The 230,686-nt window shown below is 41.5% G+C and carries 181 protein-coding genes, 10 tRNA genes, 2 other RNA genes and 6 pseudogenes (1 of these 199 running past the window's edge); 92 read left to right on the top strand and 107 right to left on the bottom strand.

What is annotated here, in order from left to right:
- The first annotated feature begins 222 nt into the window (after window positions 1-222).
- A complete protein-coding gene (locus BFG52_RS05380; RefSeq protein WP_067553379.1) occupies window positions 223-1,164 on the top strand; it encodes a hypothetical protein in 942 nt (313 codons plus the stop codon).
- A gap of 176 nt (window positions 1,165-1,340) precedes the next feature.
- On the opposite strand, the pseudogene BFG52_RS05375 reads toward BFG52_RS05380, so the two are convergent.
- Both BFG52_RS05375 and BFG52_RS17475 read right to left on the bottom strand, forming a co-directional pair.
- Window positions 1,341-2,108, bottom strand: a pseudogene (locus tag BFG52_RS05375) (type I glyceraldehyde-3-phosphate dehydrogenase); the annotation flags it as partial.
- A pseudogene (locus BFG52_RS17475) lies at window positions 2,106-2,381 on the bottom strand (glyceraldehyde 3-phosphate dehydrogenase NAD-binding domain-containing protein); the annotation flags it as partial. The pseudogenes BFG52_RS05375 and BFG52_RS17475, both read right to left, overlap by 3 nt.
- A gap of 391 nt (window positions 2,382-2,772) precedes the next feature.
- Between BFG52_RS17475 and alaS the strand changes: the two are divergent.
- Window positions 2,773-5,463, top strand: a complete 2,691-nt coding sequence (gene alaS / locus BFG52_RS05370; RefSeq protein WP_169817562.1) for an alanine--tRNA ligase — start codon at window positions 2,773-2,775, stop codon at window positions 5,461-5,463.
- A 153-nt stretch (window positions 5,464-5,616) separates the two neighbouring features.
- On the opposite strand, the gene BFG52_RS05365 is transcribed toward alaS, so the two are convergent.
- From BFG52_RS05365 to BFG52_RS05335, 7 genes are all read right to left on the bottom strand, one after another.
- The gene (locus tag BFG52_RS05365) at window positions 5,617-7,506 is read right to left on the bottom strand and encodes a bifunctional metallophosphatase/5'-nucleotidase (protein WP_067553374.1); all 1,890 of its coding nucleotides are present in this window, start codon (window positions 7,504-7,506) and stop codon (window positions 5,617-5,619) included.
- 130 nt (window positions 7,507-7,636) lie between these two features.
- Window positions 7,637-8,023: a hypothetical protein gene (locus BFG52_RS05360; RefSeq protein ID WP_157758071.1), complete on the bottom strand. Its 387-nt coding sequence runs from the start codon at window positions 8,021-8,023 to the stop codon at window positions 7,637-7,639.
- Between the two features lie 252 nt (window positions 8,024-8,275).
- Window positions 8,276-9,496 (bottom strand): MFS transporter, encoded by a 1,221-nt coding sequence (locus BFG52_RS05355; protein ID WP_067553367.1) that lies wholly within the window; start codon window positions 9,494-9,496, stop codon window positions 8,276-8,278.
- 319 nt (window positions 9,497-9,815) lie between these two features.
- Window positions 9,816-10,400 carry a biliverdin-producing heme oxygenase gene (locus tag BFG52_RS05350; protein ID WP_067553365.1) on the bottom strand — a complete coding sequence of 195 codons (585 nt, stop codon included), beginning with the start codon at window positions 10,398-10,400 and terminating at the stop codon, window positions 9,816-9,818.
- 201 nt (window positions 10,401-10,601) lie between these two features.
- Complete coding sequence (locus BFG52_RS05345; protein WP_081408627.1) at window positions 10,602-13,310, bottom strand: TonB-dependent hemoglobin/transferrin/lactoferrin family receptor; 2,709 nt, start codon at window positions 13,308-13,310, stop codon at window positions 10,602-10,604.
- A gap of 90 nt (window positions 13,311-13,400) precedes the next feature.
- The gene (locus BFG52_RS05340) at window positions 13,401-14,294 is read right to left on the bottom strand and encodes a FecR family protein (RefSeq protein ID WP_067553364.1); all 894 of its coding nucleotides are present in this window, start codon (window positions 14,292-14,294) and stop codon (window positions 13,401-13,403) included.
- Between the two features lie 66 nt (window positions 14,295-14,360).
- Complete coding sequence (locus BFG52_RS05335; RefSeq protein ID WP_067553363.1) at window positions 14,361-14,888, bottom strand: RNA polymerase sigma factor; 528 nt, start codon at window positions 14,886-14,888, stop codon at window positions 14,361-14,363.
- Between the two features lie 286 nt (window positions 14,889-15,174).
- Between BFG52_RS05335 and BFG52_RS05330 the strand changes: the two genes are divergently transcribed.
- The 5 genes and pseudogenes from BFG52_RS05330 to BFG52_RS05310 all read left to right on the top strand — a co-directional run.
- A complete protein-coding gene (locus tag BFG52_RS05330) occupies window positions 15,175-16,014 on the top strand; it encodes a helix-turn-helix transcriptional regulator (protein WP_067553362.1) in 840 nt (279 codons plus the stop codon).
- Window positions 16,015-16,212: 198 nt separating this feature from the next.
- Complete coding sequence (locus BFG52_RS05325) at window positions 16,213-18,339, top strand: TonB-dependent siderophore receptor (RefSeq protein ID WP_067553361.1); 2,127 nt, start codon at window positions 16,213-16,215, stop codon at window positions 18,337-18,339.
- Window positions 18,340-18,437: 98 nt separating this feature from the next.
- Window positions 18,438-18,848 (top strand): cupin domain-containing protein, encoded by a 411-nt coding sequence (locus BFG52_RS05320; RefSeq protein WP_067553360.1) that lies wholly within the window; start codon window positions 18,438-18,440, stop codon window positions 18,846-18,848.
- Window positions 18,841-20,112 (top strand): MFS transporter, encoded by a 1,272-nt coding sequence (locus BFG52_RS05315; protein ID WP_067553359.1) that lies wholly within the window; start codon window positions 18,841-18,843, stop codon window positions 20,110-20,112. Before BFG52_RS05320 ends, BFG52_RS05315 begins: the two co-directional genes overlap by 8 nt.
- 269 nt (window positions 20,113-20,381) lie before the next feature.
- A pseudogene (locus BFG52_RS05310) lies at window positions 20,382-21,290 on the top strand (LysR family transcriptional regulator); the annotation flags it as partial.
- 535 nt (window positions 21,291-21,825) lie between these two features.
- Here the strand turns inward: BFG52_RS05310 and madM are convergent.
- The 15 genes from madM to BFG52_RS05235 form a co-directional block, all read right to left on the bottom strand.
- A complete protein-coding gene (gene madM / locus BFG52_RS05305; RefSeq protein WP_067553358.1) occupies window positions 21,826-22,590 on the bottom strand; it encodes a malonate transporter subunit MadM in 765 nt (254 codons plus the stop codon).
- The gene (madL, locus tag BFG52_RS05300) at window positions 22,583-22,993 is read right to left on the bottom strand and encodes a malonate transporter subunit MadL (RefSeq protein ID WP_067553356.1); all 411 of its coding nucleotides are present in this window, start codon (window positions 22,991-22,993) and stop codon (window positions 22,583-22,585) included. The genes madM and madL overlap by 8 nt, the downstream gene beginning before the upstream one ends.
- Before the next feature lie 45 nt (window positions 22,994-23,038).
- Complete coding sequence (mdcH, locus tag BFG52_RS05295) at window positions 23,039-23,968, bottom strand: malonate decarboxylase subunit epsilon (protein ID WP_067553354.1); 930 nt, start codon at window positions 23,966-23,968, stop codon at window positions 23,039-23,041.
- A gap of 67 nt (window positions 23,969-24,035) precedes the next feature.
- Window positions 24,036-24,647 (bottom strand): malonate decarboxylase holo-ACP synthase, encoded by a 612-nt coding sequence (locus BFG52_RS05290; protein ID WP_067553352.1) that lies wholly within the window; start codon window positions 24,645-24,647, stop codon window positions 24,036-24,038.
- The gene (mdcE, locus tag BFG52_RS05285) at window positions 24,644-25,480 is read right to left on the bottom strand and encodes a biotin-independent malonate decarboxylase subunit gamma (RefSeq protein WP_067553351.1); all 837 of its coding nucleotides are present in this window, start codon (window positions 25,478-25,480) and stop codon (window positions 24,644-24,646) included. The genes BFG52_RS05290 and mdcE overlap by 4 nt, the downstream gene beginning before the upstream one ends.
- On the bottom strand, window positions 25,480-26,361 hold the full coding sequence (locus tag BFG52_RS05280) for a biotin-independent malonate decarboxylase subunit beta (RefSeq protein ID WP_067553350.1): 882 nt from the start codon (window positions 26,359-26,361) through the stop codon (window positions 25,480-25,482). Before BFG52_RS05280 ends, mdcE begins: the two co-directional genes overlap by 1 nt.
- Window positions 26,358-26,654, bottom strand: a complete 297-nt coding sequence (locus BFG52_RS05275; RefSeq protein WP_067553349.1) for a malonate decarboxylase subunit delta — start codon at window positions 26,652-26,654, stop codon at window positions 26,358-26,360. Before BFG52_RS05275 ends, BFG52_RS05280 begins: the two co-directional genes overlap by 4 nt.
- Window positions 26,635-27,675: a triphosphoribosyl-dephospho-CoA synthase gene (locus BFG52_RS05270; protein ID WP_228703803.1), complete on the bottom strand. Its 1,041-nt coding sequence runs from the start codon at window positions 27,673-27,675 to the stop codon at window positions 26,635-26,637. The genes BFG52_RS05275 and BFG52_RS05270 overlap by 20 nt, the downstream gene beginning before the upstream one ends.
- Window positions 27,675-29,354, bottom strand: a complete 1,680-nt coding sequence (gene mdcA, locus BFG52_RS05265) for a malonate decarboxylase subunit alpha (RefSeq protein ID WP_067553348.1) — start codon at window positions 29,352-29,354, stop codon at window positions 27,675-27,677. The genes BFG52_RS05270 and mdcA overlap by 1 nt, the downstream gene beginning before the upstream one ends.
- 172 nt (window positions 29,355-29,526) lie before the next feature.
- Complete coding sequence (locus tag BFG52_RS05260) at window positions 29,527-30,957, bottom strand: short-chain fatty acid transporter (protein WP_067553346.1); 1,431 nt, start codon at window positions 30,955-30,957, stop codon at window positions 29,527-29,529.
- 178 nt (window positions 30,958-31,135) lie between these two features.
- Window positions 31,136-32,311, bottom strand: coding sequence for a thiolase family protein (locus tag BFG52_RS05255; RefSeq protein WP_067553344.1), 1,176 nt, complete (start codon window positions 32,309-32,311; stop codon window positions 31,136-31,138).
- Window positions 32,312-32,469: 158 nt separating this feature from the next.
- A complete protein-coding gene (locus tag BFG52_RS05250) occupies window positions 32,470-33,099 on the bottom strand; it encodes a CoA transferase subunit B (protein WP_067553343.1) in 630 nt (209 codons plus the stop codon).
- A 251-nt stretch (window positions 33,100-33,350) separates the two neighbouring features.
- Window positions 33,351-34,052 carry a CoA transferase subunit A gene (locus BFG52_RS05245; RefSeq protein ID WP_067553341.1) on the bottom strand — a complete coding sequence of 234 codons (702 nt, stop codon included), beginning with the start codon at window positions 34,050-34,052 and terminating at the stop codon, window positions 33,351-33,353.
- A 282-nt stretch (window positions 34,053-34,334) separates the two neighbouring features.
- Complete coding sequence (locus tag BFG52_RS05240) at window positions 34,335-35,264, bottom strand: LysR family transcriptional regulator (RefSeq protein ID WP_067553339.1); 930 nt, start codon at window positions 35,262-35,264, stop codon at window positions 34,335-34,337.
- A gap of 349 nt (window positions 35,265-35,613) precedes the next feature.
- Window positions 35,614-36,759: a retropepsin-like aspartic protease gene (locus BFG52_RS05235; RefSeq protein ID WP_157758070.1), complete on the bottom strand. Its 1,146-nt coding sequence runs from the start codon at window positions 36,757-36,759 to the stop codon at window positions 35,614-35,616.
- A gap of 590 nt (window positions 36,760-37,349) precedes the next feature.
- Here BFG52_RS05235 and BFG52_RS05230 point away from each other — a divergent pair.
- The 5 genes from BFG52_RS05230 to BFG52_RS05210 all read left to right on the top strand — a co-directional run bounded on the left by BFG52_RS05230 (window position 37,350) and on the right by BFG52_RS05210 (window position 43,271).
- Complete coding sequence (locus BFG52_RS05230) at window positions 37,350-37,949, top strand: 5-formyltetrahydrofolate cyclo-ligase (RefSeq protein WP_067553335.1); 600 nt, start codon at window positions 37,350-37,352, stop codon at window positions 37,947-37,949.
- Between the two features lie 268 nt (window positions 37,950-38,217).
- Window positions 38,218-40,644, top strand: a complete 2,427-nt coding sequence (gene lon / locus BFG52_RS05225; protein ID WP_067553333.1) for an endopeptidase La — start codon at window positions 38,218-38,220, stop codon at window positions 40,642-40,644.
- Between the two features lie 299 nt (window positions 40,645-40,943).
- On the top strand, window positions 40,944-41,426 hold the full coding sequence (gene rlmH, locus BFG52_RS05220) for a 23S rRNA (pseudouridine(1915)-N(3))-methyltransferase RlmH (RefSeq protein ID WP_067553331.1): 483 nt from the start codon (window positions 40,944-40,946) through the stop codon (window positions 41,424-41,426).
- 112 nt (window positions 41,427-41,538) lie between these two features.
- Entirely contained in the window at window positions 41,539-42,318 is a 780-nt protein-coding gene (locus BFG52_RS05215) for a dioxygenase family protein (RefSeq protein WP_067553329.1), read from the top strand.
- A gap of 176 nt (window positions 42,319-42,494) precedes the next feature.
- The gene (locus BFG52_RS05210; RefSeq protein ID WP_067553327.1) at window positions 42,495-43,271 is read left to right on the top strand and encodes an META and DUF4377 domain-containing protein; all 777 of its coding nucleotides are present in this window, start codon (window positions 42,495-42,497) and stop codon (window positions 43,269-43,271) included.
- A 152-nt stretch (window positions 43,272-43,423) separates the two neighbouring features.
- Here BFG52_RS05210 and gdhA read toward each other — a convergent pair whose 3' ends face one another.
- Complete coding sequence (gene gdhA, locus BFG52_RS05205; RefSeq protein ID WP_067559157.1) at window positions 43,424-44,767, bottom strand: NADP-specific glutamate dehydrogenase; 1,344 nt, start codon at window positions 44,765-44,767, stop codon at window positions 43,424-43,426.
- 543 nt (window positions 44,768-45,310) lie between these two features.
- Here gdhA and BFG52_RS05200 point away from each other — a divergent pair.
- Together BFG52_RS05200 and nth are read left to right on the top strand one after the other, a co-directional pair.
- The gene (locus BFG52_RS05200) at window positions 45,311-46,120 is read left to right on the top strand and encodes an RnfABCDGE type electron transport complex subunit B (protein WP_067553325.1); all 810 of its coding nucleotides are present in this window, start codon (window positions 45,311-45,313) and stop codon (window positions 46,118-46,120) included.
- Window positions 46,120-46,803, top strand: a complete 684-nt coding sequence (gene nth / locus BFG52_RS05195) for an endonuclease III (protein WP_067553323.1) — start codon at window positions 46,120-46,122, stop codon at window positions 46,801-46,803. Before BFG52_RS05200 ends, nth begins: the two co-directional genes overlap by 1 nt.
- Before the next feature lie 24 nt (window positions 46,804-46,827).
- On the opposite strand, the gene BFG52_RS05190 is transcribed toward nth, so the two are convergent.
- From BFG52_RS05190 to BFG52_RS05180, 3 genes are all read right to left on the bottom strand, one after another.
- On the bottom strand, window positions 46,828-47,025 hold the full coding sequence (locus BFG52_RS05190) for a hypothetical protein (RefSeq protein WP_067553321.1): 198 nt from the start codon (window positions 47,023-47,025) through the stop codon (window positions 46,828-46,830).
- 140 nt (window positions 47,026-47,165) lie between these two features.
- Window positions 47,166-47,822 carry an adenylate kinase gene (adk, locus tag BFG52_RS05185; RefSeq protein WP_067553319.1) on the bottom strand — a complete coding sequence of 219 codons (657 nt, stop codon included), beginning with the start codon at window positions 47,820-47,822 and terminating at the stop codon, window positions 47,166-47,168.
- Window positions 47,823-47,901: 79 nt separating this feature from the next.
- Entirely contained in the window at window positions 47,902-49,218 is a 1,317-nt protein-coding gene (locus BFG52_RS05180) for a hypothetical protein (protein ID WP_067553317.1), read from the bottom strand.
- A gap of 694 nt (window positions 49,219-49,912) precedes the next feature.
- On the opposite strand from BFG52_RS05180, the gene mrdA reads away from it, so the two are divergent.
- From mrdA to BFG52_RS05160, 3 genes are all read left to right on the top strand, one after another.
- Complete coding sequence (gene mrdA / locus BFG52_RS05170) at window positions 49,913-51,922, top strand: penicillin-binding protein 2 (protein ID WP_067553314.1); 2,010 nt, start codon at window positions 49,913-49,915, stop codon at window positions 51,920-51,922.
- The gene (gene rsmD, locus BFG52_RS05165) at window positions 51,909-52,475 is read left to right on the top strand and encodes a 16S rRNA (guanine(966)-N(2))-methyltransferase RsmD (protein ID WP_067553312.1); all 567 of its coding nucleotides are present in this window, start codon (window positions 51,909-51,911) and stop codon (window positions 52,473-52,475) included. Before mrdA ends, rsmD begins: the two co-directional genes overlap by 14 nt.
- A 204-nt stretch (window positions 52,476-52,679) precedes the next feature.
- A complete protein-coding gene (locus tag BFG52_RS05160; RefSeq protein ID WP_067553310.1) occupies window positions 52,680-53,120 on the top strand; it encodes an META domain-containing protein in 441 nt (146 codons plus the stop codon).
- 193 nt (window positions 53,121-53,313) lie between these two features.
- Here the strand turns inward: BFG52_RS05160 and BFG52_RS05155 are convergent, their stop codons facing one another.
- The 11 genes from BFG52_RS05155 to sdhC all read right to left on the bottom strand — a co-directional run bounded on the left by BFG52_RS05155 (window position 53,314) and on the right by sdhC (window position 69,310).
- Complete coding sequence (locus BFG52_RS05155; RefSeq protein WP_067553308.1) at window positions 53,314-55,722, bottom strand: glucose/quinate/shikimate family membrane-bound PQQ-dependent dehydrogenase; 2,409 nt, start codon at window positions 55,720-55,722, stop codon at window positions 53,314-53,316.
- Window positions 55,723-55,990: 268 nt separating this feature from the next.
- Entirely contained in the window at window positions 55,991-57,247 is a 1,257-nt protein-coding gene (locus BFG52_RS05150; protein ID WP_067553306.1) for a carbohydrate porin, read from the bottom strand.
- Between the two features lie 260 nt (window positions 57,248-57,507).
- Window positions 57,508-58,398 (bottom strand): succinate--CoA ligase subunit alpha, encoded by an 891-nt coding sequence (gene sucD, locus BFG52_RS05145; protein WP_067553304.1) that lies wholly within the window; start codon window positions 58,396-58,398, stop codon window positions 57,508-57,510.
- 10 nt (window positions 58,399-58,408) lie between these two features.
- A complete protein-coding gene (sucC, locus tag BFG52_RS05140) occupies window positions 58,409-59,575 on the bottom strand; it encodes an ADP-forming succinate--CoA ligase subunit beta (protein WP_067553303.1) in 1,167 nt (388 codons plus the stop codon).
- Between the two features lie 146 nt (window positions 59,576-59,721).
- Window positions 59,722-61,155, bottom strand: a complete 1,434-nt coding sequence (gene lpdA / locus BFG52_RS05135; RefSeq protein ID WP_067553300.1) for a dihydrolipoyl dehydrogenase — start codon at window positions 61,153-61,155, stop codon at window positions 59,722-59,724.
- 68 nt (window positions 61,156-61,223) lie between these two features.
- A complete protein-coding gene (gene odhB / locus BFG52_RS05130; RefSeq protein ID WP_067553298.1) occupies window positions 61,224-62,423 on the bottom strand; it encodes a 2-oxoglutarate dehydrogenase complex dihydrolipoyllysine-residue succinyltransferase in 1,200 nt (399 codons plus the stop codon).
- The gene (locus tag BFG52_RS05125; RefSeq protein ID WP_067559154.1) at window positions 62,423-65,263 is read right to left on the bottom strand and encodes a 2-oxoglutarate dehydrogenase E1 component; all 2,841 of its coding nucleotides are present in this window, start codon (window positions 65,261-65,263) and stop codon (window positions 62,423-62,425) included. The genes odhB and BFG52_RS05125 overlap by 1 nt, the downstream gene beginning before the upstream one ends.
- A gap of 644 nt (window positions 65,264-65,907) precedes the next feature.
- Complete coding sequence (locus BFG52_RS05120) at window positions 65,908-66,621, bottom strand: succinate dehydrogenase iron-sulfur subunit (protein ID WP_067553297.1); 714 nt, start codon at window positions 66,619-66,621, stop codon at window positions 65,908-65,910.
- A gap of 14 nt (window positions 66,622-66,635) precedes the next feature.
- Complete coding sequence (sdhA, locus tag BFG52_RS05115) at window positions 66,636-68,531, bottom strand: succinate dehydrogenase flavoprotein subunit (protein ID WP_067553295.1); 1,896 nt, start codon at window positions 68,529-68,531, stop codon at window positions 66,636-66,638.
- 12 nt (window positions 68,532-68,543) lie between these two features.
- Window positions 68,544-68,909, bottom strand: a complete 366-nt coding sequence (sdhD, locus tag BFG52_RS05110) for a succinate dehydrogenase, hydrophobic membrane anchor protein (protein ID WP_067553293.1) — start codon at window positions 68,907-68,909, stop codon at window positions 68,544-68,546.
- Window positions 68,909-69,310 carry a succinate dehydrogenase, cytochrome b556 subunit gene (gene sdhC, locus BFG52_RS05105; protein WP_099092621.1) on the bottom strand — a complete coding sequence of 134 codons (402 nt, stop codon included), beginning with the start codon at window positions 69,308-69,310 and terminating at the stop codon, window positions 68,909-68,911. The genes sdhD and sdhC overlap by 1 nt, the downstream gene beginning before the upstream one ends.
- A 1,915-nt stretch (window positions 69,311-71,225) precedes the next feature.
- Here sdhC and gltA point away from each other — a divergent pair.
- From gltA to BFG52_RS05090, 3 genes are all read left to right on the top strand, one after another.
- A complete protein-coding gene (gene gltA, locus BFG52_RS05100; protein WP_067553291.1) occupies window positions 71,226-72,500 on the top strand; it encodes a citrate synthase in 1,275 nt (424 codons plus the stop codon).
- A gap of 166 nt (window positions 72,501-72,666) precedes the next feature.
- Complete coding sequence (locus BFG52_RS05095; RefSeq protein WP_067553289.1) at window positions 72,667-73,152, top strand: hypothetical protein; 486 nt, start codon at window positions 72,667-72,669, stop codon at window positions 73,150-73,152.
- A 341-nt stretch (window positions 73,153-73,493) separates the two neighbouring features.
- Window positions 73,494-75,119 (top strand): NAD+ synthase, encoded by a 1,626-nt coding sequence (locus BFG52_RS05090; RefSeq protein WP_067553287.1) that lies wholly within the window; start codon window positions 73,494-73,496, stop codon window positions 75,117-75,119.
- A gap of 235 nt (window positions 75,120-75,354) precedes the next feature.
- Here BFG52_RS05090 and BFG52_RS05085 read toward each other — a convergent pair.
- The 5 genes from BFG52_RS05085 to coaD form a co-directional block, all read right to left on the bottom strand.
- Window positions 75,355-75,431: transfer RNA gene (locus tag BFG52_RS05085), tRNA-Met, on the bottom strand.
- Between the two features lie 183 nt (window positions 75,432-75,614).
- A tRNA-Met gene (locus BFG52_RS05080) sits at window positions 75,615-75,691 on the bottom strand.
- Window positions 75,692-75,754: 63 nt separating this feature from the next.
- Window positions 75,755-76,120: RNase P RNA component class A (rnpB, locus tag BFG52_RS05075), an RNA gene on the bottom strand.
- Between the two features lie 28 nt (window positions 76,121-76,148).
- Entirely contained in the window at window positions 76,149-76,415 is a 267-nt protein-coding gene (locus BFG52_RS05070; protein ID WP_067553285.1) for a YfhL family 4Fe-4S dicluster ferredoxin, read from the bottom strand.
- A gap of 1 nt (window position 76,416) precedes the next feature.
- On the bottom strand, window positions 76,417-76,908 hold the full coding sequence (gene coaD / locus BFG52_RS05065; protein WP_067553283.1) for a pantetheine-phosphate adenylyltransferase: 492 nt from the start codon (window positions 76,906-76,908) through the stop codon (window positions 76,417-76,419).
- 269 nt (window positions 76,909-77,177) lie between these two features.
- Here coaD and smpB point away from each other — a divergent pair, with 269 nt between their 5' ends.
- Both smpB and BFG52_RS05055 read left to right on the top strand, forming a co-directional pair.
- Window positions 77,178-77,654, top strand: coding sequence for an SsrA-binding protein SmpB (gene smpB / locus BFG52_RS05060; protein ID WP_067553281.1), 477 nt, complete (start codon window positions 77,178-77,180; stop codon window positions 77,652-77,654).
- A gap of 486 nt (window positions 77,655-78,140) precedes the next feature.
- Entirely contained in the window at window positions 78,141-78,713 is a 573-nt protein-coding gene (locus tag BFG52_RS05055) for an HdeD family acid-resistance protein (protein WP_067553279.1), read from the top strand.
- A gap of 167 nt (window positions 78,714-78,880) precedes the next feature.
- Here BFG52_RS05055 and pgeF read toward each other — a convergent pair whose 3' ends face one another.
- The gene (gene pgeF, locus BFG52_RS05050) at window positions 78,881-79,621 is read right to left on the bottom strand and encodes a peptidoglycan editing factor PgeF (protein WP_067553277.1); all 741 of its coding nucleotides are present in this window, start codon (window positions 79,619-79,621) and stop codon (window positions 78,881-78,883) included.
- A gap of 26 nt (window positions 79,622-79,647) precedes the next feature.
- Window positions 79,648-80,700, bottom strand: a complete 1,053-nt coding sequence (gene rluD, locus BFG52_RS05045) for a 23S rRNA pseudouridine(1911/1915/1917) synthase RluD (RefSeq protein WP_067553275.1) — start codon at window positions 80,698-80,700, stop codon at window positions 79,648-79,650.
- Window positions 80,701-80,771: 71 nt separating this feature from the next.
- Here rluD and BFG52_RS05040 point away from each other — a divergent pair, with 71 nt between their 5' ends.
- Window positions 80,772-81,749, top strand: a complete 978-nt coding sequence (locus tag BFG52_RS05040) for an outer membrane protein assembly factor BamD (RefSeq protein WP_067553273.1) — start codon at window positions 80,772-80,774, stop codon at window positions 81,747-81,749.
- Window positions 81,750-81,855: 106 nt separating this feature from the next.
- The gene (locus tag BFG52_RS05035; protein ID WP_067553270.1) at window positions 81,856-83,817 is read left to right on the top strand and encodes a DNA primase; all 1,962 of its coding nucleotides are present in this window, start codon (window positions 81,856-81,858) and stop codon (window positions 83,815-83,817) included.
- A 36-nt stretch (window positions 83,818-83,853) separates the two neighbouring features.
- Here the strand turns inward: BFG52_RS05035 and hemA are convergent, their stop codons facing one another.
- Window positions 83,854-85,128: a glutamyl-tRNA reductase gene (gene hemA / locus BFG52_RS05030; RefSeq protein WP_067553268.1), complete on the bottom strand. Its 1,275-nt coding sequence runs from the start codon at window positions 85,126-85,128 to the stop codon at window positions 83,854-83,856.
- A 108-nt stretch (window positions 85,129-85,236) separates the two neighbouring features.
- On the opposite strand from hemA, the gene BFG52_RS05025 reads away from it, so the two are divergent.
- The 12 genes from BFG52_RS05025 to BFG52_RS04970 all read left to right on the top strand — a co-directional run bounded on the left by BFG52_RS05025 (window position 85,237) and on the right by BFG52_RS04970 (window position 92,599).
- Window positions 85,237-86,913, top strand: coding sequence for a tetratricopeptide repeat protein (locus BFG52_RS05025; RefSeq protein WP_067559150.1), 1,677 nt, complete (start codon window positions 85,237-85,239; stop codon window positions 86,911-86,913).
- A gap of 7 nt (window positions 86,914-86,920) precedes the next feature.
- Entirely contained in the window at window positions 86,921-87,511 is a 591-nt protein-coding gene (gene lolB, locus BFG52_RS05020; protein WP_407639242.1) for a lipoprotein insertase outer membrane protein LolB, read from the top strand.
- 204 nt (window positions 87,512-87,715) lie between these two features.
- Entirely contained in the window at window positions 87,716-88,555 is an 840-nt protein-coding gene (gene ispE, locus BFG52_RS05015) for a 4-(cytidine 5'-diphospho)-2-C-methyl-D-erythritol kinase (RefSeq protein WP_067553265.1), read from the top strand.
- Window positions 88,556-88,630 (top strand) — tRNA-Gln (locus tag BFG52_RS05010).
- Between the two features lie 27 nt (window positions 88,631-88,657).
- Window positions 88,658-88,732, top strand: a tRNA-Gln gene (locus BFG52_RS05005).
- A 22-nt stretch (window positions 88,733-88,754) separates the two neighbouring features.
- A tRNA-Gln gene (locus tag BFG52_RS05000) sits at window positions 88,755-88,829 on the top strand.
- Between the two features lie 84 nt (window positions 88,830-88,913).
- Window positions 88,914-88,988: transfer RNA gene (locus BFG52_RS04995), tRNA-Gln, on the top strand.
- A 35-nt stretch (window positions 88,989-89,023) separates the two neighbouring features.
- Window positions 89,024-89,977: a ribose-phosphate pyrophosphokinase gene (locus BFG52_RS04990; RefSeq protein WP_067553263.1), complete on the top strand. Its 954-nt coding sequence runs from the start codon at window positions 89,024-89,026 to the stop codon at window positions 89,975-89,977.
- A 96-nt stretch (window positions 89,978-90,073) separates the two neighbouring features.
- Window positions 90,074-90,376, top strand: a complete 303-nt coding sequence (gene rplY / locus BFG52_RS04985) for a 50S ribosomal protein L25 (protein WP_067553261.1) — start codon at window positions 90,074-90,076, stop codon at window positions 90,374-90,376.
- Between the two features lie 8 nt (window positions 90,377-90,384).
- Window positions 90,385-90,975 (top strand): aminoacyl-tRNA hydrolase, encoded by a 591-nt coding sequence (pth, locus tag BFG52_RS04980; protein ID WP_067553259.1) that lies wholly within the window; start codon window positions 90,385-90,387, stop codon window positions 90,973-90,975.
- 149 nt (window positions 90,976-91,124) lie between these two features.
- On the top strand, window positions 91,125-91,505 hold the full coding sequence (gene panD / locus BFG52_RS04975) for an aspartate 1-decarboxylase (protein WP_067553257.1): 381 nt from the start codon (window positions 91,125-91,127) through the stop codon (window positions 91,503-91,505).
- 389 nt (window positions 91,506-91,894) lie between these two features.
- The gene (locus BFG52_RS04970; protein WP_067553255.1) at window positions 91,895-92,599 is read left to right on the top strand and encodes a GntR family transcriptional regulator; all 705 of its coding nucleotides are present in this window, start codon (window positions 91,895-91,897) and stop codon (window positions 92,597-92,599) included.
- Window positions 92,600-92,770: 171 nt separating this feature from the next.
- Here the strand turns inward: BFG52_RS04970 and BFG52_RS04965 are convergent, their stop codons facing one another.
- From BFG52_RS04965 to BFG52_RS04925, 9 genes are all read right to left on the bottom strand, one after another.
- Entirely contained in the window at window positions 92,771-93,511 is a 741-nt protein-coding gene (locus BFG52_RS04965) for an SDR family NAD(P)-dependent oxidoreductase (RefSeq protein ID WP_067553253.1), read from the bottom strand.
- An 11-nt stretch (window positions 93,512-93,522) separates the two neighbouring features.
- Window positions 93,523-94,365, bottom strand: coding sequence for a shikimate dehydrogenase family protein (locus BFG52_RS04960; protein ID WP_081408623.1), 843 nt, complete (start codon window positions 94,363-94,365; stop codon window positions 93,523-93,525).
- A 117-nt stretch (window positions 94,366-94,482) separates the two neighbouring features.
- On the bottom strand, window positions 94,483-95,784 hold the full coding sequence (locus BFG52_RS04955) for an MFS transporter (protein WP_228703802.1): 1,302 nt from the start codon (window positions 95,782-95,784) through the stop codon (window positions 94,483-94,485).
- A 115-nt stretch (window positions 95,785-95,899) separates the two neighbouring features.
- Window positions 95,900-97,291 carry a dihydrolipoyl dehydrogenase gene (lpdA, locus tag BFG52_RS04950; RefSeq protein ID WP_067553251.1) on the bottom strand — a complete coding sequence of 464 codons (1,392 nt, stop codon included), beginning with the start codon at window positions 97,289-97,291 and terminating at the stop codon, window positions 95,900-95,902.
- Between the two features lie 13 nt (window positions 97,292-97,304).
- Complete coding sequence (locus BFG52_RS04945) at window positions 97,305-98,597, bottom strand: pyruvate dehydrogenase complex dihydrolipoamide acetyltransferase (RefSeq protein ID WP_067553249.1); 1,293 nt, start codon at window positions 98,595-98,597, stop codon at window positions 97,305-97,307.
- Window positions 98,598-98,644: 47 nt separating this feature from the next.
- Complete coding sequence (locus BFG52_RS04940; protein ID WP_067553247.1) at window positions 98,645-100,828, bottom strand: dehydrogenase E1 component subunit alpha/beta; 2,184 nt, start codon at window positions 100,826-100,828, stop codon at window positions 98,645-98,647.
- Window positions 100,829-100,876: 48 nt separating this feature from the next.
- Complete coding sequence (locus tag BFG52_RS04935; RefSeq protein WP_228703801.1) at window positions 100,877-101,671, bottom strand: SDR family NAD(P)-dependent oxidoreductase; 795 nt, start codon at window positions 101,669-101,671, stop codon at window positions 100,877-100,879.
- 90 nt (window positions 101,672-101,761) lie between these two features.
- Window positions 101,762-103,213 carry an NAD-dependent succinate-semialdehyde dehydrogenase gene (locus BFG52_RS04930; RefSeq protein ID WP_067553245.1) on the bottom strand — a complete coding sequence of 484 codons (1,452 nt, stop codon included), beginning with the start codon at window positions 103,211-103,213 and terminating at the stop codon, window positions 101,762-101,764.
- 381 nt (window positions 103,214-103,594) lie between these two features.
- Window positions 103,595-104,653, bottom strand: a complete 1,059-nt coding sequence (locus BFG52_RS04925) for an RNA-guided endonuclease InsQ/TnpB family protein (protein ID WP_067553243.1) — start codon at window positions 104,651-104,653, stop codon at window positions 103,595-103,597.
- Window positions 104,654-104,694: 41 nt separating this feature from the next.
- Here BFG52_RS04925 and tnpA point away from each other — a divergent pair.
- A pseudogene (gene tnpA / locus BFG52_RS16580) lies at window positions 104,695-104,882 on the top strand (IS200/IS605 family transposase); the annotation flags it as partial.
- 131 nt (window positions 104,883-105,013) lie between these two features.
- Here tnpA and BFG52_RS04920 read toward each other — a convergent pair.
- Window positions 105,014-107,491, bottom strand: coding sequence for a type VI secretion system Vgr family protein (locus BFG52_RS04920; RefSeq protein ID WP_171257361.1), 2,478 nt, complete (start codon window positions 107,489-107,491; stop codon window positions 105,014-105,016).
- Window positions 107,492-108,139: 648 nt separating this feature from the next.
- Here BFG52_RS04920 and BFG52_RS04915 point away from each other — a divergent pair.
- The 3 genes from BFG52_RS04915 to BFG52_RS04905 all read left to right on the top strand — a co-directional run bounded on the left by BFG52_RS04915 (window position 108,140) and on the right by BFG52_RS04905 (window position 111,421).
- A complete protein-coding gene (locus BFG52_RS04915; protein WP_067553239.1) occupies window positions 108,140-108,643 on the top strand; it encodes a sigma-70 family RNA polymerase sigma factor in 504 nt (167 codons plus the stop codon).
- Window positions 108,644-108,717: 74 nt separating this feature from the next.
- Window positions 108,718-109,761 carry a FecR family protein gene (locus BFG52_RS04910; protein ID WP_067553237.1) on the top strand — a complete coding sequence of 348 codons (1,044 nt, stop codon included), beginning with the start codon at window positions 108,718-108,720 and terminating at the stop codon, window positions 109,759-109,761.
- Window positions 109,762-110,086: 325 nt separating this feature from the next.
- The gene (locus BFG52_RS04905) at window positions 110,087-111,421 is read left to right on the top strand and encodes an MFS transporter (RefSeq protein WP_067553235.1); all 1,335 of its coding nucleotides are present in this window, start codon (window positions 110,087-110,089) and stop codon (window positions 111,419-111,421) included.
- Between the two features lie 77 nt (window positions 111,422-111,498).
- On the opposite strand, the gene BFG52_RS04900 is transcribed toward BFG52_RS04905, so the two are convergent.
- The 3 genes from BFG52_RS04900 to BFG52_RS04890 form a co-directional block, all read right to left on the bottom strand.
- Entirely contained in the window at window positions 111,499-112,938 is a 1,440-nt protein-coding gene (locus BFG52_RS04900; protein WP_067553233.1) for a surface lipoprotein assembly modifier, read from the bottom strand.
- 213 nt (window positions 112,939-113,151) lie between these two features.
- Window positions 113,152-114,060: a Slam-dependent surface lipoprotein gene (locus BFG52_RS04895; protein ID WP_157758069.1), complete on the bottom strand. Its 909-nt coding sequence runs from the start codon at window positions 114,058-114,060 to the stop codon at window positions 113,152-113,154.
- Window positions 114,061-114,155: 95 nt separating this feature from the next.
- Window positions 114,156-117,467: a TonB-dependent receptor gene (locus BFG52_RS04890; RefSeq protein ID WP_169817560.1), complete on the bottom strand. Its 3,312-nt coding sequence runs from the start codon at window positions 117,465-117,467 to the stop codon at window positions 114,156-114,158.
- Window positions 117,468-117,851: 384 nt separating this feature from the next.
- On the opposite strand from BFG52_RS04890, the gene BFG52_RS04885 reads away from it, so the two are divergent.
- Window positions 117,852-120,368, top strand: coding sequence for a TonB-dependent receptor (locus tag BFG52_RS04885; RefSeq protein WP_067553226.1), 2,517 nt, complete (start codon window positions 117,852-117,854; stop codon window positions 120,366-120,368).
- A gap of 105 nt (window positions 120,369-120,473) precedes the next feature.
- On the opposite strand, the gene BFG52_RS04880 is transcribed toward BFG52_RS04885, so the two are convergent.
- The 5 genes from BFG52_RS04880 to BFG52_RS04860 form a co-directional block, all read right to left on the bottom strand.
- Entirely contained in the window at window positions 120,474-121,433 is a 960-nt protein-coding gene (locus BFG52_RS04880) for a FecR family protein (protein ID WP_067553224.1), read from the bottom strand.
- A 10-nt stretch (window positions 121,434-121,443) separates the two neighbouring features.
- Window positions 121,444-121,929, bottom strand: a complete 486-nt coding sequence (locus BFG52_RS04875) for a sigma-70 family RNA polymerase sigma factor (protein ID WP_067553222.1) — start codon at window positions 121,927-121,929, stop codon at window positions 121,444-121,446.
- A 281-nt stretch (window positions 121,930-122,210) separates the two neighbouring features.
- On the bottom strand, window positions 122,211-125,345 hold the full coding sequence (locus tag BFG52_RS04870; protein WP_081408621.1) for a TonB-dependent receptor: 3,135 nt from the start codon (window positions 125,343-125,345) through the stop codon (window positions 122,211-122,213).
- Window positions 125,346-125,547: 202 nt separating this feature from the next.
- Entirely contained in the window at window positions 125,548-126,453 is a 906-nt protein-coding gene (locus BFG52_RS04865) for a FecR family protein (protein ID WP_067553218.1), read from the bottom strand.
- Window positions 126,450-126,995: an RNA polymerase sigma factor gene (locus BFG52_RS04860; RefSeq protein ID WP_067553216.1), complete on the bottom strand. Its 546-nt coding sequence runs from the start codon at window positions 126,993-126,995 to the stop codon at window positions 126,450-126,452. Before BFG52_RS04860 ends, BFG52_RS04865 begins: the two co-directional genes overlap by 4 nt.
- 338 nt (window positions 126,996-127,333) lie before the next feature.
- Between BFG52_RS04860 and BFG52_RS04855 the strand changes: the two genes are divergently transcribed.
- Window positions 127,334-127,774: a hypothetical protein gene (locus BFG52_RS04855; RefSeq protein ID WP_067553214.1), complete on the top strand. Its 441-nt coding sequence runs from the start codon at window positions 127,334-127,336 to the stop codon at window positions 127,772-127,774.
- 106 nt (window positions 127,775-127,880) lie between these two features.
- Here BFG52_RS04855 and BFG52_RS04850 read toward each other — a convergent pair whose 3' ends face one another.
- From BFG52_RS04850 to BFG52_RS04820, 7 genes are all read right to left on the bottom strand, one after another.
- A complete protein-coding gene (locus tag BFG52_RS04850; RefSeq protein ID WP_067553212.1) occupies window positions 127,881-130,286 on the bottom strand; it encodes a TonB-dependent receptor plug domain-containing protein in 2,406 nt (801 codons plus the stop codon).
- Window positions 130,287-130,490: 204 nt separating this feature from the next.
- Window positions 130,491-132,023 carry a surface lipoprotein assembly modifier gene (locus BFG52_RS04845; protein ID WP_067553210.1) on the bottom strand — a complete coding sequence of 511 codons (1,533 nt, stop codon included), beginning with the start codon at window positions 132,021-132,023 and terminating at the stop codon, window positions 130,491-130,493.
- 179 nt (window positions 132,024-132,202) lie between these two features.
- Window positions 132,203-132,958: a factor H binding protein domain-containing protein gene (locus tag BFG52_RS04840; protein WP_067553208.1), complete on the bottom strand. Its 756-nt coding sequence runs from the start codon at window positions 132,956-132,958 to the stop codon at window positions 132,203-132,205.
- 126 nt (window positions 132,959-133,084) lie between these two features.
- A complete protein-coding gene (locus BFG52_RS04835) occupies window positions 133,085-135,766 on the bottom strand; it encodes a TonB-dependent siderophore receptor (RefSeq protein WP_067553206.1) in 2,682 nt (893 codons plus the stop codon).
- Between the two features lie 309 nt (window positions 135,767-136,075).
- Entirely contained in the window at window positions 136,076-138,775 is a 2,700-nt protein-coding gene (locus BFG52_RS04830) for a TonB-dependent siderophore receptor (RefSeq protein WP_067553205.1), read from the bottom strand.
- A gap of 132 nt (window positions 138,776-138,907) precedes the next feature.
- A complete protein-coding gene (locus BFG52_RS04825) occupies window positions 138,908-139,885 on the bottom strand; it encodes a FecR family protein (protein WP_067553203.1) in 978 nt (325 codons plus the stop codon).
- On the bottom strand, window positions 139,886-140,419 hold the full coding sequence (locus tag BFG52_RS04820) for an RNA polymerase sigma factor (protein WP_067553201.1): 534 nt from the start codon (window positions 140,417-140,419) through the stop codon (window positions 139,886-139,888).
- A 176-nt stretch (window positions 140,420-140,595) separates the two neighbouring features.
- Here BFG52_RS04820 and ssrA point away from each other — a divergent pair.
- Window positions 140,596-140,955, top strand: a transfer-messenger RNA (tmRNA) gene (gene ssrA / locus BFG52_RS04815).
- Between the two features lie 601 nt (window positions 140,956-141,556).
- On the opposite strand, the gene groL is transcribed toward ssrA, so the two are convergent.
- The 3 genes from groL to BFG52_RS04800 all read right to left on the bottom strand — a co-directional run bounded on the left by groL (window position 141,557) and on the right by BFG52_RS04800 (window position 144,641).
- Window positions 141,557-143,191: a chaperonin GroEL gene (gene groL / locus BFG52_RS04810; RefSeq protein ID WP_067553199.1), complete on the bottom strand. Its 1,635-nt coding sequence runs from the start codon at window positions 143,189-143,191 to the stop codon at window positions 141,557-141,559.
- A gap of 57 nt (window positions 143,192-143,248) precedes the next feature.
- Window positions 143,249-143,539 (bottom strand): co-chaperone GroES, encoded by a 291-nt coding sequence (gene groES / locus BFG52_RS04805; protein WP_067553197.1) that lies wholly within the window; start codon window positions 143,537-143,539, stop codon window positions 143,249-143,251.
- Window positions 143,540-143,855: 316 nt separating this feature from the next.
- Complete coding sequence (locus BFG52_RS04800; protein WP_067553196.1) at window positions 143,856-144,641, bottom strand: metallophosphoesterase family protein; 786 nt, start codon at window positions 144,639-144,641, stop codon at window positions 143,856-143,858.
- Window positions 144,642-145,231: 590 nt separating this feature from the next.
- On the opposite strand from BFG52_RS04800, the gene BFG52_RS04795 reads away from it, so the two are divergent.
- The gene (locus tag BFG52_RS04795; RefSeq protein WP_067553194.1) at window positions 145,232-147,061 is read left to right on the top strand and encodes a phosphoenolpyruvate carboxykinase (GTP); all 1,830 of its coding nucleotides are present in this window, start codon (window positions 145,232-145,234) and stop codon (window positions 147,059-147,061) included.
- Window positions 147,062-147,208: 147 nt separating this feature from the next.
- Window positions 147,209-147,643: a hypothetical protein gene (locus BFG52_RS04790; protein WP_067559138.1), complete on the top strand. Its 435-nt coding sequence runs from the start codon at window positions 147,209-147,211 to the stop codon at window positions 147,641-147,643.
- A gap of 154 nt (window positions 147,644-147,797) precedes the next feature.
- On the opposite strand, the gene BFG52_RS04785 is transcribed toward BFG52_RS04790, so the two are convergent.
- Together BFG52_RS04785 and folD are read right to left on the bottom strand one after the other, a co-directional pair.
- Window positions 147,798-148,463, bottom strand: coding sequence for a class I SAM-dependent methyltransferase (locus tag BFG52_RS04785; protein ID WP_067553192.1), 666 nt, complete (start codon window positions 148,461-148,463; stop codon window positions 147,798-147,800).
- Window positions 148,464-148,669: 206 nt separating this feature from the next.
- A complete protein-coding gene (gene folD, locus BFG52_RS04780; protein ID WP_067553190.1) occupies window positions 148,670-149,518 on the bottom strand; it encodes a bifunctional methylenetetrahydrofolate dehydrogenase/methenyltetrahydrofolate cyclohydrolase FolD in 849 nt (282 codons plus the stop codon).
- A 151-nt stretch (window positions 149,519-149,669) separates the two neighbouring features.
- Between folD and BFG52_RS04775 the strand changes: the two genes are divergently transcribed.
- From BFG52_RS04775 to BFG52_RS04765, 3 genes are all read left to right on the top strand, one after another.
- Window positions 149,670-149,743, top strand: a tRNA-Cys gene (locus tag BFG52_RS04775).
- Window positions 149,744-149,753: 10 nt separating this feature from the next.
- Window positions 149,754-149,839 (top strand) — tRNA-Leu (locus tag BFG52_RS04770).
- A gap of 326 nt (window positions 149,840-150,165) precedes the next feature.
- Window positions 150,166-150,251: transfer RNA gene (locus BFG52_RS04765), tRNA-Leu, on the top strand.
- A gap of 272 nt (window positions 150,252-150,523) precedes the next feature.
- Here BFG52_RS04765 and BFG52_RS04760 read toward each other — a convergent pair.
- From BFG52_RS04760 to rlmE, 4 genes are all read right to left on the bottom strand, one after another.
- The gene (locus tag BFG52_RS04760) at window positions 150,524-152,188 is read right to left on the bottom strand and encodes a vWA domain-containing protein (RefSeq protein WP_067553188.1); all 1,665 of its coding nucleotides are present in this window, start codon (window positions 152,186-152,188) and stop codon (window positions 150,524-150,526) included.
- A 257-nt stretch (window positions 152,189-152,445) separates the two neighbouring features.
- Window positions 152,446-153,306 carry a dihydropteroate synthase gene (folP, locus tag BFG52_RS04755; protein ID WP_067553186.1) on the bottom strand — a complete coding sequence of 287 codons (861 nt, stop codon included), beginning with the start codon at window positions 153,304-153,306 and terminating at the stop codon, window positions 152,446-152,448.
- 131 nt (window positions 153,307-153,437) lie between these two features.
- Window positions 153,438-155,327, bottom strand: coding sequence for an ATP-dependent zinc metalloprotease FtsH (gene ftsH, locus BFG52_RS04750; RefSeq protein WP_067553184.1), 1,890 nt, complete (start codon window positions 155,325-155,327; stop codon window positions 153,438-153,440).
- A gap of 137 nt (window positions 155,328-155,464) precedes the next feature.
- Window positions 155,465-156,115, bottom strand: coding sequence for a 23S rRNA (uridine(2552)-2'-O)-methyltransferase RlmE (rlmE, locus tag BFG52_RS04745; RefSeq protein WP_067553182.1), 651 nt, complete (start codon window positions 156,113-156,115; stop codon window positions 155,465-155,467).
- A 584-nt stretch (window positions 156,116-156,699) separates the two neighbouring features.
- Between rlmE and BFG52_RS04740 the strand changes: the two genes are divergently transcribed.
- Together BFG52_RS04740 and BFG52_RS04735 are read left to right on the top strand one after the other, a co-directional pair.
- Window positions 156,700-157,023 carry a YhbY family RNA-binding protein gene (locus BFG52_RS04740; protein WP_067553180.1) on the top strand — a complete coding sequence of 108 codons (324 nt, stop codon included), beginning with the start codon at window positions 156,700-156,702 and terminating at the stop codon, window positions 157,021-157,023.
- A gap of 13 nt (window positions 157,024-157,036) precedes the next feature.
- Window positions 157,037-157,579: a DOMON domain-containing protein gene (locus BFG52_RS04735; RefSeq protein ID WP_067553178.1), complete on the top strand. Its 543-nt coding sequence runs from the start codon at window positions 157,037-157,039 to the stop codon at window positions 157,577-157,579.
- A gap of 98 nt (window positions 157,580-157,677) precedes the next feature.
- Here the strand turns inward: BFG52_RS04735 and BFG52_RS04730 are convergent, their stop codons facing one another.
- Window positions 157,678-158,190 (bottom strand): hypothetical protein, encoded by a 513-nt coding sequence (locus BFG52_RS04730; protein WP_067553176.1) that lies wholly within the window; start codon window positions 158,188-158,190, stop codon window positions 157,678-157,680.
- A gap of 342 nt (window positions 158,191-158,532) precedes the next feature.
- Here BFG52_RS04730 and carA point away from each other — a divergent pair, with 342 nt between their 5' ends.
- The 4 genes from carA to BFG52_RS04705 all read left to right on the top strand — a co-directional run bounded on the left by carA (window position 158,533) and on the right by BFG52_RS04705 (window position 164,334).
- Complete coding sequence (gene carA / locus BFG52_RS04720; RefSeq protein ID WP_067553171.1) at window positions 158,533-159,672, top strand: glutamine-hydrolyzing carbamoyl-phosphate synthase small subunit; 1,140 nt, start codon at window positions 158,533-158,535, stop codon at window positions 159,670-159,672.
- A gap of 15 nt (window positions 159,673-159,687) precedes the next feature.
- Window positions 159,688-162,921 carry a carbamoyl-phosphate synthase large subunit gene (gene carB / locus BFG52_RS04715; RefSeq protein ID WP_067553169.1) on the top strand — a complete coding sequence of 1,078 codons (3,234 nt, stop codon included), beginning with the start codon at window positions 159,688-159,690 and terminating at the stop codon, window positions 162,919-162,921.
- Between the two features lie 83 nt (window positions 162,922-163,004).
- Entirely contained in the window at window positions 163,005-163,481 is a 477-nt protein-coding gene (gene greA, locus BFG52_RS04710; RefSeq protein WP_067553167.1) for a transcription elongation factor GreA, read from the top strand.
- A 412-nt stretch (window positions 163,482-163,893) separates the two neighbouring features.
- Window positions 163,894-164,334 (top strand): universal stress protein, encoded by a 441-nt coding sequence (locus BFG52_RS04705; RefSeq protein ID WP_067553165.1) that lies wholly within the window; start codon window positions 163,894-163,896, stop codon window positions 164,332-164,334.
- 146 nt (window positions 164,335-164,480) lie between these two features.
- Here the strand turns inward: BFG52_RS04705 and BFG52_RS04700 are convergent, their stop codons facing one another.
- Together BFG52_RS04700 and BFG52_RS04695 are read right to left on the bottom strand one after the other, a co-directional pair.
- A complete protein-coding gene (locus BFG52_RS04700) occupies window positions 164,481-164,816 on the bottom strand; it encodes an MGMT family protein (RefSeq protein WP_067553163.1) in 336 nt (111 codons plus the stop codon).
- A 45-nt stretch (window positions 164,817-164,861) separates the two neighbouring features.
- Complete coding sequence (locus BFG52_RS04695; protein ID WP_067553161.1) at window positions 164,862-166,361, bottom strand: cation:proton antiporter; 1,500 nt, start codon at window positions 166,359-166,361, stop codon at window positions 164,862-164,864.
- Window positions 166,362-166,960: 599 nt separating this feature from the next.
- Between BFG52_RS04695 and trpS the strand changes: the two genes are divergently transcribed.
- The 5 genes from trpS (at window position 166,961) to BFG52_RS04670 (ending at window position 172,052) form a co-directional block, all read left to right on the top strand.
- Window positions 166,961-167,974: a tryptophan--tRNA ligase gene (gene trpS, locus BFG52_RS04685; RefSeq protein WP_067553157.1), complete on the top strand. Its 1,014-nt coding sequence runs from the start codon at window positions 166,961-166,963 to the stop codon at window positions 167,972-167,974.
- Between the two features lie 680 nt (window positions 167,975-168,654).
- A complete protein-coding gene (locus BFG52_RS04680; protein ID WP_067553155.1) occupies window positions 168,655-169,326 on the top strand; it encodes a YqiJ family protein in 672 nt (223 codons plus the stop codon).
- Window positions 169,323-171,047 carry a flotillin family protein gene (locus BFG52_RS04675; RefSeq protein WP_067553153.1) on the top strand — a complete coding sequence of 575 codons (1,725 nt, stop codon included), beginning with the start codon at window positions 169,323-169,325 and terminating at the stop codon, window positions 171,045-171,047. Before BFG52_RS04680 ends, BFG52_RS04675 begins: the two co-directional genes overlap by 4 nt.
- A gap of 141 nt (window positions 171,048-171,188) precedes the next feature.
- Window positions 171,189-171,311, top strand: a complete 123-nt coding sequence (ykgO, locus tag BFG52_RS16575) for a type B 50S ribosomal protein L36 (protein WP_071890089.1) — start codon at window positions 171,189-171,191, stop codon at window positions 171,309-171,311.
- 225 nt (window positions 171,312-171,536) lie between these two features.
- Entirely contained in the window at window positions 171,537-172,052 is a 516-nt protein-coding gene (locus BFG52_RS04670; protein ID WP_067553151.1) for a copper resistance protein NlpE, read from the top strand.
- A 133-nt stretch (window positions 172,053-172,185) separates the two neighbouring features.
- On the opposite strand, the gene BFG52_RS04665 is transcribed toward BFG52_RS04670, so the two are convergent.
- On the bottom strand, window positions 172,186-173,787 hold the full coding sequence (locus tag BFG52_RS04665) for an isocitrate lyase (protein ID WP_067553149.1): 1,602 nt from the start codon (window positions 173,785-173,787) through the stop codon (window positions 172,186-172,188).
- Window positions 173,788-174,325: 538 nt separating this feature from the next.
- Between BFG52_RS04665 and BFG52_RS04660 the strand changes: the two genes are divergently transcribed.
- From BFG52_RS04660 to BFG52_RS04650, 3 genes are all read left to right on the top strand, one after another.
- Complete coding sequence (locus tag BFG52_RS04660) at window positions 174,326-175,327, top strand: LysR family transcriptional regulator (RefSeq protein ID WP_067553147.1); 1,002 nt, start codon at window positions 174,326-174,328, stop codon at window positions 175,325-175,327.
- A 286-nt stretch (window positions 175,328-175,613) separates the two neighbouring features.
- Window positions 175,614-176,948, top strand: a complete 1,335-nt coding sequence (locus BFG52_RS04655; protein ID WP_067553145.1) for a hemolysin family protein — start codon at window positions 175,614-175,616, stop codon at window positions 176,946-176,948.
- A gap of 380 nt (window positions 176,949-177,328) precedes the next feature.
- Entirely contained in the window at window positions 177,329-178,666 is a 1,338-nt protein-coding gene (locus tag BFG52_RS04650; protein WP_067553143.1) for a CitMHS family transporter, read from the top strand.
- A gap of 261 nt (window positions 178,667-178,927) precedes the next feature.
- On the opposite strand, the gene BFG52_RS04645 is transcribed toward BFG52_RS04650, so the two are convergent.
- Window positions 178,928-179,437 carry a hypothetical protein gene (locus BFG52_RS04645; protein WP_067553142.1) on the bottom strand — a complete coding sequence of 170 codons (510 nt, stop codon included), beginning with the start codon at window positions 179,435-179,437 and terminating at the stop codon, window positions 178,928-178,930.
- A gap of 145 nt (window positions 179,438-179,582) precedes the next feature.
- Here BFG52_RS04645 and BFG52_RS04640 point away from each other — a divergent pair, with 145 nt between their 5' ends.
- Window positions 179,583-180,608, top strand: a complete 1,026-nt coding sequence (locus BFG52_RS04640) for a zinc-binding alcohol dehydrogenase family protein (protein WP_067553140.1) — start codon at window positions 179,583-179,585, stop codon at window positions 180,606-180,608.
- 100 nt (window positions 180,609-180,708) lie between these two features.
- Here the strand turns inward: BFG52_RS04640 and BFG52_RS04635 are convergent, their stop codons facing one another.
- Together BFG52_RS04635 and BFG52_RS04630 are read right to left on the bottom strand one after the other, a co-directional pair.
- Window positions 180,709-181,701 (bottom strand): NAD(P)H-quinone oxidoreductase, encoded by a 993-nt coding sequence (locus BFG52_RS04635; protein WP_067553138.1) that lies wholly within the window; start codon window positions 181,699-181,701, stop codon window positions 180,709-180,711.
- Between the two features lie 106 nt (window positions 181,702-181,807).
- Window positions 181,808-182,737: a LysR family transcriptional regulator gene (locus BFG52_RS04630; RefSeq protein ID WP_067553136.1), complete on the bottom strand. Its 930-nt coding sequence runs from the start codon at window positions 182,735-182,737 to the stop codon at window positions 181,808-181,810.
- Window positions 182,738-182,947: 210 nt separating this feature from the next.
- Between BFG52_RS04630 and BFG52_RS04625 the strand changes: the two genes are divergently transcribed.
- Window positions 182,948-183,745: a nitrilase-related carbon-nitrogen hydrolase gene (locus BFG52_RS04625; RefSeq protein WP_067553134.1), complete on the top strand. Its 798-nt coding sequence runs from the start codon at window positions 182,948-182,950 to the stop codon at window positions 183,743-183,745.
- A 157-nt stretch (window positions 183,746-183,902) separates the two neighbouring features.
- Window positions 183,903-185,342, top strand: a complete 1,440-nt coding sequence (locus tag BFG52_RS04620) for an APC family permease (RefSeq protein ID WP_067553133.1) — start codon at window positions 183,903-183,905, stop codon at window positions 185,340-185,342.
- A gap of 101 nt (window positions 185,343-185,443) precedes the next feature.
- Here the strand turns inward: BFG52_RS04620 and BFG52_RS04615 are convergent, their stop codons facing one another.
- From BFG52_RS04615 to lysS, 4 genes are all read right to left on the bottom strand, one after another.
- Window positions 185,444-185,725: a hypothetical protein gene (locus BFG52_RS04615; protein ID WP_067553130.1), complete on the bottom strand. Its 282-nt coding sequence runs from the start codon at window positions 185,723-185,725 to the stop codon at window positions 185,444-185,446.
- Window positions 185,726-186,026: 301 nt separating this feature from the next.
- A complete protein-coding gene (gene cysN, locus BFG52_RS04610; RefSeq protein WP_067553128.1) occupies window positions 186,027-187,640 on the bottom strand; it encodes a sulfate adenylyltransferase subunit CysN in 1,614 nt (537 codons plus the stop codon).
- An 87-nt stretch (window positions 187,641-187,727) separates the two neighbouring features.
- Window positions 187,728-188,636, bottom strand: a complete 909-nt coding sequence (gene cysD, locus BFG52_RS04605) for a sulfate adenylyltransferase subunit CysD (RefSeq protein ID WP_171257360.1) — start codon at window positions 188,634-188,636, stop codon at window positions 187,728-187,730.
- Between the two features lie 219 nt (window positions 188,637-188,855).
- Window positions 188,856-190,385 carry a lysine--tRNA ligase gene (gene lysS / locus BFG52_RS04600; protein WP_067559132.1) on the bottom strand — a complete coding sequence of 510 codons (1,530 nt, stop codon included), beginning with the start codon at window positions 190,383-190,385 and terminating at the stop codon, window positions 188,856-188,858.
- A gap of 323 nt (window positions 190,386-190,708) precedes the next feature.
- On the opposite strand from lysS, the gene rubA reads away from it, so the two are divergent.
- The 4 genes from rubA to oxyR all read left to right on the top strand — a co-directional run bounded on the left by rubA (window position 190,709) and on the right by oxyR (window position 194,202).
- On the top strand, window positions 190,709-190,873 hold the full coding sequence (gene rubA / locus BFG52_RS04595; protein WP_067553126.1) for a rubredoxin RubA: 165 nt from the start codon (window positions 190,709-190,711) through the stop codon (window positions 190,871-190,873).
- Between the two features lie 237 nt (window positions 190,874-191,110).
- Window positions 191,111-192,307 carry an NAD(P)/FAD-dependent oxidoreductase gene (locus BFG52_RS04590; protein ID WP_067553124.1) on the top strand — a complete coding sequence of 399 codons (1,197 nt, stop codon included), beginning with the start codon at window positions 191,111-191,113 and terminating at the stop codon, window positions 192,305-192,307.
- Window positions 192,308-192,333: 26 nt separating this feature from the next.
- A complete protein-coding gene (locus tag BFG52_RS04585) occupies window positions 192,334-193,281 on the top strand; it encodes an alpha/beta fold hydrolase (RefSeq protein WP_067553122.1) in 948 nt (315 codons plus the stop codon).
- A gap of 6 nt (window positions 193,282-193,287) precedes the next feature.
- Window positions 193,288-194,202, top strand: a complete 915-nt coding sequence (oxyR, locus tag BFG52_RS04580) for a LysR family transcriptional regulator OxyR (RefSeq protein ID WP_067553121.1) — start codon at window positions 193,288-193,290, stop codon at window positions 194,200-194,202.
- A 129-nt stretch (window positions 194,203-194,331) separates the two neighbouring features.
- On the opposite strand, the gene BFG52_RS04575 is transcribed toward oxyR, so the two are convergent.
- The gene (locus tag BFG52_RS04575; protein WP_067553119.1) at window positions 194,332-195,243 is read right to left on the bottom strand and encodes a polyprenyl synthetase family protein; all 912 of its coding nucleotides are present in this window, start codon (window positions 195,241-195,243) and stop codon (window positions 194,332-194,334) included.
- 150 nt (window positions 195,244-195,393) lie between these two features.
- Complete coding sequence (prpF, locus tag BFG52_RS04570) at window positions 195,394-196,578, bottom strand: 2-methylaconitate cis-trans isomerase PrpF (RefSeq protein ID WP_067553117.1); 1,185 nt, start codon at window positions 196,576-196,578, stop codon at window positions 195,394-195,396.
- A 279-nt stretch (window positions 196,579-196,857) separates the two neighbouring features.
- Between prpF and BFG52_RS04565 the strand changes: the two genes are divergently transcribed.
- The 9 genes and pseudogenes from BFG52_RS04565 to BFG52_RS04525 all read left to right on the top strand — a co-directional run.
- Complete coding sequence (locus tag BFG52_RS04565; RefSeq protein WP_067559130.1) at window positions 196,858-198,222, top strand: amino acid permease; 1,365 nt, start codon at window positions 196,858-196,860, stop codon at window positions 198,220-198,222.
- A gap of 137 nt (window positions 198,223-198,359) precedes the next feature.
- Window positions 198,360-199,721, top strand: coding sequence for an amino acid permease (locus tag BFG52_RS04560; protein WP_067553115.1), 1,362 nt, complete (start codon window positions 198,360-198,362; stop codon window positions 199,719-199,721).
- A gap of 58 nt (window positions 199,722-199,779) precedes the next feature.
- Window positions 199,780-199,855: transfer RNA gene (locus BFG52_RS04555), tRNA-Arg, on the top strand.
- 292 nt (window positions 199,856-200,147) lie between these two features.
- Window positions 200,148-200,894 carry an IS5 family transposase gene (locus BFG52_RS04550; RefSeq protein ID WP_067553113.1) on the top strand — a complete coding sequence of 249 codons (747 nt, stop codon included), beginning with the start codon at window positions 200,148-200,150 and terminating at the stop codon, window positions 200,892-200,894.
- Between the two features lie 154 nt (window positions 200,895-201,048).
- Window positions 201,049-201,270: pseudogene (locus BFG52_RS04545) on the top strand (hypothetical protein); the annotation flags it as partial.
- A gap of 52 nt (window positions 201,271-201,322) precedes the next feature.
- Complete coding sequence (locus tag BFG52_RS04540; protein WP_067553111.1) at window positions 201,323-201,715, top strand: transposase; 393 nt, start codon at window positions 201,323-201,325, stop codon at window positions 201,713-201,715.
- Window positions 201,712-202,047 (top strand): IS66 family insertion sequence element accessory protein TnpB, encoded by a 336-nt coding sequence (gene tnpB, locus BFG52_RS04535; protein WP_067553109.1) that lies wholly within the window; start codon window positions 201,712-201,714, stop codon window positions 202,045-202,047. Before BFG52_RS04540 ends, tnpB begins: the two co-directional genes overlap by 4 nt.
- Window positions 202,048-202,121: 74 nt before the next feature.
- A complete protein-coding gene (tnpC, locus tag BFG52_RS04530; RefSeq protein WP_067559128.1) occupies window positions 202,122-203,744 on the top strand; it encodes an IS66 family transposase in 1,623 nt (540 codons plus the stop codon).
- Window positions 203,745-203,758: 14 nt separating this feature from the next.
- Window positions 203,759-203,953: pseudogene (locus tag BFG52_RS04525) on the top strand (hypothetical protein); the annotation flags it as partial.
- Between the two features lie 456 nt (window positions 203,954-204,409).
- On the opposite strand, the gene BFG52_RS04520 reads toward BFG52_RS04525, so the two are convergent.
- From BFG52_RS04520 to BFG52_RS04510, 3 genes are all read right to left on the bottom strand, one after another.
- Window positions 204,410-205,060, bottom strand: coding sequence for a DUF6348 family protein (locus BFG52_RS04520; RefSeq protein WP_157758068.1), 651 nt, complete (start codon window positions 205,058-205,060; stop codon window positions 204,410-204,412).
- A gap of 203 nt (window positions 205,061-205,263) precedes the next feature.
- Window positions 205,264-207,462 (bottom strand): TonB-dependent siderophore receptor, encoded by a 2,199-nt coding sequence (locus tag BFG52_RS04515; RefSeq protein ID WP_067553105.1) that lies wholly within the window; start codon window positions 207,460-207,462, stop codon window positions 205,264-205,266.
- Window positions 207,463-207,882: 420 nt separating this feature from the next.
- On the bottom strand, window positions 207,883-209,274 hold the full coding sequence (locus tag BFG52_RS04510; RefSeq protein WP_067553103.1) for a Do family serine endopeptidase: 1,392 nt from the start codon (window positions 209,272-209,274) through the stop codon (window positions 207,883-207,885).
- A gap of 414 nt (window positions 209,275-209,688) precedes the next feature.
- On the opposite strand from BFG52_RS04510, the gene nadB reads away from it, so the two are divergent.
- Complete coding sequence (gene nadB / locus BFG52_RS04505) at window positions 209,689-211,332, top strand: L-aspartate oxidase (RefSeq protein ID WP_067553101.1); 1,644 nt, start codon at window positions 209,689-209,691, stop codon at window positions 211,330-211,332.
- Between the two features lie 117 nt (window positions 211,333-211,449).
- Here the strand turns inward: nadB and BFG52_RS04500 are convergent, their stop codons facing one another.
- The 5 genes from BFG52_RS04500 to pabC all read right to left on the bottom strand — a co-directional run bounded on the left by BFG52_RS04500 (window position 211,450) and on the right by pabC (window position 215,308).
- Window positions 211,450-212,250, bottom strand: coding sequence for a helix-turn-helix domain-containing protein (locus BFG52_RS04500; protein WP_067553099.1), 801 nt, complete (start codon window positions 212,248-212,250; stop codon window positions 211,450-211,452).
- A gap of 8 nt (window positions 212,251-212,258) precedes the next feature.
- Entirely contained in the window at window positions 212,259-212,651 is a 393-nt protein-coding gene (locus BFG52_RS04495) for a hypothetical protein (RefSeq protein ID WP_067553096.1), read from the bottom strand.
- Between the two features lie 131 nt (window positions 212,652-212,782).
- Window positions 212,783-213,397 (bottom strand): dTMP kinase, encoded by a 615-nt coding sequence (gene tmk, locus BFG52_RS04490; RefSeq protein WP_067553094.1) that lies wholly within the window; start codon window positions 213,395-213,397, stop codon window positions 212,783-212,785.
- 2 nt (window positions 213,398-213,399) lie between these two features.
- Complete coding sequence (mltG, locus tag BFG52_RS04485; protein WP_067553092.1) at window positions 213,400-214,455, bottom strand: endolytic transglycosylase MltG; 1,056 nt, start codon at window positions 214,453-214,455, stop codon at window positions 213,400-213,402.
- Between the two features lie 16 nt (window positions 214,456-214,471).
- Entirely contained in the window at window positions 214,472-215,308 is an 837-nt protein-coding gene (gene pabC, locus BFG52_RS04480; protein WP_067553090.1) for an aminodeoxychorismate lyase, read from the bottom strand.
- A gap of 160 nt (window positions 215,309-215,468) precedes the next feature.
- Here pabC and BFG52_RS04475 point away from each other — a divergent pair, with 160 nt between their 5' ends.
- From BFG52_RS04475 to BFG52_RS04450, 6 genes are all read left to right on the top strand, one after another.
- Window positions 215,469-216,476: a sulfate ABC transporter substrate-binding protein gene (locus tag BFG52_RS04475; RefSeq protein ID WP_067553088.1), complete on the top strand. Its 1,008-nt coding sequence runs from the start codon at window positions 215,469-215,471 to the stop codon at window positions 216,474-216,476.
- Window positions 216,477-216,512: 36 nt separating this feature from the next.
- The gene (locus tag BFG52_RS04470; protein ID WP_067553086.1) at window positions 216,513-217,121 is read left to right on the top strand and encodes an RBBP9/YdeN family alpha/beta hydrolase; all 609 of its coding nucleotides are present in this window, start codon (window positions 216,513-216,515) and stop codon (window positions 217,119-217,121) included.
- A 116-nt stretch (window positions 217,122-217,237) separates the two neighbouring features.
- The gene (gene cysT, locus BFG52_RS04465) at window positions 217,238-218,074 is read left to right on the top strand and encodes a sulfate ABC transporter permease subunit CysT (protein ID WP_067553084.1); all 837 of its coding nucleotides are present in this window, start codon (window positions 217,238-217,240) and stop codon (window positions 218,072-218,074) included.
- Window positions 218,071-218,958, top strand: a complete 888-nt coding sequence (cysW, locus tag BFG52_RS04460) for a sulfate ABC transporter permease subunit CysW (protein ID WP_067553082.1) — start codon at window positions 218,071-218,073, stop codon at window positions 218,956-218,958. Before cysT ends, cysW begins: the two co-directional genes overlap by 4 nt.
- 15 nt (window positions 218,959-218,973) lie before the next feature.
- Window positions 218,974-220,035 carry a sulfate/molybdate ABC transporter ATP-binding protein gene (locus tag BFG52_RS04455; RefSeq protein WP_067553079.1) on the top strand — a complete coding sequence of 354 codons (1,062 nt, stop codon included), beginning with the start codon at window positions 218,974-218,976 and terminating at the stop codon, window positions 220,033-220,035.
- A gap of 46 nt (window positions 220,036-220,081) precedes the next feature.
- Window positions 220,082-221,011: a CysB family HTH-type transcriptional regulator gene (locus BFG52_RS04450; protein ID WP_067553078.1), complete on the top strand. Its 930-nt coding sequence runs from the start codon at window positions 220,082-220,084 to the stop codon at window positions 221,009-221,011.
- Between the two features lie 122 nt (window positions 221,012-221,133).
- Here the strand turns inward: BFG52_RS04450 and carO are convergent, their stop codons facing one another.
- Window positions 221,134-221,880 (bottom strand): ornithine uptake porin CarO, encoded by a 747-nt coding sequence (gene carO, locus BFG52_RS04445; protein ID WP_067553076.1) that lies wholly within the window; start codon window positions 221,878-221,880, stop codon window positions 221,134-221,136.
- A gap of 464 nt (window positions 221,881-222,344) precedes the next feature.
- On the opposite strand from carO, the gene dapD reads away from it, so the two are divergent.
- The 5 genes from dapD (at window position 222,345) to BFG52_RS04420 (ending at window position 225,665) form a co-directional block, all read left to right on the top strand.
- The gene (gene dapD / locus BFG52_RS04440; protein ID WP_067553074.1) at window positions 222,345-223,166 is read left to right on the top strand and encodes a 2,3,4,5-tetrahydropyridine-2,6-dicarboxylate N-succinyltransferase; all 822 of its coding nucleotides are present in this window, start codon (window positions 222,345-222,347) and stop codon (window positions 223,164-223,166) included.
- Between the two features lie 79 nt (window positions 223,167-223,245).
- Complete coding sequence (queE, locus tag BFG52_RS04435) at window positions 223,246-223,956, top strand: 7-carboxy-7-deazaguanine synthase QueE (RefSeq protein WP_067553072.1); 711 nt, start codon at window positions 223,246-223,248, stop codon at window positions 223,954-223,956.
- Between the two features lie 68 nt (window positions 223,957-224,024).
- Window positions 224,025-224,699 carry a 7-cyano-7-deazaguanine synthase QueC gene (gene queC, locus BFG52_RS04430; protein WP_067553070.1) on the top strand — a complete coding sequence of 225 codons (675 nt, stop codon included), beginning with the start codon at window positions 224,025-224,027 and terminating at the stop codon, window positions 224,697-224,699.
- A gap of 10 nt (window positions 224,700-224,709) precedes the next feature.
- Complete coding sequence (locus BFG52_RS04425) at window positions 224,710-225,114, top strand: hypothetical protein (RefSeq protein WP_067553068.1); 405 nt, start codon at window positions 224,710-224,712, stop codon at window positions 225,112-225,114.
- A gap of 83 nt (window positions 225,115-225,197) precedes the next feature.
- Window positions 225,198-225,665 carry a peroxiredoxin gene (locus BFG52_RS04420; RefSeq protein WP_067553066.1) on the top strand — a complete coding sequence of 156 codons (468 nt, stop codon included), beginning with the start codon at window positions 225,198-225,200 and terminating at the stop codon, window positions 225,663-225,665.
- A gap of 191 nt (window positions 225,666-225,856) precedes the next feature.
- On the opposite strand, the gene BFG52_RS04415 is transcribed toward BFG52_RS04420, so the two are convergent.
- Complete coding sequence (locus BFG52_RS04415) at window positions 225,857-226,474, bottom strand: LysE/ArgO family amino acid transporter (RefSeq protein WP_067553064.1); 618 nt, start codon at window positions 226,472-226,474, stop codon at window positions 225,857-225,859.
- A 107-nt stretch (window positions 226,475-226,581) separates the two neighbouring features.
- On the opposite strand from BFG52_RS04415, the gene BFG52_RS04410 reads away from it, so the two are divergent.
- On the top strand, window positions 226,582-227,496 hold the full coding sequence (locus BFG52_RS04410; RefSeq protein ID WP_067553062.1) for a LysR family transcriptional regulator ArgP: 915 nt from the start codon (window positions 226,582-226,584) through the stop codon (window positions 227,494-227,496).
- A 67-nt stretch (window positions 227,497-227,563) separates the two neighbouring features.
- Here BFG52_RS04410 and BFG52_RS04405 read toward each other — a convergent pair whose 3' ends face one another.
- On the bottom strand, window positions 227,564-228,169 hold the full coding sequence (locus BFG52_RS04405) for a nicotinate-nicotinamide nucleotide adenylyltransferase (RefSeq protein WP_067553060.1): 606 nt from the start codon (window positions 228,167-228,169) through the stop codon (window positions 227,564-227,566).
- Window positions 228,170-228,267: 98 nt separating this feature from the next.
- Here BFG52_RS04405 and BFG52_RS04400 point away from each other — a divergent pair, with 98 nt between their 5' ends.
- Complete coding sequence (locus BFG52_RS04400; RefSeq protein WP_067553058.1) at window positions 228,268-229,068, top strand: enoyl-CoA hydratase; 801 nt, start codon at window positions 228,268-228,270, stop codon at window positions 229,066-229,068.
- A 109-nt stretch (window positions 229,069-229,177) separates the two neighbouring features.
- Here the strand turns inward: BFG52_RS04400 and BFG52_RS04395 are convergent, their stop codons facing one another.
- Together BFG52_RS04395 and BFG52_RS04390 are read right to left on the bottom strand one after the other, a co-directional pair.
- Window positions 229,178-229,501, bottom strand: coding sequence for an NGG1p interacting factor NIF3 (locus tag BFG52_RS04395; protein WP_067553056.1), 324 nt, complete (start codon window positions 229,499-229,501; stop codon window positions 229,178-229,180).
- 584 nt (window positions 229,502-230,085) lie between these two features.
- Window positions 230,086-230,686 carry the 3' portion of an MFS transporter gene (locus BFG52_RS04390; protein WP_067553054.1) on the bottom strand. 692 nt of this gene lie beyond the right edge of the window, so 601 of the gene's 1,293 nt are visible here — the last part of the coding sequence; its start codon lies off the right edge, out of view; its stop codon occupies window positions 230,086-230,088.

Raw genomic sequence — 230,686 nt, 5'->3', positions numbered from 1 at the left:
AAAAACTATCTTAGCAAATTGCTCAACTTTACTGTGCTGCATTGCAAAGTTTTTAGTCGACTACCCTGCTCCACCAAACAATCTGCTTATTTTATCGACAACTCGCTGGATATTTTTGGTTATTCCATGCATTTTTAGGGCTATTTTACCTCTGCAGGCTTGAATTATCCCAATCACCCTCGATTTAATAAGCAATGTTATTCATTTGTTAAATAAAAGCTTATGCACAATCATAATAGCCCAGAAATAATTCGCATTGATGAACAAAACTTTGGCAGCCATGTTGAACATTGGAGTTTGTTAGACGAAGATGCCTGTGCAGTGGTTCCGAGCTGGCTAGGTCAGGCACTCAACGCACCGATTATGCCAATGGGGCTTTGTGCACAAGAAAGTGATATGGACCCAACTACTTGGCTGATTCAGGGACCACAACATAGTGCAGTCATGCTGAACCAAGTGATTGATGTAGTAGAGCATAAACCCCAAGCGGTCAAAACCGCATTCCCTAGTTTTAGCAGCCCCTATAAAATAAAAGCCACAGTACAACGCATTATTTGTAGTCAATCCAATAGCCAAGCGGTTTTACAGCTGAATCTTGGTGCCAATGCCGTGGTCTATGCCTTTGACACACTCTATAGCGTTAACCATACCCAATATCAAAAACAACAAGATTATGCTGTGCAACTCAATGCTTGGGCCTATGACCTTGAAAAAGTCGCAGACCACGAACAAATCGTGGTGGATGATGCAGCATCCATCAAACATCATCGCGCATTGAATGATATTTTATCGGCTCACCAAGGCATTGCACCCGATAACCTACAAGAACTCATCGATGCATGGCAGCCCAAATCAGCGCAAGACCTTGAACCGGTTACTGTCGATTTTTCTAAAATGGTCGCCTACTTATATGGTGAAACACTAGGGCAAGAAGATGAAGCTTGGTTCCAAGGTAAAATTGTGGGCATCAGCAGTATGAAGTTTATGGAAAAAGACATTCAGCTGTATGATGTCACCTTAATGCTGGAACAAAACCAGCCTGCCATCTTGGTCCGTGTTGCTGCACCGAATGCCACTGCGCAGCAATTTGCCATTGGACAATACATCCGTGGCAATATTTGGATTCAAGCAGAAATCCATCAGCCACACATTAACAAGGCTTAGTTTTTAGCCTCGTGCAATAGCGTCTAAGCCCAGCATCAAAGCAGAGCCCCAATGTGCTCTGCTAATTTTTAAGCACTATGCGAGTCCAACAACATAAATAACATATAAGTGCAGCGACATGCTCGCTGTGAAACAATGTGCTAGTCAGTGATGTGCTAGGAATTTGATAATCTAAGCTATGAATGCTCAGCCGCAATCGCTAAAGCATTACAGAGGTCTAATAAGCGATTGGCATAGCCCCATTCATTGTCATACCAAGCGAAGACTTTAAATTGTTGACCAATTTGCATGGTCAAACTGAGATCGACAATTAATGAATAAGGTGAGTGATTAAAATCACTCGATACCAATGCTTCATCGGTAACCTGCATAATGCCAGCATAATCTTGCTGCGCAGCCTCACACAAACGTTGTTTTAAATCTTTAATATCTATTGCTTTACGCGTTACAAAGCTCAAATCAATTGCCGCTACATTTAAAGTCGGTACCCGTATCGAATAACCGTCGATGCGCCCTTGCATCTGTGGCAATACTTGTTGCAATGCAGCCAGTGCCGATGATGTGGTTGGAATAATATTATGCCCCGAAGCACGCGCACGACGTAAATCACGATGTGCCTGATCCAGCACCGACTGATCTGCAGTCACCGCATGAATTTCTGTCATTAATGCGCTTTGCATCCCAAAGGCATCATCAATAATCTTCACCAAGGGCACCAAGGCTTGTGTGGTACACGACACGCTAGAAATAATACGATCTTGCGCTTTGATCTCATCATGGTTGACCCCATACACCACAGCTGCATCAACACTATCAAATGGTGCTGCACCAATAATGACGCGTTTAGCACCGGCATTGAGATGTTGAGTTGCCGCAGCACGTGAACGAAAATGCCCGGTACATTCCAGTACCACATCCACCGCGAGGTCAGCCCAAGCTAAGGCCGCAGGGTCCGGCTGTTGCAACATCAAAATCCGTAGACGATGCTCAGCATGAGTAATATTGAGATAACTGCCGTCAGCTGTATGTTCTAATGACACCTGACCTGCAAAACGACCATGACTCGAGTCATAACGAAATAAATGCGCCAAGGTTTCAGCATCGGCAATGTCATTAATTGCAACAATGTCAAACTGAAATGGCGTAGGGTTTTCAAACCAAGCGCGCACCACATTACGTCCTATTCGACCAAATCCATTAATCGCCACACGTTGCATTTGTTATCCTACGTTGTTACATCAAACCTGCGTCATCTTAACGGATTTTTAAAATCAAGCCTAAGTTTTTTAACCTTTTTAGGACGCTCACGTGCAATGCATCGATTTCACAACGCATAGACCCAGCAATACTGGCTTTTTACCGCAAGATACATTGCCGTAAGATACATGGCTTAGGGCAACAGCGCTAAGCCTCTTGCCCATTCAAGCATAGCGGCAATCAGGAGAATTGCCATTTATTCGTGCTAAAGTCGTTGGTTGCTTAAAGTTTTTCCGTTATAATTTGTCGTTTTCAATTTATAAGCCGCGTATTATTCCAAGCGCTTCAGCTCTAAAGAAGCATTCTAGAATATACATTTAGCCAAATTCAAAATTATGGAGTGACTTGGTTGTGAGTACTCGTTATATGACATCCGCTGAAATTCGTGAAGCATTCTTGCGCTACTTTGAATCGCAAGGCCACACACGTGTCGCATCGAGTTCTCTGGTTCCCGCCAATGATCCGACATTGCTCTTTACCAATGCTGGGATGAACCAGTTTAAAGATTGCTTCCTCGGCTTAGACAAACGTGACTATGTTCGCGCAACCTCTTCACAAAAATGTGTCCGTGCTGGTGGTAAACACAATGACTTAGATAACGTTGGTTATACTGCACGTCACCACACCTTTTTTGAAATGTTGGGTAATTTCTCATTTGGTGACTATTTCAAACGTGACGCCATCCGCTTTGCCTGGGAGTTCCTGACTTCTGCACAATGGCTCGGGCTAGACCAAGAAAAACTCTACGTAACGGTCTACCATACCGATGACGAAGCTTTTGATATTTGGCATAAAGAAATTGGTCTTGCGGCAGAACGTATTATCCGTATTGGCGACAACAAAGGCGAAAAATACGCTTCAGATAACTTCTGGGCAATGGGTGATACCGGTCCATGTGGTCCTTGTTCTGAAATTTTCTATGACCACGGTGCGCACATTTGGGGCGGTCTACCGGGCACAGCAGAAGAAGACGGTGACCGTTTCATCGAAATCTGGAATAACGTCTTTATGCAATTCAACCGTACCGCTGACGGTGTACTGCATCCCCTACCTGCACCATCTGTCGATACAGGCATGGGCTTAGAGCGTATTTCTGCAGTTTTACAACATGTCAATTCCAACTATGAAATTGACCTATTCCAAGACTTACTCAAAGCCGCAGCAGAGATCATCGGTGTAGAGCTGTCTCAAGATGTACTCAACGCAGCAGAAGAGCATAAAACCATAGACTATCCTGCCTCGCTTAAGGTTGTCGCAGACCATGCACGTTCTTGCTGCTTCCTAATAGCCGATGGCGTTAACCCATCCAATGAAGGTCGCGGCTATGTACTACGCCGTATTATCCGTCGTGCTGTCCGTCATGGTAATAAAATGGGCGCGCAAGGTACCTTCTTCTATAAAATGCTGCAACCCCTGATTGCAACAATGGGCGAAGCCTACCCGCAGCTGGCAGAACAACGTCAACGGATTGAAGCAACCTTGATTCGTGAAGAAGAACTGTTTGCCAAAACACTTGAACAAGGGTTGAAATTACTAGAAGCTGAGTTAGCGCAACTCTCTAGCAAAGTTATTCCGGGTGCCACAGTCTTTAAACTTTATGACACCTATGGTTTCCCTACCGACCTCACCGCAGACATTGCCCGTGAACGTGGTTTTGAAATTGATGAAGCTGGTTTTGAGGTGGAAATGGCTGCGCAGCGCCAACGCGCCCGTGATGCCGGTAAATTTGCTGTCGATTACAATACCCTCATCAAAACCGATGCATGTACACAATTTGACGGTTATGAACAAACCCAAGGTCAGGGGCACATCATTGCCATCTATAAAGATGGTGAAGAAGTCACAGCATTACAAGAGGGTGATGAAGCGATTATCATCCTAGACCAAACCCCATTCTATGCAGAAAGTGGTGGTCAAATCGGTGATACTGGTTTCTTTAAAAATGAACATGGCATCTTTGAAGTACAAGATACCAAGAAATCTGGCAAAGCCATTGTCCATCACGGTGTCCTGACCATGGGCAGTATTGCGACTCAGCAACAAGTTGAAGCAACTGTGCAAGCCGATCTCCGTGCAGCGATATCTCGCAACCATTCTGCCACGCACTTATTGCATGCAGCACTACGTCAAATCCTCGGTAGCCACGTGCAACAAAAAGGCTCTTTGGTTGCCAGTGATGTGCTGCGTTTTGACTTTGCCCATGATCAACCCGTAAGCTTTGAACAATTACAGCAAGTTGAACGCTTGGTTAACCAAGAAGTAATTGCCAATACCGCTGTACAAACCGAACTACTGGATATCGAAAGTGCCAAAGAAAAAGGTGCAATGATGCTATTCGGTGAAAAATACGGTGATGAAGTCCGTGTTTTAACCATGGGAACGCTACGTGACAATAAGGCATTCTCGATTGAGCTTTGCGGTGGTATACACGTCCGTCGTACTGGTGATATTGGTTTATTTAAAATTACTGCTGAGAGTGGTGTTGCTGCTGGGGTACGCCGTATCGAAGCAATTACCGGTAGCGCAGCACTTGCTTGGGTGCAAAAAACGGAAGCTGATGTTCAACACATCAACAGCTTACTTAAAGCGCAAAAAGATCAAACTGTAGATCGGGTTCAAGCCGCAGTAGAGCAAAATAGTGCGCTACAAAAGCAAATTGAACAACTCAACCAAAAACTGGCTCACGTCCAAGCGACCGAACTTTTAAGCCAAGTTCAAACAATCGCAGATCGTTCTACACTGATCTGCAGCATTCCTGCCACAGATGCCAAAGCTTTGCGGCATTTGCATGACGGCATCAAGTCTAAATTAGCCGATGCTGTTATTATCCTCATCGGTGTAGATGGCGACAAAGTCAGTCTCATTGCATCTGTTGCCAAAGAATTGACTGCGACGCTCAAAGCGGGTGACATCATCAAACATCTTGCCACTGAACTCGGCGGTAAAGGGGGTGGTAAACCTGATTTAGCACAAGGTGGCGCGCCACTGAACGAGAAATTGGACAGTGTTGTGGCTGAGCTCCCTGCTTGGCTGGCACGCTAAGCATTTTACCTTTTGCATAACAGCTTATATAACGGATCTTGGGAATCATCTCCTCCCAAGATCATGGCTTACTTAACTTAAATGGAATAACCATGGCATTCATCATTCAAAAGGATGAATGCCATTCAGCCACAATCAGAAAATCTAGCGCTTTTATTCCTTATAACGTTGTGTACTATATTGCTCCGTCGCTAAACGTTTTAGCTGTTTTGCGCCTTTATTCCCTGCTAAATTTTCGATGTACTGTAAAAATGCCTCAGCATAATCCAAGCCAACATCAACCCGACGATCACCTGTAATATTTTTAAAGCTGCTATAAAAGTCTTGTCCATCTGCTAAAAAGTTAATTGTGATCACTTGATAATATTGGTTGGGGTTCAATGCTTGATATTGACCTTGTGCATTGCGTACTTGTAAATTGGATATACGCTGTCCTTTGGCTTGGGTTAAATCAACATGCCATGTCAAACCACCAGCATAAGGATAACTGCCTGAATTATTTTTGACCACGGCATCCATAGCATCTTCTAATACCGCTTTAATTTCTTGCCCAGTGGCTTTTAATTGCACTAGGGTATTTTTAAATGGCAGTACGGTATATATTTTCTCTACCGTAATATTGCCCTTGGGTAAATCGACTCGTACACCACCACCATTTTGAATGGAGATATCTGCTTTAAAATATTTTTTGCCTTGTTGTAAAAATGCCTCGGCAACCAATTGCTGTACATCACCACCATGTTGATGAATAAAATCTGATTTATTACACACATCTCCCAATACTGATCTCGATGTGTCCTTGCTTGAACCCGGTACTCGACGTAAACAAAGATTATCTTCGGCAATGGCAACTTTTTCTTGCCCTAATAATGCTTTTGCAATGCTATAAGGCTCTAATATACGTAATGCATATGGATCGGGTTTGACGATTTTTAATGTATTACTTTGGGCGACATCTTGGCGAATCATAGCCAGCTCTTGGCTATTTAAGACCATTGCGTCTTTCGCACTACGCTTAAAATTGTCATCGATTAATACATTGGCTCGACCCTGACAATTACTTACTTTGCCATCGGCATCAAAGTTTACTTTGAGTTGCCCCACCACATAGGCATATTGCCAAGCCTGTACCACACAGACCTGATCACCATCTTTATTTTTTAATAGAGTCGGATAATTACCTTCAGGGCTAATACCATAATTTTTGAGTTTAGAATCTGCCAATAAAGTATGCGAATCACCTCCAACAATCACATCAACACCCGATAGCTGGCGTGCTAGCTCTTGCTCTAAACCATAGCCTAAATGTGATTGCACAATAATTTTATTAATACCTTGTTGTTTAAGCTGATCGATATATTTTTGTGCCGTAACGCGTTCATCATGAAATATAGTATCGGCATTGGGACGTGAAGCATTTTTAGTTTTATCAGCAATGGTTAAGCCTATGAGCGCAATTTTCTGCCCTTCTCTTTCAATAATGGTATAAGGTTTAACCAAATCACTTTTATACAATGGCGAGCTGGCACCAAATTGCACATTGGCACTCAATACTTGGGTTTTATTTTTACAATTCCCTTTGTTATTTAAAAAGTCTATAAATTTCTTTAAACCCGCATCGGCATTATCAAACTCATGATTGCCTAAGGTGAAACTATCAAAACAAACGGTATTCATGAGGTCGGCTTCTGCCTCACCTTCTTTTAAAGTAAAATACAGATCACCCGTTAAAGCATCACCAGCATGAATTTTAATTGGATTCTTCTCAGTACCTGCCAACTCATTTATGAAAGCAGCAACACGCGCAAAACCACCATTGGATACCTGTATCGATTCACGCGTTCCAGCTGAGGTCTCTAACAGCAATTGTAGGGTTTCTTCATCCAGATGTGAGTGGCTATCATTAATATGTAAAATATTCACTTCTAATGGTTTTTTACTTATAACACTGGGTTTTTCATCGTCTTTATCATCATGGCATCCCACTAAAATCATACTTGAAAAAACGATGCCATAAATCACTTTAGCATATTTGTTGGTCATGTTTATTGCTATCACAGCATATACTCGCAAGGATTGTCTTTAAAACAACAATCATCGAACAACATGGTTTAATGTTGATGACACGCGGGTTATGCATATTCTAAAACAGTTCTAAAACAGATAATTTTGCTTACATACAGGTGATGTTGGGATTTTCAGCTTGATCTTTAAAGGCTCGATATTCTTCTTCGAAATCTTCTTTGCTGAGGCTAATATCATTAAAACCGGATTGTTTTAACGATGCGCTAAGCTCATCAAAATGGTTATATATAAACTCATAGACCTGCAAATCTGTTTTCATCTGCAAACAGTCAATTTCAGCTAATGCTTGATATTCTGCGCTACTTAAACCATCTCGCCCATTTGCGGCAGAAAATGCTTTGCGTTTTGGCTTAATGACAAAATCATGCTGCAAACCGCTCATCGCTGGTGGCTGCATATAAAAAGAACGATATTCTTTTGCCATCGAAAATTGTGGTGCGAGCAGAACACTGATTGAGAAAACTATGCTCGTCATGCTCTTGATGCGTTGATATTTTAATCGTCGTATAGGCATATTTAATGAATATCCAGCACAAATACATGATAAATATAACATAAATAAAAAAATAAACACGACGAATAGCAAATAACTCAGTCATCTTTTTTAAAACTGATCATTCAAAATAAAGATTTTAAAATTTATATTATTGGGGAAATAGTACATCGTATGTCATCCTTCACATACGATGCGATGCATTGTTATTAAGCCTGTTATTAAGACGACAATTTAAGATCGCAATTTTGTCTGTTCCAAGCGCTGTAAGTGTTGCGCTTCATTTTTAATTCTTTTGGGTAAAATTAATGCGACAACCAATAAAAGCAATGCCGCCAACCAATAAGGCAACTCGATTTTATAATGATATAGCACGGTTGCCAATAAAGGCGTAATCATCATGGCTAAACCCTGAGCGGCAGAAATCAGCCCAGATGCAGCACCTTGCTCATGGGCTTCTACACGATTGGCAGTAATAATACTCAACATTGGGAAAATCATACCACCACCGATTCCCATTAAAATCGCACTAGAAACAAATAAGAGCAAACCTTCTGTCAGGGTCACGCTGATAATACCGACCACCATGGATAATACCCCGAGCGATAAACATAGAAAGTGTCTTTTCGGTTTAATTTTAGATAAAATCACTTGCACAATAATCAATGTTAAACCCACTGCACTTAAGGTCATGCCTGCAATTGATGCGCTTTGTTGTTGACTGCTTAAATGCAAATGGTCAAAGGTATAAAAGCCGATACACATATTGAATGTCAAAATACAGTTCATGGTCAAAAACATCATCAACACGGCAAAGCGAATACGTGGATCCGTCATTTTTAAATTCACGCTTTGTATTTTACTGGGTTCTATTATGCGTTGGCTTTCTTTGAGTTTAAATGTGATAAGCAATAATGCCAATAACGGCAGCGCTGCTGCAAAATAAAAAGGTAAACTTAAACTGCTATTCGATAATGCTCCCCCAATAAATGGACCCACAAATAGTGCTAACCCCCCCACAGCGCCCATGCCAGCCAAATAGGCAGCACGTTGTTCACCTTGGTAATGGTCTGCAATATAGCCCACCACCACCGGGTTTACCCCAGAAAAGAAACTTGCATTGACACAACGTAATAACAACATCACCAACAAAATCGTCATGACGGTTAAATGATGTTGTAGTGTATAGGTAATAAAAATTGCCCATAAAAGATAGCTGACAAAAAAACCAATGGTCAGCGGTAAATATACTTTCTTACGTCCCAATTGATCACTACGTTTGCCCCAAAATTTAGCGGTTAACATCCAAAATAAACCCGACAAACTCACAATTAAACCAGCATGCCACTCCAATAAACCTTGTGTTCGAATTACTGGTCCAATAATCGGCAGTACCATCATAAAGGACATTTGCAAAAGCATATAACTAAGGAACAACACTTTGGTTTGGTGCATGGTAAAGAGACTCTTATAAATCGGATGATAGATCAGATGGTAAAACCAGATAGGAATTAGATTATAGTGTGATACTAAATAAAATCATACGCAATTGCGCTAAAAACGCAAATGATAATTAATATCAAAAATGACTTTCATTTTATATGCTATTTTCATTTTTATTCCCAGTTTTCATTTTTATCTCCTCGTTTCGTTTTTATTCCCAGTGTTCGTTTTTATCTCGTTTTTATCTGTATGGATTGCTTTTTATATTGAATGACGCGCAACTCTGATCAAGCAACGCGTCATAACACAAATAAATCAACGTATTTTAGATTTATTTCAGTGTATCAAGATGGCTGAGTAAATCACCAAAATGAGCAAAAGCCTGCATCGCACCATCTACCACTTGTTGTTGTTCACTGGGCGAAAACTGAGCATCATCCAGTGCCTGTTTAAAACGTTTCCATACTCGCATACGCCCTTCTGGATAAGCCGCTAAATTACGTGCAGCAAAATCAGCACTAAAGCCCAATTTGGCTTGTGCCTCTTTAAACAAAAAAGCCGCGCCTAAAGTTGAGCCTTCAGAAACATAAATCCATCCTAACGCTTGCGGATAACGAACATGTAAAGTACTGATGTCCATGCCTTGAGGCTGAATGCCTAAGTCTGTTAAATCTTGACGTGCCGCCTCTGAGCGCCCACGTATATCTAAATCGGGGATCACAGCACCGACCGCTGTAGATTGATAGAGATATTCAATATCACGTTGAAAATAGTATTGTGACAAAGTGAATTGCGCATAATTCTCTTTGCTCTCAAATACCTTGGCTTGTTCCATCAGCATTTCCATACGGTCGTGCTCTATTGCAGTCTCTGTTTTAAGACGCAACGATAAAGTATTTTGCGTAGTATCTGTCATATCTATTCCTTAGCAACTTGCTTGGGTCATTTATACATCCAACATTCATGGGGCTGAATGGATCGGGAGATAATGAGGAACATTTAGCATGCTCCGCTAGAACACAGTGCCAATCAGCCCCATGAGCACGTTAAAATTAGATTTTGAGCAAATCTAAGTCTAAATCTAAATTTCAAAAACTCAATCAACTGCTTATTACAATTAAAACTTATATTCCAACCCAGCTTGGAAGGTACGTCCACGCCCCAGCGTACTGCTTTGAATATCGCCAAAGTTCACCACATAAGCTTGATTGGTCAGATTCTCTACAGCAGCATGTAAAGTAAGCTGGTCATTCACTTTAATATTGCCGTATAAATCAAATAAGGTATAAGTTGGCCAGTCGGCAAGATAAGGGAAATTCGTTGGAACCGAATGATCTTGATAACCTGGGTTATAACGGACAATAACACCCGCATCTAAACGGCGATCAAATGCACGCCCACCTAGGGTTAATGAACCCCGATCTCCCGGTAAAAATGCAGACGAGTTAAAAATCGTACCATCATTACAGTTAATCGAACTATTCCAATCTTCAGCTGGAATTTCATAATAATTGCCACGCTCTCCACCGGTATAGGTCACACCGCCCATCCAAGCAGAAGGTGTACAATAATCATTTTTACCAATCATATGGGTATAGTTAAGATCGACATAAAAATAGTCGGCATCATAATTGAGCTGTAATTCGATGCCTCTAAATTTACTTTTTTCAAGGTTATTGACATAGGCGGCATTACCAATACTCGGAGAGAAAATGCCCGGTTTAACCCGTGCAATATGTAGATTGATATAGTTGTCTACCAGTGTGTCAAAATAAGCGGTTTTGACAAAGAAACGGTCGCCATCACGGAATAAATTCTGCCCTATTACACTCACACCCGCTTCCCAACTTTGACTTGATTCTGGTTTTAAGTAAGGGTTGGGATATTGGGTAGAAGTACTATGCGCACTGCCGTAGGTTAATGTTTCAGTAATCGCGGGTGGACGCCATGCTTGACCATAATTGGCAAATAAAGTTAACCATTCCACCCCTGGATGAACTGAAACAGCAAGCGTTGGACTGAGTTGTCCTTCTTCATCATTGATATTCCATTCGCGATATTCTTTTAATGCACCACCACAGTTGCTCAGTCTGATCTCGGTACATGGATTTTCTTTGGTATAAGGGAAAGAGGCTATCTCAAAGCCTGTGGTACCACGCAAACGGTAACGGTCATAACGTAAACCGGTTTGAATATTTAACCAATTGCCATAATCCCAAGTCATATTGGTAAAGGCACTGGACATCAAGCGATTCCCTTCTGGTGTGGTCCCTTTGGCAACAGCACGATTAGAATCACTGCTCGATTGATCATAAAAAATGTCTAAACCATAATTTAAGCTCAAGGTACTGGCATCAGACAATGACCAGCGCGAGGTATTTTCCAGCTGCAAACCATAGGTTTTTAACGCTAGGGTTGACCAATATCCATCGGTACCCAAAATATTGGTTGGGTAGGTGTCACTATTATCTTTGGTATTGACATAATACAGTTTCGCTTTTAAATCGAGTAAAGGCTGGTCACTGAGCTTTAAACTATAATCTAATGCGATATTTTGTGAATCGATCTGACTAAAACCAGTACGCTTCCAGCCTAAATAATATTTACTATAATCATCTGGATCATGAATATCTTTTAATGCACTGGCATTGGGGGTATCTGTTTCGGTTTTCAGATAACTCAGTTGTAAGCGTTGCCCCTCACGAATATCCCAGCCCAATTTCCCCAGATAAGAGCGCATTTTATAATTGGTATCTGTGACTTTATGGTTTTTAATATAATCGGTGAAATTATCATAATTATTGGTGGCATTATTGACCCGAATATTACCAATATCGCCTTTTTTCCCCGGATAATAATCGCCTAAACGACGATCACTTATACCCAATAACGCATCAAAGTTTTCATAACGCCCAGCGATCACGGCACTACCAATAAAATCTGTGGCATTGTCTCCCGTACTGGCACGGATTTTCCCACCGACCGGCTTAGACGCTGTTAAGAAATCACTGGCACTGACCGTATTGAAGGTAGCGATCCCGCCCAATACCCCAGCACCGCCCATCGCACTGGATGCACCTTTTTCAATCACCACCCCAGACAGTAATTCAGAGTCAATGTACATTTGACCATTACGCTGTCCATGACCACTTTTCTGGAAATTCTGTCGCATGCCATCAATGTTCATATTGACACGGCCATAGTCTTGAATACCGCGAATATTGACCGATAAAGCAGGATCTTGCTGACTCACACTCGAATAGACACCAGCAGTTTGTTCTAGCATATCGGCTGCATGTTTTGCAGGACGGTCTTCGAGTTGCTTCCTTGAAATCACACTGACCGAACGAGCGGGATTGAGATCTATCGGCTCATCATTGGCTTTGAGCACAATGGTCGCCAGTTCGCCCTGCACGGCGGCAGTTGTTGACGTCTGTTGTGATTGTAGTTTGTCCGCTGGATTAGGGCGATCACGCTCAACGATGAGGTAAGTCTCGCCACTGCGTCGTAAGCTCAGATTGGTGCCTTGCAACAGTTTATGCAGTGCTGCCTCGACCGAGAGCTTGCCATGGATTTGTGGTGCCGTCTTCTGATTGAGAATATTGCCCACATAAATAATCTCGACCTGACTTTGTCGAGCCAATTGCTCAACCGAACGCTGTAAGGATTGTGCTGGTAAATTTAACTCCACATCTTGTGCTTGCACAGCAGATGAATAGAGCAACGCTGCCATTACTACGCCCAATGCTGTCATTTTAAAGCTTGGATATCCTTTAGCATTAGGATATCCATGTTGTCTATGATCCACAGATGTCACTACATCCATTGCAAACCTCATTTCGGCAAAATATATCGATTCTCATTTGCTATGACGATTGAGAATCATTCTATGTAAACCTCCCGCAAAAAATATTTTTTATTTTGGTTGAATACGCCAATGATTGGCGTCGACTTGCTCAACCTTAAGCGCAGCAACTTGTGGCAATACCGTTAAAAACTGCTGATAATTTTGTGTCTTAAACTGACCGTTTATCGGGATTTGTTTCAGTGCGGGACTGGCTATGCTGACTTTGAAATCATGATAGCGTTGGAATTGTTGTAGTGCTTGCGCTAAGGGGGTGTGCTGAAAAACCAGCTGCCCATGTTGCCATGCCGTCACTGTATCATTGTCAATCCATTGAATGGACTGCAATTGCTGCACATGGTTGGTCAAAGACTGCCCTGTACTTAAACGAACCGGCGCTTGATCTGAGCCTAAAGTTGAGACTTCAACTAGACCACGTTGTACACTGACCGTTGCATCAGTGGCATTATGTTTTTGCACTTGAAATACCGTACCAATATCATGGACATACAATTGCCCAGCCTGAACTGAAAAAGCGCGTTCAAAGTAGCGCCGTAGCGGCTGCTGCGAATGCTGCACACTAAAGCTCGCCTCTCCTTGTACTAAGGTCAGTTCTCTACTGCGTAAATGGTGACGGATTTCAAGCTGTGTATTGGTATTGAGCAACACTGTCGTGCCGTCAGTCAAAGTGACCTCTTGTTGCTGCCCGATGCGCGTGGCGAACATTTGCTTTTGATAACTCGGATTGTATGCATATAGCCCCACCACTGCACACACCACGCCCAAGGTCGATGCCAGCAGCGCCTGCTTTTTCAATCGACGTTGCCGCGCGCGTAAAATAACGGCTTCTTTACTGGGAATAAAAGGTAAAACTTCTGCATCGAAACAAGAAATCATGTGTTGAATTTCTTGCAAACTATAATGTTCCTGTTCTTGCGGCGTATGGGGCTGTTGCGATGACGCCATTAGCATTGATCCTCAATAAAAGCCATTACTGTAAAAGCCATTAGCGCTGCTCCTCAATAAAAGCCATTAGCGCTGCTCCTCAATAAAAATAGGCAAGAAACTTTGTAAAGCACGGGTTAAATGTTTGATAACCATCATCCTTGAAATCCCTAGCTGTTTGGCAATATCAACTTGCGTCATACCATAAAATTGACTCAATAAAAAAACATCCTGACACATCGGGGGTAAGGCTGCGATATGAGCCAAAATCAATTGACCGTATTGTTTTTTGACCAGACTGAGTTCTTGGCTACTCAGTAGATGCGCTTCAGCATCGCTAAAAGCATCTAAATCTTCCACGCTTTCAATATATTGCGCGTCATTTTTATTTTTTTTGAGATAATCAAGTGCGATGTTCATACTGACTTTTTTAAGAAAAGCCAAAGGAGAATGCAGGTTATGGAACTGTTCGGGGCGCTGTAAAACTCTTAAATATGTCTCTTGCACAATTTCAAAAGCTGCCTGCCGATTGCCCAATTTAAAACTAATATAATTGACGAGGGTGTCATAATGCGCAACCAAATCATCCATAGCTGTCGCAGATGAGTTCTTCATATTAGAACGCCCTCAAATACAAATAAGAACCATTATCTGTATCTGCGCAAGATAATCAATCTTTTACTGATAATTTCAAGTCAAGCAGCTCAATTCTTTCACAATATTTATTTTGAATCCTGCGAATCGAGCAAAACAGCAGGCACAATATCAGCGCATGATCATCCATGAGCACATGCTTGATGTCTGCGAAAAAATACCATGAGGACAATGCAAGCTGGTAAAATCACGCAATATAGATGAGAATGATTCTCGAAACTTTGATTTAAATTTCTGGACGATCCACTTGCAACAGCATCATTGGCAGCATCGCTTGCATTTTTCCGACTTATCTATCTCAGCTGGCAGTTTAGCAGCCGACACCACGACGCCCTTAAAAACCGAAGACCAAGAAACCGAGGGGCTAAAATTGGTGATTTTATTAAGGGGAGAAATTTGCTATGAAACAGCTTTTGCGCCCGCCAAACAACTAAAAGGACCATTTTGCCATCTGCTACGCAACGACTTACCACTCATCGTGCAGCATCAATATAGCTTGAGACAACCGATGCAATATGTTTCTATTCGCCTCCCCTTGGCTGAAAACCAGCATTTCTTTGCTCACAGTATTGATCCTTTACTCCAAAAACAACGTGATTATCTGGTCAATGATGGTCTCGTCTCTGCTGAGATTTTACAGTTGAGTCGGCAAATCTTAGCGCTTGACCCACAGCATCCTTTAGACCAATTACAAATTCCCGCCAAAGGCTTGGATATTCTCTATCGCTTTTTACAACAGCAAGGACTCAAGCCAACAGGGCTAAGCGCACAACTGCAACAACAACTTGAAGTTGCCGCGCAACACATACAACAGCATATTCAACACCCCTTTACGCTTAAACAATTGGCGCAATATGTCGGACTCAACCCCAATAAACTGTCATTTGCTTTTCAGCAATATTTTGGCTGTAGTGTCTATGATTATTTGACCCAACAAAGAATTGCCAAAGCGCGGTGTTTATTGGCACAAAGCCATATGCCGATCAGTGAAATTGCTTGGCAATGCGGACTAAGTGATTCACACTTTAGTAAATTCTGTAAGCAACATTTGGGCATGAAGCCCTTACAACTGCGTAGTCGTCACTAGCGTTTATTGAACAAAGCTGTTTTAGCTCAATTCCCTAAGACCTGTTAATGCAAGCAGTATTAGCTAAGCCATTTGCTTATTTATACACTTTCGCCAAATTTATACACTTTCGCTAAAATCTCTGATGATTTCACCAAAGTCACGGCAGCACGGTATTTACAATAAATAAAAATGATTCTTATTTATTGAAGGACGCCTATGTCTACCCTGTGCAATCGTGTCTTTAAAGTCTCCTTACTGAGTTATTGCTTAGCTTCTCTAGGGCTTTATGCCCAAGCCTATGCTGCAGCAACTGACCAAGATGAGCCCACGCAGCTTGACACCATTACCTTAACCGCAACAGCAGACCAAGCTCAAGTCAGTCAAGCCAAGCTGGGCGATACACTGCATGATATTCCTCATTCAGTTAAAGTATTTAGCGCCCAAGAGATGCAGCAAAAGAACCTACAAAGTCTAGATGAGGTGATGCAAAATACGTCTGGTGTTACCACCCAACCCTTTCAATTGTTAACCACCAGCTACTATACCCGTGGTTTTAAAATCGATTCTTTTGCGCAAAATGGCACACCGATTTTAATGGGCAATATGGCGTCTGCACCACAAGATATGGCGATGTATGAGCAAGTTGAAATCATCAAAGGTGCCAATGGTTTATTACAGGGCACCGGCAACCCTGCCGCCACGGTCAATCTGGTTGCCAAACGCCCACTGGATCATGTTGCAGCACAAGCAACACTCGGTTATGGGCGTTGGGATCATCTCAATAGCAGCCTAGATCTCAACCTACCCTTGAGCCCAGATGCTCGCGTCAAATCACGTTTTGTTGCCAGTTATACCGACAAAGACTTTTTTTATGATGTGTCCAAACAACGCTCAGAAAATTACTACGGGGTCATCGATTTTGATCTGACTGAGCAAATGACGCTCTATGCAGGGGTACATGATCAAAGCATTCGTGGCGGCACCAATATGGCAGGTGTACCTTTTTATGCCGATGGCAGTGATATGCATTTGCCACGCCATACCTATTTGGATGTCAGTTGGGACCGTTTTGATTGGGACAATACCCGAGTCTTTGCTGGTATAGATTATAAGTTTCAAAATGCTTGGTTACTGAATGTACAATACAATCGCTTTGATGGCGATGCCGAGCTGGACTATGCAGGTGCAACAGGCAAAGTCGATCCCAATACCGGTCTAGGTCTTAAATTAACCGGTGGTTCTTATCTGTTTAAAAACAAACAAGACAGCCTAGACGCTTATGTCAAAGGCACAGTGCAACTGTGGCAACGTCAGCATGAGCTGTTATTCGGTGCGCAATATCAAAAAACCTCGACCGAACAATGGTCAGCGATGGATTTTCGTTTAGACCCCAATATTGCTGTTGATCCATGGCATTGGGACCCCAGCCAAGTGGCGCAGCCCTATATGGGCAACTATATGTCACGCGGTCCAGAAAACATCAAGCAATTGGGTTTTTATGCAACGGGACGCTTTGCCTTAACTGATCAGCTCAAAGCGATTATCGGTGGGCGTGTCAGTAACTGGGAACATCAAGCCAACAACCAAGTCAATAAACTGGATCATGAAGTTACCCCTTATGCGGGTTTAGTCTATCAACTTAACCCTGCTTGGATGACTTATGTCAGCTATGCACAAATTTTCCAACCCCAACAACAACGTAGCTATAACGATGAATTACTTGATCCAGTGCGGGGCAGTACTACGGAATTGGGCATCAAAGCAGACTTATGGCAGCAACGTTTAAGTCTCAATGCGTCAGTTTATCAAATCATTCAACAAGACCGCGCCCAAGAAGACCCTGCACATCCCTGTGTCTCTTCTTTTGATACTGCCTGTTATATCGCTGATGGGCGTGTACGTAGTCGAGGCTTTGAGCTCGAAGCCAATACACAACTCAGTCCAAGCTTCACACTCAATGCCAGCTATAGCAATAACCACAGCAAATACCTACGTGATGCCGAGTCAGCGGGTGAAGCTTTTGCCAGTTTTGCGCCACGGCACATGTTCAATCTCTGGGCAAATTATCGTCCTGAGTCTTTGCAACAACGTTTGACACTGGGCTTAGGTTTAAGAGCACAAAGTGATTTTTATACCCAATCTGGTGCTGTGCGCCTCAGCCAAGGTGGCTACAGCGTATTTGATGCCAGTGCACGTTATCAGATCAATTCGCATCTGGAAGCCGCACTTAATATAAAGAACCTGTTTGACCGCCGTTATTACCATAGCCTGTCAGGTGTGAATTGGAATAACCGTTATGGCGAACCGCGTGCTGCCATGTTCAGCCTACGTGCCAATTTCTAAAACGCATCCCCTCTGACGCACTCAAGACAATGCTTTGTCATGACTGCCATAGTTACTAAACCGGCTATGGCAGCCTCATTTTTACTTAGGAGATTGCCATGCCACAGATTAAACCACTACAACCTTTTAGTTTATTTGAGCAATTGGTTGGACTGCATGCCAAAAATTTTAAAAGCTCTATTGAATCTATACACCATAAAGGGCGCAGTGAAGCGGACTGGATTGTCGGGCTGAAAAAATTTGCAGACACCCAAGCCCTGCATGGTCATTTTTGGGAAAAGCACCCCAAAGGGGATGAAACCATCTTATTAATTACTGGCACGTTAGAGCTGTGTCATTGTGATGAGAACTTTCAACAGGTACAGCGTATCCAGTTACACGCTGAACAAAGCATCGTTATCCCCGCCAATACTTGGCATCGTTTTGAAGTCATCCATGCCGGCAGCTTGCTATTTATGACGCCTGCACAAGGTAGCAAAATTGAAAAAGTTGCAAATCATCATGACTAATCTTCATCCCGGCCTACGCTGGCTACTCATTGGCTTATTGTATCTATCACAAGGAATCCCCTTAGGCTTAGCCATGGACGCCCTCCCCACGCTACTCAAACAACAAGGTGCAAGCTTAGAAAATCTTATTTTTCTACCCTTTGTGGGTTTACCTTGGGTACTTAAGTTTTTATGGGCATCCAGAGTCGACAACCACTATAGCACTGCACTGGGACGGCGCCGTAGCTGGCTGATTCCGATGCAAAGTATTTTGTTACTGTGCCTGATTCTTGTTGCCACGATTGGTATCCATCCAGCAAGCAGTACTTGGGTGATTACACTTGCTGTGATTGCTTCTTTTGCCAGTGCCACCCAAGACATTGCCACAGATGCAATGGCCAGTGAAAGCTTTGACACAACACAGCTGTCTAAAGTCAATGCCATCCAAGTCGCAGGTACCATGGTGGGATTTTTTATTGGCGGTGCAGGCGTGATGATCTTGAGCGGACATTGCGGCATATCCACGGCGCTATTGCTGCCAATCAGCATAATAACCACCAGTTTAGTGTTATTGATCTTAAGCCAAGAAAAAGCGGTACAGCCAGTAGCTCCCTCCATATCATCCAACAGACCATCAAACATGCCACCAAACGATGCTTTGACGGTGCGACAACAACGCCATGCCAGCCTAGGGCGCTTTTTGCAACGTCGTGGCAGTACATCCTTATTGTTACTGGCAGCTTTTTCGGCTATTGCAATGGTCTCTAGTTTTGGTTTAGGCAAACTGGCTCTGCTGGATCATGGCTGGTCTGTTACACAAGTGGGTCAATTGGGTATGCTAGGTGGCGTTAGCACTATTCTTCTCGGCTGTGGTGGTGGCGCGCTTTTACTGCGTTTCTTTAGTATCCGTCTCATCTTTATTTGGGGGATGTTAATGGGCATATTGGCGGCAGTCCTTTGGTTGTTTTTGCTGCAGCAAACACAGATCTTATTTGTTGCTGCTTTAGCTGCCACCATGCTGGGATGTTTTGGTGCTGGCTGTGCCTCCGTTGCCTTAATGACACAAGCGATGCGTTTTGCACAACAAGGCAAACAAGCAGGTACCGATATGACCTGCGTACAGAGTGCACGAGATATGGGGGAAATGCTGATGTCTTCATCATTGCTGAGTATCTCTGCCGCACTGGGTTATGCTGCTGGCTTTGCTATGGGCATTGTGGCGGCAATCGTCACCATTGTGGTGGTAGTGCTATCGCGGCAGCTCAAAGCCAATGATGCTCCCTAATCTACCTATTTGCCGCTGCTTATGGCTATAATCTATGCTAAAGTCAATCCGTTAAATTTATTTTTTTCAAATAGATATACCAATCAAAAACATCAAATAGCCACTTTAACTGTGGCTATTTAAGTCTGACAAGGCACTGCGCTAAGCTGGATATACCCAAATAGATGCACATGCTGAGCACCAGAACCCGAAGCCCAACTTTACTGTCTCTCAATCATGTGCCGCAGCCTTATCACCCATCATTTTGCCCAAAACAAGGAGTGTGTTTGATGCAAATAGACGATGAGTTCACCATTCGAAAAATTCAAACTTTCTTAGCTTTTATGCGCTGTGGCAATCTTTCCAAGACCGCCGTTGAACTGCAAATTAGTAATGTCTCTGTGCATAAGGCGCTACACTCTTTAGAAAATACTTTGGGCTGCCCCCTGTTTAAAAATGAAGGGCGTCGTTTAATTCCATTAAAAAGCGCTTATGTACTCCAAGACCACGCACAAAAACTGCTACAAGATATGCTGCTTGCGGTCAATAAAACCCGTGAAGCTGCTGGCTTTGCCGCCAAAGTGCTGCATTTAGGTTCGCTCTATTCGCTTACGGTCAATACCATTCCAAACTTGATTAGTGGTTTAAAACTCAGACGTGGTGAATTGGATATTCAACTCTTGCTCAGTTCCAATGTCGATTTGGTCAGTAAATTAAAATCGACTGAGTTAGATGCCATTATTGTTGCGCTCAACTCATCCAGCACAGACAGCAGCTTTGAATATCTCCCCTTGTTTGAAGATGAAATTTATTTGGCTGTACACAAAGATGCCAAATGGGCACAGGAACAACACATCGACCTAGCGCGCTTAAAAGATGAGACTTTCTTAACCTTATCGCAAGGCTTTGCAACCCGTCATGACAGCGATCTAGTCTTTCAAAAAGCGGGTATAGACCCCAAAGTATTTTTACAAGTCAGCGATATATTTACCTTAGTCAGTATGGTCAGTACTGGGGTGGGTGTGGCGCTATTACCTGGGCGTATTTCCAGTATTTATGAAAACTCTGTCAAACTGATTGCACTTCAGGAACCTTATCGCATTCAACAGAAAATCGGCCTGGTTTTTTTAAAGAGCAAAGAACGTGATCCCAATGTCCTCGCCTTGCTCGCAGAATGTCGCATGTTTGCCTATCACTATGGGCAAACACATGCTACGCAACAACATGCGCCGCCAAAGCACTCGCTGAGCCAGTACCGCAAAACACCGCAGTGCAGTAATCCAGCCCAGCCCAACAGATCTAAACACCAGAAAAAAACGCCATAAAATATATGTCTAGCCAACTACAGCTCAACATACGACTCGAATCGCTATAAGCTTAGCACCAGCCCATAGGCAAACGAGGGCAATCCATAACAGCCCTCGTTGCTCTATTTTTTACATGCTCAGTGCCCGCAACCACACTCGGTCTAAGCAGAAACAGCGTATCTCAGCTAAGTTCACAATTAGCCCAACGAAATACCGCGTCTCAGCTAAGTTCACAATTAGTCCAACGAAATACCGCGTCTCAGCTAAGTTCACAATTAGTCCAACGAAATACCGCGTCTCAGCTAAGTTCACAATTAACCCAACGAAATACCACGTCTCAGCTAAGTTCAATTAACCCAACGAAATACCACGTCTCAGCTAAGTTCACAATTAGTCCAACGAAATACCAAGTCTCAGCTAAGCCCAATTAACCCAACAAGGCTTTTACCGCAAAGAATAATACTGTTGGTCCCATCAAACAGCCCAGTCCGGTATGGAATGTCGCCGTTAAAGCACCATAAGGCACTAAACGACGATCCGTTGCAGCTAAACCTGCAGAAACACCACTGACTGTGCCTGCTAATCCACCAAAAATCATTGCTGAGCGTGGATTATCCAAGCCCATAAATTTTGCGGTCATTGGCGTAGACACCATGACGCAAATGGCTTTGACTAAGCCTGTAGCAATCGATAGTGCCATGATATCGGAGCTGGCACCAATTGCAGCACCCGTTACCGGACCAACAATATAAGTGACCGCGCCGGCACCAATGGTGGTAATACTGACGGCATCACGATAACCAAAAATCCAAGCGAAGATACAACCGACTATAAACGGTAAAATCGTACCCAATAATAAGGACAATGCACCGATAAATCCGGCTTTTTTGGCTTCTGTCGCCTGTACTTCAAAGGCCGTAGCGACAATGGCGAAATCACGCAGCATGGCACCCCCCATTAAACCAATTCCAGCAAATAAACTGATATCGGTAATGCCTTTTTGACCTCCTGTTACAAAGCCGCCAAACCACGCCAAAATTAATCCAATCACGATGGCAATGGCAGAGGCATGTACCCGACCTCGGGTCAAATATTTAGACAGCTTGGTAGAAAGCCACATAATCAAGGCAATTAAAGCAAAAGCGGTAATCAAACCTAAACTGGTGAGATCTTTTAAGAGTAAATCAACCATGAAGTTTTACTCCTATAGCAGCATCTTGTTGTTCGCTAGGCAAAGGCTCACCTTTGTGATAACGACTTAATACTGCGATGGTTAACGTACAGACTGCAACCGTACAGACCGCAGCAAATAATGCCATATGCCCACTCGACAAAGCGGTAATCACGTTCTGTTGTGCAGCCATAGCAACCACGATTGGAATATACATAGTGCCCCAGAACGCGACACCTCGTTCTGTTTCGATGTGCATGAGACCATGCTTTTCCATCCAAATTCTGATGCAGATTAATAGGATCATCGCGATCCCTACTCCACCGACATTGGAATGTACACCAAAAAGCACCCCGAGTAGATCACCAAGAATGACCCCAATAATTGTTGAAATTGCCAGTAAACCAACACCATAAATAATCATTTTAATATCCTCTATCCATTGAGTTTTGTACTATCGACTAGTAGCTCACGCCAAATCTCCTTGATGTTGCAGCGCGACGACTAAATTTTCTAAAGATGTTATTTGAAATGAATGGATGCGCCCCTCCCGAAAAACTTTTTTGGCCAGACCTGACAGAACCGTTCCAGGCAATGCCTCCATATAGATACGTGCACCTCTTTCCCATGCCGCTTGCACGGTACTTTCCCAATCAATCATTCTGCACATGTTGAAACAAATATCGTCTATCACGGCGCTACCCTGTGATAACAAACGCCCCGAACTGCCACTCAAATAAGCAATCTGTGGCTGCTGATAAGTAAGCTCTTGCATTGCCTGTGCCAATTGCTCTGCTTGTTGCGTTAACAATGCACAATGTGATGGCACACTGACATCCAGCAATATGCTCTTGACACCTTGTTGCTGGGCATAAGCAGCAACGGATTGCATTGCACTGTGCGTCCCTGAAATCACCACTTGCCGATCTGCATTGATATTGGCAACAAATACCACACCACCTTGCTCATGCACTTGTGCAACCCAAGCTGCAACACAGGCATATTCTGCTGATAAAATCGCCATCATGCCATAACCCTGCGGATAGGCTTGCTGCATCAGTTGCGCACGTTTGGCGACCAGTTTTAAACCGTCTTCAAAGCTTAAAACCCCAGCCGCTTGGGCAGCAGCCCAAGCGCCAATCGACAAACCCGCTACATAATCCGTTCGCACATTGCGGGCATATAACCATGCGCTGCTAATCGCACCGGCAATATATAAACAAATCTGTACCGCATAGGTGCTCTTTAAAGCGCTAGCTTGATCTAAGCACAGCACATCTTCACCCAAACAATCAGAGGCTTGATCGATATATTGCTTTGCCAGTGGATCATCATAAAGCGCATGTAACATATCGACTTTTTGTGCACCCTGCCCAGGGAATACTAAAATTGAACGCATCCATTGCCTCCTACTCAGCCCAAGCTTCAACCCAAGATCTAATCTAAGATCTAACCTAAGATCTAACCTAAGACGCTGCCCAAGGATTGCTCACCAATACCGCACTATCTTGGCGCTTTAATAACACCTTAGCGCGCTTACTCGCCCATTCTTTCAGAGCGATCGCCCCCAGTGGGGTCTGCAACTGAATATCCACGTTGAGCTGGGCATCGGTAAAATCCTGTAACAGCTGTTGTGCAAAGCTTTGTGATAAAGCTTGATCACAGCGAATGATTAAATCAATATCACTTGCTTGATGGACGCAAGCTAAATGCGTCGCCAACTCATAGCCAACACTGCCGGTATAGCCCCATTGCCTGATGGCATGGTCTTGCATCACACTTTGCACCCGAGAAAGTGCTTGGTTTAAATGCGGAAACTGCATTAAATCCACTGTGGTTAATTGTTCGGGTTGTATACAACAACTGACTGCTTTCATGGGCATATCTGTGGCATAGCGTTGCCAACGCTGTGCGCCACGTATTCCCACAGCAATCCGTTCTGTCGCACATAGATCGCGACGTACCACAACCGGCAAAGCCTGTGCAACGACGGAGCCGACCCATTCGGGTGCATCAGCACTCAGCATGTCTACAGTAAAACCCCACAACAGATCATGTGGTTTAAACAACTGCCTCATGACCACTGCGCTGCCATCAATTGACGCACGTGTTGCGATGCTTGGCGATTTTTTGCCTGATAACGATGAGCGAAGTCAACACGTGCCTGCTGTAAAATGTCTTGAATTTGCGCATGTATCTGTGCACGAACAAGCGCCACATCCTCTGCACTGGGCTGGTCTGGATTACTGACATCTAGACAAGCAGCCAATAATCCCAAACTGTTATAACTGGCAATGTCATATGCCATCGGTGCAATCTGCGCCGCCCACGCCTCTAACTCTTCGACACTGCGTAAAGTTACCCGAGCTGCAGATACTTTACCCATGGCATGGACCATCACCTCAGGGTCATTTAGCGCAATGATGCGATTGGCTTGATAACCGTGCGCCAAAAAAGCACCAGACATCGATTTACCTACCAATAAACTCACGATTGGATGACCTGCCAAACGTGCTTGTACATAATGATCAACCGCAGCTGCCAAGGCTTGATGTATGCCAAACTGTTCTTCACGGCGTCCATAAGCCTGACTGGGTACATCGACAATGCATAAAATGGCACGCTTTCTATGCTGGGCTTCCGATGGCTTTTGCTGCTGCGCGTGTTGCAGCCCTTGTTGCAATAAGTCATCCACAACTTGCGCCAAAGCCCAGCCTTCCAATAAGCCCACTTCGCCCTGTCGTGCTCTTGGATAAAGATTCTGAGGATCGGCAACCACAGCAATGACCCGAACAGGATAACCAAGCAAATCACCATCGGCAGCTTGCACCGAGGCAACGGCTGTCTTGCGTATTTGAAAATTTTCAGTCAATGCCTGAAACCAATCTAAACCCCGTGTTGAAAGATGCATTAGCTTTCTCCTTGATAAAGTGCCACCACATCCTGTGGGCTAAACTGCTGGCTATTATCCAATTGCTGTAGCAAAGCCAGAGACCGGCTATAGTGTTGACTACGATGTTGCTCGGGTACGCCTTGTTGCATATAAGCCATGATGTGCTGCTGAATCATGGTGCAATCATCTTCGACATAGGCATCAACCAACCCACTGGCATAGCGCTGCTCACCACCGCAAATGCCCCAAATAAAAGGTCTATTTTTGGCATCATATTCTGCTGTGCCTGCCTCTTGCTCAATCACCTGCGGACCATTCAAACCTAAGCGCCCTTCTTGTGTCATGATCAAATAGCTACAAAGCCCCGCTGCGATGGACATCCCACCAAAACAACCCACACTCCCCGCAATCACCGCGATCACAGGTCTATAGCGGCGTAAAGCCACAATGGCAGATTGAATTTCAGCAATGGCTGCCAAGCCTAAATTGGCTTCTTGTAACCTTACCCCACCGGTTTCTAACAATAAAATTGCAGTGGTCGCCACTCCATTTTGATTATCAGCCAATGCCATTTCTAAAGCAGCCGCAATCTTGGCACCACTGACTTCGCCTAAACTCCCTCCTTGAAAGACACCCTCTATGGCGATCACCACCACCGGCTGAGCTGAGAGCGTTGCTTTGGCAATCACGACACCATCATCAGATTGTGGAATAATATTTTGCTGAATCAGCCAAGGAGACATGACTTGCTGGAAAGGTCCAAGCAATTCTCTAAAACTGCCTTGATCGACCAGTGATTGCACACGTGCTCTTGCGCCTAATTCAATAAAACTCTTATTGTGGGCAAATGCTTTTGCAGATGCTGTATGCAGTGGCTGCTTCAATGTTTTACTCTTCATGACTGCACCTCCTCCAATGCCTGTTCCAATCGAAGTCGAACTACGCCCGGTGTTGCACCAAAATCATGAATCTGTATATCGACGGCTGGTGGTAAATTGACCGCAAACATCCGTTCAAATAAATTCTGCCACCGCTGTGCGCTGCCATCGATCGCTGTGCGTACCTGAATCCGGGTTTTATCTAAGGGATTCGGCTGCACCAAAACCTCTAAATCACCAGACCCAACACAGCCCACCACCGCAGAGCGTGTCACCATCCCATCCGCCGGATACTCAAAATGTAATGTTTCCATTGCTTTCTTCCTTGTTTTTCCATGCCCGTCCTGCTGCGATTGCATCAATAAATAACAACACTGCCAATAAATCCGCTGCACCACCTGGTGAAGCATTCATCGCCAATAATTGGTTTTCTAATTGTGCCAATGCTGCCTTTCCAGATAAGGTGCTACATCCACCACTGGCTAAAACCTGTTGCGCGCCGTGTTGCATACGTTGCAACGCCAACAGACCACCACGATGCACTACGCAGGTATCACTCATTACGGTCATCATGCGTAATAAAGCATTTAAACGTGCACTTGCTTCATCTACACCACGATGACGATCGGCTTGTAATTGCACCCACCCCAAACGGCTAATCAATGGAAAGCCTTGTTGCGCCTGCTGTTTCGCGCCCTCAAGCCCATAGCGTTGTTGCACACGTTGTCCATGACTGAGCGATGTTGGCGTGTTATTTTTTAAATAAGGATCTTCAATACGCGCAATTTGCCCAGCGACGGCACAGACCTTAAGCACAGAAAAATTCTGATGGGCTGGGATACAGGGGTCTGTTAAACGTGCAACTTTGCATAGCCATGCAGTGGCGGTCACCATGAGTCCCATCGCCCAAATTGCACCACGATGGGTATTTACGCCCTGCGTTCGCTCAAGCATCTGTTGCTCACCAAGACGCCCGATTGCCCCAATCTCAGCACGCAATGCGCGATCGATAGCCTGATGCCGTTGTGCCGCAGTCGCCATTTTCAAAAAAGTTGTATAAAGACTCCGCGCAGAATCTTCCATTAATGGGAGGCTTAAATCCTGATGTGCGCCTGCTCCGCGTTGATCAACCAAAGCTGGCTTCGGAGTCAAATTGACTTCATCCAGCAGTGCTTGTACTGCCAGCTGAGCCAAAATACTGTTTGTGATCTCTGGTTGCACTACACGTTGATGCTGCTGGACTTGCTCAGCGCTAAATATAGATTCACGCAGCGTTACTCGGTTATAGCGCTCACGTTGCTGCGTAGTGCTTGGTCTTATTAACATCGCATGCATTACCAACTCCTAAATTGAGCCGGTGCTTGGTATAAACCATCGGACCAACGAACCAATTCTGCAATGTTCTTGGCAGCCAATAATTCACGTGTTGCATCGGTACGTCGTATGCCCAAATCTTCAGGAAATGCCACCAAACCGTCTTGGCGTAAACGTGCCGTTGTTTGCGGGTTCTGCGCTAAACCAATATCGGTCACGCCGGCAACAGCGGCAATCATGGCTTCACGTTGTGCCAAGCTTTCGGCTTTATACAGATACGCAATGCCTTCTTCTGTCAATAAATGCGTTACATCATCGCCATAAATCATGATCGGCGCCAAGGGCATGGCTGCTTTTTTCGCCACTGCGATTGCATCTAACTGCTCTACAAAAGTCGCCTTTCCGCCCTCTTGAAAAGTTTCCACCATTTGCACAACCAGCTTTTTACCACGTGCCAAATAGGTATCATCCCCTTGAAAGGTACTGCTACGCATATCCAGCCATGCCGGTGTGGCATGACGGCGCCCACGCGGGTCATGCCCCATATTGGGCGCACCACCAAATCCAGCCAAACGTCCCTTGGTCACCGTAGAAGAATGACCATGTGCATCGATTTGCAAGGTGGCACCAATAAATAAATCCACAGCATATTGCCCAGCAAGCTGACACATCATGCGATTGGAACGTAAAGAACCATCGCGCCCAGTAAAAAAGATATCAGGTCGGGCTGCAATATACTGCTCCATGCCTAATTCAGTACCAAAGCAGTGCACATGCTCTACCCAGCCCGTTTCAATCGCAGGAATCAAAGTCGGATGTGGATTTAAAGTCCAATGACGGCATATTTTCCCTTTCAGCCCCAAGGACTCCGCATAAGTCGGTAAAATAAGCTCTATTGCCGCAGTATTAAAACCGATACCATGATTTAAAGATTGCACTTGATGGCGTTCATAAATGCCACGTATCGCCATCATCGCCATTAAAATATGTACGGGTTTAATATGTTTGGGATCGCGGGTAAATAAAGGTTCGATATAAAATGGTCGATCAGCCACCACCACAAAATCGACCCACGAAGCAGGAATATCAACACGTGGTAAATCGGTCACGTCATCGACTAACTCATTGACTTGCACAATCACAATACCGTTACTAAATGCAGCGGGTTCAATTAGTGCCGGAGAATCTTCAGTGCTTGGACCGGTATAAATATTGCCATGTCGATCTGCCATAAAACCGGCTGATAGCACTACATTGGGAATCAAATCAACCAATAATCTCGAATACAACTCGATATAAGTATGTATGGCGCCAATTTCCAATAAACCATCTTCTAATAATTGGCTAATTCTTAAACTCTGTGTCCCGGCAAAAGAAAAATCTAATCGACGTGCAATACCGCGTTCAAATAAATCTAGATGTTCAGGACGCCCAACACTGGGCATAATCATATGTAGATCATGTAGGACTTTCGGATTGGCTTGCGCCAAAGATCGTGATAAAAAATCGGCTTGCTTTTGATTATTACCTTCCAAGACTACTTTATCGCCTGGGCAAATTAAAATCTCCAATACACGCACGATATCCGCCGTCGCGATCACCATACCATCGGTATATTTCTTGGCATTTGCTATTTTTTGTTGCTTGGCATAGCGACGTGTTGACCATAAGTTGTCGGGTTGTACAACAGAACTTTGCATATCAATTCCCTTTGATGGTTAAGTCTTTGACTCAACCTATCAAAGCCTGTTGCACACTTTTAATCAATCAACCTTAATCTCAGTTCATTAACTTCAAGTTAATGTTCTAATGAAAAAGACCCAAAAAAAGACCCAGCGCGCTGGGTCTAGATATGACATGACTGTATTAAATTTAAGAAAATTGCGGTGGAATATAAGTCAATGTACGCCCGAGTATCCAAAGTAAAAATAACACCACAGGGAGATGGAAAAGCAATTGGGTCACAGTAAAACCAATCACATCCTTGGCTTTTAATTTTAAAATACCCAGCATGGGTAACATAAAAAACGGATTAATAAAATTCGGCAAGGCTTCAGCTGCATTATACACTTGTACCGACCAGCCCAAATGAACTTTTAAATCATGCGCAGCTTGCATCACATAAGGTGCTTCAATAATCCATTTTCCGCCACCAGACGGTACAAAAAATCCCAATACCGCTGAATACACGCCCATCACGACTGGAAAAGTTTCTGTATTGGAAATCGACACAAAGAAATTGGCAATATAATGAGATACCGAATACCCCTCAATATTCACCGCCTTGGTCATCATATAGGCAATACTGCCATATAATGGAAACTGAATCAGGACGCCCGAGCAAGCAGGTACCGCTTTATAGACCGCATTTAAAAAACGACGTGGCGTGCCATGCAAGATCAAACCAAGCATTAAAAACAAAAAATTGTAGGTATTTAAATTGGAAATCGCGATCATTGGATCTTGTTGCACAAACTGATCATAAATCCAAAATATTCCAATGATTGCCACCAAAATAGTCAACCACGGTGTAGTTTCTAACCAGTCTCCTGGTCGCGTTGTTTGCTGCTCGGTTTTGACCTCTAGCGGTTCATCAAAATCTATCGCAAAATCTTCAAGGCGCTTAACGTTTTTCCCCATTGGCGCAGACCAATATGCAATCGCCAGAGAAATCACGATTAAAACCAATACAATAACAATGGACTGCCATAGAAATATGGTTTCTGCAAAAGGGATCACACCTGTGAGTTGATAAATATTATCGGGCAAACTGGCTTTATTGGCTTGGAGCTGTGCAGCTGAAGAACTTAAGCCCAGTGCCCAGGTTGCACCCATCCCCACAAAAGCAGCAGCGGCGGCAGCACGATAATCCATATTCAGCTCTTTACGCTTCGCCAGTGCAATCACCAACAATGCTGTGAGTACTGTGCTCATTGCCCATTGGATCAATGAAATACTCAAACTCACAAAGGCAACCATCACGATGGCCATACGACCATCTTTGGGCAAACGTGCCAACAGGTGTATCAGCTTTTCAACAGGTTTGGAGACTGATACCACATAACCACAGACGATTAACATGGTCATTTGTAGGGTAAATGGAATCAGGCTCCAAAAGCCATCGCCAAAAGCACGGCTAATCGATGTCGCGGGTGCCCCTATCGACCATGCGGCAAGTGCTACAATAATCACGCCCAATAAGGCAAATACATAAGAATCTGGAAACCATTTCTCAGACCAATCGCTGATACGCACGGCGATGCGTTCAAAAAAACCAACACCTTGTGTTGTATTTGTAGACATACGGCTATTCCTTGTCGTCTGCTTTTACCTGCCCGATGTGCAACCACTCAGTACAGGCAAAATATTCACATCGTGTGAACATTAGGGCTTTTTAAAAAATTTAATTAACAGCTTTAATTAACAATTTTAATTTCTTGCATTGCGGCAAAAATATCGGCAAAACCGAAGCAGCAAAGGCTTAGCATATTTCGATGGCTATGGCCGTTGCTTCACCACCACCAATACATAAACTGGCAATCCCTTTGCGTTGACCTGTACGTTTCAAGGCATGCATGAGACTGACCACAATTCGAGCACCCGAAGCTCCTAAGGGATGCCCCAGTGCACATGCGCCACCATGAATATTGACGCGCTCTGCATCTAGGCCCAAGGCATCAATAGCCGCCATAGTCACCATGGCAAAGGCTTCATTGATTTCCCATAGCTCGACGTCTGCAACAGACCAGCCAGCTTTTTGCAATACTTTCTCTATTGCGCCAATCGGTGCAATGGTAAATTCAGACGGATGTTGCGCATGACTGGCATAGGCGACTATTTTGCCCAGCGCTGTTAATTGCTCTGCATCGACTACGGCTTGACTGGCAAGCACGACACTGGCTGCACCATCTGAAATTGAACTAGAATTGGCCGCGGTGACCGTACCATCTTGACGGAATACAGCTTTTAACTGTGGAATTTTCTCGAGATTGGCTTTGCCAGGCTGTTCATCCTCACTGACCAAAACCGTGCCTTGGCGTGTTTGCACTTCTACAGGCACAATTTCATCTTGAAAATAACCTGCGGCAATCGCTTGTTGTGCGCGTGTCAGTGAACGGATTGCAAAGTCATCCATCTGTTGCCGACTATAGCCTTTTTCATCCGCCATCTGCTGGGCAAACACCCCCATCGCTTTGCCCGTTCCGGCATCTTCTAGACCATCCAAAAACATATGATCTTTGACCTCGCCATGCCCCATACGGTAACCTGCACGTGCTTTCGGCAGTAAATAAGGTGCATTGCTCATCGACTCCATGCCCCCAGCAATCACCACATCAGCATGCCCAAGCAAAATACTATCTGCTGCAAACATGATTGCTTTCATACCTGAACCACAGACTTTATTTATCGTGGTCGCAGTAATGTAATCTGGCAAAGCCGCCAAACGCATGGCTTGACGTGCGGGTGCTTGCTTTAAACCCGCTGGCAATACACAACCTAAAATTACCTCTTGCACTTGTTCCGGCTTTAAACCAGATGCCGACAAGGTCGCGTTAATCGTTGCCGCAGCCAATGCTGGTGCCGTTACAGTTGCAAGGCTGCCCTGAAAGGCACCCATTGCAGTACGGGCACCTTGTACAATATAAACTGGATTCATGTTGTTCATTCCTTTGCGTAAAAATTGCCGCTCTTCAAAAATAGCTGTTCTTGAGGTCTGTATTCATGGTGATCTTCTAAATATCAGCCTTCAGCCAATACGCTTCAACGTGCCTTAGTTTGCGCGCAACGCATGTGCAATAACTCAGTTGTCGCGCGTTATTGCAGTAAGTTAACAGCACTGCATTGTTGTACCTCTGCAAAACTGACACCCTCCGCCAGTTCAACCACTTTGATGCCGGCATCGGTTATATCAAATACACCATATTCAGTGATAATACGATCGACCACTTGGCTCCCAGTCAGGGGCAAACTACATTGTGGTAAAATTTTCGACTGCCCCTCTTTGGTACAATGTTCCATCAACACCACGACACGACGTACCCCAGCCACCAAATCCATCGCCCCCCCCATGCCCTTTACTTTTTTTCCAGGGATCATCCAATTGGCCAAATCACCCTGCTCTGACACTTCCATCGCCCCTAAAATTGCCAAATCGATATGCCCACCACGAATCATGGCAAAAGACTCAGCACTCGAGAAAAATGCGCCACCAGGCTTTACCGTCACCGTTTGCTTCCCCGCATTAATTAAATCTGCATCAATGCTGTCCTCAGTTGGGAACTCACCGATTCCCAATAAACCATTTTCAGAATGCAGCCAAACGGTTTGATCTGCTGCAATATAATTGGCAACCAGCGTGGGTAAACCAATGCCAAGGTTGACATAAAAGCCATCTTGTAATTCTTGTGCAGCGCGTTGTGCCATTTGCTGTTTGGTCCATGCCATGATGTCATTCTCCATAATGTGTCTATCTTTTCTATGCTTAGATGTCTGTTTCTGTGCTTAGGTGCTGTTTCTATGTTGAGCTGTTTCTATGCCCACGTGCTGAGCTGTTTCGTGCTTAGCTGTTTTTGTGCCGACATGTTAAGTCTGTACTTGATGTATCTTCGGTCCGTTATGTCGGCAATGACGCTCCCGATAAACCCTCTTTGGACTGTATACAGGATCAGCGCTTTATCACTTGATAAGGTTTTTATTCAATGACTTGATAGGGTTCTTTGCTCGATATGTTTGTGCGGATGGGCATTCAATACAATCCGATCAACATAGATCCCGGCCAAATGAATTTCATCGGGATCAAGTACGCCAATCTCCACAATATGCTCAACTTCAACGATGGTGGTTTTGGCAGACATGGCGCATTCAGGATTAAAATTACGGGCAGTTTTATTAAAGATGAGATTGCCAGCACGATCTGCCTTATAGGCTTTAATCAATGCCACATCTGCGACAATGGCATGTTCTAAAATATAGTTTTTATCATTAAAAACGCGCTTTTCTTTATCTTCAGCAATCTGCGTACCATAGCCTGTCGCCGTATAAAATGCTGGGATCCCAGCACCGCCGGCGCGTAATTTTTCTGCCAAAGTACCTTGTGGCGTCAGTTCAACTTCCAGTTCACCAGACAAAAACTGACGTTCGAATTCTTTATTTTCACCCACATAAGAGGCAATCATTTTCTTGATTTGCTTGCTTTGCAGTAAACACCCCAAACCAATACCATCAACACCGGCATTATTACTGACACAGGTTAAGGCTTGAACACCGGATTGTTGTAATGCATCAATTAATACTTCTGGAATACCACATAATCCAAAGCCCCCCACTGCAATCACTTGCTGATCTGCAACAACACCGCTCAAAGCCTGCTGAGCTGATTGAAATACCTTGTCCATCATACGCTTCCTTATGTATTTATTGTTGTAGTTGTAGCATTTAGACCAGCAAAAGAGAATTTGAATATTTTGAACAATTGATCAGAAAAACTCATTAATCCTCATCACACTGCATCTAGCAATACAGCAAAATAGCCGTATTGCGTCGCCTCTGATATTCGAATTAATGTATATAGATAAAATAGGCTGAAGTCGTTGAGCACATTAAATAACAATGAGTTATTGTGCTGTATTTAGACCATGAAAGATTTCAGTCATGAAAAATTTAAGCCATGAAAAAACCTTTTAACTCATTAAACTATGCGGCATTGCGCTGAGTTGTAACTTTTTTTCAGGATGAACAAACTGTTGCATGGTCTGAATAAAAGTCTGAGAAATCTTGGAAATTTCAAAATTTTTGTTGTAAATCACCCCAACAGCGCGTTGTAATTTTTCTCCGCGTATTTCTCGTATAATGGTCCGTTTCGGATCAATAGAATACTGAAAATGCCGTGGAATGACTGTCACACCAGCACCAATGGCAACAAAATTACACATAGAGGTTATTTGATGGCATTCAACCTGCACATCTAAATTCAGCTGTCGACTTTGACAAAACTCATCAATCAAATGCCGTACGACAGAAGGCTTTTTTAAAGTCACAAAACGGTTTTCACACAACTCATCCCACGTCACTTGCTCAGCACGTCCCAAAGCATGTGTTAACGGTAGCAGTGCGACAAAATCCTCATTAAACAGACTGGTGAAATGCAACTGATCCTTAACTTCTGGTTCAAAACAAATCCCCAATTCAAAAATACTGTCTTTGACCAATTCAATGACTGTTTCATTGGTAATATCGTGAATGGAAAAATTAATATTTTGGTATTGCTGTAAAAAATTTTGAATTACGCCGGGTAAAATAGCGTGGGTAATATAAGGCATAGAAGCCAATGACAAGCTACCACGATTAAATTTAAACAATTGTTTAATATCGTATTCCATTTCATCCCAGTTCGCCATTAATCGGCGTGCATAGGGAATCAACGAATGCCCTTCAGCCGTTAATTCTACACGACGGGTATTTCTTTTAAATAATTTACCCCCCAAGTCCTGTTCTAAAGTTTTAATGGTTAGGCTTAATGCAGACTGACTAATATATAACTCAGCTGCAGCATGTGCATAATTTAACGTTCGTGCCAGAATAAGAAAGCTTTTAATCTGTTTTAATGTCATAACCCAAGAACCTTATTAATCCTTATTGCATCGTAGGCGATGGCCTTTAAACTAATGTAAAGTTTATAAAAATAATGTAAAAATAATATCGTTTTACTGAAGATAGTGTAGCCAATAAATCAGAAAATACGAAGCTAAAAATAGCTGTACAATAAAAATATAATGATAATTTACCATTATTTTATAATTAACAAATGCGTAGCTATTTATTTTGCCAAACACATCACATATATTATCGATATTATCGCTGACCGTATTATGGGATTAGACAGTGATTCAATTTTAAAATTGAATCACTGTGGCATCGTGTGGCGACATTATATTGCCCCAATAGACATGCCAATACAGATTAAAGTTTTAACTGACGTTGTTTATTGCCACGTAATATAGTGAGTTCTAACTGACCTTTCGCAGTTAATGCCAAAACTTTTCGAAGCTGATCAATTTGTCTTGGCTGATATTTAACGCCATTGACAGCGACAATTACATCACCATTTTTCAGTCCCAAGGCTTTAATATCTTGTTCTTCATTATAATAAATTTCGAGCTGATCATTAAAATAACGAACGGCAATATGACGTAATGGCATTTGTTTATCCCGCGCAATCGACTTGCCATCAAAACACATCATCATGCGACTTGGCATAAAAGCATAACGTTGAAAACGTGAGAAGAAATCCATTCCTAGCGCATATTGGCTGTTATGGTTTTCACTGAGGCGCATTTCACCTAAGGGCATATCATTAAAACTCAAGGCAGTAATAATATAATCACTGCCCTTATTTAAGCCAGTCATATCTGCCATGGGTGCATTTTGGCTAATCGGGCGAATATTTTGTTGCTGCTCTTTGAGATAATCAAAGAAATCATTGCCCATATAGCTGACATCAGCACCGGTATCGACACTCATACGAATATTGCTTTCAGCATAGCCCAGATAAAGTTGTGGATTTTTATGATACATATCTTCATAGCCCAGACATTGCTCAAAGTCATGTGCAGAAGGTGCATTTTTTAAAATAGTAAGTTGTTTGTTGTTATTATCAACAACCCAATTAAACTTTCGAAAGCTATCAATGCCCAGCATACCATCAATTTTCACCCCAAATAATTGCGACATCATGCTGAGATCCGAGGCAATCCAGACGTCATTATCCTCTACCCGTTCCGTACCAATGGTAAATGCAACAGGTTTTAAGAAACTTAACTGCGTGGTATCGATATTTTTAGAGACAGCAGAAACTTGAGCAAATTCTTTTTGATAGTTCAGTGCCATCTCATTTAAAGGTAAAATTTGGGTAATCTGTGAGGCTATGGTTTTATCAATCACCGTAACACTCGCCCCAGTATCCACTAAGAAGTGATAGGTCTGATCAGCAATCTTGACGGGGATAATTAAACTCTCTTCAAAAGGAACCGTTAAAACCGCTGTAGTAGCAGTAGATATTGCAGCATTATTACTATCCGCATGCAATTGCTGTGTAGAAATAACCATGCTTAGAATCAGCAAGGTAGAAGAAAATATAGCTTTTTTTTTCTCAGGCAAACCCATTGAGCTAAAAACTCCAGTATCAAAGTTAAATATGCAATTCTGCATTTTTATAAACATAAACCCGCAATTAAAATAACAAGCGTCTGTTTAGCAAATAAATGATACTGAATTATTTTTGGATGATACAGCTGAATCGTTGATTTTTTCTAAATAAAGCTTCTCAATAATGTTTTATAAATAGACAGCTTAATTATTGACCTTATTATTGAGTAGAGCAATCAGCGAGTAGACAAAACCGAATAGAAAAATAGTCCGCTAGCATTTTAAATGACTGCGCTACTTTCTCATCACTATCATCGATCATTAAGGCGATATCATAGACATCAACAGCACTATTGCAGCGTTATACTTTTATTGCAGCGACATAATTTGATAGCTTTATGATGACAAGCCTTATCGCCTTCATAATATAAAGCTTATCACTCGCCCATAGAAAGCTGCTTACAGTACAATATTGCTTATATACAATATACCGTCACATGATGTGTTAGCACTTTTCGGCAATCGTCTCATCTATGCTTGAGTACCCTGCAATGACTTCAACTCATCTCAATCTATTACGCCGCCAATTGCGTAAACGACGTCATCAACTCAATCGCTATCAACAACGCCAAGCAGAGCAAGCCTGTTGGCAAAAACTTCTGTACATGCCTCAGTTCCAGCATGCTCAGCATATCGGCGTATATTTAAATGCTTTTGGTGAAATTGCCACTCGGCAAATCATCATGACCTGCTTTAAACAGCATAAACGGGTATATTTACCACTAATCTGCGAAATGAACCAACACTTGCATTGGCAACCCATCACAGCACAACAATATCTGCAACGGCGTTTTAGCCGCCATCGTTTGGGAATGCAACAAGCCATGGCCCATCGGGCAGCGGGCATTCAACAGCTAGATCTACTCATTATGCCCTTGTTGGCATGTGACTCGACTGGCATGCGGTTAGGAATGGGGGGCGGTTATTATGACCGAAGTTTAAGTCAAGCGCCGCAGCATCCTTTCCGTTTGGCTTTGGCACATGACTTTCAGGTATTGCAGCAGTCTCTTCCGCAGCAACCTTGGGATCAAGCGGTAGATGCCTTGCTCAGCCCGCGGCAGTTACGTTACTTTCATCAGCGTAGACCTTAAATTCTCTACAATATTCTGTACTTAGTTACACAAACAATTCAACCGCAATTAAAAATCGCACCGAGACCATCCTATGAATTGAGCTATTTTGCTCAACCTGACCACTGGTAAGCGATCAGGATAACAATGCAAAATACCGATTTCACAACAAATTTTTTGGTTATTGCATTTATTTTTTTGCGATTTCTCTATTTATGCCCTTGCAATTTAGAAAATACCCATCACTATAAAAAAATGGCAACGCAGTTGTTACTCATTAGGAGTGCCCATGTCTGAAGAAATCATCCACGAAAAAAACTTAGAACTAGACGTTCCAAGTGTCTTACCACTTTTAGCGCTACGAGATGTGGTGGTGTACCCCCATATGCAAATTGCGCTGTTTGTTGGTCGCGAAAAATCGATCAAAGCAGTCGATGTGGCGCGTAACAGTGACAATTTAGTCTTCGTCGTTGCACAAAAAGATTCCCTCACTGAAGAGATTGATCACGACAACTTGTACCGATACGGTACTGTTGCGAGAATTGTGCAAGTCGTCAATCACGAGAATGATGAAAACTGTATTAAAGTATTAATAGAAGGGATTTCTCGTTCCAAACTAGAACGTATTGTAGATGAAGGCAGCTATTTAACCGCCGAACATCAAGCAAGCCCAATGACTGTCCAATTGGATGCCGAGACACAAACAACACGCATTCAAGAACTCCGTACACTCTTTGCACAATATGCTGAAGCCAAATTACGTAATGCACGTGAGCTGATTGCAGCAGCAAATAAAATTGAAGATATTCAGCAATTATTATTCTTCGTAGCAACGCGTGCTCCGCTGAATATCGAAATTAAACAAAAGTTTTTAGAACACGATACTTTTGCAGAACACTTACAAGAGTTAATGACTTATTTATTGCAACAATCTGAAGAACAACAGATTGAGCAAACATTACATGACTCCGTAAAACGCCAAATGGAAAAAAACCAACGTGAATACTTTCTCAACGAAAAGATGAAAGTCATTCAACGTGAACTTTCTGACATGAATGGCGGTGCAGAAGATGATGTCGCTGAGATTGAAAAACGTTTAGCTGAAGCAGACTTACCAGAACATGTCCGTAAAAAAGCAGAAGCTGAATTTCGTAAATTAAAAGCGATGCAACCGGCTTCCAGTGAAGCTGCTGTGGTTCGTAACTATCTTGAAGTGATTCTAGATACGCCTTGGAATACCGCCAGTAAAGTTAGTATTAACTTGAAAAAGGCACAAGATATCTTAGATGCTGACCACTATGGTCTAGAGGAAGTTAAACAACGTATCGTTGAATACCTTGCTGTGCAATCACGGGTCAAAAAACTCCGTGGTCCGATCTTGTGTTTGGTTGGACCTCCTGGGGTAGGTAAAACCTCACTTGGTGAATCTATTGCCAAAGCCACAGGTCGTGAGTTTGTACGCATGGCTTTAGGTGGGGTTCGTGATGAAGCAGAAATCCGAGGTCATCGTCGTACCTATATCGGTGCCATGCCAGGTAAAATTGTGCAGTCACTCACTAAGGTTGGCGTAAAAAACCCACTATTCTTACTCGATGAAATCGATAAGATGGCACAAGATTATCGTGGTGATCCAGCTTCTGCTTTACTTGAAGTATTAGACCCATCACAAAACAATAAGTTTAATGACCACTACTTGGACTTAGACTTAGATCTTTCTGAAGTCATGTTTATTTGTACTGCCAATAGTATGAATATTCCAGAGGCTCTATTAGATCGTATGGAAGTGATTCGTCTACCGGGTTATACCGAAGACGAAAAAGTCAATATTGCTGATCGTTATCTTGTTCCTAAAGCTATTAAAAATAATGGCTTAAGAGCGAAAGAACTCAGCGTACACGAAAGCGCTATTCGCGATATTGTACGTCGTTATACCCGTGAAGCAGGTGTGCGTAGTTTAGAGCGTGAAATCTCTAAAATTGCCCGTAAAGTTGTCAAAGAAGCGGTCAGTAAAAAGGCTAAAAATCTTGAGATCGATGTAACCGAGCAAAACCTACCTGATTATCTCGGTGTGCATAAATTTGACTACGGTATGGCGGAAGATCAAGCACAAATCGGGCGTGTTAATGGTCTAGCATGGACATCTGTCGGTGGAGAACTCCTCACCATTGAAGTTGCCACCATGAAAGGTAAAGGAACCTTCATTACCACAGGTTCCTTGGGTGACGTCATGCAAGAGTCAATCAAAGCAGCAATGACTTTGGTTCGTACACGTGCAGATGAACTTGGCATTGAAACTGAACGCTTCGCAGAAACCGATGTACACGTACACTTACCTGAAGGTGCAACACCGAAAGACGGTCCTTCAGCTGGTTTAGCATTGGCAACAGCCTTAGTCTCTGCCTTTACGGGCATCGCGATTCGCCCAGATATCGCCATGACAGGTGAAACCAGTCTAAGCGGTCGTGCAATGCGCATTGGCGGATTAAAAGAAAAACTCTTGGCTGCTCATCGTGGTGGCATCAAGTTAGTCTTTATTCCTCAAGAAAACGTTCGTGACTTGGCTGAAATACCAGAAAACGTCAAAGAAGGATTGGAAATCAAAGCAGTTAAAAGCATTGATGAAATTCTCGCTGTGGCACTGGTTGAACAACCAACTCCGCTGGTAAAAGCGCCGATCGTCAAAACCAAAGCCGAAGCTAAAGCAGCACGTCATTGATTTGACTATGTTTAACTATAGTATTTAAAAGAGAGCTTCGGCTCTCTTTTTTACGCTTACTGCATATTGAGAGCATACAACTTATTTAGACCGTACCCCTTGAAAAAATGATCGATATCCCTCATATACTGACTGAAGATTATTTTACCATTTGAAGATGTTGACCTATGTCTCCAGATGGGTCGACATTTTATGCAGTCTTAATCCCCTTTTAAGACTGCTTTTTTTACGATGTAAATTTTATCTGACCTAAAACATTTCACGTTATACTACGGCAAATTTTTCAATCCTAAGTTGCTATGAAAATTCGCATTCTCACCATTGGTCAAAAAATGCCGGCATGGGTCATGACTGGCGTTGACGACTATCTCAAGCGTATTCAACCTTTTGTGCAAACACAGATCATTGAGATCCCGATGGCGAAGCGTGGCAAAAATGATTCTGAAGCAGATATCTTAAAATATCGCCAAATTGAAGGTGATGCGATTTTAGCCCAATTAAAAGGGAATGAACTACTCATCGCTTTAGAAGTAGCGGGTCGTGAGTTTAGTACAGAAAAATTGGCGACCACCATGCAAGATTGGATGCAGGCAGGTCAAGACGTGGTGTTAGCAATAGGTGGTCCAGATGGTCATAGTCAAGCTGTGCGCCAAGCAGCAGCATGGCACTGGTCTTTATCTAAACTCACCTTGCCGCATCCGTTAGTCCGTGTCATGTTGATTGAGCAACTCTACCGCGCTATGACCATCAACCATAACCACCCCTATCATCGCGCAGGCTAAAGCCATGCTTCTGCTGCGTTGCATATCTAAAACGGTATGTTAGCCAAACAAGCTTTAAGCATGCGCTTTGATTTTGCAAAATAACCTTATTCTATGCACTGAGACTTGAGCGATGCACTTACAAACTTTACCCGGCTTATTTATTTCTCATGGTTCACCCATGTTAGCGATAGACCCAGAGCAAGTTGGTCCTGCATTGCATCGTCTCAGTACTAATCTGCCACGTCCCAAAGCGATCGTGGTCATGTCTTCGCACTGGGAATCCAATGCTTTTGAAATCAGTAGCCATAGTCGCCCAGAGACATGGCATGACTTTCGAGGCTTCCCTGAACCGCTCTATCAGATTCGTTATCCAGCACCAGGCTCACCTGCCTTGGCTGAACAGATGATACAATTATTTTCTAGTTACGATTTCGTGCTGCATCCCAATAGCACTCGTCCGCGCGACCATGGTGTTTGGGTGCCATTATTACACATGTATCCAGATGCCGACATTCCCGTGCTAGAACTGTCTTTACCTCGTCAGGCAACAGCAGAACAATTGTTTGAAATTGGACAAATTATTGCGCCATTACGTCAGCAACAAATTTTGATCATCGGTTCAGGCAGTATTACCCACAATCTAAGTGAACTGTCTTGGCAAGATCCCAATGCCCAAGTCCCTTCTTGGGCCAGTGATTTCCGTAACTATGTTGCTTACCACCTTAAACATGGTCTATATGAAAAAGTTTTGGCTTGGCAAAGTATTCCAGAAGTACAACGCAATCATCCTAGCTTAGAGCATTTAGCACCGTTATTTTTTGCCATGGGCACGGGCTCAATCAGTAGTATTGTCCATAGTAGTTTTAGTATGGGGGCACTCGGCATGGATATCTATCGTTTTGATAGTTAACGCTTGACTCGCAGCTCTGCCCAGTAAAACCACATTACATATTACATTTCTGGCTATTAATGTGATGTGGTTGCAATTCAGATACATTTTGAAACTTAAAATCACCTACTGCTTTATTTTTTTATAACGGAATGAATTAAGCTTGCTGCATTGTATTTTAGAGTGTCTGGAAAAAAATGAAATTAAAGTTTTTAATTGCCGCAATCCTTCCTTTTGCTTTAGCAGCTTGTCAAAGTTCTGATATTCAACGCGTTACAGACACGGTGGTCAATGTGGTACAACAACAAAATGCCCAACAAAGCTTGCTGGATTACCAATGGCAATATCAGCCAGAAGGCAGCAAAAAACCGATTGTACTCAGCTTCCAAAAAGAAGATCAACGTTTAAGCATTGCAACAGGCTGTAACAATCAAGGAACAACATGGCAAATCATCAATGGTCAAATCCGCACAGGGCAACTAGTTTCGACGATGATGGCATGTGATCCTGCGTTAATGAAACAAGAACAATTTTCCAGTAGCGTCTTCAACCAACGTTCAATCGCGTTTAAATTAGAGAATAGCAATCCAGAGCAGCCACGTTTAACCTTAACGGGTCCAAATAACGAGCAACTGGTCTTTGTCGGTAGTATGACACCTGAAGCCAAATATCAATCGCGTGCGGAAACTATCTTTTTAGAAATTTCACCTGAAACCAAATCTTGTGTTGGTGTTGCACCACAAAATTGCTTGCAAGTTCGTGAAATCAAATATGATGATAAAGGCATTAAGTCACAAGTCGATAAAGACTGGACTTTATTCTACGATCAAATCCAAGGTTTCCAACACGATAGCAACTTACGTCAAGTTGTCCGTATCAAACGTTATAGCATCAAAAACCCAGCAGCAGATCAAAGCAAATATGCTTATGTCAAAGACATGGTTGTTGAAAGTGAAGATGTCAGCAAAAAATAATAGATCGCGTTTGCTATTTTAGACTTTAATATGAATAGACAAAAAGCCGATGTCAGTATCGGCTTTTTGGTTTTTGGCTATTTGGTTTTGGCTATTTAATTACCTTGCAACATCTATACGCTTATACACTGCAAGGTGATAGAGCATAAAACTTAGAATACACCTTGTGCAATCATGGCTTCTGCAACTTTCACAAAACCAGCAATATTCGCACCATCTACATAGTTCACAGTGCCATCTTCTTGCGTACCATATTTCACACAGTTACGATGGATTTCTTTCATGATCGCATGTAAACGCTCATCGACTTCTTCAAAAGTCCAGCCCAAACGAATCGCGTTTTGTGACATTTCCAAACCAGATGTGGCAACACCACCCGCATTGGATGCTTTACCAGGTGCATACAAAATTTTAGCCGCCACAAACTTCTCAACCGCATCGAGTGTTGAAGGCATATTGGCACCCTCTGCAACGCAGATCACGCCATTGGCTAATAATTTCTCAGCATCTGCACCGTCAAGCTCATTTTGTGTTGCGCATGGTAAGGCGATATCACACTTGATGCCCCATGGACGTTGCCCTTCCAAATAGTCAAAGCCATGTTTTTGAGCAAAATCAGCTATACGACCACGTTGTACATTCTTCAGCTCCATCACTTCAGCCAAAAGTGCTTCGGTGAAGCCATCTTTGACATAGACAGTACCATTAGAGTCAGATAAAGAGACGACCTTCGCACCGAGGAACATAGCTTTATCTGCAGCAAACTGTGCAACGTTACCAGAGCCAGAAATCGCAACGGTTTTGCCTTGAAACTTTTCACCACGTGTTTTCAGCATTTCTTCAGCAAAGTATACTGCACCATAACCTGTTGCTTCAGGGCGCGCCAGAGATCCCCCAAAAGACATTCCTTTTCCAGTAAATACACAAGAAGTGTCATTGCTGAGTTTTTTCATCATGCCAGCCATGAAGCCAACTTCACGTGCACCCACACCAATATCCCCAGCAGGAATATCTGTATTCGAACCGAGGTGACGGTAAAGTTCAACCATTAACGCTTGGCAGAAACGCATGATTTCAGCTTCTGATTTACCTTTAGGATCAAAATCTGAACCGCCTTTACCGCCACCCATTGGCAAGGTTGTTAAGGCATTTTTAAAGGTTTGTTCAAAACCTAGAAATTTTAAAATCGAGAGATTTACCGAAGGGTGGAAACGCATTCCCCCTTTAAATGGACCAATCGCGGAATTGTACTGGATCCGAAAAGCACGATTGACTTGGGTCACGCCCTGATCATCTTGCCAAGAAACTCTAAATTGAATCGCACGTTCCGGCTCAACCAAACGCTCTAACAAGCCATGCGCCGCATACTGCGGGTTCTTTTCAATAAATGGCCAGATACTGGTCATTACTTCTTCAACAGCTTGTAAAAATTCTGGTTGATTTGGATCCCTTGCTTTTACGTAATTTAAAAAGTCTTGTAAGCTTGTATATTTCAACGCTTTATCCTCAGCAAAAGATGACACGACTGCATCATGTCATTTCAATGTATGATATGTTTTGGCGCAAATAATTAAATATCTTTTGTTAACAATCTACAACACTTTTTGACATGTTTTTTTAAAATGTCGACTATTTCCAAAGCTTTATTGGCAATATTGACCAAAATGACAAAACTAAATAATTGTTTATATTACTATATTTCAATATCTTATCGGGAAAAATGCAAAAACAACTCAGCACTCAAGCTGACATGATTTGTCACATTATTATGCCCAAATTATACCCTAACCGCATCAGCACCTGATGATGCAATGCCCACAAAGTGAGCTGGCAGCAAGATGTTTTAGTATTTACTGCCAGTTGATGTACAATAGCATAGCTTTGTATTGCGCATTTTATTGCGCAATATATCGTCTTTCCTCACCATTGCGATGTGCTGCAAGCCATTTGTTCTCCACAAAAAGCGAGTGCCGTCAGCGCTGGTGATACATTCACATGAATGTCCGTACCACCGTTTTGATACAGTTATTTTTTGCCACATGAACTTACCTCTCGCGTTTATCCAGCAAATCGATGCCTTACTACCACAAACCCAATGCGGTTTATGTGGTCATCGTGATGGCTGTTTGCCCTATGCCAAAGCCATTGCTGAAGGAGAAGCTGCCAACAAATGTGTGCCTGGAGGTCAACCTGTTGCAGATGCATTGGCACAATTGTTGAAACGTCCTGTATTGCCTGCTGAGCCCAGTGTTTGGCCGATCCAAGCAGATGGTCGCCCACAACGTATGAAAGCGGTTATACGCGAAGAAGAGTGCATTGGCTGTACCAAATGTATTAGCGCCTGCCCGGTCGATGCCATTGTCGGCAGTGGTAAGGTAATGCATAGTATTTTCACGGACTTATGCACAGGCTGTGAATTATGTATTCCCCCCTGCCCAGTCGATTGCATCGATTTAGTCGAAGACCATACCGCCTTAGCCACTGCAGCCCAACGCATTGCCGAACAAAATCATTTACGTGATCGTTACTATGCCCATATTCAACGCGATAGTATCAAGCGCAGTCGTTTAAAAGGTCCGATTTTACGTGCTGCAATCGACCATGATGTATTTGTCCAGTTTGATGTTATTGCCGACGAAACTACACCAACCGTAGCAACACATAGCACTCACCTCAATACCAGTGCACCAAGCCCAGTACAGTCAGCACAGACCACCATTGAGCTAGCAAAAATTCGAAGTAAAATCAAAAAATTGGAGAAACAACTCAGTGTACGTCCAGATGCAAACAAACAAATAGAACTGACGCAGCTACGTGATCAACTCCAACAAATACAAGAGGCTTGCTAATGGCTGTCAAAAATATGAGCAAAAAACAAATTGAGATATTTTTTCAGCGCCTACAACAGCAGCGCCCGCACCCACAAACCGAACTGAATTTTTCCAGTCCTTTTGAATTGTTGGTGGCTGTGGCTTTATCGGCACAAGCCACTGACGTCAGTGTAAACAAAGCGACAGATAAGCTTTTTCCTGTGGCAAATACTCCTGAGACCATCTATGCACTAGGCGTCGATGGACTTAAGCCCTATATTCGCACCATCGGTCTCTATAATTCTAAGGCTGAAAATATTATCAAAGCCTGTAAGATATTAATTGAGCAGCATCATTCGCAAGTTCCAGATAATCGAAAAGATTTAGAAGCCCTACCTGGCGTTGGGCGTAAAACAGCCAATGTTGTCCTCAATACTGCTTTTGGACAACCCACGATGGCGGTCGATACACATATTTTTCGTCTCGGCAATCGTACCGGTTTAGCTGTTGGTAAAAACGTCTTAGAGGTTGAACAACGTTTGTTAAAAGTGATTCCCAAAGCCTATATGCTTGATGCACATCATTGGCTCATTTTACATGGTCGTTATTGTTGTACTGCACGTAAACCCAAATGTGATCAGTGCATCGTTGCCGATGTCTGTCAGTGGCCGGATCGCTTTGAATTTGGTGCAACGCGCCCAACCACAAAATTTAAAAATTAGCTAATTCTTTATTTAGATAATTTTTTATTTAGATAATTTTTTTGCGATTGATTGCAATGGATTTTGGGGTGTGCGCTGAGTACGTGACTGCTTTGCTTGGGCTTGTGCCGCTGCCTTAGCTTGTTGTTGGGATTGACGTAATAACTTAAAACTCAACCAGCATAAAGCCAAAACCACAATAGCGCATAACAGCATCAGCCCGAGTAACATAGGTTTTAACATCGAAAAATCCTCAAAACAGTTTTAATCTGAACTGTATCTTAGCAGTATTACAAAAAGAGCCCTATCATAGCAGAAGGGCTCTTTTGATACTTGCGCTTATCATAACGCACTTCACGTCATAAACGTTAAGTTGCTTGATATTAAGCTTGATCTAAAATTGCAAATAGCTCGGTTTGTACATGATCAATTGGACGTAAACCATCCAACTTATTGTACTTCGCTGCTTGTTGATTTTCGGTAGCACGTTGCTGATAGAAACCCACCAATTGCTCGGTATCCGCATGATAAGACGCCAAACGTTTACGAATGGTTTCTTCTTGGTCATCAGGACGTTGTACCAGATCTTCACCGGTTTCATCATCTTTACCGTCTACTTTGGGTGGATTGTAAATTAAGTGATAAATACGCCCTGAAGCTGGATGCTGACGACGACCAGATAAACGTTTTACGATTTCTTCATCTGGTACCGCAATTTCGATCACATGATCAATTGCAATACCTTCACTTTCCAAAGCTTCTGCTTGAGGAATGGTACGCGGGAAACCGTCAAAAATGCAGCCATTGACGCAATCAGGTTGAGCAATACGCTCTTTGACTAAACCAATGATCAGTTCATCTGAAACTAAACCACCTGATTCCATCACTGTTTTAGCTTTTAATCCTAATTCAGTACCTTCACGAATTGCAGCACGGAGCATATCACCGGTTGAAATTTGTGGGATATTGTAGCGCTTACAGATCAACTGAGCCTGAGTCCCTTTTCCTGCTCCAGGTGGTCCGAGTAAAATAATGCGCATAAAAAACACCCTCATGTAAAACAATATGTAAATACTATCCGCTACAGCCAAGCAATTTTGACCAAGTGTCTAGCACTCTTTATAAGAAAGCTACAAATAAATGTATTAAGCCTGCGATAAAACCAGTGACACCACCCAATAAAATCAAAATCCATTCATCTTCACGGAAAGCTGGACGCAGCAAATTTTGGAATTCTGCTGGTGTTAACTCGCGGATCCGCTCTTTGAACATATGAAATATTTTCTTCGCTCGGCTAGCATTGAACGCTGGATCACATACAGGCACCATCGTAATTTCAATTGAGCGATCAATCAAGTCTGTCTTCAGTTTTGCATACTCTCGCGGTCCAAGTGACAACTGCAATGACGTGCGTACCAACGGCGTTTCCATAATCTTATTGATATGTTGCTTGATGATACGACGCGTTTTGTCTTTTTTTGGACCATACATCATTTCAGTCATAATCGACTTCAATGTAATCAACTCTTCAGTCACAACGCGGGCAAAAACCTCAGACACCTCATCTTGACGCTTCATAAATGCACCTTGCACATTATAACGTCCGATGCGTGGAATAACTGGCTTAACCCAAGGAAATTTATGATTTTTGGTCAATTCAAAAAATTGAGGATAGCGAACATAATGTGGTTCGACTGGATTAAATACCATCCAAATTGCAATCCAGTTGGTGAGGAAGCCCCAAATAGATGCCCAAAATGGTACCGTCCAATGCCAAGGCACCAAGAACCATACCATCATTTGGAAGATACCAAACACCATACCAATCAGTGCACTAATATGCCAAATAAAATTAATTTCTTTTTGCCCGACTTTGAGGAACATCCGCACCATTAAACGGCGATCCTGTTCCATCTGACTGACCACCATATCACGCATATTGACTAAGGATTCGACGTTTTCAGCCAGATCAGTCACTAAATCTTTGAGTACATCTGGAAGTTGTTTATGTGCTTGGGCATAAATACGGCGTTTGATCGAGAATGGTAGATTCTCCCACAACACAGCATTACGCTCATCCATGACTTCATCAATTAAATGCTCTAACTCAGACCCGACTTGTTCACCAATAATTCTAGCCATGTCTTCGGGATCCATGGCATTGAGGAACTCTTGTAATGAGCCTAGTTTCGATAAGGTATTGTCGGTAATAATGCCAGAAATGCGTCCGGCTTTACGTGGCACGATCCCCTGCCAACCAATAGGCAATGGTCCAAGATGAAAGCCCCAAAAATGAATGGGATAAAACACCATCTTTAATGCCATCCAGACATGTGCCCAAGTCACAAAGGCAGTCACCGGAATAATGCTGAGTACGGCTAAATGATCAGGTCTGCTTAAGAAGGCTTGCCACAAATCGCTAATGTATCCCAACATGCATTACTCTCAGGTTTATGTTCTATTTATCGTGGTTGAAAAAATATAGGCGCAGTTGATCTGAATATCGCCATCCCGACCAGTTATGGGCTGTGCGTTATGGATTATCATGGTTAAGGATTACCCCAATCACAATCGTTGTATCGCCTGCACGACAATCGTACACATCAACCTAGTCATATGATTGTATAAGTCGTAAGTCATTATTTGCTAAAGTTGTGCATGTTATCGCCAAGCTTTGCTGCCGTGGTTTTGATCGACATCAACAACCACAGACTCAAACTATAGGGCGAAGATATGCTGCAGTTTTTTTTACAGAGATCAACCCTAAAAGCAATCAATTTGATTGCAATGCCAGACAATAGTATACGCTATTGCAAGCCAAATACCGAAGCACCGTTTTCAATACAACGAGTTTGACTGAACTTTAACAGATTTAGTTTTCGCCTCATATACTGATAGCAATTTTTTTCGTGTCGCTAAAGTCAAAGCTGCTTATTATTCTGCCTTCTTGTACACACATCTCGATAAATGCTTTGATCGCTATAACATTAAGCCTCATCCCCAACCTAAATGTCGCCAAGCATACTGCAGCACAGTACGAGATTTTTTTGGTTATTTTTATTGTATTCTCAGGTACACTATAGCTCTTTTGGCTTGGCTGGCCTTGATCAGAGCAATTTAGACGACCCATATGAAGCAGCAGTTTCCACTTAAAAATGTTCAACAAGAAAAGCGCATCTTCCGTGGTCGGGTCTATTTTGCCATTTTCTTTGTTTGTATCTGCCTGATTATTCTATTGAGTCGCTATGCTTATCTGCAAATTGTACACTTTGAAGAGTTTAGCAATGCCTCAGATAAAAACCGCACGCGCTTACAGCCCATTGCCCCTGCGCGCGGTTATATTTATGACCGTAACGGTACGCTATTAGCCGATAATTACCCCATTTTTACGGCAACCATCAGCCGTGCTGACATTGAAGATATCGATGATACTGTTCGTCGTTTGACCCCTATTTTAGACCTCAGCACAGAAGACATTGATCGTTTTCAAGCACGCATTAAGACTGCACGTAAAACCGAACTAGTAGCGATTAAACTTAATCTCAGTGAATCCAATATTGCACGTTTTAGTGAGGTTAAATACCAATTCCCAGGGGTCAATATCGAAACGCAAATGACGCGTTATTATCCGCATGGCGAGCTTTTTGCGCATGTCATTGGCTATGTTGGTCGTATTAATGACAAAGAGCTCAAGAGTATCGACCGTGATGCCTATGCGGGGACCAACCTGATTGGTAAAATTGGGGTCGAAAAATCCTATGAAGATTTATTACACGGTATTCCAGGTTATGAATCTATCGAAGCCGATGCACATGGCAATGTGCTGCGCTATTTAGGTCGTAAAGATTCAACCCGTGGCAATGATCTGTATTTATCTCTGGACTATGGTCTGCAAATGGTAGCCGCAGAGCAACTGGCTGGTCGACGTGGTGCAATTGTTGCCATTGATCCGCGGACAGGGGAAATCTTAGCCTTGGTATCTAGCCCAAGTTTTAATCCCAATTTATTTGTCACAGGCATTGGTCATGACGAATATAGCGCATTGCGTGACAACCTTGATCAACCGCTTTATAACCGTGCTTTACAAGGCTCTTATCCACCTGGCTCAACCATCAAACCGATGGAAGCCTTGGGTGGCATCCATTATGGCGTGGTAGATTGGAATACTGCCATCATGGATCCCGGTTATTTCCACTTACCCGGAGATTCACACCGTTTTCGTGACTGGAAAAAAACTGGGCATGGCTCAGTCAATATGCATAAATCCATCGTGGTCTCGTGTGACACCTATTACTATACCCTATCCTATCAGATGGGCATTGAGCGCATGAATACGTGGATGCGCCAATTTGGTTTTGGTGAAAAAACCGGTGTGGACTTACCCAGTGAAAGTTCTGGTCTGTATCCTAACCCAGAATGGAAAATGCGTACCCGCAAAAGCAAGTGGCTTAAAGGCGAAACAATATCCGTCAGTATCGGGCAAGGGGCTTTTATTGCCACACCGCTACAATTGGCAATGGCAACGGCAATTACCGCCAATCATGGTGCCCATGTGGTTCCGCATGTCTTAAGAGCAACGCGTGGTGCTAAACCACATGAAGTTCTCAATGCACCCACCGGTAAAATCGATTTTAATGGGACCGAAGAAGACTGGATCAAAATGCGCAATGCCATGGTTGATGTGATTGATTCGGGAACTGGGCGACGTATTAAGACCTCGGCTTATTCAATTGCTGGGAAAACAGGTACGGCCCAAGTAAAAAGTATTGCCCAAGGTAAAAGCTATAACGAAGCGCTACTGACAGAACGTCAACTTGACCACGGTCTATTTGTGGGTTTTGCACCAGCTGAAAATCCTGAAATTGCCATTGCTGTTATTTGGGAAAATGGTCGTCATGGCGGCGGCGCGGCGCAAATCGCGCGTCCAATCATGGACTATTGGTTAGTACAGCGGAAAAAGAAAGCTATTCTGCCAACCAATCATCAGGTTAGCGGCGGCTTAATGACTGCGGGCATTAAACCAGGTGAATTGGCAGCCAGTGAAATCGGCTTGGCTGCCAATCCTTTGGCAATGCCGCACAACAAACCTGCATCATCTGTTCGTAGCACATCTGAGAATTCTGCCCATGGCCAAGAGTAACAATCAACTTCGTATTATTGGTGGGCAATGGAAACGTCGTCAGCTGGCCTTTGCCAGCATTGATGGCTTACGCCCCACCCCAGATCGGGTGCGTGAAACACTCTTCAATTGGCTGATGTGGGATATTGCCAATGCACGCGTACTGGATTTATGTGCCGGCTCTGGCGCACTGGGTTTTGAAGCCCTATCTCGTGGTGCGGCACACGTGACTTTTGTTGAACCCAATGCCGAACAAGCGCGCTATTTAAGAGATAACTTAATCTTACTCAATGGGCAACAGCAGAGCGAAGTCCTGCAAACCACAGCACAACAAGCATGTGCACAGCTACAGAGCACTTATGATCTGATCTTTCTCGATCCACCTTATGCACTCAATCTATGGGCAGAATTAGCCACAGCAATTCGCCCCTATTTACATGCTCAAAGTCTGATCTATGTCGAGGCTGATCGTGCTTTTAATGTATTGGGGCTGCCTGCCGATTGGCAAATCTATAAAACGACCAAAGCAGGACAAGTGCAAGCCGCCCTCTTTCGACCCGTTGCAATGCTTTAACAGCAAACTATTGCAACAATATCTCGGTAAAATTCGCGCAACTTCGCCAGCCTTTACCGAGTATATACCTTGACTACATCATTGTTGGTTATTAGTTAAAATGAAATATATTCCATCAAATAATTATTAAACTAACTGCAACAGGTCACATTCCTGACGCGATCCAAAGCAATACAATCAGCTTAAAAAATTTGGAGAAAAAACATGTTAAAAAAAATTGCCTTGACTACCGGTTTCATCGCTTCCCTCAGCATGGTGGGTTGTGCCACCATGGATAATCCTGCAACCAATAAAAATTTGAATTTACTGCAAAACAAAGACTGGGTTGTGACGCAAATCAATCAAGTCGACTATGCACCTGAAAATACCCAAACCTTGGCTTCATTAAAATTTGGTGATAGTGCACTCAGCGGTAGCGATGGTTGTAACCGCATTATGGGTGGCTATGCCGTCCAAGGAAACAAAATTAAGTTTTCATCTCTCGCAACCACACAAATGATGTGTATGGATACAGTTGATTTACCAGAGAAATTTAATACAGCACTCAACCAAGTGAAAAGCTTTGCGGTCAATAAATCACAGCTCAAACTGCTCGATAAAGAAGGTAAAGTGGTTTTAAAATTCCGTACACAAACCAACGAATAACAACCCCATAACAGCTACTCCCTGCAACACCGAAATGCCTCATAACCATCAGCCCTCCATGGAGGGCTGATGGTTATTTATCACTGAATGCTTTTACTAAATGCTTCATCGCGAAGTGCTTGATGACTCTTAGCGCTAACGCTTGATCACGTAGTGAATGCTTTATAACTTCTTAGCATTAGCGCTTAATCATTTAGTGCTGATCAGGCAGCGCATAGGCAACTAAATAATCCCCCATTTTGGTTCCAAAAGAACCATGACCACCCGCCATAATCACGACATATTGTTTACCGTCTATTTCATAGGTCATCGGTGTTGCTTGACCACCTGCAGGCAAACGCGCTTGCCATAATTTTTCACCATGACTGACATGATAAGCACGAATATAATTGTCTTGTGTTGCAGCCACAAACATGACATTTCCCGCTGTTGAAATAGAACCGCCTAATCCCGGCACGCCAATTTTCAATGGCGGTAATTGGAAGAGATTAGGCAAACTATCACGAACGGTACCAATACGTTTTTTCCAAACCACCTTATGATGATTGAGATCAACGCCAGCAACAAAGCCCCAAGATGGCTGTTTACACGGTAAACCTAATGGCGATAAAAACGCACTGATTTCTACCCCATAAGGTGTGCCATACATGGGCTGTAAGCCATGCTCTGTCCCTGTACCCGGTGAATTGATCGCGCGATGTGGATCTTGCGGAATAAGCTTCGACACAAAAGGCAGACCGATTGGATTCATCACAGCCACTTGTCGGTCTGGGTTGACTGAAATCCCGCCCCATTCAAATACCCCCAAATTACCAGGGAAAACTAAGCTGCCATTTTCCGAAGGTGGCGTATATATACCCTCATAATTTAACGTCTGAAAATAAGCACGGCAGTACAGTTGATCAAACATGGTGGCACCCCACATGTCTTTATCGGTCAGCTTATCTTTGGGGGCTAAATTAAAGTCAGAAAAAGGTTGGGTCTTGGCATAAAACTCACCTTGGGTTTGCGGTCCACGTTTGACAGTCTGTGGTACTGGACGCTCGGTAATCGGGACAATTTCTTTACCCGTTAAACGATCCAATACAAAGACATTCCCTGTTTTGGTGGTGACATAAACTGCTGCAACGGTTTGCCCCTGTGCATTTTGAATATCAGCCAAGGTCGGTTGTGATGGTACGTCCATATCCCACAAGTCATGATGTGTGGTCTGGAAATGCCAAACCAGCTGACCTGTAGTCGCATTTAAAGCCAATACTGAATTGGCATAGCGCTCTTTGAGTGCTGTACGATCACCGCCCCAAATATCCGGTGTTCCTACTCCGGTTGGAATATAAACGATGTCATGTTGGGCATCATAAGCCAACGGTGCCCAAGCATTGGGAGAATTATGCACAAACTTTTGACCTGGTGCTGGTATCGCATTTGGATCTTCTGCACCAGTATCAAACACCCATAACAATTTACCAGTATTGACATCATAGCCACGAATCACCCCAGAAGGTTCCTGACTGGAAAAATTATCCGTGACTGAACCCGCGATAACAATGGTCGTACCAGTAACAACAGGTGGCGAGGTTGGGTTATAACCACCGGGATAGGCAAATGGCATATCTTTTTGTAAATCAACCTGACCATGATGACCAAAGTCATCACAGGCGGCACCGTTGTCGGCATTGATCGCAACCAAGCGTCCATCATTGACCGGTAGAATGACTTTACGCGGACATTGTGTAGAGGAAGACTGCTTAGACTGAAGACTGGTCGCAAATTCTGCCTGATTATTTTCATCATAATAAGACACACCACGACAGGTTAAATGCTGGAAGCTTGGACCCGATTTTAATTGAGGATCGAAACGCCATTTCTCTTGACCAGTTTTGGGGTCTAAGGCAATTAACCATTGATGGGTGGTACACAGATACATATTGTTGCCAATTTTAATTGGTGTCACCTGATTGGTGGTTTCACCCGAGTCATTGGCTGTTTTTAAGTCACCCGTACGGAAAGTCCATGCCACTTGCAAGTCTTTGACATTGGTATCATTGATCTGGGTTAATGGTGAATAACGCTGACCTGCTTGCGTCCGACCATAAGCGGGCCAATCTGCATCTGCAACGCCTGCCACCGCTTTGGTCTGTGCAGGTTGCGGATTTTCAATCACACCATTGATTTCTTGTGGGTCATTAAAAATAGCATAAATCATCACCACGATGCTTAAAGCTAAACTTGCTGCCAACACCCAACGGCTAGGTAAAGTGGGTTGTTTGAGATCACGGGTCACCGCAGGGATAAGCAACCATAAACCCAATACACCCAGAATATCTAAACGCGGTGTGAGTGCCCAAAAATCTGTGCCCACTTCCCACAATGCCCAAACCAAAGTACCGAGCATTAATAAGGTATAGAGCAGATAAGATAAAATTGAACCACGCTTTAATAAAATAGCAGAAGCAAATAGCAGCGCACCGGCGATAACATAATAAAAAGAGCCCCCCAAAACGATGAGCCAAATCCCCGCAAGAATCAAAATAACGGCAAGCAATGCCATCACATATGCGGTAAATGGTCTAAGTTTTGAAGGCTTTGAGGACTGATTCATAATCACCTCTAGATTTAATGATTATTATGAAAACATGTGTAGGGTCTCGCAAACACATGTATGCATAAAAAACAGAATGAATTGAAGAAAACAGCGCTGTGCGCGCTACACCGCAACAGCGCATGTTTTACATGGGTTTTAAAGTAAATCTCTGCGCCATATGACAACAGCATTTTTAATTGCGTCGCATTTCCAATCACTAAAAACTAAAACTGAAATGACGAAAACCTAAATGACTAAAACCCAAATGGCTAAAAAAGAACTATAACTAAAAAGAACTATCAAACTTTATGCCGCCCACCCAGGCATTATTCCCAGACTTGAGCGCACCGATATGATGAATATATTGTATGTTTGGTTTAATTGTTAACCAGTTATTGACCTGAACAGCATAATATAATTCGCTGTTATATTCATGCGAAAATCCAGTTTGCTGTTTATGAATACGAGACACCCCGATGGCAAGCTCATCTTGAGCACGAGCAGCGAAAAGTCCCACATAACTGAGTCCAATATTTTGCATATCGGCAATTTGTGCATCATCCGGATTGTCGGCATCACCCTCAAACCATGTCGCTTGTATAAAGGCACTGAGCCCACGTGCGTTATTGCCATCGACTGTGCTAAGTTGTTGTTTGGCTGACATCCAATACGCTTGTTTCTGATCAATCGCTGTATCTTGGCTGCTACGATCTACCGTACTATATACATAGCCCGCTCGGTATTCACCCGCCATATCAGAAAACATTGGTTGCCAAATCACTTCTATAGGAAGTAATGCGCCATTTGATCCTTTACTACTCAGATTAAACCCTTTAGAGCGTTTTAAGTTTTCAGCATTGTGCTCAAATACGCCTGCTTGCACAAACAAGTCTGGCTGTATGGCATACTTAACCCGCATTGCCCATTGACTCACTGGCCAGTTATACCACTGATCTCCAGCCCAATTACCAACTTGCGAACCACATAAAGCAAGGTTCTGAAACTTACAGTCAAAGCTATTAAATTCTTCAGCTTCACCAAAACGACCGAGCTTAATCGCTAAGCGCTGATCTAAAAATTTTTTCTGAATCCAAAAATCAGTTAAACGCCAAGTCTGTCCACGCCCCCACAGCTCTTGTACCGAACTGAGCTGCCCTACCGCTGTGTCGTTTTGTCCATTCAATGCATCGGCAGTTTGGCTCAAGCTATGTCCATCGCGATAAGTCACAGCAATTTTTGCTTCACTATCTTGCCAATTCAGAATTTTGTCTAAATCGAATTGTGCTACAAGACTCAATTGCCCGGTATAAGCATCCGCATGATGATTTGCATATTTTGCATCGAATAAGCTGGCAAACTCTCCCGTATAGCCAATGGAGAAATCATAGCCCTGTTGTTGTAACTCACTACGTTTGCCGTTCCAGTCACCCAACATATAATTACGCTGATGCGAAAAAACCTCTGCCGCATGAACTGTTGCACAAGCACTGAGCATGCTCATCATACTGAAACGAAAAATGAATCTATGCTTATTCAATCGCAAAAACCTTAAACTGTCTGGTTAATTCGCATAGAATACCTTTATTTTGTAATTAATATTAATAAAAATCCAAAATATGTTATATAAAATCGATTTATTATGTTTATTTGTTAATTTCTTTACACTAATTCAAAAATATCTGACGCCAATATTTGCTTAAACTCTGTGGCGCAAAAAGTTAGATGAAAACGACCAAGCGAAAAGCAGGCAAAAAAAATGCCAGATCAGAACCTGGCATTTTCGAGATAACTTAAATCAAAAGATTAAGCCATACCTTTGTCTTTTAGCACTTGCAACATGGTTGAACCCAACTCAGCAGGGCTACGTGTATAAGCCATACCCGCTTTTTCAAATGCAGCAAATTTTTCTTCAGCAGTACCTTTACCACCTGAAATGATCGCACCAGCGTGACCCATACGTTTACCTTTAGGTGCAGTAACACCCGCAATATAACCAACCACAGGTTTAGTCACGTTAGATTGGATGTATTCAGCAGCTTCTTCTTCTGCTGTACCACCAATCTCACCGATCATGATGATAGCATCTGTATCTGGATCGTCTTGGAACAATTTCAAGGCATCAATTTGGTTCATACCAGGAATTGGGTCACCACCGATACCGATACACGTTGATTGACCTAGACCAAGCTTAGTTGTTTGTGCTACAGCTTCGTAAGTCAATGTACCTGAACGTGAAATAATACCAATACGACCTGGTTGATGGATGTGACCTGGCATAATACCAATTTTACATTCACCCGGAGTGATCACGCCTGGGCAGTTTGGACCAACCAAACGCGTACCATTACCATTGGTTTCTAGGTAACGTTTTGCTTTTAGCATATCGATGGTTGGAACACCTTCGGTGATCACAACGATCAAGCCAACGCCTGAATCAACTGCTTCAACAATAGAATCCAATACGAATGGTGCTGGAACATAGATCACAGAAGCATCAGCACCAGTTTCTGCAACAGCATCTTTCATGGTGTTAAATACAGGTAGACCAATATGGGTTTGACCACCTTTACCTGGCGTTACACCACCAACAACTTTTGTACCATAAGCAATCGCTTGCTCAGAGTGAAAAGTACCGTTTTTACCTGTAAAGCCTTGTACCAATACTTTAGTGTCTTTATTAATTAATACGCTCATGTGATACTCCTTAAGCTTTTACTGCAGCAACAATCTTTTCAGCAGCATCGGCAAGACCTTCTGCAGAAATCAATTTAAGACCAGATTCATCAAGTAATTTCGCACCAAGTTCGGCGTTGTTACCTTCTAAACGTACCACAACAGGTACAGTAACATTTACTTCTTGAACGGCTGCAATAATCGCTTCAGCGATCATGTCACAACGAACAATACCACCAAAGATATTAATTAATACGCCTTGTACAGAGCTGTCTGCCAAGATGATTTTGAATGCTTCGATCACGCGTTCTTTGGTTGCGCCGCCACCAACGTCAAGGAAGTTTGCTGGTTGACCACCATATAATTTAATGATGTCCATGGTTGCCATTGCCAAACCTGCACCATTGACCATACAACCAATGTTACCTTCAAGCGCAACATAGTTCAGATCAAATTCAGAGGCTTTTAGCTCACGTTCGTTTTCTTGAGATTTATCACGCAGTGCAGCAACTTCTGGTAAACGGTAAAGCGCGTTAGAGTCGATACCAACTTTGGCATCTACACATAAAATTTCGCCATTTTCACGAACTGAAAGTGGGTTAATTTCAAATAACGCAAAGTCATTTTCAACAAAAGCGTTATATGCAGCAGACATGATTTTTACAAATTGACCTACTTGTTTGTCTTTTAAGCCTAATTTGAAAGCAACTTCACGTGCTTGGAAAGGTTGTAAGCCGACTAAAGGATCAACTTCAACTTTAATGATTTTTTCTGGAGTTTCTTCAGCAACTTTCTCAATTTCCACGCCACCTTCAGTTGATGCCATGAAAGTGATACGACGGCTTGAACGGTCTACAACTGCACCAAGATAAAGTTCACGTTCAACAGGATAAACGTCTTCAGCAATGATGATGCTATTTACAGGTTGACCATTGGCATCTGTTTGATAAGTTACTAAACGGGTACCGATAATATCGTTCGCAAATGCAATCACATCTTCTTTTGATTTTGCGATTTTAACGCCACCAGCTTTACCACGACCACCGGCATGAACTTGCGCTTTCATGACCGCAAATTTTCCACCTAGTTGCTCAAATGCAGCTACGGCTTCATCAGCATTGGTTGCAAGAATGCCTTCTTGTACTGGCATGCCATATTTTTTTAACAGCGCTTTAGCTTGATACTCGTGTAGATTCATTGAATTACCTTTAACTACTTTTCACTTTGTTATCAAAAAATAATACCTAAACTTCCTTCGCATTAGGTATTCGCATTTCAAGACGCAAATGATGATCATAAACCACACAATCATCAAAAAAAGAGCGGGCTATGCCGCTCCTTTTATTATTTACGTTTACGTTGAATCGCATGAATGGCACGACCATCTACAGCCAATGCTGCTTCGTGTACCACTTCTGAATAAGTAGGATGCGCGAATGTCATCAGTTGTAGATCTTCAACAGAAGATACAAACTCAAGTGCAATCATACCTTGATGAACAATATCAGACGCACCCGGTCCAATCACATGCATACCCAATAAACGATCGGTTTTCGCATCAGCTACAAATTTTACAAAACCTGCTGCTTCGCCTGCTGCTAAAGCACGACCATTCACCGCAAACGGGAATTGACCAGTTTTTACTTCATGACCTTTTTCTTTGGCTGCTTCTTCGGTTAAACCCACCCAAGCCGCTTCAGGATGTGTATAGATCACAGAAATAATGGTGTCATAATTAACCTGTGCCGCATGACCGTGAATACGCTCCACCACCATCATGCCTTCTTCCATTGCTTTGTGCGCTAGCATTGGACCACGTACTAGGTCACCAATTGCATATACGCCTTCCACTGAAGTAAGACACTGATCATTGACTTCAACAAAACCACGATCAGTTACTTTAACGCCAGAATCTTCAGCCAATAATGCTTCTGTATAAGGCTTACGACCCACGCAAACAATCAGTTTATCAAAGCTTTCTTGCTTATCTTCACCAGCTTGGGTGTACTGTACTGCAACTTGATCGCCAACGACTTCAGCTTTAGCCACTTTTGCACCAACACGAATATCCAAACCTTGTTTGCTCAAGATTTTTTGATATTCTTTGGCCAATGCTTTGTCTGCCATCGGTAGGAAACTGTCCATCGCTTCAAAAATGACGACTTCAGCACCTAAACGACGCCATACCGAACCAAGCTCTAGACCGATTACACCAGCACCAATCACACCTAAACGTTTTGGAACTTCTTGGAATTCTAACGCGCCGGTTGAATCAACAATGAAGTTTTCGTCTACTGGTGCAACTGGAATATTTACTGGAACAGAACCTGATGCCAAAATCACATATTTTGCATCTAAAACTTGAACTTCACCATCAAATGGGGTGAATTCAACTTTTTTGCCTGCTAAAAGTTTACCAGTACCTTGTAACCACTCGATGCCATTACCTTTGAGTAATTGAGCAACACCGCCAGTCAGTTGATCGACAACTTTGTCTTTACGCGCCAACAATTTTTGTAGGTCAAGACGTACATTATCGACGCTAATACCGTGATCATCTAGACCATGTAAAGTGTCTTCATAATGATGTGAAGAATCTAAAAGCGCTTTTGAAGGAATACAACCAACGTTTAAGCAGGTTCCACCCAAAGAAGGCTTACCTTTATGAATACGTTTTTCAATAACCGCTACTTTAAAACCAAGTTGAGCTGCGCGAATTGCAGCCTCATAACCACCTGGTCCACCGCCTATTACAACTAGATCAAACTGTTGAGACATTTTTATCTCCATGCGCCAAGTGCGCGTCCTCCGCGACTTGGCTAGGTCTTATTCGATGTGATGAAAGATTAAAGATCAAGGATCAGTTTTGCAGGCTCTTCTAACAATTCTTTAATTGTTACAAGGAATTGAACAGCTTCTTTACCATCGATTAAACGGTGGTCATAAGAAAGTGCCAAATACATCATTGGCAAGATTTCAACTTGACCATTTACAGCCATAGGACGCTCTTGGATTTTGTGCATGCCTAAAATTGCTGTTTGTGGTGTATTAAGAATCGGAGTAGAAAGCAATGAACCGAAAGTACCACCATTAGTAATAGTAAAAGTACCGCCAGTCATATCTTCAATCGCTAATTTACCAGCACGTGCTTTTGCTGCATAACCCGCAATACCGTTTTCAACTTCAGCATAGTTCATGCGATCTGTATCACGTAGTACAGGAACCACCAAACCACGATCAGATGAAACCGCGACACCGATGTCATAGAAACCATGATAAACAATGTCATCACCGTCAATAGACGCGTTCACAGCTGGGAAGCGTTTTAATGCTTCAGTTGCCGCTTTCACAAAGAAAGACATAAAGCCTAAACGTGCACCATGACGTTTTTCGAATACTTCTTTGTATTGCTTACGCATATCCATTACAGGCTTCATGTTGACTTCGTTGAAGGTTGTCAACATTGCTGTGCTTTGCGTTGCGTCCAATAGACGTTCAGCAACACGTTTACGTAGACGTGTCATCGGTACACGTTTTTCAACACGCTCACCGACTGCAACGCTTAATGGCGTAACGCTTGCAGCTGGTTTAGTTTGATGATTCGCAACATCTTCTTTGGTAATACGACCACCACGACCAGTGCCTGCAACGTCTGCGGCATTGATACCGGTTTCTGTCAATGCTTTACGCACAGCAGGCGCTTGACCATCTACATCTACAGGTTGTGAACGTTCAACCACTGCGGCAGCGCCAGCTTGGGTTTGTGCTGAACTTTCTTCTACTGCAGCAGGTGCTGCAGCTGCGACTGCACCTGCTTCAAATTGTGCGATGATTTCATCAGATAATACTGTATCACCTTCGTTTTTGATGATTGCTACCAAGCTACCGTCTGCAGGAGCAACAACCTCTAAAACAACTTTATCGGTTTCAATATCACAAATTACTTCATCACGTGAAACTGATTCGCCAACTTGTTTATGCCAAGTCGCGATCGTTCCGTCAGCAACTGACTCTGGGAACACCGGTGCTTTAATTTCGGTTGCCATTAGTTTGTTTCTCCTGATTGTTCAGCTGCGATTGCAAGTGCATCGTTCACCAGCTGAGCTTGTTGTTTTGCATGCAAATAAGGTGAGCCACATGCTGGTGCTGCCGATGCTTCACGACCAGCATAGCGAATGCTCAATGCTTTACCTGACTTGATGACGCCTTCATATAAACGTGGTGCGATAAATAACCAAGCACCTTGGTTTTTCGGCTCTTCTTGCGCCCAAACCAATTCAGTTGCATTTGGATAAGTATCGATCACGTCTTGGAGACGCTGTTCTGGATAAGGATAAAGCTGTTCCACACGGATAATCGCGACATTGTTTAGACCCAATTCACGACGTTTTTCGAGTAAATCGTAATACACTTTACCGCCACACAATACCAAACGTGTTACGTCGGCATGATTGATTGCATCAATTTCATCAATCACAGTTTGGAAGCCACCCGTTGCCAAATCATCTAAAGTCGATACGGCAAGTTTGTGACGTAGCAATGATTTTGGTGAAGTAACAATCAATGGCTTACGAATTGGACGAATCGCTTGACGACGTAAAGCATGGAAAATTTGTGCTGGTGTGGTTGGTGTAATCACTTGAATATTGTCTTCGGCACATAGCTGCAAATAACGCTCTAAACGTGCAGAAGAATGTTCTGGACCTTGCCCTTCATAACCATGGGGTAGCAACATGGTTAAACCACACACACGTTGCCACTTGGTTTCACCAGATGCGATGAACTGATCGATTACGACTTGTGCACAGTTTGCGAAGTCACCAAATTGTGCTTCCCAAATGACTAAGCTTTTTGGCAATGTAGTTGAATAACCATATTCAAATGCCAAAACTGCAATTTCTGACAACAGTGAGTCATAGATTGCAACACGCGGTTGGTTTTCTTTGATGTGACAAAGCGGAATATAAACTGAACCATCTTTTTGGTTATGTAGTTTGGCATGACGGTGTGAGAAAGTACCACGACCCACGTCTTCACCAGTCAAACGCACCAAATAGCCTTCATCAAGCAATGTCGCATAAGCTAAAGTTTCTGCCGCGCCCCAGTTTAAAGGAATCTCGCCTGTTTGCATTTTCAAGCGATCATCAATCACTTTCGATACTTGGCGTTGCATCACGAAGCCTTCAGGCAATTCACGCATGCGTTGACCCAGCTCTTTTAAACGCTCAACAGGGAAAGAGGTATCCCAAACATCAGTATAGGCATGACCCAAATATGGTGTCCAATCGACATACATTTTCTTATTCGGTTCAAGCACCAATGCATTGGCCACATGATTGCCAGCTTCTAAATCTGAACGATAGTCTTCGATCATTTGATCTGCAGTCGCACGATCTAGCACTTTTTCTTGTACCAATTGATCAGCATAAAGCGTACGGGTAGTCGCTTTTTTATTAATCACTTGATACATCATTGGTTGTGTTGCAGCAGGCTCATCGGCTTCGTTATGACCACGACGACGATAGCAGAACAAATCAATCACAACGTCTTTACGGAAAGTATGACGGAAGTCATGTGCAAGATGCGCAATAAAGGCTACAGCTTCAGGATCATCACCATTGACATGGAAAATCGGTGCCTGAATCATTTTTGCGACATCAGTACAGTATTCAGTCGAACGTGCATCACGTGGATCTGAAGTGGTGAAACCCACTTGGTTGTTTACAACAACATGTACTGTACCACCAACTGTAAAGCCACGTGTTTGTGACATTTGGAAGGTTTCTTGGTTCACACCTTGACCAGCAAATGCAGCATCACCATGGACAATGACAGGTAAAACATCATCACCGCCAATGTCTTTACGACGCACTTGACGCGCACGTACTGAACCTTCTACTACCGGTCCAACGATTTCTAAGTGTGATGGGTTAAATGCCAAAGCTAAGTGAACTTCACCACCAGGTGTCATGACGTTTGATGAGAAACCTTGGTGATATTTCACATCACCAGAACCTTTAGTGGTGGAAATTTTACCTTCAAATTCACCAAATAAGTCTGCTGGGTTTTTACCCATGATGTTAACCAGCAAGTTGAGACGACCACGGTGTGGCATACCGATCACAACTTCTTTACATCCGACAGAACCGGCACGTTGAATGATTTCGTTCATCATTGGAATAAAAGACTCACCACCTTCTACACCAAAACGTTTTGCACCAACATATTTATTGCCAAGATATTTTTCTAAGCCTTCAGCAGCTGTTAAGCGTTCTAAGAATAGTTTCTTTTGATCTGCTGAAAAATTGAATTGACCCTTGACCCCTTCCAAACGTTGTTGAATCCAACGTTTTTCTTTGGTATCAACAATGTGCATATATTCTGCACCAATAGAGCTACAATACGTTGCTTCCATGGTGTCGATCATTTCTTTTAAGGTCGCTTCGCTCTTACCGATGGCCAAGTTACCAGTATTGAATACGGTATCAAGATCAGACTTGGTTAAGCCGTGTGTTGCTAGATCTAAATCTGGCACTTCTTCACGTTTTGCCAACCCTAGTGGGTCGAGACGTGCTTTTTGATGACCGCGATTACGATATGCTGCAATAAGCTGCAATACACCTATTTGACGTCTTTCATGTTCAGTACTGACTTGGCTTTGCACCACAGGTTGAACACGATTTGAATTACGACCTAAAAGTAAGAACTGCTCACGAATATTACCATGAGGTTGATCGCCCTTAGGGTATTTATCGAAATATTGACGCCAATCCTCGCCGACTGAGGTTGGTGATGATAGGTATTGCTCGTAAAGCTCTTCTATATACGCCGCACTATCAGCGGAAAGTTCAGTATCAAGACGCGGAGCGTCAGCAACTTCTTGCATTTGTGGACCCATTTCCTATTGCAAAAACATTACAGGATGCGGTTAGGCAAACCCATGATTGATAATGCCAAACTGATAATTGACATCCCCCACCTTTCGGGTTCGTTTGAACACGGGGCGTTACAGCGCCGCAGTTATAGACTGTGGCGCTTGATGAATCATAACGCCTGTTTGGCATCATCATCCATTTATGAACTCGACCATGTCGAGCAATTTTTTTGCAAATCGGCTTAGAAAAGCTAAATCTTAGCCTTAGCTTTTCTAAAACGACAGTCTATCTGGTATAAATTACTGGCGAACGACACATTATAGCGTCTGCATGCTTGTTTTTGCACCATTTTCTAGCAATATACTGATATGCTAAATGCTAACATGATCTAAAGACAGCATTGATTTAATTGCCACATACCATCTATAAATTAGCTAAATACACTAAAGTAATACGCTTATTCACAATGATGCTAGATAAAGCCACTTTCAGCTAGCGATTATCACATTTCATTACTCTGCTTGGCTACTTTTTAAACAAAAATAAACCATTAGATTTAATCTTGCACAATTTTTTAGCGCTTAAAAAACTATAAAAATTAAACATATAAAAAAGCGCATACCTTTTCAGGTATACGCTTTTTATTTTATGGCAATTATCCTGCTTGGTCGAGCAACATATTACGGATGTGACCAATTGCCTTAGTCGGGTTCAAGCCTTTAGGACAAACAGAAACGCAGTTCATAATCCCTTTACAACGGAACAAGGAGAATGGATCGTCCAAACGTGCCAAACGTTCTTGGGTTGCATTATCACGTGAATCGATAATGAAACGGTAAGCATTTAATAACGCAGATGGACCTAAGAACTTATCTGGGTTCCACCAGAATGATGGGCAAGATGTTGAACAACACGCACACAAGATACATTCATACAAACCATTGAGGTGTTCACGCTCTTCAGGTGATTGTAAACGTTCTTTCGGTGGCGCTGGCTGATCATTGATTAAGAAAGGATGAATTTTGTTGTACTGTTCGTAGAACTGATTCATATCCACAACTAAATCTTTAATCACAGGCAAGCCAGGCAATGGACGAATAACGATTTTTTCTGGTAAATCGTTTAAGTTCCACAAACAGGCCAAACCATTCTTACCATTAATATTCACACCATCTGATCCGCAAATACCTTCACGGCAAGAACGACGGAATGTTAGGGTTTCATCTTGAACCTTAAGCGCAAGTAAAGCATCAAGCAACATACGGTGCTTTTCAGTCAACTCAAGCTTAAAAGTTTGCATATACGGTGCTTTATCCTTATCAGGATCATAGCGATAGATTTCGAACGTACGAGTTCCTCTACTACTCATCTTAACTCTCCCGATTAGAATGTACGTGGCTTAGGTTCAATTGGATCAACAGTCAATGGGGTATAACGCACAGGTTTATACTCTAAACGGTTATCTGATGAATACCATAATGTATGCTTCATCCACTCATCATCGCGGCGACCATAAGAATAAACAGGGTGATCCGGCGGTAACTCATAGTCAACCACGGTATGTGCACCACGACATTCTTTACGTGCAGCAGCAGAGATCAATGTTGCTTTCGCGACTTCGTACAAGTTCTCAACTTCAAGTGCTTCAATACGCGCAGTATTAAAGACTTTAGACTTGTCTTTCAGATGAATGTTACGCACACGTGGCTCAAGCGCTAAAATCTGCTTCACACCTTCATCTAATAAAGCTTGGGTACGGAATACACCTGCGTGATTTTGTACGATTTCACGAATTTCATCTGCAACTTCTTGGGCATTTTCACCCGTAGTTGTTTCGTCTAGATGGCGTACACGCGCTAAAGTTTTTTCCAATACATCTGTTGGTAATGGTGCATACTCATCACCATGGTGTTTGGTCACATAATCAATAATATGTTCACCAGCAGCTTTACCAAACACGACCAAGTCCAATAATGAGTTGGTTCCTAAACGGTTCGCACCATGTACAGAAACGCAAGAACATTCACCAATTGCATAGAAACCTTTCACAGGTTTTGTGTAGTTCAGTGAGGTTTTCGCTTCGTACTCTTTGGTTTCACCGTTATATCCAGCAATCAACTCGCCTTCTGGCTTAGCTTCTGGAATAACAACCTGACCATGCATGTTGGTTGGAATACCACCCATTTGGTAATGGATTGTTGGCACAACAGGAATTGGCTCTTTGGTAATGTCTACGTTGGCAAATTTCTTACCAATTTCAAATACAGATGGTAGACGTTTCATAATGGTATCTGCACCTAAGTGAGTCATATCCAATAAGATATAATCACCTTTAGGTCCACAACCACGACCTTCTTTAATTTCTTGGTCCATAGAACGTGATACGAAGTCACGTGGCGCCAAGTCTTTTAAAGTTGGGGCATAACGTTCCATGAATGGTTCGCCATCTTTGTTACGTAAGATCGCGCCTTCACCACGGCAACCTTCGGTTAACAATACACCCGCACCCGCCACACCTGTTGGGTGGAACTGCCAGAATTCCATATCTTGTAATGGAATACCAGCACGCGCAGCCATACCTAGACCGTCACCTGTATTAATATAAGCATTGGTTGATGCACGATAAACACGACCCGCACCACCAGTTGCAAACAATGTTGCTTTGGCTTGGAATACTGCAATATTGCCTGTCTCTTGGTCAATTGCAGTCACACCCAATACATCGCCATCTTCATTACGGATCAGATCAAGCGCAATCCATTCAACAAAGAACTGAGTACCCATTTTCACGTTGCTTTGATATAGGGTATGCAAAAGCGCATGTCCAGTACGGTCAGCTGCTGCACAAGCACGTGGTACAGGTTTGTCACCATAGTTTGCAGAGTGACCACCGAATGGACGTTGGTAAATGGTACCATCCGCGTTACGGTCAAATGGCATACCTAAGTGTTCTAACTCATACACGACTTTAGGTGCTTCACGACACATAAACTCGATTGCATCTTGGTCACCTAACCAGTCAGAACCTTTTACCGTGTCATAGAAGTGGAAATGCCAGTTATCTTCTTGCATATTCCCAAGAGACGCACCAATACCGCCTTGCGCAGCAACTGTGTGAGAACGTGTTGGGAATACTTTGGTCAATACCGCAACTTTCAAACCTGCTTGGGCAAGCTGATAAGATGCACGCATGCCAGAACCACCACCACCAACGATCACAGCATCGAAAGTGAGGTTTTGTATATTTGTATAGTCTTCTTTAGGGGTTATCGCGCCCATGATCTCTTCCTATCAATTTGCCCAGAAAATCTGGATTGCCCAGATCGCATACGCAAATACAGCAATAATTACCGCTGAAATCAGCACAAGGCGTAACCCTGACGCTGAAGGACCCATTTGACGAGTAGTCACATAATCCGTGAATACCTGCCACATACCAATCCATGCGTGTGCAACAAGTGATAAGATTGCCAATAAAGAGAAAATCTTCATTGGTAAAGTCATCATAAAGCCTGCCCATTGCTCATAGCTAAAACCGCCATGGCAGAGAATCCATCCCAAAACCACAACAGTATATACAGCCAACACAACAGCACTTACACGTTGAATAAACCAATCGCGAGAACCTGATCCTGTTAAACCTGTAGCACTTTTCATTAGAACATAATCCATACAAAGGCTGCGATAATACCTACCACAGACAAGATCAATGAAATGGTTGCTGCAATACGACCACTTTGTAGCTCTTCAGCATAACCTAAATCAGCAAGTAAATGCTTGATACCATTAACAAAATGGTAGATTAATCCCGCTACAAATACCCACACGATAAAACGTACGAAGAAGTTTCCAAATACGACATTTTTAACGTATTCAAAACCTTCTGGTGATGAAAGCGATTTATCCAAAAGCCAGAGTAGAACGGGAACCAATAAGAATACGATTACACCTGATAGACGGTGTAGAATTGATGCAATAGCCACGGGTGAGCGTAAATTTACCGCTAACACTTGACCCATGGACAAATTGACAGGTCTGTTGCTTTTCACAGCGGGCATCCTGTAAGTAAAAACTCCCTCTGGAGTTTGTAAGAATTAATTCGAAGGAAAGCTGGCATTGTCAGGCAAGCAAATGCCTAAACTTATAAACGACAACGGATTATAAAACGTGAAAAACTAAATTACAAACTGTCCCCCTTGGCTTTTAATTATATTGCGCATAAAATAAGAATCATTTGCATTTTCAAATAATTATCTAACATTCATCTCTGGATTCAATTTGACGATTGGTCTATATCATAATCTATTGATTTTAATGTTTAAATTTTGTGTTTCACGCAAAGCACTTGCTCAAAGCACAAGCACTTAAAACCAGCCTAGAAAGCATTTTTAGCAATAAATAATATTTTTTATAAAATTAATTGTGTCAACATTTTACACTGATTTACAGTATTCACCGCCTGACTGCTTTTCTATCTTAAAAATTGAAAATAAAGCATATCAATAACATACAATAAAAGAAGCAGCTTAACTCGGCAAACCCGGTGCAATACACAGCATAGAGCAAACACAACTGGCTAAGCCATTACAAGCACATCGAAAAATTTTAACCAACCCCAACTACAACTTGCACACTCAACACATAAGCGTCATTACAGCATGTGCTGTTTGTTTTTAGCTTGCGCGGTTTTTGGATCTTGTTTGATTATTTTTAAATTAATTTTTGCTGCTTAGGATTTCACTTTATTATTTAGCCCTATCTCGATATAAGCTTCTTATCTCTTCTCTATAGATCTTTTCTCCATAGAACTCTTCACCATAGATCTCTTCACCATAGAATAGAAAGGACAGCCTTCTTGCGTCATCAGCCTACCCTTTCTATATAAGCTCAATCTCTGTGACCATCTTTATTATTATTTTAATAGACTAGTACTGTAATAGCCCCATACTTTTAATAGACTTCTATCGCTCTGCTTTTATATATACAACATAATATACATCACGATGTGTGGTGTTTATCGGTCAGGCAAAATGCTGCATCGTGCTTCAATGGCACTGCTTCAATATCAAACTTAAACGTTTTTTGTATGGCGAGCATAGCGTAGTTTTTTCATGTGGTGAGCATAGCGTAGTAATGTGACAAATCTATTTAAACACTGTATGGCATCCTTTTTTATACATCCTTGCTTATACATCCTTTAAAGAAGCATTACCGATGAAGCATTTCATATTGACTGGCAATCATGATTTGATCACTTATCAGTGGCATGGCAAGCATGACTATCCACAACCACCAGCGCAGCGTCTATGGATAGTCAGCAGTGACATGAAGTGTTATGTTGAGGAACATATCACCACATAAGCTTAAAAATAAATCATCACTCTCTATATATTCTACAAAGTGACTGCAAGATATTGATCGCCATCTTGGCTATAAATAGTGTATTTTTCATTTTTTATGGCAATAACTTCCATACTTTCTAATGCATCGATGCAAATTAATTAAGCTTAAAATTTATCAAATTGGCAAAAAATATAATGGATTAGAATTTTTTTTAACCGATTAAGCGACTTAAATGCAAACAAATATTTCAGAAGCTCTAAAATAAATTGAGAGGATTGCCAGTAAAAATGACGCCACATATAGAAAAATAATTTTACTTATATTTCAAAAACATAAATAATATCTTTTGCAATATATAGCCATGTGCGGCAAAAACAGCCAGATATATCATTCTACAATTGCAAAGGACACGGTGAGTCTAGCCTGTCATCGTTTTAAGTAAGAAATTGCTTTATTTTAAGACAACACTGGCGAGATCTGTCATAAACACTCAACTATATCCTTAAGTATAATTGACAAAATCTCATTACTCACTAAGCTTAGTAGCAAAATTTGACTCATCTAATTCATGGACAAAATCTGCAAATATTGAGTTAGATAATAACATCCACCAGGACAGGAGATCTTTGAATGTCTGAAGCAACTGGCAAGAAAGCCGTTCTAGAACTTGATGGCAAAAAAATTGAATTACCAATTTACAGTGGTACATTGGGCCCAGATGTAATCGACGTTAAGGATGTATTGGCATCAGGACATTTTACTTTTGATCCTGGTTTCATGGCGACAGCTTCTTGCGAATCTAAGATCACTTTCATTGATGGTGATAAAGGGATTTTACTACATCGCGGATATCCGATTGACCAACTTGCTACGCAAGCTTCATATCTTGAAACCTGCTACCTGTTATTAAATGGTGAATTGCCGACTGAAGAGCAAAAAGAAAAATTCAAAAAGAATGTTCGTCAGCACACCATGGTGCATGATCAAGTAAGCCGTTTCTATAATGGTTTCCGTCGTGATGCTCATCCAATGGCGATTATGGTTGGTGTTGTGGGTGCATTATCTGCGTTCTATCACAACAACCTTGATATTGAAGATGTCAATCATCGTGAAATCACAGCAATCCGTCTGATTGCTAAAATCCCTACACTTGCAGCTTGGAGCTACAAATACACCGTAGGTCAACCTTTTGTTTATCCACGTAACGATCTAAGCTACGCAGAAAACTTCCTCTACATGATGTTCGCGACCCCTGCTGATCGCGACTATCAAGTAAACCCTGTTCTCGCCAAAGCAATGGACCGCATCTTTACGCTACATGCTGACCATGAGCAAAATGCGTCAACCTCTACTGTACGTCTTGCAGGTTCTACTGGTGCGAATCCTTACGCATGTATCGCAGCAGGTATTTCTGCACTTTGGGGTCCTGCGCACGGTGGTGCAAACGAAGCTGTACTTAAAATGTTAGATGAAATTGGTAGCGTTGATAACGTTGCTGAATTCATGGAAAAAGTAAAACGTAAAGAAGTGAAGCTCATGGGCTTCGGTCACCGCGTTTATAAAAACTTTGACCCACGCGCAAAAGTCATGAAACAAACTTGTGACGAAGTATTGGCGGCACTTGGTATCAATGATCCACAACTTGCTTTGGCAATGGAACTTGAAAAAATTGCCTTGAGCGACCCGTACTTTGTAGAACGTAAACTTTATCCAAACGTTGACTTCTACTCTGGTATTATCCTGAAAGCAATTGGTATTCCAACCGAAATGTTTACTGTAATCTTTGCCTTGGCACGTACAGTAGGTTGGATCAGCCACTGGTTAGAAATGCATAGCGGTCCATATAAAATTGGTCGCCCGCGTCAACTTTATACAGGTGCGACGCAACGCGATATTCAACGTTAAGTTCAATACCTGTACGTATAAACCGTTGTTGCTTCTGCAACAACGGTTTTTCTTTACTGAAAATAATTTAGACAGCTTTTAAAATAAAATTAAAATAAATCAGTAGCCAGTATCTGCTGCATTGCTGTTAAAATATCCAACTCGCCCGCTATGCTGGATTGCGCATATGCTGAAATATCTTATTGCTTACTGCATTCCTTATTTAAAACTCACGCAATTTACAGCGCGTCAATTGACCCACGCTGAACGACAATTGTGTCAAACAGTATTTGGTCAGTTAATTGATTATGATCAAGTTTATATCTTCAAGCATCGCTACCTCCCTTGGCAGTCTGAAGATATATTTATGGCGCCAAATGGAAACTTATATATTTTAGATAAACATTTCAAAGCCGATTATGCACTTGAAGATATTGCTTATCAGGCGATCTTTATTCATGAAATGACCCATGTCTATCAATATCAACAAGGAAAAAATGTATTATTTCACGGTGCATTACTACAAATAGCCTATTATATTTCTGCAAAACGCTATAATCCTTATCATTATCAGCTAGCGCAGCGTAAAGCCTTTCATAACTATAATATTGAGCAACAAGGCGATATCGCACGTGATATTTTCCTGAAAAAAATTAAAAATATCATCATATAAGCAGCTATTTGAAAAAAGTCTAAAGTTTTGATAGTTATTTTCGGAATTTTATTAAATAATGCAGTAATCGAAAAATATGTTTTAACAAGAAAGCTTTCTTTGTTGAAATCATCAAGCAATATTCAATATGCGCTAGCATATGAATTATTTTTGGTTAAAATATGGGATATTTCTATTTTTTGCATTGCAAAAAAAAGTATATTTCCCAACCATTTGTTGATTAATTTGCAGACTAAAATTTGGCTTTTATTTTTTTAGTACCGTAACCACATCTGTATAATTATAAACAAGTCTTTAAAGCAGTTGTGTGCCACACCTACAAGGAATAGGATTTAGTTTAGATGAAAAGTTTTAAAATTGCCCTTGCTCAATTCTCTCCTCGCATTGGCAATATTGAATCAAATGTTCAGAAAATGATTGAATTGGCAAACGAGGCGAAACAACAAAACGCTGACATCATCATTTTCCCTGAACTCTCCAGCATTGGCTATCCTGCTGAAGATTTATTACTACGACCTAGCTTGAGCAAACGCACAGCCCAAGCCTTTGAGCAACTCAATCAAGTACAAGACATCATGCTGGTATTTGGTTTCGTCAATCAAAATGAACAAGGTCAACGTTATAACTCTGCTGCAGTATTAAAAGACGGCCAAGTACTAGGGGTATATAACAAACAAAATCTCCCGAATTATAGCGTTTTCGACGAAAAGCGCTATTTCCAAGAAGGTCATCAACACTTAGTGTTTGAATATCAGGGGCATCGTTTTGCTGTGCTGATTTGTGAAGACTTGTGGTCATTGAATAGCATTCAACAACTCAGTCAGCTACAAGTAGAAACAGTACTCTGCCTCAATGCCTCCCCCTATGAAGTCGGCAAACCACAGCATCGTGTACAAAGTATTCAATCTGTTAGCAAAGAACTTCACCTCAATATCGTCTACTGTAACCAAGTGGGCGGACAAGATGATTTAATCTTTGACGGCAGTAGCTTTATCATGAACCATACTGGTGAATTGGCTTATCTCGCCCCTAGTTTCAAAGAGTATCTCGCAGTAGTCGATTATGATTTAGAAAGCAAATGCTTTCAGTCCAAAGACAGTGCAACTGCTCTAGAAACCATGGCCGAAATTTACCAAAGCTTGGTGATGGCGACACGCGACTATGTGACCCGTTCAGGCTTCCCCGGTGTCATCCTTGGTCTATCGGGTGGAATTGACTCAGCCTTGACCTTAGCCATTGCAGTTGATGCATTAGGTGCAGACAAAGTTCAAGCGGTGATGATGCCTTATACCTATACAGCTGCAATCAGCATTGAGGATGCCAATACACAAGCGCAACGTATGGGCGTTACTTTTGGCGTGGCAGAAATCCACCCCATCGTAAATAGCTATCTACAAACGCTCTATCCATTCTTTGGTAATATTGCCGCCGATTCAACTGAAGAAAACTTACAGGCACGTAGCCGTGGCACCTTGCTGATGGCGCTGTCCAATAAGTTTGGCAACTTAGTTTTATCTACAGGCAATAAGTCAGAATTGGCTGTCGGTTATTGCACCTTATATGGTGATATGGTCGGTGCTTATGCAGTGCTCAAAGATGTCTATAAGTCCATCGTCTTTGAGTTGGCGAAATATCGTAATAGCCTTGAAGAAACACCGGTTATTCCTGAACGCGTTATTACACGTCCACCATCTGCTGAGTTACGTCCAGATCAAAAAGATCAAGATGCATTACCGCCATATGATGTATTGGATGCCATCCTTTATGCCTATATTGAAGAAGATCAAAGCCAAGAAGATATTATTGGCAAAGGCTTTGATGCAGCAACGGTGAAAAAAGTCATTCGTCTAGTCGATATCAACGAATATAAACGCCGCCAAGGCGCTATAGGTCCACGTATTAGCTCACGTGCATTTACACGTGAACGACGCTATCCTATCGTTAACGAATGGCCTGCAGGCTGTTAAGCCTCCCCTCCATACCGTCTTACAATGAATAAACCCAAGCGCAGCTGCTTGGGTTTATTTTTTTAGCGATACTGTTTATCAATCCTGTAGGCCGCATTATGAAGCGTCTACATAAATCATGAATCGCCTAGATAAATCATATAAACAAATCACAGCCCATGTAAAAAAACGACCAACACGCAGATAAAAAAAACACATAAAAAAAGACCACGTTTTGGAACGTGGTCTATAAAAATGGTGGCTATGACGGGACTTGAACCTGTGACCCCAGCATTATGAGTGCTGTGCTCTAACCAACTGAGCTACATAGCCGTAAACTGTGAGGGCATTATCTAGATTTCTATCGCTCAGGTCAAGCACACACAGACATTAATGCTCACGCTTTAAGCAAAGTTTTTATCAAAGATCTAAAATTTATACAACCATCCCATAAAAGCCCAATTTCAAAGAAAAATATATAAAAAAAGACCACGTTTAGGAACGTGGTCTATAAAATGGTGGCTATGACGGGACTTGAACCTGTGACCCCAGCATTATGAGTGCTGTGCTCTAACCAACTGAGCTACATAGCCGTAAACTGTGCGCGCATTATCTAAATTTCTTTCACACGCGTCAAGCATTTTTTTAAATAAATTGAATGAAGTGGGCCGATAAGCCGGGTTCTGTCGTGAACGATCATTCCTCTAGGCGTACAATCACTCGTACGCTCCAGCAACCTACCCGAATCCAGTACGGGCCGTACCTCAGGATTCCTATTTGGTCTTGCTTCAGGTGGGGTTTACCAAGCCATGTACTGTTACCAGCCATGCGGTGCGCTCTTACCGCACCCTTTCACCCTTACCCTGATATGCAAGCATATCAAGGCGGTCTACTCTCTGCTGCACTAGCCGTCGGCTCACGCCGCCCAGACGTTATCTGGCACCTTGCCCTTTGAAGCCCGGACTTTCCTCCCCTGCTTCAGTCACGAAGACCTCCACAGCAGCGATCGTTTAGCCCGCTTCATTCAGGCTGCGATAGTAACAAACTTTGCTAAAGATTGCTGGTATTTTTTTGAGCAGTTAGATGCAAATATTTCTGATGCAACTCTGCTTCTGTTTCTGCATGATTCGGATCTTTGGGAATACAATCGACAGGACAAAATAATTGGCATTGCGGCTTATCATAGTGCCCAACGCATTCTGTACAAAGATCAGGATCAATTTCGTAAATTATTTCGCCCAAATAAATCGCTTCATTTGGGCAGACCGGTTCGCACACATCGCAATTGATGCATTCATCCGTAATATAAAGTGACACTTTACCAACCTTGCTGATGCTTTTGTGCAAATGCCTCAACAACAAATGGCGGAACAAAACGGGTCACATCACCATTTAAACGTGCAATCTCACGTACAAGGGTCGATGATATAAAAGAGTATTGCTCCGATGGTGTTAAGAACACTGCTTCGAAATTGGAATCAAGTTGACGATTCATATTGGCGAGTTGAAACTCATACTCAAAATCTGAAATAGCACGCAAACCTCTGAGTACCGCTGTCGCTCGCTGTTCTTGAAAAAAGTTAACCAGTAAACCATCAAAGCCAATGACTTCAACATTATTTAACTGGCTGAGGGATTGCTGTGCTAGCGCAACACGCTCTTCTAAACTAAATACTGGGTTCTTATGATGTCCAATGGCAATGGCAACCACAACCTCATCAAACATTCTGGCAGCTCGTGTAACTAAGTCAATATGACCATTGGTAATTGGATCAAAAGTTCCTGGGTAGATGACGCGTGTTTTAGACATCTATTGATACTCAACTGAATGCTGTAGCGACCTATTCTAGCAAAAACTTTTTTTAAGGCGAATACTTCGCCTTGGGTGATTGTGGCTTTATCTGGTAAAATTGATGTTTTTATAAGGAATTTTAATAATTTAGCGATATGAACTCCTCGTCACACATCGCTAGCACCAATCAGGTGCAATATGTTATAGATCACGAATAAGCCCATTACAACGCTTCACCTCGCGCATAGTTTCAGGCAAAATAGCGACAAGAGTGGAAATTATATATTATGTCTAAAGTTAAAGTCGTAAAAAAAAGTCAGGGTGGTACTATTGCGCAAAACCGCCGCGCACGCCATGACTATTTTATTGAAGAAAAATTTGAAGCGGGCTTGTCCTTACAAGGCTGGGAAGTTAAATCCCTGCGTGCAGGTCGCATGACCATTGCTGAAAGCTATATTATCTTTAAAAATAATGAAGCTTTTTTGGTCGGTGCACAAATCCAACCTTTATTATCAGCCTCTACGCATGTGGTGCCAGAAGCAACCCGTACACGTAAGCTGCTATTGTCACGTCGTCAGATTGAACATTTAATGGGAGCTGTCAATCAAAAAGGCTACTCCTGCGTGCCATTGAGCTGTTACTGGAAAGCGCATTTGGTCAAACTGGAAATCGCCTTGGTGAAAGGTAAACAGCTACATGACAAACGTGCAACTGAAAAAGATCGAGATTGGCAACGTGATAAAGCACGTATCTTTCATCGTTAAGGCTTTGCAGCTGCACTCTTCTCATCTAATGTCTTTTCATTCGCAGTTGAGTCACAACTTGAATCACATAATGCAGTTAAATCCGCTGCAATTTAATGATCTGATCAAGCCAAGTACCATGATCACCTCTCAACCCAATCAGCCCGATCGAATAATCGGGCTGATTGTCTCTCAGCGCTTTTAAACCAATCTTAATCTCATCCTGCAAATAACTTCTAGCCGCTTAACTAGCCATTTAAATAGCTATTTAAATGGCCGCAATACAGCATTAAATTTATTTTAACGGACAGGTATACAAGATTTTTTGTCATTTTTTTTTATTTTAAACCAGTAAAGTTTAAACCGTGGTGTACTCTAATCTATAGGGCATCTATAAGATCGTGAACAGCAGAATCTTAACCATAATTTCGTCCCTATAAAACTTTTAACCATAAAACTATTCCCCATAAAATAGCGAATGCTATATTAACTCCAGAGGTGAGTCAGATGAGAACAGTTGGCAATGATTTAGTTCGCCACCAATTACACGAAAATCGTAAGTGGTATATTGGCTTCGGTATTTTATTTATTCTTTGCGCCGCTTTGTTATTAATTTCCCTACCCTTTGCGACCTTATCTGCCGTTATCATTTTCGGTGCATTGATGATGTTCAGCGCGTTATTACAACTCTTTGCTGCTTTTAAATTCTTTGATGGTGCACTGCGTTGGGTACTGGTGTTGTTCGCGATTTTATATGCGTTGGCAGGATATTATGCTTGGACATCCCCGATAAAAACAGCCATTGTTTTAACCAATTTAGTCGCTATTTTCCTCATCATTGCTGGTGTGGTTCGTCTGGTCAACGCCATATTATTCCGTAATTTTCAAGGTTGGGGATGGACATTATTGTCTGGTCTACTGACTTTACTCGCCGGGATTATTATTTTTATGTCACCAGATGCACCGGCTTGGGTATTGGGATTATTTTTAGCCATGGATATTTTATTCCAAGGGATTAACTATCTCGGTTTGGCGTCGTATATTCGTCTATATGTACCGAAAAGCTCGGCAGACCGCTAAAATACGATTGTTCGCAACCCAACTTTAAATCTATTTAAGAATCCTAAACAGAATAAAGCAAATGTGACATAGCAATGGCATGATGATGCCATTGCTATGTCTCGCGATGATATACCGTCAAATACACAAAATCAGAAATGCAAAACGCTGCCAAAAACGCACCCGCACTATTGACGAAACACCAATGTTGCCATGCGTCCACTTAGAGGGTTTCGACGATAAGAATAAAATTGCTTCGCTTGGGCATAACTGCATTGTTCCCCACCCGTGATCTGTTGTATCCCCAATTGCTGCAAGATATAACCTGCCATGGCATATAAGTCGGCATAATATTTCCCCGCTTGTGCAGCGGCGATAAATGCCTCACTCAAAGCTGGGTAACGTGAGCAAAACTGCTCACGAACTTCCGCGCCAACCTCAAAATGTGCTTGCGAAATGGCTGCCCCCATCCAAGCCCATGTTGCGGGATACTGCATACTTGCAACGGTGTTTTCAATCATGCCATTGGCAAGCCCACGCCAGCCCGCATGCAATACCGCAACTTCTTGTCCTGCGGCATCTCCCAAAGCAATGGCCAAACAATCTGCCGTCATGATCATCAAGGCATGACCCCGTTGCTGCGTGACCAGCGCATCTCCTGCTAAGGGCAGCATACGCACTTGCTCTTCGACACGATGACACTGGGTACTATGCGTTTGATTCAACCAAGTCAGCTGCTGCACCCCATAAGGTGTAAGCTGCTCAAGCAAAGCCATACGGTGCTGTTGCACACGACTGTTTTCATCATTGACATGTAAAGCTAAATTAAAGCCTTGTAATGCTGTTTGTGCTGTAGCCAACGTTGCAGCATGCACAATCTCTGTTTGTGCAACGAGCACAGAGGGTGCTAAATTTTGAATCAATTGCATAACAATGCCTGCGCTATTGAGAAGTGCTAATCATTTGGGTTTTCACGACGCAAGGTTTCCACCAATTGGTTAAAGTCCTCTGCCCAAGGCACCTCAAATAACATTTGTTCCCCTGTTTTGGGATGCACCAAGCCCAATTTAGATGCATGTAAGGCTTGGCGTTTAAACGCACGTAAACATTCCTGTAAAGCGGGAGATGCGCCAGCAGGCATACGAATCCGTCCAACATAAACAGGATCACCCACCAGAGGAAAACCTAAATACGTAAAATGCACACGTATTTGATGGGTACGCCCTGTCTCAAGCTGCGCTTGGATACGGGTGAAATTTTGGAAGCGCTCTTTGACGTTATAATGCGTTACCGCATCACGACCACCAGGCAATACTGCCATTTTGATTCGATCCACTGGATGGCGCTTGATCGGTTCATCGATGGTTCCCCCTGCAATCACTTGCCCATACACAATCAGATCATATAAACGGTAGACCGATTTATCTGCCAATTGCTGACTTAAAGCAAATTGTGATTCGAGATTTTTAGCAACCACCAATAAACCACTGGTATCTTTGTCAATACGATGCACCAAACCCGCACGGGTTAATTCTGCTGATTTGGGATAGTGATGCAAAATAGCATTGACCAATGTTCCGTTGGGATTTCCTGCGCCAGGATGAACGACCATGCCAACGCTTTTGTTGATGACCAAGATGTCATCATCTTCATAGACGATATCCAATGGGATATCTTCAGCTTGTGCTGTGGTTTGTGTGACCAGCTGGACATTTAAAGTTAATAACTCATCACCTTCGCATTTATACTTCGGCTTAACGATGTTACCATTGACCAGCAGATGACCATCCTTCATCCACTGCTTTAGTTTTTCACGAGAAAATTCGCTCCAAACACTGGCAGCAACTTGATCGATACGTTGACCTAAATAAGATAAATCGAGTTGCTGTTGCAACGATATCTGTGTTGCAGAAGATGAAGAAATATGATTATCTGCGTGCTCAGAATCTTCAAACAGATTAAAATCATGTTCTGAGGAATGAGAATTAGAAGATTGTGCTGAAGTCATTTGCTCATTGGGATAAAAGTGGTTTAATAGTGCAATTGTAGCCTATTGCCCCTATTAACAGAGGTTTTTTTATGTCACGACCACATTACAAAATTACAATGCTTGCTGTTACACTCAGTTTAGCAACGGCAATTGTGGGATGTAGCAGTAATCCGAAAAAGAAAGACGTGGTTGATACTGGTCCAAAATCGAGCGAACAAGTCTATTTTGATAAAGCTCAAACTGCATTGAAACGTGGTCAATATACAGAAGCTGCTAAATCACTTGAAGCAATCGATACCTATTATCCAACAGGTGAGTATGCACAACAGTCACAGCTGGATTTGATTTACACCAAGTTCAAACAAAAAGATTATGAGGGCGTAGTTGCACTGGCAGAACGCTTTATTCGAATCTATCCACAACACCCCAATGCAGACTATGCCTACTATGTGCGTGGTGTGGCCAATATGGAGCAGAACTACGACGGTCTATTACGTTATACCTCGCTGCAACAATCACACCGTGATGTAGGCTATCTCAAAGTTGCTTATCAAAACTTTGTCGAGTTTATTCGTCGTTATCCGAGTAGTAAATATGCCGTCGATGCTGCACAGCGTATGACTTTTATCAGCAATGAATTGGCTGAAAATGAAATGACAGCAGCGCGCTTTAACTTAAAACGTTCTGCTTGGTTGGCAGCTTTAGAGCGTGCACAATGGGTGACTGAATACTATCCACAATCTCCACAAGTACCTGAAGCATTGGCGACTATTGCTTATAGCTATAAAAAACTGGGCGATAATACCACCGCGCAACAGTATGTCGACATTTTAAAGCTTAACTATCCCAAATTGGTCAAAGCCAATGGTGAGGTTAACCTGCGTGCAGCACGTAACGATGGCAGTTGGTGGAATAAAGCAACACTCGGGGTACTGGGTCGTGAGGCTACAACCAATTTACCCGCAGACCAAAGCAGCAGCATCGATCCAGATGACAAACCTAAACGCAGTCTCTTAAACCGCATCAGTTTTGGTACGCTGGGTAAAGCAGAAAATAACGCAGAATAATTTAGCGCTGTGCTTGATTGCCAGCCTTTCTTTACACCTTGCATCAACAAGACGAGTCTTCGGGCTCGTTTTGCTTTAGCACTGCACTGATAGCGGTTTACATTTTATGGCAATTCCACAGCATACCATTGATCAAATTTTAGATCGGACTGACATCGTCGACCTCATTGGGCAACGGGTTAAACTCAAAAAAACTGGGCGAACTTACTCAGGTTGCTGTCCATTTCACCAAGAAAAAACACCATCGTTTCACGTCTATCGAGACAAACAGTACTATCACTGCTTTGGCTGTCAAGCCAATGGTAATGCAATTCGCTTTTTGATGGACATTGACAGTCGAAACTTTGTCGATGTGATGAAAGAATTATCCAGCCAAACTGGCATCGAACTGCCGCAACAACAAGAACAAAAAAAACCATCTTATCAACGTAATGTTGCAGCAAAGCCACAGACACCAAAGCCCAACACGGCAAACTCAAACACGGCAAACTCAAATACGCTCCCCCCCAACGCGTCGCTACCCGACAACACCCCCGCAGCAACTGTCGACTTTGGAGATGATCCCTTTGAACACTATCAGGATCAAGCACATGATTTCCAACTCGACCATGCCGATTATTATGATAGTTTTGCACAAGTTGCTTTGGAAAATAATGCCTTAAATAACAATAATGAAGGTGATTTCTACACCTTACTTGAAGCCGTGGCACAATTTTATCAAGCCCAATTACCACATAGCCAAACAGCACAACAATACTTTAAACAACGTGGTTTAAGTGCGGAAAGCATCGAATTTTGGCGCTTAGGCTATGCCCCCAATGACTGGCAACATTTAGAAAAAGCTTTTCCACAAGATATTGAAGGTCTAAAAAGCTTAGGGCTGATTCGCAGTCATGATCATGGTCGTGACTATGATTTATTACGTGATCGAGTCATCTTCCCCATCCGTGACAGTCGAGGTCGAATCGTCGGTTTTGGTGGTCGTGCTCTCAATGATGAAATTAAGCCGAAATATATTAACTCTCCAGACTCAGAAGTATTCCATAAAAACCAATTACTCTATGGGCTCTACGAAGGGCGTAAACAAAAAGCGGCGCGTTGGCTTTTGGTTGAAGGCTATATGGATGTCATCGCTCTGCAACAATATGGTATTGCCGGTGCGGTCGCCACCCTCGGAACAGCCAGTAATGCCGATCATATACAAACCATTTTTAAGCAAGATCACAACCTGACCATAGCCTTTGATGGCGATGCAGCTGGGCAAAAAGCAGCACGACGCACACTAGAAATTGCTTTACCGCAATTGGTTGATGGACGCCAACTACAATTCTTTGTCCTGCCAGCCCAACACGATCCCGACTCACTGATCCGTAAAGAAGGTGTTGAGGGTTTTCAACGCCTCTGGCAACAAGCACCTTTGCTGTCGGAATTTATTTTTTCTTTATTAAGTCAACAATATGACATCAATAGCCCAGAAGGTAAGAGTCAGGTCATGGCTGAGTTACAAGCCTTGATTGAGTTATTGCCCAAACATGGTTCTTATCGTTATTTGTTGCGGCAATATTTTAGAGAAAAACTGGGCGGTAATAAAAAATGGCAGGCTCAACCTAAATCAGATGCAGCACTGTCTTTTGATATACATACCAAAATCGAAGACTTGGCGACTGCCATTTTAATCTTACATCCTTATTTATATCGTCACTTTGAAATCTTACGCGCCTATATCACCAGTGATACCTTATTGGCACAATTGTTGGCGGTGATTGATGTGGTCGCAGATCATTTACCGGAAGACCCAGAGTTAGCCTGTTATTATATTTTAGGTGCAGCAAGCCCCTATCAAGCACAGCTGGTCGATATTATGCAACGCAGTAATATGACCGCGCTACTGCAATCGCCAGAAAGTATCGATAAACTTGCCTTAGATTATTCACGCGCCTTACAAGAAAAATATATTCGCCTTAAACTCAAAAAACCCAGCTCATTATTGGAGTCACGTAATTTACGTCAGCAGCTCAATGAGATCTCTAAGCAAATTGGACTAAAACTATTGCACCTCGATCCTTGAGGCAATCCCAGCGAGCTAGTCTCAGACCGTGCTTGCTCATTTACGCATCTGTTGAAAAATGTCCTGAATGTTTTCTTCTAACCATTCAAAATAAGAAGGATCTTGTTCTTGTGCAGCGCGGCGTAACAGCAATGAATTGGAATGTAATAATTTCTGTGTTAGACGATGGGCAAAATCATTTAAAACCTGTTCGCTGTCTTCACCTTTTGCCAAACGTTGCTTGGCCAGTGCCAGCTCATCTTGCTGCTGTTGTTGTTCGTGTTGACGATAATGCGCAATGGTTGCACCCGCAGCATCTACTTTTTGCTGGGTCACCAACTGGGTCACCAATTGATTCACCATCACCTCGGCTTCAACCGCCGCCTGGCGACGTTGTGCAAGGTTTTCATCAATCACCGTTTGCAGGTCATCGACCCCATACAAATACACACCATCGAGTTGTTCGACTTTGGCGTCAATATCGCGCGGTACAGCCAAATCAACCAAGAGCATTTGTTGATAACGTCGCTGTTTGATTGCTGTTTTGATATCGGTAAAAGAAATGACTTGATGCAAACTCCCCGTACAACTCGAAATCACATCAGCACGATGTAAATTTTGACTCAATGCTTCAAAGGGAATAATTTCCACATCAACCCGATGTGCTAGATCTTGTGCCAACTGTTCAGCCCGTTCTCGGCTACGGTTACAAATCAAAATTTTTGCCACCCCCATTTCTGCCAGATGCTTCGCCACAAGACTGTTCATCTCTCCGGCAGCAACCACCATCACCTGTAGTTTTTCTGGCTGACTAAAGACTTGTAATGCCAATTGTGCAACAGCATAACCCATTGAAACTGCATGACTTCCTACAGCAGTTTCCGAACGCACCCGTTTGGCCGCATAGAAAGCATATTCAAAAATACGATTGAGTTGTGCCGAGACCACTGCGGCATCTTTTGCCAATGCCAAAGCGGTTTTCACTTGTCCCAAGATTTGTGGTTCACCCAACATGAGAGAATCCAAACCACTGGAAACCCGCATCAGATGGGCCACTGCTTCAATATTTTCGTAACGATAAACGTGATTAGACAATTGATTTACATCAATCTGGTTTATTTCAGCGAGCCAATCTAATACGATGTCGGCAGACTCAGCCATCGCATAGACTTCGGTACGGTTACAGGTAGACACCACCACGATATCGTTTAAAGTATGGCTATAGCATTGCTGTTCTAGCAAGACTTTGAGTCGCTCTGGATTAAACGCGATACGCTCACGTAGTTCGACTGAGGCTGTATGATGATTAACACCTAATGCAAAGAAAGACATATCAGATCATCATTTCGCTAAAATTGTGCTATTGTGCAACATCAGTGTCATAAAAAAACTTACTTGGGTCAAAAAAAATTGGGTCAATTTATCAGTCCTAGACAGAACATGATGTTGAGGCAATATACTACCATAATCTTAGTTTTAGGTAGCATAACAGCCGCTGCTCATCTTAGAGCATCAGAACAAAATTATCATGTGAATTCTCATCAAGACGCAATTTTACAAAGTATGATTGCTGAGTTTTCTTTAGCCAATCATGACACTGCGACAGCTTTACACAATTATACCGTACTGGCGATTCGCAGTAACTCTACCACAGTTAAACAGCATGCGCTTAATATTGCCATTGAACAAAATGATCTACAAGCTGCTTTAGACATTGCGCATCATTGGGTGGTACAAGAGCCCAAAGACGTTCCAGCCAAGTTTTATCTGGCACATATTGCACTGAAAGCGCACGAATACGAACTGGCAGCCAATACCCTAGACAGTATCTTAGCCATCGATAGCAATGCTGACTTAGAACAAATCTTGGCAGGAATCTCTCCAGATAGCGAACAGGATCGTCAGGATTTATTGCAAACACTCGCCGCCAGTAAACAAAAAAATAATCCCTCAATTTTAATCTTATTGGCCAGTTTAGAAGCGCAAAATCAACAGTTTGAACAAGCACTGGTCAAAGTCAATCAAGCCTTGCGCAAACGCCCCAAAGTAACGGGATATATTATTTTAAAAGCCAATCTATTAATGGCGCTCAATGACGAAGCCGCAACGTTAGCTTGGTTTGAAAAAAGTACCCGTAAAAATAAAAATAATCTCGACCTCGCTTTGGCAGAATTGAAATATCTCATCAAGATGAATCAATCAGAACAAGCACTAGAGAAAATAGCGCACATTCTGAAAAAATGGCCACAAGCTGAAGAAGCACTATTTATTGGTGGCTTAACCGCTATCGACTTAAAACGTTATCAATTGGCTGAGCAATATTTGGTCGAGTTACGGGATTCAGAGCAATATCAAAATGAAGCCTATTTTTATTTAGCCATTAATGCCGAACGCAAGGGGCAAGATGAAACAGCCAAGGCTTATTATCGGTTGGTCGATGGCAGTCTATATATGGTGTCACGTCGTAACTTAATTAATATCTACCAACGCCAAAACAAACTTGCCGATGCGCTACGCTTTTTAACCCAAGAACGCGTGAACTATCCACAGCATGCCAGTTTTTTATATCAAGCACAGGCTGAAATTTTAAGAAAAATGGACAATAAAGCTGCCGCATTGGCTTTATTACAAGAGGCCGCACAAAATTTACCAGATGACCCCGAGATTATTTATTCTCAAGTGCTCTTGCTTGACCCTTATCAGAATCGCGAGCAACTCGATAAAGCACTCAAACAGTTATTGGAGATTGAACCCAATAATCCAACCTATTTAAACGCTTATGCCTATACACTGGCACTACAAAACCGACGTTTAAATGAAGCACGTCGTTATGCCGAACGGGCTTTAGAAAATGCGCCTGAGCAAGCCTCTATTTTGGATACCTTAGGTTATATCACCTTCTTGCAAAACGATTTTGAAACCGCAGCCAAAGTTTTGGGTAAAGCCTATGCGCTGAGTCATAGTCTGAATATTGGTATACGCTATGCCAAGTCGCTCTATATGATTGGCGACCTAGAGACCTTTGCTGCGGTGTTACAACAATTCAAAGAAAATCACCCTAACGATCCGCAATTAGAACAGCTGGATAGTTTAATCTTACCCAAAAGTTCGAAATAAGAGATAAATCCGTATGTTGCACCATAAAATTACTGTTGTTTTGAGTAGTTTAATGCTGAGTAGTTTTATACTGAGTGGTTGTCAGCTGATTCGCCAACAGCCGAAACTCCCTACACAAAATGCCATCAGCAACAATAATCAATTTAATTTACAAGGTAAAATAGGCGTGCGTACCCCACAACAAAGTGGCAGTGCATTCTATACTTGGCAGCAAGATCAAGATCATTTTGTCATTCAACTCAACGGTGCCTTGGGCATTGGCAAAACCATTATTGAAGGTAAACCCGGTGAAGTTGTGCTCAATAGCAGCAAAACTGGTGAATTACGCGCCACTAGCCCAGAAGAATTATTAGCACAAGCAACTGGTTGGATCGCGCCCATTACCCATATGATTGATTGGGTGCAAGCCCGTCCAGCCACAGCAGCAGCACAAAGCACCCGTGATCAACAAAATCGCTTAATACAAGTCACCGAAGACGGCTGGCAAGTTGAATTATTCTATGCTGAATCTGCCATATTGCCCAATAAACTCATTCTCACTGAACAGCTGGCTGAACAAAATTTAAATAAAATTACCTTAATCATTGAGAATCGCTAAGCAGTGAAAATCGCTACAAGCATTGAGAATAGCTATAAGCATTGAGCAGCATTACGAAAAGCACTGCGCATCATGAATAGCGAAAAAATGCTGTTTGCGCTACGCAAACAGCGCTAGGCTCAGGTGAATAAGCTTTGCTTTAGCGCAGCACATCTGCTTTGATATAACCCTCTTGTTTCCATTTCATTTGAAGTGCCTATTGCTATGCTTCGCGTTCCTGCACCCGCCAAATTAAATTTATTTTTACATATCACAGCACGACGTGCCGATGGTTATCATGAACTGCAAACGCTGTTTCAACTGATCGATTTATGTGATTACTTAACTTTTCAACCCCATTCTGATGCCAATATGACCATTGACATCGTGGGACTCGACACAGTGACCCTGCAAGATAATTTAATTTATCGTGCAGCGCAGTTGCTTCGTCCATACGCACAGCAACCCTGTCGCATAGAAATTAAGCTAGAAAAAAATATTCCCATGGGTGCAGGACTCGGTGGTGGGTCTTCAGACGCGGCCACCACACTATTGACCCTCAATCAACTCTGGCATTGCGGTCTAAATATTGAGCAATTAGCAGCATTAGGATTGCAATTGGGTGCCGATGTTCCAGTGTTTGTACAAGGGCGTAATGCTTGGGCTGAAGGGGTTGGCGAGCAACTGCAATTCGTCAACTTAGACCAAAAACAATACATTATCTTGAAACCTGATTGTTTTATCAGCACTCAATTGCTTTTTTCACAAAAAACGTTGACAAGAAACTCGAAGCCTACTACATTTTGCGCCTATCAGATGAAGCCATCTAAATTTGGCAATAACTTCGAAGCAATTGCGCGAAGCTTATATCCAGAAGTCGATGCTGCCATGCAATACTTAAATCAGTTTTCGGTTGCACGGTTGACAGGCACAGGTGCTTGTGTATTCTCTGAAGTAAGCAACAACATGAATGTTGATGAGATTTTAAAAAATGCACCTTGTACTGCGTACACGGTTCAGAGTTTAGCATCTTCTCCTGTTCACGCGCTGCTTACATCGGTCTAAAGGGGCGTCGCCAAGTGGTAAGGCACCGGGTTTTGATCTCGGCATCCGTTGGTTCGAATCCAGCCGCCCCTGCCATTTAGACCAAATGATGTTGATTATATTAGGGGCGTCGCCAAGTGGTAAGGCACCGGGTTTTGATCTCGGCATCCGTTGGTTCGAATCCAGCCGCCCCTGCCATCATCACATCAAGCAATATTTTAGGGGCGTCGCCAAGTGGTAAGGCACCGGGTTTTGATCTCGGCATCCGTTGGTTCGAATCCAGCCGCCCCTGCCATTTTAAAAGTACAGAACACCGCTTTACAGTCCAAGGCAAAAACCTTGACAAAGTCATGTAAAACCGATAAAGTTCTGCCGCATTAGGGGCGTCGCCAAGTGGTAAGGCACCGGGTTTTGATCTCGGCATCCGTTGGTTCGAATCCAGCCGCCCCTGCCATTTCTCTCTATTAGACCAACCGCCAAGGGTGCTTCATGCCCAATCTTGTCGTTTTTAGTGGAAACGCTCATCCACACTTCGCTCAGAAAGTTGTTAGCCATCTACACATTCCTCTTGGTGCCGCCTCTGTAGGCCAGTTCTCTGACGGTGAAATTGCTGTCGAGATTACCGAGAACGTACGTGGTAAAGACGTCTTTATCGTTCAACCGACTTGTGCCCCAACCAATGACAACCTGATGGAAATCTTGGTCATGGCTGATGCTTTGCGTCGTGCCAGTGCCGGTCGTATTACCGCTGTCATTCCTTACTTTGGTTATGCACGTCAAGACCGTCGCCCACGTTCATCCCGTGTGCCGATTACCGCGAAAGTGGTTGCGGATATGCTCACCACTGTAGGCATCGACCGTGTGGTCATGATTGATCTGCACGCCGACCAAATTCAAGGTTTCTTCGACATTCCAGTCGATAACATCTATGGTACCCCTGCATTGCTTGCTGACTTACGTCAACAATCACACGACAACCTCATGGTGGTTTCACCTGACGTCGGTGGTGTGGTTCGGGCCCGTGCCGTAGCCAAACAAATGGGTGATATTGATTTAGCGATTATTGACAAACGTCGTCAAAAAGCCAATGAATCTCAAGTCATGCATTTGATTGGTGATGTAAAAGGTCGTGATTGTGTCATCGTTGATGACATGGTTGATACTGCTGGTACCTTATGCAAAGCGGCTGATGCGCTCAAACAATTTGGTGCGCGTCGTGTGGTTGCCTATGCCACTCACCCAGTTTTATCGGGTAAAGCACTAGAAAATTTAAGCAATTCTGTGATTGATGAATTGGTGGTTACCGACACCATTCCCCTATCAGCAGAAGCACAACAACTGGCTAAGATTCGTCAAGTTTCTGTTGCCAGTATGGTTGCCGAAACAATTCGTCGTATTAATAACGAAGAATCTATTAGCGCAATGTTTGATAGTTATCTATAATAGCGCAGCTTTTTCTAAGCCCTGTCACTTTGATGGGGCTTAATCACACTAAACTGGTCGCAAGTTTAGTTTTTTTAACTTTAATGAGGATTTCTCATGTCAAATATCGTATTAAACGCGCAAGCGCGTGCTGAAGACAAACAAGGGAAAGGTGCGAGCCGCCGCCTACGTCGTGAAGCACTTGTTCCTGCAATCATTTATGGTGCAGATCAAGAACCTGTTACTGTTACGCTTGAACTTCGTGAGCTTGTAAAAGCACTTGAAAATGATGCGTTCTTCACTGAAGCAAGCATCATCAACGTTGCGGGTAAAGAAGAAAAAGTAATCATCAAAGCATTACAACGTCACCCAGCTAAAAACACACCAATGCACGCTGACTTTTTACGCGTAGCAGGCTAAGTGTCGTTATGAGTCATCGAGATACATCGATTCAACTCATTGTTGGTTTGGGCAATCCTGGACAGGAATATGCCCAAACTCGACATAATGCTGGATTTTGGTATGTGGAGCGCCTCGCCGAACAACACGGTATTTCTCTTAAAAATGACCCAAAATTCAATGGCATCAGTGGTCGTGGTCAAATACAAGGACACGATGTCCGTTTGCTCTTGCCTAGCACTTTTATGAACCGTTCTGGTCAAAGTGTTGTCCCCTTCGCAAAATTCTATCAAATTGCTCCTGAAAATATGCTCATCGCTCATGATGAACTCGATATGAACCCCGGAATTATTCGCCTCAAAACCGCTGGCGGACATGGTGGTCATAATGGTCTACGTGATATCGTGCCGCATATAGGACCTAACTTTCATCGCCTACGCATTGGTATTGGTCATCCAGGTGCCAAAGAACGCGTAACAGGTCATGTCTTAGGTAAAGCACCCAACAGTGAACAGCAGTTGATGGATGATGCCATTCATCACGCCTTAATGCGCACCGATTTACTCTTGGATGGCGAAATCCAACACGCCATGAATCAAATCAACGCATATAAGCCGTAGTCTTGTACAAGAGCGGCATTTCAACGCCATAGACTTCTTTTCAACTTGCACCAACAGTCATTTCAGCGCAAAATGCGTTTTTTATGTTTTTAATCAACTATTTTGTAATTAAAAACTAAAGGCTTTGATCAATGCAGGAGACGTAAGCCATGCTTTCTCGTTTATTAAAATGTAAAATCCATCGCGCAATCGTAACCCATGCCGAATTACATTATGAAGGCTCATGTGCGATAGATGGTACGTTAATGGATCTCGCGGGTATTCGTGAATACGAAGAAATCCACGTATGGAATGTAAGCAACGGCAAACGTTTTACCACTTATGCAATTCGGGGTGAAAATGATTCGGGGATGATTTCTGTGAATGGTGGCGCAGCGCATCAAGCAGATGTCGGTGATATTGTGATTATTGCCACTTTCGGTGATTTTACTGAAGCCGAAGCAGATGCACATCAACCCCGCTTGGTTTATGCCAACCCAGATAATACCGTCAATCACACCGCCAACTGTATTCCGGTACAAGTACTCTAAATTCCTATAAGTACTCCAGCCCTCTACTATTTCTAAAAGCACTCTAAATACAGCACAGTCAGGCGATGTGCTCTATCGCCTGACATATAAATAAATACTCCAATATTGAACTAACAACAGCGCGCAAAAAACTGCTCAACATGTACCGCAATGCACTTGTGACACCCTCACATCACAGCGTAATGCATCGGCTCTGGCAAAGATTTTAAACATGAAATATTCATGTCATCCCCGCAGTTTCAATTTGTACTTCACAGCAAAGTTGATCGACAAGCCATGCTTGGTAAGCACTGAAATTTCTAGTAATTTTTACAGTTTGACGCAATGCATTACAACGTATCTGCTGCAATCTCAGCTATAATGAAGCTAGTTTTTTTTGGGCTAATGGAATGAACGGAAAGAGTTTAGTGAAACGCGAATCGGCACCAATTCGCCAACAAGTCACAGCATTATTAAAAAATGACATCTTAGAAGGTTTCTTCTTGCCGGGCGATCGTTTGGTCGAAAGCAATTTATGTGAACGTTACGGCGTATCTCGCACTGTAGTACGTGAAGTACTACGTTTATTGGAAAGCGAACATTTGGTCACGGTCATTCCCAGTCAGGGACCAATCGTCACCAAACTCAGTGAAGAAGATATTATCAACTTATATTTGGTACGCGCCAAAGTTGAAAGTTTGATGATTGAATTATTTATTCAAAATGCCAGTGCAGCAGACAAAGCCAGTTTACGTACCCTCTATCAGGCTTTGGAACAAGACTTCCTACAGGGTACAGTGGCACAGCGTTGGGAATATAAAGAAAATTTCTATAGCATCTTATTGAAAGGTTCTAAAAACAGTGTCTTAGAAGAACTTATCTTAAAAATCCAAGCACGTGTCGGTTTATTTAAACACTTTGCTTTTATTTATGAAGACCGCGTCAAACAAGGTTATTTAGATCTGCAATTAATTTTTGATGCCACTTTAGCAGAAGATACCGCACTGGCTTGTGCCCACAATGATCAACACTTACTCGATGCTGGACAAGCAGCTGTTTATAACTATAAACGTCGTTTGAGTGCCTTACCGGCACAAAATACTGAAGCTGAATAGTTAAAGCCAGCACACCACGCTCTTGTGCATGTATCACAAGAGCGTCAACGACCCTTCTGATCGATCTCATCAAAATACTGGGATTGTATGACAACAACCGTGTCAATCTCGCCTTTAGCCCAGACAGATTGTCACGGTTTTTTATGTGCGCGTGATAGCAATTGCCAATGCCTAACTGGCAATATACAGCCCACCATTGACATGTAAGGTTTCACCGGTAATAAAGCTGGCAAAATCAGATGCTAAATACAAGATGGCATCGGCAACCTCATCGGCACGTCCCAAGCGATGTAGCGGTGTTTGCGCCAGCAGTTGCTCGCCTTTTTCCTGCATTAAAGCCTGAATCATTGGAGTATCGATCAAGCCGGGCGAAACGTTATTGACACGAATATGTGGTGCCAATTCCATTGCCAAGGTTCGGGTTAAATTGAGCACTGCACCTTTAGATGCAGCATAATGACCATGATGATAGCTGCCCTTATGCCCCGCCATAGACGTCACATTGACAATCGCACCCCCTTGATGCAAATATGGAATTGCCGCACGAATGCTATAAAACACACCATCTAAGTTTACAGCCGTAACTTTAGACCACTCTTGATCAGACATTTCTTTCAGTGCACAAGCCCGATACAACCCTGCACATGGAATCAAAATATCAATTCCACCAAAACGCTCAGCTGCGACCTGCATGACTGCATCTGCTTGTGCCGAATCGGCAACGTCTTGTGCTAAGGTTAAAATACGCTGTGCACTGGGGTCCAAACGTGCTGCCAATTGTTGTAAGGCGGGCAACTGAATATCCGTCAGTAGCAACTGTGCGCCTGCTTGATAGAGTTTCTCAATGCAGCTCACCGCGATCCCACCTGACGCACCGGTAATAACTACTGTTTTTCCTTGAAAATTAAACATCTCAGTTCATCCTAAAACGCGAGCTGTGCCAGTTCTGGCGCATCTAAAATAAAAGCAGCCAATTGACCAACTTGTGCCATGAGCATGGCTTGCCCAGAAACAGTCTTCATGGCTCTGGCAGAAGCTTGTTGTAATAACAAGGTTTGGCTGGGTTTCATCACCACTTCAGCCACACAACACTGTTGATCTAATCGGTCTAACTGAAAAGGCAGCACCTGTTCCAGTGCTCCTAACATGCCCGCCGAACTGGCATTGATGCAGAGATCAACCTGATATGGTGTTGCATCTGCCAATACAATCTCGGCATCTGGTGCAAAAGCTTTCAGTTCTGCGATCAATTGGATCGCTTTATCTGTGCTACGGTTATACAGCTGTAAATATTTGACGCCATTTGCCAACAGTGCAAATGCAATTCCGCGCGCCACACCACCTGCACCTGCCATATAGACTCGTCGTGTTGCATCAACACGAACATCCGCCTGAATAAGCCCTTGTACAAAGCCTTTGCCGTCAAACATTTCACCATGTACTTGACGATTTTCATCAAAACGAATCGCATTGACCGCACCAATGATCTGGGCTTGTGCACCTTGTATATCACTCAATGCACACATGGCCATTTTATGCGGTACGGTAATGACGGCACCGGCAATACTGGGAATCAAGCGTAGACTGGCTAAGCATTGACTTAAGTTTGCAGCTGCCACATGAAAAGGCACACAAATAGCATCATAATTGGCTTTACGCAGCAAGCTATTCATAATGCGCGGTGTTTGTACATGCGCAATGGGATCTGCCAAAATCGGGATAATCTTGGTGTTGCCGCTAATCGGCATTTCTGCTATCGCTTGCATAAGTACTTACTCCATGAAGATAGATAAAAGCAACAAAGCATGAGGGCATAGATCATGGTCAAACAAATGAATGGGCATTTATTTACAATGCGCTACACGCTCAAGACCGGGCTAAGCCTAAACTTTGTCTAAGTCGATGCCTTTATTGTCTTTCCAAGTCAAGACCACGATGATGGCAATCAAACACACCACCACACCATAAACATTAAAATAAGATTCCATATGATTGGCATATAACCAAGTATTTAAATACGAGGCGGTGCCACCAAATACTGCAATCGATAAGGACATAAAGATACCAAACAGTTTGGTCCGATAACGGGTTGGAATCTGTTCTGACATCGCAGCAGGTTTACTGGCAGTCAAGAAGCCAACAAAAACCAAACCAACGGCTTGGGCAACAAATAAAGTCCATGGCTCACTCGACAGTAATCCCCACAGTGGAAATAACAACAGCATTGAACCACCAAAGGAAATCAAGGTACTGGTTTTACGACCGATGATATCGGAGAGCCAGCCCTGTATCGGTAAGCAAAGAAGATAAACCACTTGAGCAAAACAGCTCATCACAAAGGCATCATGTGGGTCCATTTTTAGATGGTTAATGGCATAAATTGCGCAGACCGTAACCCAAATATAATAGGTCAAAGTTGAGCCAGCCTCATAGAAGAACAATTTCAGCCCGGTAAAGAGAAACTTCGACAGCGGCCATTTCGGGCTATCATCTTGTTGCAACTTGTCGACATGCTCACTTTCCATCATATTGCGACGCAAATACAGCGCAAAGAAAGCCAGTACACCACCAATTAAAAACGGAATACGCCAGCCCCATGCATACATCTCTTCTTTGGGAATAACCGAAGTTAATAAAGCTAAAAATAATGTAGCTGTCAGAGACCCTAGACCCACCGCAAAAAATACTGTGCTTGACCATAAACCACGCTTTTTCGGGGGCGCAATTTCGGATACATAGGCATAAGATGTGGTGGTTTCCCCGCCATGTGCAAAGCCTTGCACTAATCTTGCCACTACTAAAATCAAGGATGCCCAATAGCCAATGCTTTCAAAACTGGGAATACACGCAATCACAATACTGGCACCCGCCATTAATAGCATGGTGATCATGAGTACGTTACGGCGACCAATTTTGTCGGCCAAAGGTCCAAAGATAAAACCCCCAAAGGGTCTAGAAATAAATCCCACTGCAAAAACTGCCAGCGTGCTGAGTAATGCGGATGTTGGATCACTTTTATCAAACAATGCTGCAGCAATATAAGCCGAAGCAACGGCATAAATGGTCCAGTCATACCACTCTAAAAGATTGCCCACGCCACTGGCGATTAAGGACTTCTTACGGGCTGCATCTAAAACCGGTGCATCAGCCGTAGATTGAAGTATATTTTCTACAGGTCGGTTCATATATATCCTTATGTCATGTCTTTAGTTTCGCGTTCCAAGCGAAGAATTTTATAGGTCGTGCCCTAAGCTCGCCGCACATCAAGTACTGCATCGCGACGCGCACGACCACCCGCAATTATTGATGCAATGCGCGCTGATATGCCGCCAGTACAGCCTCATGCATGGCTTCTGACATGGTTGGGTGCGGCAAAATGGTGTGCATCAGTTCCTGTTCGGTGGTTTCTAAGGTCTGGGCAATGGCATAACCATTGATCATTTCGGTGACTTCTTCACCCACCATATGTGCACCCAATAATTCACCACTGTGCTCATCGAAAATAACTTTGACAAAGCCTGTACTGCTTTGCATTGCCAAGGCCTTACCATTGGCAACAAAAGGAAACTTCCCGACACGAATCGGTTTCCCCAGTTCACGTGCTTGTGCTTCGCTATAGCCAACACTGGCAACTTGTGGATGACTATAGGTACAGGCTGGAATGTGTTTGCTGTTGATCGGCGCAACGGTCAAACCCATGATTTTTTCTACACATAAAATCCCTTCATGACTGGCTTTGTGTGCCAACCAGGGTGGACCCGCAACATCACCAATGGCATAGAGATTTTTCTCTGCGGTACGGCAAAATTCATCAGTGACAATATGCCCACGTTCCAACTGCACTTGGGTCTGTTCCAAACCAAGTTTTTCAGTATTGGCGCTGATGCCAACGGCCAGTAATACTACGTCAGCTGAGCATTGCCCCGTATGTTGCCCAGTAATGTCTAACTGCACAGCACCATTGACGATCCGATGTGCTGCGACTTTAGAGGCGGTATACAGTTGTATGCCATCTTTCTCTAAAGCAGCGGCAACCGTGGCAGAAATTTCAGCATCTTCTTGTGGCAAAATCCGATCTGCCCACTCCAACACGCTCACCTCGGCACCCATCGCACGATAAAAACACGCAAACTCAATGCCGATCGCACCAGCTCCAATCACCAACAAGCGTTTGGGAATGGTTTTGGGCACTAATGCTTCACGATAACTCCAGAAATACTGACCATCGATCGGCATATCGGTAAGCGCGCGCGCACGCGCCCCAGTTGCCAAAATAATATGTGTCGCGTGCAAGCGTTGGCTACGCTCTGCACATTGCACCTGCACCCAGCCTTGCCCTTGTAACTGAGCTAGCCCACGAAAAAGCGTTACTTTATTTTTCTTGAGTAAGCCGGCTACACCGCCTTGTAGCTTGGCCGAGACATCGCGTGAACGTTGCACCACCTGCGTCAGATTGACCTGTGGCGCTGCGACATCAATACCAAATGCCGCAGCATTTTTCACCAAACGCAATACATCGGCACTCCGCAGCAAAGCCTTGGTCGGTAAGCATCCCCAATTCAGGCAAATGCCGCCCAATTCAGCTTTTTCGACCAAAGCAACCTTCATGCCCAATTGACTGGCGCGAATCGCGGCAACATAACCACCAGGACCACCACCAATCACTAACAAATCAAATTTTTGTTCGTTCATTGTCATGCCCTGTTTAGATCAGTAACTTCAGTGGATCTTCGATCAGCTGCTTAAAAGCAGCCAACCATGTCGCCGCCACCGCACCATCCACCACACGATGATCTGCCGACAAGCTACAGCGCAAAACCGACGCGATGGTTAAGGCATCATCCACCACAACTGCTGCTTTCTGTATCGCACCAACTGCCAATATGCCTGCCTGCGGCGGATTGATAATGGCATTAAAATCCGACACCCCAAACATGCCAAGGTTACTGATACTAAAGCTTCCCCCTTGATACTGCTCAGGTGCCAATTTGCCCGCACGTGCCAATTCAGCCAAATTTGCCACTTCACGATGAATCGTCGACAGTGATTTGTGTTCGGCTTGACGGATCACGGGCGTGAGTAAACCTTTTTCTGTTGCGACAGCCACACTAATATCCACATGTTTATATTGGCGTATAGCGGTCTCTGCCCAACAGGCATTCATGGCGGGTACCTGCTGTGAAGCCAAGGCTACCGCTTTAATCACCAAGTCATTGACAGAAATTTTTTCTGTAGCAATGGCATTTATTTGTTGACGCAATGCCAATAGTGCATCGACCTGACACTGCACATTTAAATAAAAATGTGGCACTGTCGATTTACTCTCGGTTAAGCGTCTTGCAATGGTTTTACGCATATTGCTCAACGGAATATCTTCATAAGCTTGATCACCCGCAACTTGATCCCCGGCAATAGCTGTACCGGCAAGACTCGGCTGCTCGGGTACTGTGGTCGCTGGTGTGGCTGCAAGCTGAGCAAGGGCATGCTCAAGTGCCATTTCAATATCACGTTTTACAATACGCCCACGTGGTCCACTGCCAGACAGTGCGGCGAGATCTAACTGATGTTGCTTGGCGAGTCGTTTCGCCAAAGGAGAAGCAAAAATACGTGTTGACGCAGCACTTGGATCAATGTCGCCAGTCAATGGCGTAGCAGTTTGTCCATGCTCGGTGCTGGGCGTACTGACCAGTCGATTCTCGCTAATCACGTCAGCTGCTACGGGCGATGTGTTCGCTGCAACTGTCGCGAGATCAACTTGACCATCACCATTCAGTTGCGCAATTGCCGCCCCGACTTCAACTTCTTCACCTTCTGGCACAATAATTTTACTGATCAAGCCTTCCGCTTCAGCCACCATTTCCACCACGGCTTTATCGGTTTCAACTTCGGCAATACATTGCCCAATCACAATTTGATCACCTTCTGCAACCAACCATTTATTGATGGTGGCATGGGTGGTATTTGCCAAAACTTCTGGCATATGCAATAACGTAGACATGGTGCGACCTTTGACTAAAAATAGATGAACAGGATGTGACGGCGCGCTTAAACTGCTGCGCCTTGTTCACGCATCACTTGATATAAGCCTGCGACAACCTCTTCGGTTCGTGCCGCTGCGGCGCGCTCCAATACTTTTGAAATACTGGGTGCACCTTCCGTACCATGCACACGTTGAATGGGTTGATCTAACCAATCAAAACAACGTCTTTGCAATTCATCAGCCAACCAGCCACCATAGGATGTGCCTTGATTGCCTTGTTCTACAATCAAGACATTATTGGTTTTACGAATACTGGCTTCAATGCTGTCCCAGTCCAAACTCGCGCGATCTAAAAAGCGTAGATCGATCACTTCTGCATCGATACCCGTTTGTTCAACGGCTTCTAGACTGTGATGAACCATGGATAAATAGGTCAATATCGTCAGTGCCTTACCTTCACGTCGAATCGCAGCACGGGCAAATGGCGTCTGATAATCCAGATTATTTTCAGGCACCAAGCCAGATTTGCTATATAAATCGACATGTTCAATCACCAACACAGGGTCTTTACAGGTCAAAGCAAAATTCATCAGACCGATATAATCAAACGGTGTTGCCGCAGCCACAATACGCCAACCGGGATTGGTCACAAAAATACCCGCTGGGTCCATCGAATGTTGTGAACCATAACCTGTTCCCATCGCCACTTTGGTGCGAAGTACCAAAGGCACATCACTTTGCCCACCAAACATATGGCGCGCTTTCCCAATTTGGTTAAAGACCTGATCCGCGGCAACCCACATAAAGTCGGGGTACATAAACTCAACTACGGGTTTAAACCGACCATCTACAGCGATGCCGCCACCTAGTCCCATAAAGGCATTTTCACTGATCGGTGTGCCTAAGGTCCGTGTTGGGAACTTATCTTTTAAACCCTTGGTCGCGCCATTGGTGCCACCTTTTAAACGGTGTACGTCTTCACCCATGACCACAATACTGTCATCGCTTTCCATTCGACGATTCATGACATTGGCAACAGCATCGATAAACTTGCTTTTCACCAAAGTCTGACCAGCTGTGCTTTCCTCTAAAGTTTGCACGCCTTGTAGCTCGGATAGATCACCACGGATCCCAACGTCGACAAAATCTGGCGATGGCCAGAGATCATCACGAATACGGCGCTTGCCTTTATCGGCAGGCTCAGTCAACTCAGCCACCGCAGCAGCCATTGCTGTTTGACATTGCTCACGTAATGCAGTGATTTGCTCCGCTGTGATCAATTGGCGTTGTTGCATTTGCTGTTGCAATAACATTATTGGATCACGCTCACGCCACTGCTGTTCTTCTTCTTTGCTACGGTAACCAAAAGCACTGCCCGGATAAGGACCATTTTGATGGAAGAAACGATACACATCGGCTTCAACAATGGTAGGTCCTTTCCCGGCACGCATATGTGCCAAAGCCTGTTGCATGGTCAAATGCACCGCCAAGGGGTCCATACCATCGACCTTCCAGCTCGGAATATTAAATGCCAAACCACGCGATGATAAACGTGTCTCCGCGGTGGCTTCTTCAACCGCCGTTGAAACGGCATAACGGTTATTTTCAATAAAAAAACAAATTGGCAATTGCCACGCTGCTGCCAAGTTCATGGTTTCCAACACGGAACCAATATTGACTGCACCATCACCAAAATAGGTAATCGCCACGGCATCGGTTTCCGCATGACGATGTGCCCATGCTGCACCCGCAGCCATCGGTGCACCGCCACCTACAATGGCATTGGTGCCTAGCGCCCCGGCCTCAATCCATTGCAAATGCATGGAACCACCGCGCCCTTTACAAAAACCCTGTGCCAAGCCCAAAATTTCAGCCAAAGTCCGTTGCAATAAGGACTGAATATCATCCTTAAAAGCTACGCCCAATTGCATTCCCTCAGGGCGTAAATAGGTCAATGCCTTCGCTAAAAATTGATGATGACCACGATGTGAACCATTCACCTGATCAGCCGCACTTAATGAAATAATCGAGCCAACTGCGCCGCCCTCTTGACCAATACTGGAGTGTGCTGGACCATGGACAAGGCCTTCACCTGCCAATTCCAATACCGACTCTTCAAATGCTCGAATAAGATGTAGTTGAACCAACATACTTTCGAGTAATCCAGCATCTGCCTGCTTCCAATCTTCAGGCGTGCTTTGTAATTCAATCCAAGAACTTTCTGGATGAAGATTAATCTGATTTGACATTCGGTCTATCCTTTGCGATGTAACATCATGAATGGTTGTAGCGTCTGCTTACTGAAAGCCATTGGCTTCCCAACCACCATCAATTAAATATGTTTGTCCTGTCATAAATTTGGCTGCATCAGATGCCAAAAATAGCGCTAACTCAGCAATCTCTTCAGGTTCAGCCAGACGACCTAAAGGGGTACGACGTTCGAGATCGGCGACATCTAAGGTGTTTTGTTGTTGTAATTTTTCAACCAGTGCCGTACGGGTATAACCCGGTCCGATGGCCAATACACGAATTCCAGCGCTTCCCCATTCCGCCGCAAGACATTTGGTCATGGCAACCACGCCTGCTTTGGTGGTGCAATATGCAGTGCGCTCAGCAGATGTACTCAAGCCCCAAATCGATGCGGTATTGATAATCACACCACGCCCATGTTGCTTCATCTGTAAAGCAGCTTGCTGTGAACACAAAAACAAACTGCTTAAATTGATATCGACACAACGACGCCATTCAGACATCGTGATGTCTAAAGAGGGTTTGTTGAGAGAGATACCTGCGTTATTAAATAAAATATCAACAGCACCAAAATTAGCCTGACATGCAGCAAAAGCAGCCACTACTGCATCATCATCCGTGACATTGGCGGCAAAGCCCGCCACTTGATAATCCTGCAAACGTTCCATCGCTGCATTCAAAGCATCTTGATTGAGATCAATCATAAAAACCTGTGCACCTTGCTGGGCAAAAGCTTGGGCTAAACAAAAACCAATCCCTGCTGCGGCACCCGTTACCACCACGGTTTTCCCAGCGATACCGGCATAAACCGTTTGTTGTTGATCGTTCAGTTGAGGTTGCATGCACTATTCCTTTAAATTTTTCGTCCACTTTACGCATTACGCATTACGCATTACGCATTACGCATTACGCATATGATTACCGTTGATCGCTTAGACATGACCAATACAGATATATTTAATTTCGGTATATTCATCTAAACCATGGCGAGAACCTTCACGCCCTAAGCCAGAGGCTTTGACGCCACCAAATGGCGCTTCTGCGGTCGAAATTAAGCCCGTATTAATACCCACCATGCCATATTGCAAAGCTTCCGAAACACGGATGCTACGATTTAAATTTTCAGTAAAAATATAAGAAGCCAAGCCATACTCGGTATTATTGGCGCGCTGAATAACTTCATCTTCTTGCTCAAATTTAAAAATCGGTGCCAATGGTGCAAAAGTCTCATCACTAAAGCACAGCATGTCATCCTGCGCATGCTGAATGACAGTCGGTTGAAAATAATGACCGCCCAATGCACTCACTTGACCACCGACTACCACCTCTGCCCCTTTGGCAACAGCATCGGCAATATGCGCTTCAATCTTGGCGATGGCTTTAGCATTAATCAGTGGTCCAATTTCTGTCCCCGCCACCAACCCATTACCGACGTTTAAAGCCGCGACTTTGCTCGCTAATTTTTCAACAAACTGTTCATAAATTTGCGCCTGTACAAAAATGCGGTTACTACACACACAAGTTTGTCCTGCATTACGGAATTTACTGTCCATCACGCCTTGTACTGCGACATCGATATCGGCATCATCAAATACGATCAGTGGTGCATTCCCCCCTAACTCTAAAGAGAGTTTTTTCAAGGTTGGTGCAGATTGCTGCATCAACTGCGCACCGACTGGGGTTGACCCGGTAAAGCTCAATTTTTTCACCACGGGACTAGCCGTCATGATCGGTACAATTTCTGCTGATTTACCCGTCACAATATTCAGCACCCCTTTGGGTACACCTGCCAATTCTGCCAAATGCACCAAAGCCAATGCCGTAAACGGTGTTTCTTGTGCCGGTTTGACAATCATGCTACAACCCGCCACCAATGCTGGCGCAGCTTTACGGGTAATCATCGCGGCTGGAAAATTCCAAGGTGTAATCGCGACACAAACCCCGACCGCTTCCCGTCTGGTCATGATGCGTTTGTCTGTCGTCGCCGCAGGAATAGTATCGCCATTCATGCGGCGCCCTTCTTCGGCAAACCACTCAATAAAACTCGCCGCATAGCCCACTTCACCTTTGGCTTCATGCAAAGGTTTACCTTGTTCCACCGTCATGATGGTTGCCAGTTCATCCTGATGCTGCATGATCAGCGCATACCATTTCTTCAAAATATCTGCACGTTGCTTCATAGAACGTGCTTGCCAACCAGACAATGCTTGTTCTGAGGATGCAATTGCTGCGGAGATTTGTGCGGCACTTAATGCAGGAATGGTCGCAATAAAAGACTGATCAGCCGGATTAAAAACATCAATCGTATTGGATTGATCAGACCCCACCCATGCGCCATCGATCAGAGACAAGTTTTTAAAAATTTTAAATTGAGTGATATCCATAAGGTATTGCATCCATTTATGACGAATCTTTCCAAAGTAATATTACATTACCATAATACAGTATTATGGCAATATCTTGAGCAAAAAAATCTGCACACATTGGGCAGATTTTCCTGTTAAAACCTGAGGTCAAACACGATAAAATTTAAATTAAGTTAATGTTTTATATATATTTTAAATAAAATACCAAGCGATATAAATATTTTCATATTTTATATTCGCCCTAAAAACCCAATAATGACGTTGATGCACTGCTGTAGTGATCGAGTCAAAATAATATTTGTCATGCAATTGCACGGCTTAAACATCGCTTTAAAATATAAAACCAAGAAGATGTGCAATCGAGCGATAGCGCTCTAATAATTGACATCCTCTCCGACCTTAAAGGACGGAGATTCCTCCTGCGAGACGCTCATATCCGAGCGCAAGAATATTCAGTGCGGAATTTACATCCCGATCCCATGAGCTACCACACTCACGACACTGCCATTCTCTTATTCCAAGTCCTGCTCTACCTTTCGGACTACTGCAGCGTGAACCACAGCACGAGCAAGTTTGGGTGGTATAGGCTTCATTGACTTCTTCATACCATACTCCTGCGTTCTCGCATTTATACTTGAGCATAGTTCTTAATGTTGACCAACTGGCATCTAGCACAGACTTCGCTAATCTAGTCTGTGCTAATGCTTTGGCATTCACATTGCCAACAAAGATCGCTGCATGTTCACTCACTAGTTTATGGCTGAATTGATGCAGTATGTTTTGACGGGTATTTTTGATCTTGGCGTGAAGCGCTCTAAGACGTTTCTTATTTCTTGCTCTTTGTGCAATACCAAGTTTTTGTTCATATTGCCGATAGATTTTAGGGGCTTTCAGCTTTACGCCATCGGAACAAGTCGCTAAATCTTTTAAACCCAAATCTATCCCAATTGCGGTTTTAGCGGTGGTTTTCTTAGTTTTAATGGAATCAACCACAAGGCAAACGTACCAACGTCCGCGGCTGTCCTCAACAAATGAGCCTGTTTTAACATTGTATTTGCTTAGTCCGTAACTATCCCACACTTTGAATTGGCGCTTAGCATATTGAACATAGCCATCAGCATATTTAATTGCGACTTTCTTGAAAGGTATCCATCCTAAAGAGCGTCTAGCTGATTTTTTATTGCTGACACGCCATTTTAATTTTGCTTTCTTGAATTGCTTGCGTCTGGTCACTAATTCTTCTGTGATTGCCTGTATGGTTTGGCTGTGCAAGTTGCATTCTTTGGATGTGCCTTTCGTGTATTTTGCTATATCGTATGCTGAAAAGAATTGTTGTTTTCTTTGCAGGTGCTTAAAACACAAATCATTGACATAATTCCAGACAAAGTTCACTTCTGACGCTAGTTGGTCTAGCATCTTACAATGTTTATCTTTTATTCGTAATTTAAGTGTCTTCATACTTAATACTTAAAATATATTGGGTCTATGGCTAACAATAAATAGTAATTTCTAGCTTAGTGAATAGTTTAAAGGGTGCTTCCAGTCGCACTCTAAGAATCAAACACCCTAAAATGAAAACAAGCTATGGGGAAATACTCTGTGGTCGCCTAGCTACTTTACTGCATCATGTGGCGATGCACCAATCAAGATAATTAAACAATACATCCAACAACAGCAAACACCACACTACACACGAATGGCTTACGCCAGTCGCTTATATCCTTGGGCTAAACCCAGAGGTTTTACGCTCCAAAGGATAAATTCCTTGTGGCCGTATAATAATCTGATCCATTATTTTTATTCTGTTGAATGTGTATTTTAAAAAATCCCCGCCTCGCTGATTTCAATTTGAGAACCTGCTGCGCTGAGTACAATTTTTTTCGGTGCAATAATTTCTACTTGTTCTTCAGTTGAAATTAATTTGATCTGTTGTCTTGCAATCAACTCCATATCATCGGATTGTGCTTGTAGCTCTATCTTGCCCTGCCCAGCATATAACCGCGCCCCATCACGTGCAGCAAATAAACTGATTTTCTGATTGGCATGTGCCACAAAAGATTGTTGGGTACTGAGATTAATACTCTGTGCGGCATGTTGTTGAATTTGTCCATCTGAGGCGAGATGAATATCTTGCTGACTACTCAGCGCAATACCCTCTGGTGATGCCAATAACAACAATGCTTGTTTAAAGCTTGCGGCTTTATCGGCATCTGTTTGCTGTAAATTTCCAATAAAGGCTTGTAGATTTTCTAAGGTTTGTAAAGGATCTGTTTGTTGGTTCTTAGCCAGATCACTTAATACTTTTGCTTGATTTAAACTGCTTTCCAACTGTTGCATAGCGGGTGTCACATCAAGATGCACTCCTGCGGCGTCTTGCTGTGGATGGGTTGAAATCATCAATCCCTGCGCCGCCCGAACAGCGCCATATTGATCTGTTCTTAATTCAAAGCCATCCCCTCGACCATCACTACTGGCCTGTTTTTTCGGATGGCTGAGCTGTCCAAGATTGAGTTGCGTGGCAGCATGACTGCTTTGTAACTGCACACTAATCTGCCCTGTGGTGTCATCAAAGCGTAATTGCCCAAAGCCAGATCCTGCTATCTCTTGTGAACGTATGCCACTGATTTTTTTAGTATCAGGAAGTATGCCTTGTTGATCGAATTGGGTCGGTTGACGTTGCGCTTCATGTATACGCCCGACCACAAAAGGTCGATCAATATTGCCATCAAAAAAATCTACTGCGACCAACTCACCAATACGCGGTAAAAAACGCGCCCCAAATCCTTCACCAGCCCAAGGCGTTAATACATCGACCCATGCCGAGTCACTGTCATTATTATTACTGCCTGCACCAGCATCATGTTGTTGGTCTTGTGCACGGGTAAATAAAAAACGTACTTTGATCCGCCCCCAAGCATCAACATAAATTTCCTCACCTTGTGGTCCAACCACACGTGCCCGTTGTATATGCGTACTCGGTCGATGCTGTAGCGGATGATAGGTCGGCACGATAGGAATATGTCGTCGTTGCAGCTGAAGTACATTGCCTTGACGCTGCTCTGGATCTATTGCAAATGTACTACGCTGCGACCAACCGCTTTGGCTGACCAATGCCTGTACTTGATGTGCCAAATCTTTGGGTAAATTATTTTGATTATAAAATTCTTTGCCAATAATTAAAAATTCTTGATCAGCTGCCGCATGTTGATCTATTTCAGGATGTTCATGTAATTCAAACCAATAACCCACTTGGGCATCTCTGACACTTGATCGGGCAATAAATTGCTTTGCTTGTCCTTCATAAGAGTGCATTAAATTTTGGTTTATGCGCTCTACCTGTGCATTTGCTGATGGGGTTGCACCATCTTCTCCCTTTAAATCTTGCATCCAAGCTGGACTAAAATGCCAAGCTGACTCCAAATTCAACCGTGTATTATCGTATAAAGCACTATGCTGATGACTACTTTGTACACTGCCAGCCCCTTCATCATAATCCAGTGCATCTGCCTGCCAACGCTGCACATATACAGAAGTCGGTTGTAAACGACGTTGCGCACTCAATTGTGTCATGCTATCGCGTTGTTCTGTCGCATGACTACGATGAAAATGAATGCTACGTCGACCTAAAGCTTGAAATTGGCTGTTATCATCAATTAAGCGTAATTTCTGTGCTTGAATCTCAGCTGACGTATTATCCAGCATGAGCTGTTGTTCATCGACTAACCAATTAATTCCTTCTTGTCTGAGCAAGCGCGTTAGAAAAGTATAATCACTCTCATTGCTTTGCATGGTAAACGGTCGAATATCATAATCTTTTTTTAAAGCACTTAAATCCAAACTCAGACTTGCTGCAAATAAACTACTGCGTTGTTGCCATTCTTTAACTAGCACATTAACGATTTCAAGCACCGATTTATTCATAAAAACGCGACTATTACGGCGCTGATGCCATAGGGCTGTAGCATCCTCCACAGTGACTTTATAGAGCGTTAATGCACCATCTGAAGCGCCTTGCTCCACGGCTGTAACAATCCCAGTCATACGCATCAACTGCCCTTGATCAGTGACTTGGTCAACTGCAACCTGACTGGCTAGAAACTGTTTTAATGCCAGCATTGCATTGGTCGACAGACAGATAAGCTCGGCTTTTAGCCCTTGATTGATGGCATGCTGTGCATCTATACGTTGTAAAAATACTTGTTGATTTAATGCTGGATTGGAAAATTTTAAATGTATTGCGCGTCGCGAAGCGACCAAACCAAGGCTTTCAATAGCCGTATAAATATGATTCAACATCATGATCAGAACTCATTATGATTAAAATTAAAAATTGATGTCAGTACATCTGCAAATTTATAAAAATAGACCGGTTATGGCTGGTCTCTGTGTGTTATAGATTGCTGTTTATAAATTATTTATTTTTGCGTTGTAGGAGCTGCGCTTTGATCACGCTTCAAATTTACTTTTGATATATCCATGACCTGTTTATTGTGGGGCATTGTTGCTGCAAGTTTATCCATCACAATGCCTTTGAAGTGCAATAGCATAGCCTCATAATGCTTTAATCCCTAGTCATCACAGATAGATCAAGATTTATGCTGAGATATAAAGCAGCCAAGTTCACACAACTATTCGATGTTAATATTGCAAAAATCTTGGTGTTATTTCGATCAACCTACGGTCACTACAGCTTTTGACAAATGAAAGTGCAACAATAACGCTGCACAGCTCGACTAAAATATGACTCATTAGCCAAAATAAAATTGAGAAAAAAACAGATCAGAATATGTATTTTTTTAGCTTTATTAAATACTAATATTTATTGCACTGATCACTCACCCACAGCATGGCTCAAATAAACTTCTATTTGTAAAATACAAATGGTAATTATTATCATTTTAAAATAAACTTAATGCCTATAAACAAATCCCAGTTTAAATTTCTATGACTGCTTTATCTGCTTCGCATTTGATTGCTACGTTATATAAGGACAACCACCATTGGCTGTATCATTGGTTATGTAAGACCATGGGCTCACAAGATCATGCTGAAGATGTACTCCAAGATACCTTTGTCAAGATCATGCGTAGTAAAGATATATTTAGTATTCAGAAGCCACAAAACTATATTTATGCTACGGCGAAGCGTATTATCATTGACCAAGCGCGACGTAAAAAAATTGAGCAAGCTTATTTATGTTATCTCGCGCAATTTGAAGAAGACTGGCGCCACCCCTCACCTGAAGAAACCCTAATGGCCATTGAGATTTTAGATCAAATGGCATTTATTTTAAGTGATTTAGATGAGCGTCCACGCAGTATTTTACTCATGCATTATATTGATGAAATTCCACAAACTGAAATTGCCTTACAGCTGAATATCTCCACCAAGACTGTACAACGTGATTTAATCAAAGCATTATTGCATTGCCATCACCATAGTCAATAAACCACGGTAGCTTTTATTTGACCTATTATTCACCACTATTTATTGGCTCTTGCGATGGATTGCTCTTGCTATGAATGACTATTGCGACTGCACCTGTTGCTGATTTTTTGCATATGACCACATCGACTGAACCATTATCTGATGATATTTTACAACAAGCTTCTGCGTGGCTGGTGAAAATCAGCAGTGATGAAAGCACACAACAAGATCAAGATGATTTTCAGCGATGGTTAGCACAAGACCCTATGCATCAACTTGCTGTACAGCAAATGCAACAAGTCATTGAGCGCTTACAACAAATTAAAACGCCACAGGATCATGGCGCGTCACGTCGTATTCTTCAGCAGGCATTACAGCATAAACCTCAATTTAAATTTAAACCCAATTTCCCGCTTTTAAGTCTGATTATTTTCAGTGCACTTTCATTATGGATCGCTACAGCGATATTACCCATTCAATTCTGGCTGGCAGATCATCAAAACTGTTATAACCAATGGCAAAAACAACAGATGACGGATCACAGCCAAATACAAAGTGCGGGAAGGACAGCTTATAATCTTACGTTTAACCATAAACAGCGACAGGTTAATTTACTTGAAGGTAATATTTTGGTGGATGTACATAAAGATCCGCAAAGACCTTTTGTTATTCAAACTGCCTATGCTCAAATTCAAGCCTTAGGTACACGATTTATTGTCAATCAAACTGACCATGAAACTGTCGTGACCATGTTGGAATCTAAGGTATCTGTCCAAACTCAACAAGGGCAATATATTGTCGCAGCCGGTCAGCAACTGAAAATCAGTGCGAACGGACAAATACAACAAAAAGATATTTCTACAGACAGTATTGAGCATGCTTGGCAGAAACGCAGTTTAATCGTAGAAAATATGCCTTTGGCACAAGTGCTCAATATCTTGGAAAGCTACGGGCAAACTAAAATTTTATATCAAGACGATCAGATTCAACATCTGAAAGTCACAGCTATTTTACCGCTTGATCATCAAGCGCAAGCTTTTAACTTATTAGAAGAGAGTTTAGGCATTAAAATCCAGCACTACATTCCATTTATCAACATCGTCAAAGTACCTGCCGCAGCCCGGACAAACCCAGAGTAGAACCACAACGTCTCACGGGCATAGTGGTATTTTATTCATCATGAATTTTGTTCAGTTTAGAATGAGAAAACTTCGTTTTCATTCATGCCCAGATTGGCGTATAAATCATTGCATCTTTGCAGTGTTTTAGAAATTAATGTGTTAAATCAAGCTAAAAGTCATCTTGATTATTGATACACCAGCTAAAACAGCTCTGCACCATTTGGCGTGATAAGCCAAAATTATTTTTGTAATTGAATAATGGGCAAGAACAGCGCGTATCGAAAATTAAAGTTTTTATTTTCATTACAGCCTGTTCTCTTGCTCTAGAATATGATGGTTTCTCATGGAATATAGTGCACACGCGAACGCCTCGGTCAATCCCAACTCAAAGACCCGCGTCTTATTTGCCAGTTTAATTGGTACCACAATCGAATTTTTTGATTTCTATATCTATGCAACCGCAGCAGTTTTGGTGTTCCCAAAATTATTTTTCCCAGAAAGCGGTGGTAGCGTGGCATTACTACAATCTTTAGCAACGTTCTCAATCGCATTTGTGGTACGCCCAATTGGAGCAACAGTATTTGGGCATTTAGGCGATCGGATTGGACGTAAAGCAACATTGGTGGCGGCACTGTTACTCATGGGGATCTCAACGGTCTGTATTGGTTTATTACCCAGTTATGCACAGATAGGCGTTCTAGCTCCCTTACTCTTAGCACTTTGTCGTTTAGGACAAGGCTTAGGATTGAGTGGTGAATGGAGTGGTGCGGTATTATTGGCGACAGAAAATGCACCCAAAGGTAAACGTGCGTGGTATGGCATGTTCCCACAACTCGGGGCACCTATAGGCTTCATCTTGGCAGCAGGCTCATTCTTATTATTGGGCGCATTCATGTCAGATGCTGACTTCTTGGCTTGGGGATGGCGTATTCCCTTTATTTCTAGTGCACTATTGGTCTTCTTGGGCTTATATATTCGCTTGAAACTACATGAGTCTCCTGAATTTCAAAAGGTGCTCGATAAACAAAAAGCATCCAAAGCTCCCTTTAAAGAAGTTATTTCGCTACATGTTGCAAAATTAATCATTGGCACATTGGCTACGGTTTGTACCTTAGTATTGTTTTATTTAATGACGGTCTTTGCATTAAACTGGGGAACAACCGCACTCGGTTATACACGAGATAGCTTCTTACAAATGCAATTGGTTGCAACCGTATGTTTTGCCATCTGTATTCCAATTTCGGCAAAGTTGGCGGAAAAATTTGGACGCAAAAATACCTCTATCGCTATTTGTATTTTGGTGGTGCTTTTTGGGCTATGCTTCTCGAGCCTTTTTGTTGCCAAGCAACCCATTTCGGTGCTGATCTTCTTATGTCTCGGTCTTAGTATTATGGGGCTAACCTATGGACCAATTGGTACAATTCTGTCAGAAATTTTTCCAATTTCAGTCCGTTATACAGGCTCAGCACTGGCCTATAATTTAGCCAGTATTTTAGGCGCATCTTTTGCACCATTAATCGCTACAGCCCTTGCCAATAGCTATGGCATCGCTGCTGTGGGCTATTATTTATGTGGTGCAGCACTGTTGTCGTTATTGGCTTTTGCCTGCATTCGTGAAAGCAAACCGTCCGATGCTGTAGACAAAGCACTTCACAATAGCCTAGAAGTACAAAAATAATATCTCCAATCAAAGCGCCTATGGTTGTAAGCATTGAATCTCAACCATGGGCTCCATCACCGCCTGCCCATTCATCTCTAAAAATTCTTTTGTAATTTAAAAATAACTTCGTGTGCGGAATAATCATAAAACCACTTATTATTGGAATCTAAATGGCTATATTTATAGCTCAGACTTGGATAAATACCCTTATAAGTATATTGCGGCATATCATAATTTAAAAAATAGATTTGTTCTTTATTGCGTGAAGCTTGTGGTCCAATCCAGTTATTGGCTTGCTGATAATTACTATGACGATACATCGCCAAAATAGACAAGGCCGAATTATTTTGGAACATTTTATAAAGACCTACACGCCCCCCCCACTGATCGAAACTATTGGCTTTGTCGTTTACGTCTTTCTTGATATAACTCAAATTGGCAAAACCAATCAGGCTCTGCTGGATAGAATGATTCCAAGTCAGATAAGCACTATATTGCTGTCCATCATAATATTGTGCCAAAGCATCTTTATTAAAATGATTATCCTGTACATCAATTTGTAGATTAAGCAAGTTTTTAGCATTGGCGACATAACTATATTCTAAGCGTGCGCCATAACCATTGTAGAGTGTTTTTCCACCCCAGATATATTTTTCAAATAATGGTCCAACAGCGAAGTCATGCCGAGCATCAGCAAAACGATAGCCCGTATTTAGATTGAAGGTCTGATTGTTATAATCCCTTTCATTTTCATATAGGGTGCCATACCATAAGCTTTTGATAAATACACTCTGCTGATCTTTAAACTCAAAATTTTTATTATGATTTAAATTAAAATTCCAGCCCCAATCTGATACAGCCTCTTCTGAACGACGTGTCCAACAATATTGATTGCCATTTTGATCGGTAATCACACTAAAACATTCATTATGCCCTGCCGCTTTCTGATTAATATTACTATTATAGGTCAGTCCCAGCGAGACTTTACTACGCCAACGATCCTTCAACTGAATCGCTTCCAAATACAGTTGTATTGATTTTTGAATGTCTGCGGGCATGTCGACATAAACCTCTCGAAACATTTGCTCCGCCTGCTTATTTTTTTTATTTTCAAACAACACCCGAGCCAATTCCAGTTTACCGCGACTAAATTCATCATCTATGGCGAGCATGGCTTTAAATTTTTGTTCTGCCAATCCTAAATCTTGTTTCGCGCGAGCCAATGCTCCCTCAGCAAACAGTACGACGACTTCAGCATGTGGCTGTAATTGGCGATAACGTAATAAAAAGCGCTCAAGGTCTGCCCACTGTTGACGGTTAATACTAATAAAGATAGCGCGGGTTAAGTCTGCATCATTATCTTGTACTGCAAAACTTTGTCCGTTGATGGTCAGGTAAGATGCTTGTTGTTCATTTGGAAATTGTGCTTCAGCAACAATCTGTTGCTCTTGTTGCTGCAGTTGCAGCTTATTTTGCTCACGCAGCAAATAGGTATCTTCTTCTACGGCAAAAGTCTGCTGACTGATTGTGCACAAAACGATGCTGCACCGCAGCAGATGGCATCGTGCATTTTTGAATATCATGTAAATCTTTAGCCCCAAGCAATTGAAGAAAAGTTGCTAGAATTACTCTAGCAACTTATGGTTGTTGCGTACTTATTATCAGTCTGATTCTACAATAGTTTTTACGTATTAAGCGTGATAAACCTTAATATAAAACTACGCTGCTTTGACTGTCCATACAGTATTTTACTGTGCTTTTTGTCCCCCAAAAGCAGTATTTAATTGTTGATTACCCGCAAAAGTCGCATTACCCGCTAGAGCCGCCGCATTGGGACCAAAGAAGCTACCATCGGTTTTACCAATTACGCTACCATTGGCAACAGCTGTACCCGTGAAACCACCATTATTGGCAATTTTTGCAGCAATTAAGATTGTATTTGCAGCACCTTGTTTAGCCACAGCACGGGTTAAAGCTGATTCTGTTGTAAGAGACTTAGCACCAAAATCAGCGACTAAGGTACCTGTTAGTACATCTTGTGGAGCCGCAGTAGTGCCATTTCCGGTCCAACCACTGATTACGCTATTGACCGCACCATTGTATTGGTTAATCCCTGTCACTTGATATGTCGCAGTACCAGAGGTCGGTAGGCTTAAGTTATCGGTACTACCGACATAGAAGACAGTACGGGTATTGTCTGCTGCCGAAGTGGTACTGCCTTGGTGCCATTCACCAAAGAAGACACTTTGTGATGCATTATTTGGATCAAGCTGGATTTGTTGATAAGAGAATTTACCCAATACACTGTGGTCCGGTACTGGTTTTGGTAAATTCCATTTATTAAAGTCCAGTTGCACAATACCAGATGAATCGAGACCACCTAAATTGGTAGTCATTTTTGAATACCATTTATCTGCCATGCCACGTAAACTAGACAAGTCGACAAACTTATTGGTGACTGGTGCTGCATTTACACCGTTATTGATCACCGCAATCGCTGGGGCACCCACTACATCACCGGTGTGGTTAATATCCGTTCCAACTGCACCAACTTTTATTTTTTCAAGATTGCTGCTATTGCCAACAACATTGGCATGTGCACTGGCTGCAGCGGCAGCAACGAAAGTCGCTAAAAGTACTTTATTGAATTGCATCATGTCTCTCCTCGAGATCTAAATTAAAATGTAATGATAATCATTACACTTGATTGCGTAGCATAAAGCGATCAATCGCAATACACTGGGTTTAACCGTTAAAATTTATAATCAAATGCCAGCTTCAAGGTCCGACCCGGTGCTGGTATTGCGGTACGTGTCAGCGCATCTGGATAGTATTCATTGCGCAAATTGGTACCGATTACCGAGACTTTAAAGGCTGGTGTAAGCATGAGATCGGCATAGGCATCAACCGTCCAATAAGACTTCCAGCCATAACTGTCTAAGCCCTGATTGGCAAAGGTCCAACCTTCAGTACTTTGTTTTTTAATATTCGACATTGAGTGATAGCCAACACGGGTACCCACGGTTAATTTGTCATCCCATAAACGGGTGGCTAAATTGGCACTGATCGAATGCTTGGGTGGAATCGCACCGCGTAAATAGCCCCCCGGAAAACCGCCGATAAAGCAGCTTGGTGCCTCGAAGCGAATCGGTGATAGTAACGCGGCATAGTCTGCATCACACATCTCACTTTTAATCAGATAACTATAGCCAAAATCACCAAAGATCCGACCTTGGTCAAAACGGGTTTGTAGCTCAATACCTTGGGTTTTGAGCTGGTCATATTGGGCAAAGGTACCCGTATTGTAGTTGCGGTCGATGACGTCTTTGATTTTATTATGATAATAATTCAGCTTGACATCGGCACTGCGCCAGCTCAGCAACCATTGTCCTAAGTCATGCACATAACCCACTTCAATATTTTGTGCATGCTCGGGTTCAAAGCCACGCTGACTAATATTTTCCGAAAAGCCGATACTGCTTTCATAAATCGAGGGGAAACGGGTGGCTTCCACATAGCGTGCATAGGCACGAGAAAAATCACTCAAGGCATAGCTGATCGAGAAAGATGGATCAAACTGTTGACCACGCCGTTTGCCGATAGGTGCATATTTTTCTTCTTCTGTCATCGCACGGTAGCGTTTTCCTTCATCGCCTAAAATCGCATCTATCTTTTCGCCTTCTTTCAGATCAAGGGTACCTGGTGCATTGTCTGCATGCAGGACACCATTTTCATCGGCTCGCCACTCATAATTTTTATATTGATATGCTTGACCTTGCTGATAAGCAGCACCTGCATAGCCTTGAGATTTGGCATAACCATCATAGTCATAATCATCAATAATTAAATCGCCAACTTTAACAACATAATGATACTGGGTACCCTTCATCGCCTCTTCATCGGCCTTAGTAAAATATTTATTAATTTTATAAATCTGTGCCTCTAAAACCTTTGGTCTACTCCACTGCTTGCTTTGTAATTTCTCATCAAGCTGAGTATCTAAGCTCCAATAACGCCCCCAACGACCACCAACATTGATCGTAAGTCGATTGGTGGCGCGCCAGTCAAAATTAAACCAACTGTTATATTCTTGGCGTTCGCCGCTCTTGGGACCAAATACATAGTCCATTTTTTTACAGTAGGCTAGATTATTCATATCGGAACAGGTTAAGGGCGTATCCTCAGAACTACTGTTGAGCTTTTCTTTTTGTAAGCTCCCCCCGACGGTGAGATCCAACTGTGGATGCAGCGCAAAGGTATTGCTGATGTCCACTCCCCAACGGTCATTGGCGGAAACCTGTAAGGCTGGATTAATCAGATTAAAGCGTCCATCGCTATTGCTATGATTACCCGATATTTTAGTAGCAGCATCAATCACCGCTTGACTGATTTGGCAATTAGGATTGATCCCAGTATCGGTCACACAACCACTGAACTGCATAATATAGGTAGCCCATTGGGTATCTAACATTCTTGGTGCATAGGGTGATGCACCACTGCTGTTATTACGACTATCGGTACGGCTATACCATGTACCCAGTTTGAGATTGATCCAGTTAGAATCATCGGGCTGCCAAGCATAATCAATCCGCCCCGCATCTTGCTTGACCTTGGCCAAGGGCCACTGTGCAGCACGGGTCGAACCGCCATCAATTAACTGATCGACAACAAAACCATAGACTGAACGCGAGTTCATAATCTCGCCATATTCAATATCACTATGCCGCCAACTCAGCTTTAACGTTTGATTGTTCGGAAGATTCCAATTGTTTTTAATCAAAACCGATTCATTGCTGCTGGAGGTATTACTGACCTCATACCCTGGTGGGGCAATATCGGCCACATTGAGCGTTACCCCTGAAGATGCCGCATTGTCAAAACGCTCGCTATACACTTCCCCTCCGCGTTTGCCTGAGAAGTAATTGCCTTGATTACGCTTGCTATAGGCCAGCATAATATCGGTCAGATCATTCTTTCCAGCAACCGCCACCCGAAAGGCACTGTCTTCAAAGAAGCGATTCTTACCCGAAGTTTCTAGCTCTTTATAAAGCTGTGGATTGACATCGCCTAAAATCGCCCACCAGTTCTCCGTTGTACGATAGTCTTGACCATAGTTAAAACTCGGTGGATTGGCCTTGGTAGAATTATTATTGGTTTCATAACGTAGATTGATGCCCCAGTTTTTACCTTCTGGAATCACATCATCACTGTTAATGGTATTGAGCATCACTGCACCACCAATCGCCGATGGCACCGCATAACCCAATTCTGTTGCACCTTTATAAACGGTGGTCTCACTCAGTAGATTCGGGTCGACATAGGTCCGGTTATTGACACCTGAATAACCACGATAGACTGAGATTTCTTGCTGGGTACCATCCACAATCACTGGCACACGCCCCTGCCCTTGTAGACCACGGACATTGGGCGATAAAGACCCGCTATTGCGCGCATCGCTACTATAGACCCCAGGAATACCACTTAAAATATCGGCCGGGTTGCTCCCTTTAAAATGTTCTACTTCATCTTTGTTCTTATAGATATTGACGATATCTTTTTGAAATTGATTGTCTTTCCCTTGTTGGTAACGGTCTTGATCAGCTGTTAATTCAATGGTACTTAAGGTTACATCCGCCCTTGCTGCTGTAGACACGGTAGATGCTGTGCCCATAGCCTGCATATTGCCCAACGCAGTACCATCAGGTCGCTGGCGAGCCACTGTGCCAGTCTGTGCATTCACCAATAAATAACCTGCGGCAGTTTTGTTGATCCGAAATGGTGTGCCTTGCAATAAACTGGCAAAGGCTTGCTCAGGGGTATAAAGACCAGACAAGGGCGGTGCACGGTATGCATCGGTCTGCTTGGCGTCCAGCAATAAGGTAACATTTGATTTTTGCGCTACATAATTCAATGCATCCGTCAATGAGCCTTTTTGTATTTGATAATGAATAGCAGCCGGTGCCGCATGACTCACTGGTGTCATATAAGCACTGAATACCGCAATAGATATACAGATACTAAGCGGCTTAAGCGTTAAATGCTTTTGAAATAAAGAACTGTTCATACCCAACCCGATATATTGAATAATAATCATTTACAACAGCAAGACAAAATAAAGCCTTGTTTTACTCTATTGTCGGATGAGCTAAACTTTTTACGCAAAATAATTTTAAATTATTCTTAATCAAGTGATATCGGTTGATGCTCTGACTAATTAATTTAGCCCTATTCTACTTAAGCATAAAAACTTAAATCTTGTTGTTTTTGCAGCTGCATTCGCTCTACATCATATTGTCAGTCTTTGATTCAACCCAACTAAAAACAAATAAATCATAAACTTAACAGTAATAATTTTTTTGTAAAAAAAGTCCTTTTTGATGTCCAGTGCCGCCGAGCTTATCCGTCTATAGCGAGTAATGATTATCTTTTCACTCTCTGTGGAGCAGTTATGAACATCAACGGTCAACAACAAAGACCTCTCCTTAAACCATTGGTCATGTCTATCCACTTTGCACTTTGTGGTGTTGCGCTTGGATTGAGTGCCATGGCACATGCTGAACAGCATTCCCCTACGGCACATTACCAAATTTCAAAAGGTAGCCTTGGACATGTGCTCAATCAATTTGCCTTACAAGCAGGTGTTAAACTGGCCATTAATGCCGATTTAGTTGCAGGTTTAACAAGCCAAGGTTTACAAGGCAATTATAGTATTGCAGAGGGTTTTGCAACGTTATTAAAAGGCACTCCGTTGCAAGTTACTAAAACTGCCAATGGTTATGTACTGACAGCGATTGCACCACAACAAAATGTTTTACAGCTACAAACCATTACCCTAAACGCACAACAAAATGCCCAGAACATCCAACAGCCCACTGCAAGCGTACAAGCCAGTGATGCAAGCGCACTCCCCACCATTGTCTTGACCGCCCAACATGAACGACAAGATTTACCGCCTGCATTTGCTGGTGGTCAAGCTGCGCGCGGTGCACGTGTCGGAGTATTGGGTGAAAAAGATTTTATGGAAACGCCTTTTAATATCATGAGCTATACCAGCGATTATATTCAAAATAGCCAATCCAAAGACATTACCGGCATTATTGCCAAAACAGATGCCGGCGTTTATAGCTCAGGGTCTGCCGGTGGAATCAGTGAAAGTTATAGTATTCGTGGTTTTGGGGTTTCGACCCAAGATGTCAGTATCAACGGCTTATACGGCGTAAGCCCATACTGGCGTGCCAGCCCTGAATTCGCCGAACGTGTAGAAGTACTGAAAGGTCCTTCGGCTTTGCTCAATGGTATGCCACCGAATGGTTCTGTCGGCGGGGCGATTAATATGGTGACTAAACGTGCGACCGAAGCCCCTATCAAGCGCCTCACGGCAAGCTATGATTCAGATGCAAAATTTGGTGTACATACCGATTTGGCCACCCGTTTTGGTGATGAAAAACAATTTGGCATCCGCTTTAATGGGGTCTATCGTGATGGCGATACCGCGGTCAAAAACCAGTCTGCATCGACCAAATTTGCCAGTTTAGGTCTGGATTGGAAATTTGATAGAGGCAGTCTCTCTGCCGATCTCTACCATTCTGAAGACCGTGTCGATGGTCTGAACCGAGGCATTTCTATTGGCAAATTAAACTATATTCCCAAAGCACCCAAAGCGAAAACGGTTTTTGCACCCAAAGATACCTTCACCGATACCACCGATGATGTGATTATTTTACGGGGTGATTATCAGTTGCATGACAACATCAGTGCCTATGCCACTTATGGTCATAGTCAAACAGACTTTGACTCTTTGGCGGGATCGAAACAAGAAATCATCAATGATGCCGGTGACTTTACCACGAACTATTCACATCAACGGCTAAAACTCGACAAAGACTCCAGTGATGTTGGTATTCAATTTAACTTCAATACCTTTGCCATTCAGCATGATTTGATCGTCAATGCGACGTGGTATCAGCATGAGCAAAAGTTTGGTTTTAGACGTAATTTCCTAACAGCTGAGCAAGAATGGACCACCAATATGTATGCCCCGAATTGGGATGGTTTCAGTCTAGATAAAAGCTTTAGTAGCGCCAGCTTGCCTAAAACAGCCGAAGTCCGCAATACCAGCGTTGGCTTAACCGACAGCATGAGCATGCTCAATGATCGGCTAAATTTGATTGTTGGTTTACGTCAACAACGGGTCAAACAAGATGCTTTCGATAGCAATGGCGCAAAAACCGCCAGTGGTCATTATAATCAAAGCAAACTGACACCAGCCGTTGCACTGCTCTTTAAAACCTCAGAACATCTTTCGGTATATGCCAACTATATTGAAGGGCTCAGTGTCGGTTCAACCGCACCAGCGACCGCAGATAATGCCGGCGAAGTATTCCCGCCGTTCCAAACCAAGCAGTATGAAGTAGGAACAAAATTAGAATGGGGCGACTTTGCCAATACCTTAAGTCTTTATCAAATTGAAAAACCTAGTGCCATTACCGATCCAATCACCAATATTTACAATGCAGATGGCGAACAACGTAACCGAGGGGTGGAATGGGGCTTTTTTGGTAAAGCCTTGCCAGACTTAAAACTCATGGGTGGTATTGCCTATACTGAAGCGAAGCTAACCAAAACCCAAGGTGGCGTAAACCAAGGTAACTATGCTTCTGCAACCCCAAAATGGCAGGCAAAACTAGGGGCTGAATATGACCTTCCTTGGGTAGATGGCCTAAGTATTAATGCCAATGCGGTGGCTTTGTCTAAACAATATATCAGTAATGATAACGTATTATCTGTACCTGGTCGCACCATTTACGATATTGGCGCACGATATCAGACCCATATTGGGCAGATTCCAACCACAGTCCGTGCGGATATTAAAAATGTCGCCAATAAAGCCTATTGGGCAAGTTCTCCAGGTTCTGGCTTAGGTGCGCCACGTACCGTCATGCTCTCGACCAGTTTTGATTTTTAAATCAAAGAACAAGTCACCAATTTAATCAGACACCATCAACACAATCCGACCCACTCAGCTGTTTTGATGTTGCTGTAGTGGGGAGGAGGATATCAACGCTGGTGATTAATGTTGCACAATACGGGTCATATAACCATTTAAATAATATTGGAACTGCACGGGATAACTCAGTTGTAATGCAATTGCCAATGCCGCTGGATCACGTACTGGATAAGATCCCGAAACACGGATATTCCGGATATTCGAATCGACATAAAAATAATGGGATTGATAGCGATTCATTTCGTCGATCAAATCTTGTAGGGTAATATTATCCGCCATATACATCCCGTTTTCCCAGGCATATAAATTGGTTTCTATGGTTTGCTGCGGATAAAAATGTTGGGCATCAAAACACACTTGTTCACCACGATGAATCGTCTGCTCCGCGGCACTTTGTTTTAAACGAATACGCACAGCACTTTCCACTACGGCCACACAAGTTTGCTCAGCATGTTGTTTTAGCATTTTGACACTAAACACCGTACCCAATGCCTGTATATCTGCATAGGACTGATTTACGATAAATGGACGATAAGCTCTATGTTTTTCCGCTGCGGTCCGCACCATGATTTCACCATAATGCAGCTGCAATTGCCGTGTGGTTGCTGAATAGTGACTGTCCAAGGCAGTATTGGTATTTAAAGTCACTTCTGTGCCATCCGCCAGCTCAATTTTCTTTTGCTCACCGACGGCTGTGCTATATTCAGCCGTGATTTGATAACGCCAACTTGAAGTCCAAGCAAAAATACTGACCGCTCCCACAGATAACAGCAGCAGCAACTTTCCAGTCCAACGATACGGATTAAACTGCTGGCTCTGCTCTAAAATCGGTGCGTAATTTTCAGGTAGACCATTGAGACTTTGCATTAAGGTTTGTGCTTTATGCCAAGTCCGTTGATGTTCCTTACTTTGCTGACACCAGTGCTGGAGCCTTTGCTGTTCTTCAGGGCTTAAGGGACCATTTTGGATCTTTACCATCCATTCAGCGGCTTCCGTCAGTAAGCGCTCTTGTTGTTTCGCCATAACAAGATATTTATTCCATTACACTCAAACATTTAGCCAAAACACTGACCACATCACGCATGACTGTACGGGTCGAAACCCCTAAACGATCAGCAATTTGTTGCTGTGTTAAGCCTTCAAGTTGTGACCAAATAAAGGTTTGACGTTGTCGCGCTGAAAGCTGACCAAGTAGCTGATAAATAAGATATAACGCTTCTACCGCAGCCGCAGTTTGCTCTGGGGTAATTTCATAATATTGGGGATGCTGTGCTAACTCATCTAAATAAGCTTTTTCAATCGCTTTACGTTGATACCAGTTGATTAAAATACCTTTGGCAACTGTGGTGAGTAAGGCGCGTGGTTGTTCAAAATGCAAACGGTCTTGCTTTTTCAACACACGTAAAAAAGTATCATGTGCCAAATCCGCTGCATCTTCGGCATGGTTAAGTCGGCGCCTTAACCATTGATACAACCACGTGTGATGATCACGATATAAATGATTGAAAGAATCAGACATGACTTCAATAAGGGAGAGATTAATGAATGAAGACTATCTTAACAAAAATCAAGGCAGATAAGAATTATTATCTTTTAAAAATGATTATCTGTTCAAGTAATCCAACAACAATGTCAGGTTAATAGGTTCATGTTAATCATCGTAACGCTTCCCCCATTCTTTAAAAGGATGCTCACCACGCTTAAAATCATGACCTCATTTAAACGTGGTTCGGCGAGTTAGATCACCTTAGACCCTTTAGACTCTTTAGAGCTGTTAGCGAGGAATGGCTAAATCTTTATTTAGAATTTATGGCTAATACTCAACTTTAAGGTGCGCCCGGGTGCTGCCATTGAAGAACGTGTTAATGGATCGATATAAAATTCATCCGTTAAATTGGTACCGACCAATTCAAACACCGTATCCTCTTGTAGACGATAATTTACATAGGCATCGAGTATAATCATCGAATTCCAAGCCAAAGGTGTATTGGAGTAATAACTGATTTCGGTACCATTGTAGTTCTTGGTTTCTGGATTTTCATATTTATGCATATAACTCGCGCGTGCACCTAACTCTAACTGCTGATCAAACCAGCGCCCACCAACCGTCCAATGAGCCGAATACTTTGGCGTTGCCATCGACAATAAATACCCCCCCACAAAACCATCATCGACACAACGACTTATTTCAAAATTATGGCTCATCCCCAAAAGCATGGCTGAATGCTCATCACAGACTTTGTTCTGTAAATTATAATTGGCACTGAAATCGGTAAAAAAGCGCCCATTATCAAAACGACTTTGTAGCTCCAAACCTTCAATGGTATGGCTGTCAACATTACTAAAGACCAGTGTCGGGCTACGCTCAATCGCGTTTTCAGTTTTGTTGTGATAATAGGACAGTTTGATATCGGCAAAACTACTACTTTTAAATAAGTCAGAAAAATCGTGAATATAAGCCACTTCATAATTATGCGCATGTTCGGGTTCAAGTTTATAGCCACTTTGACTGCCAGAAAACCCAATGGTGCTTTCAAACATACTGGGCATACGATAGGCTTCACTATAGCGTAGATATATTCGGCTATTAGAACTAAAATTGACCGTTGCTGACAGCGTTGGTGTCCATCCATGATCTTTCTTTTTCTGTACCCCTGTTTCAGTGAGATCAATTACATCATATTCTGTCCCCGAAAATGCCACACGTTGATAATCGGTAGCCGTTACCGTGCCATTTAAAAATGGGTTATTGGCAACAGTATATTTACCACGCTCATCCGTTTTATAATTAACCTTATTTTTTTGCTTATATACGACACGGATAAATTGTTCTTGGGTTTGCGCTGGTGTATAGCCATAGCTATTGACCAATTCCCATAATTCTTGTTCCCGCTCAGGTGTCATATCCTCCCTTTTGGTGTAATACTCCATTGCTTTTGAGGTCTCTTTCCAAACCTTAGCAAAGCTAGCATCACCGGCATTGACTTGATCTGCTAAAAACCGATCAAATGCCCAATAATTTTGGTATCGCACCCCTGCATTTAACGTTAGCCAGTTGCTCGGTTGATAATGAACATTAACATTAAATTCGCGTTCTTCTCGTTCTCCAGCTCTGGGGAGCATTTTAAAACCTGCATTGCTTCCCGTTGTATAGGGGTCACGATACATATCTTCTGAACTTAATTTTTCTTTTTGAAAACTCCCGCCAAGGGTCAGATCTAAATGAGAGAACAAATTAAACTTATTGCTTATGGTTACACCTTGCCGCGTATTATCGGCATGCGCAACCGCACTGTTCACAAATATACCAAGCTCTTTATTGGCATCATTGGGAAAACCACCCGCACTATAGGTTGCGCTTTGGGTATCGGTACGCCAAAGGTTAGAATAAAAATCGATCAGTCGACTCCCCTGTGGCTGATATTTATATTCGAGATTATAGGCTTTGGCATCGGTATGACTCAGCGGCCATTGCGGCACACCAGTTTTATCTTGTACCAAGCTATCCCAGGCGATGCGTGAGGGTAAAATCTCACCATTGGTGATGGCGGTATCTCGATAACCCAATTCTAAACGCTGTTCATCTGTGGGCTTCCAAACGGCCTTGATTAAATAAGATTCAGTTTCCAAAGATGTATTGGGTACTTCGGTGCCTGCTGGATAAACCTTTGCTAAATACGGCGTATAATCAAATCGCCCCTGCACCGGTTTATCATAATAAGCACTGCCACGTTTACCCGAAAAATGATTGCCCTTATTGCGATAAGCATAAGCTGCCAATAATTCAAATTGCTCAGTCCGTCCAGCCAAAGCAATACGCCCAGCCACATCATCACCCGAATAGAGACTATTTTCACGGCTGCTTCGAACCGGTTTAAATAAACTTGGGTCATAGAACGGTTCAAACAGGATATTATTACCGAACTGATAAGCTGGTGGATAATTGGGATTATCGTAAATACTTTGTCCAGTTAATAATTGCGGTTCGCGCGGTTTAACGGCATTACTGCTGGTTTCAACTTTAATTTCACCACCAAAGTTTTTACCTGCTTTTAAAACATCATTGACCGACAAGGTACTAATCACCACGGCACCGCCCACCCCCGAATTGACATTACGGGTCAATGAAGGACCTTTAATAACCTGCAAACCACCAATCAAGTTGGGATCAATATAACTGCGGTTATTGGCACCATTATAACCACGCCATACGGTTAAAGCCTGTTCGGTACCATCGATTAAAACAGGAACACGCCCCGGTCCTTGTATACCTCGAATACTTGGATCTAGAGCGCCACTATTACGCGCATCCCCACTATAAACACCCACCATGCCTTTAAAAAGATCGGCTGGTTGTGCACCTTTATAACGCTCGATTTGTTCTTTACCCGCATAAACACTGGAAATATCGTCGCTATATACAGCGTTATAGCCTTGAGTATCTCGATCAACCACACCATAAAGCGTAATAGGACTCAGTGTTAAGATTTCTGAAGGTGCTTCTGGGCTTGCTTCTGCACTTAATACAGTGTGCATCTTATCTTCTGACTGAATCGCTGTGCTTAAAGCTGTTTTATGTGACTGAATGGCTGCGGGTTTTTCAATTATCGTCCATACCGCGCCATTTTTTTGCAGACTCAGATTACGACCTTGTACTAAGCGCTGTAAAGCTTGCTCAATGGTATATTGCCCAGATAAAGCTGAAATATGATGCTGATCAAGTGCCGAACTGGCGTAGACAATTTGAATATTGGCTTGTTTTGCCAATTGCTCTACAGCCTGCGCCAAAGGCTGTGCGGCTAAATGAATATTCAATACACGATCATCAGCATGGAGCGCCGTAGTATATAAAAGACTACTGACCAATAAACTCATGACTTTGAGTTTCCATTGCCGCTGAGCGCTCTGAGCGTTTCTATCGGATTCCAAGCGCATATCTGCCCCTCTACAAATGATTTTTCAACTGCTTCATTTGTATTACCGTTTTGCAGTGCCGCACTGTATACCTTCAAACAAGAATTATTTTAAAAAATACTTCTTTTTAAGAATACTTAAAAATAACCTTCAATAAGCGATTTACGCCATTTACCGTAAAATATAGCGCCAATCAACTTTTAGCTCTCTAATCATTAGCCCTCTAATCATAAGTTATCGCAGCGATTTGCCACTGCCCAGATTGAGGATCTTGACGCACCTGCAATGGGCTAATCTGTGGCAATATCTGCATAAATTGTTCAGCTTGGTCGAATTGAAAACGTCCGGAAATTTTAAACTCACGACTCAGTGCATCATGCAACTGCACATCAACTTTCTGATAACGCTGAAATGAAGCAATCACTTGTGCTAATGGCAATGCTTTAAATTGTAAATAACCCTGCTGCCATGCCGTCACCTGATCTAAATCTTTGACTTGATATAAACTTAAGCGTTGCCCTACTTGTTCAACAGCCTGTTGTTGCTCTAGCTCCAACGCAGCCTGTTGCGGTTGATCGACGATAGAAACACGTACTTTACCTTGCAGCACCGTGACTTGGCTGTGTTGAGCATCAAAATGCCGAACATTAAACACGGTACCAATATCTTCTACCAACAAAGAACCAGAACGTACCATAAAAGCGCGCTCGAAGGGTCTAAGCCAAGTGTGCGCATAGTGCTCCACCTCAAAACTTGCTTCCCCTTGATAGAGTTCAATATTTTTCGAACGCAAACGATATTGCACCTGCATACGTGTTGCGCTGTTGAGATGAATGCGACTACCATCTTTCAATTCAACACCTTGAGTCTGCCCAAGCGCGGTTTGCAAATGTTCAGTCTGATAGACCGGGTTAATGGCATAAAGCAAAATACCCGATAGAAAAATAGCAGCAACCATTAAATGCCGCATGTGCTGATGCAAACGACGTTTTTTCGCACGTTGAATAATCTCATCTTTACTGGGTAATTGCGCCAAAAGATGATCTTCTATGGGGGCGATCACATCTTGTAGATCGCGTAAAGCATAGGCATGTGCTTTGGCCGATTCAGCATTGGGTTGCCGTTTCATGATGCAATATGATCCTGCTGTTGAAATAAGATCGGTACCAATAACTGTAAAGCACGGTTGAGATGCTTATTAATCATTGCTCTTGAAATACCCAGTTCTGCTGCCGCTTCATGCTGAGTTAAATGATAGAGTTGGGTTAAAATAAACACCTCTTGGCAAGCCTCGGGTAAAGCGTGTATCGCCTGAACGACAATGTGTTGATATTGTTGTTTGGCCAATGATAACTCGGGCAATGTCAGTCTTTGCTCAGCCACAATTTCCACCTGCTCCGACCAATCTAAATCCTCATCGATATATTGACGGCGTACCTGATCACGTCGATATAAATCAATCGCCAGCTGCAAACTTATATGTTTGAGTAAGGGCAATGCAGCATGTAAGGAATTAAAATCATCACGCTTTTTGGTTAATATGCGCAAGCATGTTTCTTGTACAACTTCAATGGCGAAATTTCGGTTGCCAAAACGGCGATGAATATAATTGACCAGCTCATCATGATGTACGACCAAAGCATTGATCATTTGTTGTTGAGGAATGGTCATAAGCAGGTGATACACTTTTAAACGAGAATGATTATTATTAGTTTAAATTTAGCATAACTCAAGGGCTGCCCACAGTTTATTGCAAATTATTTTATTCCGAATTATTCCAAAAAAGTTTTCAAATACTTTGGCTTGCCTTTTTACAACTCATTTAAAATTGCACAGCTCTTCGCTCTCAACCGATTAAAAATTAGCCTAATGACAGCCGCAAATACTGTAGCATTATTTAAAAAACAATTTAAAGAACATCGCGTCTTGTTTGTATTTTATCCAAATATTCGGTTATGATTCGAGGCACAATCATTCAAATTTGCATAACTTTGCATAACAAGGAAATTATGTTTTCACTCATTATTATGTTCATTGCTGCGCTGATCACTGCCGTAATAGCTTGGCTATTCCCCAATAACAACTTCTACCTGATCGGTTTAATTGCTGGTGTATTATTTTTAATTCCAAGCGCCTTCAAACTCAATAAGCAATTTAAAAAACTGAAACTTTATAAAAATTCTTTGTCCAGCGTCGATGAAAAAACCAAATCATTATATCGCCATAATATATTTACGCGCCTGAGTCTACTCTGTCCATTATTATGCTTAGGTGTATTACAAATGGTCATCGGCATGCAGATCATGGATATAGGTTATTCATCCTACGAACCCTTTTTAGGCTGGGTTAGTCTATGGCTATGTATCAATGCGCTGCTGATTTTCTGCTATCACTTCAATTACCAGCTACCCGAATATATTGCCAATTTTGATGAGCAAGCATCGCCATAACCTAATTTAGGTGCTGCAAAACTTTACGCAAAAAGTTTAGCTAAAAAAATACCGAGCCCACACACTGGCTCGGTATTTTATGCACTATTTTTATAACAATAAGGTCTTACCACTTATAACTGACTTTGCCATAATAAAATGCACCATTGAAACCAAAAGGTGAGAATTGACTATAAGGTAAACTCCCCCCTGTCGGTTGATTAATATCATAAACATCCTGATCAGGATAAACATCGGTAATATTATCGCCGCCCACAGTGATATTCCATTGATTCAGCTGGTATGACAAGGCGAGATCTAATAACCATTTGGCGGAAAATTTTTGATCCTTGGCTTCCCCTGCATTATTAAAGCTTTTAAAACTACCATAGCGCGTCAAATTGGTATGAATCAGAAAATTATTAATTTTATAATCATTTGCCAAACTGAGTTTATGCTCTGGCGTACTCCCTGCCAATAAACCATATTGTTCACGACGATCTAAACGCGTCAAATTAATGCCCAAAGCATTTAACACCTCAGGGTTGGCATCAATATCCGTGACTTTATTTTTATTGTAGTTATACGCCAAGGATGTGGTGAGTTCTCCATAAGGTAAATGCTGCCATTGATAATTGACAACCAAATCTATCCCACGGGTACGGGTATCACTGGCGTTGTTAAAATAACGTACGGAACCAAAATTGCTATCGGTAATACCATGTGCGGCTAAATACTGTTTTACCGTTGCACTGCTTGCATCTATGTTTGAAGATAAGCTAATACGACCATCAATATCAATTTGATAAGCATCTAAAGTAATATAAAGTTGATCTGTTGGCGTAAAAACCAAACCTACACTATAGTTTTTGGACTTCTCTGCTTTTAAATCTTCAGCACCCAATAATTGTGCGACCGGCGCATTACTCGGAAAGGTTCCTGCTTCTGTCATTTGTGCATTGACCAATTGTGATGAGGTCTGGGTAAAATATTGTTGTGCTAAGCTCGGCGCACGAAAACCTGTCGAAACACTGCCTCGCAGTGCAAGTGCAGGATGCAAGCGATAACGTAGTGATAATGATGCATTATTGCTATCACCAAAATCATCATAATGCTCATAACGATAGGCCGTCGATGCCGCTAAACGATCGCTAATATCTGTCTCTAAATCCAGATAAGCCGCATAACTATCTCTAGACCATTTGCCTGCATCGGCTTGTCTAAATCCAGCCAAACCAGATGCACCACTTTTATAATATGATGCAGGATCACCTGCTTTAATTTGATATTGTTGTTTTAAATACTGCGCACCCAAAGCAAGATTTAAAGGCGTTGCCAAGACGGCTATTGGAATCTCTCGCGAAAAGTCAGCATTGATGACAGTTTGACTATTTTTTAATGCGCCATTATAAAACCCCAAAGGCGTACTGCCTGTATCTTTGTATAAATCGACATTGACGGTACGTGTATTCAGATCATATTGGTTTAAGCCATAATTCAGCGAAGCATCATAATGCCAAGCCCCCAAATCACCACGTATACCTGTTACCGCGGCAAAATCATCTAATTGTCCTTTTACAATCGGCAAATAACCGTCTGGATATAAAGCTGGAATATTATTACTGGCATTGCTGAGTCGATAGAAACTAGCTGTTTCGGCATTACGGTGACTATAGGTAGAAAAACCATAAAGTTCTGCTGCATCAGAAAATGCATAAGCAGCATTAACGGCAGCTTTCACTTCATCTGATTTAGGATCACCAAATTTAAAGCTTCGTTGTCCATAGGTGCTAGACGTCGCATCACGGCGGTCCAAACCGGCACGATTGGTTGCTTCATTATCTTGCCACTCACCACTAAATATCACATAGCCATGGTCATTTAAATCAGCACCACCAGAAATATAGCTTTGTTTTTGCTCGCCATCGCCTTTATTATGCACACCATAACGTAGTCCAACTTCCCCCTGAGCTGGGTCTGACTTTAAAATAATATTAATCACCCCTGCAATCGCATCGGAGCCATAACGTGCAGATGCCCCTTCTCTTAGCACTTCAATGCGACTAATTGCACTCATCGGAATCGCATTTAAATCGGTTGGGGCTGAACCACGCCCTACTGTTCCACCTAAATTAATAAATGCACCACTATGACGACGTTTTCCATTCACCAAAACCAACACTTGATCAGGTGAAAGCCCTTTTAATTGCGCTGGGCGAACCAACTCAGTCCCATCCACTACGGTTGGGCGAGGGAAATTAATCGATGGAATAATACGAGACAGTGCCGTGCCCAATTCACTGCTGCCAGTACGCTCACTTAACTCCTGCGCACTAATCACATCAATCGGTTGTAACGACTCAGTCTTGGAACGTTTTAAACTACGCGTACCAGTCACAACAATGGTATCTAAGGTTTTTATCTCGGATGTCGTATGATTTTCTGACTGAGCAGAAGCGGTAGAATATAGCGCTGACCAGACCACAGCACTCATAACACTCAACCTAAATTGTTTTGGGAGATGGATAGCCATTACTGTTTTGAAACTCTTGTATTTAATCTTTACTGCATACTAAGCAGTATTTTTTTGTTCACAAAACAAGTATTAAGCATAAGTTTAGACAAAAATATGAAAACGCCATGCTTAAAATGCTCACTACATTTTAATTCTCTATAAGCCACCTGTATTCAATCCGCCAGCCCTCAAAATAAATAACTAAAAGCTGGCATAAGCCATTTAAAATTTCTTTTCGAAACTTAATATCCATTGTTTGATGACTCTGGAATATAAAGCATCGATATTACTGTCGACATCATCCATTTGAAAGCTCAGTTTGGGTTCTACTCCCATAAAATTAAACTTTTTATATCCCAAAGAAAGTACAGCATTTAAACGATCATCTTCACGTTTATATTGAAATACTGGATTATTTTTATTGTAATGACGTCGCGCCCATTGTATTTGTGTGAGCACATTGATGCCATTATCCCATTCTTTGCTAAGTCCAAAATTTACACCATATTGCTTAAAAGATTCACTGTCTAATTTTAGATTTTCTTGTTGTCCTATAATGCCAGCAAAAATAGCAGTTTTCGGTGACCATAAATAGACTAGTGTCGGTGATATGGTTAAAGTATTGCCATTATAAGCAGCATAAGCTGAGTTTTTATAAGACTTATCTGACCACCGAGTATATAACGACGCCTGCCAACGTGGGCTTAACCAATGACCAGCACTTGCAGCGATGCCATAATTGTCCAGATAACGAGTTTGGTCTAACCAACGCCATTCGAATGATGGACCAATATAGAACCATGATTTTGCATTTTGCCATTTATATTGCAAATCAGCATTGATTGCATGTTCATCAAAGTCATGTGCGCTGGCATAATTTAACCCATCTACGGAAGTACTCCAACTTATAAAATGGTTGGTCTTGATATTATAGTCCTGCTCTAGGCTTAATGCATAATTACTGCCGACTGAAGATTTAGGCATATAACGTGGATCTTTTTTTAAAATAAGATTTCCTATTTCCAAATAAACATTATCTGTTGCTTGGTTAACATTATCATTATGCAGCAATCTGAATTTTACTTTACTATTTATTCTTTCACGTTGTGATACTTGTTTTAAAAATTGCTCTGACAAAGCTCTAAATTCTTGAGAAACTTGTGGGTTATCTCGAGTTGCTTGCAATTGCCGCTCAGCATCTCGATATTGTTTATTTTCAAAGAACATGACGCCCAAATCAAATCTGACATAATCTAAACTTGCATCACGTTCTAACATCTCACGATATTGTGCAATCGCTTGTTGATAATGCCCTTGATAACGCAATAATCCACCTTGGGCATAGAATACCAACATTTCATCATGCTGAGGATGCTGCTTATAAATCGCTAAGACTTGTTCTACCGTCGTCCAATCACGACGTTGAATTGCTGTTTGAATAATAATTTCAGCAAATTGAGGATTCTTTTTTAAATCCTCATCACTGAGTTCAACATTTGCATGTTTTGTTTTTTCAGTTTGTGCATCTAAAATAGCTTTTTGTTGTTCATTCAGTTCATGTGCTTGATTATTCCAATTAGGCTTTAATATCCCCAGATTATCTAAAGGTTCAGGGCTTAAACGAGATGATGTCTCTGCCAATATCTCACCACTAAATACGATGCAACATATTCCGCCAATAATCACTGTTTTTAGTTTTAAAAAGTAAGTTAAACAATGTAGTTCTTGAAAGGCTAATCGGCTTAAAGCATGCATGCAAACAAAATTCCTCTAATACTTATTTTCAAAATACATCATGAAAAACCCATTGATGTCTAATCAATATAAAAATCTAAAACAAAGACAATCAATAGACCATCAAGCAAATGATAATCATTTACTTGATGGTCTTTAAAAAAAAGGCTGTCGTTGCCTAACTTCCGTGGATCAAAACATTAAGGGTTTTTGGTACCCGCGATACCATAACCGCCAATCAATGCTTCCAGCTGACCGCCATGAATTGCACCGGCAACCTCTGCAGCATTAGGACCATATAATCCAATATCATATTTAGAACCACTCAATGATTCAGTTTGATTGCTTGCAACATCCTTAATATTTAAACTTGCTGAACCTGATGCTGGGTTTAATTTACCACCTGAAGCTGTAAAATTGACTTCATGCAATGTACCAGATAACTCAAATGGTCCCACACCTGGGCGGTTACCCGTTACACCAGTAAATGAACCAGACCCTTTTACTGTACTGCCGTTTACGTTGACATTATAATTGAGTTGACCTTCAGTCCCTTCAATATGATTAAATACTGTACCGGTATAGTTATAGCTTGCTTGTGCTGGTAAAGTACTTGCCAATGTCGCCTCTCCAGCCACATCTCGTATAAAACTACGGTCTGCATTGCGAGGAGTAATATTACCGATAACCGCTGAATAGCTCTGTTTATAAATACGATAAATACTATTATCCGATGTACGATAAAAACCATTTGTACCATATGGTAAAGAACTTAAATCAACATTGGTACTACCGGCACCGTAGACCTTATTATTGTAAGAAAAAGTACCTTGATATTTATTATCAAAGGTAAAGTTTTGGAGACTTTGTCCAAATCCTACATCTGCTGAAGCAAGTGAAGCTGTAAAAATCGATGCTGCAATCAAACCCATTTTAAATAATGATTTATTTAACATTCTAAACTCCATTGTTCTAAGAACTATATGATATATAACTTTTAAGATATTCCGTTTATAATCTATATTATAAACTCTTACTAAAACTAAAAATACTCTTTAAATGCCATTAATTCTCCTATCTAGTTAAAATTTAAAATTCAGCGAAACTGTTGCTGAACGTGGTGTACCATATAAACTTGCTAAGGAATTTGTCTTATATGATTTATCAAATAGGTTATTGATATTTAACCCAGCACTTACATAATCATTAATTTTATAACGACCCATTAAATCAACCACCATAAAACTTCCTTGAGATAGAATACTATTGACATCCATTTCTTTACCTTGGGTTGTTAATAAATTAGCTTCTTGAGTTGTTTTACTTTTCCAACGTAAAGATCCGCCAACTGTTAAATCATCAATCACTTTATAAGATGTCGTCAAGTTAATAGCATGTTTTGGTCTTTCATAACTATAATCACCATTTGTCATGCTCAATGAATTTAAGCGAGCATAACCATCGACAGGTTGCTCTATATGTAAATAAGTATAGCCAGCGTGAATTAGCCAATCAGGTGTAATCTGACCTTGTGCAGTTACTTCAAAGCCTGTAACCGTTGGTCCATCAGCAGCATATTTTGGAACACATGTGCTTGTTGATGCATCACTTTCTACATTTGTACATGTATAGTTTTTTCCATTTTCATCTTTGGGTACGCCGCCAAAATAATTTGTTGCTACATTTTCTTCTTTCATTCTAAATATGGCAGTTGAAAGATTTAAAGTGTCATTAAATAATGAGCTCTTCAATCCTACCTCATAAGAGTTACCTTCAATAAATGGTAGAAAATCATCATATATATCTTTCTTTAATTGTGTCTTATAAATACCAGTATAGCTACCATAAATGGTAGTGTTTTCTGCTAAATCATAAATTAAACCAACATAAGGAACCCATTTATCTTTTGGTTTATAATTATAAGCATAATCATCACTTGGATTACTCTTTAAATAATAGTCTGTATAAATATTATAATGATTATAGCGTGTACCCAATATAACTTTTAATCGTTCTAAAGGCTCAAACTTTGTACTAAAAAAATAGCCATATTGACGTTCTGTACGATCATAATATGAATTACGATAATCATCTATTGGGAATTGACCATATTTTATTTTAAAGATACCACTATTCTCTGGATATGGCATAGCACCATTATTCCAATCATCTAAGCTTACACATGGATTAACATTGGTTGTTCCAACTCTACATGGTTGATAAATCTCATTATTATAAATAGGATCGAAAGTTTTAGATTGATAACCATTTATACCTGTGGCAATCTGTGCCTCTCGACCAAATAAATCAAATTTACCCATTAAGGTCATATCTAAATTATGAATATCTGAATTAGGTTTCTCTCGTCCTATACTATAACTTGCTGTATTATATTCTTCATTATACCAACTAGAACCGATCACTCCCCATTTACGGTCTGGAGTACTTTTACTATATTGATAATTGGTTGAGAGCTTCCAGTTATCATTAAATTTGTGGTCTAAAGTAATAAAACCATTCCAATTACGAATGTGCGCATAAGACCAATCGGTTGCCGCATTCCAGTTCCGACCACCATCAAACACACCATTTGCTACCGATTCATCTACCACTGCACTGGTCATATGTGGGCTTGCTGCATCAACATCTTTATCAAAAAATGTTCCGCCTAATGCCAGTGTCGTTTGATCTCCTAGATCTGCTTCTATAATCCCATAAAATATTTTCGACTCTTCTGACAGGCGGTCGATATAACTATCTCCCTGACTATAAGCCGCGACAAAGCGCCCTCTAATCGATGCATCTTGATTAAAGGGCTGAGAAACATCCAGCTCTACTCGCTTTTTATCCCAACGACCATAACTTAATTTCGCACTACCTTCCGCTTCTTTACTTGGTCGCTTACGGACAAAGTTTATACTCCCTGATGGATCACCCGTTCCTGTACTTAAACCCGTAGACCCCCGAGTCACTTCAACGCGATCATAGATAATCGTGTCATAACCTGCCAGTAACTCCATACCACGTGAACCACTGATTAAAGTCGGATTACCATCAACCATAACATTACTGATTTCATAACCCCGAGAATAAAATGTCGCGCGCCCTGCACCAGGGACACCAAAGTTTGAAACGGTAATGCCTGGCGTCGCCTCTAATACATCATTCACATTTTGTAGATTTTGTTCTTCTATTTGTTTCTGCGTGATAATGCTGATGCTTTGCGGGGTATCTTTTAATGCCAAATCGAGTTTGGTCGCACTGCTTGAACGACTCACGGTATAGTTATTTTTAGATTGATCCGCCAAACTCTGACTGGCACGTAATTCAATCACTGGTAATGCATTGGCATCATCTGTAATCGGGTTTGCTGGATATTGCATCGCTTGATGCTGGGGCTCAGCAGATGGCTGGGCTTTGGGCTTTTCTACAATCATATAACCCAACTGCGTTTTTTGAGCGTGCAAATTACTCTGCTCTAGCAGTTTGGCAAAGCCTTGCTCTACACCATAACTTCCGATTAAACCACCGCTCTTTAAACCAGTTAATTTTTTATTGTCCCCAACCAACGCAACTTTAGACTGTAAAGCGAATTGGTTTAATGCCGTTACCAAATCTCCAGCCTGAATATTATAGTGTTGCACACGTATTTCATCTGCCATGACCACTGTAGAGGTTGTCAGTACAGCGACAGTCAATGCCATATGAATTGCGACAGCCATCGGTTTTAATACAAAGCCAAATGGCTTATGTTTATTTTTCATTACACTTGCCCCAACGCAAATTGTGTCAATTTTCATGTTTCGTTATAACTAGGACACTTGAGCGCAATACGGTGGGACATAAAATACTAAAATATTTTTAAAAAAATTATAAATATATGTTTTAGCAAGCTATTTTATTTTTAGGTTTTTAAAAACTTAGACTGAACATTTACTTGAAGGCTAAATTTAATAATTATACTTTTATGCTCAATCTTTCAATGCAATATAAAAAGACCATCATCAAATCACAATCAATCGTATAATGGTCTTTTAACATTAACTCAAAATTTTAACCATTCTACTGCCTAGTTAAAACTTAGAACTTAATGAAATCGTAATATTTCTAGGCTCGCCATATAAGCTCGCCATATAATTACGTTTATAAGATTTATCAAATAAATTAGAGATATTTAGACCAGCAACAAGATGCTCATTTATCTTATAACGCCCCATAAGATCGACGATAATAAAGCTACCTTGATTACCTACTTGATTATATAAATAGTCTTTATTAGAACTACAAGACTCCGTACCATCAGACTGTATCATACAACCACTGAGTCCCTGAGTTGTCTTACTTTTCCAGCGTGCAGCACCACCAATCGTTAAATCATCATTTAACTGATAACTTGTGGAAAAATTTATGGCATGTTTGGGTCGCTCATAACTGTAAATTCCTGAAGTCATAGCATAAGAAAAGCCATCTTGTTTTCTGCTGACTCTATCTACATGTAAATAAGTATAGCCAGCATTAATTAACCAAGCTGGCGTAAGTTGACCTGCTGCACTTATTTCAAAACCAGTAATTGTTGAACCCTCATCTACAAACTTAGGGTCACACTCTAATCCCCCTAAGGGATTAGTACATCTATATTGTTGTCCAGTTTCAGGATTTACGGGCACCATAGCATAATAATGCGGGGTATTTTCTTCCTGCATTCTAAAAATTGCTGTATGTAGATTTAATGTGTCATTAAATAATGAACTTTTAACTCCCATCTCATAGGAATTACCTTCTACAAAAGGTAAAAACTCATCATATAAATCTTTTTCAAGCTGGGTTTTATAGATTCCTGTATAACTTGCATAGGCGGTCGTATTTTCAGTTAAATCGTAAATTAAGCCTGCATAAGGAATCCACTTATCTTTTGGTTTATAATTATAAGCATAATCATCACTTGGATTACCCTTTAAATAATAGTCTGTATAAATATTATAATGATTATAGCGTGTACCCAATATAACTTTTAATCGTTCTAAAGGCTCAAACTTTGTGCTAAAAAAATAGCCATATTGACGTTCTGTACGATCATAATATGTATTACGATAATCATCTATTGGAAATTGACCGTAAAACATTTTATATACACCACTTGTATTCTCTGGATATGGCATTGCACCATTATTCCAATCATCTAAATTCACACATCCTTGTTTTGTTTTTTTTCCTTCATGACATTCGATATAAATTCTTGTCCCATAAATAGGATCGAAAGTTTTAGATTGATAACCATTTATACCTGTGGCAATCTGTGCCTCTCGACCAAATAAATTAAATTTACCCATTAAGGTCATATCTAAATTATGAATATCTGAATTAGGTTTCTCTCGTCCTATACTATAACTTGCCGTATTATATTCTTCATTATACCAACTAGAGCCAATCACTCCCCATTTACGGTCTGGAGTACTTTTACTATATTGATAATTGGTTGAGAGCTTCCAGTTATCATTAAATTTGTGGTCTAAAGTAATAAAACCATTCCAATTACGGATATGCGCATAAGACCAGTCGGTTGCCGCATTCCAGTATCGACCACCATCAAATTCTCCTCGACTTAAAGGATCACTACTTGCTCCAGATGTCATATGTGGGCTTGCTGCATCAACATCTTTATCAAAAAATGTTCCGCCTAATGCCAGTGTCGTTTGATCTCCTAGATCTGCTTCTATAATCCCATAAAATATTTTCGACTCTTCTGACAGGCGGTCGATATAACTATCTCCCTGACTATAAGCCGCGACAAAGCGCCCTCTAATCGATGCATCTTGATTAAAGGGCTGAGAAACATCTAGCTCTACTCGCTTTTTATCCCAACGACCATAACTTAATTTCGCACTACCTTCCGCTTCTTTACTTGGTCGCTTACGGACAAAGTTTATACTCCCTGATGGATCACCTGTTCCTGTACTTAAACCCGTAGACCCCCGAGTCACTTCAACGCGATCATAGATAATCGTGTCATAACCTGCCAGTAACTCCATACCACGTGAACCACTAATTAAAGTCGGGTTACCATCAACCATAACATTACTGATTTCATAACCCCGAGAATAAAATGTCGCCCGTCCTGCGCCAGGGACACCAAAGTTTGAAACGGTAATGCCTGGCGTCGCCTCTAATACATCATTCACATTTTGTAGGTTTTGTTCTTCTATTTGTTTCTGCGTGATAATGCTGATGCTTTGCGGGGTATCTTTTAATGCCAAATCGAGTTTAGTCGCACTGCTTGAACGACTCACGGTATAGTTATTTTTAGATTGATCCGCCAAACTCTGACTGGCACGTAATTCAATCACTGGTAATGCATTGGCATCATCTGTAATCGGGTTTGCTGGATATTGCATCGCTTGATGCTGGGGCTCAGCAGATGGCTGGGCTTTGGGCTTTTCTACAATCATATAACCCAACTGCGTTTTTTGAGCGTGCAAATTACTCTGCTCTAGCAGTTTGGCAAAGCCTTGCTCTACACCATAACTTCCGATTAAACCACTGCTCTTTAAACCAGTTAATTTTTTATTGTCCCCAACCAACGCAACTTTTGACTGTAAAGCGAATTGGTTTAATGCCGTTACCAAATCTCCAGCCTGAATATTATAGTGTTGCACACGTATTTCATCTGCCATGACCACTGTAGAGGTTGTCAGTACAGCGACAGTCAATGCCATATGAATTGCGACAGCCATCGGTTTTAATGCAAAGCCAAATGGCTTATGTTTATTTTTCATTACACTTGCCCCAACGCAAATTGTGTCAATTTTCATGTTTTGTTATAACAAGGACACTTGAGCGCAATACGGTGGGACATAAAATACTAAAATATTTTTGAAGAACTATAATATTGGATTTCTGGGATTCATTTATTTTGTAATCTTCCATTTACCCCATAAACTTTTTTCTACTTTTAAATTAAAACTCTTACTCAGCAAATCAATACCATCATCATTTAATGGCAATGTTGCACTAACTTTCACATCTTGTAAGGATTCTGCCTCAAATGTGATCCCCATTGAAGAATAGGTTTTTAATATGCCTAATACATGTGATAAAGGCATATCTTGCACCACCAACATATGTTGCTGCCATGCCTCTTCAAATAAGGTCGTTGGAACATTTGTCTGTGCAATCACACCTTGCTTATTTAAAATAAGCTGCTGCCCAGCAGCAACAGTTATAGCGGGATGTTTATCTCTATTTTCACCCAGTAATTCAACTTTTGTTTTTGACTCCAACATGGTTAAAATCGTGACATCATCATAATGATGTATAATAAAGCGCGTTCCCAATGCTGTAATCTTGGCATTTTTAGTTTTTACAATAAATGGGCGCTGTGCATCTTTAGCAACGTCTACTAAAATATTGCCACGGTATAAATCAATTAACCGCTGCTGCTGATTAAATCGAATATCATAAGCAGTCGTTCCAGAAATCTTTATTTCACTATGATCACTCAGTAGCTGTTCTTGCCATTGATCATAAGTGGTTTTGGTATCTGCAAACCATTGTTGCGTTGGTAAAACTTTCCAACTCATAGCCAATATCATGAGGGTAGAAAATAAAATCAGTAATGCAGAGCGACCATTCCATAAAAAACTTTGCTCTAATGTATTCGATATTGCTTGTGGTGTATTTTGTTGCTTTAACTGATAGAAATTACCTAAGGTTTTTTCTAAAGCTTGTAATTGTTTTAAATGTTTTGGATTTTGCTGCAGCCATTGCTCAAATGCTTCTTGATCAGCATCTGTTCGATCATCGCTGCTCATTTTGACCAGCCATAAAGCAGCCTGTTGCATTATTTGCTGCTTTTCAGTCGCATCAAAATCTTGTTGAAGTGCCATTTAGTGTAACTTCGCCATTTCAATATGACAAAATACTAAAGCTTCTGCCAAATCTCTCTGTATAGTTTTTCGGCAAACATTAAAATGTACCGCAATCTGAGTTTGTGGAATATCCTTTATATAATGCATAATCATCGCTAATCTCTGCCGCTTTGGTAAAAGCGCTAACACACTTGCAACGCGATCAATGGTTTGCATTAAAATAAATACATGCTCTGGGTCAGCAACAAGCTCCTCTTGTTGCTCCGCTAAAAATTTTAAATAATTTTCTTCAATTTTCTGACGACGCCAATGATTCAATATTAAATGTTTAGCCGTCGTCGCTAAATAAGGGCGTGGCTCTTTAATCTGAGTAATCGTTTCAGGGCTAACAAAAATTTTAAGGAAAGTATCTTGAAGAATATCTTCTGCTTGATGCGCGGAACTTAATTTACGACATAACCAGTTATACAACCAATGATAATTTTCTAGATAAAATTGATTGAATTTCGCCTTATTCTGTATATTTATAGTCAAATTAGAAAAACTAGACATCTGATGAGCCTTTTGTTCATTCTGTTACAAGGACTTTCGAAGTATATACATAAATGATAATTATTATCAATAAGTAATTAAGATTTTATCATCGCTTAAAATTACAACGCATCCGTCGTTTTAAATGAAAAATGCTCGTATTTTTTTTTGGCTGTGTTACTATGTCTCGGTACTTTGGGGGTGTTATTGGCTTCGACGCTGATGATGAAACTCATAGATGCATGCCGAGAGCGCATTTCCTCTCGTAAATAAAATTTGCATTTAAATAGTCGCAAACGACGAAACTTACGCTCTAGCTGCCTAAGGGCCGCTTGTCCGCTTCACTGAATACTTGTGGTCAGTGAACCCGACCGAAGCGAACGCACACAAGTCCGTATAGAGTCAAGCCTCGGGGCTTTATACCAAACTTAGAGGATCGCGTTTTGTACCCTGTTCGTCGGGTCATAAAATGTTAAAACAATAGACGATATCTAAGCATGTAGTATTCTCGAGCGTAGTGTTGGCGGACGCGGGTTCAACTCCCGCCACCTCCACCAAATATTAAAATCAATCTTAATCATAGTTTATCAAGATTGATTAAAAATACTAGAAAAGCCTTAAGCCACAACGGTTTGAGGCTTTTTTATTGCCTGAATTACACTAAACTCGATCATGCTCAATCATTGATAATTAATCTTTATCAAGCTAATCTGTTATGCAAATGTTATACAGTATAACACCATGCTTTCAGATGCTCAGTAGAAATTTAAAACCCCAAGATATGGCAATACTCCCAAAAAATAATTGAACTTAAAAGTAGAAAATCTAAAGTATCTGATATTCACGGCAGAGTTCGTACTTCGCATGAATATTTCAGAGAAAAAACTTTATGGGCGAATTAAAGACGGGCGTACCAGAGAAACAATTAAAGATGAATGCAAAAATTACTAGCTAAATAGCGATATTCTCATGTGCATCACGAACATTAATGAAAATAACCAAGCAGATATATCTGCATGAAAATTAAAAAAAGAAAAGGTCGCATGGTGCGACCTTTTCTTTACAGTCAAAACACAAGTGAGTAAGACTGTAAGTAAACATCTATTCAATTTAAATATAATTAATATATTTAAATATCTTAGATATTCAATGGTTGGCTTACATCATGCCGCCCATTCCACCCATGCCGCCCATATCAGGCATAGCTGGTTTGTCTTCAGGAATATCAGTAATCATACATTCTGTTGTTAACATCAAGCCAGCAACAGATGCAGCATGTTCAAGTGCTGAACGTGTTACTTTCGCTGGGTCAATAATACCCATTTCAAGCATATCGCCATACACGCCAGTTGCAGCATTATAACCGTAGTTACCTTGACCTTGTTTCACAGCATTGATGACTACTGATGGCTCGTCACCAGAGTTAGCAACGATTTGACGTAGAGGTGCTTCAATGGCACGACGTAGAATGCTAATACCAGCATTTTGATCGTCATTAATACCACTTAAACCATCAAGTGCCTCAATTGCGCGAACTAATGCAACACCACCACCCGCAACAACACCTTCTTCTACTGCAGCACGTGTTGCGTGTAGCGCATCGTCAACACGGTCTTTCTTCTCTTTCATAGCAACTTCAGTCGCTGCACCGATTTTGATGACTGCAACACCACCTGCCAATTTAGCAACGCGCTCTTGTAGTTTCTCTTTGTCGTATTCAGAAGTAGACTCGTCGATTTGTGCACGAATTTGCGCAACACGATCTTCGATTTGAGCTTTATCGCCAGCACCATCAACGATTACTGTATTTTCTTTAGAAACGGTAACTTTATGCGCAGTACCAAGATCTTCTAAAGTTGCTTTTTCTAAAGACATACCGACTTCTTCAGAAATCACATTTGCACCCGTTAGGATTGCAATATCTTGCAACATTGCTTTACGACGATCACCAAAACCAGGCGCTTTCACAGCACATACTTTAATGATACCGCGCATATTGTTGACCACAAGTGTCGCAAGCGCTTCGCCTTCAACGTCTTCAGCAATGATCAGCAATGGTTTACCTGTTTTAGCAACAGCTTCCAAAGTACCAATCAATTCACGAATGTTGCTGATTTTTTTGTCAACTAACAAGATGAACGGGTTTTCTAGTTCAGCAGTTAACGTGTCTTGTTTGTTAGCAAAGTATGGGGAGATATAACCGCGGTCAAATTGCATCCCTTCAACAACATCTAGTGCATCTTCAAAGCCTGAACCTTCTTCAACTGTGATCACGCCTTCTTTACCAACTTTTTCCATGGCTTGCGCAATAAGTTTACCAACAGTTTCGTCAGAGTTAGCAGAGATCGAACCGACTTGCTCAATCGCTTTGGTATCAGAAGCAGGTTTTGCAGTTGATTTGATATGATCGACAACTGTTTTTACTGCAAGGTCAATACCACGTTTTAAATCCATTGGATTCATACCTGCAGTTACAGATTTGATTCCTTCATTTAAAATCGCTTGTGCAAGGACTGTTGCAGTTGTTGTACCATCACCTGCGATGTCATTGGTTTTTGAAGATACTTCACGCACTAATTGCGCACCCATATTTTCAAATTTGTCTGTTAAGCTAATTTCTTTGGCAACAGTTACACCGTCTTTGGTAATATGCGGCGCACCGAAAGAACGGTCAATTACGACGTTACGACCTTTAGGTCCCAAAGTTACTTTTACAGCATCGGCCAAGGTATTTACCCCAGCAATCATTTTTGTACGTGCTGAATCACCAAATTTTACGTCTTTAGCTGACATGTTTATCACTCCAAAACTATTTTAATTCTAAAAGTATGATTAAGAATACAACTTCATTTAGGCTTCGATAACAGCGAGGATGTCAGACTCTTTCATAATTAAAAGCTCTTCACCATCAACTTTAACAGTAGTACCAGCATAAGTACCGAAAAGTACTTTATCGCCAACTTTAACGTCTAAAGCACGTACACCATTGTCAGTGATTTGACCATTACCCACTGCAATAACCTCACCTTGTGCTGGTTTTTCAGCTGCTGAACCAGGAAGTAAGATTCCACCAGCAGTTTTTGTTTCCTCTTCAACACGACGAATAACTACACGATCATGTAATGGACGAATGTTGCTCATAATAACTCCATCAGACTAAGTCTATTTAGATAACTGATAACGACTTATTATTCCATTGGTCATTATCAAAATTTTTACATGTCACTTTTTTGGGGATGGAAAAGCAAGCTTCAAGGGCTTTAAACAAATATTTTTGTTTTTTTGCACTTTTTTTATTCACTTATGCTAAATGCAGCGCGTGAAATCACCGCTTAAATTTCATTAGAATCGCCATTTATTATTTTTTAATCATAAATATCAATAACATATAAAAATAAAAACCTTAAAACTTTCGAATTTTTGATGTCATTGCAAAATTCTGTATTTACGCGCTTTATTACAAAACGGACGACAACAAAGGCGGCACATGCAGCAAAAATTCTGCTCGCAGCGGATCAAACACATAATGCTGAATACAACCATTCTTTAAAACCACATTAAAACTATTTGCTTGTTGTTGATAATGTCGAGTTGACGTCGCAGTACCAGCCAACAAAGAAAAAATAGGCTGTGCACAGTCCAAGTTATATTCTTGCTTTAAATCATAACAAGCGATTTGATGAAGATGCCCATGTAATACGGCAAACAGATCATAATCCTGCCACTGCGCTATAGCAGCTCTTGCAAGCCTCGGCGCATCATGTCGATGGTGTTTACTATACTGGGTTATAAAAGGTTGATGGCTCACTACAAGTTTTAATTTATTTTGTGGCGCATATTGTAAGCATTGCTTTACTCGCGCAATCTGCGACTGACTAATTGCACCTTTGGAATGATAATAAGGACGAATACTATTTAAACCGATCAAATAGAAATGCTCAGTCTCAAGCACGGGTTCTAATGCTGCAAAGTATTTTTGATAACCCGCAAATGGTCTAAATAAACGTCGCCATAAATGAAAGAGTGGAATATCATGATTACCCGCAACAACGAAATAAGGGCATGATAGACTGTCTAGAAATGCCTTACAGCTTATAAATTGCTTGCTCCGGGCACGCTGGGTTAAATCACCACTCACCACAATCACTTCTGGTCGCTGTATTTGACAAAAATGCTGTATTGCCTCTAAACACGCTAAGTTTTCAGTACCAAAGTGTAAGTCAGACAAATGTACTAAGGTCATAAATTAATTTTAAATCATTCATATATTGCTCAGCTTACAATATCTTGATGACTTAAATAAAGCTTGAATCTAGCCCCTCTGCAATCGGCATTAACCTTCTTACTTATTGCTAAACATTTGCACTGTATCACTTACTCTATATCAACACGATGCTTTGTGAGTAGAAGTCCATTTTGAGTTATATTTTCAGAAAACCTTGGGATATTGCCTGTTTTTAAAACAAACAATTCTCAATTTTGCATCATATATACATACAGCGCAAAAATAAAAATTACGATTTTTTTGCCTTTATTCGACCAATAGATAATTGCAACATTTTAGTATTTTTATTATATATACTCGATATTTACCAAGGATTATAAAGCAATATATTTCAAGATAAAAATAAAAAACTTTGTATTAACAAGTAATTGAGACCAGTCATACCGGCATGCTTAATTGAGAGACAAGCCTTAATTTTTTCGTTTATTTGTGCTTTAATACAGCCACTTTTTTTTCGTACTTAAATCTGTGGCTTAGAGTAGTAAGTTTCTAGGTTTCAGACTTTTATTTGTGCTCATTCAACGCACACATTTTAGATAGGCCTCACCATGACCAAAGTGAACGCACCAGAATTCGTCCGTCATCCTCAGCTGATCGCTTGGGTGGAAGACGTTGCCAAATTAACTAAACCAGCAAAAATTGAATGGTGTGACGGTAGCGCAGAAGAGTATCAACGCTTAATTGATTTAATGATTGCTAACGGCACCATGCAAGCACTTAACCAAGAGAAGCATCCTGGTTCTTATTTAGCAAACTCTGATCCATCTGATGTTGCACGTGTCGAAGGTCGTACTTTTATTTGCTCAGAAAAACAAGAAGATGCTGGCGCTACCAACAACTGGGAAGAACCGACTGCAATGCGTAACCGTTTAAACGGTTTATTTGATGGCTGCATGCAAGGTCGTACCATGTATGTCGTGCCATTTTCAATGGGTCCTTTAGGTAGTCATATTGCGCATATCGGTATTGAAATTACAGATTCTCCATATGTTGTTGTTAGCATGGGTAAAATGGCGCGTATGGGTAAAGCAGTATACGACGTTCTAGGTACTGATGGTGAATATGTCCCTTGTGTACACTCTGTAGGCGCTCCGCTTGCGGAAGGTGAAAAGGACGTTGTATGGCCATGTAATCCAGAAAAATACATTGTTCATTACCCAGAAACACGTGAAATCTGGTCTTATGGCTCAGGCTACGGTGGTAATGCACTATTAGGTAAAAAATGCTTGGCTTTACGTATTGCCTCTGCAATGGGTCGCCAACAAGGTTGGTTAGCTGAGCACATGCTGATTTTGGGTGTGACTAATCCACGTGGTGAAAAACACTATATCGCTGCTGCCTTCCCTTCTGCCTGCGGTAAAACCAACTTCGCGATGTTGATTCCACCAGCAGGTTATGAAGGTTGGAAAATCGAAACTGTTGGTGATGACATTGCTTGGATTAAACCAGGTGAAGATGGTCGTTTATATGCCATTAACCCTGAAGCTGGTTTCTTTGGTGTTGCACCAGGAACCAATACCAAGACCAACCCGAACTGTATGTCGACTCTGCACAAAGACGTTATCTATACCAACGTTGCAGTAACAGATAATGGTGAAGTATGGTGGGAAGGTTTAAGCAAAGAAGCACCTGCAAACCTAACCAACTGGAAAGGTCAAGCACATACTGGCGCAGAAAAAGCAGCACATCCAAATGCCCGCTTTACTGTTGCAGCAGCACAATGTCCATCCATTGATGCCGACTGGGAAAACCCAGCAGGTGTCCCCATCTCTGCCTTTATCTTTGGTGGTCGCCGTGCCGACACTGTGCCTTTAGTCAGCGAAGCTTTAGACTGGGTTGATGGTGTCTATAAAGCTGCAACAATGGGCTCTGAAACAACAGCAGCTGCTGTGGGTCAACAAGGTGTTGTGCGTCGTGATCCATTTGCAATGCTCCCTTTCACAGGCTACAACATGGCTGATTACTTTAGCCATTGGTTAGAAATGGGTGAAGAAGTGGGTGCTAAGGCTGCAGCTGCAGGGAATAAACTACCGAAAATCTTTAACGTTAACTGGTTCCGCCGTGATGCAGAAGGCAACTTCGTTTGGCCTGGTTTCGGTCAAAACATGCGTGTATTGGACTGGATGATCGAACGTTGTGAAGGTCGTGGTCATGCGGTTGAAACACCAATTGGTTATGTACCAACCTATAGCGATCTTAACTGGACTGGTAGCGACTTCTCGGAAGCAGAGTTCAACTTGGTTACCAGCCAAGACAAAGAACTTTGGATCAAAGAAATCGAAAGTCACACTGAGCTTTTCAATAAACTCGGTGAGCGCTTACCTGAAGCACTCAAGGTTCGTCAGCAACAACTATTAGATGCAGTTAAAGCATCTTAAGTTGAATGTGCATAAAAAAGACCGCAATTGTGGTCTTTTTTATGCCAAAAATTTGTTAATTTTATCTATTCTTTCAGCATGCTACTCATCGTTTATTGACCGTGACTATGGCATACTAAGCATATTGTGCAATAGGAACGCTTTATGATGAATACTATAAAATTAGCTGCTGTCGCAATTGCAGCGGGTTTGTTAGCCGCATGTCAATCTACTCCAAGCCAATTTAATGGCACGACAGGTTATCAAATCGAACAAAAAAATGCCGATAGCGCTGTATTGGTCTATACACTTGCAGCACGTAAAGATCGTCAACTCGATGAAAATAAATTGCAGCATGCTTGCCAAAAAGTCTTAAAAAGCAACCAAACTTTTAAATTAAAAGTGCTGAGCATCACCGAAATTGCCAATCCTGCAAATGATAAACAAGACCAATATGGCATCAAACTAGGGAATAGTCGCACTTCGATTGGTTTGGCGAATACGCCAAGCACCAATAACAGTGAAGGCTATGCAGCACAGCAAATCCTTGAAACTCGCCCAAGCACCTTACATGTGGTTCGTTATACCTGTACAAGCAACTAAGACCTAACACATCACATTGAAATATAAAAGTTGAAGCACAACTGCAAAAGATATGTCGGTCATATCTTTTGCAAATATAGACACTGTATTTTTATACGCTCCAACTAAATATTTTATTCTTGATATTCTCTCATTCAACCGGACAAAGCCTCACTCAGGCGATACTCTGATAAAAACATACATTACGAAACTCCTGCGCCTCATCCAAATCCGGCCATGTTGTGGCACTTCGTGTATCTAATTTACGGTACTGAGGGTGTTGAAAATTTTTCACACGGCTATCTGCAACCCAAACCTGCTGTGCAAACTTCAAAAAATCATCTAGAAAGAAACGATTACATTGATCATAGAGCACATCTGCAGCCAATAAAACATCAACCTGAGGGGCTTGGTATAAATCAGCCAAATATTCCAATTCCACCTGATTAAGCTGGGCATTTTGCTGACAAGCCAATAAGCTATTTTTATCTAGATCGCAGCAAATCACCCGCTTTGCACCCGCCATTTTTGCGGCAATCGCCACCACACCCGATCCAGCACCAAAATCCAAAACAACTTTATCTTTAACATGTTCTGGTTCAGCCAATAACCACTGCGCCATCGCCAACCCGGATGCCCAACAAAAAATCCAATACGGTGTTTCGTTCCAAATACGACGAATGGTCTCATCATCTAATCGATCAGTCGGGAATTCGGCAGGAATGAGCCAAAGTCGTATCGGGGATTGTGGTAATTGTTGTTGCTGTAACTGACAACCTGGAATGACAGCCTGTAAGGCATCTAAAAGCTGCTGCGCTGGCGGGTGAATAGAATATGGCATCACAGTACCTTTTTAAGCATTTGAATGGATTAAGCTCGATTAAAGCGTTATATAACAAATAAGATCAAGATAAGGCAATGCGCTGTTTGAAGCAGCGCATTGCCTTATGCTATAGAAAATACGCAATGATCTTAAGCCGATTGGTTCAGCTACACTGATGTTCGCACATGCTGTCGCGCACCCCATGCACGCACGCTACAGTAAAATTAAGCCAGTGCTTTTTCTGCAGCCTCTACTGTTTGACGAATTAAAGTTGTAATCGTCATTGGACCCACACCACCGGGTACGGGGGTATACGCCGATGCAACTTGATCGATACCCACCAATTGAATATCTCCTACGCCACCACCATCACGTGGATGGAAGCCAGCATCCACCACTACAGCACCAGCTTTAATCCAATCTTTTTGGATCAGCTCAGCCTTACCCACAGCACCAACAATAATGTCGGCTTGTTTTACATAATCCGCTAAATTTTTAGTACGTGAATGGCAAATGCTAACTGTTGCATTGGCTTGTAATAACATCATCGCCATCGGTTTACCCAAAATAGCTGAACGCCCAACAACCACTGCATGTTTACCAGCAATTTCAATATTATTTTCAGTCAAAATCGTCATAATACCAGCCGGTGTTGCTGAACCATATGCAGCCTCCCCCATTGCCATACGACCAAAGCCAAGACAAGTCACACCATCAACATCTTTTTCCAAAGCAATTGCATCAAAACAAGCACGCTCATCAATTTGAGCTGGGACAGGATGTTGCAACAAGATGCCATGTACATCAGGATTGGCATTCAATTTTTCAATTTCAACGAGTAATTGTTCTGTTGTTGTCTCTTTGGCTAATTCAACTTTTAATGATTCCATCCCCACACGGCGGCAAGCATTGCCTTTCATGCGCACATAAGTTGCCGATGCCCCATCATCACCAACCAGTATAGTTGCTAAAATTGGGGTACGACCCGATTTTTCTTTTAAACGCTCAACACGCAGCAATAAATCTGCTTCAATTTTTTTTGCTAATGCACGACCATCTAATACCAATGCCACAATACATCTCCAGCCAAGATTCGAACAAGTTTGCAAATAATACATGATTATTTAGCTGAATTTATTTTAGATGATGTTTTTATGTCCATCTTCATCACATTTTCTATTGTTTTTTTCTCAAACATTGCTAATATGTGCATCACCAAGAGATGGCGGGGTGGCAGAGTGGTCATGCAGCGGACTGCAACTCCGTGTACGCCGGTTCGATTCCGACCTCCGCCTCCAACTTGGTAAAGCCCGGGTGGTGAAATAGGTAGACACAGGGGATTTAAAATCCCCCGCCCACAAAGCGTGCCGGTTCGAGTCCGGCCCCGGGCACCATTTTAGACAAACTAAAATGGTGTCAAAAAATTCCAGCATCATGCTGGTTTTTTTATGTCTGAATTTTATAATACAGCGCCCCCTATTCTCTGCTCCTCAAATACCAGAAACCAGCATGGATTTGCAACAGCACGCGGTGGAGTAATACCGTGATTGGACAACATACGATGTAAACATCAATACCCATTATCACAAACCCAAGACTGCAATACACAAGCAAATATTGTTATATCTTTCGACAGCTACAGATAATTTGATTGAAAAGCCAACAAACTCGCCGACAGATGCTTGCCAAGCTTTCGTTGCTCCTATATGATTGCGCACATGCCCGGGTGGTGAAATAGGTAGACACAGGGGATTTAAAATCCCCCGCCCACAAAGCGTGCCGGTTCGAGTCCGGCCCCGGGCACCATTTTAGACAACCTAAAATGGTGCCAAACAATTCCAGCATGATGCTGGTTTTTTTATATCTATCATTTCATAATTCGCCGATCTCTCATCAACTCAATTTGCATACGCAATGCAACGCAGCATGCGAAATCGCCCCCAAATCATACATTACGCACCTCACGCCCAATCAATCTCGCAATACACCAAAGCAATGCACCATCCTACCAAACAAAAAAGGTGATGAACGCCCAACACGCCATCACCCTTCTTCTACTATTTTTTACTATTATTCTATTATTCTTTTCCTGCCTGACTACTTAAACTCTGGGCGATCTTGGCTAAATCGACAAATTCTTGTCGTAAACCAAATGGGTCTGTACCAACAGAACTTTGTGCCAGTTGAACGATTTGTTCCCATCCCATCGGACCATTATATTGCCCACCGCGGAGTTGTTGCCCATATGCCGCAACTGCAACCGCAAAACGCGTATCCACATTCGCACTCGTCAAAGGCTGACTACTTGCAGCGATCGGTTGGCTCATCAGAATACTCTGTGTTTGTTGTGGTAATTTATAACGTAGCTTTAAAAATGCAAACTCTTGATTTTGACCATTCGCTTGAGCAGCAGTTACGGTATTGTTGCTTTGATAACGTGAATCTTCCAGCCAGCCTTTTTGTCCTACAGGAATGATTTCATAAATTGCAGTCACACGGTGTCCCGCACCAATATCGCCTGCATCTACTTGGTCATTATTAAAATCTTCTTGTTTTAGCATACGATTTTCATAGCCCACCAAACGATATTCTTTAACGCTATTGGGATTAAATTCCACTTGGATTTTGACATCTTGCGCCACAGTCGCCAAAGTCGATGAAAGCTGTCTTTGCAATACACGCTTCGCTTCTTTCTCACTGTCTATATAGCTATAGTTACCATCCCCTGCGTCTGCCAATTGCTCCATTAGGCGTTCGTTATAGTTCCCTGTTCCATAACCCAAAGTTGTCAGTGAAATACCACTTTTACGTTTCTCTGCAACAATCCCCTTTAAGGTTTCAAAATCACTAATCCCAACATTGAAATCACCATCTGTTGCCAGCAAAATACGGTTAATTCCATCTTTAATAAATACTTTTTGCGCTTGTTGGTAAGCCATTTGGATTGCCTGCTCTCCAGCTGTCGCGCCACCTGCTTGTAATTTATTAATCTCTTTTAGAATCTTTTGTTTTTCACGACCAGATGTCGGGGCTAATACCAGCTTTTCACCGCTCGCATAGGTGATTAATGTCACTGTATCTTGGGGTCTTAATTGTTCTGTTAAAATACGCAGCGTTTTCTTCACCAGCGGCAATTTATCATCACTTGACATACTGCCTGAAACATCTACCAAAAAAACCAAATTCGCTGCAGGTAAATCTTTGCTCGCAATATTCTTGGCTTGTATACCAATTTTGATTAATTTCGCTTGCTTATGCCAAGGGGAATCCACAGTTTCGGTATGCACAGCAAAAGGATGCTGCCCTACTGGCAAAGGATAGTCATAATCAAAGTAGTTAATCATCTCCTCTATACGCACAGCATCTACAGGGGGTAAACGACCATTAGACTCTAAATAACGCCGTACATTACTATAACTACCAGTGTCCACATCGATACTAAAAGTTGAGACCGCTTGTTCTGCTACACGATGTACTGGATTGATGGTATTTTTCTGATAACGCTCTGTATTTTCATATAAAACACTTGCTTCCGCTCGACGCGCGACCGGCACTCTTGCCACAGACTGCCCTGTCATACGTTGTCTTACTGCGGAGGCTTCCATCGGTGCTGGCATAAGCACTCCAGCGGGTGTAGTCGCTTCATAAGCCGTAATATCTCGCTGTACAGCATGCTGGCCACAACCAGACAAAGCCCAACTCAGTGCACTAAAACTCAATATTTTTATAACCAAGTGATTCATATTTTTCCACCATGAACATAGTCTGTAATATTTTTAACTAATCATCGCACTCACACAAAAGCTCCTTGCGGCATGAGTGCGATATTTCTTTTCAAGATACTTTTTAAGACACTTTTAAAATAATATGCATCAATCTAAATCGAACATGGGCATATAGCCAATAAGACCTCGCCGACCTTGCCCGTAAAACATAACATGATTACTCAGAATATCTTCAACATATTCAACATATTCAACATATTCAAACGATAACGCACTCAAGTAATCGTTGTGGCTTGCATTGCCTGCCACAACACAATAGCTTGTTTCATCTCAGCAACATCATGCGCTCTTACAATACAAGCGCCTTGTTGAATACTAATAAGATGTGCTGTAACCGATGCCAGCACGCGTTGTGGAGCATCGACTCCACCCAAAACATCGCCAATAAATCTTTTTCTAGACAATGCTGAAACCAATGGAAACCCAAGTTCATTTAACCGATATAACTGCCGCAACAACGCCAAATTCTGTGTAGTATCTTTGGCAAAGCCAAAACCAGGATCTATCAAAATATGATCTCGCTGTACGCCCATTTCAATGGCAGCAGAAATGCGCTCTTTTAATTCAAATATTATCTCATCACATAATTCATCATACTGTGCAAACTGCTGCATATTGTCTGGCTCACCACGCATATGCATCATAATGACTGGAATGGCAAGCTGCGCAGCCATTTCTAAAGCACCTGGCCGTTTTAAAGCACGTACATCATTCCAGATATGCGCCCCCTGTGCGACTGCAGCCTCAATCACCTCAGGTGTAGAGGTATCGATCGACAACACCACATCTAAGCCATGTAATGCCTGTACCACAGGAATAATACGTTGTAATTCTTGCTCCACCGAAACTTTTGCAGCACCCGGGCGTGTTGACTCCCCTCCAATATCAATAATTGAAGCACCAGCGGTAATCATTTCCTGTGCATGTGCAATCGCTTTATTCTGGTCTAAGTATCGACCACCATCACTAAAAGAATCAGGTGTGACGTTTAAGATACCCATGATATGAGGTTTTGATAAATCAAGTGTTTTTTCTCTGCATTGCAAATAACGCTGTGGCAAAGACATAAGCCGCATAACAACATTTCCGATGTAGCAAAATTAGAGAATAAGTCTACCACCAGTGGTTTTAATCGACACAATAATTTTAACTCACAAAAAAAGGCGCTTTACTGAATAAAACGCCTTTTACTTTTTAACATTGATGATTAGCTGGCTGGTAAAGGTGGAGGTGTATTGGCATCATCGCTTGCAACAACATCCAATACCGGGTTCTCAGCAACATAAACTTTGGGTGGACGCGGTTCACGACCTTCCATAATGTCACGGACTTGTTCGCGATCGATCGTTTCCCATTCCAACAAGGCTTTTACCATGGTATGTGCAATATCTTTATTATTTTCCAAGATATCATAGGCAACCCGATATTGCTCATCAAGAATACGGCGTACTTCTGCATCAACTTGTTGTTGTGTCGCTTCAGAAATGGTACGACTACCGATACTACCTAAGAAAGATTGTTGTGAATCATCCTCATAGACCATCACACCCATCTTATCTGACATACCGTATTTGGTGACCATTGCACGCGCCATTTTGGTTGCACGTTCAAAGTCATTTGATGCACCAGTTGATTGCTGATGAATAAAGATTTCCTCAGCAATACGACCACCAAATAAGATAGAAATTTCATTCAACATCTTATCTTTATAATGGCTGGTTTGGTCAAATTCAGGTAACTGCCATGTTACCCCCAAAGCCCAACCACGCGGCATAATGGTTACTTTATGTACTGGATCGGTGCCCGGTAAAATTTCAGCTACGATTGCATGACCCGCTTCATGATAAGCAGTTGCACGACGCTCTTCTTCACGAATAACCATCGATTTACGCTCAGGTCCCATATAAAGCTTGTCTTTTGCATCTTCAAAATCATGCATATCGACAGTGTTTTTATTACGACGTGCAGCAAATAATGCAGCTTCGTTAACCAAGTTCGCCAATTGCGCACCAGAAAAACCTGGCGTACCACGCGCAAGTACTTTGACATCTACACCTGTAACTGAAGGCAGTTTTTTCAAATGTACGTTTAAAATCTGTTCGCGACCATTGATGTCTGGCAGACCCACCATCACCTGACGGTCAAAACGACCTGGACGTAATAACGCTTTATCCAGTACATCAGCACGGTTGGTTGCAGCAATGACAATAATACCTTCATTGCCTTCAAAACCATCCATCTCAACCAACATTTGGTTCAACGTCTGTTCACGCTCGTCATGACCACCACCTGTGCCTGAACCACGGTGACGACCAACCGCATCAATCTCATCAATAAAGATAATACAAGGTGCATGACGTTTTGCTTGCTCAAACATATCACGAACACGTGAAGCACCAACCCCTACAAACATTTCAACAAAGTCTGAACCTGAGATACTAAAGAATGGTACTTTGGCTTCACCAGCAATGGCTTTGGCCAAAAGTGTTTTACCCGTACCTGGAGGACCAACCATTAAAACGCCTTTCGGAATAGTTGCACCCAAACGTTTGAATTTTGATGGATCTTTCAGGAAGTCAACAATCTCAACAACTTCTTGTTTTGCTTCATCACAACCAGCAACATCTGTAAATGTTACTTTAATTTGATCTTCAGCCAACATTTTTGCCTTGGACTTCCCAAAACTCATTGGACCGTTCTTACCACCTGCGCCACCACCCATGTTGCGCATGAAGAACATGAATAATAAAATAATTAAAAGCACAGGGAAGCTGGCAATAAGCAGTTGCATCAATAAGCCTTGACGTTGCGGTGCTGCACCTTCAACGACGACATTATTTTTGGTCAGGCTAGGCATAAGTTGAGTATCTTCAACCTGAGGACGAACACTCTCAAACTGAGTACCATTGGTTTTTTCACCAGTGATTTGTACACCGTCTATAGTTACTTTTTTAACTTGACCAGCATTTACCGCCGCAACAAAATCAGAGTAGTTCATTGCAGATGGCTTACTGCGGTCACTGATGTTACTGAAAATCAGAATCAGCACACCTAAAATAACGAGCCACAATACGGCATTTTTGAAGAGATCGCTCAAAGCTTTATTCCCATATCAATCTAATTCTGATCATGCCGTATTAAAGGCTGACCATTAACAAAAAGCGTGTAACTTACATCGCAGTAATTTAAAAAAGATACAAAATGCACAAATTTTACCAACTTGGCAAGTAAAGATTATTGCGATGACTTTTTACGGCCTTGTCCTATTAAAAAAACCTCTTTCGAACGTGCCCGTGATGCTGCGGGTTTTGCAGTTTTTAACACATCAAAACTGTCCACCACTTGCTTCCGAAATTCATCAAAACCAACACCTTGGAATACTTTTACCACAAATTGCCCTTTTTGGTCTAATACCTTATTGGCAAAATCTAGTGCAAGTTCACATAAATAAATCTGACGGGGTTGATCGACGGCTTTATTACCTGATGTATTGGGGGCCATATCAGAAATTACAACGTCTACTTTGCGTCCGTTTAAAATATTTAACAATTTTTCGAAAACTTCTTGCTCTCTAAAATCACCTTGTAAGAAAGTTACATCGGGTAAAGCATCCATCTCTAAAATATCTGATGCGATCACTAAACCTTCATCTCCTACAAGCTTGCCCGCAATTTGTGACCAACTCCCAGGGGCTGCCCCCAGATCCACCACCGTCATACCAGGCTTGATCAGCTTATATTTTTCTTGAATTTCCAACAACTTATAAGCAGCCCGAGCTCGATATCCTTCCTTTTGTGCTTTCTTAACAAAAGGATCATCTAGATGCTCTCTCATCCAAGCACGACTACTTTTAGACAACTTTTGGTTGGTAATGCGTGTAGCCATAACTCACTAAATTCTTAACAACATAGCAAACATCATTGTACGTGAAATTAATCTCAAATGCAGTACAGCTGTACATTTAAATCAGCAAAATTTCATTGCAAATTGCACGTATTTTTCTGGAAGCAAAACCAGCTGAAATATATGCAAGATATATTCGAGACGCCATGATAGCGCTTTATTTATAGTATTTTCGTTTGAAAATTATTATTAATTAGCATCCATACTACGCAAGGTTTTTCACCCCGTACACATCGGTAACCACATTAAACACATCATGCGTAATCCATTTTTAAGTTTGGCTCGCTAAAATGAATTAAACGAAGATGTTGCCGCTTGTTTTGTTAGATTTCGCTCGGCAAATAGCTGTTTTCCCACCAAGTAGGGATAACATAATTCATACAATCAACTGTACAAAATAGCCTACCTCATTTCGGTGTAACTTAAGTGTAAAAACAACCAAGCGGACATCCCCTATCCGCCACAGCCCCCAGAGAAAGGCTAACCCTAAAGAAGTTTTATATTTTTAGAGCGAATAAAATAGAGCTTTGCTATAATCAGGCGTTTTGAATAACAGGTGATTTTCTATGGCGGCTTTATCTATTCAGGAACGTAAACGTTTACGTCAAATTGGTCATACGCTGAATCCCGTTGTGATGATCGGTGCTCAGGGCTTAACAGATGCGATTATTGAAGAAACTTTACGTGCATTAAATGATCATGAGTTGATTAAAATTAAAATTGCGGGCGAAGACCGTGAATTACGTCAACACATTATTGATGAATTAATCAACACGACAGCAGCAGCCTTGGTACAACGCATTGGTAAAATTGCACTGATCTACAAAAAAGCTGACAAGCAAAATGCTAAATTATCTAATTTAGTTCGCCATGCACATCTTTTAAAGTAATTGAACCGCAATTATGGCCAGTTATGAACTGATACCTTTTCAAAAAGATTTCCATGCGGTGACCATTGTTGCTGCAGTTGAAACAGAACAGGCAAGCACTTTAAATGTAGGTTTTTGGATCACTGATCCTTATCAAACTGTGCAATGGACTTCATCACAGGATCAACTCGCTCGCCAAGATTTTTTATGGCAACACACTTGCTTTGAAATATTTATCGGCATCCAAGAGCAAGATCCCTATCGGGAAATTCATTTGGTGCCACCTCATGCATGGCAAGCCTACCAATTTGAAGAATATCGTTACCCTGAATCCACTCCTCCTCAAATTGCAGCAGATATTACACTGCAAGATTTACAACGCACAGCTTATGGCTTAAAAGCAAGCCTAGATTTGAGCGAGTTTATGCGGAACCATCGTCTGCAATGGGATGATTTATATTTAGGTCTCTGTGCAGTCATCGATACTCAAACTGGGCAACAGCTCTATGCCTTGCAACATCAAAGTTTAAGTCAGGCTGACTTTCATAATAAACGCGATTGGTTACATCGCTTTTAGATCAGCAAAGACATGTTCAGCTAGACAGCGTGCAAATGAATCAAACCTGTAAATAGACCAAATGCACAACACAAATAATTGCGTTGTGCATTTTCAATTTAAAATTTTACTTTATCCCATTGTTGTAACGTATTTTCTTTTGAACGTTTTAAGCTTTGTGACAGTTGCGTCTTGTGTTTATGTGAAATTTCGACAACTTCAGTTTTAAGTTGCTGTCCTAAACGCGACACATCCTCATAGACTGTACCAACTTCTCCTTTAACAACTTGACTAAAAGCCACTAAGCTTTGTTGTGAATATTCCAACTGCTGTTTAATGTTGGCAACATGCCGCAGAACATCTTGTTTTAAATTGAGTAATTGTTGTTGAACAAGCTCAATTTGGCGATGCTTATCTGCTGGTGCGCTTGACGATGCAAGCGATGAATCCGCAGTACTCAACTCTTGTGCGAAAGCACTTAAGTTAATATCAGTATCATTAATATCAGGATCAACAGCTACTGGTGCTGTTTGCACCGCCACGTGCTCAGCAATGACTGGTTGTTGCGGATCACTGGCAACAACTGCGGTAGCAGCTGGGTTTGGCTGATTTTTTTGTTGTTTTACTGGCATAACAGACCCTATTTTTTTATAAAAGAAACTTAAGAATAACCCTTATTAAGGTCTTGCCAATGTTATTTATCTAAACACTACAATGAACTGACAATAGGCATTTTTTTATGTTAAAGACTGATAAAATACAACAATATGATTTCACCGTAAAAATCAAGCACATTATCTATAAACTTCGCTATTTTCATCATGGACAACTCAACAAAGTCTCCGTATAATGCAATGTTAAGTTCAAGCGAGCAGACATGAGGAGGATCGGTTTCAAACAAAACCATCCTTTTTTTTTCGTCTACTCGCTTTTTTACAGCTTCATTTTGTGGTTTTAAGTTCAGGAGCTTTGGTTTGAGCACCCCCGCCATTTTAGCCCTCGCAGATGGAACGATCTTTAAAGGTATTTCCATCGGCGCATCGGGTAGTACGACTGGTGAAGTCGTTTTTAACACCGCCATGACTGGCTATCAAGAAATTTTGACAGACCCGAGTTATGCACAACAACTGGTCACCCTGACCTATCCGCATATCGGGAATACTGGTTGTAATGATGAAGACGTTGAATCAGGTCGTATTCATAAAGTCTGGGCCAACGGTTTAATTATTCGTGACCTACCACTATTACACAGTAACTTCCGTTCAAATCAATCATTATCAGAATATCTACAACAGCATAATGTTGTGGCTATTGCAGACATCGACACACGTAAATTGACACGTATTTTACGTGATCGCGGCGCTCAAAATGGCTGCATACTTGCCGGTGAAAATATTACAGAAGAACAAGCAATTGCCAAGGCTCGCGCGTTTGCAGGTCTTAACGGTTTAGATTTAGCCAAAGAATGTTGCGATCCAGCTGGATTCGAATGGACTGAAGGTTCTTGGACCCTCGGACAAGGCTTTAGCAAACCCGAATTAAAATATCATGTTGTCGCCTATGACTACGGTGTCAAAACCAACATCTTACGTATGCTTGCAGATCGCGGTTGTAAGCTAACGGTAGTCCCAGCACAAACGCCTGCTGCCAAGGTGCTAGAACTTAATCCCGATGGTATTTTCTTATCCAATGGTCCTGGCGATCCAGCAGCATGTGACTACGCCATTGAAGCTGTTAAAACCCTTGTTGAAACAACCAACATCCCACTATTTGGGATTTGTTTAGGACATCAAATTTTAGCACTTGCCTCTGGTGCCAAAACCATCAAAATGAATCATGGTCATCATGGTGCAAACCATCCTGTACAAAACATTCAAGATGGTACGGTGATGATTACCTCACAAAACCATGGCTTTGCGGTTGATGCAGACACCTTACCTGCCAATCTCACTGCCACCCATAAATCATTATTCGACAATACCTTACAAGGTATTCATCGTACGGATAAGCCTGCATTTAGTTTCCAAGGTCACCCCGAAGCCAGCCCAGGCCCGCATGACTGCGCCCCTCTGTTCGATCATTTCATCGAACTTATCGACAACAGCAAATCATAATGAAGGAGCCAGACAATGCCTAAACGTACGGATATTAAGAGCATCTTGATTATTGGTGCCGGTCCGATTGTTATCGGTCAAGCTTGTGAGTTCGATTACTCTGGTGCACAAGCCTGTAAAGCATTACGTGAAGAAGGTTATCGCGTGATTTTGGTCAACTCTAACCCAGCGACCATCATGACCGACCCAGCAATGGCAGACGCGACGTATATCGAACCGATTACCTGGCAGACCGTTGCACAAATTATTGAAAAAGAACGCCCAGATGCAGTGCTTCCAACCATGGGTGGTCAAACCGCTTTAAACTGCGCTTTAGCGCTAGACGAGCACGGCATTTTAGCGAAATACAATGTAGAACTAATCGGGGCATCGAAAGAAGCCATTGAAAAAGCTGAAGATCGTAAATTGTTTGACCAAGCCATGCGTAAAATTGGTTTGGAGTGTCCACGCGCAGCTGTTGCTGAAAACATCGAACAAGCTTTAGAAATTCAAGCACGTTTTGGTTTCCCTGTGATTATTCGCCCATCATTTACTATGGGTGGATCTGGCGGTGGTATCGCCTATAACCGCGAAGAATTCTTGGAAATTTGTGAACGTGGTTTCGACCTCTCTCCAACGCATCAGCTCTTAATCGATGAGTCACTCATCGGCTGGAAAGAGTATGAAATGGAAGTGGTCCGCGACAAAAAAGACAATTGTATTATCGTCTGCTCTATTGAAAACTTTGATCCAATGGGTGTGCATACCGGTGACTCCATTACGGTAGCACCAGCGCAAACGCTTACAGACAAAGAATATCAATTAATGCGTAATGCTTCTTTAGCGGTACTGCGTGAAATTGGTGTGGAAACGGGCGGTTCTAACGTTCAGTTTGGTATTTGTCCAAAAACAGGTCGCATGGTCGTCATTGAGATGAACCCACGTGTATCACGTTCATCTGCTTTGGCATCGAAAGCAACAGGCTTCCCGATTGCTAAAGTTGCAGCAAAACTAGCGGTTGGTTATACCCTAGACGAACTTAAAAATGATATTACCGGTGGTGTTACCCCTGCATCCTTTGAGCCGTCTATCGACTACGTTGTGACCAAAATTCCTCGTTTTAACTTCGAGAAATTCCCACAAGCCGATGCAACGTTAACCACGCAAATGAAGTCTGTTGGTGAAGTCATGGCAATTGGTCGTAATTTCCAAGAGTCACTACACAAAGCATTACGTGGTTTAGAAGTAGGTGTTTGTGGTTTTGATGAAAAAATCGACCCACAAAGCAAAAATATCAAAGACAAGATCATGGTGGAATTAAAAGTCCCAGGTCCTGAACGTATTTGGTATATCGCCGATGCCTTCCGTCACGGCTTCAGTTTAGATGACGTCTTTGCAGCAACCAACATTGACCGCTGGTTCCTCATTCAAATTCAAGATCTCATTCAAACTGAAGAACAAATCAAAAACTTAGGTTTTGGTGATTTGACAGCAGAAAACATTCGCTCTTTCAAACGTAAAGGCTTGTCTGATCTTCGCATCGCCAACCTGATGGGCATTTCACAGAAACAATTCCGTAAGCATCGTTGGAATTTAGCAGTCTATCCAGTCTATAAACGTGTCGATACCTGTGCAGCTGAGTTCGAATCCGATACAGCATATATGTATTCGACCTACGATGAAGAATGCGAAGCGAACCCATCCAACAAAGACAAAATCATGGTCATTGGTGGTGGTCCAAACCGTATTGGTCAAGGGATTGAGTTCGATTACTGTTGTGTACATGCAGCACTCGCTATGCGTGATGACGGCTATGAAACCATCATGGTGAACTGTAACCCTGAAACTGTTTCTACCGATTATGACACATCCGATCGTCTGTACTTCGAACCGATTACCTTAGAAGATGTACTCGAAATCGTCCGCAGTGAAAAACCTAAAGGCATTATTGTGCAATATGGTGGGCAAACACCACTGAAATTGGCACGTGCTTTAGAAGAAGCAGGCGCACCGATTATTGGTACTTCACCGGATGCCATCGACCGTGCAGAAGACCGTGAGCGTTTCCAACAAATGATTCAACGTCTCAATCTACGTCAACCCAACAACAGTATTGTCAAATCTACTGATGAAGGCATTGTAGAAGCAGCCAAAGTTGGTTATCCGTTGGTGGTACGTCCGTCTTATGTATTAGGTGGTCGCGCAATGGAAATCGTTTACAACGAAGATGAGTTGAAACGTTATCTACGTGAAGCGGTACAAGCATCGAACGAAGCACCAGTACTGCTTGATCGCTTCCTTGATGATGCAATCGAAGTAGATGTGGACTGTGTGTCTGACGGTAAAGATGTGGTGATTGGCGGTATCATGCAACACATCGAACAAGCAGGCGTACACTCTGGTGACTCTGCTTGCTCTATTCCACCCTATTCACTCTCAGCACCCATCCAAGACGAAATGCGCCGTCAAACCGTAGCCATGGCGAAAGAACTTGGTGTGATCGGTTTAATGAACGTTCAGTTTGCCGTGAAAGGTGAAGACATTTACATTCTAGAGGTCAACCCACGTGCATCACGTACGGTGCCCTTTGTTTCTAAGTGTATAGGTGAGTCTTTGGCGAAAGTCGCTGCACGCTGTATGGCTGGGCAATCCTTGGTAGATCAAGGCTTTACCAAAGAAATTATTCCAACCCACTTTGCTGTCAAAGAAGCTGTATTCCCGTTCAACAAATTCCCAGGTGTAGACCCAATTCTTGGACCTGAAATGAAGTCTACAGGGGAAGTGATGGGCGTTGGTCAATCATTCGGCGAAGCCTTCTATAAAGCTGTGCTTGGTTCTAATGATCGTTTACCTGGCAAACCAACTGAAGGTGAGATCAAACACGCTTTCCTTTCAGTTCGTGATTCTGACAAGCATCGTGTCGCAGCAATTGCACAACAATTGGTAGACTACGGCTTTAAATTAATCGCAACTGGTGGTACACATAGTGTTATTGAAGCAGCTGGTATTGCATGTCAACGTGTGAACAAAGTGACCGAAGGTCGTCCAAATATTGTGGATCGCTTGAAAAATGGCGAAATTCACCTCATTATCAATACGACTGAAGGCAAACAAGCGCTTGAAGATTCATTTGATATTCGTCGTTCTGCCCTACAAGCGAAGGTTTATTACACCACCACGCTCAATGGTGCAGAAGCTGTCTGTCAAGCACTTGCAATCCAACTTCCTATGGATGTTTATCGCTTACAAGATTTACATAGCGTAGGTTAATTCGTTACCGATCAATCCCGCCACTTGATCGGTGGCGGGATTTTTTATTTTTTTAAACCTTATTTTTTGACGTGAGGGACAACATGCAACGTTATCCTATGACCCCTGAAGGCAAAGCCGCCTTAGAGAAAGAATTACAACAGTTAAAATCAGTAGATCGTCCCCGTATCACGCAAGCCATTGCAGAAGCGCGTGAACATGGCGATCTCAAAGAAAATGCTGAATACCATGCGGCACGTGAGCAACAAGGTTTTTGTGAAGGGCGTATTCAGGATATTGAAGGGAAATTGGGTGCTGCACAAGTTATTGATATCCATGAGCTAGAGCAAACTGGTCGTGTGGTATTTGGTGTAACCGTAACCATTGAAAACTTAGAAACTGAAGAACAAAAGACCTATAAAATCGTTGGTGATGATGAAGCCGATTTTAAAATCAACAAAATCTCAGTCAACTCACCTATCGCACGTGGGTTATTGGGTAAATATGAGGGTGATGAAGCCAAAATTACCACACCTCAAGGTGAAGTAGAATATGAAGTAGTTAGTGTTCAATATCTATAGGCACTAGAACTTTAAAAAAGGCAGATCGAAATAACGAGCTGCCTTTTTAAAATTATAATCATTTGTCCTCATTTTCTTCCCAACAACGACCTCATATTTTCAAACAGCCACATATAAACTTTAAATTTTTAAAATAACTACAATTCAAATTTCAAATTTTTTATATCCTCAATAGCACAAGGTTTAGGGCAAAATCTCTGCCCGTCTTATTAAGCATAGTCACGGTCATTTTGTGACAAAATACTTGCTGTAAGCACAAAGCATTATTTATTTATCCTTATGGATTTACTGGGTTTTCTTTTATGTAAATTGCGGATATGATCTAAAGAGAAGGTCTTAACAAACAGTATAACTTTAGCACCAGTTCATGTTGTATCTATGAACATCCACAATGATTTAGGAGTAGAAAAATATGGCTTATCAAAACATTTTAGTTCCTATCGATGGCTCTGAAACTGCATTAGCAGTCATACAACATGCGGTTGATGTTGCTAAGGCATTTCAGAGTAAAGTGACCGTTATTCAGGTCATGACTTTAGATCCTTATCTCGCTGTAGACTATTTAGCTTTAGGGCAAAGTAACCAATATATTGAACGTGCTAAAACCAGCATTAGCAGTAATCTTGAAACAGCCAAACAAAAATTTGCTGAACAAGGTGTAGAGGTCGAAATCAAAGTTTTAGAAGGTGAAAACATTGCCGAAACCATTGCTGATTTTGCTAACCAATTAGACCAAGGTCTGGTTATTCTCAGCTCCCATGGTCGCTCTGGTATCAAAAAACTAATTTTAGGTAGTGTTGCACAAAGTCTAATTAGCCTCCTAAAAGTACCGTTCCTTGTTGTGAAGCAATAATTTTAAAAAATCCCCGTAAGTATACTTATGGGGATTCTATTTAGATCAAGAAATAATAAAGTCCGATCAATAAACAAAGCCAGATCAATAATAGTTCAAACCCAGCTTATGCTTAATCCAGACATACAGCACTTAAATAATGTTTATTACCCCATTTGATATCGAGCCAAATTAACACGATTATTCTGAACAATAACATCTTCTGCACATAGCTTTTGTGCTTGGATATTTTGCCCGTATATATCACAATGCTGCACAGATATTTTACCTTGTGCATTAATAACACGATGCCAAGGCATATCACTATCTGCAGCAAGATTTCCCAATACACGCCCAACTAAACGTGCATGCTTTGGTAGCCCTGCCAATGCAGCAACTTGCCCATAACTGGCGACCTTACCTGCCGGAATAGTCGCCACAACTGCTAAAATTAACTGCGCGAGCTCATTATATTTTGCTGTAGTATCTGATGACCTTGCCATAGTTACATCCATAGTTATATTCATCCATATACAGCAGCACAAATCTTAGAAGTTTTCTGGGTTCTCTAAACGTTTTAGTTCATCTGCCTTATCAGGGCGATGTACTGTTGCTACACCATCCTCAGATTTTTGATCAACAATAGCTTCTGGATTATAAATGGTGATCGTCTCATTACCATACATATCCTCACCCACGATGTATTTAAAACCTTTTTTATTTAAGCGATGACATAAACGTTGATACCACCCCTTAAAGCCCTTCTTCTCTTCGTGTGGATTATAATAAAAAGCATTCATAACTGCTGGTAAGCCCAAACCACACACCACGCCTGATAAAAGCACACTAATAAAAGTATAACCAATTAAAATACTGCTATATGGTCTCAGCTCTGGAATATTGGCAACAGCCAAAATCAAGGCTAAAGAAATACCACCACGCACACCACCCCAAGATAAAATCACCAAACTACCGTTATAGCTTTTATGCTTAAAGCGCGGAAAGAAAGCAAAGGATAAGAAGTTGGCTGCAAAACGTGATAAATGTAAGGTAATAAAGGCAAATATACCACCTAAGATCAAACTACTACTCAAATCTAAAATAAACATTTCTAGACCGATCAAAGTAAATAAGAAAGAATTGATAATCCCTTCCACGGTATGCCAGAAATGATTAACTTCTTGTATTTCTCGTTGTTCTAAAATTTCTTTCCATTTGTTTCCAACAATTAAACCACCGATCACACAAGCAATCGGTGCAGAAGCATGTGCAAATAATGCAACCAAATAAGAACCACATGCCAACAAGGCTGTGGTTAAAATAAGTGATTCCATTTCGTGCTTACCACGTAATAAGCGTAGGATTGCTAAACCAAAAGCCCAACCGATGATAACTGCAACAACAATTTCATAGAGTAAGTTCTGTAAAGTTGACAATAAACTAAAATGTTCGCCTTCTAGAACATTGAGTAAAGTCATAAATACGGCAATACAGACAGCATCGTTAAATAAAGACTCACCTTCTAATTTTACAATTAAGTGATGCGGCGCGCGAACAGAACTTAATACCCCTTTTACGCCAATAGGGTCTGTAGCACCAAGTGCTGATCCCAATAACAATAAAATTAAAATAGGAACTGGATTACCAATCAAATATTGGAAACCATATAAAATCCCACCAAAGAATACGGCACAGAGTACCAAAGCAATGGTGGCTAATATGCCGATGGGCTTCCAATAAAGCCTTAGATCAGATACTTTGAATTTTAAAGCTGATGACGTCAGGATAAAACAAATCACACCATTGACTAAGAAATCATAAAAATCAATTTTGCGAACAGCTTCTTCAATATTATGAATGTTTACAGTAACGAACTGATTTCCGTGTAATAAACTTGCCCCCCACTGTAATATAAAAACTAAAATTGCAGAAACAATGGGAACACCAATCGCTTGTGGAAAACCGAGTATTCGTTTATTAAAGATGGTCGTGGCAATCGATAATGCAAAGATCACGGTAAGGATTTGTAGAAAAAAATAATTGCCCATGCACAACCTTATTTATTTTGATTAAAAATTGATTTCAATGAGCCGCCATACTCAACACACTTTATATAATATAAAGATAAAACGACCTAAAAGTATAAAACGACGGAAAGATCAGATGTCCAGTAAATATGGATAACTCAATTGAATTGGTGATTGATTTTAACAAAAGTAACAACTTTACTGATATAAATTTTATGTACATTTTTCTTTTCATGAACAAATCTATAGACAGTTGCCTGAACAATAAACCAAGTAAAGTTCCCATCTCAGCAAGGGCTACAAGCAATGATCCAAACGATAAGTTTATTCAAAATACGGCTGCGCAGCAAAATACAAAATTTTTAAGATATTCAGAAATGTTGCTGACATTAAAAAAAAGAATCCCGTACAATGTGCCCTATTCGTTAATCGTTCGGATAGTTAGCAGCAAATAGATATACTCATTGACCGCAAGATGCTGTTTTAAAGTTGCAATAAGTCTTTCAAACATTTGCCATGATTTACGATTTAGACATCGTGACAATGCAACTTTTATATTGAATATATCTCTATTGCTATGATGATCTAGACTTTATTTTGATTTTAAAAGTTGGAACAACATGAGTACTCAAGATTCCCGCCCTATTATTCTAACCGGCGATCGCCCAACGGGCCAATTACATTTAGGTCATTTTGTAGGGTCTCTACGCTCGCGTGTCGGTTTACAAGATAGCCATCACCAGCATTTATTACTTGCTGATGCACAAGCGTTAACAGACAATGCCGATAATTTTGAAAAAGTGCGTCGCAATATTATTGAGGTGGCCACAGATTATTTAGCCGTTGGTATTGATCCAGCAAAAACTACAATCTGTGTACAGTCATGCTTACCGGCATTAAATGAACTGACCATGTTGTATCTCAACTTTGTCACCGTCTCAAGATTAGAACGTAATCCAACCATTAAAGCTGAAATTCAATTACGTGGTTTTGAACGCGACATTCCTGCTGGCTTTTTATGTTACCCCATAGCACAAGCTGCCGATATTACAGCATTTAAAGCCACGATTGTTCCTGTTGGCGAAGATCAGATCCCAATGATTGAACAAACCAATGAAGTGGTCCGCCGTGTAAACCGACAAATTGGTCATGACCTTCTCCCTGAATGTAAAGCTTTATTATCCAATATGAGTCGCTTGCCCGGTTTTGATGGTAAGGCAAAAATGTCTAAGTCGCTTGGCAATACCATCGTGTTAGATGCATCTGATAAAGATATTAAAAAAGCTGTCAATGCCATGTACACCGATCCAAATCATTTACGCATTGAAGATCCAGGTCAAGTAGAAGGCAATATTGTATTTACTTATCTCGATGCCTTCGATCCAAATAAAGAAGAAGTAGCGGCATTGAAAGAGCATTATCGCCGTGGTGGATTAGGTGATGGTACGGTAAAAAAACGCTTAGAAGGTGTATTAAAAGATTTGATTGCTCCTATCCGTGAACGCCGCATAGAACTTGCCAAAGATCCTGATTATATTATGGATATTTTACAAACTGGTACAGCCAAATGTCGTGATATCACTCAACAAACTTTAGATGAAGTCAAACATGGTTTAGGTGTGTTTCATTTTTAAAATTTTTTAAGCGCCCATTTCAAATGGATCGACATGCTAATTCTAGCGAATTATTTAGCTTTACATTTTGAAATCGGATTAGTGATTGTTAAACACAGTTTAACTCTTACTTACACACTATTACTTTAAACACAATGAATGATCTTAATCATATCGCTATATTAGCAATCAAGGAATACGGTGCAACACTGACCTAAAGCCTAACTCTTTACCGAAGCTGTGCAAGCAGATTCGTTGTTCTACGCAATGATCACCCCAATCATTGCGTATTTTTTTGTCCAAAATTCGTGTCTTATTTCTTTTAAAATATTGCTTTATCTCCACTGTTATCCTCTTATATTGAGACCAGTGCTAGCATGATACATGCATGTTTTAAAACCAAGTATTTAATAGAACTTAATAAAAACTATTTTAAAAGCAATAATAGATTTGCCCGCTGTAGAATAGATGAGCGCTGTAGGTAATATCGCTTATTTATTTCTCAAGAAATAATCAAAAAATTTGATAACTCAGCCTTATAAATCTCATATTTATGGAGTTTATGTGATATAAACATAGAAAGTGCTTATATTGTTATATTTCATAGCAGTATTTTCCATCTATTCACGATAGATGCTTAGATCGCACCATGCTCAATCTACGAGATTATACCTTTTAAAACAATCTAATAGAGAAAAAACATGCTATGGGAATTATTTAATTCGCCATCTAATATCATATTTAGTATTAGCTTGGCATTAATGCTGTTATTGGGCATTACAGAACTGATTCTGATGCTAGTAGGGGCTAGTGCACAAGGTTTTTTAGATCAATTTCTTCCAGAACAGCTCCTTGATGTGAAGCATCCTGAACTTAATTTTAGTGATCATCACGATGGTCTATGGATAAAGACTTTAGATTGGCTTTATCTAGGACGCATCCCCATTCTGGTTTGGTTTATTATCTTTTTAACGGTGTATTCACTGACTGGTTTTATTACACAAATTATTCTATTTAAAATTTTTGGCAGCTATCTATCGGCATGGCTGATTAGCCCATTATGCTTATTTCTAGCGATGCCATTGGTTCGTTATAGTTCAAAATTTATTGCAAAAATACTTCCACAAGATGAAACCACTGCAATTCACAGTGAAGAATTGATCGGACGTACAGCACTGATTATTTTAGGTGAAGCCAAGATAAATTATCCAGCGCAAGCAAAAGTCAAAGATCAACATGGTTTAACTCATTATGTTTTGGTTGAACCCCAACAAGATATTACTCTTAAAATGGGACAGCAAGTTATTCTAACTGAAAAAACCACAATAGGCTTTAAAGCAACAACTTTTATTGAACAAAGAGCAGAGATATGAACTCATCCTTATATGAAATTTTAACGCTAGCAGGCATTATCCTCACAGCATTGGTTGTGATTGGAATTATCATTGCCCGTTTATACAAAAGATCTAGTAAAGAAGTATCTTTTGTACGAACAGGTTTCGGTGGTGAAAAAGTGATTCTCGATGGTGGTGCAATTGTACTCCCCGTTTTACACGAAGTGATTCCTGTCAATATGAATACATTACGCCTCGAAGTAAAACGTGCTGCAGATCAAGCCCTGATTACACGGGATCGTATGCGTGTTGATGTCATGGCTGAATTTTATGTTCGCGTAAAGCCAACAGCAGAATCTATCGCGACCGCAGCACAGACTCTTGGTAAAAAAACCATGTCACCACAAGAGCTGAAGAATTTAGTAGAAGGTAAATTCGTTGACTCTTTACGCGCAGTAGCCGCTGAAATGGCGATGGAAGAATTACATGAAAAACGCGTTGATTTCGTACAAAAAGTACAGCAAGTCGTTTCAGAGGACTTATTTAAAAATGGTCTAGAACTTGAAACAGTTTCTTTAACGGGTTTGGATCAAACCAGTTTTGAATACTTCAATCCTCAAAATGCCTTTGACGCAGAAGGTTTAACTAAATTAACCGAAACCATTGAAGATCGCCGTAAAAAACGTAATGATATTGAACAAGATGCAGATCTTGCCATAAAAGCTAAAAACCTTGAAACAGAACAAGCTCGCCTACAAATTTTACGTGAAGAAGAATACGCGAAATTACAACAAGAACGAGAAATTTCCATTCGTCGTGCTGAACAACTTGCCGAAATTGCAACCCAAGAGGCAGCTAAAAAACGTGAAGCTGAAGAAGCTCAAATTGCTGCAAACCGTGAAGTTGAGTTAAAACGTATTGTGTCTGCACGTGACGTTGAAAATGAAAATATTTTGAAGCAACAACTCGTACAAAAAGCGCAAGTTGAGCAAAAGAAAACCATTGAATTGGCTGAACAAGATCGTGCAATTGCCATTGCAGAAAAGTCCCGTGCCGAATCTGAAGCAAAAGCCCAAGCAGATCGCGCACGTGCTCAAGCGGTACAGGCAGAAGAAGAAGTTATGACCGTTCGTGAGACACAGCGTGCTGAACGTGAAAAAGCTGTAGAATTGGTTGCTGCAAAACAGGCTGCTGAGAAAGATGCTATTGCGATTACTGTAGCCGCAGAAGCCAGCAAAAAAGCTGCGGTTGATGATGCTGAATCTATTCGCATTAGTGCAGAAGCTGAAGCAGAAAAACTGCGCTTACAAGCCAAAGGTGAAGCTGATGCCAAAATTCTCTTGGCCGAAGCACAAAATAGACAATATCAAGTTGATGCAGAAGGTACCCGTGCAGTCAACGAAGCCAATAATATTTTGTCGCTTGAACAAATCGATATGCAAGTTCGTTTGGCTTTAATTAAAAACTTACCAGAAATTATTCGTGAAAGTGTCAAACCCATGGAAAATATTGATGACATTAAGATCTTGCAAGTCAATGGGCTCAATGGTGCTGGCGTAGCAAGCAACCACTCAGATTCTACTGATCAACAAAATGTAGCTTTATCAGACCAAGTGGTTAATAGCGCATTACGTTATCGCTCACAAGCTCCTTTAATTGATAGCTTAATGAATGAGTTAGGTATTAAAGGCGGTGATATTAATGGTATGACGCAATCTCTACACAATACAACTACGCCTGCCCCCAAAATATCTGAATAACCTCATTAAGTCATGTTGACTTAAAGCTGCCCTCTCTGATGGCAGCTTTTTTTATTTATCTATCAATAAAAAACTTGGCTAAATAAGTATTATTGTTATAATATAACATTACATTAATTAGCATTAAGGTATTGCAATATTATGAAAGTTTGTTCATCGCTAAAAAGTGCAAAGAAACGTGCCGATTGTCAAATCGTCAAGCGCAGAGGTCGCCTATATGTCATCTGCAAAAGTAATCCACGTTTTAAAGCGCGCCAAGGTTAGGAAAACCTCGCAGATCTAGTACGCATATACAGCAACGCTTTGAATTGTATCTGCGTACTGCGACAAGATGAGCACAAAATATTATGTGCTTTTAAATTTATAAATCAAAATGATAGCTAAAAGGATAAATCTCAAACAATAAGCTCGGCTTTTCTTTTGTATTTCTGAAGTAAGGTTAATAATTTGTGATATAAATCACTTTTTATCAAAAGATTTAGGAAAACCATGAAAAAGACCTTACTTTGTCTCCCCCTCTGTTCATTCATGCTTTTGGCTTGCTCCAATTCACAACAATCTAATTCACAACAACAAGAAAGCTCTGCGGCTGTATCTACTGTTGTTGCTAGCCAAGCAATTCAAAGCAGCGCCAGTGAGCTTGTCACAACTACGGCTTCTCACGTTGTGGCCACTGGTGATAATGCACAAACGAGTCTAGATTGGGATGGTAAATATATCGCCCAATTACCTTGTGCAGACTGTAGTGGTATCGCTACAGAACTGACTCTCTACCCTGATCAACGTTATGAAATGTCAGAAACTTATCTGGGTAAAGACGATAAAGCATTTAAAACTCAAGGTAAATTTAACTTTGATAAAGCTGGTACCGTTATTCAATTAGATAAAACTGGTGCTGATCGTCAATATTTTGTGGCTGAAAATGCTTTATATGCATTAGATAGCGATGGTAAAAAAATAGAAGGAAGTATGGCTGAGCTATACGTGTTACAAAAACAGAATTAATTATTCTTCTAAGCCATTATTTGAAATATATTACTGGCAAGCGATTATTTATTGCCAATGATTATTTTCTGCTAAATCTTTTCGTAAAAATAACCCGCTCAAAAGAGCGGGTTATTTTTAATCCAATCTAAACTTAGTTAGAGAATTGGTTCATGGTGTTTTTACTGTCATCACCAGCTTTCAATGCATTGTCGCCAGCAAAGATTTCTTTGTGATCGTCACCGATGTCTGAACCAGCCATCGCTTGGTGCTTAACACATGCGATCGTGCCACGAATTTCTTTACGTTGTACGCCAGCAACATAAGCAAGCATTCCTTCATTACCAAAGTAACCTTGCGCTAACTCATGTGTAGACAATGCAGCAGTATGGTAAGTCGGTAATGTAATCAAGTGATGGAATACACCCGCTTCACGCGATGCATCTGCTTGGAATGTACGTACTTTCTCATCTGCTTCTTTCGCTAATTCGGTATCGTCATACTCTGCGCTCATTAATTTAGCACGGTCATACGCAGATACGTCACGACCTTCAGCAACAAAACGGTCATAAGCTTGTTGACGGAAGTTGAGTGTCCAGTTAAATGATGGGCTGTTGTTATAAACAAGCTTCGCATTTGGAACAACTTCTTTCACACGGTTCACCATGTGTGCAATTTCATCTACGTTTGGTGTAGCTGTTTCGATCCAAAGTAGATCTGCACCGTTTTGTAAACTGGTAATACAGTCAAGTACTACGCGATCAATTTGTGTACCTTCACGGAATTGATATAAACCAGATGCCAAACGTTTAGGACGGTGTAATTTACCATCACGTTTAATCAGAATCTCATCTTCTTTCGCTTCTGAGATATCAATTTCAGTCGTATCTAAATAGCTGATATATTTAGAAGCAATATCACCTGGCTCTTTCACAACTGGGATTTTTTGAGTTAAATCCGCACCTTCAGAGTCAGTACGTGCCACGATGATACCATCATCTAGACCCATTTCTAAGAAGGCATAACGTAGTGCATGGATCTTAGCAATAAAGTCTTCATGCGGTACAGTTACTTTACCAGCTTGGTGACCACATTGTTTTGCATCAGATACTTGGTTTTCGATTTGCAGTGCACATGCACCTGCTTCAATCATTTTCTTAGCAAGTAAATAAGTCGCTTCTTCATTACCAAAACCAGCATCGATATCTGCAATAATTGGTACAACATGTGTTTCAAAGTTATCGATTTTATCTGTAATCGCTTTAACTTGTGCTTCATCGCCAGCATCTTGAGCTTTTTTCAATGCGCGGAATAAATCATTTAATTCTTTGGCATCAGCTTGACGTAAGAAAGTGTAGATTTCTTCAATTAATGCAGGAACAGAAGTTTTTTCATGCATAGATTGGTCTGGTAGTGGACCAAATTCTGAACGAAGCGCAGCAACCATCCAGCCTGATAGATAGATATAACGTTTATTGGTTGTACCAAAGTATTTTTTGTTGGCAATCATCTTTTGTTGTGCAATGAAACCATGCCAGCAGCCTAATGATTGGGTATATTGGCTTGAGTCAGCATCATATTCAGCCATATCACGACGCATAATTGCAGCGGTGTATTTAGCAATGTCTAAACCCGTTTTGAAACGGTTTTGCAATTGCATACGTGCAGCGTCTTCTGCGCTAATGTCCGCCCAAGTATTGCCAAATTTCGCTTTTAATTCGCGGATTGCATCAATCGCTGTTTGATAATTAGCCATGATATTTCCCTTTATATAATTTAGGATTGCATCAATAGATGGGGTAAATCTTTAGTAAGTTATTTGCTTAGATTTAACACACCGCATTGGTATGAACACAGCTTAGTGTCAGCGCGGAAATTAATCCAATATCCTAGGCTAATCTTCACTATTTATTTTAAAAATGTATAGATAAAAGTCGTATTATAGTTAGGATTAACAAAGATACTCCATTGTTTTATAAAAATTTATTTTTAATAAAAATGACATAAAACTGCTTATTTATTAAGCAAAACCTATTTTAGAGGGATTAGACCTTAGTCTGAATGACTTTTAATAAAATCAAGATAACAACTTTTTTTTGGTGATTAATTCAGCAATACTGTGGTCTACTTTTTACCAAAAACGACTCTAAATTGCTTTAAATAAAATGCTCAACCCCTTATCAACAGAAACTTTCATCCTATTGAATAATTTTTTTAAGCAGCTTTGAGCAAAAACGCATAAATTATGGCATAATTCAAAATGATTTCAGGATTTTATTTTCGGTATTTATTTTATGAATCTGGAGCGGGTCGATCTTAATCTTTTAATTTACTTAGATGTTTTATTGAGAGAAAAAAACGTAACACGTGCTGCGGAGCAGTTGGGGGTCACCCAACCCGCTATGAGTAATATTTTACGCCGTTTACGTAATTTATTTAATGATCCTCTACTTATTCGCTCATCAGAAGGGATGACCCCGACTGAACGGGCACTGGAATTGCAGCCTCGAATTCGCGATGCATTGTCTGATTTATCAATGATTTTGGAACCTAGAACAGAGTTCCGTCCTTATACCAGTAACCGTGTATTTAGGATCATGACCTCTGATTATGCTGAAGCTACGCTTGTACCTCGCTTAATCAAAGCCTTACGTTCAGAAGCACCCAATGTTGTACTTGATTTTCTTACGCCCAGCGATGTGTCATATCGTGATATGGAGCAAGGTAAAGTTGATCTTGCCATTAACCGTTTTAATGAAATACCACAAAGTTTTCACCAAGTATTGGTATGGCGCGATAGCTTTTCATGTATTTTAAATAACAAACATCCTGCTAGTAACAACCTTAATCTGAAAAGTTATTTAGATGCACAACATATTTGGGTATCTAAAACAGGCATGGGCGTTGGTTTTGGGGTAAATCCTGAAAAACAAGCAGGTTTAGGCTGGATTGATCAAGCTTTGGATCGTATTGGTCAAAAACGTAAAATTTCTGTGTTTACGCGACATTATCAAATGCCAGCATTATTGGCAGCCAATGTTGACTTAATTGCAACACTGCCCTCACGTATTGCTCGGCTTCAAGCTAAAAATAGTAATCTGATGATTAAAGATCCACCATTTTATATTCCAGAGTTTGAACTTAAAATGGCATGGTGCCCTTTATTACATCATCATCCTGCCCATCGTTGGTTACGCCAATTGATCTTATATGTCGCACGACAAATGATTGAAGAAGAACAACGTGAATATCTATTAAATAATAGTAATTCACAACCTCCACATGCTTTTTATTGATCCATTTATAAAAATCTATGCTGGCTTGATCTAAACTTTGCAATAGGCAGATCAAGCCTCGATAAATTATTTTATATCTTCATTGTATTATGCGATAATCAAACAGAAATTTCTTTAAAATGAAGAAATTATACTACATGGTATCAAAACTATTTATACTCAATAGAATCATATATTTACTACTGACCAAGCAAAATTAAATGAAATAGATTGGTGAATGTAGCAACTGGTGGTCTGTACTATCGTACATCGTTGTAAAGCATGATTTTAAAGAGACAGGTGAGGTATGGATATTTTCCAAAGCATTTTAATACTGCTATTTCTGGTGTCGAGTTCATTTTTTCTTTCCTTATCTGAAATCGCAATTGCTGGATCTCGTAAAGTCAAACTTAAATTACTTGCAGAACAGGGCGATGACCGCGCCAACAAAGTTATTCAATTACAAGAAAATTCAGCATATTTTTTTGCCGCAACGCAAATCGGTGTAAATGCCGTAGCGATTTTAGGGGGGATTGTTGGGGAGTCCTCATTACGACCTTATTTCTATGAGGCTGTTGATTATTTCTATCAAGGACCATGGGCAGATTCAATCGGATTTGGTCTATCTTTCTTATGTGTAACCACATTATTTATTTTATTTGCAGATCTTATGCCCAAACGCTTGGCCATGATCATGCCCGAAAAACTTGCCATTGCTGTAGTGAATCCAATATTAGTGTTTATTCGTGTTTGTAAACCGCTGGCTTGGATTATTAACTTAATTGCCAATGCAATTTTTAGATTATTTAAAGTAGATACACGTCGTGATGAAAGTTTAACCTTCGATGATATTTCAGCCATCATGAATGATGGTGCGCAATCTGGGGTATTACAAAAACAAGAACATCATTTTATTGAAAATGTTTTTGAACTTGAAGAACGTAATGTACCTTCTAGTATGACCACACGTGAGAATGTGGTGTATTTTACCCTAAATGAGTCTGAAGAAAGTATTCGGCAAAAATTGGCTGAATTCCCCTTTTCAAAGTTTTTAGTATGTAATGAGCAAATTGATCAAGTGATCGGTTATGTTGATGCCAAAGATATTTTGGTTCGTATTTTAAATAACCAAAAAATTAATCAACTTAATGAATCAACGATACGTAATGTTTTAACCATCCCCGATACCTTGACCTTATCTGAAGTGCTAGATCGTTTTCGCACCACCAAAGAAAAATTTGCTGTTGTGATTAATGAATATGCTCTGGTCGTTGGGGTGATTACCCTATCTGATATTATGATTACGGTCATGGGTGATTGGGTAACACCTATTGAAGAAGAGCAGCAGATTATTCAACGTGATGCTAACTCATGGTTAATCGAAGGCAGTACGCCGATTGAAGACTTACAACACGCCTTAGAAATTGATGAAATGCCAGATGATGAAAATTATGAAACTTTGGCTGGTTTTATGATGTATAAACTGCGTAAGATTCCACGTCCCGCAGATATTGTCATTTTTGGGGATTATAAATTTGAGGTCGTTGATGTCGATCATTATCGAATTGATCAACTGTTGGTCACACGCTTAATTAAACAAGCAGATGAAGAAATTGAACAACAGCAAGAAAAAGAGTCTTAACCCACAAATACTATTTAGTTATTTTTAAAAATGAGCAAGCTGCATGCTTGCTCTACGCTTCCCTCTCGCCACTTAAAATAATTTAAAAGACTATCTTACTCGCCCATTCTGTGCCTTATATAGGCTAAATATAAGTCATTTTTTTTAAACACAGCATTACCTGCACAAAAACACAAGCATAAGATGCTGATATATATATATATTTTCTATGTGCATGGCTTTTAATATCACATCATAATATTTTTATTTAATTTTTCTTAATAATCTTTAAAATGCATAACGTAACTTTTACAACAACAAAAGATCATTAATCACATAGACACAATTTAGAGTCGTGTTAAGCAAACTGCCTATACACTCTAAAAATCAAAGGAATGACAATGCTTACTACTTTAGGAATCGCAATGATCTGTTGCTTCATGTACCTCATCATGAGCAAACGCTTAAGCGCAATGATCGCACTCATCATTATCCCCATTTTATTTGCACTGATTGCCCATGGTCTAGGCTTTTATTTTGAAAGTTTGAATCATATTCAACTCGATGGTATTGGTCAGATGATGTTAGAGGGTATTAAGAAACTGGCACCGACAGGTGTGATGTTATTATTTGCCATCTTATATTTTGCAATCATGATTGATACAGGACTATTTGATCCAAGCGTAAAATGGATTTTAAGGCAGGTTAAAGGAGATCCGCTCAAAGTCACTCTTGGCACAGTTGTATTGAGTCTTATCGTTTCCCTAGATGGCGATGGCTCAACAACCTATATGATCTGTGTTGCCGCCATGCTGCCGCTGTATCGTCGTTTAGGGATGAGTCCATTGATTATGGCGTGCTTAATGATGATTTGTAGCGGCATTATGAATATTACCCCTTGGGGCGGACCAACTGCACGTGCAGCCAGTGCATTAAAAATAGATCCCAGCGATGTTTTTGTTCCCATGATTCCGGCCATGTTATTTGCCATTGCTTGGATTTTATTAGTAGCGTATATGTATGGTCGTTTTGAACGCAAACGTTTAGGGATTATTGAACTTGATGTCAGTCATGGAGATGATATTCAAATATCAAATTATCCAAATGCACAACGCGCGCATTTACGCTGGCTCAATGCAGGTTTAACGGTTGTTTTGATGATAACACTCATGCTCGGCGTATTACCTTTAGCCGTACTGTTTATGATCGCGCTCTGCCTTGCCTTGGTGATTAATTATCGTGATATTGACCTACAGAAGAAACTGATTGCACACCACGCTGGTAATGCCTTATCTGTGGTGGGCATTATCTTTGCTGCGGGTGTATTTACCGGTATTTTAGACGGTACTGGTATGATTGATGCCATGTCAGATAATCTTATTACACTTATTCCGACACAAATGGGACCTTATTTAGCCCCCATCACGGCATTACTCAGTATGCCACTAACATTCTTTATGTCGAATGATGCATTTTATTTTGGCGTATTACCAATACTGGCAGATACAGCAAGTCATTATGGTATTAGTGCTGAACAAATGGCACGTGCATCTTTAATTGGTCAGCCAGTACATTTACTTTCACCTTTGGTTCCTTCGACTTATTTATTATGCGGTCTTGCTGCCATTGAAATGGGAGATCATCAGAAATTCACCCTAAAATGGGCGAGCTTAACCTGTATTGTGATGCTATTTGCAGCGCTAATCTTTGGTATGATTCCATTGTATTCGGTGTCATAACATGCTTGATATCTTTTGATCTGTTCATATAAAGATATAAGATGAATTGTGATAAGACTTTCAAACAACCGCTGGATATCATTATTCTGCGGTTGTTTTATTGAAAGCTATTGGTTGAGAAAAAGCTGCTCGATAAAAAATTATGTCTAAGCTGCTTCAAGATCAAGACTAAGTTACAGTGTGCTGTGACGACGTATTAGACCACTCAAACAATACAATAATGCATTAAACAATATTGCCTCATGAATGGCTCATGCATTCTTAAGGATGACGCATTAATAAAGTATCTAATAATGCCTGATAATGTATTTGAATATCTTCTTGCAAGATTTTATAAGCATTATCAAATTGCACCATTGGCCAACCTTCTTTCCAAAATGGAAAGATATTATGCAAATCATGTGTGACAACAGCATCTTCGAAATTAATTGCTTGTGCAATTTGCGCTAAAACTTGTGCGGTTTCTGCGCCATCAATTTTTAAATAATCGATATTTTTCGCTTTCAAAATACGAATACGGTCTTTTTTATAACGTACTTTTTTTAATTGCGTGCTATTAAGCTGCAAGGCGATGGCAACAGCCTCTAAAAATTTTTCTTCAAAGCTTTGATTTAATACCAATAGAGCTTGTTTAAAAGCCTCTTGCCGTCCAGCCTTACTACTACCACGAATAAGCTCTTGCGCTTCGAGATCCAATTGATCCTGTTTCATCGCAGTTAATAAATCGACTATTTCAATATCGCTTAAGGTGGACGTGCTTTGATCTTGCATGAATATACTCATCAGTTGATGCATTAGAATGGACTATTGTCGCATAAAATAACTGAAATAAAATTGCTAGTCTAAGCGGTTGGTGTTTATATGTTGATATATTCAGAATAAACTGCCCCATTGTTATGATCTTAAAGGGAAAATAATGAAAGCAATCGCTTATAAAAAGCCATATACAAATAATCAGCAACCTGAATTTCATTGTATTGAACGAGACACTCCACACGCCACAGGTCATGACTTATTGGTCGAAGTCCATGCGATTTCAGTCAACCCTATTGATATTAAAGTTCGTCAACGCACCTCAGCCGATAATGAACAATGGCAGATACTGGGTCGTGATGCGGTTGGTCAAGTCAAAGCTGTCGGTGATAAAGTCTTTAATTTTGAAGTTGGCGACTGGGTATATTATGCAGGTACCATTAACCGTGATGGCAGCTATGCACAATATCAATTGGTAGATCAACGTATAGCCGCAACCAAACCACAAAGCCTAACCTTAGCAGAAGCAGCAGCCATTCCATTGACTGCAATTACAGCTTGGGAAATGCTTTTCGATCGACTTAGAATCAACCCTCTTAGCAGTACCAAAGCCACGATTTTGCTGATTGGCGCAGCTGGGGGTGTTGGATCATTGGCGGTGCAACTGCTCAAAGCACGCACCCAACTCACTGTTATTGCTACAGCATCTCGTCCTGAATCACAACAATGGCTATATGATTTAGGCAGTGATTATGTGCTTGATCATAGTCAAGATTTGGTGCAGCAATATCAAACACTCGGACTGCCCTTGCCACAATATATCTTTTCAATTAATGGCATAGATCAACATTTTGATGAAATCGTACAGCTCATTGCCCCACAAGGACATATTGGACTGATTGATGATCCACAACATTTTGATATCTTAAAGTTTAAAGCCAAATCTGTTGCAATACATTGGGAATCAATGTTTAGCCGCAGTGTCTATCAGACCGAGGATATGGATTTACAAGGTGAAATTCTGCATCAAATGGCGCAACTTCTCGATAAAGGTCAGATCCAAAGTACCATTCAACAGCATTTAGGCGCGATTAATGTGACACATATTTGCCAAGCACACCAACTCATTGAAACAGGTAAAAGTATTGGCAAGATTGTATTAGAAGGTTTTACAGAAGATGAAACATAACGCATCATCAAGATGATGATCAACATTTTAAAATATCCGAGCATGCAATACTCGGATATTTTGATCTGTATAAGCACTATTCTGCATAAACACTATATTGTTAGTGAATACGCACAACGACTTTGCCGATATGATCGCCTTGCTCTAGCGCTTGATGTGCTTGTTGGATCTGATCAAAATCAAAACATTGGTGAATCATCGGTAAGCACTGTCCTTGCTGCCAAAGTGGTACAACATGCTGTTGCAACTGCTGTGCAATCAAAGCTTTTTCCGCACTGTTGCGCGCACGCATGGTGGAACCCGTAATGGTTAGGCGTTTCATCATAATCGCACCTAAACTCACTTGTGCAGCCTTGGCACCGCCTAAAAAGGCAATATAAACCAAACGTCCATCACGCCGTAATAATTTTAAATTGGCAGCCAAATACGGCGCACCAACCATATCTAAAATCACATCAACACCCGCTTGCTGCGTTGCTGCCAGGATTTCAGCCTCAAAATCTTGTGTTTTATAATTGATCGCTGTCGTTAGCGTAGAGAGGGCTTGTACTTTAGCATCGGACCCTACCGTCGCAAAACTACGAATTCCAAAAGCCTGACACAATAACAATGCCGTGGTGCCAATACCACTTGCCCCACCATGTATTAGAACCGTTTCGCCCGCTTTTGCTGCTCCCATATCAAACAGGTTAGCCCATACCGTAAAGAATGTTTCAGGTATGGCAGCAGCTTGCACATCTGTTAATTGATCGGGTGTCGCCAAACATTGACTTGCTGGAACAACACAATATTGCGCATAACCGCCCCCATTGGTCAATGCAAAAACCCGTTGTCCGGGCTGAAACTGCGTCACGGCATGACCACAAGCAGCAACAACACCAGCGACTTCCAAACCTGGAACCGCCGTCACACCAGCAGGCATAGGATAAAGCCCTTGGCGCTGTAAAATATCGGGTCGATTAATGCCAAAAGCATGTACTTTAATCAGCACTTCATCCGCAGCAGGCTGTGGAATAGCTGTATTTTCATAAAGCAAAACTTCTGCTCCGCCTGCTTCACTAATCACAATATGCTGCATATGCTCAATACTCATAGATCATTCCTTGTTTGGTCTATCGGCTTATTTGCTGGATTGATATGTATAGCTTGATGATCGACATCAAACTCATGCTCGATTTATGCTTTAGGTCTTTAGAGATTTAAAGTACACAAGCCTGACTTTCTACACGTACTTCATTAATTTTTTCTAAAAACAAATCCAAAATAATATTGCTCCGCCGTGTTTTCGGCAGTGCCAGCATCATATCTGAGCTAAAGTTTAATTGCTCTGGCAAAATTGCTTTCATAAGACCTTGTTTAACCCATTGGGCTGCATAATGGTCTGGTAAAAAACCAATATAACGTCCAGTTAAAATTAAAAATGCCGTCCCTTCACGATTACTGGCTTCTGCATTGCAGTTTAATTTTTTATACAATGAAGTTGCCTCTATACTCAAACGCGATGTCGGAATAATCGCTTGATATAGTTTGAGTGCTTTAATATCAGGATGATCTTCATGAAATAAAGCATGTGCAGCAGCACAATATAAAGAGCATCGCTCTGTATAAAGTGGTAAATATTCTAAACCAGATAACGGGCTAACCACAGGCAGTGCCCCGATATGCAAACGACCATCAAATAAACCCTGTTCAATTTCGCTGGGCGTCAACATACTCAACTGAATACGAATTTGCTCACTGGCTTGGGTCAATTGTGTCAGTGCATGGGTGATATGCATATGTGGTAAAGTAACTAAGTTATGAATCACACCGATATTAAAATCACCACGTAATTGCTGATGAATCTGATTAATATGCTGTCGAAAATCTTCTACCGCCGCAAATAATAATTCACTTTGTTGTAAGACCTCGCGCCCAGCATCGGTCAAGGCAAAACCAGAACGACCACGTTGACACAAGCGAATTCCAACACGTTTTTCCAAATCCGTCATGTGTAAACTAATGGCAGAGCGCGTAATCCCCAAGACACTTTCCGCAGCTGAGAAGCTACCACATTCCACGATTGTTTTAAAAATTCGCAGTAATTTAAGATCGAAATCTGTAATTTGATATAGTTTGGGATTTTTCATTTGATATATTTTATGAAATCGATTGACGAAAGGCTTAAAAACTAGCTTAACTGAAATCAAGATTAATGTTTAGCTACTTTTCAATCAGATGAGCATGCGTTAGGCTCTTATATATCCGCGACTGTAAGAGCATACAGTTCAGATGTAAAATTCTCAGGATATCGATAAGAAAAAATAGTGGACTCAATATAAATATAGGATGTATTGATCATGAAAATTGCGATGTTACAAGCTCAAAGCACAGCCTTTGATTATGATAAAAATTTAGAAAAATTAATACATTATGCACAGAAAGCGCAACAGCAAGGCGCCCAACTGCTCATCACCCCTGAAATGTATTTATCAGGCTATGTACTCGGTGCACAAACGCAGAACATCGCCAAACAATTTCCACTGCAGACACTACAAAGTATTGCACAAGACTTACATATTGCACTGATTGTTGGTGGACCCCGCTATGTTGCCACCGCAACACCACCACATGTTTTTAATAGTGCTTATTTTATTGATCATAATGGTCAATTATTATGCTGCTATGATAAAACCCACTTATTTGGTGCTTTAGATCGACAACAATTTCAGCCAGGGCAACACGCTGTGGTGATACAACGTTATCGCGGGCTCAATATAGCTTTGTTAATTTGTTACGACGTAGAATTTCCAGAAACAGTACGAGCCGCAGCGCAAGCAGGTGCAGATTTAATTGCTGTTCCAACAGCCCAAATGCAACCCTATGATATTGTAAATGATAGTGTAATCGCTTCACGTGCTTGGGAAAGTCAAATCTATATTGCCTATGTCAATCAGATCGGACAAGAAGGCTATTATCATTATGTAGGAAAAAGCACCTGTGCCTCGCCTACAGGACAGATTTTAGTACAAGCGAGTGTAGAACAGGAGCAATTACTCTTTGCCGATATTGACCACAATACAGTGCGGCATGGTCGTCAAGAAAATCCTTATTTACAAGACCTTAGACAGGATCTATTTGCAAATAACACACACTAAAATCTTCATACAATATACAAACAAGCAGGCACTAAAGTTAAAAAAATTTAAATAACAGCCTTGTCATAAAAAATAGCCAAATTAATAAAAACCACATCATCGATAACAACTATATCGTCGATAAAAACATCGTGCTAAGGCACATGGAGTACAGAATATGAATCAAAATAACATCAACAATGTCCAAACAGAAACAACTGCTTCTGGACATCTACACGGTCGACTCAATGCTAGACATTTGGTTTTTATGGTCATTGCCGCGGCGGCACCCCTTACTGTAGTCGGTGGTAATGTGCCTCTTTCGATTGGGCTTGGTAATGGACCAGGTGCTTTATGGGGCTTTTTCGTATCAACCGTCGTGCTCTTTATCTTTGCCATTGGTTTTGTACAGATGACCCCCTTTGTCAAAGAAGCTGGCGCGTTCTATTCCTATATAGACCAAGGCTTAGGTCGCAAAATGAGTGTGGGAGCCGCCTATACTGCATTGATTAGTTATACCGCCGTACAGGTTGGAATATATGGATATATTGGCTGGGCCGTGCAAGATTTACTCACAAGCTACGGTGTCGGGCAACATCCATGGTGGTTATATAGTTTGGTTTGTCTACTCATTGTCGGCTTATTTGGTTATCGCAATATCGACTTCAATTCAAGAGTACTCGGTTTATTGATGATCTTAGAAATTGGCATTGTGATGATTATGAACATTGGGATTTTGTCACAAGGTGGTGCACAAGGTATCGAAAGCGAACCCTTTAAATTGCACTATATCTTAGATCCGGGTATCAGCCTCTCGATCTTATTTGCCTTAACCGGTTTTATTGGTTTTGAATCTGCGGCAATCTACCGTGAAGAAGCGATTAATCCTGAAAAAACCATTGCTCGCGCAACTTACTTAGCCGTGATTATTATCGGTGTATTTTATACTTTCTCAGCATGGTGCTTAACCGTTGCGGTCGGATCAGAACAAGCGCGTGCTGTTGCACAACAAACGCTTTCGGGTCATGCCAATATGATGATTGATGTTGCACAACAATATGTCGGTACAGCATTTAAAAATGTCATGCAAGTCTTATTGATTACCAGTTTATTTGCCTGTGTCCTGAGTTTTCACCATATTATTGTGCGCTATCAGTTTGTGTTGGCACGTAAAGGATACTTACCTGAAGGTCTAGGTCAAGTCCATCCCAAACACTACTCTCCGGCAAATTCATCTTATTTGCAGGATATCTGCGCCTTGCTTTTGGTGATTTTATTTGCCTTATTTCAACTCAATCCCTTAACACAGGTTTTTGGTTTTATGGCGAGTATTGCAACCGTAGGCTGTACATTATTGATGTTACTCACCAGTCTGGCAGTATTTCGATATTTTCGACAAAATCCAGAGCATATTCAAAATAAATTTTTATCAAGACAACTTATACCGGCTCTTGCCTGTGTGCTATTAGCCGGATGTCTTTATTTGATTATCAGCCATTTCCAAATCTTAACCGGTGGTAGTATCTGGATCTGTGTGATCTTGGCCTGTGTTCCCGTGATTGCATTATTACTCGGTATTCTTCGCCCAGTTAAACTACAGGTCAAACCCATCGTATAAACACAGGAGCATCGTGCCATACAATATGCCATGGCTCAAAACAAAAAGTGACTCAAAACAAGATGTGACTCAAAACCACAAATGACCTCACAACACAGCAATTAAGATCCGCCATATCGTGCTTTATATTGGCGGATCATTTCTGGTGTGACATCTTCTGCATAGCAAATTGGCGCATAGCCTCCCTTACGACTATAAGCACTACGTTTACCACAACGGCTACCATTGCTCGCCGCCTGATAAGGGCAAGCGCAATTGCCTGGATAAGCAGCAATAGATTGTTGAATAATTTTTTGTTTAATCTGTGCGGTCGACTGTGTATTTTGTTTGGCATCAATCGGTACAGCGATTATTAAAGCGATTAAAATCAGATACTTTTTCATAGAACCCTCGATATGCGCAGTATTCTATGCTTTCTCTTTTATTTTTAAAGTCTTTCGCAATCAACTGTATGGTTTTTAAGCAAGTTGTAAATTAAAAAAACAAGATAAAAAAAACAAAGTAAAAACCCAAGATCACAAACATGATCTTGGGTTGAAGTTCATAGCATGGTGCTATACAGCGTGATTGATATTTAAACGTTTAGCATTTAACAATTAACACGACTTGATATCAATGCACAGCAAGTCGTTGGATCACTACAGATAGTTGGATCACAAAGCACACATGATGCACAAAATGTGCTTATAGCTGTACTGCACTCAAAATCTGTGGCAATACTTGCTCCAAATCTTGTTCAGTAAAGCTAAGGTCTGCACCTTCAGCACCTTCAGTGAGTACCACCAATCCTGCTTCACGTAATAACTGACTTTGTGCGACAGTGAAATCGGCTTTTGCCATGGCCACCACACCATGTTGTAACAACCAGTTTTCTAACTGCACGGCTTGTTGCAATACTGCAGTAGATAACTGAATAATAACTGGTTTCTGCCCCATACGTGCTGCACGCTGCTCTGCACGAACAGGCGTTTGCTGTGCCTGCCATGTTTCTGCAGCCTCAACCATGCCTGCACCCACCGTGACATTACTGAGTCGATCAATAAAAATAAATGAACCTGTCGCACGGCTTTCTTGATAACGGTCAAACAATACAGCTTTATCGAACTCAAGCTGTACATCTGCAATGGCATTCAAGGCAAGTTCTTCTGCTTGATGTTGCTCTAAAGTATTGACGTCTATACGGTAATTGATGGCAACAACTTTGGCTGGTACCACTTGCGTTCCAATCTTGATATTGTACAGCTTGCCAATTTTCAAGGCTTGCTCATTCATCCATACCACAGTTGCACGAATCTGGCGTGACTGTGCAGGCCGATCATTGGCATGTACCAAGATATTACCACGTGAAATATCAATCTCATCTTCTAAGGTTAAAGTCACCGCTTGACCGACATGAGCGCTTTCTAAATCGCCATCAAAGGTAACAATCTGTTTTACTTTAGAAGTCTTGCCTGAAGGCAAGGCAAGCAGTTCATCACCTACACGGACCTGACCTGCTGCAATTGTTCCAGCAAAACCTCGGAAATCTAAATGTGGACGATTGACATATTGCACCGGGAAGCGTAACGCCTGCAATTGACTATCACGATTAATCTCGACTTGTTCCAAGATTTGCATCAAGGTTTCGCCGTGATACCAAGGTGTATGTTGGGACGGATAAACCACGTTGTCGCCATTGAGCGCAGAAATAGGGACACATAAAATATTGCTAGGTCGGCGAATGCTTAACTGTGCAACGAAGGCTTGATAATCGGCTTCAATCTGTTGAAAACGTTGTTGCTGATAATCTACCAAGTCCATTTTATTAATGGCAACAATAATATTTTGAATACCCAATAAGCTGGCAATAAAAGTATGACGACGCGTTTGGGTTTGTACACCATAACGCGCATCAATTAAAATAATAGCCACATCAGCAGTCGATGCACCGGTTGCCATATTGCGCGTATATTGTTCATGTCCGGGTGTGTCGGCAATAATAAACTTACGTTTTTCCGTTGAAAAATAACGATAAGCAACATCAATGGTAATGCCTTGCTCGCGTTCAGCTTGCAAACCATCGACTAACAATGCCAAATCAGGTGCTTCGCCCGTCGTGCCTACTTTTTTACTATCACGGGTTACAGCCTGTAATTGATCTTCGTAAATTAATTTTGAATCGTACAGTAAACGCCCGATCAGCGTGCTTTTACCATCATCGACATTACCGCAGGTGAGAAATCGTAATAAATCTTTTTGCTCATGTTGTTTTAAGTAGGTCAATATATCTTGACCAATAAGATCTGATTGATGAGACATCCGCTCACTCCACACATTCGTTGCAATCTAATTGCATAAACCTAATTTTGCTGACACATGTTGCTGGCTGAATTGGCACAGATTGAATTAGAAATAGCCTTCTTGCTTTTTCTTCTCCATCGAACCTGCTTCATCATGATCAATCATACGACCTTGCCGTTCTGAACTTGTCGCAAGTAGCATTTCTTGAATAATCTCTGGCAAAGTATTGGCTTTCGATTCAATGGCACCTGTGAGGGGATAACAACCTAAGGTTCTAAAACGAACCGACTTGAGTTCTGGGACTTCACCTTCTTTTAGAGGTATTCTGTCATCATCGACCATGATCAACGTACCGCTGCGCTCAACCACTGGACGTTGTGCAGAAAAATAAAGCGGAACCAATGGAATATTCTCTAGATAAATATATTGCCAGATATCAAGCTCAGTCCAGTTTGACAATGGGAAAACACGGATACTCTCCCCTGGATTGACTTTACCATTATAAAGATTCCACAGCTCTGGACGTTGGTTTTTGGGGTCCCAACGGTGTTTACTATCACGGAAAGAATATACCCGTTCTTTGGCACGAGATTTTTCTTCATCGCGACGTGCACCACCAAAAGCAGCATCAAAACCATAATGATCTAAAGCTTGCTTTAAGCCTTGGGTTTTCATGATGTCGGTATATTTTGAACTACCATGATCGAAGGGGTTGATATTGGCAGCCTTCCCTTCGGCATTTTGATGCACAATCAGATTGAAGCCATGCTTTTTCGCCATTTCATCTCGAAAACGAATCATGTCTTTGAATTTCCAACCTGTATCGACATGCAATAGCGGAAATGGCAACTTCGCGGGATAGAAGGCTTTTAGCGCTAAATGCAGCATAACGGCGGAATCTTTACCAATCGAATATAACATGACTGGATTTTCAAACTCTGCAGCAACTTCACGGATAATATGAATACTCTCAGCTTCTAACTGTTTTAAGTGAGTAAGTCTGTGTTCATTGATTGACATCGACAGCACCAAGCAATTAATTGCATCTAAATGAAATATATTAAAAACCATATTTATTATAGAGATTTACACTGCTGGGCTTTTGCTTGTTTTTTTATATTGTTATCTCTAATCATCATATAAGCATAAGCATATTAAAAAAGACCTCTAACATTCTCATGTTAGAGGTCTTTTCGCTGACTCAAAATGCTCAATCAGACAACATGCCTAGTATTAAACATCCTTACGACGCATATGTGGGAACAAAATCACATCACGAATACTGGCAGCATTGGCAAACAACATGACCAGACGGTCAATACCAATCCCTTCACCCGCTGTAGGCGGTAAACCATATTCTAGTGCTTCAATAAAGTCGGCATCATAATGCATTGCTTCATCATCACCTGCATCTTTTTCTGCAACTTGGGCTTGGAAACGTTCTGCCTGATCGATAGGGTCATTTAACTCAGAGAATCCATTTGCCAATTCACGACCACCAATGAAAAACTCAAAGCGATCGGTAATATGCGGATTATCATCATTACGACGTGCAAGTGGTGAGGTTTCTGCCGGATATTCGGTAATAAAAGTCGGCTGGCGTAATTGTGTTTCAACCGTCTCTTCAAATACGATGGTTTGTAATTTACCCAAGCCAAAATTTGGTTTAACTTGTTGTTTTAACTGCTCTGTTGCAAATTTTGCCAAGAACTCGCGATCTGCGACATTGTCAGCTGTCATCTCAGGATTATGCTCTAAGATGGCATCAAACATCGAAATTTTCTTGAATGGTCCTTTAAAGCTAAAGACTTCATCTTGATAAGGTACATCGGTTGTACCCAAGATATCTAAAGCCAGCTTTTCGAGCATGTTTTCAGTCAATTCCATCAAGTCCTTATAATCTGCATAAGCTTGATAGAACTCAATCATGGTAAATTCTGGATTATGCCGTGTAGACACACCTTCATTACGGAAGTTTCGGTTAATTTCAAAAACCCGTTCGAAACCACCAACCACCAAACGTTTTAGATAAAGTTCCGGAGCAATACGTAGATATAACGGCATATCCAAAGCATTGTGATGTGTTTCAAATGGACGCGCAGAAGCCCCGCCTGGGATAATGTGCATCATCGGGGTTTCTACTTCCATAAAACGCTGAGCGATAAGATATTCACGAATACCCGCGATAACTTTGGCACGAATTTCAAACGTTTTACGGGTTTCTTCATTGACCATTAAGTCTAAATAACGTTGGCGGTACTTGACTTCAGTATCGTTTAAACCATGAAACTTATCGGGTAATGGGCGTAAAGACTTGGTCAGTAATTCAAAATGCTCAATGTGCACATATAAATCACCTTTACCAGAACGACCAATATAACCTTTAATCGCAATAATATCGCCCAAGTCTAACGATTTAATCGCCGTCAAAGTATCTGCAGGCAACGCTTTACGATCGACATAGAGCTGGATACGCCCTGTCATGTCTTGAATGACAATAAATGAACCACGGTTAAGCATGACACGACCGGCAACAGCCACATATACCGGCTCAGCGGCTTCAATCTCTGCCTTGCCTAGTTCAGCAAATTGTTGTTGTAAATCTTCGGCATAGTGCTCGCGTTTAAACTGGTTCGGCCAAGCACTGCTGCCTTGCTCTTCGGCATGCGCTTGGATTTGCTTAAGCTTGGCATGACGCTGTGCAATTAAATCGTTTTCGGAAATGTGTTGTTCAGAAGTCGATTGAGCATTGTTTTGCGTCATTTCAGCCTCGATAATCAATTTGAAAAAGAAGTTGCGTAGCATAGCAGATTTATCCCGCAAAGCGTAGTCGATCGACGCAACAGTCAGCGATAAAACTTAAATAACTGGATGATTTAGCAGATTTAACTGCTTTATTGTTTGATTTAATGGCATGCAAGGGAGCAGCAAACGCGACAATCTTGGTTTTAAGCTTTACTTTGATGACCAATCTGCGTCAAAATTTAGCAACAAATGCATCACTTCGTGCGCCATGCTTACCTTGATCGGTAGCACTTATGTTATCTGACAGCACACAAGGACGTCAGATGTTTTTGGAGAGTTGAATGAAGAAATTTCAATGTATCGTGTGTGGGTTTATCTATGATGAATCCGAAGGTTGGCCAGAAGATGGCATCGCGCCAGGTACCGCATGGGATGATGTTCCCGATGATTGGACTTGCCCAGACTGCGGTGTTTCCAAGGCTGATTTTGAAATGGTCGAAATCTAAGCCAAACCCAAAAAGGATCATGTTATCGTGATCCTTTTTTTATCGAACACTTTTTGCTGAACACTGTTATTATTTTAGTTAAACAGTTTTAGTTAAGAAATTTTGGTTAAGCCGTTTTAGTTAAGCGATTTTAGTATTTTGGTTCAGTGATTTTAGTTAAACGATTTGAATGGTTATTTTGACTGTTCTATCTTCTCTCTTCAATTTCACATCAACAAGACCTGCATGGAGTATTGCATGAAACCGATCATTATCATTGGCTCAGGTATGGCTGGCTACACACTGGCACGAGAATTTAGAAAACTCAACAAAGAACAGCCGTTGGTGATGATCAGTGCAGACGATGCTGCCAGTTATGCTAAACCCACGCTTTCGAATGCGCTGGCAGGTCAAAAACATCCGGATCAAATTGCTTTAGCCAATGCTGAAAAAATGTCTCAACAACTCAATATGCAAATTTTACAGCATGCTTGGGTTGAAGCGATTCATGCCACTACGCACCAAATACAGGTTTTACACAATGGACAACAGCAACAACTGGAGTATGACAAGTTAATTTTGGCTGTGGGCGCTGATCCTATTCGCTTAAATATTGCGGGTGATCGCGGTAACGATCTTTATGCCGTCAATTGTTTAGATGAATATCGAGCCTTTCGTGAAAAACTGGCACAAAGCAATCATAAACGTGTGCTTATTTTAGGTGCAGGCTTGATTGGCTGTGAATTTGCCAACGATTTACAACATACCGACCATCAAGTCACCGTAGTTGACTTGGCACCACAGGTATTAGCACGCTTATTGCCAACGCATGTCGCAGATCAGTTCCAACATGATTTAGAACAAATTGGGATTAAATTTATTTTAGGCACGACAGTACAAAGCATTGAGCAAGAACAACAACACTACCGCGTCAATCTTGCCAATCAACAACACTGTGAGGCTGATATTATTTTATCTGCAATTGGGCTACAACCGCGTTTAGCCCTGGCCAAACAAGCCCAACTCAACACCAGCCGGGGTATTATCACCAATCAACAATTGGCAACCAATCAAGCAGATATTTTTGCAATCGGCGATTGTGCTGAAGTCAACGGCATGTTATTACCCTATGTTATGCCGTTGATGCAACAAGCTCGTGCTTTGGCCAAAACCTTAAATGGTGAAGAAACAGCGGTGCACTATCCAGCTATGCCGATTGCAGTAAAAACCCCAGCAGCACCGCTGACATTATTACCAATCGCAGACAACATTATCGTAGAATGGCAAACCGAACACTTTGAAGATGGTTTATTATCTACCGCAACCGATGCAGACGGTCGCTTACGTGGCTTTGTACTGTTGGGCGCAACTGCTGCAAAACAACGACTCAGCCTGAGCAAACAAGTGCCAGACTTGCTGCCACTTCCGCTGCATTTACAGCCATCTGCTGGCTAAGAACCACTTGATGAGGATGATTGAACATGAATCATAGCGTTATGCCCTTTCAAGCTTCACCCTATACTGCTTATATGCAACAAACTCAAGTTGAGTTAAGCAATGGGCAACGTTTACATGTGGAAATCGGCGGTGCACCAGATGCCCCAACAATTTTACTGGTCATGGGATTAGGTGCGCAGTTACTCTTTTGGCCGAATAGCTTTTGTCATGCTCTGATTCATCAGGGCTTTCGCGTCATTCGCTATGACAATCGCGATATCGGTCTATCCTCTAAAATCAAACATCGTGGTAAACGACTCAATGTCATCAAAATGATGGGACGTTTCGCAGTCGGCTTAAATAATCAGGGTGCCCCCTACAATCTTTATGACATGGCAGAAGATGCCGCACTCTTGATTGAGCATCTAAAACTCCAATCGGTACATGTCATTGGCGCCTCAATGGGCGGTATGATTGCACAAATATTGGCAGCAAAATATCCAGATAAAGTCGATAAACTGGCATTATTATTTACCAGTAATAATCGACCTTTTTTACCACCACCCTACCCGAAGCAGTTATATAGCTTATTGGGAAAACCCCAAAGCAATGATGAACAAGGTATTATCGACCATACAGTCAAAATGTTTAACAGCATTGGCTCACCGGGCTATGTCAATCCGATAGAAAGCCTGTGTACCGCACGGCGACTTTATCAACGCAGTCATTATCCTACTGGTGTGCGTCAACAGTTCTTAGCCATTTTATGCACTGGATCATTGCTAGAACTTGATCAACAAATCAAAGCTGACACATTGGTCATACATGGTTCACGTGATCGCTTATTACCGCCACCGCATGGCAAAGCTGTGGCAAAAGCGATATCAGGTGCTAAGTTTGAATTAATTGAAGGAATGGGGCATGATATTCCCTCGCACTTCATTCCTCAACTGAGCAATTTATTTGCGCAACATTTTACTCATAAGAACTAGGACATTATGGCTGCATTACCTTCTCTCAGACAGCTGTCATATTTAGTGACCTTATCTGAAACCCTACATTTCACGGAAGCTGCACGCCGTTCTTTTGTTACCCAGTCCACGCTATCTGGCGGCATCATGGAACTAGAACGGCTATTAGGTGGCGTATTGGTTGAACGCGATCGTCAAAACGTCCGACTGACCCCTTTGGGCGAACAAGTTGTCGCCCGAGCCCGTGTACTGTTAGCGGATGCGCAAGATTTAATGCGACTGAGCCGCGAAATGAGTGAACCCTTAACTGGGGATTTACATCTGGGGATCATCCCGACCATTGCGCCCTTTATCTTGTCAGCACTCTTAGAAGAAGTACATCAACAACTTCCCAAGATACAGCTACATTTGCATGAAGCACAAAGCGAAAAAATTATGGAAAAACTAGAGCATGGTCAGCTCGATATGATTTTACTGGCCTTGCCTTTTAATACCCGTAATCTCAAAGTCGCAGAAATTGCTAGAGAGGATCTCTACTTGGTCTGCAATACCGCAGATCAAAATGCCATGCATGCCACCAATTTAGATGAGCTGGATCTGTCTCATCTGATGTTACTTGAAGAAGGTCATTGTCTACGCGATCATACCTTGAGTGCTTGCCCGATCGATGAGCGCAAAAATGATCATCAACTCAAAGCCAGTTCACTCCCGACGTTGGTTGAAATGGTCAACTCCAATCTAGGCTTTACCTTATTGCCACAGATTGCAGTACAGACCCAATTCCTCAAGTCACAAGAGCATATCTGTGCCAAAACCATTGCCAATGCACCATCTCGTACCTTGGCTTTGATTACCCGTAAGAGCACACCTTTGCAAAATGAATTTGATGTCTTATTGGAAATCTTACACAAAATCATGCATCAAATGGACCTCAGCATCTAAGACTGAAACTAAAAGTAAGGCTTAGACTGAAAACTTTCAGCAAAAATGATGTCTTAGACCAACAAAAAGCGCGGCAATTGACCGCGCTTTTTGTTGTTTCCTACTTTAGCGTTTAGCCTGCTTAACTGGTTAATTTTGTCGAGACCATAAAAATGCTGAAATTTCTTTGAGCTCTGTCGCACCACAGTCAAAATATGCTAAAGCTTCTGCCGCTTGCTGATATAGCTGTTCAGCATAGGCTTTGGCTGCATCCAATCCCATCAATGCTGGATAGGTTGATTTATCGACTTCGATATCTTTACCAGCTGTTTTGCCAAGCATTTCGGTATCTGCCGTAATATCTAAAATATCATCTTGTACCTGAAACGCTAAGCCAATGGCTTGACCAAATTGGCGTAACTTCGCCATTGCTTGATCATGACTGGGGAAAATAGTACTGGCACTGAGTAAAATTGCAGCTTGAATCAATGCACCGGTTTTATTGCGATGAATCTGTTCAAGTTGTGCTTGATCGACCTGTTGCCCTTCAGCTTGTAAATCTAAAACCTGACCACAAACCATTTTTGAGGCAGCAGTAGCCAAAATCTGCATTTGTTTTAATACAATAGAATCTGAAACGGGCTGTTGCTGATCAAATAAACGGCTAGACAGGACCTCAAAAGCCATCGACTGTAAAATATCACCCGCCAAAAGCGCCTTGTCTTCACCATAGGCAATATGACAAGTTGGTTGACCGCGACGCAATGAATCATTATCCATACAGGGTAAATCATCATGTGCCAATGAATAGCAATGAATTAGCTCAACCGCGACGGCGGCACGTCGCACCGCAGCAAAATTGGTATTATCGCCAGTTAAAGCTGCTGTGCCATAGCATAATGCGGGACGAATGCGTTTTCCCCCCAACATTACAGCATGATAAACGGCTGATTTTAAAGGTTCTGGCAAAGAAAAGGCATCTAATGCAGTCTGCAAATCCTGTTGAATCTGTTGCTGTGCCTGCACGATGACGTCTGCACGAATTGTCGTTATCGATGTCACAATTACCTCGACCTTTTATCTTAAACTTACGCAGCACATGAAAGGGGGCTGCATGCATTGCGATTGCCTATCCCATCATGATCAGCTTAGAGAAATACCTCAAATCCTAGCTGCGAGTGTATACCAAATTGCTGCCAAATGGAGAACAATTCAAGCGATTGGTGGAATATGCACCCATCCTTCCATCAAGATTCGTGCACTACGACTCATCACCACTTTGTCAATTTTCCATTGACCATCAGCTTGTTGAGAGGTTTCAGCACCGACTTGTAAGATACCCGAAGGATGTCCAAAACGTAGTGTCGTGATAGCCCCTCCGCCAGCTGCAAGATTGACCAGCGTATTGGGTACGGCGGCAGCGGCAGCAATGGCAACCGCAGCTGTTCCCATCATGGCATGGTGTAATTTACCCATCGATAAAGCCCGCACAACAATATCGATCTGCTCTGCTGCAATCTGCTTGGCACTGGATGCCTGATACGATTTGGCTGGTGCAACAAAGGCAATTTTGGGCGTATGTTGACGCTGCTCGGCTTCTGCCACATCTTGGATTAAGCCCATTTTCAGTGCAGCATAGGCACGTATTTTCTCGAAACGCGCCAATGCCGCTGCATCATTGTTTATCTCATCTTGTAACTCGGTGCCGTTGTAGCCCAAATCTTCAGCATTGAGAAAAACAGTTGCAATCCCCGCATTGATCATACTGACCTGAAACTGCCCTAAATCTGGCACATCGAGTATCTCTGAAACCTGACCTGTTGGAAATAACCCCAAGGCGCCAGTATCCGCTGGATCAATAAACTCTATCTCAACTTCAGCAGCAGGAAAAGTCACACCATCGAGTTCAAAATCACCAAGCTCTTGTACTCGTCCATCCCGCATGGGAATATGGGCGATGATGGTTTTTTGAATATTTTGCTGCCAAATACGTACTTCACAGCGTCCATTGCTGGGAATCTTTTCTGCCGCAAGCAAACCTTGTTGGATTGCAAAAGCACCAACTGCTGCGGTGAGATTGCCACAATTACCACTCCAATCGACAAATGCCCGATCAATTGCTACTTGTCCAAATAAATAATCCACATCATGATCTGGACGCTGACTAGGACTCAAAATGACCGTTTTACTGGTACTCGAACTGGCGCCGCCCATGCCATCAATTTGCTTGGCATAAGGATCTGGACTGCCCATAACCCGTAATAACAGTTGATCACGCGCTGCCCCTGCAACTTGTGCAGCAGCGGGTAAATCTTCTAATTTAAAAAAAATCCCTTTACTGGTGCCGCCACGCATATACGTTGCGGCAACTTTGATTTGTGCTAAATCATGATTCATAGCTCTATTCCTTGCTTTTACTCGGTCAATTATGCCGTCAGTACACAGCCAGTGCTAAAGTCTAGCCGAGTAATTTTTTAATATGGCGTTTGATATGAAGATATTAGACTGCTTTTACCTGAATGAATACGCTCAATCTCTGCGGCTTTAGTCTTAAACCATCTATAAGGATTGGTCATTAAAAAACGCTTGGGTTTCCGAATGCACGACTTTGTATCTAGTCGTAACGCAACCAATCTATTACAATCCCCCTCATTAGTCTTTCTTGAGCCATTGACATTGAGCAACGATACAGAACAATTACATCGTGGATTGAAAAATCGCCACATCCAACTCATCGCCATGGGCGGCGCCATCGGAACCGGTTTATTTCTCGGCTCTGCAACGATTATCCAAAATGCTGGACCTTCTATTATTTTAGGCTATGCCATTGGTGGTTTTATTGCCTTTCTCATTTTACGCCAACTCGGTGAAATGATTGTACATGAGCCTGTTGCAGGTTCTTTTGCACATTTTGCCAATAAATATTGGGGTAAATTCCCAGGTTTACTCTCTGGCTGGAATTATTGGCTAATGTTTATTTTAGTGGCGATGACTGAACTGACTGCCGTCGCCAAATATATTCAGTACTGGTGGCCACAAATTCCCTCGTGGATTTCGGTATTGGTCTTTTTTATTGCCATTACTTGCGTCAACCTTGCCAATGTAAAAACCTACGGTGAATCTGAATTTTGGCTCTCGATTATTAAAGTCGTTGCCATTGTTTCCATGATTTTATTTGGTCTGTATTTATTGGTTGATCCAGCACCCGGCTCAGGTGTAAGCATCACCAATTTATGGGAACATGGCGGCTTCTTCCCCAATGGCTTTGGTGGGCTATTCTTTATGATGGCATTTTTAATGTTTTCCTTCGGTGGTATCGAACTCATCGGTATGACTGCCGCCGAAGTACAAAACCCTAAAAAAGTCATGCCTAAAGCGATTAACCAAGTGGTTTGGCGTATTTTAGTCTTTTATATTGTATCGTTAACGATTATTTTATCGCTGGTGCCTTGGAATCAATTACAACTGGGTGACCTCGATAAAAGCCCCTTTGTCATGATCTTTAGTCAATTGGGCATCGATTGGGCGGCCAATCTACTCAACTTTATTATTTTAACTGCAGCACTCTCGGTATATAACAGCGGTATGTATGTGAATAGCCGTATGCTGTATAGCTTGGCGCAACAAGGGCATGCACCTAAAATTTTTGCCAAAGTAAACAAACGTAGTGTTCCAATCCCAGCGGTACTGTTCTCTGCCCTGTTAATATTCGGCTGTGTTTTACTTAACTATTTTGTCCCCGAAAAAGCTTTGAGCCATTTGATGTATGTCGTCGTTGCAACTTTAGTTTTAAACTGGGCATTGATCGCACTGACCCATCTAAAATTTATCCAATATAATAAAAAGCATCAAGTACAGACCAACTTTCGTGCGCTATTTTCACCACTCAGCAACTATATCGTTTTGGCTTTTATTGTCATGTTGTTGGTGATTATGTGGATCATGGGCTTCCAAGAATCGGTCGCACTTATTCCAGTCTGGATTGCTTTAATGGCCGTCATCTATTGGTTTATGCAACGACATAATAAAAAATCCACATAAACCTCTGGGGATATACCACAAGATGTGCTGCTGTATATCCCCCTCGCAATCTGCTGCATTTCGCTTCGGCACATAGGAATTGTGCGATTAAATCAGCACATGGTATTTATGCTTTAGCCCTTTATTGGAATCCAACGGTGACTGACAGTACAACACATTTAAAACGTGGTTTGAAAAATCGCCACATTCAACTCATCGCCATGGGCGGCGCTATTGGCACTGGATTATTTCTAGGCTCAGCACATGTCATTCAAACTGCTGGACCTTCGATTATTTTAGGCTATGCGATTGGTGGTTTCATTGCATTTTTAATCATGCGCCAACTGGGAGAAATGATTGTCCACCAACCCGTTGCTGGATCATTAAGCTATTTTTCTGATCGTTATTGGAACCCCTTTGCTGGCTTCTTAGCCGGTTGGAATTACTGGATCTTATATATTTTAGTCGCCATGACGGAGCTTACCGCGATTGCCAAATATATACAGTATTGGCTCCCCGACCTACCGACATGGATTACTGTATTATTTTTCTTCGTTTTGGTGACGATTATTAATTTCGCCAATGTCAAACTTTATGGTGAATCTGAGTTTTGGCTAGCGATTATCAAAGTCGTTGCTGTCTTAGCCATGATTGCCTTTGGCTTATATCTACTGATCACAGCTGGTCCCACAAGCAGCGCCAGTATCAGTAACCTATGGCAGCACGGTGGCTTCTTCCCCAATGGTTTTAGCGGTCTGTTTTATATGCTGGCATTTTTAATGTTCGCCTTTGGCGGTATTGAACTGATTGGTATGACAGCAGCTGAAGCAGAAAATCCAGAAAAAACGATTCCTCAAGCAATTAATCAAGTGGTTTGGCGCATTCTAGTATTTTATATAGGTTCCCTCACCATTTTATTATCACTTGTACCTTGGAACCAATTAGAACTTGGTGGTTTAGAAAAAAGCCCTTTTGTTTTTATTTTTAGTCAACTCGGTATTCATTGGGCTGCGCATTTACTCAATTTCATTATTTTAACTGCTGCCCTGTCTGTTTATAACAGTTGTATGTATGCCAATAGCCGTATGCTTTATGGCTTAGCACAACAAGGCAATGCTCCGAAAATATTTAAACAATTAAACCGTCAAGGCGCACCTTTTGCAGCAGTTTTATTTTCTTCAGTCCTCATATTTGGCTGTGTGTTACTCAATTACTTTGTCCCTGAGAATGCATTGAGTTTACTCATGTATGTCTCTGTCACGGGTCTAATCTTGAATTGGGCATTAATCACCATTACTCACTTAAAATTTAAACGCCAAATCAAACAGCAACAGATAAACAGCAAATTTCCTGCGCTTTGGTCACCACTGAGTAATTATATTATTTTATTATTCATTGCACTTATTTTGTATATTATGTGGACACAAGGCTTTGCTTTATCTGTAAAACTTTTACCCATTTGGATTATGCTGGTTTATCTAGTGTATTTAGTCTTACAAGCCAATAAACGCCGCCCTTAAAAATGTGGAAAACAGTGCTTTTGTTTTAGGCTGTTTTCCGTTACATTATGCGCATTAAACGCTCTTAGCTCAACGGGATAGAGCAGTTGCCTCCTAAGCGACCGATGTGGGTTCGAGTCCCGCAGAGCGTACCATAAGAAGTTATGTAGAAATACGACAATGTCTACCATAGCCTTTGATATTCAATAGTTTCCCTAATAAAACAAATGTGTTTGTACGACATAGTACGGCATAATTTGATTTTATTAAGAGTACATAATAGAGTACTCACATTAGATCGCTAAAACTGTACTCCTAAAATGGCTAGGATCAATAGTTCAGGACAAGGGTGTTTTTTTTAAAGTGAATAGGGTCTGTTGACATTTGTTGCCTAAAAAAATAGCGAGGTAGTAAAATCAAATCGCCAAACGTAATTTTACACTCGCTATGCCTCGTACAATGTTAAATGATCAACACTGGTCTAAGTTAAAATCTATTTTCAGACATTTTAATATTTATCTCAAATTAAATTTACGAAATTTTATTGAAGCCATCTTATTTCGTATTAGAACGGGATGTCCTTGGAGAGATTTACCTAAAGAATTTGGTAATCATAATTCAATCTTTAAAAAATATAATCGTTGGTCTAAAAATGATAAGCTTATGAATATATTTAAGTTATTTAGTAAACATGCTGACAAAGAATGGATTTTTATTGATGGCAGTCACGTCAGAGCACATCAACATTCAGCAGGAATTAAGCATCAAGACATTTCTAAAAGTATCGGTGGTAATAGCTCTAAAATACATTTAGCAACTGATTCTAATGGTAATCCAATAGACTTTATTATTTCTGACGGGACATCTCATGACATAAAAATTGCCCCAGCCCTAGTATCAAAACTGGATTTGACTGAATCAGAAATACTATGTGCTGATAAAGGTTATGACTCTGAAAGTCTGAGAAATCAAATTGAAGCGACTAAAACAAAAGCGAACATTCCTAAAAAATCCAACACAAAATCTAGTAATGATTATATGGACTGGTATATGTATAAAATCAGGCACTTAGTTGAGAATACATTCTGCAGATTGAAACAGTTCAGAGGAGTTGCTACACGATATGACAAGCTAAAGCGTAATTATCAAAGTGCTGTTGCCTTAGCTTGTATCTATATTTGGTTGCCTCTTTAGATCAATTTATCGACTGTAAATGTCAACACACCCTAATCACTTTCTTTCCATTGCCTTGATATTAATCGGTCAGTTTCCAACATCGTTACTCTTTAGGTTAATGGGAAATTTCATGGTTTAATACATTTTGTATTTATAATTTGGTTTTAACTTTATGAGAAAGCAATATCATTTTAGGAAAGTTGGAAATGATATCTATATTTGGGATGTACATAATCTAGTAAAGCTAACTAAAAATTTTAAGGTGAAAGAAATTCCACTATCAGAAATTAGGGAATTAGAAGAGGCGTATTGGTATCCAGATTCCCATCCAACAACTCAAGAAATCATTGAACACATGCAATTAATTCGTAAGCATCCGGTGAACGCCCCTTTAAATTACATCAGATTTTTTAGATAGTGCCTATATTCATTTATAGGTATTTATCATGACTTCAGAAACCCTAAATTCTGCATCAACAAAATTCAGAAAAGCCCGTAAAATATATAGTCCAGCTGAACGTGCCGAAATACTTAAACTTTGCAAACAGCCAAATGCATCGATTAACGAGATTGCTAAGCTTCATGATATTCATGAAAATACGCTTTATAAATGGCGACATAAAGCCAAACAGCAAGAACTCATTTCAGAACAAGTAAATCCTCAGGCTGAATTTATTTCGATTCCTTTGAATATGGCACCTGATCAAAAGCAAAGACTGAATAAGGTCATTCGTATTGAACTACCGAATCCAGAAAATCACTCATATCCTGTGATTTTAGAATGGCCTATTGAGTCAGCAACCGAGCTCAGCCTTTTTATTACTCGGCTTATGTCATGATTAAAATTGATGAAATTTGGCTCTCGACCCAGCCGATGGATATGCGTGTTGGTGCTGATACGTTAATGACGCAAGTGCTCAAGGCTTTTGGCTGTATTAAACCACACTGTGCCTATCTATTCTGCAATAAGCGTGGGGATCGCATGAAAGTATTCGTCCATGACGGATTCGGTATTTGGTTATGTGCTAGAAAACTTGAACAAGGTAAGTTTCACTGGGCTGGGCAGCATCAAGGAGAAAACATCTCGCTTAATGCAGAGCAATTACAGGCATTAATTCAAGGTTTGCCTTGGCAGCGCATTGGTCGACAGCAAGTGGTCACCATGCTCTAAACCAAACTCAGGCATTCTGCTATTCTCCAAAGGTTCTATTTCATCGTATTCATTATTTGAGGCATACTATGCCCATGAATACGATGCCTGATTTAAGCCAACTCACCCATGAACAACTGCTAGAATTTACCAGACAGTTGGCCGTGCAGCATCAAAAGATAGTCCGAAGCAACCAACAATTAGACGTTAAAATCCAAAACCTTGAAGTATTAAACCAACATCTTGAAGTCCATAATCAACACCTTTCAGTGCTCAATAAAAAATATGAGCATGAGCTCGCACTATTTAAAAAACATAAATTCGGCAGTAAAAATGAACATCTCACTACAAAGCAAATCCATCTGTGGGATGAAGCTGTTGAAGAAGATATCGCTGCTGTCGATTTAGAACTGGAACGGTTAAATGCAGATAAAACCGATCTAAAAACACAGAAAGCCAAAGCCAATACACCTAAACGTCGCCAGTTGCCAGAACACTTAGAAACAGTCCGCATTGAGCATGAACCTACATCAACCCAATGCGCATGTGGCTGCCAACTCCGTCGTATCGGTGAAGATGTCAGTGAAAAACTGAATTTCAGACCGGCACAGTTTTATAAAGAACAACATGTCCGTGGTAAATGGGTCTGTGATCAGTGCGATACTCTGACTCAGCAAGCGATGTCCGCCTATGTGATTGATAAAGGGATTGCTGCACCTGAGTTACTCAGCCATGTTTTGGTTTCTAAATATGCAGATCACTTACCTCTGTATCGTCAGCGTTTGATGTATCAGCGTGTCGGTGTTGATTTATCTCGTTCAACACTCTCTGACTGGATCGGTCGCTGTGGTATAGAGCTTGAACCGTTGGTTGATGCATTAAAACACGTTCTATTACAACACCGTGTCATTCATGCTGATGAAACGCCTGTAACGGTTATGCAAATTGGTGAGAAAAAACCGAAAAAGGGCTATGTCTGGGCTTATGCCAGCACGCAATTTAGTCCTATTCAAGCTGTGATCTATGACTTTCAGCCAAGCAGATCGGGGCAACATGCTGCAGATTTCCTTAGGACATGGCAAGGACAACTGGTTTGTGATGATTATAGTGGTTATAAAGCACGCTTTACTTCGGGTCAGATCACTGAGATTGGTTGTATGGCCCATGCCCGTCGTAAATTCCATGAACTGCATGTGAGTGGTAAAAGTCTAATTGCTGAACAAGCCCTTTTACTGATTCAACAGCTCTACCAAGTTGAAACAGAATTAAGAGAGGTACCAAACTGTACAGTAGAACAACGAAGACAGCGAAGGCAACAAGATAGTCAACCGATCATGCAGCAACTCTATGACTGGCTCAAAGAGCATCAGCTTAAAGTTCCTCCGAGTTCATCTACAGCTAAGGCGATTAATTATAGCCTCAAACGTTGGCCTGCATTAACACGCTATTTGGATGATGGTGATCTACCTATATGTAATAACTGGATAGAGAATCAGATGCGTCCTTGGGCTTTAGGCAGAAAAAACTGGCTATTTGCAGGGTCATTACGTAGCGGTCAACGTGCAGCAAACATCATGACGTTAATTCAATCTGCGAAACTTAATGGCTTAGATCCATCTGCTTATTTAAGTGATGTACTTAAGCGCCTACCGACGCATAAAATGAAACATATCGAACAGTTATTACCGCATAACTGGCAAGCCCTAGAAAATCAATAGGGCTTGGTCGGATGCTTACATTAATTCAGGAAGCTGATTTAGCTTATCCTATTATTCTATGTTCGCAAGGGAGATTAATGGATGGCATGCATAGGGTTGGGAAAGCCCAAATTTTAGGAAAAAAATTAATTTCTGTTGTTCAATTTAATGTTGACCCTAAGCCTGATTTTATTAATATTGATGAAGATGATCTGACTTATGATGATTAAGTTCTCCTAAAACTAACATAATACACCTTATACAAAACCAAGTTAATTATATATTTTAAATCAAATATTTAAGCTATATCCAAACACATTATCCCTTTGAATAAGGTGTTTTTTCTCGTTTATATGATTTCAGGTTTATTGTAAAGACAAGCTAAACTATTTAGACCACCCCTCCCACAACCTTATGACATCAGCTGCGTGTCCGTCAGCTACTTTTGCCACTGTTTGAAGTGTGTAAGTTTGCCCTCATTCCGAGGATAAATTCTTACCTCCTGCATGAGATAATCTATGCGAAGCCAACATAACCTGATCTTTTAGCAGTAACTTTAGAAGTACCGCAAGGAAATGCTAAACTACTTCTAAAATGGTACTGCTAAAATGGCTAAAAACTGGAACAAAATACATTTAAAAGTTTTTGTTACTTTAGTATGTCAAGCAAATAAAATCATTTTCACTCTAATTTTCTTTTAAAATCATAAACTGACGAATACTATAATAACCATCAGCTAGTACCCAATCTAATTTACACATGGTATTCTGCATCTCATCCCAAACATCGTTATTTTTTAATACTTCAACAGTTAACTCCCCCTGATTATTGCCTACAAATAATCTAAACCAAGCCAAATGATCTAAATCAGATTCTTGCTCGATTTGTGCCTGAAGTTGCTCGAACCAATGGTTGGGTAATTCTGGAAAAGTGTCTAAATTGATTAAGCGCGTACCCATTGCACCAAGGTACACCGTATAGTTTTTATCTTGTATCTGCCACTGTATAACATCAACTTGGTCATCGGGTTTTAATCCCCAAAAGGCTACCGCAAAAACATGGAATGAATTAATACAAAAATTTTTCAGCGCATCTGGAATCGCTTCATCACTACTCTCCCCAATACCAGCAAAACACTCAATCATAAGGGTTTGATCTGAGTGGAATACTTCTACTTGTAAACAACCATTTGTATCGTAGGGAAACCATAACATCCGAATAGCGGGATATTGCTCAAAATCATGATATGGAACCAACCAATCCTCTTCCATAGTATAAGGAATTGCATGCTGGTCAAATAATTGTTGTAGGGGCTCAATAACTGGAAAAGACCGCATCACATAAAATGCCATAATTAAAATTATTTTTATTTAACCTTGATTCCATTTGAACAGTCAACTGCTTATTTTATTGATTATTTTATTGATAGTTTTATAGAGAATTCCGTGCACTTCTAAAGCATTGTTTTTTTTAACCAAACAAAACCAAGCAAACATGCTGCCTATGCAAAAATATGACCCACAGCATGTTTGCTTTCCTGCTAGAACTTATAGGTTAATCCTAGATTATAATTGCGCCCTTCACCCCAAGTATAAGTGCTATACCAGCTAAAGATGGTGTAATATTTTTCATCTAAAAGGTTATTAATATTAAAGCTCAAAGCCAATTGATCATTTACTTTATAATTAGCCATTGCATCAACAACCCAATAATCATCAACCACATGTTTAACCTGTTGGCTATAGATAGGATTACTCACCTGCCCCCAAGTTTTATCTTGCCAACGTACCCCCCCGCCCAATGTCAGCCCAGCAACCCAAGGGTCCATTTTATAACTGCTATATAAAGTAAATTCATTTTCAGGTGTTAAAGTCGAAACTTTTTCGCCTTGTTGCTTAGAAATTTTATGGTTAAAGCCAGCATGCAAATTCCATTGCGGTAGAATTTCCCCAGTAATTTCTAATTCAACGCCTTTGGTTTTTACGCCTGATATCGCTTGATAAGCTGTGCCGCCAGAAGGTGTTAATACACCTGGAATTTCTACACCAAAATTATCTTGCTTCAACTGAAAATAGGCCAAACTGGTATTGAGACGCCCATTATAAAACTCTCCTTTTAGTCCGACTTCATAGTTCTGCCCTTCTAAAGGATCTAAGCTTTTACCATCGCGATCTTGCTTCGACTGTGGATTAAAAATCGTGGTATAACTGCCATACAAAGCAAAGTTGTCATTCAAATCATATACGGCACCGATATAAGGTACAAAAATTCCAGATTTCTTCACTTGCTCAGATTTATAATTGGCAATACGTCCACCTAAAATAATTTTAAGATCATCTAAAACATGCCAACGTGATGTAGCGTAAAGACCATTTTGTCGTGTTGTCTCACGATTATCATAATGACTGCCCTGTGACCAATTCGGCTCAGGAACATCACCGACCCAACCATAATAATCATTAAATTGCGTGTTATAACCCGGCTCTGGTCCATAACCATCATTTTTCCATGTGCTTTTAGAAATATTACCGCCCAATACTAATTCATGTGTGCGACCAAATAACTGAAAAGGTCCAGTCACATAAATATCTGCAGCATCACTTTTGGTTTCACCAATATAACGTCCAGCCCACATACTGGTACCCGCGCCATCAACTGGATTGGGATGCCCAGCAGCCAGAGCACCCAGTGCTGTATCATAACCATTAATTTGATGATTGAGCTGTAATTTCGCGACCCAATCATGCTCAAACTGATGTTCTAAAGTTGCAAAAATGGTTCGCGTATACTGCTCCCAATAACTCCAACGCGCACCATTGTTAAAATGCCGCGGCATATCATTAAACTCGCCCTTGGCATTATAAATCGGGATGCCTCCCCAGGTTGAGTTTTTCGGCTTGGAATCCTGATAATCCGCACCAATGGTCAATAAGGTCCGATCGCTCAAATCTGCTTCTACAATTCCATAAAAAACAGGAGTTTTACGTTCATAACGATCCAACTGTGATTCTTTATATTGATATGCCGCCACACCACGGGCACGAATACTGCCCTGTTGATTTAATGGTCCACTCACATCAAGCTCAGCACGATATTTATGCCAAGAGCCTATCCCTAAGGAAACATGTCCTTGTAAATCTTGCGTTGGTTTTTTACGAATAAGATTGATCGTCGCACCGGGATCACCTATGCCGGTCAATAATCCTGTGGCACCTTTTAATACTTCAATGCGGTCATAAATCGCGGTATCACTTAAAGTATTTCCCGCTGAATAAGATGAATCTCGTCGCATCGGAATGCCATCATACTGAAAATTCTGTATGGCAAAACCACGGGAATTATACTCAGTGCGTTCACTGTCATAGGTCACGACACTCACACCTGGAGTGTGGTTCATCACATCATCAATCGAGGTCAGATTGAAATCATCCATTTCCTGACGGTTAATCACGCTAATACTTTGCGGTGTTTCTTTCGGCTTTAGCACCAAGCGTGTTGCTGTTGCAATACTACCCGGTGAATATGTGCCAGAATTTTCTGTGATTTCTCCAAGTTGATTGGCTTGTAAAGTAATGGTTTCGAGTTCTTGTACCTCTGTACTATTTTTTACCACAGCAAGGTCTTCTACAGCAGCATGTAAAAGACTACTCGCAAATCCTGCGATGCTACCCAGCATCAATAGCTGAATGGCTCTAGACAGTTGTTTCTTTTTAAGATCAGATAGTTTTCGATATGACATAAGATATCAACTCATTATGGGGTAGATTAATTTTTAAAAAATTTAAGTCAAATAGGATGAATGATTGTTTTAATGCTAACAAAACCCGGCGCTTATGCTCATCACGGCTAAAAAATCTGCAAGTTTCACGCTGCAAAACTTGAGCAGAGAACATCGATAAATCATCAGCAAATACTGTTAAGGAGAGTTAACAAGAATTATTCTCAATTATAGGGGTGTTTATCAAGCAATACCATTGATATTGTTTATTAATTTTTGAATAAAAGATTTACTTTTTATTTTTAATAACTTAAATGTAGCTTTCTAACTAAGCATGCTCAACAATACAAACTCCCACAGGCACTGAGCAACGTATAGCGCATCTAACAAGTTCCCATAAAAAAACCCAGTCTAAAACTGGGTTTCGATCAAAAATTAAATTTATTTAACTCTGAGTCCCACCATTCCATGCTGCCCATTACGAATTATCGCCACGCGAGCAACGGTATTATTTTTCAACTCAGAAACTGCATTAATGAAGTCATCTAAGGTCGTAATTTTAGTCTCATTAATCTGAGTTACCACATCACCTGGCATCATACGAGACTGTGCAGCCAAGCCATCACGCGTAACATCTTGAATTAACACACCACCTTTTATTCCTAAACGTGATTTCTCTACATCTGACAATTCACGTACTGCAACACCTAAGGTTGGTCCTTTACGAGCCTTAGTCACTTGACCCGCTTCTCCTTTGGCGGGTGTATCATCCAATGCACGTGCCAAGGTGACATTGATCACACGTGATTTATCATTACGCAATACTTCTAATTGGATATTTTGTTGCGGTGTAGTGCGGTTTAAGAAGTTAAGTAAATCCGCAGTACGCGAAATCGGACTACCATTATATTTCATAATGACATCGCCAGCTTCTAATCCTGCTTTGGCAGCCGGTGAGTCAGGATTGACTTGGGTAATCAATGATCCTTCGGGTTTAGCGAGCTTATAAGCCTCTGCAAGATTGCGATCGATATCTTGGAATGACGCGCCCAAATATGCACGGGTTACTTTACCATTTTTCTTTAATTGATCGGCAATATCCATTGCAACATCAATGGGAATAGAAAAAGACAAGCCCATATAACCGCCTGTACCACTAAAAATCCGTGAGTTCACCCCGATCACTTGACCATTTTGGTTAAATAACGGACCACCAGAGTTTCCGGGGTTTAGCGCGACATCGGTTTGGATAAAAGGTACTGACGTTTCTTCCATCATATTCCGTGATTTAGCACTGACAATCCCTGCTGAGGCAGAATAATCAAAACCAAAAGGCGAACCAATCGCGAGTACCGGTTGTCCAACTTTGAGTTGATCTACATTACCAATATTTAAAGATGGATAACCCTGCCCTTCAACTTTTAATAAGGCGACATCCGTGCGTTGATCACTGCCGACAACTTTGGCATCGATCTCACGGCGATCATTGAGAATAATGGTAACTTTCGAAGCATCTTGCACCACATGATGGTTGGTAATCAGATAACCATCTTTACTAATGAAAAAAGCACTGCCATATGAAGTCTTTTCTTGCGGTGCACGCTGTTGTGGGACAATAATTTGATTACCAAAGAATCTTTTTAAAATTTCAGGAACTTGCTGCTGCAATAATTCTTCTTGAGAAAGTTTTTTCACCACATTGACACTGACAACAGCAGGGCTGACCTGTTCAACCAAATTGGAGAAGTCTACAGGTGTAGCGGCTTGAGCAGCTTGAGCAGCAACTGTGAAAACAGCAGCATACATTCCTTTTTGTAGATAACGATTTCTCATGAAAAATGAACCTATAAATAAAGATGTGAATAAAATTGTTGTAACACATTCAATTTTATTGTTAAGTAAAAAAATGTTTCAATATTTTTAAAAAACAACATGTTATTGGCTTTTTGCCAGACTTTTAGCATGCTATAGCTGTTCTAAGATACTCGATAATTTTTATTATAAATTGAAGAAATTGCGAATTTATCGTATGTAATCTGAAATATCGAAAACCTAGAGTAAAACTGGGTCGCAGCATCTAGACACTGTCAATAAAATGCGCCATTTACTCTGATTATTTCCTGCTAAGTTCTTTAAGTTAAATAATTTTTGGATATTAATGTGAACTAGTTCTAATTCAAATACAGTTTACCCTTGTAATTTAAGACAAAAAAGAGTGTGATGATTAGACTTTCCTCAAATTAGCTAATGGACATGTCTAATTTTCACAACACACATCATTTTGATGTGATTATTGTGGGTAGTGGCGGTGCTGGTTTAAGTGTGGCCTTGTCTCTCCCCGAACATTATAAAATTGCTATTCTGGCAAAATCGCATTTAACCGATGCCAGCACCTACTTCGCTCAAGGGGGTGTGGCGGCGGTACTCGATGCACAAGACTCCTTGCAACAACATATAGATGATACCCATATTGCTGGGGTCAATTTATGTGAGCAGCAAGCGGTACAACAAACCGTACAAGGCGGGCAAACTGCTGTCGATTTTCTGCTGCAACAAGGCGTGCAATTTACCCTAGACCAAGACCAACAGCTTCACCTCACACGTGAGGGTGGGCATTCTCAGCGCCGTATTATTCATGCAGCGGATGCGACCGGTAAAGCCATCTCCACGACGCTGGTACAACGTGCACGGGAAAAATCAAATATTCAGATTTTTGAAAACTATATTGCCATCGACTTGATCGATGCAGCAAAGTTTTCCGATCAAAGCACAGCACACCGCATCGTTGGGCTTTATGCTTTAGATGAAAAGAGCGACCAAGTGCATACCTTCTTGGCTCCCTTTACCACCTTAGCCTGTGGTGGTGCAATGAAAGCTTATCTGTATACTTCCAATCCAGATATTGCGACAGGCGATGGTATTGCCATGGCTTATCGTGCGGGTTGCCGCGTCGCCAATATGGAGTTTAATCAGTTTCATCCGACCTGCCTATATCATCCACAAGCACGTGCATTCTTAATCACCGAAGCCATGCGCGGTGAAGGTGCTTATTTAAGACTGCCAGATGGCGAACGTTTTATGTTGCGCTTCGATGAACGCGCAGAGTTGGCACCACGCGACGTCGTTGCCAGAGCAATTGACTATGAAATCAAACGCTTAGGAATACGTCATGTATGGTTAGATATTCGCCACAAACCAGCAGACTTTATCCGCTCACATTTCCCAACGCTATATGCTCGTTTACTTGAACTGGGTATTGATATTACCCAAGAGATGATTCCTGTGGTACCAGCAGCACACTATACCTGTGGCGGTGTGGTGGTTGATGAAAACAGTCAGACCGATCTTGCTGGTTTATATGCCGTGGGGGAAACCTCATATACGGGTTTACATGGTGCCAACCGCATGGCCAGCAATTCACTCTTGGAGTGTTTTGTCTATGGCATCCGTGCTGCAGAGCATATTCAACAGCATTTTGATCAACGCTTTGATTATCCTCAGCCCCCAGCTTGGGACAATTCTCAAGTCTGTGATGCCGATGAAGAAGTGGTCATTCTACAAAACTGGGATGAGTTACGTGCCACCATGTGGAACTATGTGGGTATTGTACGTAGCACCAAGCGTTTACAACGCGCATTGCATCGTATAGAAATGCTCAAAACCGAAATTACCGAATACTATCAAGACTATCATGTCAGTAAAAATCTGATAGAACTGCGTAATCTGGTCTTGGTCGCCGAAATGATTGTCCGCTGCGCTCTATCGCGTAAAGAATCTCGTGGTCTGCATTATACTTTGGATTATCCAGAACTTGCGACAGAACGTTATAAAACTGTTTTAAGCCCGCAGAACACATCTGTGCAATTAATTGCCGTGGATCTCAGTGCCTAACGCACCAAGCAAAGCCCCAGTACACTGTATTGGACTGGGGCTTTTTATTTAACCAGAGGTTTTTTATTTCAGGACTAGACAGTCATTTAAAACTAAAGCTTTATCGCAAAGACCGACTCAAGACGCTACAGCGAGCTGAGGTGTAGCACTTTGCTTTAAATACTTTTTCGGTGAAACCTGCATAACTTTCTTAAAGCTCACAATAAAAGAAGCATCGCTATCATAGCCTAGACGATAAGCAATTTGCTGTACGGTATCCCCTTCCATTAACCATTGTAGTGCCAATATCGAATGTAGTTTGATGCGCCACTGGTTAATACTCAATCCTGTTGCTGCCAAAAAAGCCCGCGTCATACTGCGCTCACTCATACAACAAACTTCAGCCCATTGCTTTAAAGTGTAATGGTCCGCAGGATGTTGCAGTAAATGTTGGGTAATCTTTTTTAGACGTGATGCTTCAGGCATTCTCAAACAAAATGATTGCGGTACAGCAACGGCTATTTCATCCAGCAAACACTGCATTAAACATTGGTCTGAGGCTTGATGATAGTGATATTCAACCGACTCAATACGTTGTAATAACGCTTTTAAAAAGCTGCTGCAGTGGTACATCTGTATATGTTCTTGTGTGGCAAAAGCCTCAATATGTTCAACAAAAAGTACATATCCAGATGAATAACCATAGCTTTTAACTTGATGTTGCGTATTTGCAGCAATCCAGATTGCGCTATTGGGAGGAACAACCCAAATCCCGCGTGCAGTTTCAATGGTCACTAAACCACGTGTCGTGACCACAAATTGGTTCTTTTGATGCTGATGCATGGCAAGCTCCCAGTCAGGCACCTGCTCTTCCATTTTGACCATCACCACAGGGCGATCAATCAAATCAGCAAAAAAAGGTTGTATCTCTGCTGACATAGATACTCCTAATACATAGCACCTGCTAACAGTGAATCAATCATTTTCTGTGCTTGGACATGATCCGCCACAATAAACATTGGATAACCAGAAAATTTAACGTAATTATTTGCCATTTTCTGTGAAGCTAAACGAACTTGCTCATCCGCTTCGATATGGATATGCGCTTTGATATATTCACTTAGCAGTTCACGTTTTTGTTTGACCCACGCAGCAATCTGCTTACGTTCTTCATGACTTTGTTGTTGTTCAGGAAATGGGCCTTCACTCAACAAGACGAAGGGACTTTGACGGGCTAATAATGCTTCAAAATACGCAATATTCTCGTCAAAAGGTAGCACATCTTGTTCTTGAAAACCCACTTTCACAATTGGAAAATTTTGTGTTTCGCTAATATACATGGCATAGCCCTCAGATAAGAATTATTCTTATCTTAACCAACAATGCACTTTACTTAACTATCTATATCAGCCAAACAATTTTGAAATCCAGCCAAAATGATTGGGCTGGATTTTTGCTCAAAATGTTGCGATTAAAAACCATCAAACTGTTGAATATGTTGTAAAGCTTCCGCATAGACTTGTTCGGCAGATTGGGTGGCATCAATCCGTTTAATGCGGCTAGGCTCTTGTTGTTGTAACTGTTGATAGCCGTGACGGACTTGACTAAAAAAGCTCAGTTTCTCTTGTTCAAAACGGTCTAAAGCCCCACGTTGTGTCGCGCGTTGCATGCCCAAATCAACCGGCGCGTCTAACCAAAAAGTAAGATCTGGCAAACGCGCTACAAAATGCTGATTTAAAAGCTGTAACTTCTCAGCACTTAGACCACGACCAGCACATTGATACGCATAGCTGGCATCACAAAAGCGATCACATAATACGATCTTTCCTGCCTGCAATGCAGGTAAAATCACTTGCGCCAAATGTTGTGCGCGTGCAGCATACATCAATAATAGCTCGGTATCGTAGTGAATATCTTCTTGCTGTTCAGTGCTTAATAATAAACTACGAATACGCTCAGCCAGCGGTGTTCCACCCGGCTCACGGGTTAAGACCACCTCTCGCTGCTGCGCCTGTAAAAAAGCATGTAGTTTGACAATCAAGGTACTTTTGCCCACACCTTCAGTGCCTTCAAAACTAATAAACATGGTTACTCCTGCTTTTTGGCGCGCATCACTTGAATATAAGTTTGTACAGCACGGTTGTGATCATCTAAGTTGCGACTAAAGGTATGTCCGCCATTGCCCGTTGCAACAAAATAAAGATTTTGTGATTGATCTGGATGCATGGCAGCTTCAATGGCTTTTTTACCCGCCAAAGCGATTGGGCTTGGCGGTAGACCATGGATAGTATAGGTATTATAAGGTGTTGCGGTACGTAAATCTTGGCGGGTGATTTTACCCTGATAGCGTTCTCCCATGCCATAAATCACGGTTGGATCTGTTTGTAAACGCATATTCAGTTTTAAACGGCGGACAAAAACCCCTGAAACTTTGTTTAATTCACGATCTAGGCTGGTTTCTTTTTCAATAATAGACGCCATAATTAAGGCTTCGTATTTATTTTTATAAGGCAAGTCTGCTGCACGTTTTTGCCATGCCTCATCCAAAATTTTCATTTGGCGCTGATATAAATCTTTTAAGATTTCAAGATCGCTGCTGCCCTTGTCATAAAAATACGTATTGGGTGCAAATATCCCCTCAAGATGGGAATAAGGTACACCCAACGCCTTGATGATACTGGCATGATTTTTATAATCTAAGGTTTTGACGATATTGGGATCTTTTTGCAGGCTTTGTAGTAGCTGCTTCGTTGTGGTCCCCTCAATAATCAAAAGACGTGTCATATAGGCATTTTCAGCATTCGATAATAATTCAAGCAGTTGTTGTATGGTCATGCCCTTAGGCACTTCATATACACCAGCTTTCATACTCTCATGAATAAATAACTTACGATACAACTTTAAAATCATTGGGAATTTAACTTTGTTTTCAGCAGCAAGTCGATCAATAAACGCGCTGTAATTATCTCCCGAACGGATGACCAAACTCTCTTTCGTCCCATGTACAGGGTAAACTTGGAATAAACTCAGACGCAATACCACGATGACCAGTAATACGACAAGCACAATAAAGACCGCACTTCTGGTGATCCATGCTTTGGATTTCACTTGATTCGGTTGTTTCTTCAATTTGGATTGAGCCATAAAATTTAATAAAGGTTTAAAGTTGATCGAGTTTTAAGTCTTGAAACAGTTGCAGACAAGCGGCTGTTTCTAAAGTTTGTTGCTGAAAATGCGTAACGATTTTCATAGCAGATAATGCATTACAGAAAAATAAGCTTTGCAGCTGCTGCAGATCTTCGATCTTTACATACTCACGCCGACACGCGATCTGCTGTTGCTGCATTCTTGCCAAAATTTCATCTTGCATAACACCTTGCACGCCATTATAACGAAGTTCTGGTGCAATCCATTGATTATTGATGCGTAAAAAACAATTACTACTCACACCTTCCACAATATAGCCATGCAGATCGCCCACCAAAGCCTCAGACCATTGCCGGTGATCTGCCTCATGCCGCAGCAACACCTGTTCAAGCCGATTCAACGTTTTTAACCCTCGTAATTGTGGCATACATAGCCCCAAACGCTGTTCGAGTAAACCACTTTGTATAAACTGCACGGTAGGAGTGTGCTGAACATCTGTTTGTTGGAAGGCAACTTGTGGATAAAAAAGCACATAAACATCTGCCAAGCTTGCCCGATCAAATGCATAGCCACGTTGTCCCTCAGCACGACTAATCACAATTTTTAAAGTACCGTTCAATATACCGAGCTGCTGTTTTAATTTTAAAATTGCTTGATCTATATATTGAAGATCTACCTCCATAAATAAACGCTGCGCTGCATGCTGTAGACGCTGTAGATGACGTACTTGTAATTGCCAATGGTTGTTACACAGACGCGCCGTGGTAAAAAAACCATCGCCATAATGAAAGCCGCGTGCGGCGATAGACAACTCTTGTACCGGCTCAGCATTTTTAAAAGCATAGACCATATAAAAAATTCCAGTAAATTCAAATAAATCACTTTCCCAACCGCCCTATCACAAATCTTTTTTTGTGATATAAAATTCGTTTTTTATTATTTTTTACGCAATAAGAGTCGCGTTATTCTGCATCCATCCTAGCTCGCTTAACAATAATAGGCACGGTATTATGCACATTTCTAAAATAAAACTCGCACTTGTTAGCGCATTACTTGCGGCGTCTTCCTATACTTTTGCAGCCAAAGATTTCCTCAATGTTTCATACGATCCTACACGTGAACTCTATGATGATGTCAATAAGCAATTTTCTCAATACTGGCAGAGCCGTACGGGGCAGCAAATCAACTTCAAACAATCACATGGTGGTTCAGGTAAACAAGCACGAGGCGTGATTGATGGACTTTCTGCCGATGTCGTAACATTAGCACTAGCAGCAGATATTGATGCCATTGCCGACAAAACCGATTTATTACCCAAAGATTGGCAAAAGAAATTTCCAAACAACTCAACACCATATACTTCAACGATTGTGTTCTTGGTGCGTAAAGGCAATCCCAAACAACTCAAAGACTGGAATGACTTGGTCAAACCAGGGGTAGAAATCATTACTCCCAACCCAAAAACCTCGGGTGGTGCACGTTGGAACTATCTAGCCGCATGGGCTTGGGCTAAACATCAATATGGTAGTGATGCCAAAGCACAGCAGTTTGTAACGCAAATTTATAAACAAACCAAAGTCCTAGACTCTGGTGCTCGTGGTGCAACCACCACCTTTACTGAGCGTGGGATTGGTGATGTGTTATTGGCTTGGGAAAATGAAGCCTATTTGGCAGTCCGTGAGCAACCGAATAAATTTGAAATCATCACACCATCTTTGTCAATTTTGGCCGAACCACCAGTTGCCATTGTTGAAAAAAATGCACAAAAGCATGGCAATCAAAACTTAGCACGGGGTTATCTCAATTTCTTGTATTCACCACGTGGTCAGGATATTGCGGCACGGCATTATTATCGACCACGCAATGAAAATATTCTTAAACAATATCAACATGTTTTTAAACCATTAAAACTGGTAACAATTGATCAAGAATTTGGTGGCTGGGTAAAAGTGCAAAAACAACACTTCGATAATAACGGTATTTTTGATCAAATCATTAAAACCAATAATCAGAAATAGTCAGCTGCATCGGGGGATGCGATCAGGAGTAACGATATGATTCACAGCATTATTGTTCCAGGCGTGGGTGGCAGTGAAAGCAATCACTGGCAAACATGGTTACAACAGCAACTGATGTTTAGCTCACGCGTAGAGCAGAAAGATTGGCAGGCGCCAGTATTATCTACTTGGGTTGAACATTGGGTGAATACCGTCAAAAATGCACCTGATAGCTTACAAATTATTGCCCATAGCTTTGGCTGTTTGACCAGTGTTGCAGCCTTAGCACAACATCCTGAACTGGCTTATAAAGTTAAAAAAATGGTCTTGGTTGCACCCGCCAATCCCAGCCGTTTTTCTGCACAAGGTTTTGCACAAGCAGGGCAACTGAATTTTGCAGATTACTTTCGAGACATTCAGCTCACGGTGGCAACTGATCTGATCATGAGTGAAAATGATCCTTGGTTTGCTGAGCAAGATGTCAGAGCCTTAGCACAGCATTGGCAATTGCAACCGCGTAATCTAGGTCAGGTTGGGCACATCAATGTTGCTGCTGGTTTTGGTCCATTTCCTGAGATTTTTGAACACCTGCTCAATGAACAACCGCGTAGATCTGTTTATCGTACGGTTGAAGAACAGGATGTCTATCTCAGATATGCCATCTAAGCACTTACAACCTGTTGGGTCAGCATCTACACTGCCCCACACATGGGCTAAACACAACGATATATCTTTATATGCTTATTGATTTCAATAAGCTTTTCTCATTTTGAGGAGTCAACATGGCGCAGCAATCCAGAGTGCTGCCGGGGTTTGGTCTTTCCTTAGGCTTCACCTTAGCATATTTATCTTTGATCGTACTGATTCCCCTATCTGCGGTCTTTATCAAATCATTGGGAATTGGTTGGGACGGCTTTCTCGACATCATCAGTTCACAACGTATTATAAAAGCCTTACAGCTCAGTTTTAGCACTGCGCTATTAGCGGCTTTTATTAATGTAATTTTTGGGCTGTTGTTGGCATGGTGTTTGGTGCGCTATCGCTTTCCGGGTAAACGTTTGATTGATGCCTTGGTCGATTTACCCTTTGCCCTACCGACAGCCGTTGCCGGGATTGCCTTGACTTCACTCTATGCCCCTACTGGTTGGATTGGGCAATATTTGGAAAGTTTTTTTAACTTGCAAATTGCCTATACTCCAATCGGGATTACCTTAGCGTTGATTTTTATTGGTATTCCTTTCGTAGTCCGAACCGTGCAGCCGGTACTGGCCGACATCGAGACTGAACTGGAAGAAGCAGCATCAGCATTAGGTGCCAATCGTTTGCAAATCGTCTGCAAAGTGATTTTACCGATTTTATTTCCAGCATTGCTCACCGGCTTTGCCTTAGCTTTTGCCCGCGGTGTCGGTGAATATGGTTCTGTTATTTTTATTGCAGGGAATCAGCCCTTTAAAACCGAAATTGCACCGTTATTGATTATTTCTCGTTTAGAAGAATATGACTATGCTGGTGCAACCACCATTGCTGTGGTGATGTTACTGATTTCCTTCGCCATTTTATTGCTCATTAATGTGGTACAAGCTTGGGCAAGTCGACGTACTGGGAGGTCTGCACGATGAGTATCAATAGCCATCACGATATTGCTGAACGTTTACAGTCTAGAGATGCCACCCGTGAACCTATCGCGGTACGGATTGTGCTGATCACGATTGCATTAATCTTCTTCGCTGCCTGCCTATTGCTGCCACTGATTTTAGTATTCGTAGAAGCATTTAAACAAGGTCTAGAAGTTTACTTTAGTGCATTGGTCAGCCCAGATACACTCTCTGCTGTTAAGCTGACATTACTCACTGCTGCCATTGCCGTTCCGCTCAATATGGTGTTTGGGGTCGCTGCAGCTTGGTGTGTTGCCAAATATCAATTCCGTGGTAAAGCCATACTCACCACGATCATTGATATGCCCTTTTCGGTTTCACCCGTCATTGCAGGCTTAATGCTGGTCTTGATCTTTGGTAGCCAAGGTTGGCTTGGTGGCTGGTTAATGGATCACGATATCAAAATCCTTTATGCCACCCCAGCCATTGTATTGGCAACTGTCTTTATTACCGTGCCTTTTGTGGCCCGCGAACTGATTCCCTTGATGGAAGCACAAGGCAGTGAAGAAGAAGAAGCGGCGATCGTGCTGGGCGCATCAGGTTGGCAAACCTTTTGGAAAGTTACCTTACCCAATATCAAATGGGGGCTGATTTACGGTGTCATTCTGTGTAATGCCCGTGCCATGGGTGAATTTGGTGCTGTCTCTGTGGTATCTGGACATATCCGTGGGGAGACCAATACCTTGCCATTACATGTTGAAATTTTATATAACGAATACACCTTTAGTGCAGCCTTTGCGGTGTCTTCATTGCTGGCTTTATTGGCAATCGTCACCTTAGTGCTCAAAACTTGGGTTGAATTCCGCCAAGAAAAACAAAATAACGATGCAGATCAATCGATCTCGTAGTACAGGATGGTCATCATGAGTATACAAGTTAAAAACATACGTAAAGACTTTGGCGCATTCCACGCGTTAAATAATATCTCTTTAGACTTTCCTGAAGGTCAATTGGTCGCATTATTGGGGCCATCTGGCTGCGGTAAAACCACCTTATTGCGTATTATCGCAGGGCTCGAAACAGCCGATAGCGGTCAAGTGATTTTAGAGGGCAATGACGCAACAGATGTGCATGTACGGGAACGTCAAGTGGGCTTTGTCTTTCAACATTATGCTTTATTTAGACATATGACGGTCTTTGACAACGTTGCTTTTGGTTTAAGAGTACGCCCGCGTTCAACGCGTCCTTCAGAAGCAGAAATCAAAAAACGGGTTACCAAATTACTTGACTTGGTGCAATTAGGCTTTTTAGCAGATCGTTATCCAGCACAACTTTCAGGTGGTCAACGTCAACGTATTGCGTTGGCCCGTGCCTTGGCGGTAGAACCACGTGTGCTACTACTTGATGAACCTTTTGGTGCCTTAGATGCCAAAGTACGTAAAGAATTACGCCGTTGGTTACGGAGTCTGCATGACGAGCTACATATCACCTCGATTTTTGTTACCCATGACCAAGAAGAAGCGCTTGAAGTCGCCGATCAAATCGTGGTGATGAACAAAGGTAATATCGAACAAATAGGCTCACCGCGCCAAGTGTTTGAACAGCCAAGCACCCCTTTTGTCTTTGATTTCTTAGGGCAAACCAATCGCTTTGAAGCCGAAAACCATCAGGGCGTGGTGACTATAGGTGAAGACCGTATTCAACTGCCACATTTACACGCTGCACCACAAGGTAAAGTCTTAGCCTTTGCTCGCCCAGATGAACTACAGATTCATACCGTCGCAACACCGAATGCGATTCAAGCAACCTTCTTAAGAGAAGTTTGGATTGCAGGCAAAGTCATCGCTGAATTACAAGATTATTCTGGACAAATTCTAGAAATAAATCTAACGATTGATCAAGCCAAGCAGCATCAATTACGTGCCAATCAAACTGTTTGGTTAAGCGCAACCACTTTACATTTATTTGAACATCAGGTCGCTTAGCGCGATGTTCAACTCTATTTACAGTTCTATCTAGGTACTCAATGTCATGAATTTTCAACAACTTAGAATCATTCGAGAAACTGTACGACAAAACTTTAACTTAACCGAAGCGTCTGCAGCACTTTATACCTCTCAATCAGGCGTCAGTAAGCACATCAAAGACTTAGAAGATGAGCTTGGAGTACAGTTATTTGTTCGTAAAGGTAAACGTCTCTTAGGCTTAACTGAGCCTGGTCAAGCCTTGTTGAGTATTGTCGAAAGAATGCTGATTGATGCAGATAATATCAAACGTCTAGCTGATGACTTTAATAAAGTCGATGAAGGCACTTTAACCATTGCCACCACCCATACCCAAGCGCGTTATGTGTTACCTCCGATTGTCAATGCCTTTAAAAAGCACTTCCCCAAAGTCCATTTGATTTTGCAACAAGCCAGCCCAGTGGAAATTGCTGAGTTGTTATCGATGGGTTTGGCCGATATCGGTATTGCAACGGAGTCATTAACCACCGAAGAAAACTTAGCCAGCGTACCTTTTTATACGTGGAAACACAGTATTATTACGCCTTCACAACATCCTTTAAGTAATATCCCCGTTGCAGACATTACATTAGAGACACTGGCACAATATCCAATCATTACCTATCATGGCGGTTTTACTGGACGCTCTAAAATAGATCAAGCTTTTGAAAAAGCAGGTTTACATGCCGATATCGTCATGTCTGCTCTCGATGCCGATGTCATAAAAACCTATGTCGAGTTAGGTATGGGCATTGGGATTGTCAATGACGTAGCATATGATCCTGAACGTGATCATCGCTTAAAACAAGTCAATACCGATCTCTTTGGCTTAAATACAACCTGGATCGCGGTACGTAAAGGACATCTATTACGGGGCTATGGTTATGAGTTTATTTCGTTATGCTCACCAGAAGCAGATATCAAAGCGCTAAAACGCGTTGCTTATCCGGATGATTGACCATATCTAGACTAAGTCAAGATTTTAACTTAGACAATTAGCCAACATATTGATTTAATGCAAAAAAACGAGCCGTAGCTCGTTTTTTTTTTGCAGCATATCTAAACTATGCTTGCGCAATCTTACCAGTTAAAGCTAACACCGACTTTACCAACAGGCATCCATTCATATCTGCTCTTGGTCGAAATTTTATTTGCTTCATTACGAATTTCATTTTCGAGTAAAGCGGTATCTGTAGCAGTATTGGCACCACCAGATTCAAGATTCAAAGCAACCTGTGGGTTACCTGTATAGTAGGCACCAATTTCACCAAATACACCCCAGTTCTTATTAAACTTCGGTGCAATCCCTAAACCGATATAAGGTGAAATATCATTTTTATATTTCATCTTACCGTTGATGTGTGCACCATTGGCACCCGCTTTAAAATCAGTATTGTTGACTGTAAAGTTGCGGTTTGCATCTACACGACGGTCTAAGTCATAGTCATTGTCGGTATAACCCACACCTGTCGCAACATATAAGCTTTTGGCAAAGGTATTGCTACTTGCACCCCAAGGACGAACTTCAACATTTAAATAAACATTATTATTGTCCATATCGATGTCATATTTTGAGCCATTGACTTTTACGTCATCAGACCAAGAAATATCACCACCATTATAGCCAAGCGCTAAGCCTACATATGGGTTCACATCCCATAATAGTGCACCACCATAACCTGTTGTTCCCACCTCAGCACGCACACCAGATGGAATAAGCTGCTTACCATCAAAAACAGAGTTACCTTGGACTACTGCTGAATCTGCCATAGCTAAACCAGAGCAAGTCAACGCTGTTGTCACAATTGCGAGCTTTAAAGATTTCATGTGTATCTCCTAGATAGAAAAACCATCTCATTCAAATTATTTATAGTCGCTGTGTTGCATAACCTTAAACGAGTTTTGTTAAATTTTTAACCATTCAAATTTAACTTTTTGTAGCTTTTTGATACAATTTTATGTAAGGCACTGTATTTTATAAACACTTAGGGCTTGACAAATTACAATAAATTTTCCATTAAATAAAAATATATTTTTTACCATTTTGAGTTCGTAGTAAAATTTTGTCCAATTTGTAAACCAAAATCATTATTTTAGCCATTTTAATGACCACTCAATTTCCATCAGCACGTGATAAAAACTATTTTAAAATGACTGTAAATGAAATTTATACTTGCACCAAGCAAATGCTTTTTTCAATCTGGATCAGGATTACATAGTAATCAGGATGAATACAGGTTAATCTTAGCGATTTGGTGTAAAATCTTTTAAATTTTTTGGGAAGGAAGATTATGTCTCAGCTTTCTACGATGATAGAGCAAGCATTTGAAAATCGTGCGCAGCTCTCTGCAGCGGATTGTCCTGCAGAAATTCGTCAAGCGGTTGAACAAGTGATTGCTCGCTTAGATGATGGTAGCTTACGTGTTGCAGAAAAATTTGATGGGCAATGGATTGTTCATCAATGGGTAAAGAAAGCTGTACTTCTTTCTTTCAAACTCAATGACAACCATCCGATCGATGCTGGCGATTTACGTTTCTACGATAAAGTTGAAACTAAATTTTCTGGTTGGAGTGATGCACAATTCCAAGCTGCTGGTGTACGTGTAGTCCCACCGGCTGTTGCACGTAAAGGTAGCTTCCAAGCTAAAAATGTTGTTTTGATGCCCTCTTATGTCAATATCGGCGCTTATGTTGATGAAGGCACCATGGTCGATACGTGGGCAACTGTAGGTTCATGTGCACAAATCGGTAAAAACGTGCATCTTTCTGGTGGTGTAGGCATTGGCGGTGTATTAGAACCTCTCCAAGCAAATCCAACCATCATTGAAGACAACTGCTTTATCGGCGCACGCTCAGAAATCGTTGAAGGCGTGATTGTTGAAGAAGGCTCTGTCATTTCAATGGGTGTTTTCATTGGTCAATCAACACGAATTTATGACCGTGAAACAGGTGAAATTCACTATGGTCGTGTACCTGCGGGTTCAGTTGTTGTACCTGGCAGCCTACCATCTAAAGATGGACGCTATAGCCTATATGCAGCAATCATTGTGAAAAAAGTTGATGCACAAACACGCGCTAAAACAAGCTTAAATGACTTGTTACGCGAAGACTAATTTTCCATATAATTTAAGTCTCTACGGTCAGTCATGGGCGTAGAGACTTTTTGTTTTTTCATGTGGTCTAGATAAATATATGCACGCACGTCGTTCTACTGCGATACCTGTCTCCGATCCTGCGGCAGGTCTTCGTATAACTGAGATTTTTTATTCACTACAAGGTGAAGCCAATAGCGCAGGTTTGGCAACGGTATTCATTCGTCTTACAGGCTGTCCATTACGTTGCCACTATTGTGATACCACCTATTCTTTTGAAGGTGGTGAACGTTTAAGTTTGGCACATATTATTGACGTCGCACGCGCCTATCAAACACCACATATTTGTATTACCGGTGGTGAACCTTTAGCGCAGCCCAATTGTATTCCACTCATGACACAATTAGCCGATTTAGGATGTCAAGTTTCTTTAGAAACCAGTGGAGCATTAGATGTTTCTAAGGTTGATCCTCGCGTCTCTAAAGTCATGGACTTAAAAACGCCAAGTTCGGGCGAGGAACGCAAAAACTTACTCAGTAATCTCGATCACCTGACAGCACATGATCAAATTAAATTTGTCATTTGTAATCGTGAAGACTATATCTGGGCTAAAAATCAAGTTGAACGCTATCGTTTAGAACAACGTGTTGGTAGCGTTTGGTTTTCCCCTGCCTTTGCCATTGAAAAAGGTGCGGTTGCACTCCCAGCTTTAGCCAGAGATTTAGCGCAATGGATTTTAGATGATCGTCTTCAAGTTCGTTTTCAATTACAATTGCATAAATTACTTTGGAATGATGAGACGGGTCGCTAGATCACGCTCATCTACATTCTGACCACATCGATTATTTTTATTCAGCAACTTTGCTATGGAGAAACATTATGCGCGCGCGTGCCATTGTGCTGCTATCAGGCGGCTTAGATTCCACAACTTGTTTGGCTTGGGCACAAGCACGCTATGAATGTATTGCGCTCAGCTTCCTATACGGGCAACGTTCTACCACCGAACTAGATGCCGCCAAAGCCATGTGCCAAGATTTAGGTGTTGAACATCGCACCATTCAAATTGACCTCGGTCAATTGGGCGGCTCAGCATTGACCGACCATAGCATTGATGTTCCAGAACAAGAACAAAGTGGCATTCCGATTACCTATGTTCCAGCACGAAATACCATCTTTTTATCTTATGCACTGGCTGCGGCTGAAGTCTATGCCGCACAAGCCATTGTGATTGGCATTAATGCTGTCGATTATTCTGGTTATCCCGATTGCCGACCAGAGTTTATTGCTGCCTTTGAACAACTGGCACAACTGGCAACCAAAGTCGGTGTAGAAGGTAATGCTTTAAAAATCGAAACGCCTCTGTTACATTTATCTAAAGCGAACATTATACGCTTAGGCTTGGAACATGGAGTAGACTACAGCAAGACAGTCTCTTGTTACCAAGCAGATAATCAAGGACGTGCTTGTGGTAAATGCGATAGTTGCAGACTGCGCAAGCAAGGTTTTACCGATGCAGGCATCGCCGATCCAACACGCTACATCCCGAACAAATAGAGAATAGTTTATGAATATCTTAAAATCAGTTTTATGTACGTCTTCAGTATTGGGCGCTGCGATGCTCGCAAATACCAGCTTCGCCGCTGACAATGCAGCTCTACAACAAGCTTATAGCAGCTCCAATGTAAAAAATGCACTGATCCAAGTTTGTAAAACTGAAACTGCTAAAGGTGGTAAATTAACAGCCGCTGAAGTGAGTAAATATTGCACATGTGCCATTGAGTCTGATGGTAAATTGACCAACAACCAAAAATGGGAAATTCAAAGCACAATTAACCAAAAGAAAAACCCATCAACCCTTGCTTTTGTGCAAAAACAAAATCAAGAATTGTTGGCATGTTTTGGACCACAACTTTCAGCAAAGCTCAAAACCTTGACTGAAGAAGCAATGAAATCTGCTCAAGCAAAATAAGCCCCGAAGCGTTTAAAAGACCTTTTTTAAATTGTTCAACATCCTTTCAGCCACTGTATGTGGCTGTTTTTATGGAGTGATGTATGTGTGAAGATCTAGACATCCAGTTACCAACGCAAAGCTTTGCAAGCACGACAGGGCAAATTAACTTAAACCAGTTGCCACAAGATTGGCTGGTTCTATACTTTTATCCCAAAGATTCAACCCCAGGTTGCACCACACAAGCTGTTGATTTTAGTTGTTTAAAAGATCAATTTGCGCAGCTTGGTTGCGAAGTGATTGGGGTATCGAGAGATTCAGTTAAAGCCCATCAAAACTTTACCACGAAACAAGACCTAACCATCTCCTTGATCAGCGATCCAGACCAACAACTCTGTGAACACTTTGATGTGATCAAAGAAAAAAATATGTATGGAAAAAAAGTCATGGGGGTAGAACGTTCTAGCTTTATTTTCCATCAAGCTAAATTGGTCAAATCTTATCGCAAAGTCAAAGCCGCAGGTCATGCTGCACAAGTACTTGCAGACCTAAAACAACTGCAAGCTGGTTAAAGTATCATACGCAGAAGCCTAAAAATGATAATGGATATAGCCCACTGCATGCACTGTGTTGAGGGCTATATCAACACTGGACTAGCAGCACGATTATAGCGTGCGTAGAGCACAAGCTCATCAGCATGATCCTGCACAAAGAAAGTTAAATCTACCCACAATTTAAGATATTTTTAGTGACATACGATATCTTAAATCGCAATCGACAAGTGAAATAATCCCCAAGCCAAGTACAGCAGTAAAAAAGCAATACAACAATCTAATACACGCCAAGCACGAATACTACGAAACACTGGTGCAATCGCTTGCGCAGCATAGCCCAAGCTAAAGAAAAACAAACATGAAGCGCTCATCGCGCCCAAGGCAAAATAAAGCTTATCACTTTGAATCTGTGCTGAGACGACCCCAATCAACACCACTGTATCTAAATACACATGTGGATTAAGCCAAGTTAATGCAGCACAAAATACCAAACTGCGCAGTAAGGATGTCTGTGAATCTGCTACACCACCCCAAGCATATTGCGCTTGATAAGCCTGATAAAGATGTTTTATTGCATAATAGACTAACAATGCAACACCTAAATACTGAGCAAGCCATAAAACCTGTGCATGTTGCACAATGAATTGCCCTAGCCCAAATACGCCCAAAGCAATTAAAATCGCATCTGAAATTGCGCAGAATAAACAAACCCAAAAAACGTGCTGTCTTTTTAAACCTTGCTGCAACACATAAGTATTTTGCGCCCCAATGGCAACGATCAAACTTAAGCTTAAAGCAAAACCTTTTATATAAAGTGAGAATGACATAGACACCCAAAAAACATTGTGTTGATCGCAGTATTATCTTGGTTTTTTGATTTAAATCCGTATGATCAAGAAAATATTAGCGATCTTAAGTTTTACTTAGGTTAAAAATGACATTACAGAATAAACAGTGCCAAGCATTTCTGGCAGTCTTACAATATGGAAGTTTTGAAGTTGCGGCCCAGAAACTCTGTATTAGTGCCTCTGCTGTCAGTCTACGTGTACAAAGTCTAGAAAAAAGCTTAGCGCAAATCCTCATACTACGTGAACGTCCCTGTCGTGCTACAGCCATTGGGCTAGAATTGGCACAACACTTACAACAAATGCAGCGCATTGAGGAAAGTTTTTTATATCAACTCGCCGCTAAGCAACAGCAGCAAAATTTTTATAGTGTTCGCATTGCCAGTCATGCAGATTCCTTAGCCACGTGGTTACTCCCTGCCTTAAGTCCCATATTAACGGCACAAAAACTACTTTTAGACATACAAATTAAGGATCAAACGCAAACACATCAACTTTTAGAAAGTGGGCAAGTCAATGCCTGTATCTCAACCGAAACTCAGGCAATGCAAGGTTGTGTAGCCGTAAAACTTGGCATTTTACGTTATCGTTTAGTGGCAAGCCCTGCATTTGCGCAAAAATGGTTTGCACACGGTGTCAAACGGCAAAGCTTACAAAGCGCACCAGCGATTATTTTTGATAGGCATGATCAAATGCATCGTGAATTATTGCAGCAACAATTTGGTTTATTTGCCAATAGCTATCCTTATCACCACATACCTTCTGCACACGAGTTTTTAAATAGCATTGTATATGGCTTCGGTTATGGGCTAGTGCCTGAGTTACAAATGCAAGATTATATCCAGCGTGGTGAATTGATTTATCTGGCAGAAGATTCTATACAACCCATTGACCTAGTACTGTATTGGCATCATTGGAAACAACAGGCACCAATTCTGCAAACTCTCAGCCAAGCCCTACAACAGCAAGCCCAAGCCTATTTACGACCAATAAAGCAAAAATAATACAACATGAACCATAAAGCACGGAGCAATGAAGCATAAATAAGCCCTTCACTGCTCAAATATAACCTTATAATTCGTGCTCTAATAATATCGAATAATCTTGTTGCTGAAATTTTTTCTGTAACGCTTGATAATAACGACTGTGTTTAAACTGCTTCAAGAAACTCACCGTTGCAGCTGGAAATTCTTGTTCAATAATCTTGCCCTGAAAATAAGCACGGCGCAAAGGTGTAGCCGAAATTGCCCCTCTTAAACTATCTAGTTCCACTAACTGCCAATCTGGAAATAGGCTTAAATAATAAGATGAATCATCTTTAAAATGCCCAATTAAACCAACTTTTAACATAGAGTGGCATGGTTGCACTGACAAAGCGCCTATACAATCCTGCACACGTTTTTTGAGTAAGTTGACCCACTTCACATCATTATAAACATCTTCGATATCAACAAAATGTAACCGCTGCTGTAAATCTTCTGGATAGCAAGCCAAAATCATGGCCTTACGTTCCGATGCTGAAAAAGGATTTTTAATTGATCGTTCAGCTTGAGCAGAACCCAAGGCGATAATCAACTCACGACCCTGTTGCAAAGCAATATTAATGGTCTGCATATGTGCCAAATGAAAAGGCTGGAAACGCCCGATATAAACTAGATAATCAAATGTATATGTCATCTTCAATTCAATTTTATGACTGTGTAAGTTACAACTTTTGCGTTGAACTCAGTCATAATGCCATCATATGTTGTTTAATTTAGAATTAGGATACTACGATGACGCTACAATGTATTCAACAGCCCCAACCACATTTAGATGCAAAAATTGAAGCCGGTGTACTTACTTTAGCGATTAATCGTCCCGATGCTAAAAATGCACTCTACTCTGAGCTTTATTTACAACTTGCTCAAGCATTGGATGAAGCAGATCAAAGTTCAGCGGTACGTGTCGTCATTCTACGTGGTGCTGATCAAGATTTCAGTGCTGGCAATGACATGCAAGATTTTATGAAATTTGTCAAAAGTCCAAGCCAGAACAAAGCAGGAGATGAACCCCCTTTTGTTTTATTAAAAGCTGCAGCACGTTTTAGCAAGCCCCTGATTATTGCAGTCAAAGGCGTGGCCATTGGTATCGGCGTCACATTATTATTGCACGCAGATTTGGTTTATAGTGATGACAGTGCAATTTTCCAAATGCCTTTTGTCAGTCTAGGTCTATCTCCTGAAGGAGGTGCAAGCCGTTTATTGATCCAACAAGCAGGTTATAAGCGTGCCGCAGAATTATTATTTACAGCACAAAAATTTAATAGTGAAAAAGCACTGCATGCAGGCTTAATTAATGCTGTCGTAGATGATGTTTATGCTTATGCTGAACAGCAAGCACAGCATTTAGCAGCCTTACCCCTTGCCTCTATTAAACAAAGTAAGGCTTTAATGAAACATAACTTGGATGAAATTTTAGCATTGGTAGATGCTGAAGCTGAAATCTTTATGCAACGGGTAAAATCACCAGAGTTATTAGAAGCCGTACAAGCCTTTATGCAAAAACGCCGTCCAGATTTTAGTCAGTTCAATTAACTTTAGTCAGTTCAATGAACAGTCCTTTGACAGCAACACTGCGCAGTGTTGCTGTCAATATGTGTTTTATTAGGACCGTATACAACACGTGCAAGTGAAAGCAATCTCTTTAGGTCAACGAGTTAATATCAAATAACTGTATAAACTCAAATGCCGGTTCTTCATAAGGATGACTTGCTTTTAAAGCCTCCAAAACTGCTAAAGCTGCCGCTTCAGGAACGATAGATTCTACGCGCCATTCAGCAACCTGTTGTAATTTTTTCTGTTCTCCAATATAGGGTTGACTCCCCAGCTCAGGTTTAAACTGTCCCATGCCGAGTACCTGCCAAGCACATTGACTATAAGCCCCCATTGCCCCAGCGCCGGCTGCAAAAATGGCTTGTTTGGTTTGTTCTAAGTGTGTCTCAGGTACAAAATAAATAATTTTTAACATAGTCTCGATGATTTAAAGTCAATATTATTACGCTTAAGGCATCATCTACTGTATCAGCTGCGCCAGCAAGATTTATCTGTTTAAACAAATAAAATGAGCTGTCGCAATAATGCAATACATAATACAATCCCCTGCACAAGCAGCACTAAGGCAAACCAAAACCAACCCTTATGCCATATTTGTTCTTTGTCATGATCGGAGCGTTCTCGCAATATTCTGCTCATTTTTATTCCCCTCTTACACATACTGCATCGCCTGCAAATTAATTTTATATATTTATTACTATCTTCTAGCCTCAAGACTAGTTTTTAACCACTATCGCAATGTTACATTAACGCAATAAAAAAAGTCCACACATTCGCAATATTTTGTATTTAATTTGTTAAACAATAAACTAAAATTATATAATAAATATCGTTTTCTTTGATATTTTTTAATATTAATTAATAATTTACAAAAACACCCCTGTAGGTGCAAGCAATTTTTATTCATTGTGAAAAAATGAACATATTGTAAGTTGATGTAAAAACTCGCCATAAAAATGGCGAGTTGAATGCATGAGAGCTTTAGCTTAATGGGGACAATTAATGATCATGTTTCAAATATTCTGGCTCAGCAGGAAGTTTCCAACTACAGAAAAAGCAAATAACCAACATGATAATCACATAGATAAAGAAGCTATTTTCTATGCCCGCGGCTTTAAACTGTAAAGCCACTGACGGTGCTGAACCACCAAACATAGCATTGGCAACGGCATAAGAAAAACCAACCCCTAAGGCACGTACATGTGGTGGAAACATTTCGGCTTTAATTAAACCGCTAATCGAAGTATAAAAGCTTAAAATCATCATCAAGAAAATCAGTAATACTGCAATCATGACAGGCTCTTGACTATAATGCCGCATACCGATCACCATGACTGGATAAATAAAGATTGCCATCGCACTACTAAAAATTAACATACTCATACGGCGCCCAATACGATCTGACAAGGCACCAAATAAAGGCTGAGCCAGCATAAAAATTAGCAAGGAGAAGGTCATAATAAACCCTGCTACTTTATTATCGATTTCAAGATGACTCATATAAGTCTTAGAATACACGGTAATAACATAAAAGCTTAGTGAACCTGCGGCAGTATAGCCGACCACCAAAAGAAAACTCGCCCAATGTTTCCGGAGCAAT

This window comes from Acinetobacter larvae (assembly GCF_001704115.1).
Taxonomy (GTDB): domain Bacteria; phylum Pseudomonadota; class Gammaproteobacteria; order Pseudomonadales; family Moraxellaceae; genus Acinetobacter; species Acinetobacter larvae.
The sequence above is the reverse complement of the archived record's forward strand: the minus strand, read 5'-3'. Positions and strand labels throughout refer to the sequence as shown.

Excerpts from the sequence above, each read along its gene's own strand:
- BFG52_RS05380 (WP_067553379.1), top strand. The coding sequence starts at position 223 with ATGCACAATCATAATAGCCCAGAAATAATTCGCATTGATGAACAAAAC.
- BFG52_RS05365 (WP_067553374.1), bottom strand. The coding sequence starts at position 7,506 with ATGACCAACAAATATGCTAAAGTGATTTATGGCATCGTTTTTTCAAGT.
- BFG52_RS05360 (WP_157758071.1), bottom strand. The coding sequence starts at position 8,023 with ATGACGAGCATAGTTTTCTCAATCAGTGTTCTGCTCGCACCACAATTT.
- BFG52_RS05355 (WP_067553367.1), bottom strand. The coding sequence starts at position 9,496 with ATGCACCAAACCAAAGTGTTGTTCCTTAGTTATATGCTTTTGCAAATG.
- BFG52_RS05350 (WP_067553365.1), bottom strand. The coding sequence starts at position 10,400 with ATGACAGATACTACGCAAAATACTTTATCGTTGCGTCTTAAAACAGAG.
- BFG52_RS05345 (WP_081408627.1), bottom strand. The coding sequence starts at position 13,310 with ATGGATGTAGTGACATCTGTGGATCATAGACAACATGGATATCCTAAT.
- BFG52_RS05340 (WP_067553364.1), bottom strand. The coding sequence starts at position 14,294 with ATGGCGTCATCGCAACAGCCCCATACGCCGCAAGAACAGGAACATTAT.
- BFG52_RS05335 (WP_067553363.1), bottom strand. The coding sequence starts at position 14,888 with ATGAAGAACTCATCTGCGACAGCTATGGATGATTTGGTTGCGCATTAT.
- BFG52_RS05325 (WP_067553361.1), top strand. The coding sequence starts at position 16,213 with ATGTCTACCCTGTGCAATCGTGTCTTTAAAGTCTCCTTACTGAGTTAT.
- BFG52_RS05320 (WP_067553360.1), top strand. The coding sequence starts at position 18,438 with ATGCCACAGATTAAACCACTACAACCTTTTAGTTTATTTGAGCAATTG.
- BFG52_RS05315 (WP_067553359.1), top strand. The coding sequence starts at position 18,841 with ATGACTAATCTTCATCCCGGCCTACGCTGGCTACTCATTGGCTTATTG.
- madM (WP_067553358.1), bottom strand. The coding sequence starts at position 22,590 with ATGGTTGATTTACTCTTAAAAGATCTCACCAGTTTAGGTTTGATTACC.
- madL (WP_067553356.1), bottom strand. The coding sequence starts at position 22,993 with ATGATTATTTATGGTGTTGGTTTACTGGCAATTTCAACAATTATTGGG.
- mdcH (WP_067553354.1), bottom strand. The coding sequence starts at position 23,968 with ATGCGTTCAATTTTAGTATTCCCTGGGCAGGGTGCACAAAAAGTCGAT.
- BFG52_RS05290 (WP_067553352.1), bottom strand. The coding sequence starts at position 24,647 with ATGAGGCAGTTGTTTAAACCACATGATCTGTTGTGGGGTTTTACTGTA.
- mdcE (WP_067553351.1), bottom strand. The coding sequence starts at position 25,480 with ATGCATCTTTCAACACGGGGTTTAGATTGGTTTCAGGCATTGACTGAA.
- BFG52_RS05280 (WP_067553350.1), bottom strand. The coding sequence starts at position 26,361 with ATGAAGAGTAAAACATTGAAGCAGCCACTGCATACAGCATCTGCAAAA.
- BFG52_RS05275 (WP_067553349.1), bottom strand. The coding sequence starts at position 26,654 with ATGGAAACATTACATTTTGAGTATCCGGCGGATGGGATGGTGACACGC.
- BFG52_RS05270 (WP_228703803.1), bottom strand. The coding sequence starts at position 27,675 with ATGCATGCGATGTTAATAAGACCAAGCACTACGCAGCAACGTGAGCGC.
- mdcA (WP_067553348.1), bottom strand. The coding sequence starts at position 29,354 with ATGCAAAGTTCTGTTGTACAACCCGACAACTTATGGTCAACACGTCGC.
- BFG52_RS05260 (WP_067553346.1), bottom strand. The coding sequence starts at position 30,957 with ATGTCTACAAATACAACACAAGGTGTTGGTTTTTTTGAACGCATCGCC.
- BFG52_RS05255 (WP_067553344.1), bottom strand. The coding sequence starts at position 32,311 with ATGAATCCAGTTTATATTGTACAAGGTGCCCGTACTGCAATGGGTGCC.
- BFG52_RS05250 (WP_067553343.1), bottom strand. The coding sequence starts at position 33,099 with ATGGCATGGACCAAACAGCAAATGGCACAACGCGCTGCACAAGAATTA.
- BFG52_RS05245 (WP_067553341.1), bottom strand. The coding sequence starts at position 34,052 with ATGATGGACAAGGTATTTCAATCAGCTCAGCAGGCTTTGAGCGGTGTT.
- BFG52_RS05240 (WP_067553339.1), bottom strand. The coding sequence starts at position 35,264 with ATGACATTAAAACAGATTAAAAGCTTTCTTATTCTGGCACGAACGTTA.
- BFG52_RS05235 (WP_157758070.1), bottom strand. The coding sequence starts at position 36,759 with ATGGTTATTTCTACACAGCAATTGCATGCGGATAGTAATAATGCTGCA.
- BFG52_RS05230 (WP_067553335.1), top strand. The coding sequence starts at position 37,350 with ATGACTTCAACTCATCTCAATCTATTACGCCGCCAATTGCGTAAACGA.
- lon (WP_067553333.1), top strand. The coding sequence starts at position 38,218 with ATGTCTGAAGAAATCATCCACGAAAAAAACTTAGAACTAGACGTTCCA.
- rlmH (WP_067553331.1), top strand. The coding sequence starts at position 40,944 with ATGAAAATTCGCATTCTCACCATTGGTCAAAAAATGCCGGCATGGGTC.
- BFG52_RS05215 (WP_067553329.1), top strand. The coding sequence starts at position 41,539 with ATGCACTTACAAACTTTACCCGGCTTATTTATTTCTCATGGTTCACCC.
- BFG52_RS05210 (WP_067553327.1), top strand. The coding sequence starts at position 42,495 with ATGAAATTAAAGTTTTTAATTGCCGCAATCCTTCCTTTTGCTTTAGCA.
- BFG52_RS05200 (WP_067553325.1), top strand. The coding sequence starts at position 45,311 with ATGAACTTACCTCTCGCGTTTATCCAGCAAATCGATGCCTTACTACCA.
- nth (WP_067553323.1), top strand. The coding sequence starts at position 46,120 with ATGGCTGTCAAAAATATGAGCAAAAAACAAATTGAGATATTTTTTCAG.
- BFG52_RS05190 (WP_067553321.1), bottom strand. The coding sequence starts at position 47,025 with ATGTTAAAACCTATGTTACTCGGGCTGATGCTGTTATGCGCTATTGTG.
- adk (WP_067553319.1), bottom strand. The coding sequence starts at position 47,822 with ATGCGCATTATTTTACTCGGACCACCTGGAGCAGGAAAAGGGACTCAG.
- BFG52_RS05180 (WP_067553317.1), bottom strand. The coding sequence starts at position 49,218 with ATGTTGGGATACATTAGCGATTTGTGGCAAGCCTTCTTAAGCAGACCT.
- mrdA (WP_067553314.1), top strand. The coding sequence starts at position 49,913 with ATGAAGCAGCAGTTTCCACTTAAAAATGTTCAACAAGAAAAGCGCATC.
- rsmD (WP_067553312.1), top strand. The coding sequence starts at position 51,909 with ATGGCCAAGAGTAACAATCAACTTCGTATTATTGGTGGGCAATGGAAA.
- BFG52_RS05160 (WP_067553310.1), top strand. The coding sequence starts at position 52,680 with ATGTTAAAAAAAATTGCCTTGACTACCGGTTTCATCGCTTCCCTCAGC.
- BFG52_RS05155 (WP_067553308.1), bottom strand. The coding sequence starts at position 55,722 with ATGAATCAGTCCTCAAAGCCTTCAAAACTTAGACCATTTACCGCATAT.
- sucD (WP_067553304.1), bottom strand. The coding sequence starts at position 58,398 with ATGAGCGTATTAATTAATAAAGACACTAAAGTATTGGTACAAGGCTTT.
- sucC (WP_067553303.1), bottom strand. The coding sequence starts at position 59,575 with ATGAATCTACACGAGTATCAAGCTAAAGCGCTGTTAAAAAAATATGGC.
- lpdA (WP_067553300.1), bottom strand. The coding sequence starts at position 61,155 with ATGTCTCAACAGTTTGATCTAGTTGTAATAGGCGGTGGACCAGGTGGT.
- odhB (WP_067553298.1), bottom strand. The coding sequence starts at position 62,423 with ATGGCAACCGAAATTAAAGCACCGGTGTTCCCAGAGTCAGTTGCTGAC.
- BFG52_RS05125 (WP_067559154.1), bottom strand. The coding sequence starts at position 65,263 with ATGCAAGAAGTTGCTGACGCTCCGCGTCTTGATACTGAACTTTCCGCT.
- BFG52_RS05120 (WP_067553297.1), bottom strand. The coding sequence starts at position 66,621 with ATGAGTAGTAGAGGAACTCGTACGTTCGAAATCTATCGCTATGATCCT.
- sdhA (WP_067553295.1), bottom strand. The coding sequence starts at position 68,531 with ATGGGCGCGATAACCCCTAAAGAAGACTATACAAATATACAAAACCTC.
- sdhD (WP_067553293.1), bottom strand. The coding sequence starts at position 68,909 with ATGAAAAGTGCTACAGGTTTAACAGGATCAGGTTCTCGCGATTGGTTT.
- sdhC (WP_099092621.1), bottom strand. The coding sequence starts at position 69,310 with ATGCCCGCTGTGAAAAGCAACAGACCTGTCAATTTGTCCATGGGTCAA.
- gltA (WP_067553291.1), top strand. The coding sequence starts at position 71,226 with ATGTCTGAAGCAACTGGCAAGAAAGCCGTTCTAGAACTTGATGGCAAA.
- BFG52_RS05095 (WP_067553289.1), top strand. The coding sequence starts at position 72,667 with ATGCTGAAATATCTTATTGCTTACTGCATTCCTTATTTAAAACTCACG.
- BFG52_RS05090 (WP_067553287.1), top strand. The coding sequence starts at position 73,494 with ATGAAAAGTTTTAAAATTGCCCTTGCTCAATTCTCTCCTCGCATTGGC.
- coaD (WP_067553283.1), bottom strand. The coding sequence starts at position 76,908 with ATGTCTAAAACACGCGTCATCTACCCAGGAACTTTTGATCCAATTACC.
- smpB (WP_067553281.1), top strand. The coding sequence starts at position 77,178 with ATGTCTAAAGTTAAAGTCGTAAAAAAAAGTCAGGGTGGTACTATTGCG.
- BFG52_RS05055 (WP_067553279.1), top strand. The coding sequence starts at position 78,141 with ATGAGAACAGTTGGCAATGATTTAGTTCGCCACCAATTACACGAAAAT.
- pgeF (WP_067553277.1), bottom strand. The coding sequence starts at position 79,621 with ATGCAATTGATTCAAAATTTAGCACCCTCTGTGCTCGTTGCACAAACA.
- rluD (WP_067553275.1), bottom strand. The coding sequence starts at position 80,700 with ATGACTTCAGCACAATCTTCTAATTCTCATTCCTCAGAACATGATTTT.
- BFG52_RS05040 (WP_067553273.1), top strand. The coding sequence starts at position 80,772 with ATGTCACGACCACATTACAAAATTACAATGCTTGCTGTTACACTCAGT.
- BFG52_RS05035 (WP_067553270.1), top strand. The coding sequence starts at position 81,856 with ATGGCAATTCCACAGCATACCATTGATCAAATTTTAGATCGGACTGAC.
- hemA (WP_067553268.1), bottom strand. The coding sequence starts at position 85,128 with ATGTCTTTCTTTGCATTAGGTGTTAATCATCATACAGCCTCAGTCGAA.
- BFG52_RS05025 (WP_067559150.1), top strand. The coding sequence starts at position 85,237 with ATGATGTTGAGGCAATATACTACCATAATCTTAGTTTTAGGTAGCATA.
- ispE (WP_067553265.1), top strand. The coding sequence starts at position 87,716 with ATGCTTCGCGTTCCTGCACCCGCCAAATTAAATTTATTTTTACATATC.
- BFG52_RS04990 (WP_067553263.1), top strand. The coding sequence starts at position 89,024 with ATGCCCAATCTTGTCGTTTTTAGTGGAAACGCTCATCCACACTTCGCT.
- rplY (WP_067553261.1), top strand. The coding sequence starts at position 90,074 with ATGTCAAATATCGTATTAAACGCGCAAGCGCGTGCTGAAGACAAACAA.
- pth (WP_067553259.1), top strand. The coding sequence starts at position 90,385 with ATGAGTCATCGAGATACATCGATTCAACTCATTGTTGGTTTGGGCAAT.
- panD (WP_067553257.1), top strand. The coding sequence starts at position 91,125 with ATGCTTTCTCGTTTATTAAAATGTAAAATCCATCGCGCAATCGTAACC.
- BFG52_RS04970 (WP_067553255.1), top strand. The coding sequence starts at position 91,895 with ATGAACGGAAAGAGTTTAGTGAAACGCGAATCGGCACCAATTCGCCAA.
- BFG52_RS04965 (WP_067553253.1), bottom strand. The coding sequence starts at position 93,511 with ATGTTTAATTTTCAAGGAAAAACAGTAGTTATTACCGGTGCGTCAGGT.
- BFG52_RS04960 (WP_081408623.1), bottom strand. The coding sequence starts at position 94,365 with ATGCAAGCGATAGCAGAAATGCCGATTAGCGGCAACACCAAGATTATC.
- BFG52_RS04955 (WP_228703802.1), bottom strand. The coding sequence starts at position 95,784 with ATGAACCGACCTGTAGAAAATATACTTCAATCTACGGCTGATGCACCG.
- lpdA (WP_067553251.1), bottom strand. The coding sequence starts at position 97,291 with ATGAACGAACAAAAATTTGATTTGTTAGTGATTGGTGGTGGTCCTGGT.
- BFG52_RS04945 (WP_067553249.1), bottom strand. The coding sequence starts at position 98,597 with ATGTCTACGTTATTGCATATGCCAGAAGTTTTGGCAAATACCACCCAT.
- BFG52_RS04940 (WP_067553247.1), bottom strand. The coding sequence starts at position 100,828 with ATGTCAAATCAGATTAATCTTCATCCAGAAAGTTCTTGGATTGAATTA.
- BFG52_RS04935 (WP_228703801.1), bottom strand. The coding sequence starts at position 101,671 with ATGCAACCTCAACTGAACGATCAACAACAAACGGTTTATGCCGGTATC.
- BFG52_RS04930 (WP_067553245.1), bottom strand. The coding sequence starts at position 103,213 with ATGGATATCACTCAATTTAAAATTTTTAAAAACTTGTCTCTGATCGAT.
- BFG52_RS04925 (WP_067553243.1), bottom strand. The coding sequence starts at position 104,653 with ATGAAGACACTTAAATTACGAATAAAAGATAAACATTGTAAGATGCTA.
- BFG52_RS04920 (WP_171257361.1), bottom strand. The coding sequence starts at position 107,491 with ATGTTGAATCATATTTATACGGCTATTGAAAGCCTTGGTTTGGTCGCT.
- BFG52_RS04915 (WP_067553239.1), top strand. The coding sequence starts at position 108,140 with ATGACTGCTTTATCTGCTTCGCATTTGATTGCTACGTTATATAAGGAC.
- BFG52_RS04910 (WP_067553237.1), top strand. The coding sequence starts at position 108,718 with ATGACTATTGCGACTGCACCTGTTGCTGATTTTTTGCATATGACCACA.
- BFG52_RS04905 (WP_067553235.1), top strand. The coding sequence starts at position 110,087 with ATGGAATATAGTGCACACGCGAACGCCTCGGTCAATCCCAACTCAAAG.
- BFG52_RS04895 (WP_157758069.1), bottom strand. The coding sequence starts at position 114,060 with ATGATGCAATTCAATAAAGTACTTTTAGCGACTTTCGTTGCTGCCGCT.
- BFG52_RS04890 (WP_169817560.1), bottom strand. The coding sequence starts at position 117,467 with ATGAACAGTTCTTTATTTCAAAAGCATTTAACGCTTAAGCCGCTTAGT.
- BFG52_RS04885 (WP_067553226.1), top strand. The coding sequence starts at position 117,852 with ATGAACATCAACGGTCAACAACAAAGACCTCTCCTTAAACCATTGGTC.
- BFG52_RS04880 (WP_067553224.1), bottom strand. The coding sequence starts at position 121,433 with ATGGCGAAACAACAAGAGCGCTTACTGACGGAAGCCGCTGAATGGATG.
- BFG52_RS04875 (WP_067553222.1), bottom strand. The coding sequence starts at position 121,929 with ATGTCTGATTCTTTCAATCATTTATATCGTGATCATCACACGTGGTTG.
- BFG52_RS04870 (WP_081408621.1), bottom strand. The coding sequence starts at position 125,345 with ATGCGCTTGGAATCCGATAGAAACGCTCAGAGCGCTCAGCGGCAATGG.
- BFG52_RS04865 (WP_067553218.1), bottom strand. The coding sequence starts at position 126,453 with ATGAAACGGCAACCCAATGCTGAATCGGCCAAAGCACATGCCTATGCT.
- BFG52_RS04860 (WP_067553216.1), bottom strand. The coding sequence starts at position 126,995 with ATGACCATTCCTCAACAACAAATGATCAATGCTTTGGTCGTACATCAT.
- BFG52_RS04855 (WP_067553214.1), top strand. The coding sequence starts at position 127,334 with ATGTTTTCACTCATTATTATGTTCATTGCTGCGCTGATCACTGCCGTA.
- BFG52_RS04850 (WP_067553212.1), bottom strand. The coding sequence starts at position 130,286 with ATGGCTATCCATCTCCCAAAACAATTTAGGTTGAGTGTTATGAGTGCT.
- BFG52_RS04845 (WP_067553210.1), bottom strand. The coding sequence starts at position 132,023 with ATGCATGCTTTAAGCCGATTAGCCTTTCAAGAACTACATTGTTTAACT.
- BFG52_RS04840 (WP_067553208.1), bottom strand. The coding sequence starts at position 132,958 with ATGTTAAATAAATCATTATTTAAAATGGGTTTGATTGCAGCATCGATT.
- BFG52_RS04835 (WP_067553206.1), bottom strand. The coding sequence starts at position 135,766 with ATGAAAAATAAACATAAGCCATTTGGCTTTGTATTAAAACCGATGGCT.
- BFG52_RS04830 (WP_067553205.1), bottom strand. The coding sequence starts at position 138,775 with ATGAAAAATAAACATAAGCCATTTGGCTTTGCATTAAAACCGATGGCT.
- BFG52_RS04825 (WP_067553203.1), bottom strand. The coding sequence starts at position 139,885 with ATGGCACTTCAACAAGATTTTGATGCGACTGAAAAGCAGCAAATAATG.
- BFG52_RS04820 (WP_067553201.1), bottom strand. The coding sequence starts at position 140,419 with ATGTCTAGTTTTTCTAATTTGACTATAAATATACAGAATAAGGCGAAA.
- groL (WP_067553199.1), bottom strand. The coding sequence starts at position 143,191 with ATGTCAGCTAAAGACGTAAAATTTGGTGATTCAGCACGTACAAAAATG.
- groES (WP_067553197.1), bottom strand. The coding sequence starts at position 143,539 with ATGAGCAACATTCGTCCATTACATGATCGTGTAGTTATTCGTCGTGTT.
- BFG52_RS04800 (WP_067553196.1), bottom strand. The coding sequence starts at position 144,641 with ATGACCTTAGTACATTTGTCTGACTTACACTTTGGTACTGAAAACTTA.
- BFG52_RS04795 (WP_067553194.1), top strand. The coding sequence starts at position 145,232 with ATGACCAAAGTGAACGCACCAGAATTCGTCCGTCATCCTCAGCTGATC.
- BFG52_RS04790 (WP_067559138.1), top strand. The coding sequence starts at position 147,209 with ATGAATACTATAAAATTAGCTGCTGTCGCAATTGCAGCGGGTTTGTTA.
- BFG52_RS04785 (WP_067553192.1), bottom strand. The coding sequence starts at position 148,463 with ATGCCATATTCTATTCACCCGCCAGCGCAGCAGCTTTTAGATGCCTTA.
- BFG52_RS04760 (WP_067553188.1), bottom strand. The coding sequence starts at position 152,188 with ATGAATCACTTGGTTATAAAAATATTGAGTTTTAGTGCACTGAGTTGG.
- folP (WP_067553186.1), bottom strand. The coding sequence starts at position 153,306 with ATGCGGCTTATGTCTTTGCCACAGCGTTATTTGCAATGCAGAGAAAAA.
- rlmE (WP_067553182.1), bottom strand. The coding sequence starts at position 156,115 with ATGGCTACACGCATTACCAACCAAAAGTTGTCTAAAAGTAGTCGTGCT.
- BFG52_RS04740 (WP_067553180.1), top strand. The coding sequence starts at position 156,700 with ATGGCGGCTTTATCTATTCAGGAACGTAAACGTTTACGTCAAATTGGT.
- BFG52_RS04735 (WP_067553178.1), top strand. The coding sequence starts at position 157,037 with ATGGCCAGTTATGAACTGATACCTTTTCAAAAAGATTTCCATGCGGTG.
- BFG52_RS04730 (WP_067553176.1), bottom strand. The coding sequence starts at position 158,190 with ATGCCAGTAAAACAACAAAAAAATCAGCCAAACCCAGCTGCTACCGCA.
- carB (WP_067553169.1), top strand. The coding sequence starts at position 159,688 with ATGCCTAAACGTACGGATATTAAGAGCATCTTGATTATTGGTGCCGGT.
- greA (WP_067553167.1), top strand. The coding sequence starts at position 163,005 with ATGCAACGTTATCCTATGACCCCTGAAGGCAAAGCCGCCTTAGAGAAA.
- BFG52_RS04705 (WP_067553165.1), top strand. The coding sequence starts at position 163,894 with ATGGCTTATCAAAACATTTTAGTTCCTATCGATGGCTCTGAAACTGCA.
- BFG52_RS04700 (WP_067553163.1), bottom strand. The coding sequence starts at position 164,816 with ATGGCAAGGTCATCAGATACTACAGCAAAATATAATGAGCTCGCGCAG.
- BFG52_RS04695 (WP_067553161.1), bottom strand. The coding sequence starts at position 166,361 with ATGGGCAATTATTTTTTTCTACAAATCCTTACCGTGATCTTTGCATTA.
- trpS (WP_067553157.1), top strand. The coding sequence starts at position 166,961 with ATGAGTACTCAAGATTCCCGCCCTATTATTCTAACCGGCGATCGCCCA.
- BFG52_RS04680 (WP_067553155.1), top strand. The coding sequence starts at position 168,655 with ATGCTATGGGAATTATTTAATTCGCCATCTAATATCATATTTAGTATT.
- BFG52_RS04675 (WP_067553153.1), top strand. The coding sequence starts at position 169,323 with ATGAACTCATCCTTATATGAAATTTTAACGCTAGCAGGCATTATCCTC.
- ykgO (WP_071890089.1), top strand. The coding sequence starts at position 171,189 with ATGAAAGTTTGTTCATCGCTAAAAAGTGCAAAGAAACGTGCCGATTGT.
- BFG52_RS04670 (WP_067553151.1), top strand. The coding sequence starts at position 171,537 with ATGAAAAAGACCTTACTTTGTCTCCCCCTCTGTTCATTCATGCTTTTG.
- BFG52_RS04665 (WP_067553149.1), bottom strand. The coding sequence starts at position 173,787 with ATGGCTAATTATCAAACAGCGATTGATGCAATCCGCGAATTAAAAGCG.
- BFG52_RS04660 (WP_067553147.1), top strand. The coding sequence starts at position 174,326 with ATGAATCTGGAGCGGGTCGATCTTAATCTTTTAATTTACTTAGATGTT.
- BFG52_RS04655 (WP_067553145.1), top strand. The coding sequence starts at position 175,614 with ATGGATATTTTCCAAAGCATTTTAATACTGCTATTTCTGGTGTCGAGT.
- BFG52_RS04650 (WP_067553143.1), top strand. The coding sequence starts at position 177,329 with ATGCTTACTACTTTAGGAATCGCAATGATCTGTTGCTTCATGTACCTC.
- BFG52_RS04645 (WP_067553142.1), bottom strand. The coding sequence starts at position 179,437 with ATGCAAGATCAAAGCACGTCCACCTTAAGCGATATTGAAATAGTCGAT.
- BFG52_RS04640 (WP_067553140.1), top strand. The coding sequence starts at position 179,583 with ATGAAAGCAATCGCTTATAAAAAGCCATATACAAATAATCAGCAACCT.
- BFG52_RS04635 (WP_067553138.1), bottom strand. The coding sequence starts at position 181,701 with ATGAGTATTGAGCATATGCAGCATATTGTGATTAGTGAAGCAGGCGGA.
- BFG52_RS04630 (WP_067553136.1), bottom strand. The coding sequence starts at position 182,737 with ATGAAAAATCCCAAACTATATCAAATTACAGATTTCGATCTTAAATTA.
- BFG52_RS04625 (WP_067553134.1), top strand. The coding sequence starts at position 182,948 with ATGAAAATTGCGATGTTACAAGCTCAAAGCACAGCCTTTGATTATGAT.
- BFG52_RS04620 (WP_067553133.1), top strand. The coding sequence starts at position 183,903 with ATGAATCAAAATAACATCAACAATGTCCAAACAGAAACAACTGCTTCT.
- BFG52_RS04615 (WP_067553130.1), bottom strand. The coding sequence starts at position 185,725 with ATGAAAAAGTATCTGATTTTAATCGCTTTAATAATCGCTGTACCGATT.
- cysN (WP_067553128.1), bottom strand. The coding sequence starts at position 187,640 with ATGTCTCATCAATCAGATCTTATTGGTCAAGATATATTGACCTACTTA.
- lysS (WP_067559132.1), bottom strand. The coding sequence starts at position 190,385 with ATGACGCAAAACAATGCTCAATCGACTTCTGAACAACACATTTCCGAA.
- rubA (WP_067553126.1), top strand. The coding sequence starts at position 190,709 with ATGAAGAAATTTCAATGTATCGTGTGTGGGTTTATCTATGATGAATCC.
- BFG52_RS04590 (WP_067553124.1), top strand. The coding sequence starts at position 191,111 with ATGAAACCGATCATTATCATTGGCTCAGGTATGGCTGGCTACACACTG.
- BFG52_RS04585 (WP_067553122.1), top strand. The coding sequence starts at position 192,334 with ATGAATCATAGCGTTATGCCCTTTCAAGCTTCACCCTATACTGCTTAT.
- oxyR (WP_067553121.1), top strand. The coding sequence starts at position 193,288 with ATGGCTGCATTACCTTCTCTCAGACAGCTGTCATATTTAGTGACCTTA.
- prpF (WP_067553117.1), bottom strand. The coding sequence starts at position 196,578 with ATGAATCATGATTTAGCACAAATCAAAGTTGCCGCAACGTATATGCGT.
- BFG52_RS04550 (WP_067553113.1), top strand. The coding sequence starts at position 200,148 with ATGCCTCGTACAATGTTAAATGATCAACACTGGTCTAAGTTAAAATCT.
- BFG52_RS04540 (WP_067553111.1), top strand. The coding sequence starts at position 201,323 with ATGACTTCAGAAACCCTAAATTCTGCATCAACAAAATTCAGAAAAGCC.
- tnpB (WP_067553109.1), top strand. The coding sequence starts at position 201,712 with ATGATTAAAATTGATGAAATTTGGCTCTCGACCCAGCCGATGGATATG.
- tnpC (WP_067559128.1), top strand. The coding sequence starts at position 202,122 with ATGAATACGATGCCTGATTTAAGCCAACTCACCCATGAACAACTGCTA.
- BFG52_RS04520 (WP_157758068.1), bottom strand. The coding sequence starts at position 205,060 with ATGCGGTCTTTTCCAGTTATTGAGCCCCTACAACAATTATTTGACCAG.
- BFG52_RS04515 (WP_067553105.1), bottom strand. The coding sequence starts at position 207,462 with ATGTCATATCGAAAACTATCTGATCTTAAAAAGAAACAACTGTCTAGA.
- BFG52_RS04510 (WP_067553103.1), bottom strand. The coding sequence starts at position 209,274 with ATGAGAAATCGTTATCTACAAAAAGGAATGTATGCTGCTGTTTTCACA.
- nadB (WP_067553101.1), top strand. The coding sequence starts at position 209,689 with ATGGACATGTCTAATTTTCACAACACACATCATTTTGATGTGATTATT.
- BFG52_RS04500 (WP_067553099.1), bottom strand. The coding sequence starts at position 212,250 with ATGTCAGCAGAGATACAACCTTTTTTTGCTGATTTGATTGATCGCCCT.
- BFG52_RS04495 (WP_067553096.1), bottom strand. The coding sequence starts at position 212,651 with ATGTATATTAGCGAAACACAAAATTTTCCAATTGTGAAAGTGGGTTTT.
- tmk (WP_067553094.1), bottom strand. The coding sequence starts at position 213,397 with ATGTTTATTAGTTTTGAAGGCACTGAAGGTGTGGGCAAAAGTACCTTG.
- mltG (WP_067553092.1), bottom strand. The coding sequence starts at position 214,455 with ATGGCTCAATCCAAATTGAAGAAACAACCGAATCAAGTGAAATCCAAA.
- pabC (WP_067553090.1), bottom strand. The coding sequence starts at position 215,308 with ATGGTCTATGCTTTTAAAAATGCTGAGCCGGTACAAGAGTTGTCTATC.
- BFG52_RS04475 (WP_067553088.1), top strand. The coding sequence starts at position 215,469 with ATGCACATTTCTAAAATAAAACTCGCACTTGTTAGCGCATTACTTGCG.
- BFG52_RS04470 (WP_067553086.1), top strand. The coding sequence starts at position 216,513 with ATGATTCACAGCATTATTGTTCCAGGCGTGGGTGGCAGTGAAAGCAAT.
- cysT (WP_067553084.1), top strand. The coding sequence starts at position 217,238 with ATGGCGCAGCAATCCAGAGTGCTGCCGGGGTTTGGTCTTTCCTTAGGC.
- cysW (WP_067553082.1), top strand. The coding sequence starts at position 218,071 with ATGAGTATCAATAGCCATCACGATATTGCTGAACGTTTACAGTCTAGA.
- BFG52_RS04455 (WP_067553079.1), top strand. The coding sequence starts at position 218,974 with ATGAGTATACAAGTTAAAAACATACGTAAAGACTTTGGCGCATTCCAC.
- BFG52_RS04450 (WP_067553078.1), top strand. The coding sequence starts at position 220,082 with ATGAATTTTCAACAACTTAGAATCATTCGAGAAACTGTACGACAAAAC.
- carO (WP_067553076.1), bottom strand. The coding sequence starts at position 221,880 with ATGAAATCTTTAAAGCTCGCAATTGTGACAACAGCGTTGACTTGCTCT.
- dapD (WP_067553074.1), top strand. The coding sequence starts at position 222,345 with ATGTCTCAGCTTTCTACGATGATAGAGCAAGCATTTGAAAATCGTGCG.
- queE (WP_067553072.1), top strand. The coding sequence starts at position 223,246 with ATGCACGCACGTCGTTCTACTGCGATACCTGTCTCCGATCCTGCGGCA.
- queC (WP_067553070.1), top strand. The coding sequence starts at position 224,025 with ATGCGCGCGCGTGCCATTGTGCTGCTATCAGGCGGCTTAGATTCCACA.
- BFG52_RS04425 (WP_067553068.1), top strand. The coding sequence starts at position 224,710 with ATGAATATCTTAAAATCAGTTTTATGTACGTCTTCAGTATTGGGCGCT.
- BFG52_RS04420 (WP_067553066.1), top strand. The coding sequence starts at position 225,198 with ATGTGTGAAGATCTAGACATCCAGTTACCAACGCAAAGCTTTGCAAGC.
- BFG52_RS04415 (WP_067553064.1), bottom strand. The coding sequence starts at position 226,474 with ATGTCATTCTCACTTTATATAAAAGGTTTTGCTTTAAGCTTAAGTTTG.
- BFG52_RS04410 (WP_067553062.1), top strand. The coding sequence starts at position 226,582 with ATGACATTACAGAATAAACAGTGCCAAGCATTTCTGGCAGTCTTACAA.
- BFG52_RS04405 (WP_067553060.1), bottom strand. The coding sequence starts at position 228,169 with ATGACATATACATTTGATTATCTAGTTTATATCGGGCGTTTCCAGCCT.
- BFG52_RS04400 (WP_067553058.1), top strand. The coding sequence starts at position 228,268 with ATGACGCTACAATGTATTCAACAGCCCCAACCACATTTAGATGCAAAA.
- BFG52_RS04395 (WP_067553056.1), bottom strand. The coding sequence starts at position 229,501 with ATGTTAAAAATTATTTATTTTGTACCTGAGACACACTTAGAACAAACC.